Here is a 230,686-nt window from a genome sequence, read left to right on the forward strand (position 1 = left end):
AGTTCATACCATTAGCTATTAATTTGCTACCATATGTATGACGGAGCTCATGAACAGTTATATTATATTTTTCTAATGCACGATTTAGAGCAATGGCTGTTGAGGCAGTATTTTTAAAATTAAAAACTCTACCATTTAAATTTTCAACTTTTTTAAAACTCTTAAATTTATGAAGTACCTTTTGGGGAATCGGAACATTACGGTAGGAATTTTTTGACTTTAATGTTCCAAAATTATATTCACCTGTAGGAAGTTTTTTCCACTGCTGAGTTACTTTGATTGATGAATTTTTCACATCAATGTTATCCCAGGTCAATCCAACTATTTCACCAATTCTTAATCCACATTTTAGAGCAATCAAAATCACAAAATTAAAATCTGTATTTTTAATTTCTTTAAGTATAAGTTTTTCTTCACTAGCGTTTAGCGCCCTTTTATTTTTAGCTATCTTAGATACATTATATTTTAATTTTCTAGTCGGTAGTTTAGTTATCAAATCATACTCATTCATGGCAGAATTAAAAATTATATTAAGCTTTCTAATATAGTCATGTATTGTATTTGGATTCAATCCTTCAATCGTCAACTTATCGATAACGCCCTGTATATCCATTAGTGTTATTTTATCTATTTCAATGTCGTTCAAGTCTGAAAATCGATTCAAAACAGTTTGATATGTAATTATTGTGTTGGCTTCTCTATATAGTTTAGCATGTTTAATATACATTTTAGAAAACTTATCAAATGTTATATTTTTCAATTCGGGATTAATCGGATTTTTGACTCTTTTTTTTAACTCCAAAACAGAATCATCCATTTCAAGCCGAGCTAATTCTTTGCCGGCTTTATTTAAAGCATAACCTTGTTTGCTTTTAGTTTTCCATTTAATATCGCTTTCGTTTTCCTTATAAGTAATAATATATTGGTATCCTTTATCTTTTTTTCTTATGAGTGTTGAATATTGCATTTTATTTTACTCCTCCTTAAGTAGTTGATTAACCAATACATCAACAATTTTTCTCTCTTTTTTAGAGAGTTTTTTTATTTTATTCATTAATAAATTAGTCTCTGCATCAAGTTGTAATTCTTCAATGTTAGTTTCATTAGTATTTGATACGTAATATTGTGCAATAGTTTGGTTTATTTCATTGAGGGATCCTGTCGCCAAGTCTAACCTTTCTTCAGTAGTAAGCAATTCAGAAACTGGTATTCCAAGAGCGGCTGCTATTTTTTGAAGAGTTTCTACACTTGCATTATATCTATTCTTCTCTACATCGCCTAAATAACTTCTTGATATATTTGCTTTATTAGCTAACTCAACTTGGGTCAAGCCTTCTTTATTCCTATATTCTTTGATTTTAGAACCTATATCCATTTAATTTAGTCTCCTTTGTATAGTCGGTATATACGACTTAAATTAATTATATTCTATATTATACGGATATACAAGTATTTATATACGCAATATGTGACGGAATAACAAGTAAAGCGACGGAAGGACAAGTATACAAGGGTTTAATTCCATACAATAGTTTAATTTGGCTTGAATTGGGTTAATATGGGCTTTTACAAAATGACGGATATACCTTATACTAAATTTATCGGAAGAAGGTGATGGAATGAGCGCAGAACAAAAGAAAATAATTGGTGACATAATAAGCAAACATAGAAATGAAATTGGCTTAACGCAATTGCAACTGGCTGATAAGAGCAACTTATCAAGAAGTTATGTATCGGATATTGAAGCTGGAAGGTATGCACCATCTGTTAAAAGTTTGGTTTCAATAGCCAATGTTTTAAGTATTGACCTTAATTTTTTATTGAAAATGACGGAAATACAATGATTAAAGGGGCGAATAGTGTGGACAAACTTTTAACTAAAAAAGACTTAGGAGAAAGATGGCAAGTGTCTGAACATGCAATAGACGATTATAGGGCTAAAGGAATAATAACCCCTGTAAAAGGATTACCTAGTATAAGATTCAGTCCTCAACATATTGCAGAGATTGAAGGGACTAAGTTAGAAAGATTTTCTCCAATAGAAAGAAGAAAACTAGAGAGAGAAATTGAGGAGCTTAAATTAAAACTTAAAAAAGCAGAAGAAATTATTGCAAGAGTACAAATATTAGCTACAGGACATGTTTATAATTTACAAGAAAATATAGGCTGAGAGGCCTAATTAAAAATTCATTTCTAGCTATAAAAAACCAACACTTCTTAAAATATGTATATTGTATTCGCATCAAAATAGACCATCATATCTGAAAAATAAAATACACCCCAGCAGAGGGTAAACGAATTATAAGGAGGAAAAACAGTAATGAAGGTTAATAAAAAGGAAATTGATCCGAAAGTACAAATTTCAGATCAATCAATAAAAGAATTAGTTATGTTCCATATTGGGAATATAGAAGATTTTGAAACAATATTAAAACTAACAGAAAATCAAATTCAAAAATTACAATCTACTTTAGAAAGTTTAAAAACATTTGAATTCGAGATGGTAAAGTCGGTAACTTATCCACTTAGTATGGGTAAGGAAGAACTTTAGGAATAGTTTCAAAAGGACATTTATCAGTTTGAGGGCATACCATCCCTACAAATTCACCTTTGCCTATTTGGCAGTCTGGGTATGCAAGAATAGCATCCTTATAGTTTTCAAGTGGTTCTTGATATACGTACTTACATTTAATTGGAATTGCAATTTGGTTGGCATAACAATTAACTGTTTTTATTGTGAAGTATTGCATTAGTGTCACCTCCTCAAAGAGGTACTATTCTACAAGAAAATATAAAAACCTTTAACTATTTACAAAAGGAGGAAAAGGAATTGAGTAATTTACAGATATTTAAAAATGAACGGTTTGGAGAAATAAGATGGATAAAAGTAAATGAAAAAGATTTTGCAGTAGGAATTGATGTAGCAAGGGCATTAGGATATAAAAACCCAAATGATGCAATTGCAAGACATTGCAAGGGGTACGTGAAACACGCAGTCCCTACAAATAGCGGAGAGCAACAAATGAATGTTATTTCCGAAGGTGATATATACAGGTTAACAGCAAAATCAGAACTACCAGGAGCAGAAAGGTTTGAAAGTTGGATATTTGATGAGGTGCTACCTTCCATCAGAAAACATGGAGAATATTCCGGAGTTAAAGAATTTAAAGCCCAATCATTCGAAAGTACAAATAAGTTAATGGCAGATATTTCTCCATTACTAGACGAAGCTAATTGTACATCAAATCAAAAGTTAATAGTGTTCAAGGGCATCTTAAGAAAAGCAGGGATTGAATTACCATTAGAATTTTTGGAACCAGTGAATGGTCAAAGAGAATCCCCTAGCACTGAACTTAAATCTCATGTGTCAGATTTTCTTTTAGAAGAATGTAAGATGCAAGCAGGAAGAACTACAATTCCAGAATTGTATGGTGCTTATGTTAAGTGGTGTAAAGAAAGGTGTGTAGAAAAGGTTAGTTCAATAAAATTCGGTAAAATCATTCGTAGCACTGGAATCACCAACGGAAGGTCAAATGCAAGAAGATACTGGAGAGAGATTATTGTAAAAAATTAAAAGGAGGGAATTAAGTGGAAATAAAACAATCATTTATAAATTTAGGTCAATCAATAGATAATTTAGAGCTTACTATAGGATGGTTAAAGGAAGCCAAAACAGAAAAGCAAATAGAAATGTTAATTAAGGATTTTGAAGAATGTGGGCAGTCACTGAGAACATATTATGAAAATTTTAAAAATGTCTCAACTAAAGACCTTGCGAAAGAGTTGGAAAGCAGAATAGGAGTACAGGCATTCCATGACAGGCTATACAAAGAAGGCTATAACATTAATATAACTAAAAAATATAGCGCAGATAGAACACCCATAGAATTGCCTGGGGATATAACAGTTTTGGTTATTAAAATGGGGAGGAAAATCAATGAAAGAAACATTAGAAAAGCCAGCAGAAGAGGGTAATAAATTTAAGGAGGAAAAGATATGAATGAATTAAACAATGAACTATGTAAAACATGTGGATTGAATCATAAAAAAATATTAGCCAATGGTAAAAATATCGATGAATCAAGAAAAGAATTTTTAATTATAGGGTTAGGTGGTAAACAGAAATATGGAGAGGTAATTAGAGAACTGTCTGAAATTATAAGGAAATACAATTTAGACAGCACCCCAAATACATTCAAAGATTTATTGGATCAACTAAAATATATTACTTTGCATAAGTTCTAAGTTTTAGATTTATCTGACGGAACATAAACATTTTCAAACGATGCACTAAATAGGTCTTCATTACGCTCTAAATGGTATTTATGAAAATGTTGGTTTAAATCTGCAACAGCTCCTATTGCATCTACTAACTGCTTCCACATTGTTTCATCTATTTCAGCATAGCAGTGTGGGCAATTGACAGGTTTATCAATACTTGAATCTCGATAGATTTCGTAAGAGTTACCACAGTTTAAGCATTTAATTTTAGCAAATGTGCTCATATAAATATCACCTCCTTATGGTGATAGGGTTCTACAGATAATAACAAATACCTTTAATAAAAGAAAGGAAGTATAAAAATGAGTAAAGCAGTTAACATCAATGAAATTGCACAAGAATTATTGGGGGTTTTAGTTAAAAACAAAGTGACAATGAATTTTTATGAAGATGTGCTGGAAGCCTTAAAGGAAAAAGTTTATTCCAACACACTTATTCAAAAATTACATTAGTAATGATATGATTTAAGCTTTAAAATTTTCTGTGAATTTAAGACCTTCGTAAGATATTCTTATTTCACCAGTTATGCTTACGTTTAAAGTATCACCGGAGCTTCTCATATATACCTATAATAACAAACACTTGTTAAAATATGTATATTGTATTCGCATCAAAATAGACCATCATATCTGAAAAATAAAATGCACCCCAGCAGAGGGTAAATGAATTATGGAGGGTAAGAATGAAATGTCATTTGAGCAATATAAAAGAAAATAGTGAAATGAAAGATGAATTAATAACATACTTGAATAATTTAATTACAGAAAAAATTTCTATTAAAAAATATAATTCTATTACTATAGCATGCATAGGAACAGATAGATGCACTGGGGATAGTCTTGGACCTATTGTAGGAGACCTCCTTGAACGAAAGAAATGGGGAAATGTAAATATAGTTGGAAGTCTTGAATATCCATTACATGCAAAAAACATTGAAGAAAGAATGGGATGTGTGCCTGATGATTCTCTAATAATTGGAATAGATGCTTGTTTGGGAGATTTGAAATCTATTGGTTGTATAAGAATTGAAGATAAATCATTACATCCTGGGGCTGGAGTTAATAAAGACCTTCCACCAGTAGGAGATATCTCAATAACAGGTATTGTCAATTTGAGTGGATGCTTAGGGTTTATGACATTGCAAAATACAAGATTGTATACGGTTATTGAATTAGCAAAATGCATCGCAAATACACTTTCAGAAGTTATTCCATTTGTAGATTTAAATATAGAAACAGAAGAATTTATGGAAGAAATTATATTATGAAAAAGGAGCGGGTGTCATGGAAAACAACTCATCATTCCAGAAAAAACTATCAAAAATAGATTTACCATTTTGGAAAGAAAATTTAGAAAGAGAAAAAGAACGTTTAAAAGGGCTACTTGATTTTAGTAATGGTGTAGAACACAGCGCAACATTGGATGCTAAGAGAAATATAAAAAGGTATGAAGATAAAATTAAAGAAATAGAAGAGTTTTAAGGAGGACAAGCCAGTGGATGAAAATTGGTTAAAAATCCATGAAAAAGATATTTTAATACTTAAGATGCAAAACAGAGGGTTACTAAATCAAATCAAGCGAAACAAAAAAGAAATAGAAATCTTAAGAGAATATAACAGACAAATTCTAGGGAGGGAAAATAATGACAGCACCAAAAACTAGATGTAAACAATGTTATTACATTGGCGCAAACGTAAACCAAGAGCCTTGTAGCCAATGTAATGAAATTCAACCTAAATTTAAATTTAAAGAAAATGAATTTCTAGATTCAAGAAAAAACTTGATGAAGGAGGATTAGAACAAAATGCAATTTGTGCAAGTCATACCAGTAAAAAATTATACAGAGAAAAAATGGCTGATGAAGAAGTACAAAAAGTGCATAAACATTACGGTTGAAGCATTTTCAGATTATATAGTAGTTGAAAATTATCATGGGAGGAAAGAAAGATGTTTAGAAAAGCATTAGAAAATAGAGTAGGACATCTTAGCAATACAGAATTTGCAATTATATGTGGAATAGTGACCGATGATTTAAAGTTCAACAGAGTTAGCTTTAAAAAGTGTACAAGCTTAAATTATGTAATAGATATAGCAGTTAGATGTGTAGAGGTATTCAGAAAATGCGCATAAAAAAGAACCCTTTGGAGAGGGTCCTCAGGAAAATAAAAATCTTATTAAATTATAGCACAAAGAAAGCGAGGTTGCATAGGTGAAAGAAAAATACAAGCAAGCCCTAGAAGAAGTATTACAGAATCTAAGGTCTATAGATGGCCCTAATTCAGGAGATGAATACAACAATGATTCTATAAAAATCATTGTTGAGGTTTTAAAGGAAGAAAAATAAGGGAGGGTGGAAATATAAATGAAAATTAAAGCATTGAAAATTAGTAATTTTGTGGGTGTTGATGAATTGAGTTGGAACCCAAGCGAGGGAATAAATATCTTAGAGGGTGTAAAAGGTAGTGGGAAAACAAGTGTACTTGAAGCTATAGAAGCAGCCTTCTCTAATAATAGAAGAAGAACAGAGGTTGTAAGACATGGCGAAGAGGAGGCAACCCTGTACGTTGAATGTGACAATGGTTTGGAAATTGATAGAAGGATAAGGAATGAAAAATCTGACTACATGAAGCTTAGGCAAGAAGGCAAGGCAATCAATTCTACGGAAAAGGAACTTAGAAAGCTTATATCTGGGGATATATTTAGACCTTTAGACTTCGTAAATATGGATATTAAAAATCAAACTGAAATTATTTTAAATATGATCCAAGTTAACTGGACCATGGAAGATATAAAAGCATGGTTTGGAGAAGAAGTCCTGGGGATTAATTATGATAAGCATATATTACAGATTCTTAAGGATATAGAAGTTAAAGCATTTGCAGAAAGAACAGAAATTAATAGGCAAATACATGTATTAGAGATCCAATGTAATGCCATAGAAAAAGAGTTGCCACCAAACTATGTAGGAGATGAATGGAAAGATAAAAACATTCAAGAGTATTACGCAGAGATAACTAAGGCGCAAGAAGTTAATTCGTGGATAGACAAGGCCAAAGAACTCCAAAAAGGTTTCGATGAAAAGGTTTCTGCTATTAATAGCGATACGGAAAATCAAAAATCAAAAGTTACTTTGAAGTATAGGGAAATGGAATCTGACATTAAAGACATTGTAGACTTAAGTAAAAACAAAATAGATAAAGCAAAAGCTGAACTAGATAAAGCTAGTTTAGACTTGGAAAATAATTTAAGTGGGAGTGCTATTCAGTATGATAAAGAATTATCTGATATTGAAAAACAATTTGAAGTGAAAAAGCGAGAAGCAAAGGATAAATTCCAAGCTAGAAATGAGGAATGTCACTCTAATGCAGCAAAAAATAAAGAGGAGCAAAAGGACTTGATTCAACTTCAAAATCAAAAAGTATCTGTTAAAGAATCAGAACTCCTGGGATTAGATGAAAAAAAAGAATTAGAGTTTGCTTCATTAGAAAAAGATTCTACCCAGAAAATTGATGCAGCTACAGATAAAATCAGCAAGGCTAAAAAATACCTAGAAAGCAATGAAGAGGTTGATATTAAGCCATTACAAATTGAAGCGGATAATGTAGAAAAAATGAAAGGTTATCTCAGAGAATGGGACAGGCTACAGAGTATTATTAACGGTCAGTTAGCAGAGAAGAAACTCTCTAGTACATTATTAACTAAACAGATAAATATCGCTAGACAGAAGCCTGCGGACCTTTTAAAGACACACAAACTTCCTATCAATGGTATTGGTGTAGATGAAAAAGGGATGATTAGAATTCATGGAACTTTACTAGATGGTTTAAGTGATGGAGAAAAGCTGGAAGTAGCATTTAATATATCTCTACAACGCATGGGAGAGCTTAAAATAATGTGTCTTGACGGATTCGAAAGATTAAATCAATCCGAGCAAAAGAAAGTTTTGGACATTTGCGAAGTTAATGATATTCAGGCATTTGTGACAATTGTTAAGGAAAAGGAATTTTCAATAGAGGGAGTGAGTGAAGATGTCAGAGAATAAGATTGTGCCAGTAGAAAACAACTCAATATCAATTTTTGAGAATCAAGACAAATTTGAAGTAGCGCAAAGAATGGCAATGGCACTATCTAAATCTACAATAGTGCCACAGGATTACAGAAACAACGTGTCTAATGCATTGGTAGCCTTAGATATGTCTAACAGGATGGGAATGTCCCCGATGATGGTTATGCAGAACTTATACATTGTAAAAGGTAGACCATCTTGGAGCTCTCAATTTATCATCGCAGCTATAAACAGTTCAAAGAGATATTCTGAAAGTTTAAAATTTAAGTTAGAGGGCAAGGGCGAGGAAATGTCTTGTTATGCTTATGCAAAAGATTACGAGGGAGAAGAAATAACAGGCCCAGTAATTACGATGAAAATGGCGAAAACAGAAGAATGGTCAACTAAGTTAGGTAGCAAATGGAAAACCATGCCGGAAGTAATGATTAGATATAGGGCTGCAAGTTTCTTTGGAAGATTATATTGTTCAGATTTATTAATGGGAATTTACTCAGACGAGGAAAACGGTGGAAATCTAAAAGCTAAAATTGATGTTACTGAAGAAGTGCCAGACACTTTCAATACTGTAAAAGATAAGGTTGAAACAGATGAAAACATAATTGAAACAGATTATGAAGAATTTCCAGGGGAGGACGATACTAATGGAACTAACTAGACAAAACTATTTTAGCAGAGAAGCAGAAAACCTCTACATGGGTTCATCTAGTTTTAAAGCTTGGGATATTCTCCATGGTGGATGCGAAGCAAAACAAGTAGCAATTAAAAAAGGTGAATGGATAGAAAAAGAAAATCCAGCATTTCTATTAGGAAGTTACGTACATGCCTGGAGTAGTGGAGATTTGCAAGAGTTTATGTCAACTACACCACAGTTATTTAAAAAGAATAGCAGCGAATTATTAGCTAAATATGCTCTAGGTGATGAAATGATTAATGTCCTTAGGAATGATCCGCTTGTAGAAAAAATTAGGGAAGGCGCAAAGGAACAGATATTCACTGGTGCTATAGCAGGTGTAGATTTTAAAATTCAAGTGGATATTCTTAATCTAGAAAAAGGTTATTTTGCTGATATAAAAACAACTAAGAATTTACAAGAAAGTTACTGGAACAAAGAAATTAGAGGCCAAGAAACCTTTATAAATAAATATGATTATTACACTCAAATAGCAATTTATGCAGAGATTTTAAAACAGAATATAGGACTTGTGGATTATTTGGAACCATATTTAATAGTTGTGGACAAGCAAGAAGTTCCTGATCACGAAGTCATCTACATGGGTAAAAACTTTATATCTGATAAATTAGCAGAAATTGAAAACAGACTTTCACATATTACGGAAGTAAGAAAAGGATTGATAGAACCTATGTACTGTGGGAAATGTGACTATTGCAGAAGCGTTAAAAAGATTATTAAGCCAATCAGTTTATCAGAGTATGAATTGGAATTGGGAATTTATTAATAATTAGGAGGTTTAAAATGAGTAAAAAAGATGAATGTTTTGAAATATTTTATGCACACTCAGAAGCTAAACGCGAAAGAGCTATTGAAATAGCGATGAGTACAACTGGGGTATCAAAAGCAACTGCTTTCACTTATTACCCAGCTTGGAGAAAAGAATTTATGTCTAAACCGTATTACGTTGCGCTTGAAAAGGATATGAAAGCAAAAATTAAAATCAGTAAAGACGCGGCCAATAAATCACAAAAAACGGTATTAAATCACAGTAATGTCGATATTAAAACCAAAATGGACAATGAAATCACAGAAGTGGCTAATGAATCACCAATAAAGGAAGTTACTCAAGAGCCTATAACCACTGATATTAATATAGAAAAAATAGTTTCAGATGCATTCGCTAAAGGTAAAGAAGCATTTAATGAGAACAAAGATAAAATATTCGATGAAGCCATGGAACGTGCAGCACGAAGAACTGAAAGATTGATCAGTTCAGTAAAAGAGATAATAAACCCTAAGGTTGAAGGAATTAACTGGAAAATTGATGTAATAAATCCGGTTGTAGTTGATAAGAAAAAAGAAGATATCCTTGTTACTAACCTTGTACCTGTTGTTATGAAAGGCAAACATGGGAGTTATAAATTTGATAAAGATGCTATGGAAAGGGAGGCACACAGGCATGTTAGAAAAAGCAATTAAAAAATTAAAGACTGAAATGGATAGTAGCAAGAACAATACTTATGGTCAAGTAGTAGGAGGGTTTCTTATCGAACATCTAATTGCAAACCCATCATCGGCAGAAAAAATATTAAATGCCGACAAGACCATAGGATTAAGTCTTGGAGAAATGAAAAAGGTAGCAGAGAAAAGGCGAATCGGTAGTTGTGCGGTGCTCACTGATCAAGAAGGGTTCGGAATTGTACTGAAGTATTTTGGGATTGAATCCTCCATTACGAATATACCTTCTAAAATTAAAGAGCCGGCAGTAGAAGCTCCTGTTACAAAAAAGAAGGAATCAGAAATTGATTTTAATGTTGAATTAGATTTTTAGGAGATGAATGTAGTGGAAGTAGATGCTAGAAACAAAGAATGCACTAAACACTTTGAAAAAAATATAAGCGATGGAGTAAAGAAATATGCGATAGAAGAGGCTTTTAAATTCAGTAGGTATATATTTACTCGTAAAGATAAGAAACAACAGTATGGATTTTGTACGCACTGTGAAACGGAAATTAAGACATATAGTTTAAAACATAATGAAGAAACTACCTGTCCGAACTGTAGAAGTAAAGTAATGGTCAGGTCTGGTGGAATGGGTAGAAAATATATGATTGATACTGTATATTTCGTCTACTATGAAAAGTCTATAAAAGACCCAAACGTTCTTGTAGCAAGAGGTATACAAGCCCAAAGGGATTATAGATTCGATTATAACAATGTAAATACTCAGTATTTTCTAATGGCCATGTATGTGTTTGATGCAATTAAAGGCGAAAGCGTAATGTTAAAACATTCTTATTATGGTGATAGGTTTGATAAAACGAGTAGTATCTGTTCACTATCAGGATCATTCGAACAACGAGGTGCTAGGGTAAGTTATTCAAGAGAAAGTATAGAAACAGCAATCAAAGATACACCTTTTAAATATAGCCAATGGGATAGTTATTACAGTGGCGATATGACTAAGTTTTTCGAATTATATACTAAATATCCAATAATAGAATATCTGACAAAAGAAGGGTGTAAGGGCTTGGTACAAGACAAACTTGATGGTGGATTAACTCATAGGGCAATAAACTGGAGAGGCAAAACTATTTTCAAGATACTAAAGATAAGCAAGCAAGACTTAAAACAAATAAAAGCTCAAAAAATAAATATTACATTCTCCTTCTTAAAGATTTTTCAGGATGCAAGAAAACGCAATTGGAATTTAACATTAGAAGAAACCACTGAAGTAGCAACTAAATATTTAAATTACTATGACTCATTATTAAATGCAACAAAGTATAGCTCCATGAAAAAACTGTTAAAATACTTTTCAAAGCAATTTAACGACTATAACATCTACCAAACAGGACATCATTATTATGATAAAGGCGGTGTAGCTGGAACATTTAGAGATTATATATCAGATTGCATAGTGCTTGGAATGGATATTACAAAGGACCAAGTTGTATTTCCAAGAGATCTCTTCACTGCACATCAGAATACAATTAAACAAATTAATATGCAGAAAAATGAGAAGCTCGATCTGCTAATTAGAGACAGAGCTGAAATCTTAAAGAAATATATATTTGAATGTAATGGATTGATGATAAGGCCTGCAATGAGTTCTCAAGACTTAATAAATGAAGGTAGCGCACTTACCCATTGTGTAGCAACTAGTTATACAGATTCTTACGCTAAAGGTAATACTAATATCTTCTTTATACGTAAAACTTCGGAGTTGGACAAGTCTTATTACACTATAGAAATTAAGCAAGATAAAATAATTCAGGTCCATGGTAAAAATAATCGTTCGCCAAGTGAGGATGTACAAGAATTTATAAAAGTATTTACAAAAAAGAAGCTAACTAAGAAAAAGGTAAGAGTCCAAAACAAAATAACTATCCCAGCTTAAATTAAAAGGAGGAAATCATATGAATGAAATTCAGACTACAGTTATAGATACATTAACCGTTGAAATCTTAATTTTAAAGCAACAAACCGCTCAAAACATCATTGAAATTGGTAAGAGGTTAATATCAGTAAAAGAATCACTAGCTCATGGCGAATGGGGAAAATATCTTGATGAAAAAGTGGAATTTGGGAAAAGTACAGCTAATAATTTCATGAGAGTTGCTAAAGAATTTTCAAATCTCCAAGCGATTGGAAGTTTGCCACAAACCAAGGTGTTTGCACTACTTGAAATACCACAAGCAGAGAGAGAAGAGTTCATTGCAAACAATAAAGTTGAGGAAATGACAACTAGGGAATTACAACAAGCAATCAAAGATAGAGACAAGGCGGTAAATGAAAAAGAGATATATGCAAGTGCTATGAAAAAAGCAGAAGATGCAAAGTTTATTTCAGATAACCTACTAAGAGAATCTAAAGAAGCTGCTAAAGCAGATATAAAAAAACTTAAGGATTCACTAAAAGATGAAAAGAAAAAATCAAGTGCAGAAATTGCGAAGCTTCAATCTTTTATTGGAGAGGCCAAAGACTCTGGAAATGATGAAGAGGTTGTAAGACTCCAGGCATCTCTTAATGAAATACAAGGTGATTTGGATAGTTCGGCTCTTAGGATAGATGAACTTGAATCTCAATTAAAAGAAAAACCAATTGATGTAATAACTGCTGAGCCAGTAATAATAGAAAAAATCCCAGAAGAAGTAGTAAAAGAACTTCAGGAGCTTAGAGAAAAGTTAAGTCAAAGCAATAGCCCTTTCGTAGCTAAATTCAAAAGTAATCACGCAGTGCTTAATCAAATTTTCAAAAGTCAATTAGAAGTAATGGTTGAAATAAAAGAAACAGATTCTGTAACTTATGAGAAATGTAAAAATGCTATTTCAAATTTAATAAGTAAAATGTCTGAGAGATTATAATGCAGCAGAATAAAAGGAGGAATAAAAGTTGAATAAAGTAGTTTTGGTAGGTAGATTAACAAAAGATCCTGAGCTTAAATTTGCTCAAGGAACAGGAACAGCTGTAGCCACTTTTACTGTAGCCGTTAATAGAAGATTTAAGCGAGAAGGTCAACCAGAAGCTGATTTTATACCTGTAGTTGTATTTGGCAAGCAAGCGGAAGCTACTGCTAATTATATGAGTAAAGGTAAACTTATAAGCGTTTCTGGAAACATTCAAACTAGAAATTATGAAGCTAAAGACGGTAATAAAAGATATGTTACTGAAGTGATTGCTGATGAGGTTGGTTTCCTTGAGTATGGTGGTAAAAATGATGCTAGAAGCCAAGATTCTGCTGGTGAAAGTGGGTTTGCTAGTGACATAACACCAATAGATGATATGGGCGATACACCATTTTAGTAAATAATGTAAACAAACAAAGGAGGGTTCAATGGGATATACACATGGTGTTAAGTGGAGCAATGAGCTTATAGAAAATAAAATCTATGAAGTTATGAGGATATTGGACATAGATAGAATGCCCAGTGCTTCTGAGGCTGAATTGATTATTAGAGATTCTTCTCTCTCAAACAAAATAGCCAAGACCGGTGGTTTTATAAAGTGGGCCGATAAATTAGGACTTGAAATTAAAGAATCAGAAACGCAGCTCGGAAATAAATTTGAGGGCAAGGCTAAAGAATTAATTGAAAATATGGGCTATATGACTGAGCGAATGAGTTGCAAATATCCATTTGATATATTGGTAAATAGTAAAATCCGTATCGATGTGAAGTCAGCAAGGCCTTATATGTTAAAAGACAATAGAGTTCACACTGTCGGCATCAATAAGAAGTATGCAACTTGCGATTTATACTTAATATTTGCACTGGATGAAAATGAAAACATAGAACGTACATTTATTGTTCCAGGGTGTGATTTAAAAGTCACTTCAATGAACTTTGGCCAACACAGTATATACAACATTTACCTGGATAGATGGGATTTATTTAAAAGATATGATAATTTCTATAACAATTTAGCTTCATTGGGAGGTGTGTAGATGCGGTACAAATTCACAGATAAAGAAATAAATGAATTATTAAAGAAGATGGTTATATTAGTAGATTCTCGAGAACAGGCAAATAATCACATTATTGATTGGTTCGATAAAAGCAAAATAAAATATAAAGTACAGAAACTCGACTATGGAGATTACTGCTGCTACTTGCCTATAGGAAGTTTTGAAGGACAGCTAAGGGACATTTACTTTACAGATGAAATACTTATCGAAAGAAAATTCTGCATTGATGAATTGGCCATGAATTTGAAAGATAATAAAACCAACATAAATGAAATTAAGCAAGAAATAATTGAGTTGTTTGGAGAAAAGTATCTAGCTAAAGTTTTAAAAACTGACTACAACAGAATGAAACAAGAATTAACTTCAATTAATAAGTACGGAATAGAATTTTATATCTTCATGGAAGGTAATAATTTTGATGAAGATATAAGAAAAGGGCATTTTAGGAGCCAATATGATGCAAGTACATTATACAAGAGATTCAAAGGGCTAGAAAGAGAATTTAAGACTATAATACGTCCCATTTCAAAAGAGTTCATGGGGAGCGAAATATATAATACTTTGCGTTATGGAGTTAGAAATATATTAGTTCACAAAGGTTTCATGGAAAAAGAAAACTAAAGAGTTGAGGTGTGAAGCATGGACTATAAATCTATTAAAGCTCATTTTAAAGTAAAAGAAGATAAAGGGGACATATGTAAGGCCATGTGCCCCGCACACCCTGACAAAGAGGCTAGCCTTAGTATTAAATATGATAGAGCTAAAGGGATTACAATTTTTAAATGTCATGCAGGCTGTGAGACTAGAGATGTTGCAGAGGCAGCTGGACTTGAAGTATCTGATCTCTTCGATAAACCATTAAAGGATAAGGATAAGGATAAGGATAATTCGAATAATAAAAGTGAAATTGTGTACCAATACAAAGATGATTCAGGAAATATTCTATTTGAAAAAGTAAGGTTTGAAGCGACCGAACAAAAGAAAAAACATTTTGCTCAAAAGAGAATGATAAATGGAAGTACTGTTTGGGGCTTAGATGCCGGAACATACTGTGAAACTTTCTCAGGTGGCGATAACTGGAGTAAGAAAAAAAGAGATAAAGCAGTAATGAAAGATTTTCCTTCATGTGAGCCCGTTGTGTATAACCTTCCTGAGCTTATAGATGCAATAAAGCAAGGTAAAAATGTTTATGTAGTGGAGGGTGAAAAGGATGCTGATAACCTTGGAAAATGGGGATTAGTAGCAACGTGTAATTTCGATGGTGCTTCAATAAGTACTCAAAAACCTAAGTGGAGAAAAGAGTATAACCAATACTTCAAAGGTGCCAAGGTTATTATCTTCAATGACAATGATGATCCAGGACGAGCACATGCAGATAACATTGCAGCAGAACTGTTTGGAGTGGCTGAATATATAAAAAGAGTTGAGATTCAAGAGTTACAGGAAAAAGAAGACGTTACTGATTGGATAAATGAAGGTCACACTAAAGAAGAGCTCATGGAAATTGTTAATAACACATCTCTTTATGAATATGATGATGCGGAGGACCAAAGCCTTATAAATCTTAATTTCTCTGATGTAGGAAACGCTGAAAGATTAATGGCCATATACGGTAAAAACATTAGATATAATCCAGTACGTAAGAGTTGGTTATTGTGGTCAAGTAAGCACTGGGAATTTGATTTTGTAGGTAAAATTGAAGGACTAGCTAGGAAAGTAATACGGAAATTACAAGTAGAGGGCGAGGCAATATCCTTAGAAGGATTATCCTATGAGGAAGAAGCAAAAAAAGAGAAATTAAAAGAATCTATTAAAAAATATGTCTTAAGAAGTGAATCTGATGGAAAAATTAAAGCGATGGTAAATCAATCCATGACACAAAGTAGATTAATTGTGACCGAAACTGATAAGGATAATTTCTTGTTAAATATAAAAAATGGTACCTTAAATCTTAAAACTGGATTATTAGGGAAGCATGATAGAAGAAACTTTTGCACAAAACTTGTAAATGTTGAGTACAATCCTAAGATGAAATGTCCAAACTGGACCGAGTTTATCAATAAAATATTCTTAGGTGATGTAGAATTAATAAATTACATTCAAAAATCGATAGGTTATTCCATGACGGGTGATGCTAATTTACAGTGCTTTTATATTTTGCATGGTAACGGAGCAAATGGTAAAGGTACTTTTATTAAAACTATTATGAGGTTCATGGGAGAATATGCGGATGGCCTTGATGCTAAAAGCTTAATGGAAAAGATGGGTGATGAAGGTACTAGAGAAGAAATTGCAGGATTAATCGGCAAAAGGTTTGTAAATGTTAATGAGATGAAAGGGAGCAAAAGCTTTGATGAAGGATTATTGAAATCCCTTACCTCAGGAGCGGACGAAACTGTAAAAGTTAGAAATTTATATGAGTCAAGTTTTAACCTTAAGCCCACTTTCAAATTATGGATGTCAACTAATCATATGCCCAAGATAAACAATGACGATGAAGGTATTTGGAGAAGAGTTAGAAAAATTCCTTTTAAATATAAGTTTGTTGATGGTGATAAAGATGTAAATTTCTTTGAAAATAAGCTAATACCTGAGATGAGCGGAATACTGAATTGGGCAATAGAAGGATGTCTGAAATGGCAACAAGAGGGTGAACATATTCCAGATGTAGTTAAAGCCTCTGTAGATGAATATAGGATTGATAGTGATCCTATACAGCGATTCATAGCAGAAATATGTATAGTCGCTAATAGTGAAACTGTAAGGGTAACTGTTCCAGATATGTATAAAGCTTATGAGTTTTGGTGTAAAGAAAACAAAGAATATATATTGTCTTCTATTAAATTTACTAAAAAAATGGCTGAAAAAGAGTTTGAAAAGGGTAGGAGTAATTATGGACTATATTGGAAAGGCATTGGATTGCTGGATAAGGAGCATCAAGTGGGTATAACTGAGTGCGACAATAAATATAATCCATGGGTTAAGGATTAGGTCGAGTTCTGAGAATATTGTGTATCAAATTTTAAACTTGAGTTAAAAAAATATGCTTTTATTAATAAAATAAAGCTCCGATTACTCGAAACTTTATTTGTGTTATCAGATACCTATCCAATATAAAGGATTTCCTGGATATGTATGATTAGGGAGATAGTATGAGAATGAAGCAGGGGTATAAGGAATTCCATAATTCAAGAATTGACTGTCCGATGGATAACAATAGCAACCAGCATCAGTTGCTATTACTTGTTCACCGCAAGCACATGTTTTTAAGTAAGCATTTACAATCTTTTTGTTAAGCATAAGTTTAACTAAATGATTATCTCTAAGTGTCCCTGTAGGTCTATGGTATTGACCATTAACAGAGCAATGTGTTTCATAAGCAGATGCTTTTTGATTCCCGCCAAAAGCAAATACAAACACTAATGATAGAGAAAGACACAGGATTTTAAGAATTTTTTTCATAATAACACTCCTTTGTATATATTTTTTATTTATTACAATATTAGTATATCATACTTGTTACAATATTGCAATATATTGTATAAATATTAAAAAATATACATACGCTAGGGTCAATATTCTACTATTCATTAGTTATGCCGTATTTAATAAGAAGGTAGAAGTAAAAAGTATAAAATCGCATTCTAAATATGTTGTTTAAAATGCTGAGTTTATGAGACACATTTTGAAAATATGATGAAGGGAGCAAATTTAAATGTTAGAAAGATTAGCGAAATGGTATCATTCAAGAATGTTAAGAAAAGCAAAAATAAAATAGTGACGGATTTCAAAAAAATCTGAATTAACTACTTTAATATTTAGGAGGACATATGAAACAAATTCTTATAAAAGTAAAAAATAAAGGGCATTGGATTAACAAAAATTTAGCAGATGCAACATATGAAGAACGATTTATTCACTATAATTTACTCAGTAAAGGACAAATTGTACATTTATTAGAGGAAGTAATTGGGAATAACATCAATAAGGGCTAAAAATACTAAAATGGTTATAAATTGAATTAATAATACGAATAGTAAAAAGCCGTGTAGGGAATTTTAAAATGGTGTAGGCTTTGTGTAGGCTTTGTGTAGGCTTTGTGTATAAAATAATCACTTCAAAGTATTGGTATAACTCAATCGTGTAGTAAGTGTAGTAAATTCTTAAACAAATAGATAGTGTATAAAATATATGTAATATATATACATATGTACACATGTATTATGTGTACAATAGGGAAATTTACTACACTTTGTACACGGACTACCCTTAAACCTAGTAATAGAGCCAAACTTCTTTTAAAATCATTACACGAATTACTACACTTTTACTACACCAATAGGAGGTAACTAGGACATATGGAAATAATGTACAAAAATAAGGCTATACAATGAAAAATATAACTATAAGTTTTGCTAAAGATTATTCAGATGAAAGTAAAATTATAATGATTACAGAAACTGCTAAAGTATTAAAAATTTTTATTGATAAAGTAAAACCTGATACTGATAAAAATATTAGAGTGAAATGGTTAAAAAGGAATATAGCAGAAGTTAGCACGAAATATTCTGATAAAACTATTTGTTATAAGTAGCAAGGAGGCAATTATGGACAACCTAACTATTCTAAAGGAAAAATATAATTCGCTTCTCCAAAGAGAAAAGAAAGCTTGTCTGTATTTAAATAATAAAAATATAAAACTTGCGACAATAGAAAAAAGTTATATTCCTGAGTTTCAAAAGATAACCATAGAGCTTAATGAAATTGCAAGACAAATTAAAGGAGTCACTAAAGATGAATTACTAAATGGATTTAAAGTATAAGGAGGCTTTTATGAAAATAGATTTTAAGGATATGTACCTGGGTAGAATAGACCAACTCAACTTAGATATAAGAGATGCTGTTAACCAAAAGAAATGGACACTTAAGGCTAAGTTAGAAGCAGAAAAGAAAAAGGTGCAAGAGCTTATTGAAAGATTGGACTAGCACAGAGGGGGAGTATAAATCATGAGATATTCTGCAAACTATGATGAAATAATAAAAAAAGCAGTAACAGAAGCTATTAAAGAGTTTGATATAAAGAGACGTGAGGATGCAAAGACTAAAGTACTTCATAATACAAAATTGCTTTTAAGTAATTATAATAGCCTTAGTAGACATTATGAGGAAGCAGTTGATAATTTGGATTATATAGAGCTGGATGAAGAAGATGAAAGATCCTGTGAAAGTATAGAATCAAATGATAAACTGTTTATATTAACAATAAGGAGAAGTAAGTTTAGGACAATGATTATGGTTTCTCATATTCAAGCAGCATTAAAGGCACTTAAAGAAGATTGCATAAGAAAAAATCATCTGAATAAGTATGAAGTACTAGAAAAACACTATTTACAAAATGTACCATTCAATCAAATATCAGTTGAATCTAACTGTTCTGAGATAACTGCAAGAAGGTGGAAAAACGAGATGGTGCAAGACTTGGGAGTATATTTATTCGGGATAGATGCACTGTGATAATAACATGATAAAAAGATGATATTTACATGATAATTCAAATGTGGTACTATGATACTATTAAAAAGTGTAATTGCAGGCACCGGTAAATTCTTAATTGAATTGCTGGTGCTTTTTCATGTCTAGAATTAAACAATAATATTAGAAAAAAACATTAGACACAAATAAAAACTCTAGGGATATCTATTATACCTAGAGTTTTTATAATTCGTTTTATATTATTGTTTTATTGTTAATGGTTAGGGAAGGAGATTCCCTATTTTCCTTCATGGTTTACTAATTTCACCTAATAAAGCATTTAAATAAATTTATTATCTTAATTAATAAATCTACAAGCTTATACCAATCTTCTTTTTTAAGATTTTTAGTTAAGCCTAAGAAAAATATCCTGAATCTCTTTCCCCAACCACATTTAAGCATGGTCAGGTACCTCCAAATTTTAATATGTACTTATTATATGTTTAATTAGGTTTGTTTATGCACATAGTTTTATTTAAAAGTAAAGTGAAATAATGATAGAAACAGAATTATAGTACTGGATAAATCTCTAGTGCTATTTATATTTTTAATAATTAAATAACGTAAGGAGTGGTTAGATGTAATGTATAAAGAGATAAAGTTAAAAGAAGAAGAGTTAACTAAGAAGCAACAAAGGCTAAAGAAGCTAACGGAAGATAAGAAGTGCAAGGGTAGGGAATAAGCAGAGCGGTTGGCGTAAAGGGTGGGGGAGTATAAGAAGTTTGATTAAAGGGTTTTACCTCCTTTTGTAGAATATTAGGGAAAGAAGGGTGGTAAAAGTAGTATGGTTAGCTTAATAAAAAAGATTTTTTATTTTATATGGCATGGAGATCAAATGCAATTTAGAGATTTAAATAAATATAAAGTCAGTAAGAATAACAATATGGAAAAAGTGGTTAATTCAATGGCTTTTGATTATTTTAGAATGAACATCAAGGAAAGATGTTTATTTGAGTATAAGCTAAAAGATTGTATAAATGATGTTGATAAAATAGCTATGGCGTCATTAGTGTTTATATTTATTGTACCAATTACTTCAGTTGCATTTGAAAATAGTGGTCTTATTAAATTAGTACTGTACTTTGTTTTATATATTATTATGGGTCGCTTTGTTGTTAGTAAAACTAATCATTATAAAATCTGTAAACTATATATCGAGGTTATAACTAGTATTAAGAATGAAGAAATAATTCAAGAAGGTACTTATGCAGTGGAAATTAGATTTATTAGTAAAGAGGAATAGATTAATTAAAAACCTGTAATTGGAGTTGTAAATTTAAAATCAATAACTAGAAACAAAAATGTAATTATTGATCTAACAGATTAAAAAGTATTGTAGCAAACTTTTAATAATAAAATAAATAATAATAAAAGAAAGCACTGGAAGTTCTTAACTGAATTGCTGGTGATTTTCTGTTTCTAAGAATAATAAGGTCTGAATTACATTTTAGATTATAAATAGAAAGAGTAGGGAGTTAATCGCCCTACTCTTAGTCCGAATTGGTGATAAATTTTGTATTATGATAGTCTCTTTAAGGTGCACTCTAATGAGTGCAGGATCTACCGGTTAAAGCTTATTGTTATTGTAAACTTCAACTTACCTATCCTTAAAGATAATTTCATTTCATCACCACCTTGTGTTGGTAATTTCAATTATACATAATGATAAAATGTAATACAATGGTGACATAAAGGAAATTAAGGAATATTATTCTAATACATATTGAGAAGTGAAATTAAGGGCTTTTATATAGGCTCTTTTTTCATGCATGAATATAAAACTAAGTAAGGAGTGAGGGCATGTTAGGTATGTATACAAGTTATACCTGTAAAGGTTGTGGTAAGCAATTGGTATTGATCACAGAAGAGATAGAGAGCATGAGCAAGGTTAGATATCTAGCATGTGCTTACTGTGGCAATAAACGTATTGTGAGGCAGAAGGCTACTGACAATATAAAGGAATGTATGAATGAGCATAGTTATAAAAGATGTAATGGTAGAGTGCATCAGAAAAGGTAAAAATATAAAGAGTAAGATGTGCTTTCCTACTCTTTATCCGAAGTGTGATATTATTTTGTTTTCTTAGAGTTAAATACTTTTTCTTAAAGTTAAACCATAAGTTTTTTTTTATTAAGCTTTTTAAAATGTTAACTATTAGTGAAATTATCTGTAAAATTTCATACGTTAAATCCAAAAAGTTTTTCATAGTATCACTCCTAGATTATTATGTTTTTATTATTAGCAGATTAAAAGAATTATATTCAAAGTATCTAAAAGATATATGAGGTTGTAGAAGTCAATGATTGGTATGAAAAGAGAGTGGAACAGGAAGAGAACTATCTATAAAACAATGAGATAAAGAAGGTGAGGGTCATGCCACTAAGACCATTAAAGCAATGTAAGAAGTGCATCACGTTAACTAGAAATGTAAGTGGATATTGCGAGGAGCATGAGCTAAGCAAAAACGAAGTCAGCAAAAGATATGATAACAGTAGAGACAATAAGTATGTATCATTCTATAACTCAGTTGGATGGAAGAAGCTAAGGAGACAAGCATTGGCTAGAGACTATGGAGTATGTCAGCACTGTTTAAGAGAGGGTCAAGTAATAGCAGCGGACATGGTGCATCACATAGTAGAAGTAAGGGTTGATTGGTTGCTTAGGTTAGTATTAGGTAACCTTGTATCATTATGTGATAGTTGCCATAAGAAAATACCTCATAAGAGTAAGTAAATACTGCATGATATTAGGTCGCATTTTGGCGTACCCCCTCCCCTTTGGGATAGGATTATATCATGGCTAACACCGTATGCTGCTTTTCCTCACACGATTTTCGTTTTATGAGACTTTCAGGAAAGGAGTTGTAAAAAATGTCTGGGAGAAATGCAAAACCAATAGGCCTACATATAGCAGAAGGCAATCCAAATAGATTGACTAAAGAACAAATCGAAAAAAGAAAACAGTCTGAAATTAAACTTGGAAGCACCAAGTTAGTATGTCCAAATTATATTAAAAGCACTGTAAATGCTTATGCGAAATGGAAAGAGATAATTAAAATATATAAAGAAGTTGATTTTGTATCGTCAGGTGATATGGGATTGCTTGCCAGGTATTGTATGACACACTCTGAGTATCTGAATTTGTGTGAAACTAGAAATAGAATAGGAAGTTTAAGAGCAGATTGGTCACAATATAAAGATAGTTTTCCAGAAGAATTTCAACTAAATATAGAAATTCTGCTTAAATTAAACGCAGATTTAAGCTTAGAATCTGCAATTAATAAGAAAATGGATATGTTGATTAAGATGGAAGACAGATTGTTCTTGAACCCTTTGGCAAAAATTAAAAATATACCTAAACAGGAACCTGTAAAAGTAGATAAAATAAAGGATAGGTTTGGTAATATATAATGTCCATATTGGAAGAACTTACAGAGTATTGTAATGACAGAATTACAGGCAAAAGAATTGCTTGCAAGAAAGAAATTTACGCTTGCCAAAGGTTTCTAAGAGATGTTGAAAATCAGAATACAGGAAAATTTCCTTATGAGTGGCTAGAAGATGAGGCACAAAAGATAGTTGATTGGTTTGCGCTATTGAGACATAGTAAAGGTGTACTAGAGAAGCAACCTATAATTTTAAATACATGGCAAAAACTTTGTCTATGTAATATCTACGGATGGTACCATATTAAAACAGGGTATAGAAGATTTAGAAAAGCATTTATAGAGGTTGCTAGGAAAAACACCAAATCACAAATGATGGCAGGGGTAGCACTATATGAAATATCAGCCTTTGGGGTTAATGCCTCAGAGGGTTTTTGTCTTGGAACTAAAATGAAACAAAGTAGGATAGTTTTTAAAGAAGCTAACTTGATGCTTAAAAATAGCCCTCTTAAATGTAAATTCAAGATATCAAGAGATTCCATACAACATGTAAGAAGTGATAGTGAATTAGTTCCAGTATCTAAAGAAGAAGGTAAAGATGGGGATGGTAGTAACCCTCAATTTGCGTGTATAGATGAATATCATCAACACCCAACAGATGAAATGTATTCAGTAATGGTTACAGGAATGAAGGCAAGGCCAGAACCGTTACTTATGATTATTACTACGGCTGGAAAAGATTTAAGCTATCCATGTTTTACTCAAGAATATAAATATTGTAGTAATATAATAGATCCTTATATTGATATGGATAATGAAACTTATTTTGTTCTAATATGTGAGCTTGATGAAAAAGATGAAATATCAAATGAGGAAAACTGGAAAAAGGCCAACCCTGTAGTCATGACTTATGATGTTGGCATTACCTCTATGAGAGAAGATTATAAAATAGCAAAAGACATACCTGAAAAAATGCCAGACTTTAAAACTAAGAATCTTAATATATGGCTTCAGCAAAAAGCTAATGGTTACATGGACATGAGTAAGTGGTCCAAGTGCAGCATAAGTAAAGAAAATCCATTCCCGGATGTTACAGGCTTAAAAGTAATTGGGGGCCTAGATTTATCTGCGGTTATAGATTTAACTAGCGTAAGTTTTGAAGTTGAATTGCCAGATGGTAGAAAAGCTGTAATGAGCCATTCGTTTTTAGCAGAGGATACGTTGACACAAAAGATTCAAACTGATAAAGTGCCATATGGTTTATGGGTAGAACAGGGATGGATAACTAAGACCCCAGGAGCAGTAGTTGATTATGCTTATATATTAAAATATATGGAAGATATTTATGCAAAGTATAAATGGACCAAGGGTGAAGTTTGCTTTGATAGAGCATTGGCATGTTGGCTTGTACAGGAATTAGAAAAAAAGGGATTTATTCCTATTGATGTTCCTCAGGGTATGCTCAGTCTTGGAGAACCTACTAAGAACTTTAGAGCATTGGCATATAGTGGCAAGGTGATTCATGAAAAAAATCCAGTACTGACTTGGGCCATAGGAAATGCAGTAACAAAAACAGACCCAAATGAAAATATAATGCTTGATAAAAGTAAAAGTACAGAGAGAATTGACCCTATAGCATCATTAATTAATGCGCATTTTAGAGGGATAATTACATCAATTGTCCATGAGGATGTGTTCTATAGTCCGAATATTTAGAAGGGAGGTGAAAACTTGGGATTAATAAGTTCATTAAAAAAATTCTTTTTCAATACTCCTAATTCTGTAGTTGTGAATGGTGGGTCTAGACAGTTTTCTTTTGTAAATAAAGATTTAGCAACAAATGAAACTATATTCGCGGCTATAACAATGCTTAGTAATGGCTTAGCTAGTTGTCCAATATCTTTAAGAGAAGAATCTAAAAAAATTAAACCCTCCGAACATCAATTAGCAAGATTGTTTGAATATGGGCCTAACTCTTATATGACAATGTTTCAGTTTATTAGATGCATGGAAACACTAAGAAATACCAAAGGAGCTGCTTATGCTATTAAGGAATATGGAATGTATAATTCTATATCTGCTATTTGGGTTTTAGATAGTGACTGCATAGAACCCATAATAGATATTGACACAAAGGAATTGTATTACAAAATCAGGTGTGATAATTTAAACAGATATGTTCATAGTTCACATATAATTGCAGTAAATCATATAAGTAGTGATGGATATACAGCTATAAATCCTTTATCTGTGCTCAAAGATACTATTAGTTATGACAGAGAGATAAAAGAATTTTCATTGAATCAAATGCAAAATGGATTAAAGGCCAACCTTGTAATTAAACTTCAAACTAAATTGGACGAACCTGGACTGAAGCTCTACGAAGAAATGCTACAAAGGTTTAAAAAAAATGGTGTGTTATTTGTGGATCAGGGAAAGGAGTTCCAGGAACTTAAAAATTCTTCTTTCATAGACCCTAAGGTTTTTGAAGTTGAAGAAATAACAGTAGCAAGAGTAGCGAGAGTTTACAATATTCCGCTTGGCAAACTTATAAGTGGCAAAGATAGCTATTCTAGCGCCGAACAAAGTGATTTGGAGTATATAAAGGACACAATATTGCCATCGGTTCGTATGTATGAACAAGAATTTTGTAAAAAGTGTTTGACTGAAGGTGAAAGAGACAAAGGGTTGCAAGTAAAATTATCATTAAATGGATTTGCTCGTGGTGATATGAACACCAGGGGTAATTTTTATTTTAAGGGTATAAGATCATCATGGTTTTGTGCCAATGATATTAGATCTTTAGAGGATATGCCGCCAATGCCAGGAGGAGATGTTTTCTATGTATCCAGAGATATGATACCTATTGATAAGATTGATTTATTGTTGAAAGGAGGTGAGAAATAGTGGAAAAAGGTAAGAAATACTGGGAATTTAACGCTAAAGCTACAAATGAGGCTGATTTATTCCTGTATATAGAAATAGCATCTTGGGGAGGCGGATATTGCGCACATTCAGCTCAAAGTTTCAAAGCAGAATTAGATGCACTTGGAGGAATAGAAACACTGAATATCTATATTAATAGTCCTGGTGGAGACGTATTTGAAGGTAATGCAATTTATAATATGTTAAAAAGAAAAGCTAGAAATTGTCAAGTGAATGTATTTGTAGATGCTCTAGCTGCAAGCATTTCATCTGTAATTGCTATGAGTGGAAAATATGTTGGCATGCCGGGAAATGCAATGATGATGATACATAAATCGTCGTTAGGCTGTTACGGTAATGCTGATGACCTTGAAAAAGGAATTGAACTTTTAAGAAAAGTTGATATTTCGATGAAACAAGCTTATCTGGATAAGTCTAACGGTAAACTTGATGAAGTAATACTAGATGCTATGCTAAATAGTGGAGATACGTGGTTGACTGCACAAGAGTGCTTCGATTATGGACTGTGCGACGAGATATTAGAAGAAAAACAAATATCGGCTAAATATGATGATAAAGTCTTAAAGAACTATAAAAATGTTCCTAAGGCTTTTTCTTTTGATAATAAACCTATAACAGGCTTAAATTTAGAAGATAAGTCGGCAGAAAATATAAAAGATGATGAGATTGAGGTCCTTATTAAAAGAATAAATAATAAATTCAAATAAATTAGTGGAGGAATGTAAAATGAAAAATAGATATAAATTACAACAAATGCTTGAGGGTGTAGCGGACGAATTAAAAACATCTAGTACGAAGCTTACGGAGATGTATGCAGATGCAAAAACAGATATTAAGGCTAGAACCGAACAAAAAGACACAGTAAAGGACTTGGAAGACAGATTCGACGGATTAAAAGCTCAAATGGATGATTTGGACAAGGCTGATAAAGAAAGATTAGATGCTCAAAATAAAGATAGAGTCTTAGGTATTGATCCAAAAGCTAAAGTCATAAATGCTAAAGCTGAGCTTATAAGAGCAACGATGGCAAACAAGCCAGTGAGCATGGAAGTTAAAGCAGTATTGGGGGATGACAATGCCACTGGTGGAGAAAAACTATTGCCTAAAACAATGTCTAATGAGCTTTTAACAGAGCCATTTGTAAAAAATCCATTAAGAGACATATCAACTTTTACAAATGAGACAAACTTAGAAGTTCCAAAGGTTACATTTACACTAGATGATGATGATTTTATTGCTGATGCTGCAACCGCTAAAGAGCTTAAGGTTGATGGTGATGTAATCCAGTTCATAAGAAAGAAATTTAAAGTGTTTGCTCCAGTCTCTGAAACAATAATCAGAGGTTCAAATGCAAATTTGGTAAATACCGTTCAGTTAGCTTTAGAAGGTGGACTAGCTGCTAAAGAGAAAAAAATAGCGTTTGCTACTAAACCAAAAGTCGGAGAAGAACATATGTCTTTTTATGCTGTAGCAAGTGATGCTTCTACATTGATTAAAACTGTTACTGCAACTACTTTGTATAAAGCGATTAAAGCAGCTGTAGCTGATTTACATGAAGACTACAGAGAAAATGCTAAGATTGTTATGAGATATGTTGATTATATGGATATTGTTGAGGTTTTGGCAAATGGGAACGCTACTTTATATTCCGCACAACCTGAACAAATACTTGGAAAGTCAGCAATTTTCTGTGATAGTGCAGTTAATCCTATAGTCGGTAACTTTGCTTACTCTCACTTTAATTATGATGGAGATATGCCTTACGAGAGAGATAAAGACATAAAAACAGGTATCGAATGCTTTGTATTAACAGCATGGATTGATCACCAAATAAAATTAAAGTCAGCATTTAGAATAGCAAAAGTAACACCCTAGTGAGCCCCTAATACAAGAGGGGTTGCCTTACAGTAAAACAGAATTGGAAGTATTTACAGTGACACAATTAAAAGCTTTATCTGATTATTTGGCAATCGTATATGCTTCAAATGTGTTAAAAGTTACATTGATAGATTCTATATTGGGAAAACAGACGTATCTGCAAGCTTATCTTGAAGGATTAACAATGATAGAGCTTAAAAATATAGCAGATGCAAAAACAATAGTGGATTACTTAACCATGACAAAAATTAAATTAGTAGAAGCAATTCTAGCTACACAAGCGTAGGTGAAAAGTTATGGAATTAAATGAACTGAAAGAATGGCTCAGGGTAGATGGGGAGGATGAAGATAAAACTTTGTCCTCTTTGCTTCTTGTTTCAAAATCTATAATTAAACTAGGAACTGGACTTGCCCAAGAAGATACTGTGGATGATGAAGCGGCTGCTGAACTTTATAAATTAGCACAAAAAATAATTATCACTAATTTTTATGAGGACCGCGGAGCTCCTGGAAAAGAAAATGTAGGGTTAACAAGTTTATATATGCAGCTAGAAGCTTATAAAATGAGTCTTAAATCGGTAATGCTATGAGTAATAAGCTTAAAGCGTCAGATTTAAATAAGAGAATAGATATATGGGGTAAATTAAAATTTAAAAATGAACTAAATGAAATAGACTATAAAGAAGCTAAGATAAAAACAATATGGGCATCAATCGTGCCACAGACTGGTTCATTACAAAAGACACAAGCCGAAACTGTATTAGCCAATACTACGCACAAGATAATAGTAAGATATGGATCTGGTAAGGATATAAAAGAAAGTGACTTTATAATATTTAGAGGGAAGAGATTTGATATTAAGTTTATTTTAAACCCTTATTTTGAAGATGAAAAACTAGAAATTTTTACAGAACAGATTACGGAGTAGGTGATTAAGTAATGGCAGATGGATTTGATACACATGAATTAGATGATTTTGAAAAAGATTTATTACGTTTAGCAAATGATAATCTCCCAAAGGAATCAAAGAAGTTTCTTAAAAAAAGTGCAACAAAATTAAGCAAAGTTCAAAAGAAAGACATTACCTCTTTAAATATCGGGCAACAGGGCTTTGTAATGAAAGATATAATTGCAAGGAGCAAAAGTGGAAAGGTGTATAAATACAATGGTAATTTAAGTTGTAGAGCATACAATGGACACCCTTTAGCTCATTTAATAGACCAAGGCTATATATTAAAAGGTGGTCGCCATCACGACGGAGTTGAAAGTTTTATAAAAGGATACAAATTTATAGATAAGGCACAACGAGAATTTGAGCCCACACATTATGATGATATTCAAAAGTTTATAGATGATATGCTAAATAATCATGGCTTATAGGAGGTGGTCAAAATTGTAACTCTTATAGATATTAATAGAGCAATAGTAGATAACATCACGTTAGCATTGTCAGATACAGAGTTTAAGGATGTAGAGTTTAGCAGTATGAGCATTGAAGAAGACATAATTCGCCCTAGTTTATACCTAGATTTTGATAATAATAAAACAAATAGATTTAACTATAGCCTGAAGGAGCGTAATTTAAATATTAGGCTTTTTTATTTTGCCAAAACCAGGGACAACTCAAAATTTGAGCTTTTAAAAATACAAGATATTTTGGAAAATCTATTTTTGAAAGAGATTAAGATTACAGAGGATTTTTATTTTCCATCAGTAGAAGTTGAATTTGATGTAGACAAGAAAAATGGGTATTTAACTGTGAATTTAGAACTATATAGCTTAGAAGAAATAGATTTTGTTCAAGCCATTATAGATAATACAGAATTTGCAGATGAATTGATATATAACAATAAAATAATATAGAAGGATAGGTGATTATTTAATGACAATACAAAAACCAAATATAGATGTTTCATTCAAACAAAGAGCATTTAGTTTTATACAAAGAAGTGCACGAGGAAATGTAATTCTTATTATTAAAGATGACACAGACAAGACGTTTGCACAAAAAGTTTATAAAACGATAACAGAACTAGAGGTAGATAAATTATTATACACTGAAACAAATTTACAATATATTAAAGATACTCTGCAAGGTGGAGCATTTAAAACTACTGTCATAAGAATAGATATTACTGATACATTTACAAATGGGTTATTATTTGCAGAGCCGCTTAATACTGGGTGGATAGGATTTGCGGATGGACTTCCTGCTGACTATGAAGCTCTTGCTACATGGACTAAAGCAATGAAAACTAAAAAGAAAACATTTATGTCCATAGTATTTAAACCAACATCAGCACCAAATAGTACAAATGTTCATGTTATACAAAATGAAAAAGTAATAGTTACAGATAGCAGAGGAGAAATAACAGGAGATAAATATATTCCCTCGTTGCTTGGATTTTGTGCAGGAGCAAATGTCGAGAAAGGCACTACATATTTAGCTATGTCTAACTTAAAAAGTGTTACTATGCCTATTGATGTAGATGCAGAATTGAAATTAGGTAAAACAGTATTAATAAATGATGAAGATGTAGTTAAAATTGCATTAGGGATAAATAGTTTAACAACTCTTGGAGAAGGTTTGACAGAAGATTTCCAATTTATTGAAACAATAGAAATACAAAATTTAATGTTAGATGATATTACGAAAGAATTTAAAACTTGGATTGGCAGATATAAAAACATTTACGATAATCAAGCAATTTTTATAAGTGCTATAAATACATACTTTAAATTGTTAGAAGATGCTAATATACTAGATAAAAATTATGACAATAAAGCAGATGTAGATATAGATACACAAAGGAAAGCATGGATAACAGTAGACCCAAAAGTGGTAGATTGGTCTGACGCTAAAGTTAAGAATAATGCATTTAAAAGACAATTATTTTTAATAGCAAATGTTAAGATGCTTCAATCTATAACAGATTTAAAATTTATAATAAATATGCAATAAGAGTAAAGAGTAGATAAATTCTACTCATTTTTAATCAATAAGATAATATAAAAGGATAGGTGATTATTTAATGAATAAAGGTAATTTAGTATTAAGTTCAAACGATGCAGAAATGTGGTTTGATGGCGAACCAGTATGGGAATTAAGTAAAGCAAGTGCAAAAACAACTAAAGAAAATGATGATATAACATTTGTGGGAGATAAAACAACATATAAAAAGGGAAAAGGTTATAAGGTAGAAGGTAGTTTTACTGTAAGAAAAATAAACTCTAAGATAACTAAAAAAGTAGCAAATTCTATAAAAACTGGTATAGATTTAGATACAAAAATTATAGCAAAAATGGCTAGAGCAGATGGTTTAGTAGAAAGAGTAGCACTAACGGGAGTAGATATTTCAGAACTAAATTTATTCGATTTAGAATCACAAGGCAATATGGAACAAGAGTTTCCATTTACTGCAAATAACTTTGCGTATTTAGATTTTATAGAATAATTTATCGAAGCATCTTATGGGTGCTTTTTCTTATTAAAATAAACAAATAAAAATAATATAAAAAAGGATGGTATAAATATAAATATGAATACAAGTAAATTAACATTAGAGGATTTTATAAAAAAAGCAACCGATAAATATAATAATAGAAAAATGGTTATAGAAATAGAAATAGAAGGAATGGGAATGGTTACTTTTACTAGACCTTCAGAAAATCAGATATTAACTTATATGAGCAAAAATAGTAAAGCAGTTCAAGGAGAAGAAGGGGCAGACGGAAAAAGAAAAGTTACAGAAATGAATTTTAATCTAATGCTAGAATCAAGCAGAGAGTTAGTTTTCCATTCATGTGCATTTTTAAAAAATCCAGAATTACAAGCATCATTAGATGTCATTGATGGTTATGACGTTGTTACAAAAGTCTTTGGTGTAAATAAAACAATAGACCTTGCAAATGAAATTTCTGATGCATTTGGAGACACAGAAACAGAAGAAGAAGTAAAAAACTAATAAGAGGTAATAAGAAAAATTATGTAGGAGAATTATACTACATATCTTATTACCTCCAAAAAGGTCATAAATTAGAATATTTATTAAATCTAACAGAAATTGAAAGATTATTTTTTATAGAAAGTATGAATTTTCAGATTGAAAATGAAGTTAAATATGATGAAAAGAAAATAAAGGCAATGTTTGGAGGGAAGTAATTCTCTCTTTTTTATTTTATATGCAAGTGAGGTGAAAAAATGAGTAAAACAATCGCAACTATTTTAACATTACAAGATAAAATGAGTGGTGGATTAACTAAAGTATCTAAGAATGTAGGAAATATGAGTGCAGAAATGCAAAGAGCATCTAAACAAAGTTCTAATATGGTTAATAAAATAGGTAAAAGTATGACAATCATATAAAATAGGTAAAAGTATGACAAGTCTAGGTGATAAAATTGTTAAAACTTCTGCTAAATTTTTAGCATTAGGTGCAATTGGCGGAGCAGGTATTATTTTAAAAATTGGAATAGATGGTTTAAAAGAACTAGATGAAGCAAGTGCAAAAGTTAAATCTATAGCACAAGGAGACTTAGAAAAGAAAGATATAAAAAAAGGACTATTAAAGGCTTCTAATAAAACAGGTGTTAAAGTACAAGAACTCGGAGATACTCAGTATAACGCTATTTCATCGGGCGTTAGTGCTAAAGATTCTTTAGAAGCTTCTATGACTTCTTCTAAGCTAGGAAAAGCAGGATTTACAGATGCAAATAGTGCTTTAAAAATTCTAACTGCAACAATGAATGTTTACGGATTATCGGGACAAAAAGCAATGCAAAGTATATCAGATAAAATGCTAGTTACCCAAAATTTGGGAGTAACTACAGTAGCAGAATTAGCAGAAAGTATGGGAAGTTTAACACCTATTGCTAAATCTACGGGATTATCTATTGATGAATTATTAGCAGGTATGGTAGGACTTACAAAAAATGGAATAAAAACAGATGAGGCTGTGACTGCCATGAAGGGGGTTATGACAAGTATTATTTCACCTTCTAAAGAAGCGTCTGATATGGCAAAGAGTTTAGGATTAAATTTTAGTGTAGCAGGTTTAAAATCAAAAGGTTTTGTCGGCTTCATGGAAGAAATTAAAAAGAAAACTGGTGGAAGTACAGAGAAAATGAGTGGCTTATTTGGAAATGTTAGAGCATTATCAGGTGCATTGGTATTAGCAGGAGGTGGATTAAAAGACCTCAAGGGTGGTATGGATGGCATGAAAAATAGTACAGGATTAACAGATAAGGCATTTGAAATTATGGAAAATACGATAGGTTCAAAACTAGATAAATTTAAAAACAGATTTAAAAATACTTGTACTTCTATAGTAGATACGCAGTCAGGTGCACTAGGACAAGTAGCAGATAAAATGGGCAAGTGGCTAGAAGAAAATGAGGGTAAAATTGAAGGTTGGGTTGATAATATAGGAAAAACTATACTTGAAATTTATGATTCTCTTAAAAAAGTTATGGATTTTATGATTAATAATAAATCTACTATAGAAAATTTTGTAATAGTATTTGCTAGTTTTTATGTAGCAACTAAAGCGGTATTAGCATTAGAACTTGCTTTTAAAGGACTAGAAGCAATGATAGTAATTACAAATGGTGCAATGGCACTTTCAGGTGTTGGTTTAGCAATTTTAGCTATTGGTTCTTTAATAGCAATTGGAGTTCTACTATGGAAAAATTGGGACACTGTTAAAGACAAAGCAAATGATTTATGTTTTATGTTAAGCAAAGCATTTGATAATGTAGGAACATTTGTAAAGAATATTTTTAGGGGTATAGCAAACGCATTTATAGAAGACGTAAATAGAATGATAGACCTTATTAATAAATTGCCAGGAATTAAAATAAATATGGTTGAAAAGTATAGAATGGAAGATTATAATCCTCTTGCAAAACCAAAAGGAGATTCTGCAAGTAGGAGTTATGATGCACGAGCTAATGCAGAACAGGCAAAAAAAACTATATCAAAGCCAGCTACATTAGATAAATATACATCAATGAATAGATTCCCTAAGAAAGCACTAGGAACACAATACAGTTATGGTGGAGCAACAATAATAAATGACCGCAGAGGTGGAGAATTAGTTGATTTACCTTCAGGAGCAAAGGTTATTCCTGCCGACAAAACGGATAAGATTTTAGGTGGAAAAGGTGGACTAACTGTACAGGTAATAGTACAAGGAAATGTAATAGGAAATGAAGAATATGCTGAATATTTAGGTAATCACATAGTTGGAAAAGTACGATTAGCATATTCAAACATGTAAAGAGTGGTTTTATAATCACTCTTATTTTTATAAAAAAGGATGGTGGTTATAATAGCAGATATTTATTTATACACAATGGATAGAAAACAAGTGTGGCAATTTCCAACTTTACCTGAAGAATTTCCAACAATGAATTTACAATCAAAAAATGAAGAATTTTCAACATTTAATAATGGAGATTTTAATATCTTAAATGGAGTTGGGTTAAAGAGTTTTAGCATGGGGTTTATGTTACCCTTGCATGAATATAATTTCAACAAATGTGATTATAATAATACACAAAATATAGTAAATTTGCTTATGACTAGCATGGTTGAAAAATTCCCTGTTAAATTTATTTTTAAAGATAATAATAGCAAAGGTAGTGATGGGTTCGAAAATGAGGGATATGGGAATATTGTAGTTTCTGTAGAAAAATTTGAACACCATTTCGATAGGAATTTAGATGTAATTTTTCAAGGCGAATTTAAAGAGTATAGGGTGATAAAATGAGCAAATATGAATTGAGTATACTAGCAGGTGGAGGTAAATGGATTGATGCTTTACCACGTAGCAACTCTATTTCTTGGGGAAGTGATAAAGATACATTAGGCGTGGAGCTAAGTTTTACAAGTTTATTTGATTTAACGGAAGGTAATACTCACGTTAAATTTAAAATCAATAATCGACCTACATTTAATGGTGTTGTCGTTAAAAAAATCAAGAACAAAACTTATTTTAGTTATGTTTGTTTTGACTACGCATGGTATATCAACAAAAATGAGACAATTATTCAATTTAATAAAATAAATGCATCTGATGCAATAGAACAATTGTGTTCAAAATTTGGGGTTAAGTGTGATGTAGTGAAAATAGATTACACAGTACAAGAAGCTAAGAAAGTTACCGTAAAAACTAAGGTAGATAAAACTATTAAACTAAAAAGTGGAAAAACTAAAGTAGCAAAAAGAGTTGTTAAAACTAAAATAACCACATTGATAAGTAAGATTTATAAAGACATGACAATTAGTGCAATCATAGAGGATATTTTGGAACAAGCAGAACATGAATTAGGTATAAAATTTATAAAGGAAATGATAGGAGATATTTTATATATTAGGAAACAAATAGAATATAAACTTTTTCCTACATTTCTAATAAGTGATGATTTAACTGTAAATTCAAGTATAGAAAATATGAAAAATAAGGTAATAGTAGTTTCCAGTGATGAAAAAAATAATAAAATTTTAGCTACTGCATTAGATTCTAAAAATATTAAAAGTTATGGAAGTTTTCAAGAGGTTATAAGTGTAGAGCAAAAAGATGAAAGTAAAGCTAAAAATATAGCAAATAATTTTTTAAAAGCTAATAATAAAATATTTAAAGATACAACTATAAATTTAATAATAATAGATGGTGGAGAAGAGATAAGAGCAAATAGGTCAGTAGGAGTAAATATAAAATCTATGGGTTTGAATGGTTGGTATAATATAAAAAGTTGTTCAAATAGTTTGATTAACAATCAACAAAAATGTTCATTAACCTTAGAGTGGTAGGAGGTATAAAATGGGTAATTATGCAGTAGATATTGCAAAAGCTATTAAACAAAGAAATAATATAAAACCTATGGGTAATTTAGTGGGAACGGTATTATCTATAGCACCATTAAAGATTGGAATTTTAGGTAATGAAGTAATCTTAGATAATAGCAATAGTTTTATATGTAATAGTATGAAAGAAAAAACAGAAAGAAAAGCTACATTAAAGATAGATGGATATACAATAGGAGCAACTGCAATAGATAGTAGAGGGGATAGTAGTATTGGCATAAATGTACCTCTTAAAAACGACTACAATGCAGTTATAACCTATAAAGAAATTTTAAAAATTGATGATAAGGTGCTTGTTATTTCAGACGTTTCAGGACAAACTTTTTTTATTGTAGATAAAGTTGAGGCGATATAAATGGATAGTATTTTACCATTTATAGATATAGAAGAAGAAGCAATTTTAGAAGATTTTGATAATGTTACTGAGGAAACTACAATAACACCATTAGGAAAAGCCTTAAAGTTTGATTTTACAGAGAAAAAATTCATAATAATAGATGGAAAGAATATAAAAGTTGAAAATGTTGAGCAAATAAAACAATGGATTGATTTAATTTTATTAACCTATAAAGATAAAGTTAATGTTTATAATAATACAGATTTTTATTGTAATGTAGAAGACCTTATAGGTCAAAAGTTAAATATTGTTATAGAAACAGAATTAAAATTAGAAATAAAAGATGCACTTTTAAAACATAGATGCATAGATAAAGTTCAGGATTTTAAAATCAGTCAAATAAAAAGAACTTTGACAGTAGAGTTCACAGTTATTTTAAAAGACAATTCTATCATAAATATTAATCAAAATTTATAGAAGGTGAGGTGAAATATATGTATGAAGCTAAAACGGTAGATAATATTAATCAAGAAATGTTATCAAATATTTCTGATGAATATGAAAAAACAGAAGGTAATGCGACCGCTGATATTATTAAAAGTTTTGCAATGGAGAGTAATAACATTTGGTTGGGGTTGCAAACTTTATTTAATAAATTAGATGTGGACAAGTTAGTTGGAGATGATTTAACACAATATTGTACCCAAAGAAAAGGTATTGATAGAAAAATTGCTACATTTTCAAAAGCTATTTTAACTATTACAGGTAATGGAAATATAGCCATTGGAGACTTATTTGCAACTGTTAATGGTATACAATTTAAGTCATTACAAAACTTAACAATAATTGATGTAGGTACAATAAGTGTAGAAGCATTAATAGCAGGAAGTAGTGGGAATGTAGGCAGTGGAAGTATAACTCAATTTCCAGTAACAATTGCAGGTATTATAAGTTGTAATAATGTTAATTCGAGTTTTGATGGATTTGCTGAAGAAACAGATAAGCTTTTAAGAGAACGATACTATGAAGCTTTAAGAATACCTGCTACTTCTGGAAATAAATTTCATTATATATTATGGGCAAGAAAAATAGTAGGTGTAGGAGATGCTAAAGTTATTCCACTATGGAACGGTGCTAATACTGTAAAAGTAATAATTATAGACTCTAATAAACAGGTTGCTAGTACAGATATAATTAAAAAGGTACAGGATTATATAGACCCTAATACAACTGGAATAGGAGAAGGCGAAGCACCCATAGGAGCATATTGTACGGTGGTTTCTGCTACTTCAAAATTAATTAATATAGAAGTAGATATACAAGAAGTACAAAATTATACATTAGAAAATATTAAAAACAATATAAAATTAAATATAATATCATATCTACAGGAAATAGCTTTTAAACAAGATTATGTAAGCTATGCAAAAATATCTAGCATAATATTAGCTACCGAGGGAGTACAGGATTTTACAAACCTAAAAGTTAATACTGGAATTGCTAACATATCTATAGGAACAGAAGAGGTTGGAATAGTAGGTGGGGTGACAATAATATAATGCAAAAAGATAATTTAATCCAAAATATGCATGAAATATTTAGAGATGATTTATGGTTGTTAGAAATATTTAAAAGTGGTGGAATTGAATTAGATACAATAAAAAGTGCCATGGTCGAACTAGAAAAACAATACAATTTCAAGACTATTTCTTTAGAATTTCTGCCCTACTATGAAAGGGTATTAGGAATAAAAACTAACCCATTAAATTCAATAGAAGATAGAAGAAGTTATATTGAAGCCAAGTGGAAATCGGACAGTAAATGTGATTTAGCATCTATTAAGGCAGTATGTAAGAGTTGGAAAGGTGGACATGTAGCAGTTGACTTTATAAATGGAAAGATACAATTAAGATTTATAGATGTTGGTGGAGTTCCAACTGATTTACAAGGACTTTTGGAATTAGTAGACGATATTAAACCTGCTCATTTGCCATTTTCATATATTTTTATATATCTTTATTGGGACTTATTTGAGAGTTGGAACTTTAACTGGAATGGTTTAGAATCAAAGAATTTAACATGGGATTTACTAGAAGTAAAAGTTACGAATTAAGGAGAGTGATTAATAAATGGGCAGTACAAATAAAACGCCTAATATTGGGCTAAATAATTGGATAGGTACAGATTTAATAAAACGAGACGATTTTAATGCAGATAATACAATTATAGATACAAAAATAAAAGATAACATAGATAAAATAACCGCACTAAATGGAACTGGTGCAGTAAAGGAAAAAGCTAACCTAGAGTATGTTAATACAAAATTCTCAGATATGTCCTCTAAAGTACCACATTTGGGTACAACAACTAATGTTGGAGATATTTATAATATAAATACAACAGAAATCATTAATGCAAATCAAAAATTTACTATAAAATTTAATACTTCTAGTATATCTACACCAGCATTAAAGATGAATAATACTAGTACACCATTACTAATTAAAAAGGCTAATGGAAGTAATGCTAAATTGTACGCTAGTGTATATACACTATTTTTTGATGGTTCAAATTTTATCCTATTGGGTGAAGGAGGTGATGAATTAAGTGGAAACTTTATTGCTAGTGATGTATTGTCTGGAAAAACTGGATATAGTGATAACTCCCTAGTTAAGTTAACTGGCACAATGCCTAACCTAAAAAATACTACTTTAAAAGTAGGTGGAGGTTCAAGTATAGTATCTCTTGTAGAAGACCCTAATTATTTAGGAATACACTCAATATTGAAAGTATTTTTACAGGATTTAGGATATATAGATAACTCTACACAAATGCAACAACGTATACTAAATTTAACTGCAAGTAATATAAAATCAGGTGTACAAGTAGGTGGAACAGTTGGAATAACAGGTACTTTTACTGATGATGCAACCGTCACAGCAAGTGAACTATTAGGTGGTAAAACTGCATATGTAAAAGGAGCAAAAGTAACAGGAACAATGCCTAATAATAGTGGTATAAATACAGCCTGTGTAGCTGTTGAGGGGTATAGTACACCCAATAGAATATACCTTAACCCTGTGAAAGGTTATTATGATGGCAGTGGTTCTACTTATTATGATGATGCTAATTTTACATCTGCTAATATTAAAGCCAATACTAAGATATTTGGATTGTTAGGAAAAGCCAGTGTTGTAGAAACTTCTGATGCAAACGCAAATGCAGATGGTATTATTACAGGAAAATCTGCTTATGTTAATGGAGTAAAAGTAACAGGTAATATACCTAATAATGGTGCGATTAATAGGACACCTACTACTTCATCTCAATCAATACCAACAGGCTACACAACGGGTGGAACGATAGGAGCGGTTGTAGTCCCCGTTGATAAAGTATTAGCAGGAACTATTATAGCAGGTGCAAATGGAACTATGCTTAATAATGGAAGTCAGACAGCAACAATAACTACACAAGGTGGAACAAAAGTAATTCCGTCAGGCTATACTTCAGGAGGTACAATAACTGCAAGTTTAGCTAGTAATACTGCAATCAGTACAACTCAAACATATGGTGGTCAAGTTACTACAATACCAGCTGGTTACTATGCTTCTGCTGGTCAAGTTACTAACAATATTTCGGTAGCAAGTTTAGGTGGTAAGTGCTACGCAAGTGGTAGCGCAGTAAATGATTCATCTGGTTATATCACGGTTGCTGGACTAGATTTTACGCCTAGTTTTGTTACCGTAGATAATACATTTTGGTCAGAACAACAGACAGCTTCAACGTATGAGTTTCAGTCAGTTACTAGTGTTTCTAATATGAATTTCCGTGGTCAAAATGGGTTATTTACTTGCAAAGTAAACTCCCCTGCATATACGGCGAAAACTGTATATTGGCACGCATATGGGAATAAATAAATAAATAGGAGGTATTGGAAAAATGGAATATGGAAAAAGAATAATATTTGATAAATTAACAGGTAAAGTTTTAGATAATTGTTTTGAGGAAATGAGTGGTAATTTACAAGAAGGATTACGACCACTACAAATTGACTTCATAGATTTACCTTTTGGAGATATAAGACTCAAAGAGGTATTATCTTATCATATAGACACTATTACTAAATCTATTGTGGTGGATAGTAAAGCAGAGCATGTACAAACAGATGCAGAAAAAATAGTACAATTAGAAACTAAATTATTAGAAAGCGAAGGTGTATTATAATGGTAGTAATAAAACAGTATTTGGTAGATATTTTGGTTAAAAAAATAAGCACACAAGAGATGAATTTTAAAACCAATGAACCTTTCAGAACAGAGGATATTTTAATAGCGGAATATAAAACTGCTACAGAAAATGCTTTATTAGCTTTAGCAGAAGTTGTTTAGTTTCTGAGTAATAATAGGAAACTATCACGACACAACTTAATTATTTTTAAAGGGCAATATATGGGCTAGCAATAGTCTTTTTTCTTTGTCCTATTGCTATAAAGTCAAGCAAGTGTCTTATTCAAGAAGAAGAAATAAAATGAATAATAAGTAATTAATGTATTAAAAATATATTTTTAATAAAAAAGAGGATATTATGTATAAATATAGAATAATATAAGCATAGCTAAATTATACTTTAGATGGCCATCTAATATAGGGGAGAAATTTCATGTTAAAAAACTTTAGTAAAAAAATGTCAATGGTTTTATTATGTTCAAGCTTAATTTTTAACTCTATGCCTGCATTTGCAAGCACAAATGCATCACCTAAGGATTCTAGTAAGACAACTGAAACTAAAATAGCATTAGATGGAATTAAATATAGAACACCTGAACTAACAAATAAATTCAGTACTGAGGATAAATCGAAAACGTTGGCTTCTAAAACTAGAGAATCTACTACATTGGTAGACGGTCAAACTGATTATAAAAGCGTTGGGAAAGGTTATACGGCGTTATATATTATAACTGTTCCTGATGAAAGTGTAAGATTTTTTAACATAACGGGTTCTTGCCCGGTAAAAAGTTCTTTAATAGCTAGTGGAAGGGAGCAATTTATTTCTTATGATTCGGGTGCTTCTAGAAACTCGAATATAATTTCTACAGTGTTACTTCCAGGAATGACTTATATATTGAAGATCACCCCACAAGAGGCTACAACGATTGCAGTAAGCATGAGTGTTGGAGGGAACAATGAATCATGGGTTAATTGTGGCAACGATAGTAATACTTACAATACAACTTGGACAGAAAAAAATATGTTATTAGGTCAGAATACTGATGGATATGGTATTGAATTTCAGAAGCCAGGAACATATAGTATCAGTGTAACAAATAGTATTAGTAGCTTATCATTAACTTTAGTTGGTACTAATTATACAAATCCTATAATAAACCTACCTATTCCACCTATGGTTTATACCTTCCCTACTAATATTACGGTAACAGCAGCAGAGGCGGGTCAACTCAATTATAGGTTACTACTTAAGAGTAACGGGGTTGCACATAATGGCTCAGCTTATACTGTTACAATTACAAAAGTGAGTTAAGATATTAAATTAGAAATTTAGATTTTTAACAAAATAAAGTTAAAAAGCACTCTAGCAATAGAGTGTTTTTTATTGAACAATAGGAAAATATGGCGACACAACTAAGGGCACTCGTAAGAGTGTCTTTTATATTACATTAAAATGCAGATATCTTGAAGCTATTTACAATCATAATCCTACTTTCGCTACAATTGTTAGTGGAAGGAGGGATATTATGATACAACTGAAAGAAATAACACAAAAAATTGAAGAACTCAGAACTTTAATGCATCAGTTAATGAATGAAAAAGAAAAATTAACTGACCCAGAATTAGTAGTGCTTAGCCAAAAGCTAGATGATCTACTAAACGAATATGATAGATTAATAAATAGAAGTTAATAATTTATCATATCAAATCAAAATTGCACAGTAACTAAGGGGACTTTAATAGTCCTCTTTCTAATTTTAAAAATATAGGAGGTGCACCATGAACGATGATCTATGCTTAGAAAAACATAATGGAATAAAAGAAAAATTAGAATTGCATGATAAAAGATTAAATAATCACTCAGAAAGAATAGATAAATTGGAACAAGGCCAATCAGAATTTAAAGTGGAAATAAAAAATTTATGTGAAAATATAAAAAATCTAACAAGCACAATGAAATGGTTTATGGGAATTTGGGTAACAAGTTTACTTGGATTCTTTTTTTATGCAATTCAGCAAAATATATTTAAATAGGAGGATAAGATTATGAATTTTGGAATAAATGATGGCCACACAATTAGTGGGTTCGGCAGTGGAGCAGTAGGCATTATAAAAGAGGGAGAACATACAAGGCTAGTCGGTGCAGAGGTCAGAAGGCTACTTAAAGAAGCTGGCCATAACGCTATAAATTGCACTGTAGATTCTGCAAATAGTGTTAATCAAAGTTTATCTTTAATAATGGATCAAGCAAATAGACAGGATTTGGATTGGTTTATATCTATACATTTTAATGCTGGGGGAGGTGAGGGCGTAGAAGCCTATACTTATGCGGGCAGACAATATCAGGATGCAATAGATGTGTGCGCTAATATCTCTAAGCTAGGCTTTAAAAATAGAGGTGTTAAAGATGGTAAAGGACTTTATGTAATAAGACGAACTGTTGCAAAATCCATGCTAATAGAGGTTTGCTTTATAGATACTGCAGACGCTAACCATTACTTAAATGTAGGATATAAAGTTATTGCTAAAGCAATTGTTAGCGGATTATTAGGACAAGTAGCACCAATAATTAAACCAGTAGTTATAAACAATGCAAAAAACGGAATAGTTACCGCAACTGTATTGAATGTAAGAGAATTGCCAAACACATCAAGCAAAATCATAGGTCAATTGTCTAAGGGCACTATGGTTAAAATAGATAAAAAAACAGGGAATTGGTACTCAATTTTTTATGGTAATCATGGCGGATATGTAAGTGCAGATTTTATAAAATAATAAAATTTTAGGAGGAATATATTATGTCAAATCAAACAATACAATTAATAACAATGGTAATAGTTTTAACAGGCGTTTTAGGTGCCATAGTAGTAAGCGTAAAAGAATTGACGCCTAGATAGTTAAAGTTACCTTTGCTAAAATTACAGATAGTAAGAATAGGAGGTTATCTGTAATGGCAAAAAAAAATAATGATATAACCTGGAGAGGATTTTTAGAAAAGTTTTCTTCTTATGAAGGGACTGTAACCAGCTTTTGTAAAGAAAATAATATTAGCAAGAGTCAGTTCTACTATTATAAAAATAAATTTAAACAATCAAATAAGCCAACATTTCATGCTATAGCAATTAATAATGAAAAATCCAACCCCAAAGCAGTAAACAAAAGTGTAAAAGGATGTAGTGATATAAGAATCGAGATCGGTAAAATTAATATATTTATACCTGCAAATGAACTAGAACTATTATCAAATATACTTAAGGAACTAAGTAAATCATGCTAAATATTGATAAGGTTAACACTGTATATTTAGCTTGCGGCGTAACAGATTTAAGAAGAAGCATAGATGGATTATCAATGGTAGTACAAACAGACTTAAAATTAGACCCCTTTGAAAAAGCATTATTTGTGTTTTGCAATAAACAAATGAATAAGCTTAAAATACTACATTTTGATAATGGATTTTGGTTATATTATTATAGATTAGAAAAAAGTAGGTTTAAATGGCCAATGACAAAGGCGGAAGCCTTAAAAGTAAATATAGAAGAACTAGGTTGGCTACTAAAAGGTTATGAGGTAAGAACAACCTCAAAATTCAAGCCGATTAAGGAAAAAAACTACTATTAAAACCACATAAAAAAACCTCTTGACCCTTGATAAATCAAGGGTTTTCTGCTATAATATAAGTATAAAAACTTTAGAAGAGGTAATTGAAATGAATGACTTAAATATTGAAGAACAATTAGATTATAAAACAAAAAACATAATTTCTAAGATGGAAAAAGAGATAGAATTAAAGGATAAAGAAATTAGAGAGCTTAAAAATGAACTTTCATTTTTAAAAAATCAAGTTCTTAATAAGAATAAAAAAATATTCGGTAAGTCTAGCGAGCAGATGGATAGCAACCAAATATCTCTTTTTGACGAAGCAGAAAAGTTTTGTGATTCAAAAGTGGCGGAGCCAACCATTGAAGAAATAACATATAAGAGAAAAAAGGCCTCTTCTTATGTAGGAAAGAAAGATAATCTAGCTAATTTGGAAAGAGTAATTATCGAGCATAAATTGGACGAGGATAAGGCTAATTGCGATAAGTGCAATGGGCAATTTGTTGTTATAGGATCAAAATCAAAAGAAATTCTAAAATATAAACCAGCAGAGCTATATATAGAGGAACATGTAACCTATAGCTACGCTTGTAAATCCTGTGAAGAAGCTGAAGGTAAAGCAAATATAATTACTACAAAAGCGCCTAACAGCTTGCTATATAAAAGTATGGCATCTAACGAATTAATAAGCCATGTAATAAATCTTAAATATCAATATGCGCTACCGCTTTATAGACAGGAAACGTATTTTGATATGCTTGGTGCAAATCTTTCTAGGCAAACATTGTCCAATTGGATAATCGGTGCTGCAAAAGAGTTTGAACCTGTCTACGACATGATGAAGGAAGAACTATTAAAAAGCCATTATATCCAGGCTGATGAAACCACTGTAGTAGTTGTGGACTCTAAAGGAGAAGATTCCAAGGCTAAAAAATATATGTGGTTATACAAAACTGGTGAATATAAAGATCCAATTATTTTGTATGACTATCAAAAGACAAGATCAAGCTCCTGCCCTAAAGGATTTTTAAAGGGATTTTCTGGGATAATCCAAACAGATGGCTACGCCGGCTATAATTCTGTAGAGAATGTAAAAAGGCTGTACTGTTTGGCTCATATTAGGAGAAAATACTTTGATATAGTTACAAAGCTAGATAAAGAAGCCCTAAAAAATTCTCGAGCAGTTATAGGGTTTAATTTTTGCGAGCAACTTTATAAAATCGAAAAAGATTTAAGAGAGAACTATGCTGGTGAAGATGATTACTACGAAAAGCGCTATGAAACAAGACTTGAAAAATCAACACCAATTATTGAAGAATTTATAAAGTATGTGGATATAGAAATAAATAGTGCATTGCCAAGAAGTCCATTGGGCGCAGCCTTAGAATATAGCCGAAAGCTATTACCGAGCTTCAGAATTTTTTTAACTGATGGATCCTTAGAAATCGATAATAATGCATCCGAAAGATCAATAAAACCTTTCGTTATTGGTAGAAAAAACTGGCTTATGTGTAATACTCCTAAGGGAGCAAGAGCAAGTGCAACAATATATAGCGTAGTAGAAACGGCTAAGGCAAATGGGTTAGTGGTAGAAAAGTATTTAGTGTATTTAATGGATGTGTTGTGTAATTTAGAAAACAAGGATAACAATACGCTATTAAAATACATGCCTTGGTCCAAGGAATTACCTGAAACCGTAAAACTTCAAAATAGGAATCTTCATGGCAAAAAAGATTAAAATAAAATCCAGTAGAAAAGCACTTGCTGCTTACTACTGGATTTAGTTTATCAAAGAATTTCCTGAAAATACATACGGAGAATTTTTGACGCTTACCCATAGTAGGCTTATTTCCTTATTTAAAATCAAAAGGTGTAAATGTATCAGCTATATTAGACAATGCACAGAAAGCTACGGATAGCGTTGATAAGGTACTTGCAGTAGTACAGGACATACTACCCAACAACCCTGCAGTTGGTGTTTTAACAATTGTTGAAAAATGGGCGAAAATAGGTGTTGGAAATGCAGAACAATTATACCATAGTGGAGAAGCTACAGGTGAGGAAAGAGCAACAATAGCATCCAATACAGTTTATAATGTCTTAAATGAAATGAATATTACAGTAGATGATAACAAAAAAATCTTAATAGATGCAGCAATTAAAGAGGCAGTACTTAAATTAGGGCATACTAAAGATGCAGTAGTAAAGGTTGCGGATGTTTCTGCAGAACCCATAAAAGTAGAAGTTGCTCCAGTGATAGTTAAATATTTTGCACCGGATGGAGTAACAGAACTGCAACCAGTAACCATAATAGATCCAGTAGCAGCACAATAATTTTTAATCCTGGAGTTAGAGAAATCTAGCTTCAGGCTTTTTTTATTTCTTAAATAGGAAAGCTTGTCTTATTTTGTAAGATGGTATACAATAAAAAAAGAAACCACTTCGACGATCAATCAAAAAGCAGTTTCTTAAAAAGAAATTATATTCTATTGCCTCTATTATAGCACATATTGGATGGAATATAACTAAAATAATGGAGGGTGAACATGGCAAATAAAAAAAGTAAAGTACACTATTTCTATCCTATGACACAAGTAGGAGAGGAAACTAAGTTAGTAGATCTATTACCAATTTTATCAGAACTGCAAGATATAGCGCCAGAAGAAAGACTATTAGATGAAGGTGATGGCAATATTCAACTTAAGAAAATTAGCTTTAATAAAGACTTTAAAAAGTGGGAATTATGTTTTCTTAGAAATAAGGTAGATGCACCTTTTAGAACAAGACTCGATGATGACACCGATGCTGCAGAAGCTTTAGATGAGGATGAGTTCATAGGTCATGAATGTTGTATGCTGTATGATGAGGTAACAGGAATAATAGCCCTTCAAAATAATAGAAATAGTATTTCATTTGCGGGAGTGTCCCAATTATTAGGTAAATATGCACAAATAGGTATATTCTTATCAGCAATAGTATATGAAGAAAAATATTGTGAAATATTAGAAGAAGATGGAATAGAGTATAAAAGTGTAATTATTGCATATACTGATATAACTAAAATTAGAGAACTAGCAACTATGGAAGAGTATAAGAGTGTGGAGTTTCTTGCAAAGCTTACCACCGACATGTCAGCTTTAAATGGTAAAATTGAATTAAGTGTTGGGAGAGGTAAAAGTTTTTTAGGAAAGGCGGCATTAAAACAGTTTGTTAACTTTTTCAAAAAACATAAAGAAATAACGAGTAATTTGAAGGTAAAAATGGTAGATGATGATACAATAAGATTAATTGATTTATTAAGTAATAAAGCTAGTGATGAATTCGAAATATCTGTAACCAAAGATGATCCTAAGACATTTAAGAAAATACTTAATGCTTTAAACGCTATATTCGACACGGCACTCACAACAACACTTGAAAAATGTAAGAAAATTATTTAATCATTTAAAAGGAGTAGTATTATGAACTTGAAGGTAAAACGTAGCACTATAATAATTTATAATGTAATACTGGTAATTCTAACATTTATGTTTTATAAAATGAATATAACGAGTAAAATTATTAGATATATTAGTTTTGAAACTATTATGTATAAGTTCCAAGATTTACTTTCAATTTCTATTACTATTTTAATTGTTTTTGTAGGGGCGATTATAACTGTAGCTACAGTTCTTATTTCTATGTGTGATAAAAGAATTATTAGACTTATAGCAAAGAATAATAAAACATCCTATTTAGTATCTTGTATTAAAACATCGATAGTAACAGGGTTAATAATAATAGTACTTTTAGCAATTATGTATGCAAGAATTGATTTTAATATTTTTATAATTAGAATTATCATTTTATATATAGTAGGATATTTAATGATAATATTTACTGCAAAAAGCAAATTGTTAATAGTAATTATACTTAGTATATTAAACGAATCGTTTAAAGAGCAGGAGCAGGATTCGTTTAGGTTTAAACCTACATTTAAAAATCCTAATGATAAGACAAACAAAAAAGAATAATATATATTAAAATATTTAGAAGATCTGCGGGTAACTAATATCTTAGTGTTTATGTGCCAGAGTGTAATTAGCGGAACTGAAAAACTATATGAGATAAAATATGAGTTGAGTACCTGCAAGTGGATATTATTTAAAATCTAGATCTTAAATTATAGACTGTTTTAAAAATTCTATTCACTACATCCTATCTTTCATCTCTGAGAAAAATGTGAATCAAGGTTCAGCGAAGAAAACTCGTAAGTATTTTGTCACAAAACTATTATACCTTGCATTATAAATTGCTTATATATAGAAATTTTAAATTTCAACTAAAACAAGTAAGTTCAGCATATTCTATAATTATCTCAAAGATATAGATTGGATTTAACTAAAACTAACTAAAATTCTACTTTTTAAAAGCAGCTATATTAAGTAAGTCTTGAACCATAACAAAGCTGTAACCTTGGCTCCTAAGTGAACTTATTATCTGAGGCAGCGCTTTAACAGTATTAGATAAGTCTCCACTCTTACCAACTGCACAATGTTGTAATATTATTCCACCGGGGTATAATTCCTTACTAACATAATTCATTATTTGAAGTACAGAAGTTTTATCCCAGTCTCTTGTATCAACAGACCAATCTATTATTTCATACCCCAAGGATGAAATTTCATCGATTACCTGTGGAGTTGTTGAACCATATGGAGGACGAAACATTGCAGTATTAAGCCCTGTTATTTTGTAAAGTAATTGTTCGGTTTTTTGTACTTCTTCTTTAATTTTATCAGCGGGCAACCTTGATAAAATAGGATGATCCCAAGTATGATTTCCAATTGAATGTCCTTCACTAACTATACGGAGAATCATCTCTGGATGAGCTTGTGCACGCAATCCAACAATGAAAAATGTAGCTTTTACATTGTTTTGCTTTAAAATTTCAAGAATTTGAGGTGTGTAATATACATCCGGTCCGTCATCAAACGTTAATGCCACTTGTTTTAAGGTTCGATTAGGTGAACAATATATAACACGCAAGGATGGAGGATTATGTACTGTAGTTTTAGTTGAAGACTCAGTTGCTCCTGTGTTTTTATTTAAAACTTGCCAATTAATGAGCATACCAGCAACAACTATAAAGATTATTATTGAATTTTTTTTTATTAATTTCATAATGAAGACCTCATTTACCTGTAGATTTTATCTTTATTTGAATTATCAGTTCAAATTTAAGCTCGAATTTAGTTTGCACAAAATACGAAAAAAATATATGAGGTATTAGTTTGTATAATAAGAAGAATAACCCAAAAATTCATTTCAAGGTTACATAATAATTAATAACATTTTGTATAACCAGTGAATATAAAAATATACGTAATTCGTAGTTCAATAAAAGTGTGCAATAATTACTATCTATAACTGTATTGTACCATGGTATAATGGACATTAAAAAGTAAGCATTTCGATGGATGTACACCTGGTTTGATAATTGTGTTATTCTAAATGATTGTTGTTACAAAGTTCTTATTTTTTTCATTGTCTATTACTATATTTAGTTATTTAAGGATATATATAGGGTGGATTAACCATAAGAATATGAAGTTATCTCCTAAGTGCTTTGATTTCAGATAGATTTCAGTTTGACAAATGTGAAATTTACCATTTATATATTCATATATAGTTTCGTATTTATTGTATGTAACGTTTCAGTTTAATTTGCATAACTTATAGGGGAGTTAAGGGAATGGCAGTAAACATTCATAAGACTTACTGATATTGGAAAGAAAGTGGCAGAAATTTTTGATATAACTCTTAAAGTGTATTATAAAAAAGTTATCGCAAAGATTCAAAAAAGGTCAGGTTGAAGGTGTTTTAAAGTCGATTAACATTCTTCAAAAATCATTTGAAAGAGTTAATCTAAACTGCTGTTAATAATCATACAAGTGTATTCGAGGTGAGTTTAACGATACTAGTGATTTCTATAAGTACTATGGTCATAGCTTTAGAATTTGTATGTTCACACCTATTAGATGACAAAAATACAAAGGTGCTTAATGATTTTTGTAAATTAGAAGGTAAAAAGTACTTGATAAGAAGAGATATCAGTGACTAATTTAGATAAAAAGCTTGAAGTTAGAATAATCTAGCTTCAGGTCTTTTTTAATCTGGAGCTACTAACTAGCTAACCTTATTCTCTAATCTTAACTTATCAGCTACCATAGCTATGAACTCTGAATTAGTAGGCCTGCCCTTTTCATTACGAATAGTATATCCGAAAATTTTATTAATAGTTTCTATTTGACCCCTACTCCAAGCAACATCTATTGCATGCCTAATTGCCCTTTCTACTCTACTAGCAGTAGTATTAAATTTTTTACCTATTGATGGATACAATTCTTTTGTAACAGAAGATAGAAGTTCAATATCATTCACTACCAAGTTTATTGCTTCCCTCAAATACATGTATCCCTTTATGTGGGCAGGTATTCCAATTTCGTGAATAATACTAGTTATTTCAGTGATCATATCTGTTGGTTGACTTTTATTAATTGCACTTTCGTTTTCATCAAGATAAGTAATTACTTTTTTCACATCCCTATTATATATGCCGTTATCTAGCAATTGCCTAATTCTCTCAACTAATACGTCCATGGCAAAAGGTTTTACAATATAATAATCTGCTCCTAGTGACATGGCTCTTTGGGTTATTTTATCATGACCAACTGCTGATAAGACTATAATACGAGGCAGTGGATCTAAATTCATTGTATTTAACTTCTCTAGAACACCCAAACCATCAAGATTAGGCATAATCATATCAAGTATAACTAAATCAGGCTTTTTATCTTCAATCATTTTTAATGCTTCTTTTCCATCTTCTGCTATTCCAGTAACAACAATATCCTTTTGAAATGATATATATTCATTTAGCAAATTACAAAATTCTTTGCAATCATCAACAATGATTATGCTTATTTTTGGTTCTTCCATGTCTATGATCTCCTTTATAGTTTGGTTATATATCCCAATAATAAGTTCAACAAAAGATTGGAAAATCCTTCTAATTAAAAACATATTTATAAATATTGTCGAATGAGCAATATAAAAGACTATAAAAGTAGATGAAAGCAACTCTGGACAGAGTGTAATTAGCGGAACTGAAAAACTATATGAGATAAAATACGAGTTCAGTAGTTGTAGATGGATATTATTTAAAATTTGATGTATAATGATTTAATGATATTTGACAGAATGGGGGACATATAATGAAACTAATGTGTAAATGTGGAAACATAGAAGATATAAAAACTGACAAGCCTATTACAGATTTTGAATTTAGAAACTGTGGTGACGGTACTGCAGCATTAGTCTGTAAGAATTGTAATGAGGTTGTATTTATTGATTTGAAAAATAGTTAGAAGTTCTGAGGGATGCCTTGGGGCTTTTTTTGTTGGGAAAATAAGAGGGATATTAATGGCACACGTAGAATAGTAAGTATTATACAAGTGATGAAAAAAGAGGTGGCTATATTGAAAGTTAACAAAAGCAAAATTATTTATCTTTTACTTGCATTTATAATTTCTATTACATTTATAACATGGGGATTAAGTCAATTAGAGCTAAAGAATAATCCTCAAGTCAGAGAAGCTTTAGCAAAATCAAAGATATCACAAGTTGAATATATATTTGCTGTATGTGGAAAACAGTTACCAGATAGCAAAGTTAAAGTATTTAATTCTATGGTAAAGAAAAGTTCTCAATTTGACTACAGTAAAAATAATTTTGAAGATTATGCAGAAAACTGGTTGATATTTTTAATTCCTTCATTAATTCTTACAGCAATTCTTTTTGCTCCATATTTAATAATTCAAGATAGAATAGAAAGAAAAAAGAAGATTAAGCAAGAAGCGTTACTTAAAGAAAATTACATAAAAAAATATTCTTTAAATGGTAAAGTAACTAAAGTAAAATGCATTGATGGTACAATATCAAATACGCAAGTTATTAATAAGACTTTAAATTTTTGGAACGATAAAAAAGCTATTTATTTTGTTAACAGTGATCATCATAATGACTTAGGTTTGTTTAACATTCAATTTAAGGATGTTATATGGTTTTCAAGATATGGAGAACTCTATACATCTATGGATGTTAACGGCGGTGACAGTTCATTTGGAAGAGCAGCGTTGGGATATCTAATTGCCGGACCAGCAGGTGCCATTATTGCGAGTGTAGATTCAATAAACAGTGAAACCATTGTTCACGATAAAAGAGAAACACTATTATTTATACAAGAGAATAATGAAGAAAAGTACATATTCTTTGAGCCTAATTTATATGATGTTTTAATGCACATTTTACCAAGCAAAGAAATAAATATTATGGCTAAAAAGGAAAAGAAGTATGAAGGAAATAATGATAAGTTTGAAAAAATAAAGAAACTCGGAGAACTCAGAGAGAAGGGATATATAGATGAATCTGAATTTATAAAGTTAAAAGCGGATATTATTTAAAATCTAAATCTTAGATTAACAATAAAAATAAAAATACTATACTTAGGGGGGACCCAGTGCAGTATCTTTAGTTATTAAAATAAAAGGATTGGTATTTAAATTATAGACTATTTTACAAGTTTTATCCACTTAATTAAGGAAAATTTAAACCTGAGGTTAGAGAAATCTAGCTTCAGGCTTTTTTTAGTGCGCCCGGCATGGGCGCAATCTAAAGGGTGAAAGTCCCTAGCACGGGTTGATAGTGCCAAGTGCATAGCTTAAGACAAGGGTGTCCATGGTGACGTGGAATCTGAAGGAAGTGCGGCGAAATCCTGGTCTGACGAACAGAAACTACATATAAGGCATATGTTTGTGGGTAAGTTTGCTAAACAAAACGAAGCCCAAAACTATTCGAAACAAGTGGTGTAAATGTATCAGCTATACTATACAATGCGAAGAAAGCTACAGATAGCTTTGATAAAGTGCTTGGAGCAGTACAAGATATATTACCCAATAACCCTACGGTAATTATATTAAAAACGATTGAAAAATGGGCGAAAATAGGTGTTGGAAATGCGGAACAATTATACCATAGTGGAGAAGTTACAGGCGAGGAAAGAGCAACAATAAAAGAAGCAGTCCTAAATCTAGGGCATACTAAAGAAGCAGTAGTAAAGATTGCAGATATTCCTTCAGAAACCGTAAAGGTAGAAGTTGTTCCAGCAATAATTAAATACTTTGCACCAGATGGAGTAACAGAATTACAACCGTCATTATAGCAGAGCCTATAGCAGTACAATAAGTTAGACCTCAGGGAGAAATCCTTGGGGTATTTTTGGTTTTAAGTCGATTTTTGTAACACGATACTTAAAGGAATATGAGCTGTTATTGTAGAATACATAGATTAAACAAGAAACAAGTTTATTTTTAAGATACTTAGTTATTAATTGTATGGGAAAGGAGGGGTTAAAGTTGAAAAAATTAATTCGTAAAACTATGAATATAATTGGATGTGTAGCGTTATTTGTTGGAGCATTAGCTATTGTGCCAACATCAATGCTTAATTCACATCAGCCTAATTGTCCGGATGAATTTTTAGAATAAAAATGTTGACTCTTTTGGGAAAGGATGTATTACTTTTAGCTACAATAGTTCAAAAGAGTCAATGCTTTATTGAGGAGAAGATATGAATATGGCTGCGACTAGAGAATTAATACTTGCTATCTTAGAATCATTAATATTATTAGGAGTTTTTAGCTCTTTAACTAATCAAAAGAAGTATATAAGTGAGAATAAAATAAAATCATGGTTATTTTGTATAATATACGTTTTTGTAACTTGTTTGAGTACACTTTATGTTAATAATTTGTATCGTATACTAATTATTATAGTAGTTTCTATTTTATTATTAGCATTTATTACAAGAATAAGTCTCTATTCTTCGACTATCATATTTTCACTGTTTTTTACAATAGTATTTACTACAGAGACTTTAGTTCAATTCATTGAAATGTCTATATTTAAAGTGGAATTAAATCAAATTTTAACAGTTAATAAATACTTATTTATCTTCTTATTTGTGTGCAAATTGCTACAGATATTTGTTGTAATAATACTTTTTAAATATAATGTGTATTTAAATAAAATTATATTAACCAATAAAGAAGAATTTATTTTTTCAGAATTTTTAATAGAAATTGGAATTTTCAATCTATTTATATACGTTTTGATTTTTAGTGTTTTAGATATTAAAAAAAATAGAATACATAATATGTTAATCTTTAGTATATCTTTTGTTTTTTTAATAATTGCATTTCTACGCTTAAAAGAAAGAGAAAAAATGATGAATATAAACAATAAATATAAAGTTCAAGAGTATCAGATTACAAATATGGAAGAAATACTTAGCATTATTAGACAAGAAAAACATGATTATGCTAACCATATAAATGTTATACAGGCATTGTGTTGCTTGAACAAGCCCAATACCGTTGAGCGAATAAACGAATATGTATCAAAACTTTCAGACATAATTCATTCATCATTTAGATATTTAGATACGGGGAATGATTATATAGATGCTTTGTTATCAATAAAAAATAACTACGCAACTAAAAATAAAATAGATTTCAAGGTAATGATTGATGAGCCTTTTAGTTCGTTAAAAATTAGAGAAGATGAATTAATAAGTATCATTAGTAATATTATTGATAATGCATTTGAAGCATTCAAATTAAAATCATGTACTGAAAATAAAGAAATATCTATCACTACTTCTTTAGAGGATAGCAAGTTTTGTATTGAAATAGCAGATAGTGGAGAGGGCATTCCTGAAGAAATAAAAAACAAAATTTTCGAAAAAGGGTTTTCTACAAAAACTAAGCAAAAAGGTGAACATGGGTATGGGTTATATATGACTAAGAAATTAGTCGAGCATAATGATGGGAGCATAACTGTAGAATGTGTTTCGGGAAAAACTAAATTCTTAGTTAAATTTGTAATATAAAAGGATAGACGAATGAATAAATTAATCAGTTGTATAGTAAAAAAAATATCTGAAACAAATTCTCAATTTACGGACTTAGAACTAAAAAAAATGGAATATGGATTACTCTGTTTTTTTGATGAAGTTACAAAGATTATTCCATATTATATTATATTCTACTTATTTTCACTTCAGCAATACTATGTAGTTGTTTTTGTGTTTTTCTGTCCAATAAGATTATTTTCTGGTGGATTCCATTCAAAGACTTATTGGGGATGTTTTTTTATTAGTTTTGTAACTTTCTGTGTAATAATTACTATTGGCAAGTATATATCGATAAATACCATTACCTCAATATTAGTATTAATTATTTCCGTTTTACTTGTATGTATTTTTTCTCCTGTAGATAATATTAATAAGAGAATAAAAAGTAGGGAGCGAAGAAAGAAGCTCAAAAACTTTTCTGTAGTTACAATTATTTTGTTGAGTGGATCGTGTTATCTGATACCGGGTAGATTTTTTACTACGGCAATACTATCTATTTTTATAGCTGTAATAATGATGATGATGGGCTACATAAATAATGAATGTAATTTAAAAATGAATATTTACAAATAATGAGCTGAAATGGTAAGTTATTATTCAAGCTGTGTGTTGAGGGTACTGTAGAATTAGACTGTAAGGATTATTGAAAAGGCATATTATTAATTTTAAGAATGGTCAAGAGCTCTGAGGGATACCTTAGGGCTTTTATTTTATTCATTTAGAATTTAATTAAAATTACATTATATGTTGCAAATGTGTAAATAATGTATTATTATTGAAATTGTGAGTTTTTATGAGGGGTGGAATAAAATATGAGTGAGCAAGCGGAATTACTTAGAAGTAAATTAGAAAAGTTGGTATCAGTTACTGATAGCCTTATTGATAGTGAAATCATTTCTGTAAGTCAAGAATTGGACAAGCTTATTTTTCAATATTATTTAAAAGCATAATATAGATTTAAACATGTTCCTCTGGCTTCGGCTGGAGGTTTTTATTTTTTTGTAAAAAATAGTTATGAACTCAATACAAATGGATATTATTTGAGATTTGAGGTACCGTAGCTTAAAGATTATCAATAAAAATAACAATACTGCACTTAGGAGGAACCCGGTGCAGTATTGTTAGTTACATAATAAAAGGAGTAGTATTTAAATTATAGACTATTTTATGAATTTTATTCACTGCATTAAGGAAAATTTAAACCTGAGATTAGAGAAATCTAGCTTCAGGTTTTTATATTTATCTTAACTATTTTTTTGAAATTGAAGTAGTTCTATTTTGTAAGTTCATAGTGTTATGTATGGGTAAAACAATATAGAACGAGAACTATACGCCCCTCCCCTATAATCCTATGGTTGATTATAAAAGAATATATTCCTCATTCTACATGGAAGCTGAAATTTGTTATAATGTTATTGAAGTTATGTCAGTAATATTATGTTCGTATTTTGAAATGTTATACTATGGAGATTTGTGGATATAAGTATAAATTAAAGGAATTTAAAACACTTTGGAGAATATTTAAAGAATCTTGACGAATCATCGTAATACAAAAAAAGGCAATGGTTAATCCAATGCCTTTTTTGTATCTTATTTATTATATACAATTTTCATCTCTGCATTTACCATTGCTCTTAAAGCAAAAATAGCATAGTAAATCTTTTATGCATATGTTAAATTTCTCTGCAATCTTATAAATGTTATCTAAAGACATATCTTCTAATTCCTCTTCTCTCTTTATTGTCCCAGAACTGATTAACAATTTAATATCATCTTTTATTTTATCTGTAATCATCATTATTTTATCAACTCCTCTACAATCTTCCAAGCATGGATAATCAAGCATTTGGCAAGGCGATGTGTCTAGCAATAGGTAAATTTTTTCTAGAATATCTATAGAAATTTTATTATGCCCTAGTTCAATTGCAGAGATATGCTGTCTTGAAACTCCCAGCATCTTAGCTAATTGTGTTTGCGTTAAATTATATTTTGATCTGTATTCACGCACTCTCATATAATCACCTTTTTTATTACATCATACCTTAATTATCGACAAAATAAAACATATTTGATACAAATTACAATTAAATTATAATTTAATTATTTACAATCTTAAAATAAGGCGATTTAGTTTGTTTTTGTAAACCTATAGGTTGACAATTTTAAACTAAATAATTTAAATTACACCCTTTGTTTTGACAAATTATTGACAAACAAGGTGGTATTATAAGTTGAACAAAAGAAAATTACAGGGGTGGTTGATGTGATAAATTTATTTATGCTTTTTAGGATATGGAGTTTGTATGTTTGTCCTACCTAATAGGTAGTCTGTAGATATATTAAAGTAATCAGCCATTTTAATAACTAGATAGATATTAGGGGTTCTATAAGCAGTTTCATAATTTGATAATGTTTTTCTATCTATATGTAACGCTTTTGATAATTCATCCTGTGTTAAATCCTTATCCTGTCTTAAAGCCCTTAACCTATCATTAAACTGCACAACAATCCCTCCAATTTGATAAATATATCTAGTATATCATTGGGGAATTGGATTGATTTATAAGTGGCTCGTTTAGCAGACAACGCAAAATAAGGCTGCGAGATATTTGACTATATGTAATATGCAACAATGGCATTGACTATATGAGAACAAACGTTCTATACATTTGCAAATAAATGTGTTATTATTAATCTATTAAGGATAGATATGGAAGATTAGACAGACAAAAACGAGGGGCAAATGCTATCTGCTTGTTATGGTTAAAATGTTATCATTAGTGATAGTATTAGTAGTAGACAATAAATGTATGTTAGTCTTTTAAAAGGGGGATAAATTCATGTCAAATGAGGAAATAATAAAAAAACTAAAGAAAAAAACTGTTTATTAGAAGTGGAAAATGAAAAACTAAAAATAATGAATGCAAAACAGGAAGAAGTTATAAAAAATATACAGATAATATTAAAGGCAAGTGTCTTATTATGAAAAAGCCATTTAATGAATTGTTGTCATTAAGTGGCTTTCGTCAAAAATCCGTCAAAAATTATACTCAAATTTTATCAAACTTTATCAATGTTAAATTTGTGTATTTTTAATAAAAACGTTGATATATATACATTAAATCAAAATATATTGAATTCTATATCGTTGATTAGTATAATGTAAATGTATACAATAAATAAAATCAATTAGGTACATGAAAATAAGGAGATGGGTGTATGTCAAAAGTTGTAGAAAAATTTTTTAAATATGTAAGCTACGATACTAAATCTGATGAGGAATCAACTACCGTTCCAAGTACAAATGGTCAAATGATACTTGGCAAACAATTAGTTGCTGAATTAAAGGAAATGGGTATACAAGAGGTAAGTATAGATGATAATGGATATGTAATGGCGACTATTCCGTCAAATGTAGAAAAAGATATACCAACAATAGGATTTATAGCACATATGGATACTGCTCCAGATATGTCAGGAAAAAACGTTAATCCTAAATTTGTTTACAACTATGACGGAGAAGACATAATATTAAATAAAGAGAATAATATAGTATTATCCCCAAAAGATTTTCCAGAGCTCAAGAATTATATAGGAAAAACTCTTATAACTACAGATGGAACTACACTACTAGGAGCTGATGATAAAGCTGGAATTTCTGAGATAATGACTGCTGTAGAGTATTTAATGGAAAATCCTAGCTTCCCACATGGTAAGGTTTGTATTGGATTTACACCAGATGAAGAAGTAGGACGTGGGGCAGATCTTTTTGATGTGAAAAAATTTGCTGCAGATTTTGCATATACTATGGATGGCGGTACTATTGGGGAATTAGAGTCCGAAAATTTTAATGCGGCAGGAGCAAAAATTTCTATTCATGGCAGAAATGTTCACCCAGGTTCAGCAAAAGGAAAAATGATTCACTCTACACTTATAGCAAACGAATTTATGAATTCATTGCCATCAAATGAGACACCAGGTACTACAGAAGGGTATGAAGGATTTTATCATTTAATAGCTCTTAATGGAGATGTTGAAGGAACAAAACTTCAATATATTATAAGAGATTTTGATGCTGAAAGCTATGAAAATAGGAAAACATTTATGAAAAATATAGTAAAGACGCTAAATGACAAATACGGTACTGGAACCGTTGAAATAGAAATAAAGGACCAATATTTTAATATGAAAGAAAAAATAGAGCCAGTTAAACATATTGTAGATACAGCATTTTTGGCTATGAAGGAGGTAGGAGTAAATCCTATAATGGTACCTATTAGAGGCGGTACAGATGGTGCAAGGCTTTCATTTATGGGACTTCCTACACCAAATATATTTGCGGGTGGACATAATTTCCATGGTAAATATGAATTCATACCTACATTTGCTATGGAAAAAGCTGTTGAGGTAATACTTAAAATAGTTGAACTATATGCCGGTAAATAATAGGACGTGTGAAAATCAATAACAAGTCAATGATGAATTGTGGTTAAATAGTGAAATCATTATATTTTATATAATAATTTCACTATTTTTTTATAAACACAAATAATTGTCTATACTAACCAAAGAGTAAATAATAAATAGTGTTTTAAAAATGTACAATATTTATTAAAGGTTTGTTAATAAAGTTGACACTAAACTGTAACATATAAGTATTAATATATACTTAAAGGTAAAATACAAGCAGAAATTCAAAAAGGAATATAAATATCCTATTTACTATAATTTAAAGTTAGATAATAGATAATAACTTTTATATACCCATAGAAACCAATTCCAATAAGGAGGTAAATAATATGAACGAAAATAATAATAATGATGTAGTAAATGGAAATAATAATTGGGGTGAGAATATAAATGACCCACAGGAAAATATTAATCCTGAGCAAAATGTAAATGTACCTAAAGATGTGCTTAGTGAAAAGCAAAGTGAAACGTTGCATATACAATTAGAAGATACTAATTATACTGAAATAAATGATAAAAATGTGAAAAAAGATAAAGGTGGTATGAGAAAAAGGATAGTATCCTATATAATAGTAGGTGCAATATGCTCTACACTTGGAGGTGTAGGTTCTGCTGTTGTTACGATGAATATGATGAAAAATACAAGCACTACTAATACACCCAAAACAACTGCTACAACGGTTGCTAGCAATTCAAAAGCAAAGCTTATACCTGCCAGTAGTACAGAAAATTTAACTGTACCTGAAATTGTAAAAAAGGTAAGTCCAGCAGTAGTTGCAATTTCTACCAATAGTACTAGTGTAAGTAGCGCGGTTAGAGGGCAGGGTACCCAACCAGAAGGTGTGGGTACTGGTATGATATTTAGTGAAGATGGATATATTTTAACTAATTATCATGTTATAAGCGGAGCACAGAATATTAAAGTTATGCTTAGTGATGGACGCGAAGTTTCTGCAAAAATAATTAATTATGATGCTACAGCAGATGTAGCTGTAATTAAATTAGCAGATGGAACTAAGGTTCCAGGTGTTGCTGAATTTGGAGATTCGGATAAGCTTGAAGTAGGGGAATCAGTAGTAGCAATTGGGAATCCCTTAGGAAAAGAATTTTTAGGATCTGTTACTACAGGAATTGTTAGTGCAGTTAATAGGCAAGTAAGCATTGAAAATAAAGATTTGAAATTTATCCAAACAGATGCAGCTATTAACCCAGGGAATAGTGGTGGCCCACTTGTGAATACTAAGGGGCAAGTTATAGGAATAAATACTGCTAAAATAGGTCAAGAAGGTGTAGAAGGATTGGGTTTTGCAATACCAATTAATACAGTAAACCCTAAAATGGATGCTTTAATTAAACCAATTCTTAATATTGGAATTTCTTGCAGAGACATAACTGCAGACATTTCCAAGCAATACAATATTCCAGTAGGCGTGTATGTTTCACAAATAAAAGAGTTTAGTGCTGCAGAAAAAGCCGGGATAGCACCTGGGGATATTATTGTACAGTTCGATGGCAAAAAGATTAAAACTGTGGATGAACTAAATAAGATTAAAGGTACACATAAAGCCGGTGATGTAGTTAAAGTAGAATTAGTTAGAGATAGTAAAACAATAAAAGTAAATTTAACACTTTCTGTTTAAATTAAAGCCACTTGGCGCAATATGCGTTAAGTGGCTTTAATGGCATTCTAGAAGGTCACTCACCTATCTCTGTAGGTGAGTGATGAATTAATACTGTGTTTTATAGGGTTACCCGTTGCTCTTTAATAAGGCCTTTTCTATATGCCGTAAGAAGTAGCTCTAAATCTTTAATTTGATCCTTAATTTCGAGGCCTACATCAGTATCTGTTACACGAATACGATTTGTAGATTTCTCTAAAACTATAGTAGAAGAAAGAATATCCTTTCCTTCATCGATAGCCTTTTGAGTAGATTCAAAAGGAGCATGGGATGCCAGTAGCAATCCATAGGAATTATAAATAAGAGTATATCCAGCTATGCCTGTCTCTGGTTGATAGGCCTTGGAAAAGCCACCATCAATAACTAAAAGTTTACCATTAGCCTTTATAGGACTTTCACCTTGTTTGGTCTTAACTGGAACATGACCATTTATAATATGTGACTCATTGGGGTTTAATTCAAATTCAGACAATATATTATTGCATATTGATTCATCGTCTCTATAATTATAATATGGGTTCTTAATTTCTTTATGAGTACTTTTGTCATTTATAAAATACCTTTCAAAGGTAGTCATTTTGTCTTTACCAAATAATGGAGAGTTTGAACCGCACCATAAATACCATATGGAGTCTAAGGCATAAAGCTTAGATTCTGAATCAACTTTCCCAAAGTAAGCTTCTCTTGCTATTCGCTCAGTTCGATCTATATAGGATTTTCCACTATAAGTAACATTGTCTATTTTCATTTTCTTAAAGCTACCATCTGCGTTTAGTGCAATACATCCATGATAAAGCAAGTTGGAGTTGTACTTTAAGTACATACTTCCTTTAGAATATAGAAAACGTACATGTTTTTGAAGCTTTTCACTATTTGAGAAAGAAGATTTAAGTTTGCCTACAAGTTCTCTTTCCTCTTGGGTTAATTTATAAGGGTCTTTGGGATCTATAGTTGGGAAATTAGTATCGTTTAGTATATATTCTTTTCCGTCGATATCTATGGTACCCTTTTCATAGTCTATTTTATGGAGAAGTAATCTGTTTTGCATTTCATAATTAGGGCATCTTTTTATTATAGCGCCTTCAAGTTTAAACTGAATTATAGTAATGGCTTTATGCATTTGAGACATTAAATTAAGGTCATTTTCTCTATAATTATTTTCAGGGAAAAGTTTAGGCTTAAAGGATTTACAGGGGTCATCTTTATAAAAATCTAAAGCGAAGGTTGCTAGTGGCAATAAGTTTATACCATAACCTTCCTCCACAGTATCTAAATTTGCATATCTGGTTGAAATACGAAGAACATTAGCAATGCAACTTTCAGAGCCAGCGGCGGCTCCCATCCAAAGTATATCGTGGTTACCCCACTGTATATCAATAGAGTGGTAGTGCATAAGGGTATCTAAGATTATATGGGCACCAGGACCTCTATCATAAATATCGCCTAAAATATGAAGTCTATCTATAGTAAGCCTTTGAATTAGGTTTGAAATAGCAACTATAAATTCTTTAGCTCTACCAATTTTAATTATAGTTTGAATAATTCCATTGTAATACTCCTGTTTATTAAAGGTGTTTTGTTGTTCGTGAAGTAATTCCTCAATAATGTATGCAAAATCTGGAGGCAGTGCTTTTCTAACTTTAGATCTAGTATATTTAGAGGAGATGGTTCTACAAATTTTAATAAGCTTATGAAGGGTAATTTTGTACCAATCATCTATATCAAGTTCTTCTCTAAGTGCTAGGTCTAATTTTTGTTCTGGATAATATATAATGGTTGCTAGTTCTTTTTTTTCAATCTCTCTAAGTGAATTACCAAAAATATCATTAATCTTTCGTTTGATTACTCCAGAGGCATTCCTAAGAACATGAGTAAAAGATTCATATTCACCATGAACATCTGTAAGAAAATGCTCAGTTCCTTTAGGTAGATTTAAAATAGCTTGTAAATTTATGATTTCTGTACAAGCATCTGGAATTGTAGGATACTTGCTAGCCAATAACTTAAGATATCTCAAATCTTCTTCTATAGTATCAACTGGTGTCTCACTAGAAAATATCATTTTTGACTCTCCTTTATAACTTTTATAATTTTATTTGTGTAGCCTATTTAATATAAAGGCTACACTTAATATTATAATACATTATTATGGAGTATTGTATTATGAAAACAAAATATTTTTTATTTTAATATGGATTAGTTGACAAAAACACTACGAAAGTATAATCTTTAGATAATTATTTAATGAAGTACGAAATATAGGAGGTATATATGAAAGATATAAAAATTAAAAGTGATGAAATGGTTAAAATGAAGAAGTGGGCATTAATCGGAGCGTCTCCAGATGAAAGTAAGTTTGGATATAAAATATTAATGCTACTTAAGAAAAAGGGATATACAGTGTATGGAATAAATCCTAAATACGACGAAATAAATGGAACTGTGATTTACCATTCATTAAAGGATTTACCTGAAAAAGTGGATGCTGTGAGCGTTATAGTAAATCCTAATGTAGCATTAAAGGCTCTAGATGAAATTGTAGAATGTGAAATAGAAAATGTATGGTTTCAACCAGGTTCTTATAACCAACAAGTTTTAGATAAGGCCAAAAATAATGAACTAAATATTGTTTTCCATGAATGTTTATATGTAGAATTAGGTAAAATTTAATTATATGGTTTTAAAAAAGGTGCACGGGCTTATGCCAGTGCACCTTTTGAATAACTTACAAAGCTTTATATTTTAAGTAGTGCATTAGGCTTTTCTAATAAGATATTAGTTCTTTCAATAGCTTCATCAATATTATTACAGATGTTTTCTACTCCTAAAGCATCTATAAATCCGTATTTGCCAAGAACAGTGGTAGGCTGTGATTGAAGATTTAATATTATTAGGTGAGTGTGATGTTTTTTGCAAATACCATAAAGCATTTCTAATGCATGGTATCCTGTGGCATCCATAGCCGGTACATTGGACATTTTTACAATTAATATTTTAGTAGGAATACCTATTTCTCTAATTGCATGCATAAACTTGTCCGCTGCACCGAAAAAGAAAGGACCATTAATTTCATATAAAGATACATTTTCAGGAGTTTTTATGCTATCGATAAGTTCTATTTGGTCTTTATCTTCATATTCATCAAGAATATATCGCACATCTGAAACATCGGCCATTCTTTTCATAAATAGTAGTGAGGCAAGAAGTAGACCTATCCCTATAGCAATTACTAAATCAAAGAAAATTGTTAATGAAAAAGTAGCTAAAAGCACTATAGCATCGCTTTTAGGAGCTTTAAGTATTCTTTGGAAAGCTTCCCATTCACCCATATTATAAGACACTATAATTAATATTGCGGCTAAAGATGACATAGGTACAAGTTTTACATAGGGCATACATACTAGAAGTATCATTAATAGAGCCAGTGAATGAACAATACCCGCAACGGGAGTTCTACCACCATTTTTTACATTTGCCGCAGTTCTTGCTATGGCACCAGTTACGGGAATGCCTCCCACGAGTCCAGAACAAATATTAGCGGCGCCTTGAGCCACAAGCTCCATGTTAGAACGGTGTGAACCACCAATCATACCATCAGCTACTACAGCAGATAATAAGGATTCTATTGAACCTAAAATTGCAATGGTTAGAGCTGGAAGCATTAGCTCTTTTATCATAGGAAAAGAAGTATGAGGAAGAGAAATAGCGGGCAATGAACTTGAGATATTACCAAAACGACTTCCAATGGTCTCTATATTCAAATTAAATAAAAGAGTTATTATAGTAGTTAATACTATTGCAATAAGCGTTCCGGGAATTTTTTTATTTATTTTAGGCCAAAATATAATTATTAAAAGCGAAAAAATACCCATAAGCATACTTTGTAAATTTAAAGTGTTGAAACTATTAAAATAAGCACCCCATTTAGGAATAAAGTCTGAGGGCACGGTTTTCATGGTTAGACCAAAAAAATCTTTAATTTGAGTGGAAAAAATAATAACGGCAATACCACTTGTAAACCCAGTGGTAATAGGGTAAGGAATGAATTTTAGCATACCGCCAAATTTTAAAAAGCCCATTATTATAAGAAAGAAGCCTGCCATTATTGTAGCTACGATTAGGCCGTCAATGCCAAATTTCTCAATAATACCAAATACAATAACTACAAAAGCGCCGGTGGGACCTGCAATTTGAACTCTACTGCCTCCAAGTAAAGAAACTATAAAGCCACCCACAATGGCGGTGTAAATCCCTTTTTCAGGAGAGACTCCAGATGCTATGGCAAGAGCTATAGCTAGAGGTAGAGCAATAATGGCAACAATAATTCCAGCAATAAAATCTTTAATAAATTGATCCTTTGAATAGGTTTTTAAACAGGTAAACAGTTTTGGTACGAACATATTTTCACTCCTCTATTTAATTAGTATTCGAATATTAGAAATAAAGTATATTCAAGTATTATTTTACTTGAAATTAGTCATTTCTAATATTATCTTATTATAAATATATTAGTTCTTAAGATAAAAATCTTAAAAACAATAAAATTATATTTAACTATACGCAATATTAAATACTACATATCATGTATAATAATATCATATTTTGCGAAAAAAAACAATTAGTAATGTGCGCTTTATTATAAGATAAAATCCTTTTGTTGATTTGCTATAATATCTTTGGTACAATCTATTAAACAATAGGTAGGCACATGAAAATAGTAATTTATATAAATAATAACTGGCATATTAGGGAGCATAAGGGGATATTATGAAACAAAGTGAATATTTGTTTAATGTACATTCGTTATATAATCTAGCAAGATACGCTTTTTTGAAAATTGAATCTAATTATGGAAGGCTGGTGGAGACTTCTTGCATAACGCTACCACAACTTAGAGTTCTTTGGATTATTAAAGTGTATCCAGGAACTTCACTTAGCAATATCGCAAGAATTGGATGTTGGACTTCACCTACAGTTAGTAATATGATTAAGATTTTAATGAATAAAAAGTTGATATTTAAAGAAGAAACTATAAATAAAAAAGTATACAAGTTTCAATTAACAGAAATGGGTAATTGGTTTATTGGTATAAACAAACAAGATAAGCAAAAAAAGTTTTACCTTTTTGACTTAATAGGCATATTTTCACATAGTGAATTAGATTTTATTATAGATATTTTCACTGGAATTATCATAAAAGAAAAGAAAGAATTTATTTTCGACTATATTAAGAAGATTAATGAAATGAATTTAAAAATTGATTTCAAAGATTTTGATATAAATACGGTTAGTATTATAAAAAAGACAATTAGTATATATAACCTTCTAAGAACATTCATTTTAACTGTTAAAAGTAATCATAGAGAACCACTTAAGGAATTTAATGTTACGTATCCTCAACTTAGAGCCTTATGGATAATAGCAGCTTTCCCGGGAATTACTTCAAGTGAATTAAGTGAAATTAGTTTTTGGTCACCGTCTACAGTTCATGTGATAGTAAAAAATTTAAATAATAAAAGCTTTATTCATAAAGAAAAAGCTTTAATAAAAAATGCTCATTACTTAGATATATCGGAGCTTGGTGAAAATTTGATAATAGAAGACTACACAAAAAATCAAAAAACACTCTTGATATTTGAAGAATTGAAAGATATAAATTCTAAGGATATGCTAAATTTAAATGGCCTTTTAAGTAAAATGAATAATAGATTAGGAAATCATAAAACAGAGGAGTATATAAAAAAGACCTTTGATATTATTAAAAATAAAGCATTTTGACAATTCAAATTTCTAATAATATAGCCCATGGAGTTGCTGGTTTTATTTTTATGGTAACAGGGCTTATTTTTTTTGCTTTTATTATTAAAAAATATTTATAGTACCTTGTAGTACATTAAGAAAATATCTTTCTTAAATAATACATAATTTTTAATAATAAATAGCAAATTAGTATAGTATCCTTATACAATTCATAACTTATTATATAAGGGTAAGTTTGATTTAATAATTAAATAATTAACAACTATTATATATTCTATAAAATAGAAAGGTGGTATAGAGATGAATAAAACTTTAAGAACCATTGCAATTGTTGTAGCAATTATTCTAGTAATAGCAATGCCTATTATTGGAGGCTACAATAAAATGGTGAGTTTAGAACAAAAGGTAAAGGTGGCAGAAGGAAACATAGATACTCAACTTCAGAGAAGGTCGGATTTAATCCCAAATTTAGTAGAAACTGTGAAAGGTTATGCCTCTCAAGAGAAAGATATTTTTATTAAAATAGCTGAGGCTAGGGCAAAACTCGGAGGTGCACAAACTGTAGGGGATAAAGCAAAGGCGGATAGTGAACTTGGTAGTGCACTTTCAAGGCTTTTAGTAGTTGTAGAAAGGTATCCAGATTTAAAATCTAGTGCTAATTTTAGGGATTTAACAGCAGCATTAGAGGGTACTGAAAATAGAATAGGGATAGCAAGACAGGATTATAATAAAAGTGTAGATAATTATAACACCACTATTAAAAAATTTCCAAATACAATCATTGCAGGGATTTTTAGATTTCAAGAAAGGGCATATTATAAAGCTAGTGAATCAGCTAAAGAAGTGCCAAAAGTTAACTTTAGTAAGTAGGAGTTAAATTATGAAGACTTATTTAATTAAATTAACGAGAAAGAAGATTAAACCGAAAAACATTTTGGCGCTTATGATAAGCATATTTTTACTAAGTGGGATAATGGCCATTAATTTAGTAAATGCAGAGATTAAATTTCCAAGACCTACACAGTTAAAATATGTTAATGATTACGCTAAAGTGATAGATGGTGACTCCATGCAATATATTTTGTCAGTAGGTAAGGAATTAGAAGATAAAACAGGTGCCCAGGCTACTGTTGTGGTTATAGATTCACTGCAGGGAGAAACTATAGAATCTTATGCCAATGGTATTTTTAGAAACTGGGGTATAGGGCAAAAGGATAAGAATAATGGGTTATTAATTTTATTATCAGTAAAAGATAAAAAGTGGAGAGTAGAAGTAGGTACAGCTCTAGAAGGAGCTATTACAGATATATACTCCTCAAGGGTAATGAATGATTTTGCAGTGCCAAAATTCAAAGCAAATCAATATGGACAGGGAATTAGGGCAGCATATTCAGTTTTATCTGATAGTATAGCTAAAGAATATGAAGTGAAACTAGATAAAAATATTAATGTTCCAAGGTATAGTGAAAGTGTAAAAAATCCAAACATTACTAAAAAGTCCAATGGAATTTTAGTAATAGGAGTTATTGTATTAGTGTTTCTTGATTTTATTTTTAATAGAGGCAGGATAACTAGATTTATAATTACATTACTATTTTGGAGTTCCATAGGTAGACGGGGTGGAAGAAATGGGGGCGGGTTCGGAGGCGGTTCAGGAGGTGATTCGGGAGGCTTTGGAGGAGGGTCATCAAGTGGCGGAGGTTCCTCAGGGGGATGGTAAGATATTGATTTAGCGGAATATAATAAAAATCAACTAAATTATTGGATTATATTACAGTGTTAATTTTATAAATTTAAAAGTATAATATTAATAGGCATATTAAAAATATGGCCTCTAGTACCATGCTAGAAGAATTAAACGTTAAAAAGCAGAAAAACAATTTACTTTCTGCTTTTTAACATTTATAAAATTATATTATATAAATTATCAGAAAATGGACTAGTACTCTGACTAGTTATTTTTTAAAAGAAGAGCGAATTAAAGATGAGAGGATAGGTAAAAATTATGCGTATAGGGATTGATTTAGGTGGAACTAATATAGTTGTTGGTATTGTTACAAATGAAGGGGATATAGTCCTTAAAAAAAGCACACCAACCTTAGCTTCAAGAAGGGCACTAGTAATAATCGAGGATATGGTTAATTTAATATATAAAACCTTGGAAGTCTCCCATATTTCTATAGATGACATTGAACTTATAGGTATTGGGGTTCCAGGTCTGGTTGATTATAAGAGTGGAATAATAAAAGAATGTGTAAATTTAGGATGGAAAAATGTAGATATATGCAAAATACTTAAAGAAAAAACTGGTAAAAGAATATTCATAGAAAATGATGCAAACGCTGCAGCTGGTGGCGAGTATTTATTTGGAACAATGAAAAATCATTTAAATTCAGTCTTTTTAACCTTAGGAACTGGTGTTGGTGGAGGAATAATTTTAAATGGTAAATTATATAGAGGGAAAAATGGAGCTGCAGCAGAAATAGGACACATGACAGTAGGAGAAAATTTTTATAATTGTGCCTGTGGTAATAATGGTTGCTTTGAAACCTTTACTTCAGCTACAGGTATAATTAAGTATGCTAAAAAATTGATAAATGAAAATCCACAGGATACATTAATACTTAAAAAAATAAATGGTTTGGATGAAATCGATGCTAAAATAATTTTTGATTGTGCAAAACAAGGAGATAAATTAGCTAATTTAGTTGTAGAGAGATTCGTTAAATATTTTTCTATAGGAATTTGTAATATATTAAATATCTTGGATGTAACAATGATAGGCATTGGCGGTGGAGTTTCTGCAGCTGGGGAATTTTTTATGGAATTGCTACTGAGTGATATTAAAAAACACAAATTGTTTAAAGAAATACCCGTTTGTTACATAAAGATTGCAACGCTAGGAAATGATGCTGGTATTATTGGGGCGGCGATGTTGGACAAACTATAGATTTAACGACATTCTTTTAATCACTATGAAAACTTATTAAATTTGATAAATTTTCATGGTGATTTTTTTATTTTTTAAATGTGATTTATTTGAAAATTATGGTTACATTTTCAAAACCCATATCCCATAAAATGCCTTGTAAAAGCAATTTAGCATTAGCATTAGCGCCCTCTAAAAATCCTGTTTTAATTAAATCACCTTCAACCTTGTTTTTCTGATTGCTGATTTCATTTATCATATCCTGAATACTAAGTTTGTTAAACATTGAGGATTTTTCATCATAAACAAAAAAATCTTCATTATTTATTACATGATCAAGAATTTTAGATTTTTTTAAAGTTATAGTAATGTTTTTTTGAAGTACAACAATATCTAAATCCTTTAAATCTACCCCTGCTTTAATATAGCCACTGTATTTAATTAAAAAGGACTTTTCAGTAAAGGGAATATGGAAATCTTTGATTTTTTTGCTATCTGTTAGAGCTATTATATTAGAATAGCTATATTTTGTTGTGGATAGCTCTGATATTTTTGATAACCTTTCTGAAATAAGAGTAGTGCTTATAACTTTATCCTTATTAAAATGGTTTATAATGGAATAAACCATTATTGATGAGATAGTTATACATAATAGCATAACTAAAAAAATAAGTTTATTTTTGCGTTTTATAGGTTTGAAGGCTGATTTTAAATTCATGCTAAAGCAACTCCTTATAATATTAAAATGATAATATAATATGGCTAATATATTATATGGTAGTTAATAGCATTTCAGAAGAAAAATTAACTACTTGTATAAGTAGGGAAAAATAATTAATAGAGAAAAAAATAATGCAAACGGTTGCACTAATTAAAAAAATTATGTATAATAATTATAAAAGCTACAATTAAAATAGACTGAAAATTTACTAAGATATGAAAATTAAAAAGGATTATAGGAGGGGAAAATTGATGGATAATAATAATCTTCCAAGAGTTGCTTATTTTTGTATGGAGTATGGACTACATCCAGATTTTAAAGCTTATGCAGGAGGTCTCGGAATACTTGCAGGTGATCATTTAAAAGGAGCTAAAGATTTAAATCTTCCGCTGGTGGGAATAGGGCTTAAGTGGAAACAAGGATATACTGATCAACTTATAGATAAAAATGGAAAAGCTTATGATACATACCATAATTATGAATATGATTTCATGCAAGATACAGGGGTGAAAGTAACTGTTAAAATAAGGGATATAGATGTAGTGTGTAAGGTTTGGAAATTAGAGGAATTCGGAAATAATCCACTATACCTTTTAGATACGGATATACCAGAGAATGGGGATAATTGGATAACTGGACAGTTGTATGGCTGGTTTGGAGAAGAAAGAATTGCCCAAGAGATAGTATTAGGTATTGGGGGAGTTAAAGCTTTAAGAGCTCTAGATATACCTATAGATGTATACCATTTTAATGAAGGTCATGCAGCCTTAGCCGCTACAGAACTTATAAAAGAAAAAATGCAATCAGGATTTAGTTTTGAGGAGTCTTGGAATAAAACCCGCGAAGAGGTAGTATTTACAACTCATACTCCGATAGTTGAAGGTAATGAATCTCATGAGGTTTCCAAATTAGAGTATATGGGCGCATTTAATGGATTAACTAGGCAGCAAATGATTAGATTTGGTGGAGAACCATTTAATATGACGGTAGCTGGACTTAGATTATCAAGAAAGGCAAATGCCGTAGCACAGCTTCATAGCTTAACTGCAAATAAAATGTGGAAAACTGTTGCTGGAAGGTCTGAAATTATTGGTATAACTAATGGAATTCATAAACCAACCTGGGTAGATGCTCGAATTACTAATGCCTATGAAAACAATGGAGACCTATGGGCAAATCACCTAATTGTTAAAAAGGAGCTAATAGGATTTATTAAAGAAAGAACAGGCACAGAGCTAGATGCAGATAAGTTACTTATTGGATTTTCAAGAAGGGCTGCACCATATAAGAGAAGTGATTTGATATTTACAAAGGAAGAGATTATATCTCCACTACTAAAAAGTGGGAAAGTTCAAATTGTATTTTCAGGAAAAGCTCATCCCCTTGATGATATAGGAAAAGAAATAGTGGCAAAGCTTGTAAGAATGATGAAGAAGTATCCAAACAGTGTAGTATTCCTAGAAAATTATGACATGAATATAGGAAGAATGCTAACTAGAGGCTCAGATATATGGTTAAACAATCCAAGAAGACCTTTGGAGGCCAGTGGAACTTCAGGAATGAAAGCTGCAATGAATGGTGTGCTTAACTGTTCTATTCTAGACGGTTGGTGGCCGGAAGCATGCAATGATGGTGTAAATGGATGGCAATTTGGAGATGGAGTAGGTCTTGATGATTTACCAGAAGTGGAATTAGATAAACATGATACGCAGGCTCTTTATGACACTTTAATAAATAGAGTTATGACTACTTATTATGGAAATAGAGAAAAGTGGGTAGAAATGATGAAAGAAAGTATTAAAACTACAAGCTATGAATTCTCAGTAGAGAGAATGTTAGATGAATACTATAATAAGCTCTATATAAAATAATAAAAAAACCATGATAAAATCATGGTTTTTTTCTATTTACAATGGGAAATACTAGAATTTACAATGGAGATAAGTTATTATATAGGTATAGTTACATAAAAGGAGATGAAATTAATGAGGTTATTTGGTTCTACACATGAAGATGTATGGAAAATGCTAAGTGCTGATATAGAAGCTGAATTTATTGTTAAAGATGCAGTTTTTAAGAATTACGAAGTTATAAAAAAATTTCATGATTGGATTATTGTTTTAGATACTTATAATTCACATAGTAGAAATGAGCCTGTATATACTAGAGTTTATTGTGTGTTTTCAAATAAACGTGGTTTTAGATTTAAGGTGTTCGGAGAGTATTTTAATAATTATTTCCTGAATTTTTTTGATATGCAGGATATAAAAGTAAATTATGATGATTTAAGTGATAAATTTATTGTTAGAAGTAACAGTGATGTGGCTATTAAAAGATTTTTACAGAATAAGACTATTAGAGAATTAATAAACACCCAATCAGATATATTATTGGAAATAGTAAGTGAACAGGTAGGTCAATCTCCTGCCAAGACTGAAAGTACAATTAGCGTTAAAATCCCTGGAATAATTAAAAATAATGAGGTTCTAAAAGAGTTATTTGAATTAGTTGGAGAAAGCCTTTTAGAAATTGAAAATATAAATAATGAGTTTGAAAATTTACAATTCAATAATTTTACTCATTTTGATGTAATTAAAAATAGTGTGAAAAACACTATATTTGAAAGTGATTCATATAGCAAGCGTAGCAAGGACGTAATTGATAATGTAAATAAGGTTATAGATAAAACAATTCATCACCATTCACATATAAAAGATGTAGGAGGCAGTGACCTATTAGTAAGAAAAAAAATTACAAATAAAAAGGGAACTAATGAAATATTTTACACAGAAAATGGTAATAAACAAATAAAAAAATAATAAAAGGTTTACCAATATAAAAATTGGTAAACCTTTTATTGTACTAATTATTATTTTACTTCTACAATCCATCCTTTTGGAGCTTCTACGTCCCCAAATTGGATTCCATAAAGAGTGTTATAAAGTTTTGTAGTAATTGGACCTACTTCTGTCTCACTGTGGAAAACATGAAGTTCATTCTTATACTCTATACCACCGATAGGGGATATTACAGCAGCAGTACCACATGCGCCTGCTTCTTTAAATTCAGAAAGATTATTAATTAGAACATCTCTTTCTTCTGTTTTCAATCCTAAATATTCTTTTGCAACGTGTAATAGTGAGTATTTAGTTATACTAGCAAGTATTGATGGTGATTTTGGAGTTACAAATACATCATCATTAGTAATTCCAAAGAAGTTTGCAGCACCAACCTCTTCAATTTTAGTATGAGTTGCAGGATCAAGGTAGATACAGTCTGCAAATCCTTTTTCTACAGCTTGTACATGAGCTAAAAGACTTGCAGCATAATTTCCTCCAACTTTTGCAGCACCAGTTCCGTGTGGTGCTGCTCTATCAAATTCTTCTGAAATCATAAAGTTTACAGGAGACATTCCACCTTTGAAGTAGGCACCTACAGGGCAACAGAATATGCCAAATAAAAATTCAGGTGCTGTTCTTACTCCAAGATTATCACCAATACCTATTACGTAAGGTCTAAGATAAAGTGTTGCACCAGTTCCATATGGTGGAACGAAAGCTTCATTTGCTTTAACAACTTGAATACATGCATCAATAAATTTTTCAACAGGTATTTCAGGCATAAGAATACGATTACAACTTCTATTGATACGTTTAGCATTTTCATCAGGTCTGAACAGTTGAATTTTACCATCTTTTGTACGATAAGCTTTTAAGCCTTCGAAACATTGTTGGCCATAATGAATAGCTGTTGAAGCCTCACTTATAGTAATATTGTTATCTTCAACTAAATTTCCGGCGTCCCAGTTGCCATCCTTCCATATTGAAACATACCTTAAATCTGTCTTCATGTAAGTAAAACCTAAATTATTCCAATCGATATTAACATTTGTTTTCATATGAATCCTCCTATTATGTAAATTTTTTTGAAAATTTAAATATATGTAATATAGGTTCATTATAACATAAAATATGGACAAGTCATATTATTATTAACAATTTAATAAATTAAATTCAGAATATTTTTAAAATGAATAAAAAGTTGCATTAATAGAATTTTTAATTCATTAATGCAACTTTTTATTCATTTTATGATTATTAAACTCATTATTTTATTGTATTCTTAAAAATTATCACTCTAATCCTTCAGGATTACTTTTTTTATCCTGAAACTTATTATTATGCATATCATTTAAAGATTCAAAACTCGTACTGTTTTCCATGTTACTTATAGCCTCATTAACCTTTTTGTTCTTAGTTTTTTTATTTCTGTTCATGAGTGATGTCTCCCTTCATATTTTGCGATATTTATATTAATAGCATAGCCATATTTATTGGTATTATGTATATATAAAGAGGGACAGTTTATTCCATTTTGAAATTTATTAAAATAATTTTTTGAAGCAGGTTTTGCAGAGCGAAGTTTTACCTTTGTTTGCAGAAATACAGTTATCCTTTAATACTGATTTTCCACATATTTCACATATGAGTTTTGAGGAGCAGCTATTAACCAGCACAGAACTTGATTTATTAGCTTTAGAACCTATTATTTTTTTCTTATTTGAAGGTAAATCATAATTAATAGGTTGCTTCTTTTCTTTTTTTTCAACTATTGAGTAATTCATAGCATAGGTACTTTCACCAAAAAGCTCTAATTCAAATCTGGGATTTTCCGTATCATAAAACTCCTCAATAATGAGCCTTGTAACTTGGGCATCATTTACTATAAGTCCACTTTTCTCTATACCGTCAAAGATACTCTTTGTTATGTTGTTTGTGTCCGGATGTCTTTTTATACTTTTATAATATACCTTTAGAACAGCAATAAGAGACTCTGTTAAAAAAATATTGGAATTTTGAATTCTACATTGATAAGCAATTTCTTCTTCATATAAAGCATATCTATCATGGTATTTGCCGGAACTATAAGGCAAAATAGCTCTTCCATTCATGTTGAATAGTTTAAAATTAGATTTTGAAATAGGCGAGCCTTTTATTATGACCTTTGCATAGGTGTTACTCATATTTTCCCCCTAGGATCTATTTCCAATAGATGATAATTATTAGTCTTAAATTAATTTTCTATGATATAATCACATACACAATTATATCATAAAGTATAGATACTCAGTAAGGACACTTAAAAATGCGGATAAAGATTTGAAAAGCTAAACTCAATAAAGTATAATTAATTTGTGTTATTAATAGATACGAAAATTTTTAGAAAGCTTATGAACATAGCTGGAAAATTATATAAACTATATTAAAGGTGGGTAAAAATAATGGAAAAGAAGATTAAAATACTTGCAATAGAATCGAGTTGTGATGAGACAGCGGCAGCGGTGGTAGTTAATGGTCGCGAAATTCTATCAAATATTATTGCATCACAAATAGATATACATGAAAAATTTGGAGGCGTTGTTCCGGAAGTGGCATCTAGAAAACATATAGAAGTAATAAGTGCTGTAGTTCAAGAGGCTTTAGATGAAGCTAAAGTTAGACTAGATGATATAGATGCAATAGGAGTAACTTATGGTCCAGGGCTAGTTGGAGCATTACTTGTAGGTGTTCAATATGCTAAGGGACTGGCATATGCAACTAATAAACCATTAATTGGAGTTAATCATATAGAAGGTCATATTAGTGCTAACTTTATTCAATATAAGGAGCTAGAGCCACCATTTATATGTTTGGTAGCTTCAGGTGGGCATACATTTGTTGTATATATGAAAGATCACGGTGAGTTTGAAGTTATGGGTCAAACTAGAGATGATGCAGCGGGAGAAGCATTTGATAAGGTGGCTCGTGCTATTGGACTTGGGTATCCTGGTGGGCCTAAAATAGATAAAATAGCAAAACAAGGAAATGCAGATGCTATAAAATTTCCAAGAGCTAATTTTCATGACAATAGCTTAGATTTTTCCTTTAGTGGAGTTAAATCCTCGGTGCTAAATTACCTAAATAAAATGAACATGAAAAATGAGGAGATTAATGTACCTGATGTGGCAGCATCTTTTCAAAAGGCTGTGGTTAATGTTTTGGTTAATAATGCTTTAGAGGCATGTGAAATAAAGGGTGTAGATAAGATAACAATAGCTGGTGGGGTAGCATCAAATTCTTGCCTTAGAGAAACTATGATAAAAGAAGGGCAAAAGAAAAATATAAGAGTTCTGTTTCCAGAAATGGTGCTTTGCACTGATAATGCAGCTATGATTGGAAGTGCAGCTTACTTTGAATTAATTAGAGAAAGAGTTTCTGGCCTAAAACTCAATGCAATACCAAACTTAAAACTTGGAGAAAGATAGAAAAGGATATTATAACTTAATATCCTTTTCTTTTAGTCTCCTATTAATGAATCTTTCAGCTAGTAGTATAACAATGGCCATGGTGGGTACTGCAAGGAACATACCAAGGACTCCAAAGGTTCCACCACCTATTAGTATGGAAAGGATAATAAGCAGGGGACTTAAACCAACAGATTTTCCAAGGATCTTTGGACCTAAATATAATCCGTCAAATTGTTGAAGAATAATTATGAATAAAAGTACCCAAAGAGCTTTTACAGGACTATCAAGTAGAGTAATAAAGAAAGCGGGAACCATTCCAATTAATGGTCCAAAATAAGGGATCATATTTGTAACTCCAACTATTAAGCTTATAAGTACAACATAAGGCATTTTTAAAATGCTAAGTCCTACAAAGCATATAAAACCAATAATAACAGAGTCAATAAATTTACCTATAACAAAACCTGAAAAAATAGAATTCGCTTCTTTACTAAATTTCAGTAAACTATCTGCATTTTCTTTTTTAAAGATTGCATAAATCAGTCTCTTTATATTTAGTATTAATATCTCTTTATCCTTTAAAAGATACAGCGACACAACAAATCCAAGCAAAAACTTCATAAAAGTAGAGGTAAAGCCTACAGCTGTCAGGAAAGCAAAATTAATACCTGTATTTAGGTACCTAGTTAAGTTAGACATGAATGTTGAGGCAGCTTCTTCTAAATATTTGGTTATACCATATTTATCAAGTAATTGAACCTTATCCATATTATTAGAAACCCAAATTTGAGTTTTAGCTATGTACCCAGGAGTGGCATCTGTCAATTCACGAATACTTACACCTATATTTGGGGTTAGTATGGTGATACTAAAAAATGATATGCCTAAAACACATACATATATAATAAGTAAAGTTAAAGCACGTTTTGTATGGAATTTTTTTTCAATACTAACCATTATAGGGTTTAATAAGTAAGCAATACCGAATGCCCATATAAAGGAACTTATGTAGGATATGAAAACGCTAAAGGAAGTTGTAAGTGCTTCTATATCATTTACTACTCTTAATAAAATAAATGATAATAAAATTATAGGAATTAATTTTACATAAGGGATTTTTTTATCGTTAAACAAGTTTAATTCACTTCCTTAATTAATGATTTTTTTAGTAATAGTGTCATTAAACGATTATATCATAAATTTTGTATATAAAATATCAGTAATCTGTATTTTTTATGTAAAAGAAATTGTAAAGCTTTAAATATAATGGTACACTTTTCTTATGTACAATAGATTCTAAATTATTACTGATTTTATAACTCATATAAAATCATAAAAGTTTTTTTATTTAGTAAAATAAATATTAAAAGAGTAACAAATCATATAAAAAATATTTTGAATAGGAGAAAAAATATGTATAAAGTGCTCTTAGTTAATGATTGTAAATTTGAAAATCTTATTATGAGGGACATGCTTATAAATTTAGGCTATGAGGTTATCATAAGTAATGAATTTAATGCAGTTAGGGATGCAAGGGAGTTAAACTGTAACCTTATTATAGCAAATTTCATTATGAAAGAAAAAACAGGTGATAAAATATTGAAACAAATAAAAGAAATGTATCCTGAAACAAAGTGTGTTTTATCCTCAAGTAATGATATTAAATTAGAGGATTTTAATAATAGTGCAATAGATGGGTTTATACATACTCCGATAACTAAAGAAAAATTGGAAAAAGTAATGGTTGAAAATCAACCATTATTAAATAAATACAGTAAACATATGAAGCCCTTGTTTTGTACATACTGTGGGGTAAAAATGGATGATGACGAGAAACTTGCGAAATTTTGTAAATATTGCGGTAGAAAATATAAATTTTAGTTAATGAGTATATGAATAATTAACGGGGATAACAATTATTAATTGTTATCCCCGTTAATGTTCCTATACTCATTATTTATAGTAGTGTAGCATAATGAAGTATTAACGTGTAAACAATATTTAATGGCTATTTATAGTGAAAAATTGAAGGGATATGTAAAAAAGTGCAGAATATATTAAGCATGAAGAAAATAATAATAATATTCAGAGTAGTTACATAACACAATAGTGTTAAAATATAGGAGGGCAGATATATGATTAATAATTTTGATATTGAACAGGCTATGACTATTAAAATAGATGACGAACTACCTAGTATGCCTGAGTTTACAGTGGGGATAAGAAGAGCGCCAGATAGAGGGTTTACTCTTACAAAGAATCAAACAGAGCTTGCTCTTAAAAATGCACTTAGGTATATTCCAGAAAAATATCATGCAAAGCTTGCACCAGAGTTTATGGAGGAATTAATTACAAAAGGAAGAATATATGGATACCGGTTTAGACCACAAGGCAGAATTTATGGTAAGCCTATAAATGAATATATTGGTAATTGCTTAGAAGGTAAAGCTTTTCAAGTAATGATTGAAAATAATCTAGATTCAGATATAGCATTATATCCTTATGAATTAGTGACCTATGGTGAAACAGGACAGGTATGTCAAAATTGGATGCAGTATGGACTGATAAAAAAATATTTGGAAAATTTAACGGAGAATCAAACCCTTGTACTAGAGTCAGGACATCCACTTGGACTTTTCAAATCATCACCTCAATCACCAAGAGTTATTATAACTAATGGGCTTATGATAGGAATGTTTGATAATCCAAAGGATTGGCATGTAGCAACCCAACTTGGAGTTGCAAACTATGGCCAAATGACAGCAGGAGGATGGATGTACATTGGACCACAAGGAATAGTACATGGTACATTTAACACCTTGCTTAATGCAGGAAGATTGAAACTTGGAATACCAGACGATGGTGATTTAAGAGGTAAAATATTTATAACTTCTGGACTTGGTGGAATGAGTGGGGCTCAACCTAAAGCTATAGAAATTGCAAATGGAATTGGAATTATAGCAGAAGTTGATTATTCAAGAATTAAAACAAGACTGGATCAAGGATGGGTAAATATTGCCTCAGATAACCTTCAAGATATATTTAAAATTGTGGAAGAAAAAGTAGAGAAAAAAGAGTCTATATCTATTGCTTATCACGGAAATATAGTGGATTTACTCCAATATGTAGTAGATAACAACATAAATATAGATTTACTATCAGACCAAACCTCTTGTCATGCACCCTATGATGGAGGATATGCACCTCAAGGAGTTACCTTTGATGAGCGAACCAGGTTATTAAAAGAAGATAGAGATAAATTTACAAAGTTAGTTGATAAAACCTTGATTAAACACTTTGAGTTAATTAAGAAAATGGTAGCTACAGGAACCTATTTCTTTGATTATGGAAATTCATTTATGAAGGCTGTTTATGATGCAGGCGCTATAGAAATATCTAAGAATGGTGTAGATGAGAAAGATGGATTTATATTCCCATCCTATGTAGAAGACATAATGGGACCGATGCTTTTTGACTATGGTTATGGACCGTTTAGATGGGTTTGCTTAAGTGGAAATCATGAGGATTTAGTAAAGACAGATAAGGCAGCTATGGGATGTATTGATCCAAATAGACGCGGACAGGACAGAGATAATTATATATGGATAAGAGATGCAGAAAAGAATAAATTGGTAGTTGGAACTGAGGCTAGAATACTTTATCAAGATGCGCAGGGTAGAATAGATATTGCCTTGAAGTTTAATGATATGGTGAGACTGGGTGAAGTTGGTCCTATAATGCTTGGTCGTGATCATCATGATGTTAGTGGAACTGATTCCCCATTTAGAGAGACTTCTAATATAAAAGATGGAAGCAATGTAATGGCAGACATGGCAGTTCAATGTTTTGCAGGAAATGCTGCCAGAGGCATGAGTTTAATTGCTCTTCACAATGGTGGAGGGGTAGGTATAGGTAAATCTATTAATGGTGGTTTTGGGCTTGTACTTGATGGTAGTGACAGAATAGATAGTATTATAAAGTCATCAATGGCTTGGGATGTTATGGGTGGAGTGGCCAGGCGTGCTTGGGCTAGAAATCCACACTCAATAGAAACAAGCATAGATTACAACAAGAAAAATGCTAACATTGATCATATTACATTGCCATACTTAACAGATGATGTAATTATTTCAAAAGCAATAGAAAAAGTTTTTAATAAATAAAAAAATATTTATAAGTAAAGAAAAAGGCATTAGTTAAATTAAACTTATGCCTTTTTTTTACTTATAAATATATTATTAATATTTATAAAAAATTAAGAAATGTAAGGGCGATATAAGCAGTGTCTAAATGAAAATTTTAACATATAGAAATTGTGTTAAATATAAAACATTCTAGTTGATACACTAGTATAAGTGGGGTATAATGGTCTAGGTTTCAATGATTTAAAATAGCAATTATTTTTATGTCTGTAAGAGGAGCAAAATTATGACTATCCATGGGAAAAAAGTAAATAAAAATTTCAAGCTATTCATTATTGCTTTGTGTTTAGTTTTAAGCATAGTTGCTCTAATGGCAGGTCCAAATAAAATATGGAAGATTATTAAAAATACAAGTGAAAATAAAGAAGTTATACCCAGTGAAAAGACTGAAGTTAATAATGACGAAAAAATTGTAGTTAATAGTAAAATAACAAAGATAGCATTTGAAAAGAATAACAATGTTTATCTTTATGATGAAATAAAGCAGCAAATTAAGTCAATAGGTGATGATTCAAAATCTAAGGATATATTAAAGCTTTCTCCGGATAAAACAAAAATAGTATTTAGGTATTTTAATGAAAAAAAAGCAACATATCCACCGCATATAGTTATTTACGATGTTAAAAGCGAAAGCCTAACAGATATTGTTATAGATAATAAAAACGTCCAACAAATTATTGACATGAAATGGATAGATAATGTGAATATTTTAGTCACAGGGCACATTAATCCTTCAGTTTCAGGATATGCAGTATATAACATAAAAAGTAAAGCAGAGCTAATATCTTGTGTGGGTACTATAAGAGATGTTACTATAAGTAAAAAAAATATTCTTTACAGCAATACACCGCATATATTTCCAGCACCAAAAGCTAATTTATTCCTTAATGGTAATAAGATCTTTGAGTCGAATAAGGATAAAGAAGAAATATTCGATGCTGTAATATCTAAGGATGGTACAAATATTGCCTTCAGAAGTTGGGTAGCCAGTGAAAAAAATCCAAAGGATAAGGTAAGTGCCTATCTTAATATAGCTAAAATTAATAGTGATAATAAATCAATAAGCAATTTAAAGCAGATAAGCATAAGTATTGATACAACTGGAGTTATGGAATTCGATAATAAAAATAATATAAGCATTATAGGTAATGAGTTTATATACAAATTAGAAGCTGATAATCTTATCAAGGTGAAGAATACCTTAGCAAAGAAGTTAGAACTTTCTAACGAGCAGCTTGCATCATTTAAAAAAGTTTTGGCTAAAATATTCCCCGAGGATGCTATTTCAGAAGGAACATTATTAGAAGATATTGATATATACAATATGGAACTTTTTTAAATTTTAGAAAATTATGACAACATGCTTTGATTTTGTGTTTAGATATAAAATATTGTTAACAAATATTTAAAAATTTGGTATAATAACCGTAAGAGTTTTGGAAAAAAATATGGAAGAAGGGTTATTATGAAGAAGAATAATATTAATAGGTCTCTAAACACAAAAGCCCATGTAAAATCTAAGCCAAAGTCTATAACAAAATCAATAGGTAGCAAATTTGCTATGTTACTGGGTGTTATTATACCAGTAGCTGCATTGATAGGTTACGCTATGGATATGAACTTTTTTTCTATTACAATAATTTTATCAGCTTTTGTTTTAATTATAAGTATAGCTGCTTATTTAAAAGATGAGGTCATTTACCCTAATCCTAAAGCAATACAACACGATAATACATTAACCACTAAAAAAAATGGAATAAGCAAAAAACATAGCAGGAAATTTTCTGTTTTGATAAAAAAGGCAACAATTCAAGTGGTATTATCCATGATAATAATTATATTATGCACTTATTTAGGACAAGTTATATATAAAGCCTTTGGGTAATTAATAATAAAACCCATTCAGATTTATTATTTAGGCATCTTAAAAATATGGGCTAGTATATACTAGTTATTTTTTGAAGATGCCTTATATAGGTACTAGGGATAAATAATTCAAATTTATTTTAATTATTTATCCCTTTATTTTCATTAGAATATTGTTAAAAGAATAATAAATGTTATAAGGAGTTTTAATATGGATAAATCAATGTTAAGCACAAAAGAAGTATGTAACTATGTAGAATCCCTTGGAATACGAAAGGCAAATAATAAGTTTATTCAAACGCTTATTCTCGGAATATTGGCAGGGGCATTTATAGCTATTGGAGGATTTTCAGCAGCAATGGCATCTCATAGTATAGAAAATGTAGGAGTAGCTAAACTTGTTTCTGGAATAATATTTCCAGTAGGACTTATGCTTGTTATAATTTGCGGCGCTGAACTTTTCACTGGAAATTGTTTACTTACTGTAGCTTATGCTCAAAAGAAAATAACACTAAAAAAAATGCTTAAAAATTGGACAATAGTATATTTTGCAAACTTCATTGGTGCATTTATTATTGTAGTTTTAATATATTATAGTGGGTTATTAAGTACAAGCGGAGGGAAATTTGGTGGATATGTAATAAAGGTAGCGGCCTATAAATGTGGACTTACATTTATTCAAGCTTTTACAAGCGGAATACTTTGTAATTTTGTAGTATCATTAGCAGTTTGGGGATCCTATGCAGCTAAGGATGTAGTTTCCAAGGTGTTTATTTCTTTCTTCCCAATAATGGCATTTGTTATTGCAGGTTTTGAACACAGCGTTGCAAATATGTACTACCTCTTATTAGGTTTATTTGCAAAAGTTAATCCTGCTTATGTAGAATTGTCTCACCAAAGTGCAGAAAAAGTAGCAAATATTAATTTTGTGCATATTGCTCAAAATTTGATTCCTACAACACTGGGGAATATAGTTGGAGGCGGTTTTTTTGTAGGACTAGCCTATTGGTTAATATTTAATAAAGCAGTTTTAAAAGATGTTGATAGTTAATATCATTTTTCTTTTGTAAAATTAGAAAGAAATTGTTGCATTGCATAAATCGAATCACTGCTGATAACATGCTCAATTGCGCAGGCATCTTCATCTGCAATATGATCATCAATCTTTAAAACCTCTACGAATAATCTCTGAATCACTTCATGCTTTTTGGATGTGAATTCAGCCAGCTTAAGCCCTGTGGGAGTAAGGAATACCTCCTTGTATTTTTCGTTTATAATCAATCCTTTTTCTGAGAGAGTTGACATGGCACTATTAGTGCTTGCTTTTGTTACATTAAGAATTTTAGCTATATCGGATACTCTTGCCCCTTTCCCATCAGTAGATAGGTTATATATAGCTTCAAGGTAGTTTTCCATGGTAAAAGTCAGGTTTTTCATTAGTTTTCCTCCATATCAAAAATCAAGTTACACTATTTTAATATTTTAATTATAACCTGTTGTTTAATAAAAATAAAGAGTATTTACAAAACCTAAAATGCAAGGTGTATATGAAATAGATTTATATTGTTGTATGACTGTAAAAATTTGAATAAATTTTAAAAAATATAAAATATCCTGTTAAGAAGAGGGTTCTTCTTGACAGGATATTTTACTAGTTGGAGTATTGGTTATGAAGCTTGCATAGAACACAACTTGGCATAGGAACCTTCTTTTTGCAGAAGTTCATCATGAGTACCCTGCTCGGCAATACCCGCTTCAGCTAGAACCACAATCTGATCTGCTGAGCGGATTGTGGATAACCTGTGGGCAATAACCAGTGTGGTACGCCCTTTGAACAAGTATTCTAGGGAATGCTGGATTTCTCTTTCTGTTTTAGTATCCAACGAAGAGGTTGCTTCGTCCAAAATCAGAATAGGCGCGTTTCGTAGCAAAGCTCGGGCAATAGAAATTCGCTGTTTTTGTCCTCCGGATAGGCGAACTCCACGTTCACCAATAAGGGTTTTATAGCCATCCTCCAATGTTTCTATAAATTCATGGGCATTGGCGGCCCTAGATGCTTCTATCACCTGTTTATGTGATGCATTTTTACAGCTGTAAGCGATATTCTCGTATACTGTGCCGTTGAATAGAAAGGTGTCTTGAAGTACCATGCTGACGTTATTGCGTAGACTTTTAAGGGATATGTCCCGAATATTGATTCCATCTACTCGTATTTCACCTTCAGTAGGGTCATAAAAGCGGTTGAGTAAGCTGGCAATTGTAGATTTTCCCACTCCGGTGGTGCCTACTAAAGCAACTGTTTGACCTGGCTTTATTTTTAGATTGATGCCAGAAAGTACTGTTAAATCTGGATTGTAATGAAATGTAAGATTGCAAAATTCTACCGCGCCCTTTACATTTTTTAATTCTTTGGGATTCGGATTTTCCTGTACACTAGAAACCTCGTCCATAACCTCAAATACACGCTCGCAGCCAGCAATAGCGTTATTTAGGTTCTCGTTAACGTTGGACAGGTTGGTTATGGGTTCATAAAACAGTGTAAGATACATAATAAATCCTACTATGTCGGCGATAGAAGCCTCCCCTATGGAGCTAAGATAGCCACCGTAAATAATAACGGCTACAGAACCTACTGAGCTAAGAAACACAATAGACGGGTGAAACAGTTCGCCCATTTTTGTGGCATTAAGGAAGGCATTGGTTTGGCGACGTGCAAGACTGCCAATTTTTTCTGTTTCATAATCCTGTTGATTGAATACCTGAATCTCTTTCATTCCTGAAAGATTATCATGGAGGGCACCGCTCAGTTCCCCCAGGGCCCTCTGGTTTAGGCGCCATTGTGGGCGGACATATTTGGAATATCCTACATTAGCAATCATCAAAAATGGAATGGCAATTAGGCTGATAAAGGCCAATTTAACATTAATGAGAAAAAGCATCACAGCCACACTTCCAAGGGTCAACACATTAACTATTAAATCAGGCACAGCATGGGCAATCAAAAGCTCAGTATTAACCACGTCGTTCATGATGCGACTAGCCAGTTGGCCTGTTTGCTTATCATTATAATATCCCATGGAAAGATGCTGCATTTTGTTATACAAAGCTGTACGTAAATCTGCAACATAGTGATACGCACCGTAGTGAGTGAAGTATCCCTTGGTAAAAGAACAAAACCACCTAAGAACGTAGGTTGCAAGCAGTATTAGTCCCATGCTAAGGGATTTAGAAGCGATTTCGGGATCGCCATTTATGGCAAGAGCAGTGAGCTCCCGAATTACCCAGGGAGAATAAAGCTGAAGTAGTGTAGAAATGATTACAGAAATCATTCCAATAAATATATAAATCCAATATTTTTTTGCACCTTTCAGAACTCTTAAGCAAATATTCAAATGATAACACCTCTTTTTTTATTTGAGTAAATTATAGGTAATGCATACCGGTCTTCCGGTACTAGGTTCATGAGCAATCTTGGCATCGATAGTGAATACTTCTTTTAGCACAGGGACCGTCATCACCTCTTTTGGTGTTCCATGCTTGATTATGTCGCCGCCGCGTATGGCAATCATATAATCGGAAAAGCGCGCTGCAAGGTTTAAATCATGTAGCACCATTACAATAGTACAGCCTTGATTTTTGTTTAGGGAATGGAGAAGTTCCAACACCTCCAACTGATGTGAAAGGTCAAGGTATGTTGTTGGTTCATCCAGAAGAATTAGGTCTGTTTGCTGTGCAAGGGCCATGGCTATCCATACTCTCTGGCGTTGACCTCCTGAAAGTGTATCCACCTCTCGGTGCTCAAGCTCCGTAAGCTTTGTTATATCAAGAGCCCATTTCACAATTCTATTATCCTCCGCAGTCAGCCTTCCAAAGCCTTTTTGATGGGGGAAACGTCCGTAGGCTACTAGTTCCTTCACAGTTAATCCACTGGGAGCCGTTGGTGTTTGGGGGAGCACAGCCATTGCTTGGGCAACCGCTTTTGTGGAGAGATTTCGAATATCCTCGCCGTTCAAATAAATCAGGCCATTTTTCGGTTTTAAGATACGGCCCACAGCCTTTAACACTGTAGACTTGCCGCATCCATTAGGACCAATAATAGAGGTAATCTGTCCATGGGGAATATTCATATTAAGCGCCTTTACAATCAATGTTTCGTCATAAGCTATATCTAAGTTATCTGTTACAATACTGTTCATATATATGCCTCCTAATTTGCTTTAGCCAGTAGGTAGAGAAAGTATGGAGTACTCAAAACGGTGATGATAATACCGGTTGGAATATTCGCGCCTAAACTTACCGTACGAGTGATAGTGTCCGCAACAAGTACAACTAGCGATCCAATTAGTGCAGAAGCAGGTATCAGTACTTTATGATTGGGGCCAATCAGTTTGCGCCCTAGGTGGGGGCTAATCATCCCAACAAAGAAGAAATTTCCACCTAGTGCCACGCTACCAGAGGACAGCGCCACCGCCGCTAGGGACAGCCCTAAAAACTCTTTTTTAACTCTAACGCCCAGACCTGTGGCCGTCTGATTTCCTAAATTCAAGGTATTAAGCATTCGAGACTTATAAAGTACATAAAAAAATAGCAGCAGTGTCCATGGAAGCAAAACTGCAATATATTTCCAATCAGTCCCCCACAAGTCCCCCGCCTGCCAGCGCTGCGCAAACTCGAACTGTGCTTTGTCAAGCTTAAGGGTTAGCATCAGTGATAGGGCACCGTAGCCGCTACTCATGGCAACGCCGGTGAGAATCAGACCTATTGAGGAGATATTCCTACCTTTATGATAAGATAATAGGAAAATTAGTGCAGCAGCGGTTATGCCTCCAACAAAGGACATCAAAGGTAGTGTGAATGCGGATGAATATCCCTTCATGGAAAATACAGCCACATAAATCAGCATAAATAGCCCAGATCCAGAGCTGATGCCAAGGGTGCCAGGGCTTGCCATATCATTTTTAAGAAGGCTCTGCATGATGCAGCCCGACACTCCCATACCGATGCCTACAAGTATAGAAAGCAGGATGCGAGGCATCCGGAACTGGAACACAATAAGGTTCTGCTGATCCGTACCCTTGCCTAAAATTACACTTAGTACCTCTACCGGCGATAGGTTCATCTTGCCGGAATTGATGCTGAAAATGGAGATAGCTAGCACAAGTACAACGAGAATCAATAGGGTAAGTAAGCCTTTTTGAAGGGTATACCTTTGCTTCTTCATTCAAATTGCCTCCTTTGTTTTCTGGAGAGATAAAGAAAGTACGGAACGCCTACAATAGCAAAGATAATACCCAGGGGTGTTTCGTAAGGGCGGTTAATCAGCCGTCCCAAAAAGTCTGCTACAACCAAAAACCCAGCTCCGTACAATGCTGATGCAGGAATGATATAGCGGTAGTCTACACCTACCATATACCGCACGATATGGGGGACTATAAGACCAACGAAGCCAACAGGGCCAACCGTAACTACCGAAAGTCCAGTAAGCACCAGTACAATAAGCGTGGAGATTGCCTTGACACGGGTTGTGTTAAGGCCAAGTCCTGCGGCAACTTCCTCTCCAAGGCTAAGTACGGTGACAGAGGGGGAAATAATAATTGCAGCCGCTGTACCAATAAAAAACAGAGGACTAATTGCTAGAAGTTCAATCCATTTCGCACTAGCTGTACCCCCTGCTGTCCAATAGGTTAATGCTTGTCCTATATTGTATTTTATTGCAATGGCAGAGCTAAAGGCCCCGAATAACATAGAGATAGACATACCTGCCAAAACAAGGCGTTGGGATGTCATGCCTCTTTTTCCCATAGATGCAATAAAATAAGTTAAACCGGTTGTTACTGCAGCACCAAGGCATGCAAAGAGCATAGTTTGAGCATAATTGCGTTCAGGTAAGAAAGCGAAGCATAGTGCCATTGCAAAGGCGGCTCCAGAGCTTATGCCCATAAGTCCAGAGTCCGCAAGTGGGTTTCGAGTAGTTCCCTGCATAATTGCACCTGTTACTGCCAGACTGGCTCCCACAATCATATCTGCCACCGTACGGGGAAATCGTAGGCTTTGTATAATACGGTGCTCTGTCAGACTAGAATCAAAACTGAAAATTGCGCCCCATGCCATTGACAAATCCATGTCGGCTGCGCCGAAGGAAATTGAAGCCGCAGTTGCCAGTAAAAGGAGTGCTACTCCTAATATCATATAGAGGGTGAAGTTGAGCTGTCCATTTTTTTTCGGCTCTATAGAGCTTATGTCTGTCATTGTTTATCCTTTCCAATTACCTTACTGCTGTGAGCTTTAAGCAAAGCATTTGTAATATAATTCACTTGGGCATTTGCTGAATAAATATCTGTGTAATAGCTCAAACCAAATTCCATTTCAATTAAGCGATTATTTTTGATTGCAGGAAGTGAGTTCCATATTTTATTTTTGGTTAAATCGTCCATGCCTTCATATACATTACGAATGATATAATCGCCACAATACTCAGGAAGAACTTCAAAGGAAATTTCTTCTGAGAAGGAATCCTTATCTATAATATTTTTTTGAACTTTTTCTGGTGCGTTTAGTGAAAGGGCATTGTATGCTACCATTCCCGCACCAAATTTTCCGCCCTTCACACCCATACTTTTTTGGTCGCCTTCTAATACTGAGATTGTTAGGTTGTTAAATCCAGCTTCTTGCAATTTCTTTTTTGATGCTTCAATATTTGCGTGATAATTCCCAATAACCTCCTTAGCTTCTTTTTCTTTATTTAATGCCTGTCCAATCAGTGTTACTCTTTCTTCTGTTGAGATATCCCCATAAGGAACATAAACCGTAGGTGCAATTTTAGAAAGCTTTTCAGACTGTTCTTTATTAATGGTGATAATCAAATCAGGCTTCAAAAGCATAACAGCTTCAAGATCCCAGTTTTTAAAGTGTCCTAAGTTTTTAATGTCTGCAGTTATATTATGATATGCCGCACCGATGTATACATCGGATATACCAACGGGTCTAATGCCAAGGGATATAACGTCTCCCATGAGATACTCTACAATAACCCTTTTGGGATTTGAAGGAACTTTTACATCTCCAAGTTTAGTTGATATGGTGCGGGTTGCAGAAATATTTTTCGACGAGTTTTCCACAGTCAAAGGCTTAGTATCAGGCGATTTGGAAGTACTTGCGGTGCTGCAGCCTACTAGTCCAGATGCCAGAATTACTCCTGCGCATAATAGGGAAATCAATTTGTTTTTCATTTTATATATTCCTCCTTTTAGATAAAAACAAGTTTTTCAAGGCTAGTGGGCATCATAAGGACGATTTCATAAAGCCTAGAGGGTAAATGTTAGGCTGTTCTAACTATTAGCAATTGTATCAATCACTTTTTAGTCTGTCAACAGGACAGCTTGTAACTAAGTAGAACTTAGAAGACGATGGCAATTGACTTAAACGCAGTATGCAACAGTATTTTTTAACTGTTTTTCTATTTATAATTTATTCATTTTGGAGCAGGATTGTACCGTTTTGGGATATTTTTCATGCTTGTCCCATATTTGTGGAAATGTTATAATACACTATAATTAGCAGTTTGTAATACAAAGTATCATAAAGTGTTGTGTTTACTTTGTGAGGAAAGAGGGGTGTCAATATGACTACGAATGAATATCAATTGGGTTTTGGAGCTATGGCAGCCAACTTTGGTTTGGAGAAACGGCCTTACGGTAATGGCATCAAATACAACTTCCCACCCAGTTGGGAAAACGGTTGGATTATGGAAATGCATGCAGCCAAAGGGCTGTTTGTAAGCAGCGCTTGGTTCACTCCAACTAAGACGCTGTCATATACAATGGAGATAGAAAAGCCTTGTATGTTGATATTCTGCGTGGATTGCGGGGATATTACATTTACCCAGAGGGGGAAGTCAGCAAAACACTTGACTCCAATAAATCATGTGATTGTTAATCCTAAAAAGCCACTAAAAATAACCTTCCCCGCAAATGTTCACACTTGCTATACCTGTGTTCTGGTTTTTGAAGAGTTTATTCAAAAATTCCTTGAGTATAGACCACTTGACCCACCTTTTTCAATGGATAATCTAGGTTGTTTACAGGAAACTCATTACAATACCCCAAATATCACCCTTGTTCTTGAGCAAATACGGTGGGGTGTACGAAGCGGTGATATGCCCCTAATGAATTTCGAATGTAAGATGGGTGAGTTATTGTCGTTGATTGTGTGCAATACACAGCGCGAAAGGCCGTGGAGTGATAACCGTCGCAATCATGTGACATGGGAGGATGAACAAAAAACATACGGGGTGAAGGTAAACATAGACCGGGACATATTGAACCCTCCCTCTATGATTGCTATGTGCCGACTTGCAGAGATGAGTGAGACAAAGCTGCGACGCTCCTTCAAGCAACTTTATCATATGACAATCTTCGACTATATTCGCACAGAAACAATGAAGCGGGCAATGATGTTTCTAGGCGCTGATGAACTAAGCATCAAAAACATCGCAGAAAAGTGTGGTTATGAAAGCCCATCGAAATTTACAGCGGCATTTAAGAAAATACATGGCATAACACCCAGACAATTCCGAAAGGGTTTCGGATTGTGATGAAATAAAAACTATAAAAATTTATAGCGCAGTAGATAAATTGCGTTTATTATTTATTGGATAAATGATTAAAAGGGGATGAGCCAATGGAAATTAAACAATTTAAAATAATATCTTCTCAGCAGAAGAAGGAACTATATAATTTCATTAAAAGCACAGATTTAACTTATAATAAAACCTATATAGAAATGACTAAAATATATGAAAGTGATACTTTTAATGAGGGAGACACTGTTTTTATACTATTTGATAGGGGGCAGATCAAAGGAAGCATAGCTGTAATAACTAAGGAAATCAGTATTAAAGGAGAAGCATTTATTACAGATATTTGTGTTGAAAGAGAAAATGCAGAAAAAAATTTATGCTTTTTAATGGAGAGAATAGGTAAATGTTGTAATGCATGCACTGCCAAAAATATAAAAATTGGTATTCGTAAAAATGAAGTACATCTCATCCCATATATTCGTAAATTGGAATTTACTCATATTTATGATGCAGTAGTAATGAAATATAAAAAAGATGAAAATATGGTTTTAAAAGTAAATAATAATATGGACCTTAGGCCTCTTTGTATATTAAATTCACATGAATATATGAATATTCATAATGAAACCTTTAGAAATAGTCCTAATGGAGGAACTATTGATGACCTGGATGTAAAGGATTATATAGTTCAATATGCTAATAATGAGGATTTGATTGGAATATGTTTTGAGCAAAATAATCCATGTGGTATATATGAGCTTTCTATAGATGGGAATACAGGATGGGTTGATACTCTAGGAATTGCGCCTATTTACCAAAAAAGAGGGTTGGGAAGTGCATTAATAGTAAAATGCATTAAAAAGCTATGTGAGAAAAATTTAGATGAAATTAAACTTTTAGTAATTACATCTAATGATATTGCAGTGAACATGTACAAACGGATGGGATTTGAAGAGGAAAGTGTATTTTCTTATTGGTTCGAAAAAAAATATTAATTTTTTTGAAGAAAAGTATTGTATTTGAATTATTAACAGATTATAATTCAATTGAGAACAATAAATTAAAATTTAATAAATTCACATAAATAGAGGTGCAAAAAAAGAGGTAGTTTTTGAATGCTAAGGATATGGACATCCAATATCAAAAACGAAGGATTTATTTGCCGAAAGAGTATTTTGGTTCTTCAAGATATTCTTGGGGATAGAGAGTAGTATTTCTATCACTGCCATAAAGATTTTTATGGAGAGCTATTTATGTAATGAAAAGTAATTTTTCATTGCATTAATAGGTTGAGTACTTCTGTTAATTAAGGCACTGAAAATTCAGCGCCTTTTTTTTATTTTTAAAATAAAAGCAGCATAAGTATTGCAATCCTGACAACTACAATAAAAGAGGAGGAAATTAAAATGAAATCGTTAATCAGATTGAGAATGAGTGCGCATGATGCACATTATGGTGGAAATTTAGTGGACGGGGCAAGAATGCTTCAATTATTTGGTGATGTAGCTACAGAACTTTTGATTTTAAATGATGGTGATGAAGGATTATTCAAAGCATATGATGCTGTAGAATTTTTAGCACCAGTGTATGCAGGAGACTTTATCGAAGCTGTTGGAGAAATAGTGAAGGTAGGAAATTCATCAAGAAAAATGATTTTTGAAGCAAGAAAAGTTATAGTACCAAGACCGGATATAAATGATTCAGCTTGTGATGTATTAGAAGAGCCAATAGTAGTTTGTAGGGCCAGTGGAACTTGCGTTGTTCTAAAAGATAAGCAAAGAAAATAACGCTGAATGTAAACTTTTTCATTTAGTAATTGATATTTAAAGAGGGGGTTACAACGTGGGAAAATTAATTATTACTGCAGCTATATGCGGAGCAGAAGTTACAAAAGAACATAATCCAAACGTACCATATACGGTTGAGGAAATAGCAGTAGAAGCTGAAAAAGCATATAGTGCAGGGGCTAGCATTATTCATCTACACGTAAGGAAAGACGACGGGACACCTACTCAAGATAGGGAGAGATTTAAAGCCTGTATGGAAGCTATTAAGGAAAGATGCCCAGACGTTATTGTTCAACCTTCTACAGGCGGAGCAGTTGGTATGAGTAACGCAGAAAGATTACAACCTGTTGATCTAAAACCCGAAATGGCAACTTTAGATGCGGGAACCTGTAATTTTGGTGGAGATGACGTTTTCGTAAACACCGAAAACACTATTAAAGAATTTGGCCAAAAGATGATGGAACTTTCCGTAAAGCCAGAAATAGAAGTTTTTGATAAGGGCATGATAGACATGGCTATAAGACTTCAAAAGAAAGGCTTTATAAAAACTCCAATGCATTTCAATTTTGTTATGGGTGTAAATGGAGGAATTTCTGCAACGCCAAGAGATTTGGTATTTATGGCAGGAAGCATTCCAGCGGGAAGTACATACACTGTATCAGGTATAGGTAGAAGCGAATTTCAAATGGCAGCCATGGCTATTATTATGGGTGGACATGTAAGAGTTGGATTTGAAGATAATGTATATATTGAAAAAGGCATACCAGCTAAATCAAATGCAGAATTAGTAGAAAGAGTAGTTCGACTTGCAAAAGAGCTGGGCAGAGAAATTGCTAGTCCAAAGGAAGCAAGAGAAATATTAGGTTTACAGGGGGAGAAATAATGAATAAAGTTGTATCTTTAGAAAGAGTCAGACCGTTACTTAAAGATGGAATGTCAATAATGATAGGTGGGTTTTTAGCCTGTGGAACACCTGAAAAGATGATAGACTTATTAATAGAAACAAAGGTTAAAGACTTAACTATAATAGCAAATGATACAAGTTTTATAGATAGAGGTATAGGTAAACTTATAGTAAATGGTCAAGTGAAAAGGGTTGTAGCTTCTCATATAGGAACAAATGCTGAAACAGGAAGACTTATGACAGAAGGAAAAATGGAAGTAGAACTTGTACCACAAGGAACATTAATTGAAAGAATAAGAGCAGCGGGAGCTGGTCTCGGTGGAGTGCTTACGCCTACAGGAGTTGGTACTATGGTGGAAGAAGGAAAACAAAAACTTACCATTGAGGGAAAAGAATATTTATTAGAACTTCCAATTAAAGCAGACCTAGCACTTGTTTATGCGAGTGTTGTAGATGAAATTGGAAATGCAGTTTATTATGGGACAACAAGAAACTTTAATCCACTAATAGCTACTGCAGCGGAAATTGTGATAGTAGAAGCAGAAAAAATTGTGAAAGTTGGAATGCTTGATCCAAACAATATTATTACTCCAAGTGTATTGGTTGATTATATTATAGGGGAGGAGAGCTAATATGATTACAGATAGTAAACTTGCAAAACAAATTATTGCAAAAAGAATTGGTATAGAATTAAAAGATGGACAACTTGTTAATTTAGGCATAGGGCTTCCAACATTAGTTACAAACTATATTCCTGAAGGTGTTCATGTTACTTTCCAATCAGAAAATGGTATGGTTGGCATGGGAGCTATTCCGCCAAAGGGAGAAGAAAACAAGGATATAACTAATGCAGGTGGTCAATTTACTACAATACTACCTGGTGGAGCATACTTTGATAGTGCTATGTCTTTCACTTTAATAAGAGGTGGACACGTTGATATGACTGTTCTTGGAGCACTGGAAGTAGATCAAGAAGGGAATTTAGCTAATTGGATTGTACCAGGCAAAATGGTCCCAGGTATGGGTGGAGCAATGGATTTAGTAGTAGGAGCTAAAAAGGTTATTATTGCAATGCAACATACAGCTAAAGGAACTCCTAAAATATTAAAGAAATGCACCTTACCACTAACCGCAAAAGCGCAAGTTAACCTTATAGTTACAGAACTTGGAGTAATGGAAGTTACGGATAAAGGGCTTGTACTTATTGAAATTCATAAAGATACAACAGTTGAAGAAGTTAAATCATTTACTGGGGCAGAACTAATAATATCAGAAAATCTAAAAACAATGGATGTATAAGAGGAGGAACTCATGATGAATAAAGGATGTAAATATGGAACTCACAGGTCAATTGAACCAAAAGGTGTACTACCACAACCGGCAACTAAAATATCAAATGATATGAATATATTCGATAATGAAATTTTAATTGATGTTCAAGCCTTAAATATAGACTCAGCTAGTTTTACTCAAATAGAGGAAGAAGCGGGACATGACATTGAAAAAATAAAAGCTAAAATCATTGAAATCGTAACGCTTAGTGGAAAAATGCAAAATCCTGTAACAGGGTCAGGTGGAATGCTTATTGGAACAGTTGAAAAAATAGGCCAAGCTTTAAAAGGCAAAACAGATCTTAAAGTTGGAGACAGAATCTCCACATTAGTTTCATTATCATTAACACCTTTAAAAATAGATGAAATTATAGATATTAAACCAGATATTGATAGAGTTGTAATAAAAGGAAAAGCTATTTTGTTTGAAAGCGGACTATATGCAAAACTTCCAAAAGATATGGATGAAAATTTAGCCTTAGCAGCATTAGACGTTGCAGGAGCACCAGCTCAAGTTGCTAAACTTGTTAAACCAGGTCAATCAGTTCTACTCCTAGGTGCAGCAGGAAAATCAGGAATGCTTTGTAGCTATGAAGCAGTTAAAAGAGTAGGGCCAACAGGCAATGTTATAGGTCTTGTAAGAAACGAAGAAGAAGCAGCAAGACTTGCAAGATTAGGCCTTAAAATGCAAATAGTTATAGGAGATGCTAGAAACGCTCTTGATGTAATGAACACTACTCTAGCACATAATAATGGATGCGAAGTTGATGTAGCAATAAACATGGTTAACGTTCCGAATACTGAAATGTCAACAATTCTGCCAGTAAAAGATGACGGAATAGTTTACTTCTTCTCAATGGCTACAAGCTTTACAAAAGCAGCACTTGGAGCTGAAGGTGTAGGTAAAGACGTTACTATGATCGTAGGAAATGGATACACTAAAGGACATGCAGAAATAACTCTTGAAGAGTTAAGGGAAAATGAAATATTAAGAAGTGTATTCGAAGAATTATACGTTTAATTTTGTTTTAGAGAATAAAATATAAAGCTATATTGTATTCTGTCTAAGATGTATTAATATATCAGCTACACATCATGTAAATAAAAATTATTATACGATGGAGGTACTAATATGAAAGTTAATAGAAGATTTGAATTATTTAAAGATGTAACAGATGAACAGTGGAATGATTGGAAATGGCAGGTTAAAAATAGAATTGAAACTGTGGATGAGCTAAAAAAATATATACCTCTAACAGCAGATGAAGAGGAGGGTGCAAGAAAATGTACTCAAACATTAAGAATGGCAATAACTCCTTACTATCTATCGTTAATAGATCCTAGTGACCCACATGATCCAATAAGAAAGCAAGCTATACCAACAGGGCTTGAGTTACATCAAGCAGATGCTGATTTATTGGACCCACTACATGAAGATGCAGATTCTCCAGTGCCAGGACTAACTCATAGATACCCAGACAGAGCATTAATATTAATAACTGATATGTGTTCAATGTATTGCAGACATTGTACAAGAAGAAGATTTGCAGGACAAAGTGACAGTGCTATGCCAATGGAAAGAATAGATAAGGCTATAGAGTACATCAGAAATACGGTGCAAGTTAGAGATGTATTATTATCAGGTGGAGATGCGTTACTTGTTTCAGATGATAAATTAGAATATATAATCAAAAAATTAAGAGAAATCCCACACGTTGAAATAATAAGATTAGGTTCAAGAGTGCCAGTAGTTCTTCCACAAAGAATTACGCCAGAACTTGTAGATATGTTAAGTAAATATCATCCAATTTGGCTTAATACTCATTTTAATCATCCAAATGAAATTACAGAAGACTCAAAACTTGCCTGTGCTAGAATGGCAAATGCAGGAATACCTTTAGGGAACCAAACAGTTCTTTTAAGAGGGGTTAATGATTGTACACATGTAATGATGGATTTAGTTCATGATCTTGTTAAAATTAGAGTTAGACCATACTATATCTATCAATGTGACCTTTCTATGGGACTTGAGCACTTTAGAACACCAGTAGCTAAAGGAATAGAAATTATTGAAGCACTAAGAGGGCATACTTCAGGATTCTGTATACCAACATTTGTTGTTGATGCACCAGGTGGCGGTGGAAAAATTCCAGTAATGCCAAGCTATCTTATATCTCAAAGCCCTGAAAAAGTAGTACTTAGAAATTTTGAAGGTGTTATAACTTCTTATCAGCAACCAACTAGCTATACATCAGACTGCCATTGTGACGTATGCGAAGGTAAGAAAAAGGTTCACAAGGTGGGGGTAGCGGGTTTATTAAATCATGAGGGAATGGCAATGGAACCAGTTGGACTTGAAAGAAATTTAAGAGCGCATCACGAGTAAAATGAAACTTAATCAAGAAATGCTCAGTATTTTCCAAATGGTTCAGAAATATGAGAGCATTTCTATAATAGGAATGAATAAAAATGTAGGAAAAACAACAACCTTAAATCATATATTAAAAGAGGCCAGGGCGAGAGTATCCCTCGGCCTTACCTCTATAGGAAGAGACGGAGAAGATCAAGATATAGTAACTGCAACAGAAAAACCTAAAATTTATGTAGAGTGCGGAACTTTAATTGCTACTGCGAAGCAATGTTTATTAAATAGTGATATAACTCGAGAGATTTTAAAAACTACCGGTTTTAATACTCCCATGGGAGAAATAGTTATATGCAGAGCACTAAGTGACGGATATGTAGATCTAGGCGGTCCATCTGTAAATTCTTATATGACTTTAATATGTGAGGATCTTAAAAAGTTTGGAAGTAAGCTTACAATTGTGGATGGGTCTCTTAGTAGAAAAACTTTTGCGTCTCCAGCAATTACAAATGCTACAATTTTATCAACTGGAGCAGCACTTTCAAAAAGTATGGCTGCGGTTATAGAAGAAACTAGTCATGCTGTTAAATTATTATCCACAGAAAATGAAGTAGATGATGAAATATTAAAGCTGGCCAGTGAAGTTTTGTGCAAAGGAAGAATAGGTATTATTAGTGGCGACAATAATATGAAAATTCTAGATACACTTACAGCGCTGGGATCTTCTAAGGAAATTGCTGAGGCAATGGACGAAACTACTTCTTATGTAGTTATTAAGGGTGTAGTTTCAGACAACCTTTTAGAAGATATTATGAGCACCACAAAAATGTATAGAGGAGTAACTTTCCTAGTTGAAGATGGAACAAAGCTGTTTTTAACTAGGGATACCTTTTATAAATTTAAAGTTCAAGGTGGAATCATAAAAACAATAAATCCAATTAATATAGTATGTGTTACATCTAATCCAAAATCACCTTATGGGTACGAATTTGATAAGTATAAGTTTTTAGATGGACTTAGGAATAATTTAAATGTACCTGTATTTGATGTAATTGGAGGGGAGTAAAATGAAATTTTTAGATAAGCAGCAGAGAGAACAAATTGGGTTTTCTTTTGTTATGGATAAACTAGGAATAACTACCACATATGGACTTGAGGAAAGAAAAAATATTAAGCCATTTAAAGCTTCAGAAATAAATGAATTAACTCATGAATTAAATAGCTTAGAAAATACAATTAAGTCCATGAGATTATATACTCAAGAGTATAATCAAATTGGAAGAATTTTTTGCAAGCTTAAAGATATTAGAAATTCTATTAAAAGATGTAGTGAATCCGAAATATTAGACGAAGTTGAATTATATGAATTAAAATATTTTTCAATATTAGTATCAGAATTAAAAAATATCTTGGATAAGTTACATCTTGATATAGAAGAAGTTCATCTGAACTCTTTAGAAGAAATTATTTCTCTCCTTGACCCACAAGGCAGTGGAATACCGACTTTTTATGTTTATGATGAGTACTCTAAAACTTTAAAGCTTATTCGGGAAAAGAAAAGACAAAAGGAAAAAGAGATTTTCATTGCAGAAACTCAGGAAAAAGTTAGTGAGCTAAAGCGGCTAAGGTTAGATTTAGTTATAGAAGAAGAAGATGAAGAGTTAAGGATTAGAAAAGAATTAACATTGCAAATCTCTCAAAAAGCTGATAGCTTAAAGCAGAATATGAAAGCTATAGGTAAATTAGACTTTTTAATTGCTAAAGCAAGATTATCCATAGACTATAATGGTATAAGACCAGAAATTTGTGATGATATGAAAATTCATCTTACTGAGGCATTTAACCCTGAAGTTAAAGAAATATTAGAAAAAGGTAAAAAACGATTTACCCCAGTTAGTATAGAGTTAAGTTTCGGTACAACTATTATAACTGGAGCTAATATGGGTGGGAAAAGTGTTACTCTAAAGACTATTGTTCTAAATTTACTACTAGGTCAAATGGGTTTTTTTGTATTTGCAGAAAGTGCACAATTTCCAATCTTAGGATTTATTCATTTTGTTTCAGATGATATGCAGTCTATCTCCAAAGGTTTAAGCACATTTGGAGCAGAAATAATAAAACTAAAAGAAGTGGTAGAGTGTGCAAAAAGAGAGAATGGATTTATAGCTTTAGATGAGTTTGCAAGAGGTACTAATCCGAAAGAGGGGTATTACCTTGTGAAATCTCTTTCTAAATACTTGACTAAATTTAAGTCAATAAGCTTAATTTCAACTCATTATGACGGAGTAGTAGAGGATAATATGGATCACTATCAAGTAACGGGCCTTAAAAATGTAGACTTTAATGACTTGAAATACAAGATAGATTTGAATAAAACTCACTCTGTTGAAATAATACAAGAGCATATGGAGTATAAGCTAGAGAAGGTTTCAAAAGAAAATAAAGTGCCAAAAGATGCACTTAACATAGCCGTATTATTAGGACTTGAAAAGGAAATAGTAGATATAGCAAAAACATTTTACAATGAGGAGGAATAATATGGAAAGCAAGTTGAATTTAAATTGGGCTGTAGTTGATAAAGCTAGACAATCAGCTAAAAATATAGCAAGAGACACTCAAGAATTTATTGATATACATACTACAGTAACAGTAGAAAGAACTGTTTGTAGACTTTTAGGCATTGATGGGGTAGATGAAGCTACCGTACCTATTCCCAATATCGTAGTAGACAACATTAAAAATGGCAATGGATTAGGACTTGGTGCTGCAATGTTTATTGGAAATGCTATGATTGAAACTGGCCTTTCAACACAAGAAATTTCAGAAAAAGTAGCAAAAGGTGAAATAGACTTAACTAAACTTCCTATGCATGATGCATTCGAAATCAAAATGGCTGTAGATAAAGTTGCTAAAGAAATGGTTGCTAAAATCAGTGAAAATAGAGGTAAGAGAGAATCATACCTTGAGAAGTTCGGTGATAAAAGTGGTCCATATCTTTATGTAATAGTTGCTACAGGTAATATATATGAGGATATAATTCAAGCAAGAGCAGCTGCAAAGCAAGGCGCAGATGTAATAGCGGTTATAAGAACTACAGGACAAAGCTTACTTGACTTTGTTCCATACGGAGCTACAACAGAAGGCTTCGGAGGAACAGTTGCAACCCAAGAAAACTTCAGACTTATGAGAGCAGCTCTTGATGAAGTTGGAGAAGAGGTTGGAAGATACATAAGACTTTGTAACTATTGTTCTGGATTATGTATGCCTGAAATAGCTGCTATGGGAGCTATAGAAAGATTGGACGTTATGCTCAATGATGCTCTATACGGAATTCTTTTCAGAGACATCAATATGCAAAGAACTATAGTTGATCAATATTTCTCAAGAATAATCAATGGATTTGCTGGAGTTATAATAAACACTGGAGAAGATAACTACTTAACTACAGCAGATGCGGTAGAAGAAGCTCATACTGTACTTGCATCTCAATTTATAAATGAACAATTTGCATTAGTTGCTGGACTTCCAGAAGAGCAAATGGGACTTGGTCATGCTTTTGAAATAAGCCCAGATGTTGAAAATGGATTTTTATTTGAACTTGCACAAGCACAAATGGCAAGAGAAATCTTCCCTAAAGCTCCACTCAAATATATGCCTCCGACTAAGTTTAAGACTGGAGATATATTTAAAGGACAAGTGCAAGATGCATTATTCAACATGGTTACTATTATGACAGGACAAAAATTACATCTTCTTGGAATGCTTACAGAAGCAATACACACTCCATTTATGGCAGATAGAGCGATATCAATAGACAATGCTCAGTATATATTTAGAACTATGAAGGATTTAGGATCAGAAATAACCTTCAAAAAAGGTGGCATGATGGAAACAAGAGTTGATGAGGTATTAAATAAAGCAACAGATTTAATTTGCGAAATTGAAAAAGAAGGGTTATTCAGAACCCTTGAGCAAGGAAAATTTGCAGGAATTAAAAGACCTTTAACAGGCGGAAAAGGCCTTGCAGGAGTTGTTCAAAAAGAAAAAGCTTATTTCAACCCATTTATAGATTTAATGTTAGGAGGGAAAAAGTAATGAGCGAAGGACAATATTCATTAGAAGTTAAAGAGTATGATAAAAGTTTAGATTTAACAAAGCTTAAACCTTATGGAGATACAATGAATGATGGTAAGGTTCAAGTGAGCTTTACACTTCCAGTAGAGGATAATGAAAGAGGAGTAGAAGCGGCACTAAAGCTTGCTAGATCTATGGGATTTAAAGATCCAATCTGTGCTCATCATGGTTCTTTAGATAAAGAATTTGCTTTCTATGTGATTTACGGTTCATTAACACATACTGTAAACTATGAAGAAATTCATGTTCAAACTGTAGAGTGTGAAGTAATGGATATGAAAGAAGTTGGAGAGTATATAAAAGAAAACATTAAACGTGAAGTTATAATAATTGGAGCTAGCACAGGTACAGATGCTCATACAGTTGGTATAGATGCTGTAATGAACATGAAGGGTTTTGCAGGACACTATGGTCTTGAGAGATACCCTATGATAGAAGCTTTGAACTTAGGAAGCCAAGTTGAGAATGAAGAATTTATTAAAAAAGCTATAGAACTTAAAGCAGATGTTCTTCTAGTTTCTCAAACTGTAACTCAAAAGGATGTACACATTCAAAACCTTACTAACCTAGTAGAATTATTAGAAGCAGAAGGAATCAGAGATAAGGTTATATTAATTTGTGGAGGTCCAAGAATAACACATGAGCTTGCTAAAGAGCTTGGATACGATGCAGGCTTCGGACCAGGAAAATTTGCTGGGGACATAGCAAGTTTCGCAATTACAGAAATGGTTGAGAGGGGACTCGTTTAAAAAACAAACTTAGATAGAAAGCTAAAATGTACCCCATATAGTAGACTAAAAAAAGTCTACTATATGGGGTATCTTTTGTATTAAACTCAATTAAATCTGTAACATTTTTCATTAAATTTCATAAAATAGTACTATAACAAATTTTAGGAGGGGGAATTTGCAAATCCTAAAGATAGGCTTAAGAGGAACCGAGGTAATGGAAATACAAGCACTACTTAATAAACTAGGTTATAGTGTGGACGGAATAGATGGAATTTATGGACCTAAAACTGCGGCAGCAGTATCGATGTTCCAAACATATTTTGGGCTATCACCTACTGGAGTAGTAAATGATGACACTTATAAACTCATGAATAGATTTTTAATGGGTTATGATACCTACAGAATTAGACCCGGGGATACACTATATCTTATAGCAAGGAGGTATTACACTACACCTCTAAGTATAATTACTGCTAATCCTCAAATAAATCCTAATAATTTGAAAGTTGGAAGTGAGATTATAGTTCCTTATTCATTGGAGGTGGTTTATACAAATATTGATTACACTTATGATATTATGAAAAAAGATTTAGAAGGACTAAAGGCTAGGTACCCATTTATTGAAGTTGCCAGTGCAGGCAAGAGTGAGCTAGGAAAAGAACTTTATTATGTAAAACTGGGGAATGGACCTAATAAAGTTCTTTATAATGGGTCTCATCATGCTATTGAATGGATAACTACTGTACTTTTAATGAAGTTTATTGAGAATTTTTCTAAAGCCTATGCTACAGGACAAAATTTAGAGGGTTACAATGTCCAGGATATATGGAATAAGAACAGTATATATGTGATGCCTATGGTGAATCCAGATGGTGTTGACTTAGTGCTTAATGGGCTAGATAGGAGTAATCCATACTACAATGATTTAATTAAGTGGAATAATGGAAGTACGGATTTTTCTAAAACTTGGAGCGCAAATATAAGGGGGGTAGACCTTAATCATAATTATGATGCTCTATGGTTAGAGTCAAAGGAGGCAGAAAAAAGCTATGGGGTATATGGACCAGGGCCTACAAGATATTCAGGTACGTCGCCAGAATCAGAATCGGAGTCTAAAGCTCTAGCGGATTTTACAAGAAAAAATAATTTTAGATTAGTAATAGCCTATCACAGTCAAGGGGAAGTGATATACTGGGATTTTCAAAATTTGGCTAGTCCGGAAGCTAGAAAAATAGGAGAGATATTTTCAAAATTAAGTGGTTATGAACTCGCAGAAACCTATGGAATTACAAGTTTTGCAGGATATAAGGATTGGTTTATAGATAAATATAGAAAACCTGGTTATACCATTGAGGTTGGACTAGGAGAAAATCCTCTTCCAATAAGTCAATTTAATAAAATTTATAAGGATAACATCAAAGTATTATTAGAAGGAGCATTGGTTTAATCCTTTATAAACACTAAAGGAGTATGAAATTTAATTAAGCGTTTTTTCTTATATTAGGCTATAAGGTCAAGTATATATTGCTAAAATGCTTTCACTTCGCCAAGTAATTCTAAAATTTATTTTATTTGCATCTGCTAAAAAAAGCAAACTCGCTGTCGCTCAAACATGCTTTTTTCTTTACGTAGTTGCAAAAAAATAAATTTTGAATTACTAAGGCTTGTTCAAATGCATTCTGCGCAATATATACTTTTGTTAGCATAATCTAAGAAAAAATACCAATACCTATTATTTTTCATAGTAAAAGACCTTAAGGTTTACTAAATAAACTAAGGGTCTGTAACTTATTATATATTTCTGAACTTTTGTATTCTGTCTGCAGTCTTTTTGATGCTTGTTAAAATAGTAATATATGGGAAGTGTGAAATTTATCCGTAGTGCATTGCAATAAGAAGCGAAGAAACATTGAAATTCCATTTAAAAATTCTTCTTTTGCGATATAAAATTTCCGTAAGCCTGTCAGGACGACAGGCTAGCGAACCTGAGCCAGGATGGCGAATGTGAGCGATAGGAAATTTTATATCGCAAAAGATTAGAATTTTAAATGGAATTTCCAGTTTCGAGCCCGTTTGCAAGGCACGCAGGATAAATTTCATACTTTTTTTATAGTATCTTTAATGGCACTATTTTTATTCTGCGTCATCTAAAAAGTCTTCCCAAGCTGCATAAAGATCTTGAAGTTCCTTTTTAACATTTGAAAGTTGATTATTTACGTCAGAACTTCGAGTAGGGTTTGAATAAACCTCTTCAAGGCAAAGATCGTTATTCAATTTTTCCGATTCTTGTTCCAATGAAGAAATTTTATCTTCGAGGTCTTTTAGGTCCGTTTTCTTTTGTTTTTCTAACTTTGATTCTTCTCTTTTCTTCTTTTTATCAAAATTAATTTGAGTTTTTGACATCCCGGCCTGGGCTTCTTCCACTTGGAACCTAAGAGGGTTTTTCTTTTTTTCTATATAATAATTATAATTACCTAAATACTCTTTGAGGCCATCTTGATTTAATTCAAGTATTTTAGTAATTACCTTGTTTAAGAAATATCTATCATGGGATATTACAATAACGGTGCCGTCATATCCTAGGATTGATTCTTCTAAGGCTTCACGGGACATAATATCCAAGTGATTTGTTGGTTCATCTAATAGTAAGAAATTGGATTTAGATAGCATGATTTTAAGAAGATTTATCCTGCATCTTTCTCCACCACTTAACGCGGATATATTTTTAAATACATCTTCTCCTATGAATAAAAATGCAGCTAATGCACTGCGCACTTCTGTGGTAGTAAGTTTAGGGAATTCATCCCAAACCTCATCTATTATAGTTTTTCTATCATTCAAATTTGATTGTTCTTGGTCATAATATCCTACAAAAATATTTTTTCCTAATATTTTTATGCCTGTATCACTGGCCATTTTATCCATAATAATTTTAAAAAGAGTGGTTTTCCCACGACCATTTTCACCGATAAGAGCAATCTTATCTGATCTTTTCATATCTAAATTTAAATTCTGGAACAAAAGATTATCTCCAAATGATTTTGATAAATTCTCTATATGAAGAACGTCATTTCCACTTTTAATTTCTGTTTCGAAATTCATCCTAGTTTCTTTAGGATCTCTATCAGGTAGATCGATCTTTTCCATTTTGTTTAAAGATTTTTGTCTGCTATCTGCAGCCCTTACACTTTTTTCTCTATTAAAGGACCTATACTTAGTTATAATATCCTCTTGTCTTTTTATTTCTGATTGCTGCAAATTGTAGGCTTTTAACTGAATTTCATAATTTTTCTTCTTTAAGTCAATAAAAGTTGTATAGTTCCCATTATAACAATCTACATGACCGTTAAGCAGTTCAAAGGTTTTATTAGAAATAGCATCTAAAAAGAATCTATCATGGGATATTATAAACATAGTCCCTTTATAGGATTTCAAATAATCTTCTAACCATTCTATAGCATCTAAGTCTAGGTGGTTAGTAGGTTCATCCAGTAAAAGTACATCTGGATTTTTAAGTAATAACTTGCATAGTGCAACTCTAGTTTTTTGACCACCGCTTAATATGTTAATTGGCTTATTGTAATCTTCTTCCATAAAGCCAAGTCCTTTAAGAACCCTACTAATTTCTCCTTTATAGGTGTATCCTCCGCGATTATTGTAAAGGTCATAGGTTAATGTATACTCTTTTATTATTCTGTTAGTGTATTCTTCTTTTGAAGCATCATAAGGTTCATTCATTTTTGATTCTAAATCTTTAAGGTTTTTTTCTAAGGCTAATAGATTATCGAATACTAAAAGTGTTTCTTCGTATATAGTATTATTGGAATTTAATCTTAGATCCTGAGATAGATAACCAATTCTTTTGTTTTTATCTATAAATAGCTCACCATTATCAGAATCCAATTGATTTGTAAGTATTTTGAAAAGTGTAGATTTACCAGCTCCATTAGCACCAATAAAACCGACTTTTTCACCTTCATTTATACTAAAAGTTATTTTGTCTAAAATAACATCTATACCATAACTTTTGTGAATATCTTTGCAACTTAGAACTATTATTATGTTCACCTTCCTACTCTGTAGTATTAAAATATTATTACAATAATAAAATGCAATGCTATTTGAAGTAATTAATGTAGTTGAATTGCTAAAAATATGAGACTCTACTAATTATAAATAACAATTAAAGTTCATTCATATAATATTGTACTATTTATATTGAAACTTTTGTAGTGAAAAACAAATATATGTGGGATTAATTTTAAAAAATAGTGTAGAAAGGAAGTAAAATGGGGAAAATACAATAAGAACTATTAAATTTGTAATAAAAAGTAGTGTTAACTTATAATAGTGTGGTAAAATAAATAATATGAAATTTATGATGTTGGTGGAGGGATGTAAACTGTGGAAAGAAAAAAGAATATATCAATGGCAGTTATTAAAAGATTGCCTAAATACCATAGATACTTAAGAGAACTTTTAAAAAATGATGTAGATAGAATATCCTCAAAAGAATTAGGGGAGAAAATTGGGTTTACAGCATCTCAAATTAGACAAGATTTGAATTGCTTCGGAGATTTTGGACAACAAGGGTACGGGTATAATGTAAAAGAATTATTAAATGAAATCAGCGGAATACTAGGATTGTCAAAAGAATATAAGATGATAATAGTAGGTGCAGGCAATATTGGGCAAGCTATTGCAAATTACACTAATTTTGAAAAGCTGGCATTTAACTTAGCGGGTATTTTTGATATTAATCCAAAGCTTATAGGACTGAAAATTAGAGATGTTGAAGTAATAGATATAGATGGGTTAGTGGGATTTTTAAAAGAAACACCCATAGACATTGGTGTAATCTGTGTGTCCAAAAACAATGCTCAAACAGTGGCTGATATGATGGTAACAAATGGGGTTAAGGGTATATGGAATTTCGCACCTGTAGATTTAGATGTACCAGAAGAAATAATAGTGGAGAATGTCCATTTAAGTGAAAGTCTTTTAACCCTCAGTTGTTTAATGAATGACAGGACATATCCATAAAATAGTGGTGGAACACTTAGCATAATTAAAAGTTGGAAAACACTGTTTTTAAATAAAAAGGTGTTTTTTTTGTTGAAATAAGTGCAGAAAAGAGATATAATGTAATTGGAGTAAAGTACTTCAATTATTTTTTTTCAATCTTAATTGTTATATTATTAACAAATTGTTAATAATATATTAATTCGTAAGGAGTGGATTGTTGTGGAATACAAAAATGTTGTTCTTCAAAAAGAAGACAAAGTTGCAGTTATTACAATTAGTAGACCCAAAGCTCTAAATGCATTAAATACAGAAACGTTAAAAGAGCTAGAACTCGCAATTGATGAAATTGCTAGTGATGACCAAATCTACGCAGTAATTATAACAGGCGGGGGAAAAGCTTTTGTTGCAGGCGCTGATATCTCAGAAATGAAAGATCTCGATGCAATGGGTGGTAGAAGATTTGGAAATTTAGGAAACAAAGTATTTAGAAAACTAGAGACTTTAGAAAAACCTATAATAGCAGCAGTAAACGGTTTTGCGCTAGGTGGAGGTTGTGAGCTTTCTATGGCTTGCGATATTAGAATAGCTTCATCAAAAGCAAAATTTGGACAACCAGAGGCAGGTCTTGGAATAACACCTGGATTTGGAGGTACCCAAAGACTCGCTAGACTTGTAGGTACAGGTATGGCTAAACAATTATTATTTACTGCAGAAATTATTAATGCAGAAGAAGCCTTAAGAATAGGGCTTGTTAATAAGGTAGTAGAACCTGAAAATTTAATTGAAGAAGCAAAACTATTAGCTAAAAAAATTGTTAACAACGCACCTATAGCTGTTAAGTTGTGTAAAACAGCAATCAATAGGGGTATGCAAATGGATATAGATACAGCTTTGATTTATGAAGCTGAAATTTTTGGCGCGTGCTTTGCCACAGAAGATCAAAAAAGTGGAATGACAGCATTTCTTGAAAAATCAGAAAAATGCTTTAAAAATAAATAAATAAATATAAAATTTAAAAAAACAAGATAAAGATAATAATTATTATTTTTATCAGAGAATAGTGAGGAGGAAGGGTTATGGATTTTTCATTGACAAAACAACAAGAATTTGTAAAACAAATGGTAAGGGAATTCACAATAAACGAAGTTGAACCATTAGCTGCAGAAATAGATAGAACAGAAAGATTTCCTATGGAAACTGTAGAGAAAATGGCTAGATATCATATGCTTGGTATTCCAATTTCAACTGAATTTGGTGGAGCGGGTGGAGATAATTTATCTTACGTTATAGCTGTTGAAGAATTATCAAAAGCATGTGGAACTACAGGCGTTATACTTTCAGCCCATACTTCATTATGCGCGGGCCCAATAGACATGTTTGGTTCATTAGAGCAAAAGAAAAAATATCTAATTCCACTTGCAAAAGGTGAAAAATTAGGTGCGTTCGGATTAACTGAGCCGAATGCAGGAACAGATGCGTCTGAGCAACAAACTACAGCGGTTTTAGAGGGCGATAATTATATATTAAATGGTTCGAAAATATTTATCACGAATGGCGGAGTAGCGGATACATTTATAGTCTTTGCTATGACTGATAAGAGCAAAGGAACAAAAGGAATTACTGCTTTCATAGTTGAAAAAGAGTTTCCTGGATTTTCAATTGGTAAACACGAAGATAAATTAGGAATAAGAGCCTCTTCAACTACTGAACTTGTATTTGAAAATTGCATAGTTCCAAAAGAAAACATGCTTGGAAAAGAAGGAAAAGGCTTTGGTATAGCAATGAAAACTCTTGACGGAGGAAGAATTGGTATAGCAGCTCAAGCACTAGGAATTGCAGAAGGAGCACTAGAAGCAGCAGCTAAATACATGAAAGAAAGAAAACAATTTGGAAAACCTCTATCAGCATTCCAAGGTTTACAATGGATGATGGCTGAACTAGATGTTAAAGTTGAAGCTTCAAAACTTTTAGTATATAAGGCAGCATGGAATAAAGATAATGGCCTTCCATACAGTTTAGAAGCTGCTAGAGCAAAATTATACGCATCAGAAACAGCTATGGAAGTTACAACTAAAGCTGTTCAAATCTTCGGAGGATATGGATATACAAAAGAATATCCAGTAGAAAGAATGATGAGAGATGCTAAGATAACTGAGATTTACGAAGGAACTTCACAAGTACAAAAAATGGTTATCGCTGCAAACTTATTAAAGTAGGAGGGGATTAAAAGTGAATATAGTTGTATGTTTAAAACAAGTTCCAGATACAAATGAAGTTAAAATAGATCCAAAGACAGGAACCCTTATAAGAGAAGGAGTTCCATCAATCATAAATCCAGATGATAAAAATGCACTAGAGGAAGCACTAAGATTAAGAGATAGCGATGGCGCTTATGTAACCGTTATAAGTATGGGACCACCACAAGCGGAAAAAGCGCTAAGAGAAGCACTAGCTATGGGAGCGGACGACGCAATATTAGTATCTGACAGAGCATTTGCAGGAGCAGATACATTAGCTACATCACATGCACTGGCAGCAACTTTGAGGAAATTAGACTACGATGTAGTTTTTGCAGGTAGACAAGCAATTGATGGAGATACAGCGCAAGTTGGTCCGGAAATAGCAGAACACTTAGGTCTTGCTCAAATAACTTACGTTGAAAAAGTTGAAATAATTAAGGGCGGATTAAAAGTTAGAAAAGCTTGGGAAGATGGATATGAAAACATAGAAGTTAAAACACCGGTTCTTTTAACAGCTATAAAAGAGTTAAATCAGCCAAGATACATGAATATAAAAAACATTTTTGATATGTATCAAAATAAAGAAGTTAAAGTTTGGAATGCAGATATTATTGGAGCAGATAAAGCTCTTCTTGGACTAAGCGGTTCGCCAACAAAGGTTAAGAAGTCTATGACTAAAGAACCTAAAGGAAACGGAGAACTTGTAAAGTTACCACCTAAAGAAGCAGCTCAGTATGTAGTTTCAAAATTAAAAGAAAACCACTTTATTTAAGGAGGGATTTAGCATGAATATAGAAGATTATAAAGGAATCTGGGTCTTTGCTGAGCAAAGAGATGGAGAACTTCAAAAAGTATCACTTGAGATTTTAGGTAAGGGACGGGAAATAGCAGATAAATTAAAAGTAGAATTAACAGCGGTAGTACTTGGAGATAAAACAGATGCTATGACGGCTGAACTCATAGCATTTGGCGCAGATAAAATTATAGTAGCTGAGCACCCACTACTCGGCCACTTTTCAACTGATGCCTATGCAAAAGTTATTTGTGAACTTGCTATCGAAAGAAAGCCAGAAGTCATATTTATTGGAGCAAGTTATTTAGGAAGAGATTTAGGACCAAGGGTAGCAGCAAGACTTTCAACAGGACTTACAGCTGACTGTACTTCCTTGGATGTAGATACAGAAACTAAAAATTTACTTATGACAAGACCAGCATTCGGAGGAAACTTGATGGCTACAATAGTTTGCTCCGATCATAGACCACAAATGGCTACTATTAGACCAGGAGTTTTTGAAAAATTAGCTAAAGATAAAAATAGAACTTGCAAGATTGAAAAAGTTACTGTAAATCTAACAGAAGCTGATATCAGAACTAAAACTTTAGAAGTTGTAAAGCTTGCTAAAGATATAGCAGATATTGGAGAAGCTAATATCATTGTATCTGGTGGTCGTGGCGTTGGATCTAAAGAGAACTTTGCAATACTGGAAACACTAGCAACTAGCCTAGGCGGAGTTGTTGGAGGATCTAGAGCAGCAGTTGAGAATGGTTGGGTAGATAAATCACTTCAAGTAGGACAAACAGGAAAAACTGTTAGACCAACTGTGTATATAGCTTGTGGTATATCAGGAGCAATTCAGCATTTAGCTGGTATGCAAGATTCTGATTTTATAATAGCTATAAACAAGGATGCATCTGCACCTATCATGAAAGTTGCAGATATTGCAATAGCTGCAGATTATACAAAAGTTCTCCCTGAAATGGTAGATCAAATCAATGCATTAAATGATGAAAAATAATATAATTAAATAGCTTTAATTAAAGTGAACTTGCTCTAATGCTAGAATTTAGTATTAGAGTAAGTTTTAAAAAAAGTTACTACTTTTAGTTTTAAATAAAATGAAATTTGAGGAGCGTGTTATTTATGGAAAAGATTTTTGTACTTGGAGCTGGAACTATGGGAGCTGGAATTGTTCAGGCGTTTGCAGCTAAAGGATATGAAGTAATAATAAGAGATATAAAAGATGAATTTGTAGATAAAGGACTTGCTGGAATCAAAAAAAATCTAGAAAGATTAGTTAGCAAGGAAAAAATAACAGTAGAAAATATGGAAGAAATACTTTCAAGAATCACAGGGACTACTGATATGAGTTTAGCAGCAGATTGTGATTTAGTAGTTGAAGCTGCTGTAGAAAACATGGAAATCAAGAAAGAAATTTTTGCAGAACTCGATAAAATCTGTAAACCAGAAACTATTTTATCATCAAATACATCTTCACTTTCTATAACAGAAGTGGCAGCTGCTACAAATAGACCTGATAAGGTTATAGGAATGCATTTCTTTAATCCAGCACCAATGATGAAGCTTGTAGAAGTAATAAAAGGAATGGCTACATCTGAAGAGACTTTTAGTCTTGTAAAGGAAGTGGCTATATCTATTGGAAAAGATCCTGTAGAAATTGCAGAAGCACCAGGATTTGTGGTAAACAGAATATTAATACCAATGGTCAATGAAGCAATAGGAATATTTGCCGAAGGTATTGCATCAGCAGAAGATATCGATAAAGCAATGATGCTAGGAGCTAATCACCCAATGGGACCACTAGCACTAGGTGACCTTATAGGACTAGACGTATGTCTTGCTATAATGGATGTTTTATATAAAGAAACTGGGGACTCTAAATACAGAGCTCATAGTCTTTTAAGAAAATACGTTAGAGGCGGATTATTAGGAAGAAAAACTAAAAAAGGATTCTTTAATTATACAAGATAATATAATATTTTAATATGAGAAATGAATCTAGAGAGCATTATAACTTATAGCAAGTTATAATGCTCTTGTTTTTTGTACTTGCTAAAAATGCAAATTATCTATATATCAAACATGTAAGGTTTAAGTAAAAAAAAGTTAGTATTCAAAACTATTTTACCAAATATATCAAATTTTGTCGTTTGAAGGTTGACTTTAAATTGCTGACGTTATATAATTAACAATGTAGTTAAACAAATAACAAAGTTGGCGTAAATGTTGATAAACATATAAATATAAAAGTATATAAGTATAAAAACATATGATTCTATATATAAATAGGGGGGAAATATAATGAATAGATTTACACTACCAAGAGACATTTATTTTGGAGAAAATTCATTAGAAGTTTTAAAAACTATAAAGGGTAAAAAAGCAGTAATAGTTACTGGTGGAAGCTCTATGAAAAAATTCGGATTTTTAGATAAGGTTGAAGAGTATTTAAAAGAAGCAGGAATTGAAGTTAAGCATATTACTGGAGTAGAACCAGATCCATCAGTAGAAACAGTTATGAATGGTGCAAAAGTAATGAGAGAATTTGAGCCAGACTTAATAGTATCAATTGGTGGGGGCTCACCAATTGATGCAGCAAAAGCAATGTGGATTTTCTATGAATATCCAGAATTTACTTTTGAACAAGCGGTTATACCTTTTGGTCTTCCAGAACTAAGACAAAAAGCTAAATTTATAGCTATACCATCAACTAGTGGAACAGCAACTGAGGTTACAGCATTTTCAGTAATTACCGACTATAAAGCAAAAATAAAATATCCACTAGCAGATTTCAATTTAACACCAGATATAGCAATAGTTGATCCTGCACTGGCTCAAACAATGCCACCTAAATTAGTAGCGCATACAGGCATGGATGCATTAACTCATGCAATTGAAGCTTATGTAGCAGGACTTCATTCAAGCTTTTCAGACCCATTGGCAATGCAAGCTATAACTATGATTAGAGAAAATTTATTAAAGTCCTTTGAAGGAAATGAGCAGGCAAGAAATGAAATGCACATTGCGCAATGCTTGGCTGGAATGGCATTCTCAAATGCACTACTAGGAATTGCTCATAGTATGGCACACAAAACAGGTGCTGTATTACATATCCCTCATGGCTGCGCAAATGCAATATTTCTTCCATATGTTATAGATTTCAACAAAAAAGCTTGTGGAGATAGATATGCGGCTATTGCAAGAAGCTTAAGTTTAAGTGGAAATACGCAAGATGAATTAATAGATTCATTAACTAATATGATAAGAGATTTAAATAAAGTTATGAATATACCATGTTCTTTAGCTGAATATGGAATAACTAAAGAAGAATTTGAAGCAAATGTAGATTTTATGGCTGAAAATGCTATAAAAGATGCATGCACAGGATCTAACCCAAGATCAATAAATGTGGATGAAATGAAAAAAGTATTTACTTGCACATTTACAGGAGAAAAAGTTAATTTTTAGACTTAAATGATTAGAATACAGTAATATAAAATAAATTTGCAATTTTAAAAGATAATTTTAAGTTGCAAATTTATGCTATTTTTATGCTACTTATAGAAAAAACAAATAGGAGATAGGCTAGTTTATGTTGACTATATACGTAGAAAGACTTAAACTATAAATGTAATTTAATATGGGTGGATGATAATTGTTGGAGATATCCCATATATTTTGGGGTAACCGAAGAAGAAACGAGTAAATTTTGCTAAGAATTACTCGGAAGCTTTCAGGTAGAGTACAATAATTGGACATGTCCCTGGAGAGATCCATTTAATATGGGCATCGAAGAAGAAACTCAAATAGGTTACTATTTTGAGGAAACTTTCAGATAAAAGGACAGGTAGTGAATAGCATTAGTATTTCTATGCTCTTTACTGCCTGTCTATTTACTTTAGGTATCTAAACAAAGATGCCTTGCAATCGTTTTACTAATAAATATGTTGCAAAAAAATTAAATATAAAATCATAGATGAATATGGAGGAATAAAAATGTATAAAATCATTGAGAAAAGAGCATTAGCACCTCAAATATTTTTAATGGATATTGAGGCGCCAAGAGTAGCTAAATCAGCAAAACCAGGTCAATTTGTAATTATCAAAATGGACGAAAAAGGTGAAAGAATACCACTCACAATCTCTGACTATGATACTAAAAGAGGTACAGTTACTATTGTAGTTCAAACAATAGGCTGTTCAACAAAAGAAATGGAAAATTATGAAGTTGGGGACTCGTTTTTAGATTTTGTAGGACCACTTGGACAAGCATCAGAATTAATGAGTGAAAGCATTGAAGAACTAAAGAATAAGAAAATTATTTTTATAGCAGGTGGACTTGGAACAGCTCCAGTTTATCCTCAAGTTAAATGGTTAAATGAGCAAGGTGTAAAAGCAGATGTAATAATAGGCGCAAAGGCTGAAGAATATGTGATTATGGAAGAAGAAATGAAGAGTGTAGCAGGCAACGTTTATCCATGTACTGATGATGGTTCTTATGGATATAAGGGACTTGTTACAAATAAATTAAAAGATTTAGTTCAAAATGAAGGCAAAAAATACGATTTAGTTATTGCCATTGGACCAATGATAATGATGAAATTTGTTTGTAAATTAACTGAAGAACTTGGAATAACAACTATTGTAAGTATGAACCCTATTATGGTAGATGGCACGGGAATGTGTGGAGCTTGCAGACTTACTGTAGATGGTGAAACTAAGTTTGCCTGTGTAGATGGCCCAGAATTTGATGGTCATAAGGTTAATTTTGAAGAAGCAATGCGAAGACAAACAATGTACAAAACGCAAGAAGTTTCTAAAAATGAAGGCATTAAACCAGGCTGTGGATTAGGAGGTACTAAATAATGAGTAAAATGAATAGAGTGAAAATAGCAGAACAAGATCCGAAAATAAGAGCAACTAATTTCGAAGAAGTATGTCTAGGTTATACAGAAGATGAGGCAGTTGAAGAAGCTGCAAGATGCTTAAACTGTAAAAATCCAAAGTGCGTTACTAAATGTCCTGTAGCCATAGATATTCCTGGGTTTATTCAACATGTTAAGAAAAGAGAATTTGAAGAGGCAGTTAAAGTAATAGCAAAATATAGTGCATTACCAGCTGTTTGTGGAAGAGTCTGTCCACAAGAAACTCAATGCGAAAGCAAATGTATACTTGGAATAAAGGGAGAAGCTGTAGCTATAGGTAAACTTGAAAGATTTGTAGGTGACTATTCAAGAGCACATAATGTTGATATTTCACAAACAAAGCCTAAAAATGGTAAAAAAGTTGCTGTAATAGGAAGTGGCCCAGCTGGACTTACATGTGCAGGGGATTTAGCTAAAGATGGATATGATGTAACTATTTTTGAAGCACTTCATGAAGCTGGTGGAGTTTTGGTGTATGGAATTCCAGAATTTAGATTGCCAAAAGGAACAGTTGTTAAACATGAAGTTGAAAATGTTATAAAATTAGGCGTTAAAATAGAAACGAATGTTATTGTGGGAAGAACTGTAACAATAAATCAGTTAATGGAAGAGGAAGATTTTGTTGCTGTGTTTATTGGTTCAGGTGCAGGACTCCCAATGTTCATGGGAATACCGGGAGAAAATTTAAATGGAGTATTCTCTGCTAATGAATATTTAACTAGAAACAATTTGATGAAAGCATATAAAGAGGGTTACAGTACCCCTATTAGAACAGGCAGCAAGGTTGCTGTTGTAGGTGGAGGTAATGTTGCAATGGATGCTGTACGTACAGCAGTAAGACTAGGTGCAGAAGGTCATATAGTATACAGAAGATCAGAATCAGAACTTCCAGCAAGAGCTGAAGAAGTGCATCATGCAAAAGAAGAAGGAGTTATAATGGATTTACTTGTGAATCCAATTGAAATCCTAGGAGATGATGCGGGAAATGTTATAGGAATGAACTGTATAAAAATGGAGCTTGGTGAGCCAGATGCTTCAGGTAGAAGAAGACCTATAGCTATTAAAGGTTCAGAATTTGTAATTGATGTAGATACAGTTATAATGTCACTAGGAACATCACCAAATCCATTAATTGCATCAACAACAGAAGGTTTGGAAATTAATAAATGGAAGTGTATAGTTGCAGAAGATGAAACTGGGTTAACTTCTAAAAAGAATGTATATGCTGGTGGAGATGCTGTTTCAGGAGCTGCTACAGTTATTTTGGCAATGGAAGCAGGCAAAAAAGCTGCTAAAGCTATAAATGAAATGCTAACAAACTAATAAGAAAATAGATATTAAAAAAAATCCATAAACTTTAGTTTATGGATTTTTTTTTAATATTTATTTTTTTTAGATAATCAAAGCAAACATAAGCAATAAGTAGCTAATGGGATATATAATTACATATTTAGAAAAATATTGACAAATTTACTATTGACAAAAGTGTAGTACATTGATATAAATAGTATAGCACATAAAATTATATATATTGCATTTGATTGTAAACGGTTTAACATATTATATAAAACTATATTAAATACTGAAAATATGTGCGTATTTCAAATTATATAAAGAAATAATGTATCACAATACATAAAATAAGATGTATATTGGAGGAGTAAATATGTGTGTAAAAATCGCTATAAATGGGTTTGGAAGAATAGGAAGGGTTGTATTAAGAATTGCACAAGATAATTTACATGAAGGAGCAGAAATAGTAGCTATAAATGCAAGAGCAGATGTAGAAACCCTTGCACATCTTTTTACCTATGATTCTTGTTATGGAACATTTAAAGGCAAAGTAGAAACGCAAGGTAACTCATTAATAATAAATGGTAAAGAAATTAAAGTGTTTAATGAAAAAGAAGCTAAGAATTTGCCTTGGAAGCAACTAGGCGTAGATGTTGTTATAGAATCAACAGGGATATATACAAAGAGAGAGCAGGCTATGCAACATATTGAAGCAGGAGCTAAAAAGGTAGTAATTACCGCACCGGCAAAAAATGAGGATATAACAATAGTTATGGGAGTTAATGACGAAAAATATAATCCTCAAAAACACCATATTATTTCCAATGCTTCTTGTACTACTAATTGCCTTGCACCTTTTACTAAAGTATTAGATGAACAATTTGGTATAGTTAATGGATGTATGACAACAATACACTCATATACTAATGATCAAAGAATACTAGACAAAACTCATAAAGATTTAAGGCGTGCTAGAGCGGCAGGGGAATCGATAATTCCTACAACTACTGGTGCTGCAAAAGCACTTGCAAAGGTAATTCCGAGTCTTGAAGGCAAAATCAATGGGTCATCTTTAAGGGTACCTACCGCCGCAGTGTCTATAACAGAGCTTATATGTGAAATGTCAAGGGAAGTAACTGTGCAGCAAGTAAATAGTGCATTCCAATATGCATCACAACATGAGCTTAAAGGTATATTAGGTTATTCAGAAAAACCGTTAGTATCTATAGATTATAAGGGTGATGATAGATCATCTATAGTTGATGGACTTTCAACCATGGTTATAGGCAAAAACATTTTAAAGGTACTAGCATGGTATGATAATGAATGGGGATATTCATCTAGAACAGTAGATTTAGTAAATCTTGTAGCAAGTAAAATAAGTAATGCAAAAAATATGAAAATGGTAATATAGATGCTAAGGATTAGTATCTAAAATGAAGGAAGGATTTATAACCATTATAAAGCAAATAAGAAAATTAGCTGCGTTTCATAAATGATTTTGGTAGGAGAAACGGGGACGGTTAACAATTATTAACTAGTTTATTAGTTAATAATTGTTAACCGTCCTTCTCTAGTTTAACGACATTTCAGAAGGAAGTCTCCCACTTCTATAAGTGGGGTAACATACTACAATAAAAAGAAAACTTTAGTGGGAGTCTAAATCTCCTTGTGAAGTCGTTAATTACAGCGACCCAGGAGATGATTTAAACAGTGAATTGTGGAGTTGATTAAGTGGAAAATGGGCAAAACATAAGGGACGGTTAACAACTATTTGACATTAAAGGACTAAAAGGATTAAAAAACACAAAAAATTCATAACTAAGTGATAATAATTTGATATAATAAGGTTAAAGAATGGGGGCGATGTGTATGTTAATTGATAAAATAAACAAATATTATACTAAAGAATATGATTTAAGTTGTTCTGAGGTGATGATTTATGCTGCTAGTGATGAATATAATATGAATTTGAAAAGTGAAACATTTAAAGCTATGTCATCCTTTGGTGGTGGAATGGGTGTTGAAAGCGTTTGTGGGGCTATAACAGGTTCACTTTCAGTTATAGGTATATTATTCACTAAAGAAAAAGCACATGAAGGAGAGCGAGTTAAGAAGCTATGTCAGGAGTTCTTCCAAAAGTTTGAAGCAAAGTTAGGTACAGATAATTGCAGGTCACTTAAAGCAAAATATAAAAAGCAAGATAGTGGTTGCAGGGTTATGATTGAAACAGCTACTGAGATATTAGATGAAATTGTCGCACGAGAATTAAAAATAAATAACTGAACTAAGGAAAGGGAAAATTATGGATTACAAAAATGTTGAATCATTTAATGAAGGTATAATTATAAAAGATGTAGAGAACTTTGAATTAGACCATATATTCCAATGCGGCCAATGTTTTAGATGGAACAAACAAGCAAGTGGCAACTACATAGGAGTGGCATATGGCAAGGTAATAGAAGTAGAAAAGAAAAATACGCAGGTAAAAATATATAATATAAATGAAGAAGAATTTAATCTACTTTGGTGTGACTATTTTGACCTTAAAAGAGATTATACAGTTATCAAAGATGAATTTCAGAAAGATCCTCTTCTTAAAAAATCCGTTGATTTTGGCTATGGCATCAGACTATTGCAACAGGAGCCTTTTGAACTTACCATGTCATTTATAATTTCTTCAAATAATAGAATCCCCATGATAAAAAGAGCAATAGACAATTTGAGTAGGAAATGGGGGAAAGCAATAGAATATAAAGGCGAAACCTACTACACCTTTCCAACGGCTGCAGGTTTAGAAGGAGCGTCATTAGAAGATATAAAAAGTTGTGGTCTAGGATTTAGGTCTAAGTACGTAAAAGACACAGTGCATAGGGTATATACTGGTGAAGTGAATTTGGAATCTATTAAATCTCAGGAAGATGATGTTTGTCATGAAGAATTAAAAAAACTTAATGGTATTGGCCCAAAGGTTTCTGATTGTATCATGTTATTTTCTATGCAAAAATATTCTGCTTTTCCAGTGGATGTATGGGTTAAGAGAGCTATGCAATTTTTTTACTTAGCACCAGATGTGTCTCTACCAAAAATAAGGATTTTTGCTAGAGATAAATTTGAAAACACGGCAGGGTTCGCACAACAGTATTTATTTTATTATGCAAGGGAAAATAATATTAAAATTGAATAAAATAGTAAAAATTAAGCAAAATACTAATAGTAGATAAGTGTAGGGAATAATGTTGAATTTTATAAGAATGATGAGGATAAAAAACAATGAAAATAATATGGAATTCTATCACAATAAAGCTATCAAAATATAAACAATATATAGTACTATCATCAGTTCTGCTGTTTTTCATATATATTGGATATGAATATTATTTCAAGTATTCATATATGTTTAAGAATCCCAATATATTAAAAGAAGTTATTCGCTCTTATGGGAATTTCAGCATTTTAGTTTTTATTTTGATGCAGGTTATACAAGTTGTTGTTTTCTTTATTCCAGGTGAATTTATACAAGTGGCCGGAGGATATATTTTTGGTACTTTCTTAGGTGGAATAATATCTTTAATGGGTATTACCTTAGGAAGTATAGTAGTATATTTTATATCTAATAACTATGGTAAGCTTCTTGTAGAAAAATTGATACTAAATAAGAAGGTAAAATTTTTTAGAAAAATATTAAAAGCAGGAAGTAAAAAATTTGTTGTATTTATATTTTATTTAGTCCCAGGAATACCAAAAGATGCCCTAGCATATATATGTGGAGTATCAGATATTTCTTTTAAAGATTTCTTTATATATTCAACCTTAGGTAGAATACCAGGTATTTTTATATCTTCTTACTTTGGACAAAAAATATATGCATGGGATGTTACAAGTTTAATAACTATAGGCATAACCATGACTATTTTATCCCTAATAGGAATATTTAAAGGGAATGCAATAATCAAGGCTATGATTAAAAAGAAAAAAACTTATTAAAAAATTAAGGAGATTGCATTTGATAATATAATCTTATAAAGAATGCTGTTTTTTGTATTGTGCTTTATATATACATCTTAAGGTTATGCTGATTATAATAATGGAGAAAATTATTAATAGTGAGCAATGAAAGAAAAAATTCTGTGGAAGGATTGTTATTATTGGGTCAGTTGTAATATCAAATAGCCAGTAATCATTGTTGAAGAAGATTTGATGAAAAACAGTGAAACTTTTATCGAAATTAACTATAAAGGGTATAAGTAACATTATTGGTATTACTATTAAAACTATGGAGCTGCTTAATAAGTACCTTATTTTTTTATGCCTCTTGTTTACTAATACACCTAAAATGCTTACTAATATGGAGAAAAACAGCATTATCTTAAGTTTATCAAATATTACTTTAACTTCTTTAAAGTGAATTTTGCCATGATCAGATGAAGGAAGTGTTGGAAGATTGAATTCTTCACTTGTGTTTTTGGTTAGATATGTAATTAAATAGTCATAATTAGCTTTTAGTTCCCCTTTATTTAAATTGGTGGAACCTTCAATATTTAAAACATTAATATCCATATAATATAAGGGCTTAAAAAGCAAAGTGAAATAAACGCTTAAGGTTATAAAAGAAAAAGTAAAACACAAAATAAAAAATGTTTTTAACCAAAATTCAAAAAAAGTTTTTATATTCATAAAATCACCCCTGGTTATTAATTTTAACAATATATTAAAGCATATTCAATGATTATAATTATAAATAAGGCATATTAAATGGTGTTAAAATGCAATAGGAATACAAATTATAGAAAAATAAAGTAAATGAGAGATAAACTATAGAATTCCATGATAAACAAACATAGTTTGAATATTTGGCTATAAATGGTATAATATATAGAATAGACGAATTTGATATTATATCCATTATTAATTAGTATATTAGTTACAGGTTACATTAGCACTCAGATGTGCGGAGTGCTAACAAAAACAAAAAAATATATAAGGAGGGGTTTAAAATGAACATTAGACCACTTAGTGATAGAGTATTAATTAAAAGATTAGAAGCAGAAGAAACTACAAAAAGTGGAATACTTCTTGCAGGGGCTTCAAAGGAAAAACCACAAGAAGCTGAGGTAGTGGCTGTAGGACCGGGAAAAGTTGAGGACGGCAAACTAATTAAAATGGAAGTTACAGTAGGGGATATAATATTATTCTCTAAATATTCAGGAAGCGAAATAAAATATGATGGTATTGAATATATCATATTAAAACAAGAAGAATTACTAGCTATAATTGAAAAATAATTTAATTAAACGCAATAATGATTAAGTGATAATCCAACAATTAAACAATAATATTAAATTATTATTATTTAATTGTTGATAGATTATTATTTAATTATTAGCGTATAGGAGGGTTTAAAATGGCTAAAAATATATTATTTGGAGAAGACGCAAGAAGAGCTATGCAAAGAGGTGTAGATAAGCTTGCGGATACAGTTAAAATTACACTAGGACCCAAAGGAAGAAATGTTATTTTAGATAAAAAATTTGGTTCACCATTAATAACAAATGATGGTGTTACTATAGCTAGAGAAATAGAACTGGAAGATGCTTATGAAAATATGGGAGCACAACTTGTTAAAGAAGTTGCTACAAAGACAAATGATGTAGCAGGAGATGGAACAACTACAGCTACACTTCTTGCTCAAGCTATAATAAGAGAAGGTTTGAAAAATGTTACAGCTGGTGCCAATCCTATGCTAATAAGAACTGGTATAAAAATGGCTGTGGACAAAGCAGTTGAAGAAATCAAAAAATCTTCTAAACCAGTTAACGGTAAAGAAGATATAGCTAGAGTTGCTGCAATATCAGCTAGTGATGAAGAAATTGGAACTCTAATAGCTAATGCTATGGAAAAAGTAGGTAACGAAGGTGTTATAACTGTAGAAGAATCAAAATCTATGGGAACTGAGCTAGATGTAGTTGAAGGAATGCAGTTTGATAGAGGATATTTAAGTCCATATATGGTTACAGATCCTGAAAAAATGGAAGCAAGCCTTGAAGAAGCGTATATTTTAATAACAGACAAGAAAATTACTAACATACAAGATATACTTCCAATACTTGAGCAAATTGTTCAACAAGGAAGAAAGCTACTTATAATAGCTGAAGATATCGAAGGTGAAGCATTAGCTACACTAGTTGTTAATAAATTAAGAGGAACATTTACTTGCGTAGCTGTTAAAGCTCCAGGTTTTGGTGATAGAAGAAAAGAAATGCTTCAAGATATAGCAATCTTAACTGGTGGAGAAGTTATATGTGAAGAATTGGGAAGAGAACTAAAAGATGTTACTGTTGATATGCTTGGAAGAGCTGAAAGTGTTAAGATATCTAAAGAAAACACTACAATAGTAAACGGAAAAGGTGAAAAAGATTCAATACATGATAGAGTTTCTCAAATTAAGAGACAAATTGAAGAAACCACATCAGATTTTGATAGAGAAAAATTGCAAGAAAGACTTGCTAAACTTGCAGGTGGAGTAGCTGTAATAAAAGTTGGAGCTGCTACTGAAACTGAATTAAAAGAAAAGAAACTCCGTATAGAAGATGCTCTTGCAGCTACAAAAGCAGCAGTTGAAGAGGGAATCGTACCTGGTGGTGGAACAGTTTATATTAATGCTATTTTAGAGATTGCCAAATTAACATCAGATATAGCAGATGTTCAAGTGGGTATCAACATAATTAAAAGAGCTTTAGAAGAACCATTAAGACAAATAGTTACAAATGCTGGCGCAGAAGCTTCAGTTATAATAGAAAAAGTAAGAGAAAGCGCTGGAGAAGTTGGATATGATGCATTACGTGGAGAAATGGTGAACATGATAAAAGCGGGAATTGTAGATCCAACAAAAGTTGTAAGATCAGCACTACAAAACGCGGCATCTGTTGCAGCAACATTCTTAACAACAGAAGTTGCAGTAGCAGATATTCCAGAAAAAAATCCAGCTCCAATGGGCGGCGGACCAGGAATGGGAATGGATGGAATGTACTAAAAGTAATTTAAATAATAATAATTTTAAATGAAAATATATTAGAATAAAAGAATTAACTAGGACTTAACCTAGTTAATTCTTTTATTCCGTTAAATATTAAAACTATGTTTCTAATAGTTTTAATATTTAGTAAGAAATAGTCATTGACAAATTCTCAAACATTTACTATTATTAATAATAACTTTAAAAACAATAGCGTCACTCATATATCCCTTGAATATGGCAAGGAGTATCTACGGTCAGCCGCAAATTGACTACTATGAGTAATTTTAGTATGAGCTTACTTTAGGCATGCTAATTTTACTTTAGTCAAAGTAGGATTGGTATGCCTTTTTATGCTTTGCAGCTTATGTAGAGTTGTGAGTGCAAAATTTTATTTTGCAGTCACAAAACTATACAAAGAGAGAATATTAGTAGCTCTCTATAGCTTAGCAGCTCTTGCTAGATAGCTTTAAACTTTTAATTTACCCCATATTTTAAGAGTTTGAAGCTATCATATTTTAAAAATCTGGTATATATAAGTATTTTTATGCTAATTATAAAGGTGAACTACTAATATCCTAAATGGATATGAGTCTTACACCTAATTTTATAAATTTAAAATAGAATTCTGAAAGGATGTTGATTAAATGGCAAAGATACTAAAACAAGCATATACATTTGATGATGTATTGCTAGTTCCAAATAAGTCAGAGGTATTACCTAGAGATGTTAGCTTAGTTACTTACCTTACAAAAAAAATAAAACTTAACATACCTCTAATTAGTGCAGGTATGGACACTGTTACTGAGTCTAGAATGGCTATTGCTATGGCTAGAGAAGGCGGAATAGGGATTATACATAAGAACATGAGTATTGAAAGACAAGCCGTTGAAGTTGACAGAGTAAAAAGACAAGAAAATGGCGTAATTACAGACCCTTTCTTTCTATCACCAGATAATCTTCTAGAAGATGCACTAGCATTAATGAGTAAATATAGAATATCAGGAGTTCCAATTACAACAAAGGGTAAATTGGTTGGAATAATTACTAATAGAGATATAGTTTTTGAGACTGATTATAGTAAAAAAATTAAAGATATAATGACAAGTGAAAATTTAATTACTGCATCAGAAGGAACAAGTATGGAAGAGGCTAAACAACTTCTTAAAAAACATAAAATAGAAAAATTACCTTTAGTAGATAGTGAAAACAATTTAAGAGGACTTATCACAATAAAAGATATAGAGAAGACTATAAAATTCCCTATTGCTGCAAAGGATTCTAGAGGAAGATTACTGTGTGGGGCAGCTGTTGGTGTAACTTCAGACATGATGGAGAGAGTAACAGCCTTAGTAAAGGCTGGAGTAGATGTAGTAACTCTAGATACAGCTCATGGACATTCTTTAGGAGTAATGGACGCAGTAAGGAAAATAAAATCTGTTTACCCAGAACTTCAAATAATAGCAGGAAATATTGCTACGGCGCAGGCAACCCGCGATTTAATTGAGGCAGGAGCTGACTGTATAAAAGTAGGCATAGGTCCTGGATCAATTTGTACTACAAGGATTGTAGCTGGAGTAGGAGTTCCACAACTCACAGCAGTTATGGACTGCGTAGAAGAGGGAAATAAATACGGAGTACCTGTAATTGCAGATGGTGGCATAAAATATTCAGGAGATATAGTTAAGGCCCTAGCCGCGGGAGCTAAAGTAGTTATGATGGGATCTATGTTTGCAGGATGCACTGAAGCACCAGGTGAAATGGAAATCTATCAAGGAAGAAGCTATAAGGTATATAGAGGCATGGGTTCACTAGCTGCTATGGCTTGCGGAAGCAAGGACAGATATTTCCAAGAAGGAAATAAAAAGTTAGTGCCAGAAGGAGTAGAAGGAAGGATAGCATTTAAAGGAGACGTTGTAGAAACTATATATCAGCTGATTGGTGGTATACGTTCAGGAATGGGGTATTTAGGATCAGCAACTCTAGAACAATTATTTGAGACTTCAACCTTTGTTATTCAAAGCTCAGCAGGACTAAGAGAAAGTCATCCACATGACGTACACATTACAAAAGAAGCACCAAATTATAGCGTAAATAACTAAGAAAAAACCTTAAGCCTACAAGGAGGAAAAAACATTGAATAATAGAGAATTAATTTTAGTAGTTGACTTTGGTGGTCAATACAACCAACTTATTGCAAGAAGAGTTAGAGAAAACAATGTTTACTGTGAGATAATACCATACACATTTTCTGTGGAAAAAATAAAAAATATGAATCCAAAAGGAATAATATTCACTGGCGGTCCTAATAGCGTATACGCCAGCGGTGCTCCAAAAGTGGAAAAAGAAATATTTGAGATGGGTATTCCTATTTTAGGAATATGCTATGGTGCTCAATTAATGGCACAGTCTTTTGGTGGAGAAGTTATAACACCTGATGTTCGCGAATATGGAAAAGTAGAAGTTGACCTATGCAAAGATGCTATTATTTTCAAAGCAGTAGAAGAAAATCAATGCTGGATGAGTCATACAGACCATATATCTAAAGTACCAGAAGGATTTGATATAATAGCAACTACTAAAGATTGTCCTGTAGCTGCTATGGCTAATGTTTCTAAAAAGCTCTATGGAGTTCAATTTCACCCAGAAGTAAAACATACTCTTTTTGGTGAAGAAATGATTAGAAAGTTCTTATATGATGTATGCGAAGTTAAGGGTGATTGGTCAATGTCATCTTTTGCAGAAGAAAAAATAAAAGCTATAAAAGAACTAGTTGGAGATAAAAAGGTGCTTTGTGCTCTTTCTGGAGGAGTGGATTCCTCAGTTGCTGCAATGCTTGTACATAAAGCCATAGGAAAGCAGTTAACTTGCGTATTTGTAGATCACGGTCTACTCAGAAAAGATGAAGGAGACCAAGTTGAAACAATATTCAAAGGCGAATTTGATATGAATATAATAAGAGTTAATGCTCAAGATAGATTCTTAGGTAAACTTAAAGGTATAAGTGATCCAGAGCAAAAGAGAAAGATAATTGGAGAAGAATTTATAAGAGTTTTTGAAGAAGAATCTAATAAACTCGGACAATTAGACTTTCTTGTGCAAGGAACAATATATCCGGATGTAGTTGAAAGTGGTACTGCGACTTCAGCTACTATAAAGAGTCATCATAATGTTGGAGGACTTCCAGAAGATATGCATTTTGAACTAATAGAGCCACTGCGTGAATTATTTAAAGATGAGGTTAGAGCGGTTGGAGAAGAAATTGGAATTCCTCGTTACCTAGTATGGAGACAGCCATTCCCAGGACCAGGTTTATCTATAAGAGTACTTGGAGAAATAACAGATGAAAAATTATTTATAACTAGAGAAGCTGATGCGATATTCAGAGATGAAGTAGCTAAAGCGGGACTAGAAAGTGAAATATGGCAATACTTTGCATGTCTGCCTGACATCCAATCCGTTGGAGTTATGGGAGATGAGAGAACTTATTGTCATACAGTTGCTCTAAGGGCTGTAACTAGCTCAGATGGAATGACTTCAGATTGGGCTAGGATACCATATGAAGTATTAGATAAGGTATCTAGAAGGATTGTTAATGAAGTTAAAGGGGTAAACAGAATTGTTTATGACGTAACATCTAAGCCACCTTCAACTATTGAGTGGGAATAAGATAAAGAATTATAAACCTAGCAATATCAATAAAATGTTATAAAAAAGAGTATCTATGATATTTTCTATAAAGAGAAATGTCATAGATACTCTTTTTGCTTTTTAATAATTAAATTGCTAGATAGATTTGGGCGTAGCTATGAGGATATAATGAGACAATGGAATAACTACTGCTTAACATTCGTCTTTATAAGTTCCATAAATGTATCAGGTGTGACTACTCTCACTTTAGAATTTTCCTTTAGCTTATTTACAACTCTTTCAATATTACTAAGGCTTTTGCTCCAAACATGAACATAAACAAAGGTATAACTATTAGCATTATTAATATCTACTTGCCCAGAGTTAATCCGTTTATTAATATTTTCCACTAACTCATTTTCACTTTCCAGACTATCCCAAAGTAAATCTCTACAGGACACTATAGGCTTATTATTTGACCAAATAATTTCTCCATGATAGTTGTCATGTCTATGATAATCAAGATAAAACAGTCCGCGAATATTAGGCTTAATAGTAAATTTACTCCAAAGCTCATTATTGTGAAAGGAGGAGTCATCAATAATTGCTATATAGCTCTGATCTACCTTTTCCATATAATCATTTAATCTATTAATATACATTCCAAGCGTATTCTTATCAAATTTACTTGGGTACATATAGCCATTTCCAGATGGTGGTACTATAAAATAATCATTATTAGAACCATGGGCTGCACTCTCATAATATAAGTTAAATACAGTAGGCGCTAGGTAATATAAGGATGGACTTAAGGACCAACCCAAATTGAATTTACCTTTATAAGGGGAACCATACCATTTGTGAGAACCATAATTAGTTCCAAGGTCCCACTGCTCATTATCTCCATCAGACATAATAAATGTTACATTATGAACATTTTCTTTACTTAGAACATTCATTAACGTTTTTTGAGCCATTGGTAATGAAGGAAATGAACTTAAAACAGTTAGATTATAAGACCAATCTGCAGGAACCATACTAATACCATATTTTGAGGTTGTACTAACATTAATAAATTCATCTGGTCCCCAACCGAGGCAAATGGAGTCATTTTCCATGGAAGAAAATATTTTATCGCGAAGAGATGTATCGCTAATTTTATCCTCATAAAATACTAGTGATTTGGTCATTATGGCATAATCTCTTAACGCGGAAACTTTGCCTGGAGATAACTCAATTACTATGGAATGGTTGAGTCCAGAATCCCATAAATTATTGTAAGCCCAGTCTTCATCTGTGTTCCTACAGTCACCTTTAATATTTGTAATACCATAGGCGCGTGCTTTATCTTGGATAACTTCATCAACTGCAATGCAATTATTTAATGAGGCAAGTGAACAAGCATTATTTATTGAGGGATCTTTCAGAGATTTATTATTATAAAGTACATATCCATCTATATAATCTTTAAATATATCTAATAATCTCCATGGCTCTGAGACATTTTCATATGAAATTCCATATCTATTTTTTAAATCATCTAGCCATATTTGATAATCTGGTTGTGAGGAGTTAAGTGTATATATTTGAGATGAGGAATGACTATTAACCAAGCCTTGAAGAGTAGCTATCATTGCTTTTTCACTAGGCGTCATTGAGTTTTGAGAAATAACATATAAATAAGTTGGAATTGTAGGATTTTTTATATAATTATTAGTATTCAGAGTTTTTTTAAAGTCGCGCCATGTAATATTAATCATCACTACTCTCCTTACAGTATTTATAAAAGTTTTGCAAAAAATTAATTCTTTCATTATTGTTAAAAGATTTAATATGACTCTCATCAAAATTTGCTAATAATAGTTGCCTATTTATAATATCATCAGCTGCAACTTGGTGGGAGTTTTTAAGCATATCATACATAATCATGAAGGTAGTAGTTCTTCCTATTCCTTGTTTGCAGTGAAAATGAAGCCAGGTATTTTTAGGTTGTATCTTTACTAACGCAACAAAGTAATCGACCATGTCATCTGATGGCACCTTCCCATCAGTAACGGGGATGCGAATATATGATAGTGATTTAGAATTAACAAGATAATCTTCATCTTCAACTTCTCTTGGAACTATAGTTATATTGGGATGATTATAATAAGTAATAGGCACACCTAATTTAATACTACTTAGTTTAATATATTCGTCTAATAAAACTTGACCCATTGTTAAACCTATGTTAGCATCATTTCTTGCATTAGCCCAACTAACAGGAGTTCCATTAATAAATCCGTGTGATTCTTGTCTTAAGTCAATAACTGTTATAGGTAATGAGACCCCTATACTATCTATTATAAGAGGTAAATTGAACTTGGAAAATTGTTGACTACCAGAAATGTTTAATGTGTTTAATCCACTAAGATTTAATTCTTTATTGCTTTGCGTATTTATTAAATCAGAAGATTTACGAAAATGTTTTGGCATGTCATTGTAATTTTGAGAATCGGAAGCGAGATTTGTATTGTTTTCATTTAAGGCCACTTCAGAAGCCTGGTTCATTCCACTTTTTATTTCTCTAGGAGATATGTTTTTATCACAACACCTTATCATATTGGCAAACATAATTTCATTGTTCACCTGCATATATTTATTTAATTTCAGCATGTTATAGAAATAAGGATACCTGGTATACATATAAAACCTCCAAAAAATATAATATTACAATATATTATGCTAAAGAAATGTTTTGGTACTGGTTCCAAATTAAATCTATGTTTGAAGTAACAGATAAAAACAAATTTCAGAATTACTATCTACATATTTAGTTTTAAAATCAAAAATACAAACATATTATAAACTAGTTATAATATTTAAATTTTAGATGAAAGGTATAAATCGGTATGAAGAATGTTGATATAAAAAAGCTTTTTAGAAGCAAGGGGATAGGAAATGTTATTATTTTCATAGCTTCAATTTTACTAATATATTTAATTATTTCCTTATACTTTTCTAAGCATTTCTTTTTTAATACGGTAATAAATGGTGTAGATGTGTCATTAAAAGCACATGAAGATACAGAGGATACAATTAGAGGATATGTTATAGATTATAAGTTACAGTTAGCAGAAAGAAATGGGGAAATAGAAGAGATAATAGGAAGAGATATAGGAATGGAGTACAATGAAAAAAATAGTATTTATAAAGTTTATCCGCGGCAAAGCTCTTTTAAATGGATAATTTCATTACTAAAGGATCAAAAATATTATGTTGAAGATTTATTTGTTTACAATAAAGACAATTTAGAAAATAAGATAAATGGATTAAATTGTTTAACTACAGATATTATAGAACCTAAGAATGTAAGCTTTAAGTATATAAATGGTTCCTATAAAGTCATTGAAGAAGTATATGGAAATAAGATAATTAAAGATCAATTATATGAAGATATAGAAATGGGCATATTAAAAGGAGTAAGAAAATTAGATTTAAATGAAGCCCTTTGTTATGAAAATCCAAGGTACACTTTAAGTTCTTATAAAGCACTTGTTACTAAGAATTTACTAAATGAGTATGTGAAAGCAAAAATCACTTATAAATTTGGGAGTGAAAAGGAAATATTAGATGGAAATATAATAAATGAGTGGCTTAGTATCGATAAAAATTTAGAAACGGTTATAAGCAAAATAGCAGTTATGAAATATGTTAAAAAATTAAGTAAAAAATATGATACCGTTGGAATTGCAAGAAAATTTAAAACCTCTATGCGGAAAATAGTAGAAGTTAGCGGTGGACTTTATGGATGGGAAATTAATCGTGAGGCTGAAACAGAAGCATTATTAGAAAATATAAAACTTGGTAATGTATTTGAAAAAGAACCTATATATACTAAGAAGGCTTTATATAGGGCCGAAAATGAAATAGGCAATACTTATGTAGAAGTTAATATAACAAGGCAGCATTTATGGTTTTATAAAAATGGAGAGCTTATAACACAAGGTTCTATCGTCACAGGGAATCCAAATAGAGGACGTTCTACTGTCCTTGGAACTTATATGCTTAATTACAAACAAAAGGGAGCAACATTAACTGGACCTGGTTATGAAGCTCCAGTAACTTATTGGATGCCTTTTTTCGGGAATATAGGAATACATGATGCAAGCTGGAGATATTCTTTTGGAGGAGAGATATATAAGAGAAGAGGAAGCCATGGATGCATAAATGCTCCAATATATTTAGCTAAAGCAATTTTTGATAATATAGAAGAGGGAACTCCGATTATTTGTTATGAAGAATAAAACTATTTATAAGAAGATGATTATAAAACATAATATATATTAAAGTATGGCATAATAAATATATAAATATTAGGTAGCAAACTGAAGAATGTATTTAAAAAGTATTTAAAAACGAATATATATTTGAAGGGTGTGTGAAAAATGAATAAATTAGAAAAACTAATAGATGCTGGATATAAGGTGAAAATCCAATCAAGTTCTAAATTTTGTTTAACTTTAGATGATGAAACACCTTGTATGAGCTTTAATTCGGATAGCATAGAGGAAGCTATTGATTCAGCTTATGACTTTGTAAAAGAAAAGAAAAAAGTAGCAAATAAAACTGAAACAGAAGAGCAAATAACAGATTATAAAATTATAATTGATGTACCACAAAAACAAGAACTAAAAATTGATGAAGATATGCTTAATGGGGAATTTAAGACCACAACTACTATTAGATTGTATTCAGAAGTTTGGGAGCAGTTTAAGGATTTTACCCAGACATATAAAGACTATAAAAGCATGGATTTAGTTAGCATGGCACTTCTAGAATATATTGAGAAATATAAAGAATAATGTATAAAAATAGATATTCAACAATTAGTAATTATTATATAAAGTGGTTTGGCTTAGGCTGAATCTTTTTTTTATGCTTTAACCTCCTATGGTTGAATATTAACTTACTAAATTGCTATTTTTGTAGTGTAACTTTTTTTTGATTTTTGCGTCTATATATAAGAAGCTTCGAAAAAAATTAATATCAATAAATGAAAAGGAGATTTTATATATATGGCATTCTTACAAAAAGTAATGGAGCACTTTCAAAACTTAGTTATATTAAGTGATTTTTCAATTAAGTTAATAGGGATATGTCTTGTTTTAACGGCTATATTCTCCCTTTATTATCTGTTTTTCAAATCACAGCTTTACGAAAAATATATGCCTTGGTTAGGTGTAGCTATAAGAGTTTTAATGTTTATAGGGTTTACAATAGAATTTGCTCATCACGCTAAAATAAGCCCGCTAATGGATTATTCTGAAGGTAAAGAGTATGCCATGGTTCAGCTTTCAAAATATGTATTCTTTGCCTATATTCTTGTAGTTGGGGTTTATGATGTTCTTATAATAGGTATAAATAAATTCAGAGGCTTTTTTTACAGTTTCGATATAGCCATGGTAAGTATACCTGTTGTATATGCGTTTACCTCAGCAGCAATTTATTTACCAAAAGAAGGATTTGATTTAACCAGTCTTTTATATTTAGGACTGCTGATTATTATGGTTTTAATGATTTTTCTGTTTTTTCAAGTCTACTGGAAACAAAACATAAAATGGTATGTTATATTTTTTCTAGTGGCAATTCCCGAAGTAAGTATTTTATTTTATTTGAAATCTGAATTCCCTTATGCTCTGGCTATATTTCTATTATTGCTAGGACTATATGAATGCTCAAGGCATATAGTGGAGCACATAAAAGTTAAAAGTACAAAGGCTTTATGGAATGGGTTAAAGCTATGTTCATCAACATTTATTTTAGTAGTTGTTATATTTGGATTAACCTTTTGTGGAATTAATCCAATAAGAAGCAATGAGAGTAGCACGGTTTACATGTTATTCAACAAAAATATCAAGTTAGCTACAGTGCAAGAGGCTGAAAAGGCAGCTAGAACTGCATTAGGAGATGATAAAAGTAAATTTGCATTAAATTCAGTAACCTCAATGGATTTTTATAATTTTTTCTATATTATTCTAGGTGACTATAAAGTGGATGTCAGTGAGGGTACAGGAAAAGCATCTCAGATTCATAATAGTAATCCAAAGAAAGCTAAGGAACCCGGTACATTAAAACTTCATGAAGTTAAGGATAAAACAATTTATTTTTTAAAACAATGTGGCTACACTTATGAAGCTAAAAAAACAGAAATGAATATTCAAGAGAAAGATAATAAATATGAAGTGCTAATTAAAAATAAATTTTCTAATGGTAAATCAGATAACTTAGAGGATTCAAATAATCTACAAATTAGTTGGTTTAAAAATGGAAAACTTAGTGATATGCTTGGGTTTGGTAACTTACTAGATTTAAAAGATTATAAGGAAATTAAAATCAATGAAAATGTAATTGAAAAAAGTATAAGCACATGGTATGGAAAGCTTGGAGAAAAAATCCCAGCTTATGCATTAGACGGTTCATCTGGTTTCATATCTTATTGCAAATATAATACATTGAATATAATCTGTGATAATGGTAATTATCTAATGTTAGATATTAAAGATGGTACTGTGCGAAGTTTTCAGCGTGATAGACGAAGTAGGGTAGCTTTTGATAAAGTCCTATACGAAAAGTATCAAGACAAAGCCCTAGAGTTGTATGAAAAAATAATTCCAAACAATGATAAAAGTAAATATATACTTAATACTAAAGATAATGGATATGCTTCCTACTCATTTATAAATGAAGACGAAGGAGTAATTTGTGAAATAGATATCAGTCTAGATAATCATGGTAAACTTAGTTCTTATGGACAATTTAGCTATGGAAATAGAAGGGTATACAACGAAAAAGAATTTAAAGTTTCCCAAAATCAAGCCCTTAAGCTAGTAACTAATAAATACAAATTCTTTAATATATATACCAAAAGAGCTAAACTTATTGAAGAATTACAGCCCAGTGGTGATACTAAGCTAAAGTGGATGGTCGTTATAATGCCTTATATGAGTAGTGAACATCATATATATTTTGTTGATGTAAATAATGGAGAGATTAATGCTCTTCAAAACTATAGGGGAGGGTTAAGAAATGAATAGAGATAAAAATATATGTTCTGCATTTAAAGACTTATATCCTTCCTATATAGATGGAATGGTTGAGGATGAAACAAGGCTGTGGATGGATAGGCATATACAAGAGTGCGAGGATTGTTGTATATGGATAAAAAGTTACAAGGGAGACAGTGATCTTAAGGAAACCAGTCATATTATCCAGGTGGATACTTCAACATTTGAAGAAGATAAAAAAGCAATAAAAAAGGCTAGAATATTTATAGCACTTGGTTTGGTAGCAGTAATAATGCTGGCCATATGGACATCAATATGGATATTCGTATGAAGTATAGGAGTGCAATTTTATGAAGGAGCAAGTAAAGACACTAGAGGATATTTATAAAAAACATAGGGTAGATATTTATAAATATTTATATTACCAAACAACTAATTGTCATGTTTCCGAAGAACTTTGCCAGGAAGTGTTTTTAAAGGCATTTAAAGGACTTAGTTCTTATGAGGGCAGGTCTTCTATAAAAACTTGGATCTATAGCATAGCACATAATGTATATGTATCCTGGTATAGAAAAGAGATAAAAATCGAGAGTGTTCCCTTGGAGCAAAATATAATTAGTTCTTTAGTGGCAATAGACGGTAACCCAGAAGCTATTATAGAAAACAAAGAAAACACTGAGCAAGTAACAAAAATTTTATATAAATTAAAAGAGGAATATAGAACAGTATTAATTCTATGTGAACTTAATGAACTATCCTATGAGGAGATAGCGAGTACTTTAAATTGGAATTTATCTAAGGTTAAGATTACTATTTATAGAGCCAGAATTCAGTTCAAAACATTCTTTGAAAAAGAAGGTGATTTACTGTGAAGTGCAGTGTAATTAGAGACTTGCTACCGCTTTATGAAGAAAAACTATGCAGGGCAGAAACCGTTAAGTTAGTAGAAGAGCATCTAAAAAACTGTTCTGAGTGTAAAATACTTTATGATGATATGCATGAAGATATTGGACTCAAGGAAGTTGTAGGATTAGTTGAGCCTGTAGATAGTTATAAACTTGATATAGAGCATGAATTTTGGATGAAATATTATGGCAATCTTATATTAAGGAGTGTGGCTATTTTCTTAATGGTATATATAATAACTATTTCTATTGGTATGATTTTCAAAATGTGAAAAACAAGTATAACCACCCTTTACGAAGGGTGGTTATACTTGTTTTCTAAATGAATATATAATTATTTGAACTAGTATTTACATTTTAACAATTTTCAACTTTTATATCCTACTAACAATAAATACTAATAATATTAATATTTTAAAACTATTTGAACTGTTATTACGAATATATGAATAGAATGCTTAGAAAGTGAGAGTTAGTGGTGAAATATGGACAAGCAAAAACAATGGATTAGGCAGATTAAGTTAAAATCAAATGAAGTTGCAGCAAATGAGCTTATTTATAAATACTATAAAGAAATATATGCCTACATATATAAACAAACATTAAATAAAGAGCTATCTATGGACCTTACACAGGAAATATTTATAAATATGTTACAATCCATAAGCAATTACGATGAAGGCAAAGCTGCATTTAGAACTTGGCTGTATAAAATAGCAACCAATAAGCTTATGGATTATTATCGCTCAAGAAACTATAAATACAATACTATAGTGATGTCTATTAATGATTATGATTTACATGATACTGAGGATTTTACAATTAATATTGAGAATAAACAGGAGGCCCAAAATATTATAAATATAGTAAATAGGTTTGATGCCTCTTCGCAGCTAATTCTTAGACTTAAAATTTTTGCACAGTACACCTTTTTAGAAATATCAGAGGTGCTTAATATATCTGAATCTACAGTAAAAACAAGGTATTATTCAATAATTAAAAAAGTTAAAATAATTTTAGGGGAGGACAAAAATGGATAAACATGAGCCTTATATAGATTTTCCAGATGATAGTACAATAAAATTTCAAATAAACAGTATAGTAAACAAAGGGCTTAATCCCCAACAATCATTTTATTCTTATGTAAAAAACATGTATAAACAAATAGGTATAAGAAATTTATTTCATGACATAACAGAGATTGTTTTCGCAGTCGTAATTATTCTGTCGGTTCTAGTTTTTATATCTATTAGCTCTAACATTCCAAAGAATATAGAAAATGGAAGTATATATTCTTTTATTTTTGTGCTCTCACCTATTTTATATTTAGTTATATCCTTAGTATCTTTTATAAACACAAAGCAAAAGGATACCTATGATATAGAAATGACCTGTAAATATAATATATATCAGTTAGCGGCCTTTAGAATGCTTGTGTTTAGTGTTTTTTGCATCACTTTTAATATTTCATTTCTTTATTTATTATCTGCACTTTATAAACAAATAAACTTCCTACAAGCTTTCATGATTTCAGTTACTTCTCTGCTGTTATTTTCAATAACTTTTTTATATATAATTTTTAAAATGCATTCGAAATTTACAGTATTTTTTGTAATATTTGCTTGGGTAATTATAAACTTAGGAGTAGCCATATTTAGCACAGAAATTTATAATATGTTTCTAAATGAGATTCCTATTTACATATATTTGGTTGTAACTGTTACTTGTTCATGTGTTTATATTAATAACCTTAAAAAACTTATTACTTTTAAAAATATAAAAGGGGTGATTTAAAATGCTAGTAGTTAACAATGTTAGTAAGAATTTCGGAGATTTTTGTGTGCTCAAAAATATTAATCTTGAGTTTGTCAATGGTGTTTATGGTTTACTCGGACCTAATGGTGCGGGTAAAACCACGCTGATCAAGATGCTTACTACACTCATTTTCCCTACCAATGGGGATATACTATACAATGGTACTGATATAGTAAAACTAGAAGAGAAATATCGTGATATATTAGGTTATCTGCCCCAAGAATTTGGATATTATAAAAGCTATAGTCCTAGACAATATCTGATATATATATCAGCACTAAAAGGTATGGATCATAGTAATGCTAAAGACAAAGTAGGAGAGCTTTTGAAACTTGTTGGACTTGAAAATGTAGAAAATAAAAAAATGAGAAAGTTTTCTGGAGGGATGATTCAGCGTGTAGGCATAGCTCAAGCAATGCTAAATGACCCTAAGATTCTTATTTTGGATGAGCCTACTGCTGGCCTGGACCCAAAGGAAAGAGTGCGATTTAGAAATCTACTTTCAGAACTATCAAGAGACAGAATAGTTATTCTTTCAACTCATATAGTATCAGACGTGGAGTCCATAGCAAATGAAATTATTATGATAAAAGATAAGAAAGTGCTTTATAAAGATAACATCAGAAGTATTTGCAAAATAATTCAAGGGTATGTTTATGAAACAGAAATCGAGTTTGACCATGCTCAGGGCTTTAGAAAACAATATTTATCATTATCTGAGAAACAAGAAAATGGAAAGTTAGTAGTTAGGTTTATTTGTGAAGAATCCATTGGTAATGAGTCTACTCGTGATAATTGGAGGGCTGTTTCAGCAAACTTAGAGGATGTATTTCTCTATGTTTACCAAGATGAACCATTAGTACAGGAGTCATAGAGTTATGCGTATAAAATTGTATGAACTTAAAAAGGTGATTAAGTCCCCAGTTGTAATTGGATTAATAGCTATATTTATTGCTTTTAATATTTTTATTATATTCAGTAATACACATCTCATAAGTGAATTAAAAATTTTGAATAAGATTGTAGACAAATTTGGTTATAAAATAAGTGACAAAATGATGGATGACTTTGGAGTATATTATAATGAGCAGCTAAAGAAGTTAAATAGCATTACTTCAGGAAAGACTTCTAAAACCTATGAGTCTGCTGCAATGCTTTTAAATGATTATAAGCAAGTTGATATTTACAAAAAAGAAGATCTAGAATTTTTTAATGAAGTAAGAGTTATAGAAAACTATTATTATACTGCAAAAGATATTGATAAAAACTACAAGAATATTGATATAGTACAAATTGGAGAGTCTGGAATAACTATGTGCGGGCTTAGTGGTAAGGCTGCTGCTACAGTAAGAACGCAGTATTCAAAGCTATCTAAAAGATTTGACAAATTAAAAGAAAATGGCGAATATGAGAATTTATTTTTCATAGGAAAAGCTTATAAAATGCATACATTGCTCTTTAAAACTTTGTTTAGGGCTTTTATTTATGAAATAATGATTTTAGTTGTTCTTATTACAGGATATCTGACTAACTATGAGTTTGAAAACAAGACTCAATCTGTAGTATATGCAACCAAGAGAGGAAGAAAGCTTGATATAGATAAATTTTATGTATCTATATTTTCCAGTATACTGGTTGCCACAATAATTATTGTTATTTCACTTGTAGTATATTTTAGTGTAGTAAGCTATTCTGGGCTTTGGGGTGTGCCTATAAGCAGTGGATTCAATTGGGAGTATGGACCGTATATATCTTGGTGGAATATGTCGTTTGCTAAATATTTGTTTTATTGTATTGGGCTTGTTTATTTATGTGAAATACTTTTTACTTGTATTACTTTTATAATATCAAGTTTTATAAAAAACAGCTATATAGTTTTCTTTGCCTTTGCCATAATATTTGGAATAGCCCTAGTTATACCAGGTGTTATGCCAGTTAACAGTAATGCTGTTTTCCTAGCTTACGTTACCCCTTTTGCACTTATCTCAAATCCGTTTTTGTGGTTTATGGAAAAAGGTCCTTTTGCTACTTTTAAGTATTATGAAGTTATAACAATAGCTGTATGGTTAGTGATTCTCTTAACTATATGTGGCATATGCATAAGAAGATTTAAAAAACAAAATCTGTATTAGGGAAAGGAAGTATATCATGAGGATAGTTTTTAATGAGATAAAGAAAATTTTTAATTTTAAGATGGTTATTATGATTATGTTTATTAGCTTAATAATGTATTATCTATTCATAAGTTTTGATTTTAAATATTTTCCTAATGGAAGACCAGAAAAGGACAATTATAAAATAAGTATTCAAATGTTAAAGGATTATGGGTCTTCTATGGATAAAAAGGAATTTATAAACTTTAAGGAACTATACAATAACCAGATTCAGGAAGCAGATGAGTATCTTAAGGCTAGGCCAGAGTTTGCATCCGCAGGAATAAATACCTATAAAAAATTCAAAGGAATAGATAGGAATAATGAGAAGTTATATAAATTACACGATAAAGCTTTTGATGAGGATAAGGTAGATATATTCTGGGAGTTACAGACTCGAGAGGGGTTAATAGAAGAATATGAAGGAATTGAAAATAGATACTCTAATTTAAATAAAAATCAAATAAAAAGATATAATGAAATAGTTAAAAATGATTCTATAACATCGATACTTCCATATTTTGTTTTTGAAAATTATAATAGGTTAATAAAAAATGTAGCAATGCTTATAGTCTTAAGTATAATATTTATGATTTCACCTATTTATATAAAGGATAGTATGAATAAGGTAAATTACCTCCAATATACATCTAAGACAGGAAGAAAAATATTTAAAAATAAGCTGGTTTCGGCGTTAATATCAAGCTTTATAATAATAAGCATACACCTTGCTTGTTTTTTCATATTATATTCACATAATAAAGTAGGAATGTTTTTAAATTCTAGCATAAATTCAGTTTTTAACAATAGTTTATCCTGGTATAATATTAACTTTGTGCAATATATAGCACTTACAATAATAGCAATATATGTTTTAGGCTTTGCTGTTACTTTAATAGTAACTTTTATTTCAAGAATAGCGCCTAATTACATAACTATTATAGGAGTACAAGTGCCAATAACTTTTATTATCATAACTATGTCTTCTAAATACCTTATGGATAGGTTAACAAATATTTGGTTTCCTAAATATTTTTTACCTTTAGCTTATTTCATCTTAGTTTCTATTGGATTGATACTTATAAATATTAGGTGCAAAAAAGAAAAAGTGGTAGATATTATTAATTAAATATTTATTTTTGATATTTAAAGTCCCAAATGGAGAAAAGAATAGATGTCATGAATACTTTGCAAAATAGTATTCATGACTTTTGCTTTATATAAAACCTTTTTTGTTTTTACCTCGTTATATAAGTGAAAGGGGGAGGAGACTTGACACAATCTTGTAATCAATTAATTAAAGAAATAGTTAAAGGAAATGAAGCGGCTATGGAGCTCTTAGTTAAAAGTAACTATAATATGGTACATAGTTTTGTTTATAGAAGTGTTGGGGATTATAATATTTCCTACGATTTAACTCAAGAAATATTTATAAAAATGATGAAAAATATAAATAAGTATGATTATAAAAATGGAAACTTTACTCACTGGATTTTAAAAATTGCTAGTAATCATTATAAAGACTACTTTAGAAGTGCAGCCTATAAGCAAAGAATTAATAATAAGGATATAGATGGAGAAGAAATTTATGCAGACGGAACAGTAGTTGATATATTAGAGAAAAATGAAAGTAGAAAAGCTGTAAAAAAAGCTGTAGATAATCTTCCTACGCTTCAAAGAGAGGCTATTATTTTGAAATATTATAATAACCTTAAAATCAAAGAAATAAGTGAAGTAACAGGATTTAATGAGTCAACTATTAAATCAAGGTTATTCAGTGGTATTGGAAATTTAAGAAAAATAATGGGAGGTGGTAAATGTGAAGAAAAACATAAAATCAGTAAATACCTATGAGCCATTAAATCATAATGAGGAATTTGATAAAGATGTAGAAGAATTTTTAGAAAGCTATATAGTTCCAAAAGCTAGCGAAGAAGAGATTCAAGTAACTGTTGAAAAGCTAAGGCAATATATGCCTAAAGAGAAAAAGAAACCTGCTATTATCATGATGATGAAAAATCAAGTTACATATATTAATAAATTTTATTTTTTAGCATCACTGAGTTTAATTTTAATAGCTTTATGCTTACCTTCAAATGATGCTTTATCATATTATAAATATTTAATCTGTAGCTCACCAATATCAATTTTGCTAGGATTATTTGAATTAATAAAGAGCAAGGAAGAAAAAATGTGGGAACTAGAAAAGAGTTTTAAATATAATTATAATCAAATTATTTTATCAAGGCTAATTATAATAAGTTCATTTTCAATAATTATAAATTTAACTTTATGTGGAATATTCGCAAATAATGTTTCAACTAATATTTTACTAAAACTTATGACTACTTGGATTGCACCATTTTCCATAGTAGCGTCTATATCTTTCTTGATAGTGTCAAAATTATCTAGTAATAGCTCAATTATGCTTTGTATTTGTGGGTGGATAATCATCGTGGCTTTTGCTCAAAAGTTTTTATTGGGATTTATAGAAAGTGTAGGAGATCTATCCTTAATTTCCGCTATAGTAATATCTAGCTTAGTATTTGTAGGTTGCGTCCATGCATTTTACAAAAGAACAATAAATTTGGAAGAGGAGACAGTATGGAACTAGTAATAGATAAAGTGTCAAAGAAATTTAAGGATAAATTAGCAGTAAATAATTTTTCAGTTTCCTTAAGTAATGGAATATATGGACTTCTTGGACCAAATGGCTCAGGTAAGACAACCTTGCTGAGAATTATTGCAGATGTTGTAAATCCAACTGAGGGAAATATATATTTAGATGGAAAGAGTAAAAAAGTTTTAGAAGAGGATTATAGAGATTTGCTTGGTTATATGCCACAAGATATGGGCTTTTATAAGAACTTTACCCCAGAAAAATTTTTATATTATGTATCAGAATTAAAAGATATTGATAAAAGAGTGGCTAAAGAAAAAATAGTAGAGCTATTAAAATTGGTAAACCTTGAAAATGATAAAGACAAGAAAATTGGAAGATTATCAGGAGGAATGCGTCAAAGACTGGGCATTGCTCAATCCTTATTAAATGACCCTAAAATACTTATATTAGATGAGCCAACAGCAGGATTAGATCCAAATGAAAGGATAAGATTTAAGAATCTTATAGCTAATATATCAAAAGATAAAATTGTTATTTTATCTACTCATATAGTTTCAGATGTAGAATTTATAGCAAATGAAATTTTAATTATGAAAGATGGTGCTTTAATAGGAAAAGCTACACCTTCTGAATTTATAAAGCAGTTAAGGGGAAAAGTTTGGTCGCGTGCTATTACAGAAGATGGACTATATGAATTAGATTCAAAATATAAGATTGTAAATACCTATAGAGATGAGGACTCTATTGTAGTAAGGGTAGTTGGAGATGAAAAGCCCCTGGAATGTGCGAAGGTCCTGGAACCTAATTTAGAAGATGTATTCTTTTACTATTTTTGTGATAAATCAGAAGCTTTATGATAGAGCGGCTAAAAATTGCATAATACATAGGGAGGTAGAAATTTGGAACTTACATTAAATAAAATTTACAAGTCTTTTGGTAAAACACAAATACTGTATGATATTTCGGCTACATTTGTTCCTGGTGTATATGGGTTACTAGGGCCTAATGGGGCAGGTAAAACAACACTTATGAATATAATGACAAATACAATGATGCCAACTAAAGGAAATATCCTATGGTGTGGAAAAAATATACAAACACATGGAGAGAAATATAGAGAAATACTAGGGTACCTACCACAGGATGTAGGCTTATATCCTCATTTTACTGGGCGCAATTTCCTAAGATATATAGCTGCTTTAAAAGGCTTAGATAAAAAAGAAACAGAAGAAAAAATAGAGGCATTAGCAGTAGCTGTTAACCTGTCAGATGTATTAGATAAAAAATGTGGAAAATATTCTGGAGGCATGAAACGTAGATTAGGTGTTGCTCAGTCCTTATTAAATGATCCTAAGGTGCTTATTTTAGACGAGCCTACTGCGGGGCTGGACCCTATGGAACGTATAAGATTTAGAAATATGTTATCAGAAATATCATCAGATAGAATAGTAATTTTATCTACTCATATCGTCTCTGATGTTGATAGAATTGCAAATAAGGTGATTTTAATTGATAAGGGTGGAATTATTGAAAACTGCTCTACTGAGAAAATTCTAAATAATATGCAGGGTAAAGTTTGGGAGAGCGAAGTAAGTAATGCTTATTTAAATGAAATAGAAAGTAAGTATAGAGTGGCAAATATGCAGCAAAAGGATGAGGTGGTTTTAACTCGAATCATTAGTGAAACAATGCCAACACCAAATTCTATCAATGTAAAGCCTTGCTTAGAGGATGTTTATCTATACTACTTTAACCACATTTCTAAAGGGGGTACTGCGAAATGAGATTAATTTCTTTCGAAATGCGAAAATTATTTTGTAGTAAAATAACAATAATTACAGTTATGCTGGTTTTAATTATAAATATTGGTAGTGCTCTTTCGGATGCCCATACTTGGCATAAATACATTGGTGATGTGGATATATATAATAGAATGGTACAACCCTACGAAGGTAAGCTAGATAAAAAATTAGCAAGCAAATTAAAAACCCCAGAAGGATCATCAGAGGGATATGATACGAGCAGCAGTTTAAGCTACGAGCAAAGAAGAAAAAAATCTTTTGAAGAGAGCTATTATTCTGCATCAGAGGAAGCGGAAATATGGAATTTCAATAAATACGAAAATCCTGATAATCCTTATACTGTAACAGGATTAAGTAATTTATGTTCTGCTCTAGAATCCAGAGGCGAAAAGGATAGTTACTTATATTCGGATGCATTAAAAAACTTAAATATGTTAAAAGCTACTAAAGAACCTGGATATTATAATACTACTGGTTGGGCGGCTGTTTTTCGATATCTTGTAAATTTATCAGCAGTTAAATTTATTTCAATTGTACTTATAATGGTAATAGGTCCTATCTTTTCAAATGAAAAAAGAAATAACATGGAAAAAATTATTATTTCTACAAAAATGGGGCTGCGTAAAATAGTGTCAGCTAAAATAATAGCTTCTTTAGTCTTTACAATGGCTTGGGTTACTTTGTTTTATGTGGTAATTTGCCTCGTGAATTTAATACCTTACGGAGCTTTAGCCCATGGGAACATACCTTTAAACAGCCTATATGGGTACCTATTTACGCCTTATAATTTGACAGTAATGCAAGCCTTAGGAATAATTTATTTAACAACGATTTTATCAGCCTGTACACTAACAATTATATTTTGTCTAATTTCATCACTTTCAAAAAAGAATTTCACAAGTATTATATGTGCTTTAGTATTTGTGATTGTTCCTATGTATATAACAGATGATGGTGAAATAGCAAAGGCTTTAATCCTTTTTCCTTCAATAATTATGTCGGGAAAAGTACCTTTTAAGGGGTATATTTCATTTGACATAATGAATACACCTGTTATGTATCCAAATGTAGCGGTTATAGTTTTGATAATAACTTTATTAGTAGTAATTCTTCTTACGTTTAAAGCTTATAGCCGTAAAATTAAAGTTTAAATCATAACCTAGGGTGCTTAAATATTAACGGCTGCAGAAAGAAATTTAGACTCACATATAAAAATGGAATAATTTCCTTATGAAATGTGGTTAAAGAGAGGAGGTGGAGAAGCATGAGACTAATTATTTGGGAAGTACGTAAATTATTTTTTAGCAAGCGGACAATAATTGCAACCTTAGCCATTTTAATAATTGGCCTTACTTCAGGCATACTAGATGGGTACCACTTTCATAAGCAAGTTGAAGATGTAGTAGTATATAATGAAATGGTAAAACCCTATGAAGGCAAGACAGATAAGAATCTAGAAGAAGATTCAACGTCTGCTTATTATGCAGATTCTAAATTAAAACCTGAAGAAAGAAGGAGTTTAACCTTTAAAAATGAATATGCTAGGTCTATATATTTAGCTGACCTGTATAATAATAAAATAGAAAAAAATCCAGATTATAAATCCACTGTAAGTTATTTAAGTAATTTATGTAGTACGTTAGAAAAAAAAGACACTTATTTATATAAAGACTCCTCAAAGAATTTAGAAATGATAAGTTCTATAGGAGAGCCTGGATATTATAATAATATGGGATGGCAGTTAGTTTATATATTTCTTACATCTAGAAAGGGCATCTCATTAATGTTAATAGCAATAATAATAGCTATTACTCCTATTTTTTCAGAAGAAAATGAAAATAATATGGAAAGAATTATTCTTTGTACAAAAATGGGGCGTGGTAAATTTGTATCAGCAAAGATAGCAACTTCCTTTATGTTTGTTATATTATGGACAACAATCTATTATGCATGCAATACCCTTGTACGCTTAATTCCATACAAAAATTTAAGTTTTACAAATATACCATTAAACAGTATAAGAGGCTATGGGTTTACACCTTTTAAATTCACAGTGTTACAAGGATTAGGTTTTAGCTATATAACAACACTTTTATCAGCAGTAGCATTAGTGGCTGTATTCTGTGCAATATCAGCCTGGCAAAAAAACAGCATAGTAAGTCTTGCCTTGGGCCTTGGGATTTCGTTTGGTGTATTACTTATAAGTGGCAACAAAATTATAGCCTTATGGCCTTCAATAACCATAACAAGCAGAGACCTTTTTAGCGATTATAGCTCTTATAATATTTTCAATAATCCTGTTCTTTATCCAATAGTTGCTGTAGTTGTTTTAATGATAATCCTAATCATAGGAGTTTTATTTACTTACAAAAATTTTTATGGAAAGATAAAATCTTAAGTGGAAGTAATTTAATCTAACTTATAAATTTAAAAAAGTGTTTATGATATTTCTTAAATTAAGAAAATGTTATAAACACTTTTTGTATTATAATTATAAAGAATTTATTAAGTTTCATGACAAGCTATAATATGATTATATAATATAAATTGTAAGAGATACAATATTGAAATATCTAATAGGGCATACGCGAACCCCTGATGGATATGTAAAATTAATTTATATAATTAGAAAAGGGGAGATTATTATGAGTAAGAAGAAGATTATGACTATGTTTATCGGAGCAGCACTTGTAGCATCAATATTTACAGGGTGCAGTCTTAAAGGGGATGTATTAATACCAGAAGATGTAATAACAAATGTAATGAAAGCAAATGAGAAAACTAAGTCTTATTATGGAGAATTTAAAATGGATAGCTACGAAAATGACAAGCTAAAAGAAAGCATGCTTTTTAAACAATGGAATGATAATTCTAGCGGTAAAATAAAAACACGTATAGAAACAGAGGATAAGACCTCAGGAAAAGTTGTAACCACAAATGATGGAGATAAACTTATATCCTATACGCAAAAAGATAAAAAAGCGATTAGTATGAAAATAGGTGCTGAGTTAGATCAAAGTGCAAATGCAAATTATAAGGATCAATTAATTAGTCAACTGGGAAATATAAGTAAAACACACGGGTTAACTTTAAAAGGAGAAGAAAATATTGGAAGTTTTAAAACCTATCATGTTTCAGCAGTGCCAAAAGAAAAGAATAGTATTATGGGAAATCAAGATTATTGGATAGAAAAGTCAAATTGGTTTTTAGTGAAAGCTTCTTCAGAGATTGGAAATAACAAATCAATTTTAGAATATACAAAACTGGATTTCTCACCTAAATTGGAGGCTAGCTTATTTGTACAAAAGCTCCCAACTGATGTTAAGGTTGAAAGTATAGATGATATTGCAAAAAACAATGAAACTACTATAGATTTAAAGCAGGCTGATAAAATAGCAGGAAAGCCCCTATTACACATGAAGGAAAATGCATTTTATAAGTTAAAAGAGGTTAAGTATTTAAATATTGAAAAAACCAAGCATAAAGAAATAAATCAAATTTACGAAAAAGATGGAGCTGTAGCCTTTACTTTAACTACCGTAATGGATGGTAATAAAAAGACTGATAGCAATGAAGAAAGTTTAAAAGTACCAGGTGAAAAGGAAATAAGTATAAGAGGTAAAAAAGCATCAGTTATGGAGTCTATTAAATGCATGTGGTGGATTGAAAATGATCTTAATTATAGTATATTTATGGATAATCCAAAACTTACCATGGAAGATGCTAAAAAATTAGTTGAAGGTTTAGTGCTTACAAATTAATAAAAAACATTACATGTACAACACTTGTACATGTAATGTTTTTTTATCAATGAATTTAAAAGGTAATCATAACCTATAAATAGATATAAAATGGTATAATATTGTATATATAAGCATTTTATGGAGGAATAACATATGAAAGAAAAAATATTAATAGTTGAGGACGATGAGGCCATTGCTAGCATAATTAAAGAGCATTTGCTAAAAGAAAATTACAAAGTAATATGGTCCTCTACAGGTAAAGAAGGGCTAGAAGATTTTAAGAAAGAGGAGTTTCAGCTGGTTATGATAGATGTTATGCTTCCGGAAATGGACGGATTTACCTTGTGCAAAAACATACGATGGCTAAATGAAGATGTACCAATAATAATTGTTAGTGCAAAACAAACAGATTTAGATAAGGTAAAGGGACTAAAATCAGGTGCGGATGACTATATGACAAAGCCTTTTAGCCTTATGGAGATATCTGCTAGAATCGAAGCTCATTTAAGAAGAAATAGAAAAAGAGAAAACACTATTCCATTAGATAGAAAATTAGAATTTAATAAAGGGTTAATAATAATTCTAGAAGATAATAGAGTAATGCTTGAAGGCTATGAAATATCCTTAACTTCAAAAGAATTTGATATTTTGCTTTTAATGGCTCAAAACCCCAATAAAGTATTTTCAAAAGAAGACCTTTATAAGCATATATGGAAAAATATTGACGTAAAGGGCAATAATACTGTTACTGTGCACATTAAAGCTCTTAGAGAAAAAATAAAAGATAATATAAAAAATCCAACATATATTCAGACGATATGGGGGACTGGGTATAAATTTATAGGAGAGCGCAACATATGAAACTGAAAAAATGGCTTAGTTTATCTCATTTAGTTGTAATGTTAGCACCAATAATTACTGCTGCATTATTGTTTCAATTCATCATAGATTACAATAAAAATAATGATTTAAAAGATTATTTACTCATTATGAGTAAATTTAAAGTTTATGAAGATAAAATACAAAGCCCTGAAATATACAATTTGAACTTAGTAAAAGATAGAGAATTTGTAACAAGTAAAGAGAAAAATTCAGTACTAATAGAATTATATAATGATGCAGGAGCAGAAATATATAATTCTAATAAAAGTAATATGTTCTATAGTTCAAAACAAGAATTGTACTCTGATTTGTACAAGGTTGTTACTGGGTATAAGGCTTATACCTTGAAAAAACCAGTGTTTGTGGATAGTGATTTAATAGGATTTTATAAAATTACTATTGCAAGAAATAGTTTTGTTAAGGAAGTAAACAATAAAACCATAATTGCAATAATGTGTTTTATAGCTGTACTTATGATAATTTATGTAGTAGTAATATTATTACTTAATAGAAAATTTAATAAACCTATAAAACTGTTAGTAGAGGGAATGAATAATTTTGCCACAGGAGAGGGTAATACAGTTAAATATGAAAACAAGGATGAAATAGGTGAAATAATTACCAATTTTAATACCATGAAAAAAGATATAGAAGATAAAAGGAAAACTATAGAAACACAGCAAAAAACAAAGGAATATATGATTTCTGCAATATCCCATGATCTTAAAACCCCTTTGACAGCTATAAGAGCTTATTCAGAAGCCATTATTAATGAAAAGGATTCAGATATGGTGAAAATTAAAAATAAAGCTTCGGTTATATTAAATAAAAGTGATTACATGAAAAAAATGATAGATGATCTATTAATGTACAACCTACTAACTACAGATTACGAAATGAATTTTGTGGAGGTTGAAGGTCATGAACTTTTTGAAATGCTCTTTTCAGGCTACGCGGAGGATTGTGAAAAAAATGAAATTAAGCTTAGCACCGAAATAAGTCTTCAGGGTAAATGTACGGTGGATGTAAGCCAGATGACAAGAGTGGTGGATAATTTAATGTCTAATGCTCTAAGATACACTCCTAAAAATGGACATATTTATATGGGTGCACTTTCAATGAAGGATAAAAATCTTACACAATGGCTTAGCCAGAGGGATATTGGGGAGATAAAGCTCCATAAAAATGAAGGGTGTATACTTTTAATTAAAAATGAAGGTGTGTGCATTTCAAAAGAGAATAAAGATAAAGTGTTTTTACCTTTTTATCAGTGTGATGACTCTAGAAGCAAAAAAGCAAGCACTGGTGTGGGCCTGGGCCTTAGCATTGTTAATTTGGTAATAGAAAGGCATGAAGGCGAAGTCATGATATTTTCAGAGGGAAATAGTACAATTTTTGCTTGCTGGATTCCACAAAAATAAAATTAGAAAATAAGGTAAAGTAATGAGGAGGAATAATAAAATGAAATTAGTTCTTAAAGATATAGAAAAAAATTATGGGGAGAAACAGGTGCTAAAAAAAGCATCTTATACCTTTGAAAAAGGGAAAATATATGGACTGCTAGGACGAAATGGAGCAGGTAAGACCACTCTTTTTAACTGCATCAGTGGGGAACTTAAATACGAAAGTGGTAGTGTGAGTATTATCGAAGAGGGACAAGCTATTCAGGGAAAAGATTACAAAAAAGTAGGATATGTTTTTTCAGAACCCGTACTACCAGAGTTTTTAACAGGATATGAGTTTTTGAAATTTTATATTGATACTAATAAAGATAAGATTGAAAACTTACTTACCATAGATGAGTATTTTGATATTATAAAGATTAAAGATGAAGACAGATATCGTTTGATGAAGGGATATTCTCATGGAATGAAAAATAAAATGCAGATGGTTTGCCTTTTAATTACTAAACCTCCTGTGATTTTGCTAGATGAACCCTTAACTTCTTTCGATGTGGTGGTGGCACTAGAAATCAAGAATTTGTTAAAGGAAATGAAAAGTGAGCACATTATTATTTTTTCCACCCATATTCTTCAACTGGCCACAGATTTATGTGATGAAATATTGGTTTTAAATAATTGCATTTTAGAAGAAGTGGATAGCGAGATTCTAAAGAGTGCTGAATTTGAAGAGAGGATTATGGAAATTTTGAAGGAGGGAGGTAATGATTAATACATTTATAAATAGTTTTAAGGTGTCTTTTGTAGAGCGGGCTAATACCTTTATATATTTCCTTAAAAGGATACCCATTTTAGGAAAAAAGATTCCTGATAATATATATAAAAGAACTCATGCTAAAATAGTTATAGGAGTTATACGTGAAATTTTAGGGGCGCTTGGTGGAATTTTAGGCAAGGTTGCTTATTTGGGAATAATGATTATTCTACCCACCTATTTAATGACTAAGGACATAGCAAAGATGCAACCAATTTTTCTACATATATTTTTCTTTTTAAGCTTTGTTTCGGCACCACTTATTAAAAGTATAATTTTTGAGAAAACCAACAAATCAGCCTTTAATATGATAACCTTAATGAGGGCTGATGCAAGAGAATACTACCTTGGGGAAATAGTATATAGAAATATAACAGATTTTATATACTTTGTCATTCCAGTAATAATTATAGGTTTAATAATAGGATTTTCACCATTAAAAGCTGTAGTGCTTGTAGTTGAATTAATAGCTTTTATATTGATTGGAGAGTGGGTGCAACTTTTTATATATGATAAGATAGAAGTGGTGTTAGCACATAAATGGTTATTTATGTCGGTAGTAATTATTTGCGGACTTGCCCTTGCCTATGCATTGCCATTATTAGGACTTACTATTGATTTTAATCCAATATTATTTAATATTTTTGTGGTGATTACTGTATTAGGACTAGGTGTGGCAGCTTTTACATACCTATGGAGATATAGGAAATATACACCAATATCAAAAACTTTATTAACTAAGGATAATTTATTTAATAAAGAGGCTTTTAAAACAGATATGAATTTTGGAACTGTGAAATTAGATGAAAAGAAAATGAGCAAGGAAGACTTAAACACAAAGAAATATAACAAGAAGCAGGGGTATGAATATTTAAACTCATTGTTTTTTCTTCGCTTTAGAAGAATAATGGTAGGACCTATAAAGGGAAGAGTTATTTTCATAGGTATTGTATTTTTAATTGGTATGTTTTTGGTGTTTTTTATGCCAAGCAAAAAGGGAGAGCTAGTTAGCGCAATTAAAAAGAGTATTCCCATGTTGGTATTTATAATGTATAGCATGTCAACTGGGGAAAGAATTTGCAAGGCTATGTTTTATAATTGTGATGCAAGTTTATTAAGATATGGTTATTATCGAGAAGCAAATGTGATTTTAGCAAACTTCACTTCAAGGCTTAAGAGGGTAGTTTTTCTTAACCTGATACCAGCTTTAACTTTATGCCTTGCTATAGCTTGTATTATTTTAGCTAGTGGTTATAGCTTTGAGCTTCTTTACATGATGCCATTATTTTTATGTGTCATTTGCTTAGCTTGCTTCTTCTCAATACATCATTTGTTTATGTATTATGTATTGCAGCCCTATACAGCAGAATTAACCGTAAAAAGCCCATTATTTAAGTTCGTAAACATGGTGGTGTATATGGCCAGCTATATATGTCTTCGAATTAAGACTCCACCATATTATTTTACAGCCGGGGTTATTATAACAACTATTGTATATATGGTGGTTGCACTCATTTTAACCTATAGAGTAGCTCCAAGAACATTTAAGTTGAAATAGATATTCCTAAGAAAATGGGAAGAAATACTTACTTTATTATCCTATAAGGAATTATTAATTAAATCTACGAATATAAGTTATATATATCAAATGTATAAGGAGATTTAAGTAGATAATGAGAGGTAAGAGGTTTGTTCCATCAGGTATCATTCTAAAAAATAAAATTATAATAATCACTTTGCTAATTATATTGATAATATTATTAAGATTTCTATATTTTTACGGAAAAAATAAAGCATTAAGTGCAATACCTAAAGATGGTAATATGAAATTTACGGTTCAATTTTGTAGTGCAAATTTAATACAAAACAATAGTGTAGGCAACAAGTGGAGTTATGAAGTAAAAATTAATGGTAAAAAGGTTAAAGAAGGTAGAAAAATAAATATAACAGCCACAGCAAATGATAAAATAAGTTTTAGTGCAAGTGCAAAAGAACATGACTTCGTACCAGACACAGGAGCTGGAAGTATAAGTGTAAATGTTAAGGAGCTAAAATTAACTGAAAAAAATACATACCTAATTGATATTACAGTTGCTGAAAATAAAGGCATATATACAGGAAATACAGCTATATGGAAGTTTAATTTTAGTGTTACAAGGAAAGTAAGTCTTTCAGATATAGTAAAAAATATATTTTAGGATATAATATAAATAGTGAACATTAATGAGCTGGTAAAAGAAACAATTTATAATATAGACCGGGGGTAAATTATGTTTAAACAAATAGATGAGAAAAAGGTACTATTAGATGACAGAAGACCATTAAAAGGGAATGCTATAGACAATTTGAAAAAGTATTTTGATGTAGAACTTACATATAATTCAAATGCCATAGAAGGAAATACGCTAACAATTACAGAAACTAAAGTGATTTTAGAAGAGGGACTAACAATAGGGAGAGGTAAGAGTTTACGTGAGCATCTAGAGGTAATAAATCATAAAGAAGCAATAGATTATATAGATGATATAGTGAGTAAGAACATAAACATATCAGAAAGAGTTATAAAAGATTTGCACTATATAATATTAAAAAGTATAGATAATAAAAATGCTGGAGAATATAGAAAAACAAATGTTTTAATTAGTGGTAGTGAGCATAGACCGGTGGAACATTTCTTAGTTCATGAAAAAATGGAAGAATTGATCAATTGGTATAGTGAAAATAAAAATAAATTACATCCAATCTATTTGGCTGCTGAATTTCATTTCAAGTTTGTATATATTCATCCGTTTATTGATGGCAATGGAAGATCAGCTAGGTTACTTATGAATTTAATTTTAATGAGTAATGGATATCCTATTACCGTTATAAAAGCAGAGAATAGAGACATTTATATGAAAGCATTAGAAAAAGCTAGCACACAGAGTGATATTAGCGAATTTGTAGATATAGTATCAGAAGCTGTGGATAGAAGCTTTGATACATATCTTTATATAACATCGTAACATGAGTATTTTTTCTTAGATTATGCTAACAAAAGGATATATTGCGTAAAATGCGTTCCATTCGCTTTAGTAATTCATAATTTATTAGCGATGTGAAAGCATCTCCAGCAATATATCCTTTTCGTTATAGCATAATCTAAGAAAAGCCTCTAAAGCAATTTTTTTATATCAAATAGTGAATTTTGAACCAGCCAAGCTTGAGGGAAGTATTTTCCGATGGTCCAGTAACTAACTCCGCCTAAATTATATGCATTAGCTGTTCTAAGTTTAGCGTTCATACTCCTAGCATCTTCGAACCAAACTACATGTCTTTTTCCATTAGCATCGTAATAGTTAAAGAATGGCGCTTGAGAAGTATAGTCATATTGAATAGATGCAAATACTTTTCTTGCAAGATCTACTGCTTCTACATTACCCAGTGCAGTTGCTTTGGTTCCTTTTACATAAGGCAGTGTCCAATCATATCCATAATTAGGTATGCCCATAAATATTTTTTTGCTTGGAATTACTGTTACAGCATAATCAAGGATTTTTTTTACTTCATTAATTGGAGCTACAGCCATTGGTGGACCTGCTGTATATCCCCACTCATAAGTCATAAGTATAACATGGGATGCTATTGCACCATGGAACGGATAATCATGAGCTTCATAAAGTAATCCCTTTATATCACCATTGGGTTTAGGAGCTAAAGCGGTAGTAACAATAAAGCCTAAGGGTTTTAGTTTGTCTACTGTTTTGCGTAAAAAATTATTGTAGTTTTGCTTATCCTCTGGGTAGATATATTCTAGATCTATAGCTAAACCATAATAATTTTTGGTTTTTAATATATCAATTATGTTATCCAATAGTGTATTTTGAATTTTTTCATCTGTAAGTATAACATGGGCTAGGTCACTATCAAATCCTCCGCCCTCTTTTAAATTTGTAATTACCATCATAGGAGCTACTTTAGCTTTTCTAGCAGCCTCGATTAAAGGAACATCATTTATGCCTTTTAAAGTCCCATTAGCTAATATCTGATAACTAAATATACTAAGATAAGTGAGACTAGGAAGAGTTTTTACAAGAACATCCATATCTGTACTGGGAAGAGCATAGCCATTAACCTCAAGGGAACCTAATTTTTGCGTAGATGGAGGTATAATAATAATTTCACCAGGATAAATTAGCGTATAGTTTGTAAGGTTAGGATTTGCATGGATTAAATTTGAAACAGTTACACCATACATTTTAGCTATCATGTAAAGAGATTGACCAGGAAGGATTTTATGTGAACTCGTCCCCTGAAGTATTACAAGGGTTTGACCTACTACAAGGTCATTTGGGTTTGTAAGTTCATTATCAGAAGCAATTTTATTATATGAAACTCCATATAGTTTAGAAATTTCATATAAACTTTCTCCGCTTTTCACAACATGAATAATCAAAAAATCACACCTCATATAATAATATAATTTAATATATGCAACATCATGCAATGAAGTACATCCTATATTATTTTTAATTTAATATATGTAAAAATTATTAGAATAAATAAAACATTCACAGAAAATACTAAAGCTAGTAAGTAGATTGAATATTTAATTATGAGGTTTTTTAAAAATTCAATTTTATAGTGTTTCACAGATTACAGTAGCATAATATGTTATAAATACTAAATTCTATTTAAAAACTTGATTTATTTAACCGAATAAACTAGAATTATTGTATGTTATTTTAACAAGTTAACCTATAAGCCAGGCAACTGCTAGCTGTCCTAAAGGGATACCGGTTGTACGCCCAATTTTATAAAAGTTTATAGATTTTATATACTAAATGAAAAAAATAAAGAGCAAAACAATTATTGATTGTTTTGATTTCAAGAGACAAACAAGGAGGAATATTAATGGAAAAGATTTTATCTTTAGATTTAAGCAAAACAGTTCCCTATTTAGGTGAACATGAAGTTTCTTATTTTCAACCAATGGTATCTACTGCGCACAAAATGCTTAGTGATAAAACAGGCCCAGGAAATGATTTTTTAGGCTGGATAGACCTTCCTGTAAATTATGATAAATCAGAATTTGATAGAATTAAAAAGGCAGCACAAAAAATAAGAGATAATTCTGAAGTCTTAATAGTAATTGGAATAGGTGGATCTTACCTAGGAGCAAGAGCTGCTATAGAAGCATTATCTCATAGCTTTTATAACAGTCTTTCAAACGAAAAAAGAAAATCTCCGGCAATATTTTTTGCTGGAAACAATATAAGCTCTACATATATGGCAGATTTACTTGACGCTGTAGAGGGAAAAGATATTTCAGTGAATGTAATATCAAAATCAGGAACTACTACAGAGCCAGCTATTGCTTTTAGAATATTTAAAGAACTATTAGAAAAGAAATATGGAAAAGCAGGAGCAAAAGAAAGAATTTTTGCTACTACGGATAAGTCCAAAGGAGCTCTAAAAAAATTAGCAGATGCAGAAGGCTATGAAACTTTTGTAATTCCAGATGATATAGGCGGAAGATTTACAGTGCTAACACCTGTAGGATTACTTCCAATAGCAGTAGCGGGTATAGACATTGATAAAATGATGAAGGGCGCAGCGGATGCTAGGGAAGTATACAGCGTTGAAGATATAAATAACAACGATTGTTATAAATATGCAGCAGCTAGAAATGCACTATATAGAAAAGGCAAGGTTACAGAAATTTTAGTTAACTATGAGCCAGCACTTCAATATTTTGGAGAGTGGTGGAAACAGCTTTATGGCGAAAGTGAAGGAAAAGATCAAAAGGGAATATTCCCAGCAGCGGTTAATTTTTCTACAGATCTACATTCTATGGGACAATATATTCAAGAAGGTGTAAGAAATATATTTGAAACAGTTATAAATGTAGAAAAGCCAAGAATAGAAGTGGTAGTAAAAGAAGAAAGTGGAGATCTAGATGGATTGAACTTTTTAGCAGGTAAAACTATGGATTTTGTTAATAAAAAAGCATTCCAAGGAACAGTACTTGCTCATAATGATGGAGATGTACCGAATATTATTTTAAATATTCCAACACTCACAGCATATAATTTTGGATATATGGCTTATTTCTTTGAAAAATCTTGTGCAGTAAGCGGATATTTATCAGGGGTCAATCCTTTTGATCAACCAGGGGTAGAAGCATACAAGAAGAATATGTTTGCTCTTCTTGGAAAATCAGGATATGAAGATATTAAAGCAGATCTAGAAAAAAGGCTTTAGAAAAATGAGAATTATTGTTGATGCAGATGGGTGCCCTGGAAAAAATCTAATAGAAAAAGCAGCTATAGAGCACTCTATAGAGCTCATTATGTATTGCGACATTAATCATGTTTTAAATAGTGATTATGCGCAAATAAGGTATGCGGATAGTGGGTTTCAAAGTGTTGATATGAAAGTGGCTAATGAAGCAAAATCTAAAGATATAATAATTACTCAAGACTTTGGAGTTGCTGCTATGGTTTTAGCTAAAGGAGCCTATGCTATGGGACCTAAAGGACATATCTATGATGATGATAACATTGATAAGCTATTATTTGAAAGGCATATGTCTGGTAAAGTAAGACGTAGTGGAGGTAAAACCTTTGGTCCTAAAAAAAGAACATCAGAAGATGATGAAAGGCTTTATCACAATTTAATTAAATTGATTTTAAAAGCACAATCATAGCAGTAAAATGATTGCTATATAACATTTGAAATATATAAACATAGCTAGTAACTGCGGCTATTAGCTATGTTAAAGGTTATTTTAGAGGACTAAACAATTCATAATTGTTTAGTCCTCTAAAATTTTCAAGTGAACAATTAATCTGCGGTATTCATATCTTTCATATCGATGTTGTCTTTGATAGATTCAGGATATAGTGAAGCGTTATTCACCTGCTCTAGCATAGGATAACCAGCCTTATTGCTTTTATCAATAGTTATGTCTTCTTTTTCGTAAGGATAATTTGGATTATAATGATCTAGTTTTTCGTGGGTCATAATATCTCTCCTTTCAACAATTATTAAAAAGAATTTACGTTTATAATAGTTTTACCCTATTAATAAATATTATAATAACAATATCACTACCATAAAAAATTATAAAATTTGTAATATTGTTATTTTAAATTAAAATCATAAGTATTTATGTCATTAAATAAAAGAAAAAAAAGAAAGTAAATGCTGTTACAAATTATGGAATCATAGTATAATATACCAATATAGAGGAAGATTTAAAAAAATCAATTGTGTAGCTTATTTATAAAGGTAGGTGAACTTGAGTGAATGAAATGAATATATTGTTTAACATAGAAAATCCTGAGGAAAAACATAAAGAAATTGTAGTAAGTATTGAAAATGAAATAGAGGATAATCTGGATTATAAATTTCTTATAGGAATGGAGGGGACGTGGACTACTTTAAAGGAATTAAGTGCAACTACTTCCGTTGTATGGAAACCAGAAGCAGATGCTAAGTATTCAATAATGGTACAAGCTAAAAGAAAAGAAAGCAAAAAAGCTTTTGATTTTATGTCGAAAACCGAATATGTAGTCGGTAATTTTTACGAAAAGTTAATAAGTGATATTTACATAGACAAAAAAGAAATAATGGTAGGTGAAAAAATCACCTTAACAGTAGAGGCAAAGCAGGTTCCTATTATGTATAGGTATTGGATACGTAAAAATGGAAATTGGTTACTTATAAAGGATTATTCATCAGAAAATGTAATGACTTGGGCTTCAAAATATTCTGGAGAGCAAGAATTTTTGGTAGAATGCAAGAATTTAGATTCTAAAAATATTTTTGATGACTTTATGAAAATACAATTCAATGTAAAATCTGTGCAATCCTTAGAAATTATGAAATTTAAATGCTTGACCGAAGATTTGCTTTCAGGCAGGGAACTAGTTTTTGACGTAGAGGTAAGCCATGAGGACAGCAGAATGATTTTATACAAATTTGTAAAAATTAATCCTGAGGGGGATAGTAAATGCATACAAGATTATTCAACTAAAAAATTAGTTAGTTATGTTGAAGAAGATATGGGTAATTATAAGCTATTATGCATGGCAAAGGATATGTATTCACTTCATGAGTTTGATGACAGAGCATTGATTCATTATACCGTAAAGCCTTATGAAGAAATAGATATACAAAGTTTTACTAGTGATTTAAGTTCTCCACAACTACGCGATACTCCTATTAATTTGAGATGTATTGCTAGAGGTGGGAAAGAATTATTGTACAAATTTAAAATCAATGGAAAGTGCCTAGAGGACTCAGGTTATATTAGAAAAAATAATTATATATGGACACCAAGTGAAGCAGGAGAATATAAAGCTTGCTTGTGGGTTAAGGACTCATCTTTTGAAGGAGAATATGAGAAGAGTGTTTGTTTAGACTTTATGATTGATGATATAGGGAATACAAATGTTATTATTGATGATATAATTTTGGATAAGAAAAATCCTGTACTAATAAATGAAGTTGTTCATGTAAAAGTTAAAGCAACGGGAGGAACTTCTTTAAGATATGGTTTTTCAATTTTTGAAGATGATAGTGAAATAGAAAGAATTGAATTTGGAACACATGACTTTGTAGATTTTACTCCAGGAAAAAGCGGCAAATTCAAATTAGAGGTAAGAGTAAAAGACAAATATTCTAAAAGAGAATTTGATTGCCACGCAGTGGTATATATTGAGGCTTTAGTATGTATTCCAGCTAAAATAGACTATGTTTTAATGCCCACACGAGAATATTATATGGTAGGGGATACTATTGCACTGGAGGTAATATCTGAAAACACAAGAAATACCCTTGTGAATTATATTCTGAAAATAAATGGTCATTTAGTGGAACAAACAAACTTTGTGCAGCATAAGAATTACGAGCTTAAACCAAAATCTAGTGGAACTTATTTAATAGAGCTTAGGGCGAAAAATAAAGCTAGCATAGAGGCATATGATTGTATGAAGGAAATAAAAATACAAGTACATGAGACATTACCTATAACAGATACAAGGATTTTATGCAATAAGACAAATTTTAAGACCAATGAAGCAATAACATTTGTAACGGAAAACCTGGGAGGCAGAGATGTGGTATATGAGTTTTATCTTATGGAAAAGGAGGAATGGACCTTAGCACAAAGATTTAGCAAGAAAAATGATTATACATTTATGCCCTTTACTAAAGGAATGTATAAAGTGCTGGTATTATCAAAAAACTTTTATAAGAGTATTTCATATGAAGATTATGATATAATGGAGATAGAAGTATTAGAATAAAGTTAAAACAGCTTTTCAAGGCTGTTTTTTTTATGAGAAAAGGGTTTATAATAATTGTATATAATAATTATTTTATATGTTTTACTATTGGTTTTAAGAAACAGTTGAGGAGATGAATTTATATGGAAAGAATAGACAAAGTATTGTCAAATTTAGGTCATGGAACAAGAAAAGAAGTAAAGGGATTATTAAAAAAAGGAAAAGTAGAGATTGATGGAATTATAGCTTCAGATAGTGCTATGAAGATTGATCCGGATAAGGCTGTAATAAAGGTATCTGGTGAAGAAATTAAATATAGGAAACACATATATTTAATTATGAATAAGCCAGCGGGTGTTGTTTCTGCTACCGTAGATAATCATGATGAAACTGTAATTGATTTGTTAGATGAGCAGTACCATTCCTTTAAGCCATTCCCTATAGGCAGGCTTGATAAAGATACAGTGGGATTACTACTAATTACTAATGATGGGGAGTTAAATCATAAATTAATAGCACCTAAGAATCATGTAGATAAAGTGTATTATGCTGAAATTAATAAATTTATAGATGAAAAGGATATTTTCACCTTTAAGAATGGTGTTGTAATAGATGACGGATATAAATGTATGCCAGCAATACTAGAAGTATTAAGTGCAAATGAGAATGGATCAGAAGTAATGGTTACTATTCAGGAAGGTAAATTTCATCAGGTAAAAAGAATGTTTGAAAGTGTAAATAAAAAAGTTGTATTTTTAAGAAGAATTAGTTTTGGACCATTAAAATTAGATGAAAGTTTATCAGAAGGACAATATCGAGAATTATCAGAAGAAGAAATAAACTCATTAAAACAGGTTTAATGACATTTTATAATATAATAATATAGGGTTAAAATGAATAAAATATGAATAAAATGTCGCCATTTTAAAAAATATTTACAATAAAATCTCAAAAAAACCTTGCAAACTTTAGTTAAGTTTAATATAATTAAAGAGTAAAGATAAATAGAGAGATAAATAGCCCCCTTTTTATTTATTATAAAACAGCCCAACCCCAAGGGCTGTTTTATTTTGCAAAAAAAGTCGATTTCTGAGAAGAAATGTTTATACATAGTATTACGACAAAACGCTCACATTAAATAAAACTATTTAATGTGGGCATTTTTTATTGGGAAATGGGGAAGTATATAATCATATAGTATATACTAGATGTATTTTTTGGATTATAATAAAAGTAACAAATATAGAATTAGAGTTATAATTAACCATAATAATTAGTTAAAACTAAAGCTATAATGAATATTATTCAGGAATAATTTAAAAAATAAATTAATACAGAAAATTATATAGGAGGAAAATCTTATGGATATAAAAGAAACACTAATAAGCTTTATGACAGAACAAGCATACAAGCCCATGAACATAGCGGAATTATCTAAAGTATTTAGTATTAAAAAAGCAAACATGAAAGACTTTACTAAACTATTATCTGAAATGGAAAAAGATGGTCAAATAGTTAAAACACGCACTGAGCATTATGGTATTCCAGAGAAGATGGGTATTGTAAGTGGTAAATTCCAAGGTCATCAAAGAGGTTTTGGATTTGTAATAGCGGACGAGGAAAGACCAGATATATTTATTCCAGCAGATAATGTGAATGGAGCAATGAATGGTGATAGAGTTCTTGCAAAGATTTTAAAAGAAGTAAACAATGGTAAGAAATGTGAAGGTGAGATTACAAGAATAATAGAAAGATCTAATAAAACAATAATAGGGACTTATGATGACAGCAAAAACTTTGGGTTTGTAGTAGCAGATGATAAGAGGATTGCTCAAGATATATTTATCCCTAAAGCAGAAAGAAATGGTGCAAAAACAGGTCAAATAGTAATAGCTGAAATAACTGAGTGGCCAGAACAAAGAAGAAATCCTGAAGGAAGAATTGTAGAGATTCTTGGAAATAAAGGGGATCAAGGTATAGACATATTAACTATAATTAAAAAACATAAGTTGCCAGAAGAATTTCCAGCAAAAGTTGAAGCCTTCGCAGACAATATAGTTGAAAAAATCCCAGAAGAAGAATATGCGCGAAGAACAGATTTAAGAGAACTGCAGATGGTAACTATAGACGGTGAGGATGCTAAAGATTTAGATGACGCTGTATCTATTGAGATTTTAGGTAATGGCAACTATCGTTTAGGTGTTCATATAGCGGATGTTTCTCACTATGTTAAAGAAAAAAATCCACTGGACATAGAAGCTCTAAATAGAGCAACTTCAGTATATTTAATTGATAGGGTTATACCAATGCTTCCTAAAAAATTATCTAATGGAGTTTGTAGTTTAAACCCTAAAGTAGATAGGTTGGCTCTTAGTTGCTTTATGGAAATAGACAAGACTGGTAAAACTATAGATCATGAGATAGTAGAGACCATTATAAAAACTAATGAAAGAATGACTTATACTGATGTTACAAAAATACTAAGAGATAAAGACGCAGAAACAATGGAAAAATATGATTATTTATATGAAGATTTTAAATATATGGAAGATTTATGCGCCATTCTTAATAAAAAGAGAATGGGTAGAGGTGCTATAGATTTTGACTTTACTGAGTGTAAAATATTATTAAATGAATTTGGAAAACCTGTAGACATTGTTCCTTATGAAAGAGGAATTGCAAATAGAGTAATTGAGGAATTTATGCTAATTGCTAATGAAACTGTAGCTGAGCACATGTTCTGGCTTAATGTACCTTTTGTATATAGAATCCATGAGGATCCAGATGAAGAAAAGTTAATACATTTTAGTGAATTTGCACATAATTTAGGATACCCTATAAAGTGGGGAAAAGAGATACACCCTAGAATGCTTCAAGAAGTAATAGCAAAAGTAAAAGGTGAGAAAGAAGAAATGGTGCTAAGCACATTGTTACTTCGTTCTATGATGAAAGCAAAATATTCTCCAGAATGTAGCGGTCATTTTGGCTTGGCATCCAAATATTATTGTCACTTTACCTCACCAATTAGAAGATATCCAGACCTCATGATCCATAGGATAATTAAAGAGGTTATAAATGCAGGCTTAAGTGAAAAAAGAACAGAAAAATTAAGAAAAGAAGTAGAGATAGCATCAAAACAATCCTCAGATATGGAAAGAATAGCAATGGAAGCCGAAAGAGAAGTAGATGATTTAAAGAAAGCAGAATACATGAATGAAAGAATAGGTCAAGAATTTGACGGTATTATTTCTTCAGTAACTAATTTCGGATTGTTTGTAGAACTTCCTAATACTATAGAAGGATTAGTTCATATGAGTAGCTTAGATGATGATTATTATGTTTTTGATGAAAGACATTTAACCCTTGTAGGTGAGAGAACTAAGAACATGTATAAATTGGGCGAAGAGGTAAGAATCATAGTTAGTAAAGTTGATTTAGCTTCTCATGAGGTTTATTTTGATATAATTAAAGATGATGAAGATAAAGAAGAAAAGGAAGAAGAATATTCCGTTAAGGATTTAGATGAACTTATAAAAGATGATTCTACAAAGTAAAAGTACTGTATTGTAGAATAATTCAAAAATAAAAATACAGAAGAGGATTAACCTCCTCACTTGAGAAGGATTAATCTCCTCAAGTAGGAGAATTAATCTCCTCAAGTGAGGAGAATTAATTGCCTCTTCTGTTTATTATTTTAAAGAGCGATTTGTGAATCTACAGCCATGTAAACATAATCCACATTTTCTTGAAAAAGAATGGGTTATAGAGTATAATTATATATTAATAAGAATAAAGTAGGTGAGGTTATGGCAAAGGAAACAGGAAACAAAACACTAGTGGAAAATAGAAAAGCAAGACATGATTATTTTATAGAAGAAGCAATGGAAGCTGGAATAGAACTTGTCGGTACAGAAGTAAAGTCTATTAGAGCTGGAAAGGCGAATTTAAAAGATAGTTATGCAGATGTTATAAACGGTGAAGTATTTATAAAAAATATGCATATAAGTCATTATGAAAATGGAAACCAATTTAATGCTGATCCATTAAGAGTTAGAAGGTTATTACTTCATAAAGAACAAATAAATAGACTACAAGGATTTACATCACAAAAGGGGTTTACTCTAGTTCCATTATCTATTTATCTTAAAAATACTAAAGTAAAAGTTAATCTTGGTATTGTTCGCGGTAAGAAAGATTATGATAAGAGAGATGCTATGCTTGAAAAAGATGCCAAGAGAGATATGGCTAGGCAGTTCAAGGAAAGTATGAGATAATAAGTACTATTACACAAGAAATACATAATATTAGCACTTGATAAAGCTCCTAATATAGTGTATTATTAAGACATAGACAGCAAGGCAGTAAAACATTAAAAACTAAAGTTTAATCCATTTACAAAAACAAAATAAATATAAAATTGCGTTATAAATATGCAATAGGATACACACATTATTGCATTGCAAGAGATTTGAATTAAATCTTTTGACAATACGGGGGCGTACTTGGTTTCGACGGGGGTACGTTGCATCGAGGAAGCGAGCCGAGGGAACCTATGGACCCGCGTAAAAAACTATAGGGACAATTTAAACGCAAACGATAATTTACAACTAGCAGCTTAGTTCTGCTACGTCTTACCTTTGATTACCGCGACTTAGGATAGGGCGCCGACAGCGGTGAACCGAGTCTGGGAAAGCTTTGACCCAGAAACGGAAAATATGAAGCTACCGAAACATAAACCCGGCCAGTAGGGGTTAAGTAGAGGGAATTTTAAAGTATTGGCTACGCTCGTAGATGCCTAGGTGTTATGGCTTTCGGACAGGGGTTCGACACCCCTCGCCTCCACCATACATAAACAATAATTTTGATACAATGGAAAATCCTTGAATTCAGGGGCTTTTGTTGTTTTTTGGATTAAAATACAGTGTGGAAATTGAGCTTTTAAGCACAAAAATTTGGATTAAATTGAAATAAATGCACACCCCTAGAGTTTTTTGAAGTAGGGGTGTGCATTTTTAGGGTGGGGTGTGCACTTTTTAGCGGAATTATAAAGTCTTTATTGAAATATTTCCTCCGGCAAAATCAAGACGAAAGTAGAGAAATTTCTACTAACACACGATGGGAATTATACATTAATTTTAGAAAGATAAGGTTAGTGTATGCTCTTATAAATAAGGAGGATGGTCTAATTTTTCAAGTGCGTAATAGAAACAAATTTAAGGGGTTAAATAATTCCGAACCAAGGCATATATTCTTTACTTTTATTAGAGAATAATTACTCCAGAGTGTTATCTATTGGTTGCACGGAATTATTTTCTTGAAACCTATAAAAATTAATAATGTAGTCTTCTACTTCACAATTTAAGCCGTCTATAGAGTCTGAGATATCTTCTATATTTTCGATTGGGCAGAACTCATAGAAGTACATATCACAAGCATTTAGGATATTTAAAATTCGGGAAAATAAATTGCAGTAATCTATAGTATTAATGTTTGTCACGGGGGTAGGTATAACAGAAATATTCAGTCTATTTCCTAAGCTTTTATAAAAAATGTAAGAGAAAGAATTAACTATATTTCTAATTGTAGTTGGAGTATCAGATCTGGCTATAATACTATTTAGATTTAAGAGAATATCTGTAATATTCAATAAAGTATGTTTTTTAAATATCACAAATTCAGCATGTATTCCACAATCCCAATACTCAGAGTGAGCAATTTCTAGATATTCCTCAAGCGTACTATGAAGTCTTTTGAGAAGTTCCAAAATGTCATCTAAATGTGATAGGTCGTATTTGTAGTTGTATGGTATTGAACAATCTAAGATTTCATTAATAAATTTGTCTTTAATTTCATTTATTTCTGACTTAGATCTAATTAAAGTGCCACATTCCCAACTAGTTGAACCATAAAAGTTTTGTGAGCCAATATATGCCACTGAATCTGAGATAATTATTTTTGAATGATTGTTAAAATTAAAAAATGTTGTAGTGAAAGCTTTAAATTTAGAGGTGTCAAGAATATGTTCAGTTATGCTTATTTGCTTTCTTGCATTAGCTTTTTGAGTTTCAGAATTATATTTTTCAAACCTTGCAGGTATATTTGTTACAATAATAATACTTTTATCTTTATCTAACTTGTAAAGTTGTGCTAGTAAATCTTTATGAATACTGTAGGTAATAATAATTATATGTGAGCTATTTGCGAAACTATCAACCACTTCTTTATACCCATATTCATTATTGGTAAGTACTAAGTCCACATTTTTCGCATGTATTTTTTCATAAAACATAACACTAAATCTCCTTTCTAGCATGCATTTGGAAGCGTTTTAATTATATTATACAATATATAGTATTTAATATAAAAGAGATTATAAGTATTTTTAAAGAAAATTTAGATATGTTTGGGCTGAACATATATTTCCGCAAACAGCACATGTGGAGTGCGTGGTTAGGATAGAGAGAGAATAGGCTGGTAGCAAAGGGTTTAGAGGATTTAAGATAAAAATTGAAGTGTGTTTTACGTTCCCTCAGACGAGAGTTTGGGGGAATTTTTGATTTAGGGGGGGCTAATAAATACGCAGAACTAAGGGGATTTGCGTTAAGGTATAGAGATTTGCGAAATTGTATAGGGGGAATAGGTAGCAACATTGAGAGGCAAATGTATTTTTAAAAACCTGGTAATGATGAGAAAAAGTATTGATATTATTCGTAAAAAAGAATATAATAGATATTATGAATCATCATAAGGGGAGGTATAATTATGGAGTACATTTCTGCATCAGAAATAGCAAGTGAATGGAATCTTTCTAAAAGACGTGTGCAGATTTTATGCTCTGAAGGAAGAGTTCGTGATGCCAAAAGAATAGGAAATATGTGGGTGGTTCCTCTAAATTCTAAAAAACCAAATGACGCTAGATATAAAGAACAAGCAGCTGAAATTATTACAACTAAAACTGGTGCTAATCCTATTAGATTGGCTAGAACAGATATAAAAAGATTATTAAATGATATAGTTAAAAATTTAAAGAAGGGTAATTTTGACAATGAAGAAATGCGAAAGTACATAGTAGTTTCATTAGCATCAACATTATTGCAGTACTATTTGAGCAGTGGTAATGAAAAAATAGAAGTTGATTTTGACAGTGTAGAAGTGCAATCTTTAATCAATAAATATTATTTTAATTCAAAATATTTTACGAAAGTGAGTAAACAATGGGCCATAGCATATATCTCAAAAGAATTTTATCCAATTATCAAAAAACATAAATATTGTTTAGATGATATGATTTCTTGGACATATCAATATCTAAACAAACCATTAGGAAATGAGAAATTTGCAAATACTCAGTTTTTTACAGAAAAATATATGCTTACATATTTAATTGATAAACTTGAGATTACGAAAGACAATGAAAAAATATTAGATCCGGCCTGTGGTGGAGGTAATTTTTTATTATATGCACTTGATGTGATTTGTGATAGCAAAATTTCATCAAAAACAAAACAAAAAGATATTTTAAAAATCACACAAGAGGCTTTGAATAGATTATTAGGGTATGATTTAGATGCAGAAATTGCGATAATTTCATCCATTAACTTAAGGCTAAAAGTCTTGTCTATATTATTAAGTCATGGCATATCTATTGATATTGAAATATGGAATACTCTGAACACAAATATATATTTTTCTGCAAATGAAAATATTTTAGGCTTTTTAGATGTAGCAGTAGATATACATACAATACAAAATACCTATACAAAAGAACTATTGTTACTCAGTGATGTTTTAAGAGAATCAAAATATATTGTAACAAACCCGCCATTTCAAACTGTTAAGGGAATGAATCGAGATTTGAAAGAATATTTAAAAGCAAAATATCCATTATCTAAATGTGATGTGTGTAATGCTTTTTTAGAACAAATACTTACGCATTTGAATGTAGCAGGAAAGTGTGGTGTCGTAACTCAAAATAGTTGGATGTTTTTAGATAGTTTTACTGATTTGAGAAAGCAAATTATTGAAAACTATGCTATTGACTCAATTGTTGAATTAGGATCCAATTCTTTTTATGATCTTAATGGAGAAAAAGCAAGTGTTGCACTTGTAACACTTGAAAATAACTTAAAAGGAGTCAATGAATTAGAATTTATTGGGATTAAAAATGAAACACTAGCATTTAAAGAATCAGTATTGTCTTTTAGTGAGGAAACAAAGAATTATAAGAGCAGATTTGTACAAAGAGATTTTTTGAAGAATAAAAATTATAGATTAGATTTTTTAAGTACAGGCAAAATTAAAGAGGCTTTCAGTAAACTTCCGATATATGGTGACTTTGCGACTCCTATGCAAGGTACATCAACTGGTAACGCTGCAGAGCTTATAGATTATTTTTGGAACCACTTTTCTGATGAAGAATGGACGTTAGTTAGCAAAGGCGGTGGATATAGTAGATGGAATGGATTAAATCGTTACAAGTTAAAATGGGGCAAAAACGGAGAATATATTAAAGAAACAAAAGGATCTGCAATGCGAAATGTGAAATATTTTGATTGTACTGAGTTGGTATTCAGTGATACAGGTACTTCTGGTTTGAATGTTAGATTACTACAAAAAAATCAATTATTTGTTGCATCTGGTCCTGGAATACGAATTAGTGATGGAAATAAGTATACACATATTGCCTTGCTAAACTCTAGACTATATTCTTATTACCTTAAAATTATATGTCCTAAATTAACAATTGCAGCAGGATATATTTCTAAGATACCAACAGTAAATAAATTAATTAATTCATCATCTTTAGCTTCTTCAGCAAAACGTTGTTGTGAGTTTAAAAATAATTTTTTATATAAAAGACCTACTAATTTTGAATATAAGGAATTAAATAGCCATAATGGTATGAAGTCAATAAAACAGTTGGCTATGAATGACTTTCTTGATGATGTTAGTACTGAGTTAGAACGATTGAAATTGGAGTATGAAATAGACTGTGAAATAATGAATGCGTATAGTTTTTCAAAAATGGAACTTAATAAAATTAAAGAAGAAGTAGGAATATGTGCATTTGCCGTTTCGAATAATATAGACATTGCTTCTATAGATAATTTAGATATACAAATTGATGGGCTTTTAAATATAAATTGCGAATTGAAGCGTACTAGAAGTTCAAAAACATCTTTAGGATGTGATGGTATTTTAGAATTTTTAGCAGACGAATATACATATAACCCAACTATGGTATGTGCTTTTTTACAAAAAAATATTGATAACCTTAATCGAATAATAAAAAAATATAAGTGTTTTATAATGCATAGGATAGTGCTTACCTTAGTAAAGTACAGCCCTGAAAACGGAGTTGAGTATAAATCGGTTAGTAAGGCTGATATAGTGCAACACTGTGGTATTTGTAAAAATGATGCAAACGAACTGTTAACATGGATTGAAACTGGTTTTAATGAGTATCATAAAACTGCTTTTCGTGATAATCCATTTCTAAAATATGAAGTAGATACAAAAGTATTAAAATTTATCAAATAGGAAGAGGTTGAATTTTGAAAACAATAGAAGCTTTAATTAAAGCAATACCCATGCTAATATCAAATATATTGAAACAGGAGTATGAAAATATTGAATTGGTAAAAAGTACTCAATTTAAGATTACTTATTTAACATTTTCTATTATAAATTATAGAGAGTTAAAGAGGGATACTGATTCACTTAATAGTACAATAGAATTGGCTATACATGAGATGCATTCATTAGGCTTGATAAGTGATGGTATCTTAGAATATTATGAACATTATCAAAGCGAGCTTGACCAAGGATTATACTTTGTATTTCAGAATACAAATAATGAGGAGAATGATGCAGTAGCTTTGTATCAGCATATTTTAACATATGATTTAAAAATCAATGAAAATATCGTTGAAATGCATACCGACAAGAATTCGAGAAATGTAATAGGTTCGTACTATACTCCAAAAGAATTTGCAATAAATATAACAAGAAAGACAATGGATGGATTTATAGAAAAAAACATAGGTATAAAAAACTTTTCTTGTAATGATTTAGATATTGATAGTCAAAACTGTGTTAAGGCATTAATAACAGATGCAAAGATTATTGATTTATCATGTGGTGCGGGGGACTTTTTCTGCGCGGTATTAGATTATGTTTCAAGATACATATCACAATCGCCTGAATATTGTTTAAGAATAATCAATAATATGTGGGGAATTGATGTTGATCCAATTGCAATACAATTAACGCTTGTTAACCTTTTTAAATGTTCAGGCAATATAAATAGTGTACAACAAATAATATCGCAATTTATTATAGGGAATCCACTAATATTTAATAAAAAATGCTATGATGTCGATGAAAAAATAGAACTTGCGGCATTATCTAGAATATACAATGAAAACATGGGAATTAATCTTGAAGAGATATTGAAGGCACAAAAGTTTGATATTGTGCTTGGAAACCCACCTTGGGAAAAGATTAGACTAGAAGAAAAAAAGTTTTTTAAAAGCATTTATGCGCCAATTTCGGAGATTGCACAAAAAAATCATAGGTTGGCAGCAATAAATAAATTAGAAGAAGAATTGCCATATGTGTATGAATACTACTCAAATATTGCTTCTGATTATTTAAATATAAAAAAAATTATTGCAAAAAATAAGTCATTACAGTTTTCATTGAGTGGAGAACTTAATACTTACGCACTGTTTGCTGAATTATCTACAGCAATTTTAAAACAGAATGGACTTTCAGCTCTTGTTTTGAAAGGTGCAATAGTTACATCGTCTAATAACAGTAAATTGTTTAACTATTTTAATTCTTCAAATTTAATTCGCTCAATACATTGCTTTGACAATAAAAATAAAATTTTCAATATAGACTCAAGAGAAAAATTTTGTGTTATTATTTTTGAAAAATACGGAAAGAATTCCTTTGAGTTAGCTATGGGGCTCATTGATATAAAAGAAATGTTGTCGGCTGAAATGATTCAAACAGACGCGGAAATATTGTTAAAATTAAATCCAGAAACAGGTCTTTTGCCTAATATAACCAATAAGGCAGATGTTGATTTTTTGATAAAAGCATACAATAAATACCCGCGATTTGAGCAAGTGTTTTCAGAGTGTAGATTTGGTAGAATTGTACATCTAACAGCTCATGCTAAAGCTATTTCAAAAGAAGCTACTGATGATAACCTGCCCATATATGAAGGGAAATTCATTGAACAGTATGATGGTAGATTTTCAACATTTAAAGATATGACAGAAGAAGAGAAATATCGTAATAAGGCATCTTCTCGTAGAATTGATTCAGAAAAAAATGTTCATGAAAAAGAATTACCACTTTCAAGATATTATATCGAAAAAGAGTTCTGGAGTTCAATATCAAAAAGATATGAGGAGGAGTATTCATTGATGTGGAGAAGTTTAACGTCTAGTACCAATACACGAACGACGATAGCGACGATATTGCCACATATTCCGACATGTCAATCTATTCAGCTTTTGCAAACTGAAAATTCAGAAAATCTATTATTAATGCTAGCCCTATTTAACTCAGTTGTATTTGATTATTTTGTACGATTAAAACTTTCTAGCATTGATTTAACTCAAACAATTATAAAACAGATTCCTGTTCCAGAAGTTATGGCTTTTGAAGAAACAATACTTTTTAATAATGCTACTAAGACTATTAAACAGCATATATTTGATAGTATATTTACATTATTGCATAATGATGAAAGGTTATTAAAACTATTTACAAAGATAGAATATAAACCAATTAGCATATACAGTAAGTGTATTAATAAGAAAAAAGTTATGAGTGAAATAGATATTTTGGTTTCAAAAGCCTACAAAATAGAGTTGCACACATTAAGGATTATCGTTAAAAAATTTTCTAATTTTTACACAGAAGAACAGGTTGAAAGGTTTTTTACCATATAGCAAATACCAATGAAAGTCACTCCTTAACAGATATAGTAATAATAGCACTTCTATTTTATGAAAATTTCGATAATTCAAATATTTATGAACGGAGCTTAAATGTAGAATGGCAGGTGCATAATTGCACACTGCCATTTATTAAAAATCCTTTGATAACAAACCATATTGTTTTGATGTTTTACTATTTCCGTTACAAGCATATACTTGACTATTTGCTCTTAAAGTACTTATTTGTGTTCCGCCAACTACTGAAAGAATATAATAATCTGTTGAAACTTTTTTAAACACTAATATATTGTTTTTAAACCTTGTCCGACCAAATTCTGAAAGAGCATGTGTATTTTCAGGGTTAGGACCTTTAAGTTGTAATCTAAAAGAACCATTATTATCTGCGAATAATATAGTACTAGGATAATAGTCAATACCCTCGAAATTTATAGTTATATTTTTTCCTTTAGAATTGGAAGTAGGATTTACGTCAAAAAATAAAACACCTCCATGCATGTGATTTTGTTGAGTCATTTCATAACGTGTTCCAGTAGCTGTTCCTCCCATTATTCTACCAGACATTGATAAATCAAGGATGTTTTTTGAGCCACCAGTGGAAGCTCGCATTTCAAACCAGAAAGATTCACATGATTCAAAAGTTGGGGGTACAGGATTGAATATTGATGATGTTGGTGCAGTAGTTTGTACAGAATTTGGTGATAAATAAATTGGTGAATTTTCTGAGATAATATTGTTTTGTAGAGGGTTGCTTTGTTGTATAGGGCTACTTGGTAATGGCGGAGCTTTAAAAAGTTCAGATCCAAAAAGTTTAGTATGGACCCCGTTTGAAGTGGTACGTCTAGAACTACCTATACCTGCATTGATAGTAGCTTCTTTTAATATATATTCTTCTTTAAGTAAAAGATCAATGATATCAAGATTAGATATTTTTATAGAACATGGATAATTTTCTTGAGAATAGCAGTTTAGTAGAGTTATAACTTTATTAAACTCAAGATTGTTATAATAGTTTGTAAGGTCATAGTTAAAAATCATGCTAGTTTCATAGTTTGTCCAAAGTCCACCCCCTGTCATGTTATTTGAGCCTATTGCAACCCAAGCATTATATTCGGAGTAGAATGTGTAGATTTTATGATGAAATGTATGGGAGAAGTTTTCTGAATGTACCACATAAAGTTCATCGCAAATGTTGTAAAGTTCTACCAAAGCTTCAAATGAAGTGTTTCTTTGATCAATTCCAATAAATGCTCTTATACTACCACCATTTGATTTAAATGTTAGCAGCGAAGGCTTTAAACGTAAAACACCACTAAGTTTTGCATATGCAGAAACCATATCAAAGGAATTATTTTCAGACTGTAAGTAATTAATAAGTATGTCACCTAATGCACCTTCATAAGGCTGATTTAGAATATTCAAAATTAATTATCTCCTTCCACTAAAAAGTTTATATACCTCAATGTTTAAATATTAACAAGATTTGCTAATAATACATTAAAAATTATATCATATAATGCATTATTATGGAAATTAATAATTTAAAATGGTAACACATTAATTAATAGTATTTTATAATAGATTGAGAGAGTAGTAGGAAGCTATTGTTATGGTACTAAAAAAATATAGTACAGAATTGTAGCAAGTTCGTCGGTAAGCCTCCTCACTAGCGTGGCAGGCACTTGTAAAAGGATGTAAAAATAAAAGTATTAAAAAATAAATGCGCAGCTCCATAGAAACGTTGGGAGGTTTGAAAAAGAATAGAAACAAAAAAGACTTGGCGGTAGCCAAGGATTTTAGGTTAAGGGTGTCATCGTTGATAGTGCTGAAGCCTGTGTTGGGATTTTAGTAAAAAACATATATACTCGTTAAGCTGAAAAATTGGCTTGGTGGGTATTTTTTATTTATCCTTTTTTCTTTTTTTTGCTTCTTGCTGTCTTTCTTGAATTTCGTACATTTTGGCTTTTGGCAAGAGTCTGTATCGCAGTATTTTTGCCTATTATCAATCGTATTTAGCAGGTGAGTCCATAAAGCATGTCCTCACAAAGGGGCAGGTATTTGTAAATAAATGTAAAACTTGCTACAGAAATTCAGTAGCAAGTGAGTCTCGTCCACAAGAAACTCTGGATGCGAATTTTTTCCACCTAGGGTTTTTTAGATATAAAGTGAAATAGAGGATACAAAACAGCAAAGGAAGGCACTGATAAAAATATTTCAAATAGGTGAAGGAGAAAACTAAAAGGACAATCAGCGATAGTTGCATTTGTAACTGCAATAAAGAATCCTATAAAATAGAACAGTATACTTATAATTCTAAGTTAGGCACTATTATTAAAATTTAGTGTAGTGGATTTATAGAGATAAAAACTGATGTAAAAAAAATGCCTACCCAGCCAATATTGATAGCTGAGTAGGCTTATTTATCTTATAATAAATACTTATTCTGCATTTTATTGAGTGATTTCCATAATATCTGAGATATCGCAATTAAGTGCTTTGCAAATTCGAAGTAGTACATCTGTAGTGATATTATCACCTTTACCTAACTTTGCAATTGATGCAGAACTTATTCCACTTGCATTTTTTAAATCCTGTTTATTCATATTTTTATCTATCAGCATTTTCCATAGTTTGTTATAACTAATACGCATTATTGATACCTCCTTGTCTAGCCGAGAATTGCATATAATTAAGCATTTTCTTTACCAACAACCCCAATAAGAAAACCGTATCGACTTTCTTTATACTTGCTTACATAATTATCATGAGTAAACTCAATGACTTTAGCTCCCGCTGATTCATAATCAATATCAGGAAGATCTTTTGAATTTTCTACAATAATGGTTTGGCCTTCCGATTGATGCTTAATGAAATATTGGAGCAATCCTTTTTTCATGCTTTCTGGATTTTGATCATCTACTCCTTGATCTAAGCCAAGAAGTGGAGTGTCTACCATGAATAATCCAGGGTTATATATAGCATCATTAATATAATAGTGTCTGAATACCAAACCAAGGACGGTATTTATGAAAGCACGGTATCCTTTACCATGGCTTTCTGATTTACATTCTCCATTAACTTCTAAATCAAATCTCCCTAAATTGAAATGTACAGCATTAAGACCTTGATACTGACATTCCTCCAAAAGGTTATACGCATATTCATCCATCTTGGAATTGAAGCCTTTAGGAAAGTGGTCTTTTGGCCTAAAGACTATTTTTTCTTTTGGTGTTTCAGGCTCTTCTATAAGAGTAGCTTGCAAGTCTTGGGAAACTGTATGTAAAACTTCAATTTTGTTTTGCAATTGTATATAAGTGCGATATTTTGCTATTGCAGCTTTAAGTTCATTTAAATGAGGGGTTAATTCTTCTTCAATTAACAGTTCAATTTCAGAACGACGATTTCCGAGTTTTTCTAATTTGCTACGAACTTCATTCAGCGCTGAAATAATGTCAGACTCACTTTCGTTCAACCCTTGTAATTGGGAAATGATTCTTGCTAATTCTGAACGAGATGCTTCAATATAAGATTTCCTGCTTTTGGGAGTAATAGCACTATCACAAAATGGACATTTATCATTTGAAGGAACATCTTTCATCAAAGATTCTCCTTCAGTAATAAAGGTCAAGCGTTGAATATCAGAAATATATTGGGATTTAAGTGACTGGTAGCGGGAGTAAATCATCTGGCACTCAGCCTCTTTTTCCTTATATTCCAATAATGTGCCAAGTAAATCTTTGCTTTCTTCAGTAGCAGCAGTGATAGCACCTTCTGAATCAGAAAGTTTATCTACAAGACACTGAATTTCAGATTCTATATCAACACAATCAAATGCTTTGAGTTCTTCTTGAAGTATATTGCGTTTTTTGGATACTATAGAAACGTGGTTGTTTACAAATGTTTCTACAGCATTTTTTCGGGCTGCTGAAATTGCTACATTTTCTTGAACGTCTATATCTGCGAAATCTTGTCCTTTAAATAAAAAGACAAGTGCTGATAAAAATAAAGGTGCAGCAGTGTTTTGTGATGGAAGTATTATTGATTCAGATGTACCTATATCATCTTCATTTAAATAGAAAGAACGAAGGAAGGTAGTCCATTTTAAATGTCTTCTTACAAAGTCTTTATTTTTGATAATCATTGGTACACGATTTATACCAATGAGTTTTAACCAAACAGAGTTAATAACTGGATGTTTATTGCCTTCTTTATCGTTATATTCGATGTCATATTCACCGCTATTAATGAAGTCGACTTTAGATATGACATTTACTGTGTTTTTTCCGAGTTTACGCTCAAAAGTTATAAAACCGTTTAATATAGCTACTTTCATAGTGATGTTATCGAACCCTGTTTCTTTAGGGAATGGTTTGTCCCCACCGAAAATAAATTTAATTGACTTCAAAATGGCTGTTTTCCCGGTGTCTGAAGCACCACAGATAATATTTAATCCAGGTTTAAAGGTAACGACAGACGGAGTTCTGTTTGGACCAGTAGCAACAATTCGTTCTATATAAAATGATGCCATGCGGTTACCTCCTTTGAATTGCCTTAACGGCTTCTTTACTTATTAGAGCGATGAGTTTTCGCTCATTTTTATTTCTCATAAAATCAATTGTTTTATAAGCAGTCATTAGATATGCCTTCGAATATTCAGTAGTCATAGATGAACATAATTGTTTACCGAGTTCAGAGATTGTGTAATGAAAACCATCGTCCTGGTCAGAAACAGATATTAGTCTATCTATTACTAAAGATTTAATGGCATCTTGTACCTGACTTCTACGAGCAGCATATTCTGCAAAGCTAAACTCGTTATTACCGTGAAGATTAGTGTCGGAAATACCAAAGTCTTTGGCATATATGTTAATGAAGTCAGCAGTAACAATCGAATCTAGGTTTTTTCCATTATTTCCATCAACGTATAAGATTAATAGTGTGCGCAGTGAGATTTCCAAAGTAGAATTAAATACTTTACTCATTTTCAGTTACCCAATGGATTGGCCCATCGCTTGCCAACAGATGACAAACGCCTTTCTTTTCTTTTGGTCCTATGAGGTTTTTAAAATTGTCCAGTATAGAAGTAGTGGAGCTGTCAATTACTTTTTTTAATACAGATATTAGTCTACGATATCCGTCATCATAATCATCCCATAGAGTATCACTGATGTAATCGTATGTGTCAGATTTCCATTTGCTGAATTGTTCTTCACCATCGACAATAGACTCTCTGGCAAATCTGTCGATTCGCATAGCACTATAATAGTTGATACGTTGTTCCTTGAAATTTCGCTGATACTTCATTGGCAAGTTTTCAAGATTTTCTTTTGTAAGCAATCCAGATTTTATTGCATCAGTATAGGCTACAAGAAGTTTTGTGACATAAACTTCCTCTTCTGGTGCAATGTTACTTGGCGGCTGTAATTCTTTAGGAAGAGAAATAGTAGTATCTCCTATATGCAACTTTCCATCAGAATCATCAAAGTAAACTATAGCCGCAGGTACCTCTTTGATTTTTTTACTGGTTGGTGGAGCAGCAGTAATGAAAGGACTGGATGTTTCGTGACCATCAATTATGTCATCAATTATCTGAATGAATAATTCCGCACAAGAATCTCCAATGTCATCGTCATTAAAATTAGAAATATGTTTCTTTATTTCAATAGCAATTCCTATCTGAGCATCAAATCTACTTGTATTGACATAACATGTAAATTTTTGTCTATCTGCATGGAATCTAACGGTACGCATTTTCTTTGGGCTAATAATATTAGTACCATTAAATAGCCTGTCCAGCGTGTCCGGTTTCAGTCTCTCAAATGGGTTATACGAATTATTGTCAACTCTTTTCAAGTCTTCTGGAGTTTCTGCATCTTCCATAATTGCATCAATAAGTAGCAGAAAATACTCATGTGTATGAAGTGTACCTCCACAGTGTTTATACATAATGTCTGCAAATTCGCTGAAAAGCATTATCTGTATCTCCTTTATCTAAAATTCCGAATCTTTCCGGACCCTTCCTAATCCTTCCTTAATGGAAGGATTTTTTTTTGTACAATTACTAACAAGATGTGAGGTTAGAAAAATTCAATTTACTCAGTGTAAAAGACTTTTTTCTAAATTATATCACAAAATACTATATTTTACCAGAAGATAAAATTCACGAATGCAAATTTATTATTAGGTTTCGATGAAATAAAATTTAAGTGAAAAATATCAAATGCCTGATTTGCAATAAGGCAAAGGATACATATTGTTTCGCACTGTTAATAAAAACAGTTGCGGTGCAATAGAAGGACCTTACCTTGTTGCGCTCATTTTTAGGGTTTGTGTACTTCTTTAAGGCATAAGCCCTATTTTTGTATCCTTTGCCACCAGTGCAATCTGGCGGAAAGGATGCAATTATGCAAAGAAATTTAAAAACCAGCAAAGATAACAGAGGTACTTACATTTACTACGGAGAGGATGGAAGCAAGGTTTTAATTATGCCAGGAGAAAACGGCGTTACTGAAGCAATGATTCAAACCTTACATAGCTTAGATGATGAAGAGGTTGACAACAACAGAAGGGAAACAAGAAGACATAACAGCCTAGATGAGATTACAGATAAGGATGATTCCTTCATAGATAAAACAGTAACTATTGAAGAATCTACCTTAGATAAGATAGAAAGCAAAGATACCCAAGAACGAGTAAGACAAGCTGTTTCTACACTAAAAGAAAAGGAAGAACAGATTATTGAGTGGCTATATTTATCACCAACACCATTGTCACAAGCTGAAGTAGGAAAAATACTAGGTATTGCTGAGGATAGCGTAAAAAAAAGTGCTATGAGGATTCGTAAAAAGCTAAAAGAATTGCTGTAAAAAAACAATTTTTAAAATCTATAAAATTTTTGTCCACCTCATCCTCCTGCCAAGGCATATATACAGAGGGTGCAAAATCCTCTAGAAAGATGAGGTGGCAAATATGTTAAAACATCAAGTTGTTATTAATGTTTCAGATCCAAAGGGTAAACAAGCAAATGTAATTAAAGGCGGAGACTTAAAACTAAGAACTAGACTTTTAAACTTCCTACTTGGTGAGCAGTATAAAATGCTAGTGCTAGTTCCTAGTGATTCAGTTCAATCCGTCGCTATAAAGGAGGTTAGCCAAAGTGAATAACTTACAAATTGTAGACCAAAGACAAGTGTTAGGGCATGACTTTAAGATTTACGGTGATAAAGCAAATCCAATATTTAAGGCTGATGAAGTTGCTAGTTGGATTGAGCACTCAAATGTAAGCGTAATGCTCAATAATGTTGATGATGCTGAAAAGAAACTTATACAAATAGGCACTCTAAACAATTCTTATAGTGCTTGGTTTCTAACAGAAGATGGTCTTTATGAGGTTTTAATGCAAAGCAGAAAGCCGATTGCAAAAGAATTTAAGAAGCAAGTTAAGCAAATTTTAAAGGAAATAAGAAAGTATGGAGTTTATGCTACAGAAAAGGTTTTAGAGGGAATTCTTAATAGTCCAGAGTTTGGAATAAGGCTTCTTACGGAACTTAAAACAGAAAGGGAAAGAAGAGTTGCCTTAGAGGAAAAGGTAAAGGAAAATAAGCCGTTGGTAGTATTTGCTAATGGAGTAGAAACTTCAAAAACTAGTATTTTGATAGGTGACCTTGCAAAAATACTTAAGCAGAATGGTTTAGAGATTGGTCAAAATAGATTGTTTGAATGGTTAAGGCAAAATGACTACTTAATTAAAGGTGGTAGCAGAAAAAATATGCCAACACAACGTAGCATGGACATGGAAATTTTTGAGGTAAAAGAATCTGCTATCACAAACCCAGACGGAAGTATACGTGTAACAAGAACAACTAAGGTTACTGGTAAAGGGCAAATCTATTTTATTAATTTGCTGTCACCACAAAACGCATCAATATAAAGGGGGTAAAAAATTATGTCTAAAAATCAAATATTGCTTCAAATAGCAAGTGATCTTCATGAGATTGCTAATAGTATTGAAATCTTACTAAAACAAGATGGAGAAAAAACAGAGGGAGTAGTTAGTACTTCTTCTGTAGCTCCAACAACTACAGCATCAGAGTCAATAACATTAAAAAAATACGAGGTGTTTTAGCTACAAAATCCCAAGGTGGAAAACAGGTTATTCACAGATTGCCTCAACCCTTGGCATTTCTGAAAATACAGTAAAGGCTTATTGCAGACGTAACAATTTAGGAACTGATGTATGCGTCAAACCAAAGACAGAGAAGGAGATATATACTTCTTGTAAAAATTGTGGAAAATCATTAACGCATGGCACAAAAGGTCAACCAAAGAAATTCTGCTCTGAGGAGTGCCGCCGTTTGTGGTGGAAAGCCAATGACACCGAGCATGTTAAGAAAGCTTATTATACTTTAAATTGTGCAGGGTGTGGAAACAAATTTGAAAGTTATGGCGACAAGAACCGCAAGTTTTGCGGTCATGACTGTTATATAGAATATCGTTTTAAGAACGAGGGGGATTTAAATGACACAGCAGCAATTTCAACGTGAAAAGAATTATAGGGTGTCCATTGCTATCGCTAAAGTTATGCTTTCAAGAAAACTAATAACTGATCAAGAATACAGTAAAATAGATAAGATGTTAATAACAAAATACAATCCTGTTTTTGGAGGTTTATAACTCTTATTTACTTGCTATGTATCAAAATAAGAGTTAACATAGGTAGCTGAAAGGGGTGATATAATGCTACGAAATATTAGGGAAATAGAGCCTTTAGTACAAAAAATGCCTGCTAAAAAACGTGTAGTAGCTTATGCAAGAGTATCAAGTGGCAAGGATGCAATGCTGCATTCACTTTCAGCACAAATTAGTTATTACAGTGAATTAATACAAAATCATAGAGGATGGGAGTATGTAGGTGTTTATGCGGATGAAGCAATTACAGGAACTAAAGAAATTAGAGCAGAATTGCAGAGACTTTTAAGTGATTGTAGAAATAGTAAAATCGATATGATTATTACAAAATCTATATCTAGATTTGCAAGGAACACGGTTACTATGCTGGAAACAGTACGAGAGCTAAAGGGGATAAATGTAGAAGTTTATTTTGAAAAGGAAAATATACACAGTCTTAGCGGGGATGGTGAGCTTATGCTTACTATCCTCGCTTCTTTTGCGCAGGAGGAAAGCCGGTCAGTCAGTGAAAATTGCAAATGGCGTATTCGCAAAGATTTTGCTGATGGAAAACTTGTAAACCTACGATTTATGTATGGATATCGAATTGAAAAGGGTAAAATTGAAATTAATAAGTCAGAGGCAGAAATTGTCTGCATGATTCTTGAAGATTATGTAAGTGGTAAAGGCTTAAGATCGATTGCAAAAAAGCTTCGAGAAATGAATGTTAAGAAACCTCGAGGAGGAGCTTGGAGTGCAGTGAGAGTTGGTGAAATTATTAAAAATGAAAAATATGCAGGTAATGCTCTGCTTCAAAAAAAGTATGTAAAAGACCATTTAACAAAGACCTTAGTTTTGAACAAAGGTAATCTTCCACAATACTATGCAGAAGGTACTCATCCACCAATTATTGATTTAGACATTTTCCAAAAAGCTCAAGAAATTTTAAGTAGAAAAAGAGAACAATATTCAGGAAAAAATAAAGTATGTAAATATACTTTCACTAGTAAGATAGTGTGTGGTATATGTGGAAAAAAGTATGGACATAAAAATAACCAAGGAAGAATTTCATGGAATTGTTCCACTTACTTAAAATATGGAAAGGATAGTTGTCCTTCTAAGCAAATACCCGAGGAGATTTTGTATAAGGTGACAACAGAAGTTTTAGGACTTTCAAAGTTTGATGAAGCTTACTTTGCAGAGAAGATAAAGGAAATACAAGTTCCTGAGCCTAAGAATCTAATATTTGTTTTCCACGATGGTTCTACTGTTAAAAAGGAATGGAGGTATAAATCACGCAGTGAAAGCTGGAGTGGGGCAGCACGTCAAAAGGCAAGAGAATGCAGTCTTAAAAAGTTAGAAAGGAGGAGTTAGTTTTGGAAGTAGCAAGAGCAGTAAGGGTAATACCACCAACAACTGGTCGATTTGCACCAGTAACTATAGGAGAAGTCACCATGAAACGTGTAGCTGCTTATGCAAGGGTTTCTACAGATAATGATGAACAGCTCTCAAGCTTTGATACACAAATGGATTACTATACAAAGCATATTAAATCAAATCCCGCTTGGGCTTTTGTTGAAGTCTACACCGATGAGGGGATTTCAGCAACCAGCACAAAAAAGCGAGATGGTTTTAATAGAATGATTTCTGATGGACTGAATGGTAAGATTGACCTTATAATAACAAAGTCAGTTAGTCGTTTTGCTAGGAATACCGTTGATAGACTTACCACTGTTAGGAAGCTTAAGGAAAACGGTGTAGAGATATATTTTGAAAAAGAAAATATATATACAATGGACAGCAAAGGAGAATTACTAATTACCATAATGTCTAGCTTGGCCCAAGAAGAAAGCCGTAGTATTTCAGAAAATGTTACATGGGGCCAGCGCAAGAGGTTTGCTGATGGTAAAGTAAGCTTGCCCTATGGACAGTTTCTTGGTTATGAAAAAGGTGAAGATGGGATACCCAAAATTGTGGAAAAGCAGGCCTCAGTTGCTAGGCTGATTTATAAATTATTTCTTGAGGGCAAGACACCACCAGGAATTGCAAAGCATTTGACCACAAATAAAATTCCAACTCCAGCAGGTAAGGAAGTTTGGCAGCAAAGTACAGTACTGAGTATTCTTAAAAATGAAAAGTATAAAGGTGATGCCATGCTTCAAAAAACCTTTACGGTGGATTTTCTTACCAAGAAAAAGAAAATTAATGAGGGAGAAATTCCACAGTATTATGTTGAAAATAGCCATCCTGCAATTATCACTCCAGAGGTGTTTGACCTGGTTCAGCATGAGTTTAAAAAACGTAAAAACGTCAAGGGTTATAAAACAGGCGGAGGCTGCTTTTCAGGAAAAATCGTCTGTGGGGAGTGCGGTAGCTTCTATGGGAGTAAGGTGTGGCATTCCACTAGTATATACCGCAGGGTGGTATGGCAATGCAATGCTAAATTCAAAAACGATAAAAAGTGTAGCACACCTCATATGTACGAGGATAAAATAAAACAAGCTTTCATTGAAGCTTTTAACAGCCTACTTGAGAATAAAGAAGAAATCCTCCAAGGTTATGAATCTATAATTCAAGTCTTGACTGATACTTCAAAGCTTGATAGGGAAAGTGTAAAGCTACAGAGTGAAATTGATGTGGTTGCTGGACTGCTTCAAAAGTGTGTGGAGGAAAATGCTCATAGTGCTTTAGACCAAGCAGAGTATGAAGAAAGGTATAAGGCTTTAGCAGAGCGGTATGAGGATATAAAAAAGGGACTTGAAGGGATAAATGAAAAGCGATTAGAGAGAAGTGCTAAGCATGAGAGCATTGTAGCTTTTATTAAAGAGATAGAGCAAAGGGAAGGCTTGGTTACAGAGTTTGATGAGGAACTTTGGAATGCCACCATTGAGAAAGTATTGGTGCATTCGGAAGAGAAGATAACTTTTACATTTAAAGACGGTATGGAATTAGAATGGAATATATAGAGTAAACAGAAGAATTAATATCATAAATAATTATAATCATCAATCCTTATAATTTTAGACGTGTCTAAATTGATCTTACACTTTTATAAAATTCAATGCTTTACAAAGTTAGAATTAAAGCCATTATGTTTAATTTATAAGTTTAAAAAGTGTAAGATTTTATGTGTTGTTATGCATATAACAATAAACAGAAAAAGAGGAAGGACATTAATTCTAATTATGAATATTGTGAAAAAGAGCTTATTAGTAGCACAGGTAATAAGAAATATTGTAGTCATGATTATTACATAAGAGATAGATTTTGGAGAAAAGAAGATGCAACAGAAGTGACGAAAAAGCTTTTGAAGGGGGAGAAGCTGGGAAGAATGCCTAAGTGGTTGAGAGATAGGTTTAAAGAAGGTGACAGAAACAATTAAAGAGGTAAATAGAAAAAGAGTTTAGAGTAAGAAAATACTAAGAGTAGATAAGCTTTTTAGAATGAAGAAAATTTTTGAAGAATATAGTAGAAATATATGTTTTTGTGTATAATTGACATTGAAGGATAGGTTTCTAGATTAAGTTAAAGCTTTTATGAAATTAATATGAAAATAACAAGGGAGATGAAAATGCTAAAAGGCTATAATGTTATAGTTTTATTTAATGTTTATAAATATAAAATACGCATATTCAAAAAACATATTTATTTTAAAAATGGATAATTTTGTATATTGAAAATTGAACTATTAAAGATAGATTAAAAGCAGTTTATGGAGGCTAGAAGAAAAAACCTTAATTAATGGTAATGATATTAAATTAACTAATTTGATGGTGAAGGTGGTATTGAATATATTATGGAATATATCTATATGAATAAATTTGATATTTAATTTTAAATCGCAAATAAAGAAAATATTATAGTATTCTTAATTGAAATGTGAATAAAAAATAATTTGTTTTATGATGAACGATAGATAAAACAATAATGCAAGGAGGAAAACAAATGGGGTATAGATGTTTTGATAAAAAGGTTGAAATAGCAATAGTTGGAATTTCAAATTCGGGAAAATCTACTTTTATAGGTTCTTTATTTGATAATTTAACACGTGAAATATTACGTAAGATATCTATTGAAAATAAAGGCAAGGGTCAAACTAAAATACCAGTTCATTATAATTTAGATAAAAATTTTAGTGAAGATAGATTGGTATTGGAAAATATTAAATGGAATGAGGAATTGATACAAAAGGCTTTAGAGTCAGATGATGAAAAGTTTCAAGAGATATGTAAAGCTTGTAATCAGTTAGGTTTAAAGTGTAATGATTTTAAGGGTGAGCATGAACTAAATGAAAAATTAATTGAAATTCAAAATAGGATAGCTGATAATCTAATGATAGAAGAATTGTTTGAAACATATATAAATAATATCGGTATCTATAATACGGGAATAATAAATAGTATTATGTTAAAAGGTAAGCCATCTCCAACTGTTTTAAGATATATGGACAAGTTTGAATTTGAAAGTGTTGTACTTAGGGATACAAAGGGATTATTAGATGAAGAATTTGATAAACTTTTTGAAAAAAGAAGTTTAGAAATTGAAAAGGAAAAAAACACAAGTGAGGATAAGTACAAACTTTTAGCAGAAAGAGGATTGATTGGAGTTAATGCATGTATATTGATGAATGGACCGAATACTGGAATTCCTGATGGTGTTAAAGCATTATATTCATCTATATTTGAAATAGTGGCAAATAAAATGCCTACTTTTTTGGTAGAAAGAAGTAGTAATTTAAATGAAAAAATATTACAAATGCTTGATGATGATGATGAACTCACAGAAGAGACATATATTAACTTGTTAAAAAATAAATCAATAAGTAGATACAGCTTCAAAAATATGGATCGAACTCTTGAAGCTTTTGGTAAAAATGATGGAACGATATCTCAAGAATTAGTTAAAAGAAATTATCAGAGATTCTTACTTTCAGATATAGCGGATAGCTTAGAAATGCCTTGTGAAAATAAAGAAGCAGTCATAGAATACGAGAAATCGTATATATTTACTGTAAAAATGGTTATAAAGCAATTATTAGAATCTTTGTCAAATTTAAGAGATACAATAAGAGAAGCAAGTGAAGTCTTTGGTAATAACAAGAAAAAAATTCTTGAAGCATTCATTGAATCATATAAATTATATTTTTTAGATAATATAGCGTTATTTAACAATAAGAAATATGATTGTAGAATTGTATTATATAGGTACTGTGAAAGTATTGCTAAAAAAGTATTATCTTATAATTCTTTTAGTGGATATAGCGGAATGTTAGGAGTAAGAGGTGGGTTAACCTATTCTCTAGATAAAAAGGTAGATTCTATATCTTTGTTAAAATCTGGCAAGGTAATAATTGATACAATTTTAACTGAATTTGTATCGAATGGAACTATTGCACAACCATTGATTAAGTGTATTAATGAAATTTTTATTGATGATCTTCAAGTGAGAATGGCTATTGGAAATATTTACATATTACTTAATAATTATTTGGACAATGGATATTCTGAAGAGTTAATTACTGATGGTATTGGCAGAATTATAGATAGGACGAATTTAAAGGTCGCGTGTGATCATGTTAGAAACGAAAAAATAGGGACTACATCTTACTATAGTATTTTTAAAAAATATAGTGCTGGCAGAAATGAGTTATCTGTAGTATATGGGATTTTAAGAATATTATTATATAATTTTATAGATTCTTTAGATACTAGTTCAATATCAAGTGATATATTTGATGAGATGTTGAATGTTAAATAGTGCCATATATATTGTGAAATATTAATATAAAAAAGAAATAAGTCATAGGGCTTATTTCTTTTCATTTTTAATATTATCAAATTTATGATAAAATGATACTATAAAACTCAGATTATTTACAATGACTTTTATATTTGCAATATTTAATTTTTATACTTAAAAATCTATTGTTTTTTAATACATTAATCTAAAAATATAGATAACTATTCACAAACTCATGCAATATAAAGTTAAAAATCTCATAAAGCTATAAATTAACTTGTATTTTTATGCATTAAACGGAATATGAGATGAAAACAAGTGGAAGTATAATATTGAGTAAGTGGAATAATTTTTGAAAGGAGATGATAGGCTATGAAGATTGAAAAGATAAAGTTTCATAATCACGAAATACTTGGGGACTTAGAAGTTGATTTTCAAGATAAAAACGGAAAAAATTTAGACATCATTGTTTTTATTGGTGAAAATGGATCTGGTAAAACATCATTACTAAAAAGTATTTATAGTTCTTTTGGGGCAGGCAATACTAGATACGAAGAAGTTGAGGATTATAAAGTGAAATTAACATCATCATTATATACAATTATTGTAAGATTAGAAAATGGTGAATTAGCAACGTTACATCCAGATGTGAAAAATACATTTTTTACGATGGATTCAAAGGATCCTAAAGTTATATTTATGCCAGTAGAGATTAATTTTGAAAAGATAAATAAAGTTGATAATACATTTGATTTTATCCCAAAGTTTCAAAATATTATAGATCAAAATATGACCCAAAATATTCCTTCATTTATAGCTACTAAAATAAATAAAGAGATATTTAAAAATAGGAATAAGATTATAGGTGAAGTTATTGATAAGGTATGTGAAGATATTAATAGTATTTTTAAAATAATGGAATTGGATGTTAAATTAATTGGCTTATCAGAAACTAATGAGACAAAACCAGTGTTTAGAAATAGCTTGGGTAACGAATTTGATATTACAGGATTATCTTCTGGTGAAAAACAATTATTTTTAAGGGCATTATCATTAAAGTTTTTAGAAGTTAACAATTCTTTAATATTAATAGATGAACCAGAAATATCACTTCATCCTCAATGGCAAAAAAAAATAATTGAAGTATATAAGCGTATAGGAAATAATAATCAATTAATAATTGCAACACACTCGCCACATATTATTGGAGATATAGAATCAAAGCAATTAAGAATAATAAAAAGAGATAAAGATGGAATAAGTATAGTGGATAATAATGAAATCAGTGAAACATATGGTAAAAATGTAGGGGATATTCTAAGTACAACTATGAAAATTAATAGCTTGAGAAATGACGATATTACAAGAAAGCTTAATAGGTTATATGAACTATTAAATAATAATCAATATAAAAGTACAGAATTTAATGAAATTTTTGATTGCTTAAGATGCTATTTAGGAGAATTAGATAAGGATATAATGAGGATTAGATTAGATATCTCTATAAGGAATAGAAAAAATGTTAAAAGTTAATAAAGGGAACGAACCAGATTTCTTAGCGAGATATAAAAAAAAACACTCTCCTAAACAATGGAATGATTATGATAAGGATGATATAAGAAACAAAATCAAAGGAAATATTTTGAAATTAGAGCAAGAAGAGTATTGTCCATATTGTGAACAAAGAATACACAAAAATGATGATAGTCATATTGAGCATATAAAGCCAAGAGATATATATCCAAAAGAATTTCAAAATTATAGCAATTTACTAGTTTCATGTAACGAAAAAAATAGTTGTGGTAAGTATAAAGATAATAAATATGGTGAATGTTTTATCAATCTAGTAATAGATGACCCACAAGATTACTTTGATTATATTATTGCTAATGGAGAGATAACTCCAAGGATTAAAGCTGAAGATAGTATTGAATATAAAAAAGCAATTTATACAATTAATTTATTAAATCTAAACAGTAATGAATTGAAAAATGCTAGGGCAAATTTAATAGATATGTTAAGTGTTTATAAGGATAATAATAGAGAGTGTCTACAATTTTTCTTAGAAGATGGGAATAATTTCCCAAGTATTATTAAATTATGTATGGAATAAATGGAATTTGGTTAAATATTTTGATTCGATTAAAAAGTTGTAATTACTTTAGAGGTTTACAGGGGAAATTATGATGAGTATTCGCAATACGTACAATACTTTCTTGAGGATGGTCATGGTTTTCCAAGTTTAAATAATTACTACATAGAAGAATTAACGGAATAAAAATAGAACAATGGAGAGTAAAATCAAAATGGTGGATTTCACCCACCACGCTTCACCTCCACCAGTGAAACCTTCAACAGAAATGTAATGGATTTAATTTCTGATCCATTATATAACGGCATTGATTGAGTTTTCAGCGTTTTTCTTTTGTACAAAAGGATTTATAAGTGGGTGTGCACTTTTTAGCGGAAATCTCATACAATTTAGCGATAATAAAATTAATTACTTCATTAATATGGTCGCTAAATTGTATCAAAATTATAGTCATTAGACAGTGAAACCCTCGACGATATAAATGTATTGTCGGGGGTTTTATTATGTTTTAATGAATTTATATACATTATTATATTACTTTTAAACTTCCACTAATCTATTTTTCTATTCTGTTGTACAATAAGAATAACCTATAGTTTATTAGTAAAGGTATTCCTCAAGAAATTTATTTAGGTTTCCATCTGACATCCTGCATACTCCATATTTTGATTTATTAAGAACATGTGCAAATCTTAATTTTCCTAATATTAATGCTAATATAGAAGTACAGTCATGATAAAGTTATTTAGCAATTGCTTTAAATAAAAAAGAATTCCTAATCATGTGTTGAATCACAAATCTTTCACTTTTGAATGTGTTGGGGGTGGAAATTACTTTTGCAATTGAGGAACACTAAATAAGTAAAATAAATACATAAATAAAATTGACTAAATTGTTACCATATGATATTCTAACGAGGAATTTATATATTTGGAGTTTTTATAAATATTAAAACATAAAAGGAGTTACAATGAAATACGAATATAAAACACTTGCTGATATTAGACACAAAGTTTTTACGGCCGTAAGTAAGATGGCTTTTGAAGACAATTTAAAAGAAATAGAGAATATCCCATATGAGATCATTCCTGGAGATGTGGGTAAGTATAGAGAAAGTACATTTCTTGAAAGAGCAATAGTTAGTGAGCGAATCCGTTTGGCAATGGGACTAAATTTAAGACCAAGTGATAAATCAAGAGCAATTACGGAGGGACTAGAGGGGGCAACAAAACCTTCAAAATATTATGAACCGCCACTTGTAAATATTATAAAATTTGCTTGTAATTCTTGTCCAACAGATAGCTATGAAGTTACAAATATGTGCCGTGGCTGCCTAGCACACCCTTGTGTAGAAGTTTGTCCTAAAAGCGCAGTTAGTATAGCTAATGGGAAAAGTGTTATTAATCAGGAAAAATGTATAAAGTGTGGTTTATGTGCTAAAGTGTGTCCGTATTCAGCAATAATAAAACATGAGCGACCATGTGCCATGGCATGTGGGGTGGATGCAATATATACGGATGAATATGGCAGAGCATCAATAGATTATAATAAATGTGTTAGCTGTGGAATGTGTATGGTAAATTGTCCTTTTGGAGCAATATCTGATAAAAGCCAAATATTTCAACTAATTCAGGCAATTAATCAAAAGGAAGAAGTAATTGCAATTGTAGCTCCATCATATGTGGGGCAGTTTGGTAAAAATGTTGGATTTAATGATTTTAAAAGAGCAATGCTTATAATTGGATTTAAAGATGTTGTTGAAGTTGCAATTGGTGCAGATATTTGTACAATTGATGAGGCGAAAGATTTTATAGAAAATGTACCTGAAAAACTTTCATTTATGGCTACTTCATGCTGCCCTTCATGGTCTGTTATGGCTAAAAAATTATATCCTGAATATGCTGAAAATATATCGATGACTTTGACTCCAATGGTTTTTGCTGCTCGACTTGTGAGAGAAAAACATAAAGATGCAAAGATTGTTTTTGTTGGACCATGCAGCGCGAAAAAATTAGAAGCTTCCAGAAAAAGAGTAAAAAGTGAAGTGGATTTTGTAATTACATATGAGGAATTATCTGGAATATTGGAAGCCAAAGAAGTAGAAATAATTGGTACAGATAAGAGCCTGAGTAATGAAGCAACTGGTTCGGGAAGAGGCTTTGCTGTTGCAGGCGGAGTCGCTAAGGCTGTAGCTGATTTGATAAAAAAAGAACATCCAGGGCAAGAAGTGAAGATTAAAGCTGCGGATGGACTGAGAGAATGTAGGGAAATGTGTAATGATGCCATAAAAGGAAAGTATGATGGATATCTCCTTGAGGGAATGGCGTGTCCGGGTGGCTGTGTGGCTGGAGCTGGGTGTATTGTCAAACCTAACATATCCGGTGCTCAGGTTAAACAAGTGGCTAAAAATTCTGAACTGAAGATTTCAGATGAGTCTAAATATGCTGATAAACTTTACTTGTTAGATGAAAAAAATTAGAGGAAGAATAACGAAATCTTATTCCATCAAGATACAAGAAATTTTTAAAATAATTTAGAAAAATTAAAATTGCAGCTTTAATTGAAGAGGTTGTATAATAACTTATTTAATATTATTAACAATGATTTTGATTTCTGGTAACTTTGATATGGATTTTCTACTTTCTGATAAACAGATTATGAATATGTGGATGAGAACCATTCTGTTCATACGTGGGGAGTCGGAATTTCTCACTAATCTGTTCAAAAAATCAATAACCGATGTCTGGCTTGCTACTATGGGTCTTAAAGCAGAAATTCTATCTGAAGAAGATAAGGTTGACCTCCACTCTGAGTCGATTGGCAGCGACAGTAAGATAGATGCAATATTAATCTTACATACCCCCTTTAATCCAGGGGGTATATCTTTACGCAAAATTAATATTTCTGTGTTTCAGTATCACTTTACTGCCCAAACACATGTGGGGTGCTGTTCGCTACTAACCAGAAAAAAATAGAGGTGCGATAATTAAAAAAGGTAGCAAAACTTTGTAATAAGGTTTTGCTATCTTTTTTATTTGGCATTATTTAAAATATGGTTTTCAACTTAAATAGGTATAAAAGCGAAAAATATACATGTGGAATAATGATAGAATAATGTAAATAGATTATATTATAGGTATTCATGAGTTTGAAGTTACAGTATGCCTATAATGTGAGTGCGACACGTTGCTAATTTAAAAGATTAGCCATTAACCGTAAGGTTAAGAGAACTGGATTCTTAGCCTAAATGTATAGAACTACACATCAGCTTAAAGTATAATGTCTTATGTATACCGACAATTAAGGGAGGTTATTACTTTGCATAATGAGACGAAAGCTTTACTAGCAAATGCTTTAATAGTTATGCTACAAAAAAGGCCAATCGACAAAATAACTGTAAAGGATCTTGTTGATGAATGTGGATTGACGCGACAGACTTTCTATAACCATTTTTATGATATATATGAACTTGTTGAATGGATTTACTTACAGGCTGCTGAAAAATCACTTGCAGAAAATAAGGATTATGATACCTGGCAGCGGGGCTTTTATCAGGTGCTGATCTCCATTCGTGATAATAAAGTTCTAATGCAAAACACCTATCGATCTACTAATCGGGATTCATTAGAAAAATATATGTACACTGTAATCTATGATCAGATTATTGCTGTAGTGGAACGGCAAGCCCTTGGAATGTCTGTTGATCAGAAACACAAAAATTTTATTGCACATTTTTATAGTCTAGCTTTTATAGCACTCATTTTTGAGTGGATAAAGGATGGGATGAAAGAAAAACCAGAAGAAATAGTAGAGCAAACGGGTGTATTAATAAAAGGTGATTTTGAAAAAGCATTGAAAAAATACGCAAAGTAATCATAATTTACAAATAAGGGGGAGTGTAAAAAATGTTTACATTCCCCCTTATTTGTAAATTGTTTTAATAATCCTCATGACTTATATTATATACAAGACGATGTCTTACAAATAAAATATAAAGATGAAAGAGGGTTACATTATTATGAATATTTACACAACTATGTATCATCCTCACACGCCAGCGGGGATTAATGGACGTAAAGCTCATATCGTAGGAGGAGGTATTGCCGGACTTGCTACTGCAGCTTTTTTGATTGACGATGCCAAGATGTCTGGAAAGAATATCACCATTTATGAAAAGAAACCAGTCATGGGCGGTTCAATGGACGGAATTAGAAACGAACAAGGCTATCTTTGCCGTGGTGAGCGTGAACTTGAACCATATATGGAGTGTCTCTGGTATCTGTGCAGCAAAATACCTTCTCTAGAAAACGAAGGACGTACCGTGCTTGACGATATCGTAGACTTCAACAGGGATGAACCTATTCATACCGAGTCCCGCGTTATCATAAATCAGGGCGAGATAGACAGCCACTATCATGAATATAAACTTGATCCAAAATATGTTGCAGCTATGAACAAGATTGTTGATTCATCCGAAGAAGAGCTTGCCGATAAGAGGCTTGATGAGTTCTTTGACGAAGCTTTCTTTAAGACTAACTTTTGGACTTGCTTCCACAGTCAGCTAGCTTTTAAGCACTACCACAGTGCTATTGAGTGCAGACGTTACTGGCAGAGATTTACATTCGTTAACCGTCATGAATATCTGGAGGGATTTATCCATACAAAATATAACGAGTATGATGCTATTATTCTCCCAGTTGAAAGATGGCTCATTGACAAGGGCGTAAACTATGTTAATAACTGCTCAGTATATGATTTAGATATGGATGCTCACTGCAATACGGTACAAGCTATCCTAATGCACCAGAATGGCGCCGAAAAGACCGTACGTGTCGGCGTTGAAGATTTAGTGTTTGTAACGAATGGCTCAATAAGCGAAAACAGCTGCTTTGGTGACAACAAGACTATTGCGCCTACAAACCGCGACACAAAAGACATGGGCACCTTTACTATCTGGCAGAACCTTGCCAAAAAAGACGAAAAATTTGGTTACCCAGAAAAATTCCTCGGTGATATCGACAGAACAAAATGGCTTTCTTTCTTCCCAACTGTCAAGGGCTATCCTGAGTTCTTTAAAAAAATTGAAGAGATGTCCGGAAGCCCAGCAGGCACCGGCGGCCTGATGACATTCAAGGATTCCAATTGGGATATATCCTTTGAAATGCATCACAAGCCTTTCTTCCCGTATCAGGCTGATGATGAAGAAGTCGGCTGGGGCTATGGCCTGTATGGTGAGAACATCGGCAACTATATTAAAAAGCCTATGTGCGACTGCACTGGTGATGAGATACTGACAGAGCTTCTCTATCATCTTGGAATGCTTGATATTAAAGACGAAGTTCTAGCTCATACTTATATGTCTACTGCCATGATGCCTTATGTTACAAGTCAGTTTATGCCACGTAAGGTAAGTGATCGCCCAAAAGTTGTACCTGATGGATGCACTAATTTAGCATTCTTAGGTCAGTTTGTCGAGGTCGATGATGATGTTGTATTCACAGTTGAGACTTCCGTTCGTACTGGACTTGAGGGGGTTTATAAACTTCTAAATTTGGATAAGGATATCATTGAGGTCAATCCTTCCCGCTTCGATGTTCGTTACATAATCGAACGTGCAAAGAAGTTCAATGGAATAAAGGGTGCTGTTAAGGAAGAAGATCTGCCAAATGTTGATCCAGCAATGCTTCCTGCATTCAAGAAAGCGGTTGTTAACAAGATCAACAGCATACCACCGTATTATCAGATGTATCTCGGACGTGACAAAACTGTGCCATTAAAAGATTCAGTTCTTCACCCCGGAGCACCACTGAGTAAATAAGTATAAATCAGATGTATAATAGAAAATAATATATTTAAAGATTCTTTGAAAAACTTGTTCAGATGTTTTAATTGTAATTCTGAATAAAAGTGACTTTATAGATTTCATGTAAAAATTGATTTAAGGGCTTCCTTTTAGAAAAGCATGATACTTATTAGTTCAAAACGAAATTGAAAGCTCTTTTGGGGTAAAGATTAGTAAAGTGAATATGACTTCTATGCCTAGCTTTATATCATTGAATATATTTAACTTACTAGTTGTTAGACAGTGAAATCCTCGACTTAGGTCGGGGTTTTTTTCTATGGGTTTATTTTAGTTGTATCAACAATAGGACTATTGGTTTTAATTGCTAAACATGGTATAGTAAAACTATTTAAGAAACCGTTATATTTAATTAATAAGATTGAGAATTAAAGGGTGGATATAAAGTATGATAGCATTTATAATAACTACTGTCTTATCAATACTAATAATTAATATCATATGCTTAGATATTAATGACAAGATACATTTACTGCATAAAAGTTTCATGAGTATATACTTTATTTTTGCCCCTCACATTGTTTTGTTAGCATATTTTTTTAGCGAACATACTAAATTTGGACAAGATAAAGTTATATGCAAATGGATTATTTTACTTCAAATAATTCTTTTTACTTTTTATATTATGTTAAAAGTAAATATAGTTCCATATACCAAGAAACAAATTGTTAACATTAGATTAAAGGTAATGTTAGGTGGCAAATCTCTTGTTCTCTATGGACTGTATGTAGCATTTATTCAAATCTTAATATACATAATAGGGTTTAAAGCAATAAAAGACTCCGTTATTCCTAATAATATCGTTGTAATAGATATTATTATTATGGTATTGACTACTATTACTTTACTTACAAATGGAATGTTACGAATCTTATGTACTTCAAGAAGGTTAAGTATATTAAAAAGATATATAGTAGCCGGTATGGTCTTTATTCCAATTATAAATATTTTTATAATGTTGTATGCTTGTCATATTGCAAAAATAGAATATGATCATGAGTGTTATAAGGTAATTAATAATGAAGCACGTGTTGACTTAGATGTATGTAAAACAAAATATCCTCTTGTGTTAGTTCATGGTGTTGGATTTAGGGATTTAAAATACATTAATTATTGGGGAAGAATACCTAAGGAATTGATTCGTAATGGAGCAACAGTTTATTATGGAAATCAAGAAGCTTGGGGAACTGTGGAATGTAATGCGCATGATATTAGAGATAAAATTCTTGATATTGTTAAAGCAACAGGATGTGAAAAGGTAAATATCATAGCACATTCAAAAGGTGGACTCGACGCACGTTATATGATTAGTAAGTTAGAGATGGGGAAATATGTTGCATCGCTAACAATGGTGTCATCACCTCATAGAGGATGTAAGTTTGTTGATATTGCTTGCAATATGCCTGATAAGATTTATAAAGCTATCGCAAGATTATCTGATAAATATTTTAAGATTTTGGGTGATAAAAACCCTGACTTTTATACTGCAAGTAGACAATTTTCAACTTATCATAGTAAAAAATTTAATGAAGGCGTGAAAGATGTAGATGGAGTGTATTATCAAAGTTACGCAACTGTAGTAAAAAATATGTTTAGTGATTATATAGTGACCATTCCTTATATTTTAGTGAAGCTAACGGAAGGTGAAAATGATGGTTTAGTATCTATTAATTCTGCTAAGTGGGGAGAATTTCAAGGTGTGCTACAAAATAAACATAGGCGTGGAATTTCTCATGGAGATATTATAGATTTAAGAAGAGATGATTATAAAGGATTTGATGTAATAGAAAAATATGTAGAGATTGTATCAAAGCTTAAAAATAAAGGCTATTAAATAATCGCTTTATATAATAAATTGTCATTTAGAATTTTTGTGGATTAGCTTTACTTTAGAAAAAAATATAGTTGACAATTAGTCTAATTAGACTATAATATTTAATTGTTATTAGTCTAATTAGACTATGGCTGTAATGGCTAAAAAATCAAATAAATAAGCAAGTAACTATTTAACATTTATTGAGGACTGGAAACATTTCTTCATAAATATTAAATAAAAAGAAAGGATGAAAAAAATGGTTAAATCATTTTTAATGTTAGGACAGTCGAATATGGCTGGAAGAGGGTTTATTCATGAAGTAACCCCTATTTATAATGAAAGAATACAAATGTTGCGCAATGGTAGATGGCAAATGATGACTGAGCCTATCAATTATGACCGTCCTGTTTCAGGAATAAGTCTGGCCGGTTCATTTGCGGATGCATGGTGTCGTCAAAATCAAGAAGATACTATTGGCTTAATTCCTTGTGCTGAAGGTGGAAGCTCACTGGATGAATGGGCCGTAGACGAAGCACTTTTTAGACATGCAATAACTGAATCTAAATTTGCTATGCAAAGTAGTGAGTTAACAGGAATTCTATGGCATCAAGGAGAAAGTGATAGTATCAATGGTAACTACAAAGTCTATTACAAAAAATTGCTTTTAATTATTGAGGCTCTTAGAAAGGAGTTGAATGCTCCAGATATTCCATTCATTATCGGCGGTTTAGGAGATTATTTAGGCAAAGAAGGATTTGGAAAAAGCTGTACTGAATATAACTTTATTAATCAAGAGTTACAAAAATTCGCTTTTGAACAAGATAATTGTTACTTTGTCACAGCATCAGATTTAACTTCTAATCCTGATGGTATTCATATTGATGCAATTTCTCAAAGAAAATTTGGTTTACGATATTTTGAAGCCTTTTCTAATAAGCAACATTTATTGAAGCCATTAATTAATGAAAATGAGTTGATAAATCTTAATCATGCTAGAACACATACCAAAGCAGAAAAGATGTATATAAAAATTATGGATTTGGCATTAGGAAAAATATCATATGATGAATTTGAATCTCAACTCATACAAATCAAAAATAGTTAAACTTTATAATTATGGAATAGCTATTAGCATAATTTTGATGAAGAATATAAAGGAGGTGGGTTTTTGATACCATTACTAATTTTAGGTTTATTAAAACAAAACCCAGGTTCTTACGGATACGAATTATTAGCCTTAATGGAAGAGAGACACTATAAATATATAGTAAATTTCACTAAAGGGTCATTCTATTATAATCTTCAACAATTAGAAGAAAAACAGCATATCGAAAAAGTTGACAAATTAGAAAATATTAGAGATACACATAATTATATCATCACTGAACTAGGAGATAAAGAATTTCAAAAATTGATGTACAAGTATGGCTCTAAGACAGAGTATATAAATTTATCTTTTTATGTAGCAATGCTATTTACTAATGAATATAAAAGTGAGGAGCTAACAAAACTAATAGAAATACAAATCGAACAAACTAAAAAGAAAATTTTTTTATTAGAACAATCTCTTGAGCATTATGAAACTACCCTTAGTTATTTTAGAAGAATGTTGGAAAATTCACTTTCTCATCATTTAGTAAATGTTCAATGGTTTGAAGGACTGTTAAAAGATATAAGAAATGAAAATTAATGAATGTGTATTTTTTAACTTTTAGGATAACCTGAAACCGAAAAAAAGGTAGTTTCAAAAATTGCTAAAGGAATTATTACGATTATTAGGATATTATATAGTAGAAGAGATTGGCTAAATTTATTATAGATAAAACCACTAACAGGGAGTTAAATTCCCTGTTTTTTCTTGCATTAAAACAGTTGTGTTGACTGTAAAAATGATTTGTTGTTATAATTGAAGTAATAAAGTTATTTCATTGCTTTTAGAGCAATGCAAAAACTAAGAGGATAGTTGGTCATATTGATCTAAATTAATGAAAAAAAATAATATGTCTTAATCAATATATTGCAACAAAATAAATGATTGAATAGATGATGACGATAATAAGGAGATGTATTTAATTGGCTAAAGATAAAAAAGTTTACATTTGTAAAGGATGTGGGTCACAATCACCAAAATGGATGGGGAAATGTAACGATTGTGGTGACTGGAATACATATGAAGAAAAAATAGTTAAGGCAAGCTCTATTAAATCTAACTCAAGTAGAATGGTAATAACAACTAACCCAACAAAACTAAGAGCAATTGTACAATCTAACAGCGACAGGATAGTTACAGGAGTTTCAGAATTTGATAGAGTTATGGGTGGTGGAATAGTTAGAGATAGTATAAGCATAATTTCAGCACCTCCTGGGATGGGCAAGTCAACCCTTTTACTGCAACTCGCAAATTCTCTGTCTTTAAAAGGATATAAAATTTTATATGCATCTGGAGAGGAAAGCAATAGTCAAATTAAAAATAGAGCTGACCGTACGGTAAAAGAAATAGCTGATAATTTCTGGGTAGTTTCTGATACTAAGTTAGATGAAATATTACAACATATAGAAACAGTTGATGCAGACTTAATAATACTTGACAGTATTCAAACATTTACGTTAGAAGAATATTCAAGTTCGAGAGCTGGATCTCCTACTCAAGTAATTGAATGTGCCACAGCTTTAAAGGATGAAGCAAAGAATCCAGATAGACCAAGAGCTGTATTCCTCGTTGGCCAAATGACAAAGGCTGATGAGATGGCGGGTCCTCGAATATTAGAGCATTTAGTGGATACCGTATTGTACATAGAGGGAGAAGATGGAGAAGAACTGAAACATTTAATTAGCAAAAAGAATAGATATGGTGACACTTCTGAGAGCGGACTATTTCGCATGTCAGAAATAGGGATGGAAGAAATAGCTGACCCGTCCGAGTTTTTTATGACCAAAAGGGAAGAGGCAGTTCCAGGGAGTGCTTTAGCCGTTATAAAGGATGGTACAAGACCAATTGTTGTAGAGGTAGAGAGCCTTGTATCTAAGTCTTTTACTCCTTATCCAAGTAGACTAAGTGAGTGTTTTGCAAGGAAGGAACAACTAGGGACTCTTATCTCAATTCTTGAGGAAAGGGGAGGAGTAGGACTTTATGATAAAAATGTTATTATAAAAGCAACAGGTGGTCTTAAGTTAACTGAAACATCAGTAAATCTTGCTGTAGTGATGAGTATTGCATCCTCCGCATTAAACCATGGAATATCTACTGATACAGTTTTTATAGGAGAGCTTGGTCTTACTGGTGAATTAAAAAAAGTACCATCATTAGAGCAAAGATTAAAGGAAGTAGATAGAATGGGTTTTAAAAAGGCATATATACCGATGAATTGTTTGAAAACAGGAGTTAAATTTAAGAACATAAAGGTTATTCCTTGTAAGAAATTAATAGATGTTATTGAAAAGGAAATCAAATAGTAGCAAATATAGTGTAGCTAATTAGATAGTATTCTACAATACATTTCTATATAGATATAAAACGATGAGTAAAGTTAAAGTATCCTGTCTAGAGGTGTAATATGTATATTATCTTTCTCTTACTGATTAGCTTTAGCTAATTTAAAGTGGAGACTTGTGAGGTTTTTAAATATATAAAGTACAAATAGATGATAATTACTTAACCACGAGTATCGTAATGCGAAATATTGAATTATTTGTACGTATATGTAGGGATGTGAAGATAATCTAGCTAGATAACTTATTGGCTGAAATCATGCTATTATTTATATGATAAAATACTCCTTGTCGTCACATGATGGCAAGCAAGTTGGTCTTTGAAAATTAAACAGAGAAATAGGTAAAATAGCGAAATAATATTTCGCTTGACCAGTTAATTACTTTAGATAAAAAAAGTAATTTTAGTCGTAAGACTAAAAAGTATGTAATGAGCTTGCTAACCAGCTTAACAGTGGTTGCAGATTATTCATTTCAAATAAAAAGTGTAAACTTTTAAATTGAGAGTTTGATCCTGGCTCAGGACGAACGCTGGCGGCGTGCCTAACACATGCAAGTCGAGCGATGAAACCCTTCGGGGTGGATTAGCGGCGGACGGGTGAGTAACACGTGGGTAACCTGCCTCAAAGAGGGGAATAGCCTCCCGAAAGGGAGATTAATACCGCATAATATGTTTTGATCGCATGATTGAAACATCAAAGGAATTTTCTTTTAGAGAATTCCACTTTGAGATGGACCCGCGGCGCATTAGCTAGTTGGTGAGGTAACGGCCCACCAAGGCAACGATGCGTAGCCGACCTGAGAGGGTGATCGGCCACATTGGAACTGAGACACGGTCCAGACTCCTACGGGAGGCAGCAGTGGGGAATATTGCGCAATGGGGGAAACCCTGACGCAGCAACGCCGCGTGAATGATGAAGGCCTTCGGGTTGTAAAGTTCTGTCTTCTGGGACGATAATGACGGTACCAGAGGAGGAAGCCACGGCTAACTACGTGCCAGCAGCCGCGGTAATACGTAGGTGGCAAGCGTTGTCCGGATTTACTGGGCGTAAAGGATGCGTAGGCGGACATTTAAGTCAGATGTGAAATACCCGAGCTTAACTTGGGTGCTGCATTTGAAACTGGGTGTCTAGAGTGCAGGAGAGGTAAGTGGAATTCCTAGTGTAGCGGTGAAATGCGTAGAGATTAGGAAGAACACCAGTGGCGAAGGCGACTTACTGGACTGTAACTGACGCTGAGGCATGAAAGCGTGGGGAGCAAACAGGATTAGATACCCTGGTAGTCCACGCCGTAAACGATGAATACTAGGTGTCGGGGGTCGAACCTCGGTGCCGCAGTTAACACAATAAGTATTCCGCCTGGGGAGTACGATCGCAAGATTAAAACTCAAAGGAATTGACGGGGGCCCGCACAAGCAGCGGAGCATGTGGTTTAATTCGAAGCAACGCGAAGAACCTTACCTAGACTTGACATCCCCTGCATAACCCAGAGATGGGCGAAGTCCTTCGGGACAGGGTGACAGGTGGTGCATGGTTGTCGTCAGCTCGTGTCGTGAGATGTTGGGTTAAGTCCCGCAACGAGCGCAACCCTTATCATTAGTTGCTACCATTTAGTTGAGCACTCTAGTGAGACTGCCCGGGTTAACCGGGAGGAAGGTGGGGATGACGTCAAATCATCATGCCCCTTATGTCTAGGGCTACACACGTGCTACAATGGTGAGTACAAAGAGATGCAAGACCGCAAGGTGGAGCCAAACTCAAAAACTCATCCCAGTTCGGATTGTAGGCTGCAACTCGCCTACATGAAGCCGGAGTTGCTAGTAATCGCGAATCAGCATGTCGCGGTGAATACGTTCCCGGGCCTTGTACACACCGCCCGTCACACCATGAGAGTTGGTAACACCCGAAGTCCGTGAGGTAACCGTAAGGAGCCAGCGGCCGAAGGTGGGATTGATGATTGGGGTGAAGTCGTAACAAGGTAGCCGTAGGAGAACCTGCGGCTGGATCACCTCCTTTCTAGGGAGTAGATGCAAAGACTTCGGTCAATGCAACAAGAAGAATTTAATTATTCTTCAAAAATGTCTACTGTAATTACTCGTAACCTATTCTCTGTTTAATTTTGAGAGACTAATCTTAGTTAACTCTTTGGAGTTGACTAATAGATAGTTTTTCTAAAAATGTTCTTTGAAAATTGCACAGTGAAATTAAAGTTGTTTTAATAAGTTAAAGCCATGTAAGTGGTGTATAGATGAATTTAATACAATTTCGCAAAATGAATTAAAACGTTTATGTAAATAGACGAAATTATCTACGCAAGTAGATAAAGATAAAGGTTAAGCTACAAAGGGCGCATGGCGAATGCCTTGGCACTAGGAGCCGAAGAAGGACGCGTTAAGCTGCGATAAGCTTTGGGTAGGCGCAAATAGCCAGTGATCCAAAGATTTCCGAATGGGGGAACCCACATAGTAACAACTATGTACTGCATACTGAATAAATAGGTATGCAGAGGTAGACCCGGGGAACTGAAACATCTAAGTACCCGGAGGAAGAGAAAGAAACATCGATTTCCTAAGTAGCGGCGAGCGAAAGGGAAAGAGCCCAAACCTAGGTCTTTGACCTAGGGGTTGAGGATAGATCATAAATACTGCAATTCCTTAATTGAAGATAGCTGGAAAGCTGCTCCGCAGAAGGTAATAGGCCTGTAAATGAAAAGGAAAAACAGTCAGATCTAATCCAGAGTACCACGAGACACGTGAAACCTTGTGGGAAGCAGGGAGGACCACCTCCCAAGGCTAAATACTACCTAGTGACCGATAGTGAAGAAGTACCGTGAGGGAAAGGTGAAAAGAACCCCGGAAGGGGAGTGAAATAGAACCTGAAACCGTGTGCCTACAACCGGTCGGAGCACTTTTTATGTGTGACGGCGTGCTTTTTGTAGAACGAGCCAACGAGTTACGATATGTAGCAAGGTTAAGTACTTAAGGTACGGAGCCGAAGGGAAACCAAGTCTGAATAGGGCGCTATAGTTGCATGTCGTAGACCCGAAACCGGGTGACCTATCCATGGCCAGGATGAAGCGGAAGTAAAATTCCGTGGAGGTCCGAACCACGTTGGTGTTGAAAAACCATGGGATGAGCTGTGGATAGCGGAGAAATTCCAATCGAACTCGGAGATAGCTGGTTCTCCTCGAAATAGCTTTAGGGCTAGCGTCGATTAATTGAGTAATGGAGGTAGAGCACTGAATGGGCTAGGGGCTGACAACAGTTACTGAACCCTATCAAACTCCGAATGCCATATACTTTTATTTCGGCAGTCAGACTGCGAATGATAAGATCCGTAGTCAAAAGGGAAACAGCCCAGACCATCAGCTAAGGTCCCAAAGTGTAAGTTAAGTGGAAAAGGATGTGGGATTTCTAAGACAACTAGGATGTTGGCTCAGAAGCAGCCACTCATTCAAAGAGTGCGTAATAGCTCACTAGTCAAGAGATCCTGCGCCGAAGATGTCCGGGGCTAAAACTTACCACCGAAGCTATGGGTGTACACTATGTGTACGCGGTAGAGGAGCTTTCTGTACTGGCTGAAGTCATACCGTAAGGAGTGGTGGACGGTACAGAAGTGAGAATGTTGGCATAAGTAGCGAGAGTTAAGTGAGAATCTTAACGGTCGAAAACCTAAGGTTTCCTGAGGAAGGCTCGTCCTCTCAGGGTTAGTCGGGACCTAAGCCGAGGCCGAAAGGCGTAGGTGATGGACAATCGGTTGATATTCCGATACCACCAATGGACGTTATTAGAAATGGGATGACGCAGGAGGATAAGATGTGCACACTATTGGATGTGTGTCTAAGCATTTAGGCGGAGCAAGCAGGCAAATCCGTTTGCTCTTAACGCTGAGATGTTATGGGGAAGGGAATTTATTCCTGAAGTATCTGATTCCACGCTGCCAAGAAAAGTCTCTATCGAGGATATTGGTGCCCGTACCGCAAACCGACACAGGTAGGTGAGGAGAGAATCCTAAGACCATCGGAAGAATTGCTGTTAAGGAACTCGGCAAATTGACCCCGTAACTTCGGGAGAAGGGGTGCCTACGAAAGTAGGTCGCAGAGAATAGGCCCAAGCAACTGTTTAGCAAAAACACAGGTCTCTGCTAAAGCGAAAGCTGATGTATAGGGGCTGACGCCTGCCCGGTGCTGGAAGGTTAAGGGGATTACTTAGCGCAAGCGAAGGTATGAACTTAAGCCCCAGTAAACGGCGGCCGTAACTATAACGGTCCTAAGGTAGCGAAATTCCTTGTCGGGTAAGTTCCGACCCGCACGAATGGCGTAATGATTTGGGCACTGTCTCAACAGCACATCCGGCGAAATTGTAGTGCCAGTGAAGATGCTGGCTACCCGCGATTGGACGGAAAGACCCCGTAGAGCTTTACTGTAGCTTAGCATTGAATTTCGGTATTGTCTGTACAGGATAGGTGGGAGACTGAGAAACATGGGCGTCAGCCTGTGTGGAGTCATCCTTGGGATACCACCCTGACAGTACTGAGGTTCTAACTGGAGGCCATGAATCTGGTCACAGGACATTGTTAGGTGGGCAGTTTGACTGGGGCGGTCGCCTCCAAAAAAGTAACGGAGGCGCTCAAAGGTTCCCTCAGCGCGGTTGGAAATCGCGCGAAGAGTGCAAAGGCAGAAGGGAGCCTGACTGCGACACCTACAAGTGGAGCAGGGACGAAAGTCGGACTTAGTGATCCGGTGGTACCTCGTGGGAGGGCCATCGCTCAACGGATAAAAGCTACCTCGGGGATAACAGGCTGATCTCCCCCAAGAGTCCACATCGACGGGGAGGTTTGGCACCTCGATGTCGGCTCGTCGCATCCTGGGGCTGAAGTAGGTCCCAAGGGTTGGGCTGTTCGCCCATTAAAGCGGCACGCGAGCTGGGTTCAGAACGTCGTGAGACAGTTCGGTCCCTATCCGTCGCGGGCGTAGGAAATTTGAAGGGAGCTGTCCTTAGTACGAGAGGACCGGGATGGACAAACCTCTGGTGCACCAGTTGTCACGCCAGTGGCATCGCTGGGTAGCTATGTTTGGAAGGGATAAACGCTGAAAGCATCTAAGCGTGAAGCCCACCCTGAGATGAGATTTCCCATAACTCGTGCGTAAGCACGGTGTTAGTAAGACTCCTGGAAGAACACCAGGTTGATAGGTTAGAGGTGTAAGCATGGTAACATGTTCAGCTGACTAATACTAATAAGTCGAGGGCTTGACCTTAATATATATAAAGCGTAAGCTTCAAGCGAAAGCGAGAAGATAATTTCACTGTGCAATTTTGAGAGAATATAATTTTCTCAATCTGGTGATTATGGCATGAAGGTAACACCCCTTCCCATACCGAACAGGTCGGTTAAGCTTCAATGCGCCAATGGTACTGCAGGGGTAACTTTGTGGGAGAGTAGGTCGTCGCCAGGTAACAAAAAACCACTAAGTCTAACTTAGTGGTTTTTATTTTGTGTAAATATAATTTAGATTTTGGATTATCAATAAAAATAACAATACTGCACCTAGGGGGATCCCAGTGCAGTATTGTTTTCATTAGTTCGTTATTTTTTATATAAAAATGGATGGGTATTTAAATTATAGACTATTCTGCAAATCTTATTCACTTTATTGAAAATTAAAGGAATAAGAGCATTTTAGAGAGTATTTATATGATAAAGCACTGTACTGGAAGTACCTAGGGAGAAATCCTTGGGGCTTATTTTTTTGTAAGAAAATAGCTAGGCGTTTACATAGCTAATTAGGTAGGATTTATAAAAAGTGTTAATCCAAGGATAATTAAGCAGGAAGGTATTCAAGAAGTTATAGAGAGATGTTTAAGTACTCCAAATGCATTTAGAAAGTATTCTTTTTACTGATTTAGTTACTGAATACATAAAGTAATGTTATTGAACTTATGAAGTTATGAACTTAATGTAAGTAATTTGTGGTTGAGATTGAGGAACAATACTTTTGAAAGACGACGTAAAAATACCGTAAAATTCCATTCTGAATAATACGGCATTTTAAGGAATTATTCGGTTTTTATAGTTGTGACGTTTAATACGAATAGAACTAAACCGCTAAAAACGGTGGCAGACGAGTACTAATGCGCTTAATTTAATTTTTACATAAATAAAATATAAAGAAGTATCCTATTTACTAAGATACTTCTTTATTATAATACACACTTCCTATAAACTTTTATTGTCGAAATAAAAAATAAGGAAGTGTTATTATTTATGTCAGAATTAAGAGAAAAAATGAAAATGGATATGGAACTAAGGGGTTATAGTCCAACGACTATAAAAAGCTATATCAATCACGTTAGTAACTTTGCTAAATTTTACAACAAATCACCAAAGTATTTAGGTGAAAAAGAAATTTGTGAATATCTACATTATTGTATCATTATAAAGAAATTAAGTGAAGGAACAGTTAATTATATTAATTCAAGCCTTAAATTTTTTTATACTAAAACTCTGAATAGATACTGGAATTCGGACAAAATCGCAAGGATGAAAGAACCATCAAAATTACCTGCTGTATTATCCCCAGATGAGGTTAAGTCTATCTTTGATGTTACTGAAAACCTTAAGCATAAGGCAATTCTCATGACGGTTTACTCCGCAGGCTTAAGGGTTAGTGAAGTTTGCAATTTAAAAATAACGGATATTGATAGTAAAAACATGCAAATATTAATTAGAGAGGGCAAGGGTAAAAAAGATAGATATTCATTGTTGTCAAAAGCAAATTTAGAAATCCTTAGAGAGTATTGGATAAAATATCATCCTACGGAATATTTATTTTCTGGAAAGGGTCGTACAGATTCTATAAGTCCACGTAGTGTTCAGAAAATGCTCGAGAAATCTATAAAAAAAACTAAAATCACTAAGCATGCAACTGTCCATACGCTTCGTCATAGCTTTGCAACTCACTTATTGGATGCTGGTACAGATATCTGCTACATTCAAAGACTTTTAGGACATACCAGAATAACTACTACCACTATTTATTTACATCTTAGAAGAATGGATTTACTTAATATAAAGAGTCCATTGGATGTGCTCTTAGGAGAAAAAGATGATTGAGATTCAAGATATATTTAATCAGTATGGCGATGAATATAGGAGAAATCATCAGCTTCCGCTGCACATTTTGAAAACTATGATTGATATTGAAGCTTGTAGAACAGAAGAGCTTGGTGGTCATATAGATGAATGTGATGAATGTGGGCATATTAGAGTTTCTTATAATTCCTGCCGAAACAGACATTGTCCTAAATGCCAAACTTTAGCAAAGGAAAGATGGCTTGAAAAAAGAAAAGAGGATTTATTACCCGTAGGGTATTTTCATGTAGTTTTCACTATACCTCAAGAACTTAACTATATAACTCTTACAAACCAAAAGGAAATGTATTCTATCCTCTTTAATGCTGTTTCAGAAACATTATTTGAACTTTCAAGAGATAAAAAATATTTAGGAGCCGAAATTGGATTTATGTCAATTTTACATACGTGGGGTCAAAACTTAATGGATCACCCTCACATGCATTGTATAGTTCCAAGTGGTGGTTTAACTTTTGATGGTACTGTTAAACGTCAAATTATAACTAATTGAAACGTCATTTTATTTCTATTATTAGTAGGTGATTTACGTCAGATTATCTCTAAAAAATCACTTTATGAATAAGGAAAAATCATTTTATTAATATAATTTCTTTTAGCCGGCAGGCTACTTTTATATAAAAAATGAGTAGCAATAATAGCTACTCAAGTATGTTAGTTTAAATCAATATGTTCAGCGACAGATTCTAGGGCGTGAGCCACAGTTATCGCATCTACTTTGTTCATAATTTCACATAAGCGTTCAGAGTTCCAAAACAAATCGTTTAAGGTAGAAAGATGACATCCTACATCATAATCAGGAATACAAGCGAAATTACCATAATTTGTTTTGCCTATAACTACAATAAATCCACTTCTACTTTCAATCTTAAACTCGTAATGACTTCCGAATTTAGTTAACTTAGTTATCATCCCAGACCAGCTTTCTATTTTTTTACCTGTTTTCATTGTACATTCAAATTTAATTGGCATAGAAAATCCTCCTAAAAAATATTCTACGGTTAACGAAGCGACATTTCATTGGCGGCAGCCATTATTGTGTCAGTGTCAATTACCGTTTTTTCGTGCTGTGCACCTATTATTAAGGCCTTTGTTAATATCATATTTAGACGTCTTATAGAACCAGTACAACTTCTGTATGCAGCTAAAATGGCATTACCATCAATTATTTCAGAAGAAGCACTTGCTAGTGATAGTCTCGAATGAATGTATTCTACAGCCTCAGTCTCTGAAAACCCTTCAAAATCATAATTTATTATGATCCTTTGCTTTAATGCTTCATGTATCTGTTTTTCTAAGATATTATTAAGTATAGGTTGACCTATTAAAACCAGTGAAAAACAGTCCTTTGAGTCCATAGAAAAATTCATGAGTAATTTTAAATCTTTCAATATATCATTACTTAAATACTGTGCTTCATCCCATACAAGTATGTAATGGACACCCTTATCACTGCTCATGTTTTCCATATAGTCTTTTATATTTTTAAACATGTCTGACTTGCGAGAGCAAGGTTCGAGTCCTAGTGAGATACAAAACTGCCGATAAAACTCAGCAGTAGTTACGGTAGTAAAGCAAAGATAAATAACCTTTGTTAAATTTGGATTAACTTTTTTCGCGAAACATCTTAGAGCAAAAGTTTTTCCTGATCCAGGCGAAGCCGTAAATAATCCAATGCCTCTAGTTTCATTAAGATAATCAAGTCTTGATATCATTTCTTTTAAATCCCTTGAGATATATGCATCTTTTTCTTTAATACCTTTTTCAAAAGGGTTTAAGGTCATACCATAAAACTGCTTAAACATATTTAACACCATCCTTTGAATAATCTATATTAAGTGGGTTTTTACGTTTGGTTTTACCATTTTCAACCTTGTTTGTTTTTCTAATGCTATATTTAATCTTTTCATAATAGATATAAGCACTGTCCATGTCATCAGGTAGATACCGCACTTCAACCTTCTGTTTTATAAATTGCATAGGTACATCATAAGATATTTTATCAATGCTTATAGTTGCATCATTATTTACTTTACGTTGTACGCGATTCATAAAACAATTATCTATCCATTCACTGTCAGATGCTACTTTTACATGAGCTAAATCGCTCTTATATCTATCAATAGGACGCTGTTTTGTAGAAGAATGAATAGTTATGTTATGCTTATTAATATAGGTGAATAATTCATCATTTAGCTCCGCTAAGGAGGAAATGGATTCTACGTCTAAAGCATTTAGCCATCTGCTTTTTAATGTCCTGAAATTCCTTTCTACCTTCCCTTTTGATGCACCGTCTCTTACCATTGTGTGAAGTTCTACTATTCCAAGGGAACCGCAGATAAGGCTTAATTGCTCATTTTTGTAGGGAGAACCGTTATCCAAGTAAATCTTATTGGGAATTCCATACCTGGCTACCGCCTCTTTAAGTACTTTTTGAAAGTTATAAGAATTATCATTGTAAAAGAATCTACCGCCTACTATTAGCCTTGACTTATCATCTATTAGCATAATTACATACGTACGTCTACGCTCACCATTTTCAGTTATAAATGGCCCGTAGCATGTGTCTCCCTGAAACATTCCAGTTGCAAACTCTTCTTCAAAAGCTTTTCTGTCTTTCATGTTGATACATCTAGCAGATTTAAGGTCCTTGTTTTTTATAAACCGCTGAACTGTTGAAATTGATACATCCTTTTCTTTAATAAAGCCATCTTCGATGAGTTTATAATATATAAGCGTAGCATTAATTTTAGGAAAGTTGTTTTTTAAATTGTATATCTGCTCTATGGCTACATCACTTAGTTTTCTGGTTTGACCTATATCGCTACGCGTCTTCGGAAGGAGGGAATCAAAACCAAATCTATTATATTCTGATTCCCAATTAGAAAGTGTTCCTGGGCTATACAAAACTGAATTACCGTTAGGTAATTTTACAGGGTTAATAGAAACACGTCTATAATAAGCGATTTTAGATTGCTCAGTAAAAGTATTATTTATAGCAGGGGCTATTAGTGCTAATCTAATAGATGCTATTTCGATTATTTCTTTGTTATTCATTTATTATCACCTCTAGAAAAATGTTATCATATAGGTATTTCAATGACCATTATCGTATTAAGTGGTCTGCCTAAATTAAAATTAAAAATATATGCTTATAGCTAAACTATGACGTTCCTTGAAAAAACGATGAACCATTTTGCTTGAAAAATTGTATTATGAAGTCCTCAAGTTTATCAAAGGAACTATTTATGATATGCTGCACAAAACTTAAGTTTGAAATGAGCTTGTCCTCTAAAAGTCCAAGCCATATCTGTTTATGTTCTTTAAACTTCTTTAAAATTCGATAGAATGTAGATATAGCAATGCCATAATGTTCGCACATAGCTTCCACCGAGTGATATTTATGTACAAGATAGTCATGGATGAGGTAAACGGTGAATTTAAAACTAAATGACATATACGGCACAATTACCGAAGGTAGGAGGGCGTGGGTACGTTTACATGATGAACAAATATATCTAGAAATGATGATTATATTATCTTGAGCAGTATTATTATTATTATTATTATTATAAGTCACAAGATGGCGGTTGTAAGATGCAAATGGAGATAACGCATGTTTAGCTCCACAAACTGGGCATACCAACGCCGCTATATTCAACGTTTTCATATGCTCATCAAAAATATTTATCTCATTTTTAAAAGAAATTTGCTTATAACACTTGCATAGTTGTGAAAATAATCTTATCATAATAATTAGTTGTAAGAGCTATTGCTCTTATCTTAAGGGAAGAACTTTTGCTTTGGTCGGCTTGGGGTTCTTCCTTTTCCTTTCTCTAATTTTAATAATAATCATAAAATAAGCTCCTGATGATGTCAAGTCATTAGGAGCTTTTGTAATAGAAATAATGTGCTTATTAAAAAAGCAATTAATAACTAGATAATTATTAGTATTATAGTTATAATTTGACTTAGGAATGCAGTTTCATAAAGCTATATTTTGACGCACTACAATGGTACAAAATGGATAAATTCTAAAAAGAATTTTTTTATTCCAGTGAAAGTTTTATCAAGAATATTTAGAGGAAAATTCTTATTTTATCTTAAAAAAGCTTATTATAGTAATGCTCTTAAATATACTACTGGAATTGAGGAATTAACAGAAAAACACATATTCCAAAGCTTTGTAGGTAAGTTATATAAAAAAGAATGGGTTGTATACTGCAAACCCCCTTTCGGGAGTGCGGAGTACGTACTTGAATACCTTGGCAGATACACTCATAGAGTAGCGATATCTAATCATCGAATTGTAAATTTAGAAAATGGATATGTAACATTTAAGTGGAGAGATTATAAAGACCATAATAAAGAAAAATTTATGACTCTTGCGGTAGATGAATTTATTAGAAGATTTCTCATGCATGTTCTACCAAGAAAATTTGTAAAAATTAGACACTATGGGATATTAAGCAATAGAAATAGGTCAACTAAACTTCAAAAGTGCAAAGAACTTACAGGTGCAGTACAAAGTAAAGGTGAAAATTCAGATGTTAAGTTAAGTGCAGCGGAGCTTCTTTTAAAGATGACAGGAATAGATATAAATACATGTTCTTGCTGTGGTAAAGGTAAAATGATTATAAAAGAGAAGTTGAATCGCCAAAATTTTTCTCCACCTTGTGAAAAAAAATGGAATAGCGTCTCGTAGAGTGTTTATTTTGGGGAGGGGGAAAGTACGTCTATTTTTAGAAAATAATCAAAATTTAGAAGAGTTTAAGATACATTTATGGAAATTAAAGTGATTAATCTTAGTGTTAAAGCAAATTTCAGAAAGAGGGGAAAGATTGAATCTCCATAGTAGTGGAAACGCGGCATCGTTCTTTTGCTTGTTTCAGAAATTGAGCAGTTTTAGTGGCTATCATCATTTAAGTATATACTTATGGTGATAGTTTTTATCGGCTCAACATCTGAATCCAAACCTATACAGAAAGCGAATTAACTTCAACCGTATATTATCGCAAGCCGGATGCTTTTGAAAATTACTTTGGAAAAACCCGTAACTGTACAGATACACCATTTGGGTCATAAACATAGAAATATCGAGTTTGAATATCAGGGTTCTGGATGGCAGAAGGGTTAAGACCTTTGTCCTGCGCAAGTTTATGCATTACATCTAGTTTATCCGTCTCAAAGCAAATGAACATACCTTTGCCTTCAAACTTCTGACCCTGTGGCATGCAGACAAGTTCAATCTCAGTTTCTCCACTACCATTTGTCAGAAATGCAACTTCTCCAGGGCCTGCTTTAAAGCGGCGGGAAATAGTTAGTTCTGTAATCGTCTCATAAAATTCAATAGATTCTTCAAAATTGTTGACCATTAAGGTCACATGCTGAATATGCATAGTATATCTCCTTTTCTTTGTGTAATCTTAAACAATTATCACACAATAAAATGTATAATTCAAGAAGTGTTTTCCTCAATATAACTCATCAAAAAATCCTTTTCATTGATGAGTTATGATTCCATTTTTTTTACAACTTCGACCTAGCTCTATAGAAATTATAGCATATTATCCATATTCCTATAATAGTAAATATTTTCATTTTAAAATACCGTATTATTCAATTTTCAAAGAGCATTGTTCGTACTTTAAATTTTAATAGTTATGTCGTGTAATTTTCAAATTACCTACCAATACTTTTGAATTGCGCACTAAAAATGCCATAAAATTCACTTCTGAATAATACGACATTTTAAATATTTTGTATTGAATTTTTGGAGTCTCTGCAAAATCATTTATTGAGATAGTTTTTCTTGTGATATATGAAGTATATTATAAATCACCCCTTTTTCTGCTTTTACTTTTATTAAATCATCTATAAAGTAAAAAACAATGTATTTCCAGTTATCTGGGTTATAGATAACTATATACTCTGTATTATCAATCTTAGGAATATCTTTTCCTATTTTATCTTTTAAATTATTTAAACTCTCTTGTGGTTCTATTTCTCTTGTGATTTCAAATAGGTATTTAGTCTCTTTAATTTTATATGTTGTTGTATCAATTAAAGGTATTCCTACATTTACCTGTTGCCACCCAAAAGAAGTTATTATATTGTCATAGAATCCATTAAATAAAAACTTGTTTAATCCGTTGCTATCTTTCCAAAGGTATAAAGGGCAATAACTATTCTGCAGATTATTATTTTCCCCTTTTTCTGTTATCAGATACAATTTAAACTTTAAATCGTCAAATTCATCAGTTTTGTGCCCATTGTTCTTTACCCTGTCTTTAATAATATTCATATCATAATTGCTTGGCAATATAATCTTATATTGTGTTGCTATCATTAATTATATCCTCCTTTTCACTTCTTTTTCTAAAAATAATTATTATATACAAACTTGAAGTATATAATAATTATTATATACTAAATTTAATTTTTTTCCAGTATATATTTCAAAAAAAGAAGATATTTTACACACCATATTATTCAATTATCAAAGACCATTGTTTGTATTTTTAATTTGAATAGTTACGTCGTTTAATTTTCAAATTGCCTAGCGATATTTTTGAAAGACGACGTAAAAATACCGTAAAATCCATTTCTGAATAATACAGTATTTTTTTAATTGTACATTTAATTGTATATTAAACTATTTTTCACCAAAGTACATAGTATATTCCATTTCTTTTGTATCATCATGGATACTTTCATCTAGGACTGTAAAATCGTTTTTAGAATAGAAATTTACTGCCTTTTTGTTTTTTGTAAAGACATCTAATATGAGATATGGATACCTAGATTTACAATGATCTATCAGTTTCTGTCCTATCCCTTCTTTTTGATATTCTTTTTTCACAAAAAGTCCTGCTATATAATTTTGTTCTAAAACTCCTATGAAACCTTTTATAAGATTATTCTCTTCATATACATAAATATCAGCAGATGGCAACATTTGTTTCACCACATCAAAATTTCCAATCCAGTATTCTTTAGGTGTAAAACTGTGAGCATCTATGTTAGTTTCAAGCCAAATTGCCATTACATCATCTAATTTACTTACATCAAATTTTTTAATCATGTTATTCTCCTTCATTTTTTAAAATATTAAAAGTAGGAGTAGAATACACTCATGAAGTTCACCCTTTCTATTACTTTTCTAATAATATATTTTATACTATTAGAAAACTCTATTAAACCCGGATTATTCATGCAACACTAAAAAGCTATGACTTACATAGCTAAAACACTGTATTCTATAAACTTTTAATTTTTCATGAAAAAAGTGATAAAAAAGTATATGCAAAAAGCCTCAAATTTGTTATGTTTAAGTTGACAAAACAAAACACAAAAACAAAGGAGAGACTTCTTACAATGAATAGTGTAAATGAAAAATCATTAGAATTCAACAAAAAAATTAAAATAGATTTTGAAGGTGGAAATTTAACATCAGATGCAGGGCTTTTATTATATAAAGAATTTGATGAAAAAATCGGCTTTAGTAAAACAATCAAAGAAAATATTTGTATTATAGATAGCTCAGCTGACGCTAGAACACATAAAAATGAAGACATTGCGATTCAAAGAATATATCAACGAATCGCAGGTTATGATACTGATGATAATGCCGATGAACTTAGACACGATCCTACTTTTACCAATATACTTGGTAAAGAATCATTAGCCTCTCAACCAACAATTTCTAGGTTTAATAAAAGGGTTACTGTTGAAACATTAAAAAGCCATGAATATATTAATGAAACGCTACAAGATAAAATTTATTCAGTTAGAATGCCAGAGCATATTATTTTTGATATAGATTCTACGAATTTTCAAACCTATGGTGATCAATATGGTTCAGATTATAACTCTCACTATGGTTCAAATGGATATCATCCACTATTAATGTTTGATGGGCTGACAGGTGATTTAATTAAAGCGGAGCTTAGGTCAGGAAATGTCTATACTTCAAGGCAAGCAGTAAGATTTATAGGTCCTGTGCTTAAAAGATATGTGAATAAATATCCTAATACTACAAAGGTTATAAGAGGCGATAGTGGATTTGCTACTCCTGAGTTATATAAAATTTCCGAACAACTTGACACACTTTATGCAATAAGATTAAAGGTTAACTCTACATTATACAAATCAGCATGTGAATTTGCTAATGAAATGTCTAAATTGTGCAAAAGAGACTTTTGCTCATACCATGTTGTTTATGGAGAATTTAAATATAAAGCATCAAGTTGGGAAAAAGAGCGTAGGGTGGTTGTAAAAATAGAAAAGCCAGAAGATCAAATGTGCTATAACTATACGTTCATTGTTACAAATATGACATTACCTCCAGAATCCGTGGTTAAATTCTATTGCAACAGAGGTACTATGGAAAACTTTATAAAAGAAGGTAAACTCGGATTATCTTTTGATAAAATGAGCAGTACTACTTTTATAGCTAATGCTAATAAGCTTCAAGAAATGGTGCTTGCATATAATTTTAACAATTGGTTTCGAAATCTATGCTTAGATAAAACACCAATGAAAAATATGACAATTGAAACTATTCGCACAAAATTAATAAAGATTGCAGCAAAAATAGTGAAAGGTGGAAGATATCTAAAGTTTAAATTATGCAGCAGTTGCCCTTACAAAGAAGTATTTTTTAATATATTAAATAGAATTTTCTACATACCTATATAGGTTCATTTGATTTAATAATTCATTTGCAAAACTTAATAATTTAAATAATATGATTAAAACAAATTGGTGAAGTGTATACTTTTTAAAATGTAAATATATGTATAATCATATTTTATGTGATTTCTATCCAGGAAACGCGATTTTTGTAATGAAAATAAATAATAAAACTCAAATTCTATGTGTTTTTAAAATTAAACCCATAAAATTTAAGTTCATGAATAATCCGGGTTAAATTATATAAATGTTCTTTATTATATCATATATTATTCAATTATCAAAGACCATTGTTCGTACTTTCAATTTCAATAGTTACGTCGTCCAATTCTCATATATCGTTACAACAAAACCCATATCAATCAGAAAAGCAGAGGAAAATGCTAAAGCTTTGGTTGATGACATGCATGTAGTTCAAAGTGTTGGTAAAGTTAAGAATGGATTTAAGGCTGATGAACTTGAAAATGATAAGAAGATATACAGTTTCGTATATAATATAGTGAGAAATAGAGAAGAAGCTATGGATATTACTCAGGACTCTTTTGTTAAAGCAATTAAATATATTCATAGTTATGATTCAGGCAAGAACTTTGCTACATGGATGTTTACTATAGAAAAGAGTACTACTTACGATTATCTGAAAAAAAAGAGTCATAACAATACTGCTAGCAGTATTGAGAATGAGGAATCAATGTAATGATCACATATTAATAGTCCGGAAGTGCTCTATCAAAATAAAGAGACTCTATTAGAAATGGGTAATATTATTGATAATTTACCTATAAAATATAAAGAGTTGATTCATATGAAATACATGCTAGGATTAAGTTATGAAGAAATTAACAAAAAACTTATGATTTCAATCAGTAAAGTTGAATCACGGCTGTATATTGTTAGAAAAAGGTTTCAAAAAGAGAAAGGAAAACTGAAAGGAAAGGAGTAGTTAGATTATAAAGTGTTTGAGTGTGCAGAAAAGGTTACGTGAGATATTCGCAAAGAAAAAAAGATTGTTGATTGGATCAGGAGGACTTTTTATCTTAATATTCCTTGTATTGTTTAACAAGTATGATGTGTTTTTTAATATATCTAATGCATTGTCAAAAGGGCATCCAGCATACATTATAGAAGAAAAGCATTTCAAAAGCATAGAATTAGCCCAAATATATATAAAGGAGATTCCATTTGTTGTTCCCCAAAAGATTAAAACTAGCTATAAGCTTAAGGAAATAACTTATTCCAAGACTAAGGAAAATTCTTGTTCAGTAGTTTTTCAATATAAAGATGATAATAATAACGAGCTTAGGCTAGAATACCATTCAAAGGGAGATAATATTGAAAGTAATTCTGATTTCCGTATTGTAAATCCTGACATTGTTAGAATTGAGACTGAAAAGGGATATGGAATAGCACAAAAAGCAACAAATCCAGTAGGGAATACTATTTTGACTTCGAAATTCTTACATTTAGAACTACCTAAATATTCCATGACAGCTAATTTATTTTATAGTGAAGAAGTTAATACATTTGATAAGTCCGATGATGAAATGTTAGCCGGAATTATTGAAGGCTTTTTACACTCGGAAATATTTTACGCTAAAACTGAGAGTGATATTATATTTGATTCACTTACCCTTAGGTTCAATAGTTTTTCAGAGTTTAAGCAAAGTGTTCCACTTGATGTTTATATAAATGAACCTAAGTATATACCAAACGGTTTTAACTTTAAATACATCATATATAAAAGATATAAAGACAACCCGTCACATGTCTTTAATATTACAGCTATTTATGAAAATTCCGAGGGAATTCAATTATCAATTAACTATATGACGTTTGAAAAAAGTGGAATACATGTTAATAATAATAATACATTTGAACAAAGAAATATTTACAAGATTCAGTGTGATGGAAATGATAAGGGATCCATGATTCCATATATAGAAAGACGGTTGCGTTATCAGTTAAGTAATTTTGATATGAATATATACTTGCAGTATAAATCGGGTGAAGCCGACTACGACAATAGTTATGATAATGAATTGAGAAAGATAGTGGAAAGTATAGAAGGGTAGATATAAATAGAATTTATTAGACTCCCCCATTAATCTTAGATTTGTATTTTTTCAACTTCAAATAATAGATCAACATATAATTGGCGTAGTTTATTGGTTACATCAAGTATATCTCTGTGTTACGTCCAAATCGGCTAATTGACTTTGTGATAATACGTTCAATTTTCTTGGCTTTACAGTCTGCCAACATTCTTTGAAATTCAGCTCTGCCAGAAATGTTTTTCACAGATTTGATATCTGCATAAATATCGACAGGCACCCAATTTATATGACTGCTAAACACCTGTCTATAATATTCTATTTGATTAGACAGGTTTTCAATTTGTTCTGCATGCGCTGTGCTAACTATGAAATAAAGAGCAACATTTGTTTTCCATTTTGTAGATATATGATTAATCCTTGTAAATTTTCTCACATTGCCCATGTAAAAAGAACCTTCCTTTATAAAAGTTCGTAATTAGCCTACACATGTAAGTTTACCAAATATTTGAAAGATATAATCCGGAAATGTAAATTTATATAAAGCTATGAGTGGTAATAGTATGATTAATTCAGCCACAAAGGAGGTTTTTTAAATATATGAAGTGCAAATAAGGGATAATTACTTAACCACGAGTATCGTAATGCGAAATATTGAATTATTTGTACGTATATGTAGGGATGTGAAGATAATCTAGCTAGATAACTTATTGGGTGAAATCATGCTATTATTTATATGATAGAATACTCCTTGTCGTCACATGATGGCAAGCAAGTTGGTCTTTGAAAATTAAACAGAGAAATAGGTAAAATAGCGAAATAATATTTCGCTTGACCAGTTAATTACTTTAGATAAAAAAGTAATTTTAGTCGTAAGACTAAAAAGTATGTAATGAGCTTGCTAACCAGCTTAACAGTTGGCGCAGATTATTCATTTCAAATAAAAAGTGTAAACTTTTAAATTGAGAGTTTGATCCTGGCTCAGGACGAACGCTGGCGGCGTGCCTAACACATGCAAGTCGAGCGATGAAACCCTTCGGGGTGGATTAGCGGCGGACGGGTGAGTAACACGTGGGTAACCTGCCTCAAAGAGGGGAATAGCCTCCCGAAAGGGAGATTAATACCGCATAATATGTTTTGATCGCATGATTGAAACATCAAAGGAATTTTCTTTTAGAGAATTCCACTTTGAGATGGACCCGCGGCGCATTAGCTAGTTGGTGAGGTAACGGCCCACCAAGGCAACGATGCGTAGCCGACCTGAGAGGGTGATCGGCCACATTGGAACTGAGACACGGTCCAGACTCCTACGGGAGGCAGCAGTGGGGAATATTGCGCAATGGGGGAAACCCTGACGCAGCAACGCCGCGTGAATGATGAAGGCCTTCGGGTTGTAAAGTTCTGTCTTCTGGGACGATAATGACGGTACCAGAGGAGGAAGCCACGGCTAACTACGTGCCAGCAGCCGCGGTAATACGTAGGTGGCAAGCGTTGTCCGGATTTACTGGGCGTAAAGGATGCGTAGGCGGACATTTAAGTCAGATGTGAAATACCCGAGCTTAACTTGGGTGCTGCATTTGAAACTGGGTGTCTAGAGTGCAGGAGAGGTAAGTGGAATTCCTAGTGTAGCGGTGAAATGCGTAGAGATTAGGAAGAACACCAGTGGCGAAGGCGACTTACTGGACTGTAACTGACGCTGAGGCATGAAAGCGTGGGGAGCAAACAGGATTAGATACCCTGGTAGTCCACGCCGTAAACGATGAATACTAGGTGTCGGGGGTCGAACCTCGGTGCCGCAGTTAACACAATAAGTATTCCGCCTGGGGAGTACGATCGCAAGATTAAAACTCAAAGGAATTGACGGGGGCCCGCACAAGCAGCGGAGCATGTGGTTTAATTCGAAGCAACGCGAAGAACCTTACCTAGACTTGACATCCCCTGCATAACCCAGAGATGGGCGAAGTCCTTCGGGACAGGGTGACAGGTGGTGCATGGTTGTCGTCAGCTCGTGTCGTGAGATGTTGGGTTAAGTCCCGCAACGAGCGCAACCCTTATCATTAGTTGCTACCATTTAGTTGAGCACTCTAGTGAGACTGCCCGGGTTAACCGGGAGGAAGGTGGGGATGACGTCAAATCATCATGCCCCTTATGTCTAGGGCTACACACGTGCTACAATGGTGAGTACAAAGAGATGCAAGACCGCAAGGTGGAGCCAAACTCAAAAACTCATCCCAGTTCGGATTGTAGGCTGCAACTCGCCTACATGAAGCCGGAGTTGCTAGTAATCGCGAATCAGCATGTCGCGGTGAATACGTTCCCGGGCCTTGTACACACCGCCCGTCACACCATGAGAGTTGGTAACACCCGAAGTCCGTGAGGTAACCGTAAGGAGCCAGCGGCCGAAGGTGGGATTGATGATTGGGGTGAAGTCGTAACAAGGTAGCCGTAGGAGAACCTGCGGCTGGATCACCTCCTTTCTAGGGAGTAGATGCAAAGACTTCGGTCAATGCAACAAGAAGAATTTAATTATTCTTCAAAAATGTCTACTGTAATTACTCGTAACCTATTCTCTGTTTAATTTTGAGAGACTAATCTTAGTTAACTCTTTGGAGTTGACTAATAGATAGTTTTTCTAAAAATGTTCTTTGAAAATTGCACAGTGAAATTAAAGTTGTTTTAATAAGTTAAAGCCATGTAAGTGGTGTATAGATGAATTTAATACAATTTCGCAAAATGAATTAAAACGTTTATGTAAATAGACGAAATTATCTACGCAAGTAGATAAAGATAAAGGTTAAGCTACAAAGGGCGCATGGCGAATGCCTTGGCACTAGGAGCCGAAGAAGGACGCGTTAAGCTGCGATAAGCTTTGGGTAGGCGCAAATAGCCAGTGATCCAAAGATTTCCGAATGGGGGAACCCACATAGTAACAACTATGTACTGCATACTGAATAAATAGGTATGCAGAGGTAGACCCGGGGAACTGAAACATCTAAGTACCCGGAGGAAGAGAAAGAAACATCGATTTCCTAAGTAGCGGCGAGCGAAAGGGAAAGAGCCCAAACCTAGGTCTTTGACCTAGGGGTTGAGGATAGATCATAAATACTGCAATTCCTTAATTGAAGATAGCTGGAAAGCTGCTCCGCAGAAGGTAATAGGCCTGTAAATGAAAAGGAAAAACAGTCAGATCTAATCCAGAGTACCACGAGACACGTGAAACCTTGTGGGAAGCAGGGAGGACCACCTCCCAAGGCTAAATACTACCTAGTGACCGATAGTGAAGAAGTACCGTGAGGGAAAGGTGAAAAGAACCCCGGAAGGGGAGTGAAATAGAACCTGAAACCGTGTGCCTACAACCGGTCGGAGCACTTTTTATGTGTGACGGCGTGCTTTTTGTAGAACGAGCCAACGAGTTACGATATGTAGCAAGGTTAAGTACTTAAGGTACGGAGCCGAAGGGAAACCAAGTCTGAATAGGGCGCTATAGTTGCATGTCGTAGACCCGAAACCGGGTGACCTATCCATGGCCAGGATGAAGCGGAAGTAAAATTCCGTGGAGGTCCGAACCACGTTGGTGTTGAAAAACCATGGGATGAGCTGTGGATAGCGGAGAAATTCCAATCGAACTCGGAGATAGCTGGTTCTCCTCGAAATAGCTTTAGGGCTAGCGTCGATTAATTGAGTAATGGAGGTAGAGCACTGAATGGGCTAGGGGCTGACAACAGTTACTGAACCCTATCAAACTCCGAATGCCATATACTTTTATTTCGGCAGTCAGACTGCGAATGATAAGATCCGTAGTCAAAAGGGAAACAGCCCAGACCATCAGCTAAGGTCCCAAAGTGTAAGTTAAGTGGAAAAGGATGTGGGATTTCTAAGACAACTAGGATGTTGGCTCAGAAGCAGCCACTCATTCAAAGAGTGCGTAATAGCTCACTAGTCAAGAGATCCTGCGCCGAAGATGTCCGGGGCTAAAACTTACCACCGAAGCTATGGGTGTACACTATGTGTACGCGGTAGAGGAGCTTTCTGTACTGGCTGAAGTCATACCGTAAGGAGTGGTGGACGGTACAGAAGTGAGAATGTTGGCATAAGTAGCGAGAGTTAAGTGAGAATCTTAACGGTCGAAAACCTAAGGTTTCCTGAGGAAGGCTCGTCCTCTCAGGGTTAGTCGGGACCTAAGCCGAGGCCGAAAGGCGTAGGTGATGGACAATCGGTTGATATTCCGATACCACCAATGGACGTTATTAGAAATGGGATGACGCAGGAGGATAAGATGTGCACACTATTGGATGTGTGTCTAAGCATTTAGGCGGAGCAAGCAGGCAAATCCGTTTGCTCTTAACGTTGAGATGTTATGGGGAAGGGAATTTATTCCTGAAGTATCTGATTCCACGCTGCCAAGAAAAGTCTCTATCGAGGATATTGGTGCCCGTACCGCAAACCGACACAGGTAGGTGAGGAGAGAATCCTAAGACCATCGGAAGAATTGCTGTTAAGGAACTCGGCAAATTGACCCCGTAACTTCGGGAGAAGGGGTGCCTACGAAAGTAGGTCGCAGAGAATAGGCCCAAGCAACTGTTTAGCAAAAACACAGGTCTCTGCTAAAGCGAAAGCTGATGTATAGGGGCTGACGCCTGCCCGGTGCTGGAAGGTTAAGGGGATTACTTAGCGCAAGCGAAGGTATGAACTTAAGCCCCAGTAAACGGCGGCCGTAACTATAACGGTCCTAAGGTAGCGAAATTCCTTGTCGGGTAAGTTCCGACCCGCACGAATGGCGTAATGATTTGGGCACTGTCTCAACAGCACATCCGGCGAAATTGTAGTGCCAGTGAAGATGCTGGCTACCCGCGATTGGACGGAAAGACCCCGTAGAGCTTTACTGTAGCTTAGCATTGAATTTCGGTATTGTCTGTACAGGATAGGTGGGAGACTGAGAAACATGGGCGTCAGCCTGTGTGGAGTCATCCTTGGGATACCACCCTGACAGTACTGAGGTTCTAACTGGAGGCCATGAATCTGGTCACAGGACATTGTTAGGTGGGCAGTTTGACTGGGGCGGTCGCCTCCAAAAAAGTAACGGAGGCGCTCAAAGGTTCCCTCAGCGCGGTTGGAAATCGCGCGAAGAGTGCAAAGGCAGAAGGGAGCCTGACTGCGACACCTACAAGTGGAGCAGGGACGAAAGTCGGACTTAGTGATCCGGTGGTACCTCGTGGGAGGGCCATCGCTCAACGGATAAAAGCTACCTCGGGGATAACAGGCTGATCTCCCCCAAGAGTCCACATCGACGGGGAGGTTTGGCACCTCGATGTCGGCTCGTCGCATCCTGGGGCTGAAGTAGGTCCCAAGGGTTGGGCTGTTCGCCCATTAAAGCGGCACGCGAGCTGGGTTCAGAACGTCGTGAGACAGTTCGGTCCCTATCCGTCGCGGGCGTAGGAAATTTGAAGGGAGCTGTCCTTAGTACGAGAGGACCGGGATGGACAAACCTCTGGTGCACCAGTTGTCACGCCAGTGGCATCGCTGGGTAGCTATGTTTGGAAGGGATAAACGCTGAAAGCATCTAAGCGTGAAGCCCACCCTGAGATGAGATTTCCCATAACTCGTGCGTAAGCACGGTGTTAGTAAGACTCCTGGAAGAACACCAGGTTGATAGGTTAGAGGTGTAAGCATGGTAACATGTTCAGCTGACTAATACTAATAAGTCGAGGGCTTGACCTTAATATATATAAAGCGTAAGCTTCAAGCGAAAGCGAGAAGATAATTTCACTGTGCAATTTTGAGAGAATATATATTTTCTCAATCTGGTGATTATGGCATGAAGGTAACACCCCTTCCCATACCGAACAGGTCGGTTAAGCTTCAATGCGCCAATGGTACTGCAGGGGTAACTTTGTGGGAGAGTAGGTCGTCGCCAGGTAAGAAAAAACCACTAAGTCTAACTTAGTGGTTTTTATTTTGCATAAATATAATTGAGATTTTTGATAAGGTAATTATTAACCACATATGACTTTTTATATTCTCAGATAACTTTATGCCTTCTAATTTTCATAAAATGTTATACAATATATATGAACATATCTTTTAGAAGCGGTAGTATGAAAATTGTAGCAAAATCGATAGAAGTAGTTGATTGGACTGATAAAAAGCGGAATATATGGCCTTCGCTATATATAAATTCTCTCCCTATTATTGTATTAAACCAAATTTTTTTATCTCAAATAGAGTTGATGCTTTAAAATAGTTGTTTGAAGTAGAGCAAACTAATTAATAGAAAATATGAATTTGATGCAGTGTAAAAAAAGCCATAGGTTGTAATGTTAACCCAGGGAGAAATCCTTGGGGCTTATTTTTTTGTATGAAAATAGCTAGGCGTTCACATAGCTAATTAGGTAGTACTTATCCAATGAAACGTGTTAATCTAAGGATAATTGAGCAGGAAGGTATTCAAGAAGTTATAGAGAGATGTTTAAGCATTCCAAATACATTTGGACTTATCACATTACATACGGCCACTCTCATAGGTCGGAAAATAACAATATTGCTATTTGAGGGTCTGTACTGTCAAGTATGATTTTCACTGACTTTATAGGAATATCCAGGTCCCTCAACAGTAGTACAAGAAGTACACGCTGTAATGCTTCAGTGTTGTATATACGCCAACCAGATTGTGGGTCGCGCTGACTGTTAAAAAGCACCTTTTCTTCCCAGCGACGAAGCGTGCAACTCGTCAGTCCAAGCTTCGCTGACACCTGATGAATTGGTTAAAAATGGCTCATTCAAACACCTTCTTTTCAATATATGAGGTTCCCAATAGGATAAAATATCATTTGACACTGCGTCAATTGCAATAGAAATTATTTTTTTGCCACGAAGATACTAAACAGTAGTTACGTCACATTTTACTATTCATACACAATATAAAAAGTGTATCTTAGTATAATTTCAACTATATCTATTGTATTGATTTTAAATAATAGATATAAAAATTAATATAATAGATATAAGAAATGGTTGTATTGATTCCTTTTTCTTTTTATCATAAAAAAATATTATTCCCGAAATGATAAGCATTGCTATTCCTGCTATGATACTTAATAATACTGTAATTTGATTAATAATCTTGATATACGATATTTCATAAATAATTCTTAAAATAAAATAACCTATAGCAAAACCAAGAGATACAGACTCTATGTTGTTGGTAAATGTTTTCATATAATCACCCCACGACACAAATATTTACTTAATTATACTATTTATACCATGAATTCTATATAAAAAATTAAAATACATTTTGCTTATTATAAAATAAAAACCACTTAATATAATAATAATAATAATAATAATGAAAAAACACAAAAATCATGGAATATGCGTTTCATGATATTTTAAAAAGATACCCTCTCTCGATTCTCTTAGTTAGTTCCCTATACTTTTGGAGTGCGACGTAAAAACACCGTAAAATTCAATTGAATAATACGATGTTTTTAAGTGGTTATTCAGTTTTATTAGTTGTGATGCTTAATAAGAATAATGCGAATTAATTAACTAAAAATTATGCTTATACACCATAGTGTATAACATATTTATTTTCAGATATTGCCTTTCTTATCAATATCAATAAATCAATCAGTTGTATTGATGATTTTGATTTCTTATCTTTTGAAACAATGTTATAAAAAGCCTCTAATGATTCTGGCGGAATAAGAGTAACTCCCCACCTATCAAGTGCAAAATCTGGTCTACTATAGTAACCGTGGTAAGTTTTAATTAAAATCAATTCATCCCACCAATCGTTCAAAATATCGTCATTAATAGCGACACAATTATATTTTTTAGGTTCATAATAAGAATAATCTTTATCTTTTTCAAATTCATCTATAATACCGAATTCAGCAACACAAGCCACATTAGCACCTACCTTCTTGATATACAAGTAGTCCTACCGTTTGAGTGAATATTTTACAACTTCGACCTACTCTATGGAAATTATAGCACAATATACATATTTATACATAACTATATTTCCATAATAGTAAATATTCTTATTTTTTAATACCGTATTATTCAATTTTCAAAGAGCATTGTTCGTACTTTCAATTTCAATAGTTACGTCGACCTTTTCTCATATGTTGTCACAACAAAACCCATATCAAATAGTGTATGGGTTTATATTTTTATATATAAACTTTATTTTTTCGTAAGAAAAAAGTTAAAATCAAAAATTTGTTTTGATATAAAATCTAACTATAGAATAATTAAGGAGTTGAAAATTATGAAGATGAAAGCAAAAAAAAATATGGTAATATTATTAAGTACCATATTGATAAGCTCAGGGTTACATAGTAATAGCTTTGGAAAGGAAATAGAGAAGAAACATTTAGAGGTGAATAACAGTCAGGATTTACAGAGATTTACAGATGATTTTTTTAAAAAGAATATGGAAAAGTATTTAATTCCAGGAGCAGCTATAGCTGTTGTAAAGGATGGAAAAGAAGTATTTAAAAAGGGATATGGTTATAGTGATGTAAAAGCAAAAGTATCAGTAAATCCAGATAAAACTCTTTTCCCAGCAGGATCAGTAAGTAAATTGTTTACTGCAACAGCTATTATGCAATTGTATGAAGAAGGAAAAATAGATTTAAATAAAAATATTAATAATTATATAAATCCTTACAAGGTTGATAATCCTTATAAGGAAGCAGTAACTTGTGGTAATTTATTAACGCATTCTAGTGGAGTTGATGAAGCTAGTGAGCTTAATGGTGGTACGAGAGATGAAAAGTCAATAAAATTACAGGAGTATTATTTTGATAACCATACTCCTAGGGTAGTAAGAGAGCCTAATGCTGTTAGTAGATATTCTAATCAAGGTTATAACCTTCTAGGGTATGTTATAGAAAAGGTATCTGGTATTAGTTATGAGGAATATATAAAGAAAAACATATTAGAAGCTTTAAAAATGGATAATAGCTTAGTTAGATTAAAAAATAATAATACAGTTAAGTGTTACGGGTATGGAGGAATAGGCGGAGAGTATAATGAAAGTCCTTTAGGCTATCAACATACTTCCGGATCTTCAGGAATAAATGCAACAGTTAAAGATATGGAAAACTTTATGATAGCTCACTTAAATAATGGAGAGTTTCAAGGAAAGAAAATTTTAAATGAAAAAACATTAACAATAATGAAAAATAAGCAATTTTCAAATAATAATAGTTTACCTGGAATGGGATATGGATTCATAAGAAGCAATAGAAATGGACAAGAAATATTAAAACATGAAGGTGCATTAATGGCAGGTAGTACTACTACATTATTTTTAATGCCAAAGGAAGGTTTAGGGATATATGTCGCAACCAATTCATTAAATCCACTTCCGTTTAACTTTGAAGAAGAGTTTTTAAATAAATTCTATCCTACCACTAATAATAAGTTTAATGAAATAAAGAAAAATCCATCTAAGGATTTTAGTAAATATGGAGGAACATATAGAAGCTATGATGGAATATCAAAAAGTAATATTATGAAGCATTATGTTTTATTTATGTCTGATTTAAATATGAAAATTAAAGATAATAAAGATGGTACATTGACTCTTAAAGAATATACTCCTGCTAAAGAAGAGATTACTACAAATCTTGTAGAAATTAAAGATGGCGTATTTGCTAGGGAAGATGGTAGAGGAGATTTTGCATTTAGGATGAATGATAAGGGCAAAGTAACTTATGCATTTAATGATTTAAGTGAAAGTTCTTTCGAAAAGATAAGTTTTTTTGATGAAGTAAATTTTAATATAGCTATATTTGTTATAGCTATGGTTATGTTCATTATTAATATGATTGGAACAATAGTTTTTTTTATAAGAAGGAAGTTTAAACAAACAAGGTACAAAGCTTGCAGGAGCATTAAATTAACTAGGGTAGTAAACTTAGTTATTAGTGTGCTTAATATAGTTGGAATATTTGGAGCAATTATAATGGCAATGGTTATGATTAGTACTAATGATTTTACCTTTGCATGGTTACTTTATACCTTTTTAGGTTTTCTAATAGTATCAACGGTTTTAAGTATTTCTGGATTAATTACTTTAATATATATTTGGATTAAAAAGAGAGGGCGAAAAGCAGAGAAAAATTATTTTACGATTATAACTATAGGTAATTTTATTTTTATATGGTTTATATGTTACTTTAATTTTTTGGGATTTAAAATATAACCTGAAACATCAATTATTTTAAAATGTGGTATAATTTTGTTTAAATAGTTATTACGGGGGAGATAAGCAGCATGTTTAATATATTGATTGTAGATGATGAAGTAGAAATAATTGAACTTATGGAAGTATACCTAATAAATGATGGTTATAAGGTATTTAAAGCTACAAATGGCGTAGATGCACTTAATATAATTAATGCAGGAAAAATTCAACTTGTGATTTTAGATATAATGATGCCAGGAATGGATGGGTTACAGGTTTGTATGAAGATTAGAAAAGAGTATAATATTCCAATTATAATGGTTAGTGCAAAGGGACAAGACATAGATAAAATACAAGGATTATCTACAGGGGCGGATGACTATATGGTAAAACCATTTAACACAATGGAACTCCTTGCTAGAGTGAAAGCTCAAATAAGGAGATATGTATATCTTAATGAGAATCACAAACCATTTGATAATGAAGATGTTATTGAAATAAAAGGGATTACTATAAACAAAAGGAATCATAAAGTTCATTTATTGGGGACAGAATTAAAATTAACTCCAACAGAATATGAGATATTGCTACTATTGGCTAGTAACAGTGGGAGAGTATTTAGTGCTGAGGAAATCTTTAAAAAGATTTGGAAGGAAAAATATTTTGAAGGGAATAACACTGTTATGGTTCATATATGGAGATTAAGAGAGAAATTAGAAGATATTCCTAAAGAACCTAAAATAGTAGAAACGGTGTGGGGAGTTGGATATAAAATTGAAGAACAATAGCATTAAATACAATATACTCATAAATTTCTTTATAGCTACGTTAATGTCTATAATATCAACATTAGTAGGAGTTTTTTTAGTAATTATGTGGCTACATATTTTCTGTCCAAGCCTATATATGAAATTTACTAATGATTATAATACAAATAGTTCAGTTATGCTAGGGTTTATAATAGAAATTTTTGTAATTTTTATAGTGCTAATGTGCTTAATATTTATCAAAAGAATGAATAGAATTACTGATTATATAGAAGAAATATCACAGAGCTTAAATATAGTAGCTAATGGAAATATGAATATAAATATACCTATTAGAAACAAGAATGAGTTAGGAACATTAGCTTCAGCTGTTAATAAAATGGCATATAGTATAAAAGAACTTATGAAAAAAGAAAGACAGTGGGAAAAGCAGAAGAATAATTTGATTACAAATTTATCTCATGATTTAAGGACTCCACTTACATCTATTCTTGGATTTTTAGAGTTAATTCAAAATGAGAATTATAAAAATAATGATGAGTTGCATCATTATTGTGAAGTTTCATTAAGTAAAGCAAAGGAATTGAAGAGTTCAGTGGATCAACTTTTTGAGTTTACAAAGATAAGTAATGGTGATGTAAATTTAAATAAATCTAATATATATCTACAGCAATTAATAGAACAAGCTACCATTGGATTTATACCGTCCTTTGAAAATAGTAGCATGGAATATAGAATATCTTCAAAAGATGCAGGTTTAATAATAAATGGAGATGCTATTTTACTAGTTAGAGCCTTTGAAAATATAATAGCTAATGCCATTAAGTACGGTAGTGAGGGAAAGTATTTAGATATAAATATAGAAAAAGAAAATAATATGGCTGTAGTCAGCTTTGTAAATTATGGAGATATAATAGAAGAAGAGAATTTGAAGAATTTATTCCAAAGGTTATATAGGGTAGAAAAATCTTGTGATAAAAAAGAGGGAACTGGACTTGGGCTTGCAATTGTAAAAACAATAGTAGAATTACATAATGGTGGTATAGAGGTTAAAAGCTCTAAGGGAAAAACAGAATTTAAAATAAAACTGCCTTTTAATTAGTAAGAATAAAAAATTAAAAAAAGAAATAAAGCAAAAATAAATTAAGTACCTCCTTTAGCAAAAAAACTGTTCCAATTTTTGTAGGGGATCTGACGCCTTACAAAGATTGGAACATTTTTTGTTGTTGGGGGCTATATTACGGTGAGAGTCATCTCATGCTTTTACAACTAGTCGTTTTTATTCAACCACTTATTAAGCACATCTATATATTTTTCATTCTCTTCTACGAAGGGCATATGGCGACTGAATTCAAATAATTCCCACTGCGAATTTGGAATCTTGTCATACATTGTTTTTGCAATAAGTGGTGAGCAAAGATCAAGCAAACCGCTGATGATTAAAGAAGGTTCTTTAATATCTTCAATCTCTTTCATAAAATCAAAGTTTTTTAAGCTGCCAGATGGGCTGAATTCATTTTGACCCCATGCAGTTACATAAGCTTCTGTTCCAGAAACCTTTGGACGGCTTAAGCATTTTGGCGAATCCTGTCCTAATAGGCCCGCGCAGTGACGAAGCATGAATTCTGCTTCTGCTTCTTTATATTCTTTTGATGAATAATCGACCGCTTTTTCTGCTTTTGCAATGGCATCTTGCATTTCTAGCGGAAGATATGCAACTCTTCTACGCTGTTCCTTTTCCCATAGTGCGGCAGATGGTAAAGTACTGGATAAGACGTAACTCTTGATTCC

226 protein-coding genes, 6 rRNA genes, 1 other RNA gene and 3 riboswitches (2 of these 236 only partly in view) are annotated in these 230,686 nt (G+C 32.1%); of the genes, 186 read left to right on the forward strand and 47 right to left on the reverse strand.

The genetic code is table 11. The annotated features are described in order from the left end of the window. Together G9F70_RS02450 and G9F70_RS02455 are read right to left on the reverse strand one after the other, a co-directional pair. Positions 1-967, reverse strand: the 5' portion of a protein-coding gene (locus G9F70_RS02450; RefSeq protein WP_164946035.1) for a tyrosine-type recombinase/integrase. Its footprint begins 116 nt before the window's first position; 967 of the gene's 1,083 nt are visible here — the first part of the coding sequence; it begins with the start codon at positions 965-967; its stop codon lies beyond the left edge, outside the window. Positions 968-973: 6 nt separating this feature from the next. Continuing rightward, entirely contained in the window at positions 974-1,375 is a 402-nt protein-coding gene (locus G9F70_RS02455) for a helix-turn-helix domain-containing protein (protein WP_164946036.1), read from the reverse strand. 244 nt (positions 1,376-1,619) lie between these two features. Between G9F70_RS02455 and G9F70_RS02460 the strand changes: the two genes are divergently transcribed. The 3 genes from G9F70_RS02460 to G9F70_RS02470 all read left to right on the forward strand — a co-directional run bounded on the left by G9F70_RS02460 (position 1,620) and on the right by G9F70_RS02470 (position 2,551). After that, positions 1,620-1,844 carry a helix-turn-helix domain-containing protein gene (locus tag G9F70_RS02460; RefSeq protein ID WP_164946037.1) on the forward strand — a complete coding sequence of 75 codons (225 nt, stop codon included), beginning with the start codon at positions 1,620-1,622 and terminating at the stop codon, positions 1,842-1,844. A 17-nt stretch (positions 1,845-1,861) separates the two neighbouring features. After that, positions 1,862-2,170 (forward strand): histidine kinase, encoded by a 309-nt coding sequence (locus G9F70_RS02465; RefSeq protein ID WP_224617381.1) that lies wholly within the window; start codon positions 1,862-1,864, stop codon positions 2,168-2,170. A 150-nt stretch (positions 2,171-2,320) separates the two neighbouring features. Continuing rightward, positions 2,321-2,551 (forward strand): hypothetical protein, encoded by a 231-nt coding sequence (locus G9F70_RS02470; protein WP_164946039.1) that lies wholly within the window; start codon positions 2,321-2,323, stop codon positions 2,549-2,551. On the opposite strand, the gene G9F70_RS02475 is transcribed toward G9F70_RS02470, so the two are convergent. Then, positions 2,526-2,750: a hypothetical protein gene (locus G9F70_RS02475; protein ID WP_164946040.1), complete on the reverse strand. Its 225-nt coding sequence runs from the start codon at positions 2,748-2,750 to the stop codon at positions 2,526-2,528. The genes G9F70_RS02470 and G9F70_RS02475 overlap by 26 nt on opposite strands. An 80-nt stretch (positions 2,751-2,830) precedes the next feature. Here G9F70_RS02475 and G9F70_RS02480 point away from each other — a divergent pair, with 80 nt between their 5' ends. The 3 genes from G9F70_RS02480 to G9F70_RS02490 are packed head-to-tail and all read left to right on the forward strand — an operon-like array spanning position 2,831 to position 4,245. Continuing rightward, the gene (locus tag G9F70_RS02480; protein ID WP_164946041.1) at positions 2,831-3,574 is read left to right on the forward strand and encodes a Bro-N domain-containing protein; all 744 of its coding nucleotides are present in this window, start codon (positions 2,831-2,833) and stop codon (positions 3,572-3,574) included. Between the two features lie 14 nt (positions 3,575-3,588). Next, positions 3,589-3,975: a hypothetical protein gene (locus G9F70_RS02485; RefSeq protein ID WP_164946042.1), complete on the forward strand. Its 387-nt coding sequence runs from the start codon at positions 3,589-3,591 to the stop codon at positions 3,973-3,975. 21 nt (positions 3,976-3,996) lie between these two features. Next, positions 3,997-4,245, forward strand: a complete 249-nt coding sequence (locus G9F70_RS02490) for a hypothetical protein (RefSeq protein WP_164946043.1) — start codon at positions 3,997-3,999, stop codon at positions 4,243-4,245. On the opposite strand, the gene G9F70_RS02495 is transcribed toward G9F70_RS02490, so the two are convergent. Continuing rightward, complete coding sequence (locus G9F70_RS02495) at positions 4,242-4,505, reverse strand: hypothetical protein (RefSeq protein WP_164946044.1); 264 nt, start codon at positions 4,503-4,505, stop codon at positions 4,242-4,244. The genes G9F70_RS02490 and G9F70_RS02495 overlap by 4 nt on opposite strands. A 78-nt stretch (positions 4,506-4,583) precedes the next feature. Here G9F70_RS02495 and G9F70_RS02500 point away from each other — a divergent pair, with 78 nt between their 5' ends. From G9F70_RS02500 to G9F70_RS02585, 19 genes are all read left to right on the forward strand, one after another. Continuing rightward, a complete protein-coding gene (locus tag G9F70_RS02500; protein WP_164946045.1) occupies positions 4,584-4,733 on the forward strand; it encodes a hypothetical protein in 150 nt (49 codons plus the stop codon). Positions 4,734-4,963: 230 nt separating this feature from the next. Continuing rightward, positions 4,964-5,548, forward strand: a complete 585-nt coding sequence (gene yyaC, locus G9F70_RS02505) for a spore protease YyaC (RefSeq protein ID WP_164946046.1) — start codon at positions 4,964-4,966, stop codon at positions 5,546-5,548. A gap of 16 nt (positions 5,549-5,564) precedes the next feature. Beyond that, positions 5,565-5,762 carry a hypothetical protein gene (locus tag G9F70_RS02510; protein ID WP_164946047.1) on the forward strand — a complete coding sequence of 66 codons (198 nt, stop codon included), beginning with the start codon at positions 5,565-5,567 and terminating at the stop codon, positions 5,760-5,762. 13 nt (positions 5,763-5,775) lie between these two features. Then, entirely contained in the window at positions 5,776-5,943 is a 168-nt protein-coding gene (locus tag G9F70_RS02515; RefSeq protein WP_164946048.1) for a flavodoxin, read from the forward strand. After that, positions 5,924-6,079 carry a hypothetical protein gene (locus G9F70_RS02520; RefSeq protein ID WP_164946049.1) on the forward strand — a complete coding sequence of 52 codons (156 nt, stop codon included), beginning with the start codon at positions 5,924-5,926 and terminating at the stop codon, positions 6,077-6,079. Before G9F70_RS02515 ends, G9F70_RS02520 begins: the two co-directional genes overlap by 20 nt. 6 nt (positions 6,080-6,085) lie before the next feature. Next, the gene (locus G9F70_RS02525) at positions 6,086-6,247 is read left to right on the forward strand and encodes a hypothetical protein (RefSeq protein ID WP_164946050.1); all 162 of its coding nucleotides are present in this window, start codon (positions 6,086-6,088) and stop codon (positions 6,245-6,247) included. Next, positions 6,229-6,411 carry a hypothetical protein gene (locus tag G9F70_RS02530; protein WP_164946051.1) on the forward strand — a complete coding sequence of 61 codons (183 nt, stop codon included), beginning with the start codon at positions 6,229-6,231 and terminating at the stop codon, positions 6,409-6,411. Before G9F70_RS02525 ends, G9F70_RS02530 begins: the two co-directional genes overlap by 19 nt. A 79-nt stretch (positions 6,412-6,490) precedes the next feature. Next, positions 6,491-6,625: a hypothetical protein gene (locus tag G9F70_RS26840; protein ID WP_263484218.1), complete on the forward strand. Its 135-nt coding sequence runs from the start codon at positions 6,491-6,493 to the stop codon at positions 6,623-6,625. Between the two features lie 18 nt (positions 6,626-6,643). Beyond that, complete coding sequence (locus G9F70_RS02535) at positions 6,644-8,323, forward strand: AAA family ATPase (RefSeq protein ID WP_164946052.1); 1,680 nt, start codon at positions 6,644-6,646, stop codon at positions 8,321-8,323. After that, positions 8,310-9,002, forward strand: a complete 693-nt coding sequence (locus tag G9F70_RS02540) for a hypothetical protein (protein ID WP_164946053.1) — start codon at positions 8,310-8,312, stop codon at positions 9,000-9,002. Before G9F70_RS02535 ends, G9F70_RS02540 begins: the two co-directional genes overlap by 14 nt. Beyond that, positions 8,989-9,804 carry a PD-(D/E)XK nuclease-like domain-containing protein gene (locus G9F70_RS02545; protein ID WP_224617382.1) on the forward strand — a complete coding sequence of 272 codons (816 nt, stop codon included), beginning with the start codon at positions 8,989-8,991 and terminating at the stop codon, positions 9,802-9,804. Before G9F70_RS02540 ends, G9F70_RS02545 begins: the two co-directional genes overlap by 14 nt. Positions 9,805-9,821: 17 nt before the next feature. Continuing rightward, the gene (locus tag G9F70_RS02550) at positions 9,822-10,499 is read left to right on the forward strand and encodes a hypothetical protein (protein WP_164946054.1); all 678 of its coding nucleotides are present in this window, start codon (positions 9,822-9,824) and stop codon (positions 10,497-10,499) included. Then, positions 10,480-10,851, forward strand: coding sequence for a hypothetical protein (locus G9F70_RS02555; protein WP_164946055.1), 372 nt, complete (start codon positions 10,480-10,482; stop codon positions 10,849-10,851). Before G9F70_RS02550 ends, G9F70_RS02555 begins: the two co-directional genes overlap by 20 nt. Positions 10,852-10,863: 12 nt before the next feature. Next, the gene (locus tag G9F70_RS27215) at positions 10,864-12,420 is read left to right on the forward strand and encodes a PcfJ domain-containing protein (RefSeq protein ID WP_164946056.1); all 1,557 of its coding nucleotides are present in this window, start codon (positions 10,864-10,866) and stop codon (positions 12,418-12,420) included. Positions 12,421-12,439: 19 nt separating this feature from the next. After that, positions 12,440-13,387 carry a DUF3102 domain-containing protein gene (locus tag G9F70_RS02565; RefSeq protein ID WP_164946057.1) on the forward strand — a complete coding sequence of 316 codons (948 nt, stop codon included), beginning with the start codon at positions 12,440-12,442 and terminating at the stop codon, positions 13,385-13,387. A 28-nt stretch (positions 13,388-13,415) separates the two neighbouring features. Further along, complete coding sequence (locus G9F70_RS02570) at positions 13,416-13,826, forward strand: single-stranded DNA-binding protein (protein ID WP_224617383.1); 411 nt, start codon at positions 13,416-13,418, stop codon at positions 13,824-13,826. A gap of 31 nt (positions 13,827-13,857) precedes the next feature. Further along, positions 13,858-14,466, forward strand: coding sequence for a hypothetical protein (locus tag G9F70_RS02575; RefSeq protein WP_164946059.1), 609 nt, complete (start codon positions 13,858-13,860; stop codon positions 14,464-14,466). Beyond that, on the forward strand, positions 14,467-15,108 hold the full coding sequence (locus G9F70_RS02580; protein WP_164946060.1) for an ERCC4 domain-containing protein: 642 nt from the start codon (positions 14,467-14,469) through the stop codon (positions 15,106-15,108). Positions 15,109-15,126: 18 nt separating this feature from the next. Beyond that, complete coding sequence (locus tag G9F70_RS02585; RefSeq protein WP_164946061.1) at positions 15,127-17,478, forward strand: phage/plasmid primase, P4 family; 2,352 nt, start codon at positions 15,127-15,129, stop codon at positions 17,476-17,478. Positions 17,479-17,583: 105 nt separating this feature from the next. On the opposite strand, the gene G9F70_RS02590 is transcribed toward G9F70_RS02585, so the two are convergent. Next, positions 17,584-17,949, reverse strand: coding sequence for a hypothetical protein (locus G9F70_RS02590; protein WP_164946062.1), 366 nt, complete (start codon positions 17,947-17,949; stop codon positions 17,584-17,586). Between the two features lie 368 nt (positions 17,950-18,317). Between G9F70_RS02590 and G9F70_RS02595 the strand changes: the two genes are divergently transcribed. The 39 genes from G9F70_RS02595 to tnpC all read left to right on the forward strand — a co-directional run bounded on the left by G9F70_RS02595 (position 18,318) and on the right by tnpC (position 45,996). Beyond that, on the forward strand, positions 18,318-18,482 hold the full coding sequence (locus tag G9F70_RS02595) for a hypothetical protein (protein ID WP_164946063.1): 165 nt from the start codon (positions 18,318-18,320) through the stop codon (positions 18,480-18,482). Between the two features lie 395 nt (positions 18,483-18,877). After that, positions 18,878-19,081: a hypothetical protein gene (locus tag G9F70_RS02600; protein ID WP_164946064.1), complete on the forward strand. Its 204-nt coding sequence runs from the start codon at positions 18,878-18,880 to the stop codon at positions 19,079-19,081. A 13-nt stretch (positions 19,082-19,094) separates the two neighbouring features. After that, positions 19,095-19,310: a hypothetical protein gene (locus G9F70_RS02605; RefSeq protein WP_164946065.1), complete on the forward strand. Its 216-nt coding sequence runs from the start codon at positions 19,095-19,097 to the stop codon at positions 19,308-19,310. A 10-nt stretch (positions 19,311-19,320) separates the two neighbouring features. After that, positions 19,321-19,473 (forward strand): hypothetical protein, encoded by a 153-nt coding sequence (locus G9F70_RS02610; RefSeq protein ID WP_164946066.1) that lies wholly within the window; start codon positions 19,321-19,323, stop codon positions 19,471-19,473. 21 nt (positions 19,474-19,494) lie between these two features. Then, on the forward strand, positions 19,495-20,001 hold the full coding sequence (locus G9F70_RS02615; protein WP_164946067.1) for a hypothetical protein: 507 nt from the start codon (positions 19,495-19,497) through the stop codon (positions 19,999-20,001). Positions 20,002-20,803: 802 nt separating this feature from the next. Then, a complete protein-coding gene (locus G9F70_RS02620) occupies positions 20,804-21,262 on the forward strand; it encodes a hypothetical protein (protein ID WP_164946068.1) in 459 nt (152 codons plus the stop codon). A gap of 557 nt (positions 21,263-21,819) precedes the next feature. Next, positions 21,820-22,038: a hypothetical protein gene (locus G9F70_RS02625; protein WP_164946069.1), complete on the forward strand. Its 219-nt coding sequence runs from the start codon at positions 21,820-21,822 to the stop codon at positions 22,036-22,038. 354 nt (positions 22,039-22,392) lie between these two features. Then, a complete protein-coding gene (locus G9F70_RS02630) occupies positions 22,393-22,752 on the forward strand; it encodes an HNH endonuclease (RefSeq protein ID WP_164946070.1) in 360 nt (119 codons plus the stop codon). Between the two features lie 137 nt (positions 22,753-22,889). Next, positions 22,890-23,429 (forward strand): terminase, encoded by a 540-nt coding sequence (locus G9F70_RS02635; protein WP_164946071.1) that lies wholly within the window; start codon positions 22,890-22,892, stop codon positions 23,427-23,429. Next, the gene (locus G9F70_RS02640) at positions 23,429-25,120 is read left to right on the forward strand and encodes a terminase large subunit (RefSeq protein ID WP_164946072.1); all 1,692 of its coding nucleotides are present in this window, start codon (positions 23,429-23,431) and stop codon (positions 25,118-25,120) included. The genes G9F70_RS02635 and G9F70_RS02640 overlap by 1 nt, the downstream gene beginning before the upstream one ends. A gap of 15 nt (positions 25,121-25,135) precedes the next feature. Next, on the forward strand, positions 25,136-26,311 hold the full coding sequence (locus tag G9F70_RS02645; protein WP_164946073.1) for a phage portal protein: 1,176 nt from the start codon (positions 25,136-25,138) through the stop codon (positions 26,309-26,311). Further along, the gene (locus G9F70_RS02650) at positions 26,311-27,057 is read left to right on the forward strand and encodes a head maturation protease, ClpP-related (protein WP_164946074.1); all 747 of its coding nucleotides are present in this window, start codon (positions 26,311-26,313) and stop codon (positions 27,055-27,057) included. Before G9F70_RS02645 ends, G9F70_RS02650 begins: the two co-directional genes overlap by 1 nt. Before the next feature lie 19 nt (positions 27,058-27,076). Further along, positions 27,077-28,225 (forward strand): phage major capsid protein, encoded by a 1,149-nt coding sequence (locus tag G9F70_RS02655; RefSeq protein WP_164946075.1) that lies wholly within the window; start codon positions 27,077-27,079, stop codon positions 28,223-28,225. A 22-nt stretch (positions 28,226-28,247) separates the two neighbouring features. After that, positions 28,248-28,514, forward strand: a complete 267-nt coding sequence (locus G9F70_RS02660) for a hypothetical protein (protein WP_224617384.1) — start codon at positions 28,248-28,250, stop codon at positions 28,512-28,514. Between the two features lie 10 nt (positions 28,515-28,524). Then, positions 28,525-28,818 (forward strand): head-tail connector protein, encoded by a 294-nt coding sequence (locus G9F70_RS02665; RefSeq protein ID WP_164946077.1) that lies wholly within the window; start codon positions 28,525-28,527, stop codon positions 28,816-28,818. Beyond that, the gene (locus G9F70_RS02670) at positions 28,815-29,156 is read left to right on the forward strand and encodes a phage head closure protein (RefSeq protein ID WP_164946078.1); all 342 of its coding nucleotides are present in this window, start codon (positions 28,815-28,817) and stop codon (positions 29,154-29,156) included. Before G9F70_RS02665 ends, G9F70_RS02670 begins: the two co-directional genes overlap by 4 nt. Before the next feature lie 11 nt (positions 29,157-29,167). Continuing rightward, positions 29,168-29,608, forward strand: coding sequence for an HK97 gp10 family phage protein (locus tag G9F70_RS02675; protein ID WP_164946079.1), 441 nt, complete (start codon positions 29,168-29,170; stop codon positions 29,606-29,608). Positions 29,609-29,611: 3 nt separating this feature from the next. After that, positions 29,612-30,091: a DUF6838 family protein gene (locus tag G9F70_RS02680; RefSeq protein WP_164946080.1), complete on the forward strand. Its 480-nt coding sequence runs from the start codon at positions 29,612-29,614 to the stop codon at positions 30,089-30,091. Positions 30,092-30,110: 19 nt separating this feature from the next. Beyond that, a complete protein-coding gene (locus tag G9F70_RS02685; protein ID WP_164946081.1) occupies positions 30,111-31,190 on the forward strand; it encodes a phage tail sheath C-terminal domain-containing protein in 1,080 nt (359 codons plus the stop codon). 70 nt (positions 31,191-31,260) lie between these two features. After that, positions 31,261-31,683: a phage tail tube protein gene (locus tag G9F70_RS02690; RefSeq protein ID WP_164946082.1), complete on the forward strand. Its 423-nt coding sequence runs from the start codon at positions 31,261-31,263 to the stop codon at positions 31,681-31,683. A gap of 84 nt (positions 31,684-31,767) precedes the next feature. Beyond that, positions 31,768-32,193: a hypothetical protein gene (locus G9F70_RS02695; protein ID WP_164946083.1), complete on the forward strand. Its 426-nt coding sequence runs from the start codon at positions 31,768-31,770 to the stop codon at positions 32,191-32,193. A gap of 236 nt (positions 32,194-32,429) precedes the next feature. Next, entirely contained in the window at positions 32,430-32,594 is a 165-nt protein-coding gene (locus tag G9F70_RS02700; protein WP_164946084.1) for a hypothetical protein, read from the forward strand. Positions 32,595-32,607: 13 nt separating this feature from the next. Beyond that, positions 32,608-34,506 carry a phage tail tape measure protein gene (locus G9F70_RS02705; protein ID WP_164946085.1) on the forward strand — a complete coding sequence of 633 codons (1,899 nt, stop codon included), beginning with the start codon at positions 32,608-32,610 and terminating at the stop codon, positions 34,504-34,506. Positions 34,507-34,581: 75 nt separating this feature from the next. Beyond that, positions 34,582-34,998 carry a hypothetical protein gene (locus G9F70_RS02710; protein ID WP_224617385.1) on the forward strand — a complete coding sequence of 139 codons (417 nt, stop codon included), beginning with the start codon at positions 34,582-34,584 and terminating at the stop codon, positions 34,996-34,998. Next, the gene (locus G9F70_RS02715; RefSeq protein WP_164946087.1) at positions 34,995-36,041 is read left to right on the forward strand and encodes a hypothetical protein; all 1,047 of its coding nucleotides are present in this window, start codon (positions 34,995-34,997) and stop codon (positions 36,039-36,041) included. The genes G9F70_RS02710 and G9F70_RS02715 overlap by 4 nt, the downstream gene beginning before the upstream one ends. Before the next feature lie 10 nt (positions 36,042-36,051). Next, a complete protein-coding gene (locus G9F70_RS02720; RefSeq protein ID WP_164946088.1) occupies positions 36,052-36,450 on the forward strand; it encodes a DUF2577 family protein in 399 nt (132 codons plus the stop codon). Continuing rightward, the gene (locus tag G9F70_RS02725) at positions 36,451-36,909 is read left to right on the forward strand and encodes a DUF2634 domain-containing protein (RefSeq protein WP_164946089.1); all 459 of its coding nucleotides are present in this window, start codon (positions 36,451-36,453) and stop codon (positions 36,907-36,909) included. A gap of 17 nt (positions 36,910-36,926) precedes the next feature. Continuing rightward, positions 36,927-37,991 (forward strand): baseplate J/gp47 family protein, encoded by a 1,065-nt coding sequence (locus G9F70_RS02730; protein WP_164946090.1) that lies wholly within the window; start codon positions 36,927-36,929, stop codon positions 37,989-37,991. Continuing rightward, the gene (locus G9F70_RS02735) at positions 37,991-38,545 is read left to right on the forward strand and encodes a putative phage tail protein (RefSeq protein WP_164946091.1); all 555 of its coding nucleotides are present in this window, start codon (positions 37,991-37,993) and stop codon (positions 38,543-38,545) included. Before G9F70_RS02730 ends, G9F70_RS02735 begins: the two co-directional genes overlap by 1 nt. 16 nt (positions 38,546-38,561) lie before the next feature. After that, the gene (locus G9F70_RS02740) at positions 38,562-40,349 is read left to right on the forward strand and encodes a hypothetical protein (RefSeq protein ID WP_164946092.1); all 1,788 of its coding nucleotides are present in this window, start codon (positions 38,562-38,564) and stop codon (positions 40,347-40,349) included. Between the two features lie 22 nt (positions 40,350-40,371). Then, positions 40,372-40,656, forward strand: coding sequence for a hypothetical protein (locus G9F70_RS02745; RefSeq protein WP_164946093.1), 285 nt, complete (start codon positions 40,372-40,374; stop codon positions 40,654-40,656). Next, positions 40,656-40,820, forward strand: a complete 165-nt coding sequence (locus G9F70_RS02750; RefSeq protein WP_164946094.1) for a hypothetical protein — start codon at positions 40,656-40,658, stop codon at positions 40,818-40,820. Before G9F70_RS02745 ends, G9F70_RS02750 begins: the two co-directional genes overlap by 1 nt. A 271-nt stretch (positions 40,821-41,091) precedes the next feature. After that, the gene (locus tag G9F70_RS02755; protein WP_164946095.1) at positions 41,092-41,970 is read left to right on the forward strand and encodes a hypothetical protein; all 879 of its coding nucleotides are present in this window, start codon (positions 41,092-41,094) and stop codon (positions 41,968-41,970) included. Positions 41,971-42,184: 214 nt separating this feature from the next. Continuing rightward, positions 42,185-42,349 (forward strand): aspartyl-phosphate phosphatase Spo0E family protein, encoded by a 165-nt coding sequence (locus tag G9F70_RS02760; protein WP_164946096.1) that lies wholly within the window; start codon positions 42,185-42,187, stop codon positions 42,347-42,349. Between the two features lie 88 nt (positions 42,350-42,437). After that, positions 42,438-42,692 carry a hemolysin XhlA family protein gene (locus G9F70_RS02765; protein WP_164946097.1) on the forward strand — a complete coding sequence of 85 codons (255 nt, stop codon included), beginning with the start codon at positions 42,438-42,440 and terminating at the stop codon, positions 42,690-42,692. Between the two features lie 12 nt (positions 42,693-42,704). Further along, positions 42,705-43,433 (forward strand): N-acetylmuramoyl-L-alanine amidase, encoded by a 729-nt coding sequence (locus G9F70_RS02770; protein ID WP_224617386.1) that lies wholly within the window; start codon positions 42,705-42,707, stop codon positions 43,431-43,433. 175 nt (positions 43,434-43,608) lie between these two features. Beyond that, positions 43,609-43,935, forward strand: a complete 327-nt coding sequence (gene tnpA / locus G9F70_RS02775; protein WP_164948085.1) for an IS66 family insertion sequence element accessory protein TnpA — start codon at positions 43,609-43,611, stop codon at positions 43,933-43,935. Next, positions 43,929-44,279 (forward strand): IS66 family insertion sequence element accessory protein TnpB, encoded by a 351-nt coding sequence (gene tnpB / locus G9F70_RS02780; RefSeq protein WP_164948086.1) that lies wholly within the window; start codon positions 43,929-43,931, stop codon positions 44,277-44,279. Before tnpA ends, tnpB begins: the two co-directional genes overlap by 7 nt. 88 nt (positions 44,280-44,367) lie before the next feature. Then, positions 44,368-45,996: an IS66 family transposase gene (gene tnpC / locus G9F70_RS02785; RefSeq protein ID WP_164948087.1), complete on the forward strand. Its 1,629-nt coding sequence runs from the start codon at positions 44,368-44,370 to the stop codon at positions 45,994-45,996. Between the two features lie 115 nt (positions 45,997-46,111). On the opposite strand, the gene G9F70_RS02790 is transcribed toward tnpC, so the two are convergent. Then, positions 46,112-46,342: a hypothetical protein gene (locus tag G9F70_RS02790; RefSeq protein ID WP_224617387.1), complete on the reverse strand. Its 231-nt coding sequence runs from the start codon at positions 46,340-46,342 to the stop codon at positions 46,112-46,114. 25 nt (positions 46,343-46,367) lie between these two features. Between G9F70_RS02790 and G9F70_RS26850 the strand changes: the two genes are divergently transcribed. The 3 genes from G9F70_RS26850 to G9F70_RS02805 all read left to right on the forward strand — a co-directional run bounded on the left by G9F70_RS26850 (position 46,368) and on the right by G9F70_RS02805 (position 48,271). After that, the gene (locus G9F70_RS26850; protein ID WP_263484220.1) at positions 46,368-46,592 is read left to right on the forward strand and encodes a hypothetical protein; all 225 of its coding nucleotides are present in this window, start codon (positions 46,368-46,370) and stop codon (positions 46,590-46,592) included. A 212-nt stretch (positions 46,593-46,804) separates the two neighbouring features. Then, positions 46,805-47,698, forward strand: coding sequence for a DUF6731 family protein (locus G9F70_RS02800; RefSeq protein WP_164945141.1), 894 nt, complete (start codon positions 46,805-46,807; stop codon positions 47,696-47,698). 21 nt (positions 47,699-47,719) lie between these two features. After that, positions 47,720-48,271, forward strand: coding sequence for a hypothetical protein (locus G9F70_RS02805; protein WP_164945142.1), 552 nt, complete (start codon positions 47,720-47,722; stop codon positions 48,269-48,271). Between the two features lie 385 nt (positions 48,272-48,656). Here G9F70_RS02805 and G9F70_RS02810 read toward each other — a convergent pair whose 3' ends face one another. Next, positions 48,657-49,421, reverse strand: a complete 765-nt coding sequence (locus G9F70_RS02810; protein ID WP_202882625.1) for a polysaccharide deacetylase family protein — start codon at positions 49,419-49,421, stop codon at positions 48,657-48,659. Between the two features lie 1,005 nt (positions 49,422-50,426). Next, positions 50,427-51,239 carry a sporulation transcription factor Spo0A gene (spo0A, locus tag G9F70_RS02815; protein WP_164945143.1) on the reverse strand — a complete coding sequence of 271 codons (813 nt, stop codon included), beginning with the start codon at positions 51,237-51,239 and terminating at the stop codon, positions 50,427-50,429. Between the two features lie 275 nt (positions 51,240-51,514). Between spo0A and G9F70_RS02820 the strand changes: the two genes are divergently transcribed. From G9F70_RS02820 to G9F70_RS02850, 7 genes are all read left to right on the forward strand, one after another. Next, a complete protein-coding gene (locus tag G9F70_RS02820) occupies positions 51,515-51,667 on the forward strand; it encodes a hypothetical protein (RefSeq protein WP_164945144.1) in 153 nt (50 codons plus the stop codon). A gap of 111 nt (positions 51,668-51,778) precedes the next feature. After that, the gene (locus G9F70_RS02825; RefSeq protein ID WP_164945145.1) at positions 51,779-52,762 is read left to right on the forward strand and encodes an SHOCT domain-containing protein; all 984 of its coding nucleotides are present in this window, start codon (positions 51,779-51,781) and stop codon (positions 52,760-52,762) included. Positions 52,763-53,223: 461 nt separating this feature from the next. Next, positions 53,224-53,520: a hypothetical protein gene (locus tag G9F70_RS02830; RefSeq protein ID WP_164945146.1), complete on the forward strand. Its 297-nt coding sequence runs from the start codon at positions 53,224-53,226 to the stop codon at positions 53,518-53,520. Positions 53,521-53,713: 193 nt separating this feature from the next. Next, entirely contained in the window at positions 53,714-53,845 is a 132-nt protein-coding gene (locus tag G9F70_RS02835; protein WP_224617388.1) for a cyclic lactone autoinducer peptide, read from the forward strand. Between the two features lie 82 nt (positions 53,846-53,927). Then, positions 53,928-55,247: a sensor histidine kinase gene (locus tag G9F70_RS02840; protein ID WP_318010987.1), complete on the forward strand. Its 1,320-nt coding sequence runs from the start codon at positions 53,928-53,930 to the stop codon at positions 55,245-55,247. 12 nt (positions 55,248-55,259) lie between these two features. Next, entirely contained in the window at positions 55,260-55,844 is a 585-nt protein-coding gene (locus G9F70_RS02845) for an accessory gene regulator ArgB-like protein (protein WP_164945148.1), read from the forward strand. A gap of 239 nt (positions 55,845-56,083) precedes the next feature. After that, positions 56,084-56,221: an aspartyl-phosphate phosphatase Spo0E family protein gene (locus G9F70_RS02850; RefSeq protein WP_164945149.1), complete on the forward strand. Its 138-nt coding sequence runs from the start codon at positions 56,084-56,086 to the stop codon at positions 56,219-56,221. Positions 56,222-56,868: 647 nt separating this feature from the next. Here the strand turns inward: G9F70_RS02850 and G9F70_RS02855 are convergent. Both G9F70_RS02855 and G9F70_RS02860 read right to left on the reverse strand, forming a co-directional pair. Next, on the reverse strand, positions 56,869-57,285 hold the full coding sequence (locus G9F70_RS02855) for a helix-turn-helix transcriptional regulator (protein WP_164945150.1): 417 nt from the start codon (positions 57,283-57,285) through the stop codon (positions 56,869-56,871). 258 nt (positions 57,286-57,543) lie between these two features. After that, positions 57,544-57,774, reverse strand: a complete 231-nt coding sequence (locus G9F70_RS02860) for a helix-turn-helix domain-containing protein (RefSeq protein WP_164945151.1) — start codon at positions 57,772-57,774, stop codon at positions 57,544-57,546. Between the two features lie 716 nt (positions 57,775-58,490). Here G9F70_RS02860 and pepT point away from each other — a divergent pair. Both pepT and G9F70_RS02870 read left to right on the forward strand, forming a co-directional pair. Continuing rightward, entirely contained in the window at positions 58,491-59,717 is a 1,227-nt protein-coding gene (gene pepT / locus G9F70_RS02865) for a peptidase T (protein ID WP_164945152.1), read from the forward strand. Positions 59,718-60,070: 353 nt separating this feature from the next. Further along, positions 60,071-61,381: a S1C family serine protease gene (locus G9F70_RS02870; RefSeq protein WP_164945153.1), complete on the forward strand. Its 1,311-nt coding sequence runs from the start codon at positions 60,071-60,073 to the stop codon at positions 61,379-61,381. A 100-nt stretch (positions 61,382-61,481) separates the two neighbouring features. Here the strand turns inward: G9F70_RS02870 and G9F70_RS02875 are convergent, their stop codons facing one another. Continuing rightward, complete coding sequence (locus G9F70_RS02875) at positions 61,482-63,482, reverse strand: fructose-1,6-bisphosphatase (protein WP_164945154.1); 2,001 nt, start codon at positions 63,480-63,482, stop codon at positions 61,482-61,484. Positions 63,483-63,691: 209 nt separating this feature from the next. Here G9F70_RS02875 and G9F70_RS02880 point away from each other — a divergent pair, with 209 nt between their 5' ends. Further along, the gene (locus G9F70_RS02880; protein WP_164945155.1) at positions 63,692-64,090 is read left to right on the forward strand and encodes a CoA-binding protein; all 399 of its coding nucleotides are present in this window, start codon (positions 63,692-63,694) and stop codon (positions 64,088-64,090) included. Between the two features lie 65 nt (positions 64,091-64,155). On the opposite strand, the gene G9F70_RS02885 is transcribed toward G9F70_RS02880, so the two are convergent. After that, the gene (locus G9F70_RS02885) at positions 64,156-65,820 is read right to left on the reverse strand and encodes a SulP family inorganic anion transporter (RefSeq protein WP_164945156.1); all 1,665 of its coding nucleotides are present in this window, start codon (positions 65,818-65,820) and stop codon (positions 64,156-64,158) included. A 367-nt stretch (positions 65,821-66,187) separates the two neighbouring features. Between G9F70_RS02885 and G9F70_RS02890 the strand changes: the two genes are divergently transcribed. The 4 genes from G9F70_RS02890 to G9F70_RS02905 all read left to right on the forward strand — a co-directional run bounded on the left by G9F70_RS02890 (position 66,188) and on the right by G9F70_RS02905 (position 70,130). Beyond that, positions 66,188-67,198, forward strand: coding sequence for a MarR family transcriptional regulator (locus tag G9F70_RS02890; protein WP_164945157.1), 1,011 nt, complete (start codon positions 66,188-66,190; stop codon positions 67,196-67,198). A gap of 282 nt (positions 67,199-67,480) precedes the next feature. Further along, positions 67,481-68,050, forward strand: coding sequence for a LemA family protein (locus G9F70_RS02895; RefSeq protein WP_164945158.1), 570 nt, complete (start codon positions 67,481-67,483; stop codon positions 68,048-68,050). Positions 68,051-68,060: 10 nt separating this feature from the next. Then, positions 68,061-68,900 (forward strand): TPM domain-containing protein, encoded by an 840-nt coding sequence (locus G9F70_RS02900; RefSeq protein ID WP_411955987.1) that lies wholly within the window; start codon positions 68,061-68,063, stop codon positions 68,898-68,900. 285 nt (positions 68,901-69,185) lie between these two features. Beyond that, entirely contained in the window at positions 69,186-70,130 is a 945-nt protein-coding gene (locus G9F70_RS02905; protein WP_164945159.1) for an ROK family protein, read from the forward strand. Positions 70,131-70,215: 85 nt separating this feature from the next. Here G9F70_RS02905 and G9F70_RS02910 read toward each other — a convergent pair whose 3' ends face one another. Next, positions 70,216-70,827, reverse strand: coding sequence for a DUF4230 domain-containing protein (locus G9F70_RS02910; RefSeq protein ID WP_164945160.1), 612 nt, complete (start codon positions 70,825-70,827; stop codon positions 70,216-70,218). Positions 70,828-71,081: 254 nt separating this feature from the next. Here G9F70_RS02910 and glgP point away from each other — a divergent pair, with 254 nt between their 5' ends. Beyond that, a complete protein-coding gene (gene glgP, locus G9F70_RS02915; protein WP_164945161.1) occupies positions 71,082-72,701 on the forward strand; it encodes an alpha-glucan family phosphorylase in 1,620 nt (539 codons plus the stop codon). 114 nt (positions 72,702-72,815) lie between these two features. Continuing rightward, positions 72,816-73,649, forward strand: coding sequence for a hypothetical protein (locus G9F70_RS02920; RefSeq protein ID WP_164945162.1), 834 nt, complete (start codon positions 72,816-72,818; stop codon positions 73,647-73,649). Positions 73,650-73,699: 50 nt separating this feature from the next. Here G9F70_RS02920 and G9F70_RS02925 read toward each other — a convergent pair whose 3' ends face one another. The 3 genes from G9F70_RS02925 to G9F70_RS02935 form a co-directional block, all read right to left on the reverse strand. Next, a complete protein-coding gene (locus G9F70_RS02925; protein ID WP_263484223.1) occupies positions 73,700-74,788 on the reverse strand; it encodes a branched-chain amino acid aminotransferase in 1,089 nt (362 codons plus the stop codon). 174 nt (positions 74,789-74,962) lie between these two features. Beyond that, a complete protein-coding gene (locus G9F70_RS02930; protein WP_164945164.1) occupies positions 74,963-75,106 on the reverse strand; it encodes a hypothetical protein in 144 nt (47 codons plus the stop codon). Positions 75,107-75,214: 108 nt separating this feature from the next. Further along, positions 75,215-75,853, reverse strand: a complete 639-nt coding sequence (locus G9F70_RS02935) for a RusA family crossover junction endodeoxyribonuclease (protein ID WP_164945165.1) — start codon at positions 75,851-75,853, stop codon at positions 75,215-75,217. 258 nt (positions 75,854-76,111) lie between these two features. On the opposite strand from G9F70_RS02935, the gene tsaD reads away from it, so the two are divergent. Continuing rightward, positions 76,112-77,134 carry a tRNA (adenosine(37)-N6)-threonylcarbamoyltransferase complex transferase subunit TsaD gene (gene tsaD, locus G9F70_RS02940; protein WP_164945166.1) on the forward strand — a complete coding sequence of 341 codons (1,023 nt, stop codon included), beginning with the start codon at positions 76,112-76,114 and terminating at the stop codon, positions 77,132-77,134. Between the two features lie 9 nt (positions 77,135-77,143). Here tsaD and G9F70_RS02945 read toward each other — a convergent pair whose 3' ends face one another. Further along, entirely contained in the window at positions 77,144-78,250 is a 1,107-nt protein-coding gene (locus tag G9F70_RS02945) for an AI-2E family transporter (RefSeq protein WP_164945167.1), read from the reverse strand. A gap of 261 nt (positions 78,251-78,511) precedes the next feature. On the opposite strand from G9F70_RS02945, the gene G9F70_RS02950 reads away from it, so the two are divergent. The 5 genes from G9F70_RS02950 (at position 78,512) to G9F70_RS02970 (ending at position 84,235) form a co-directional block, all read left to right on the forward strand. Next, on the forward strand, positions 78,512-78,997 hold the full coding sequence (locus G9F70_RS02950) for a response regulator (protein ID WP_224617389.1): 486 nt from the start codon (positions 78,512-78,514) through the stop codon (positions 78,995-78,997). 254 nt (positions 78,998-79,251) lie between these two features. Further along, the gene (locus tag G9F70_RS02955) at positions 79,252-81,279 is read left to right on the forward strand and encodes a urocanate hydratase (RefSeq protein WP_164945169.1); all 2,028 of its coding nucleotides are present in this window, start codon (positions 79,252-79,254) and stop codon (positions 81,277-81,279) included. Positions 81,280-81,544: 265 nt separating this feature from the next. Beyond that, a complete protein-coding gene (locus G9F70_RS02960) occupies positions 81,545-82,657 on the forward strand; it encodes a hypothetical protein (protein WP_164945170.1) in 1,113 nt (370 codons plus the stop codon). Positions 82,658-82,783: 126 nt separating this feature from the next. Then, positions 82,784-83,203, forward strand: coding sequence for a hypothetical protein (locus tag G9F70_RS02965; RefSeq protein ID WP_164945171.1), 420 nt, complete (start codon positions 82,784-82,786; stop codon positions 83,201-83,203). A gap of 192 nt (positions 83,204-83,395) precedes the next feature. Next, positions 83,396-84,235 (forward strand): formate/nitrite transporter family protein, encoded by an 840-nt coding sequence (locus G9F70_RS02970; protein ID WP_164945172.1) that lies wholly within the window; start codon positions 83,396-83,398, stop codon positions 84,233-84,235. A gap of 2 nt (positions 84,236-84,237) precedes the next feature. Here G9F70_RS02970 and G9F70_RS02975 read toward each other — a convergent pair whose 3' ends face one another. The 6 genes from G9F70_RS02975 to G9F70_RS03000 all read right to left on the reverse strand — a co-directional run bounded on the left by G9F70_RS02975 (position 84,238) and on the right by G9F70_RS03000 (position 90,413). Next, positions 84,238-84,621: a metal-dependent transcriptional regulator gene (locus G9F70_RS02975; protein WP_164945173.1), complete on the reverse strand. Its 384-nt coding sequence runs from the start codon at positions 84,619-84,621 to the stop codon at positions 84,238-84,240. Positions 84,622-84,851: 230 nt separating this feature from the next. After that, entirely contained in the window at positions 84,852-86,576 is a 1,725-nt protein-coding gene (locus tag G9F70_RS02980; protein WP_164945174.1) for an ABC transporter ATP-binding protein, read from the reverse strand. 18 nt (positions 86,577-86,594) lie between these two features. Further along, a complete protein-coding gene (locus G9F70_RS02985) occupies positions 86,595-87,380 on the reverse strand; it encodes an ABC transporter ATP-binding protein (RefSeq protein WP_164945175.1) in 786 nt (261 codons plus the stop codon). Positions 87,381-87,391: 11 nt separating this feature from the next. Next, a complete protein-coding gene (locus G9F70_RS02990) occupies positions 87,392-88,405 on the reverse strand; it encodes a FecCD family ABC transporter permease (protein ID WP_164945176.1) in 1,014 nt (337 codons plus the stop codon). Next, entirely contained in the window at positions 88,402-89,433 is a 1,032-nt protein-coding gene (locus G9F70_RS02995; RefSeq protein ID WP_164945177.1) for a FecCD family ABC transporter permease, read from the reverse strand. Before G9F70_RS02995 ends, G9F70_RS02990 begins: the two co-directional genes overlap by 4 nt. Beyond that, positions 89,430-90,413, reverse strand: coding sequence for an ABC transporter substrate-binding protein (locus G9F70_RS03000; protein ID WP_164945178.1), 984 nt, complete (start codon positions 90,411-90,413; stop codon positions 89,430-89,432). Before G9F70_RS03000 ends, G9F70_RS02995 begins: the two co-directional genes overlap by 4 nt. A gap of 392 nt (positions 90,414-90,805) precedes the next feature. On the opposite strand from G9F70_RS03000, the gene G9F70_RS03005 reads away from it, so the two are divergent. The 13 genes from G9F70_RS03005 (at position 90,806) to G9F70_RS03065 (ending at position 104,461) form a co-directional block, all read left to right on the forward strand. Continuing rightward, positions 90,806-91,777, forward strand: coding sequence for a helix-turn-helix domain-containing protein (locus tag G9F70_RS03005; protein ID WP_164945179.1), 972 nt, complete (start codon positions 90,806-90,808; stop codon positions 91,775-91,777). Positions 91,778-91,863: 86 nt separating this feature from the next. Next, positions 91,864-92,757, forward strand: coding sequence for a GNAT family N-acetyltransferase (locus G9F70_RS03010; RefSeq protein WP_164945180.1), 894 nt, complete (start codon positions 91,864-91,866; stop codon positions 92,755-92,757). An 82-nt stretch (positions 92,758-92,839) separates the two neighbouring features. Continuing rightward, positions 92,840-93,020: riboswitch (Lysine riboswitch) on the forward strand. A gap of 148 nt (positions 93,021-93,168) precedes the next feature. Continuing rightward, positions 93,169-93,549, forward strand: coding sequence for a hotdog domain-containing protein (locus G9F70_RS03015; RefSeq protein ID WP_124997282.1), 381 nt, complete (start codon positions 93,169-93,171; stop codon positions 93,547-93,549). A gap of 55 nt (positions 93,550-93,604) precedes the next feature. After that, complete coding sequence (locus G9F70_RS03020; protein ID WP_124997284.1) at positions 93,605-94,432, forward strand: 3-keto-5-aminohexanoate cleavage protein; 828 nt, start codon at positions 93,605-93,607, stop codon at positions 94,430-94,432. Continuing rightward, complete coding sequence (gene atoD / locus G9F70_RS03025) at positions 94,432-95,085, forward strand: acetate CoA-transferase subunit alpha (RefSeq protein WP_164945181.1); 654 nt, start codon at positions 94,432-94,434, stop codon at positions 95,083-95,085. The genes G9F70_RS03020 and atoD overlap by 1 nt, the downstream gene beginning before the upstream one ends. Before the next feature lies 1 nt (position 95,086). Continuing rightward, positions 95,087-95,752 carry a 3-oxoacid CoA-transferase subunit B gene (locus G9F70_RS03030; protein WP_164945182.1) on the forward strand — a complete coding sequence of 222 codons (666 nt, stop codon included), beginning with the start codon at positions 95,087-95,089 and terminating at the stop codon, positions 95,750-95,752. A 15-nt stretch (positions 95,753-95,767) separates the two neighbouring features. Further along, entirely contained in the window at positions 95,768-96,805 is a 1,038-nt protein-coding gene (locus tag G9F70_RS03035) for a zinc-binding alcohol dehydrogenase family protein (RefSeq protein ID WP_164945183.1), read from the forward strand. A 111-nt stretch (positions 96,806-96,916) separates the two neighbouring features. Beyond that, complete coding sequence (gene ablA / locus G9F70_RS03040; RefSeq protein ID WP_164945184.1) at positions 96,917-98,170, forward strand: lysine 2,3-aminomutase; 1,254 nt, start codon at positions 96,917-96,919, stop codon at positions 98,168-98,170. Between the two features lies 1 nt (position 98,171). After that, complete coding sequence (locus G9F70_RS03045; RefSeq protein ID WP_224617390.1) at positions 98,172-99,215, forward strand: hypothetical protein; 1,044 nt, start codon at positions 98,172-98,174, stop codon at positions 99,213-99,215. A 1-nt stretch (position 99,216) separates the two neighbouring features. Then, positions 99,217-100,686 (forward strand): MutS-related protein, encoded by a 1,470-nt coding sequence (locus G9F70_RS03050; RefSeq protein ID WP_164945185.1) that lies wholly within the window; start codon positions 99,217-99,219, stop codon positions 100,684-100,686. A gap of 1 nt (position 100,687) precedes the next feature. After that, the gene (locus tag G9F70_RS03055) at positions 100,688-102,244 is read left to right on the forward strand and encodes a lysine 5,6-aminomutase subunit alpha (RefSeq protein WP_164945186.1); all 1,557 of its coding nucleotides are present in this window, start codon (positions 100,688-100,690) and stop codon (positions 102,242-102,244) included. Then, positions 102,244-103,032, forward strand: coding sequence for an OAM dimerization domain-containing protein (locus tag G9F70_RS03060; protein WP_164945187.1), 789 nt, complete (start codon positions 102,244-102,246; stop codon positions 103,030-103,032). The genes G9F70_RS03055 and G9F70_RS03060 overlap by 1 nt, the downstream gene beginning before the upstream one ends. Positions 103,033-103,189: 157 nt before the next feature. Next, positions 103,190-104,461, forward strand: coding sequence for a M14 family metallopeptidase (locus G9F70_RS03065; RefSeq protein ID WP_164945188.1), 1,272 nt, complete (start codon positions 103,190-103,192; stop codon positions 104,459-104,461). Positions 104,462-105,147: 686 nt separating this feature from the next. Here the strand turns inward: G9F70_RS03065 and abc-f are convergent. Next, positions 105,148-107,073 carry a ribosomal protection-like ABC-F family protein gene (gene abc-f, locus G9F70_RS03070; protein WP_164945267.1) on the reverse strand — a complete coding sequence of 642 codons (1,926 nt, stop codon included), beginning with the start codon at positions 107,071-107,073 and terminating at the stop codon, positions 105,148-105,150. Positions 107,074-107,418: 345 nt separating this feature from the next. On the opposite strand from abc-f, the gene G9F70_RS03075 reads away from it, so the two are divergent. From G9F70_RS03075 to G9F70_RS03135, 13 genes are all read left to right on the forward strand, one after another. Next, a complete protein-coding gene (locus tag G9F70_RS03075) occupies positions 107,419-108,057 on the forward strand; it encodes a redox-sensing transcriptional repressor Rex (protein ID WP_164945189.1) in 639 nt (212 codons plus the stop codon). A 201-nt stretch (positions 108,058-108,258) separates the two neighbouring features. Next, positions 108,259-109,038 carry a short-chain-enoyl-CoA hydratase gene (locus G9F70_RS03080; RefSeq protein ID WP_164945190.1) on the forward strand — a complete coding sequence of 260 codons (780 nt, stop codon included), beginning with the start codon at positions 108,259-108,261 and terminating at the stop codon, positions 109,036-109,038. Between the two features lie 77 nt (positions 109,039-109,115). Beyond that, positions 109,116-110,255 carry an acyl-CoA dehydrogenase gene (locus G9F70_RS03085; RefSeq protein ID WP_164945191.1) on the forward strand — a complete coding sequence of 380 codons (1,140 nt, stop codon included), beginning with the start codon at positions 109,116-109,118 and terminating at the stop codon, positions 110,253-110,255. Between the two features lie 13 nt (positions 110,256-110,268). After that, positions 110,269-111,051, forward strand: coding sequence for an electron transfer flavoprotein subunit beta/FixA family protein (locus tag G9F70_RS03090; protein WP_164945192.1), 783 nt, complete (start codon positions 110,269-110,271; stop codon positions 111,049-111,051). Positions 111,052-111,064: 13 nt separating this feature from the next. After that, entirely contained in the window at positions 111,065-112,075 is a 1,011-nt protein-coding gene (locus tag G9F70_RS03095) for an electron transfer flavoprotein subunit alpha/FixB family protein (protein WP_164945193.1), read from the forward strand. 125 nt (positions 112,076-112,200) lie between these two features. Then, complete coding sequence (locus G9F70_RS03100) at positions 112,201-113,049, forward strand: 3-hydroxybutyryl-CoA dehydrogenase (protein WP_164945194.1); 849 nt, start codon at positions 112,201-112,203, stop codon at positions 113,047-113,049. A 330-nt stretch (positions 113,050-113,379) separates the two neighbouring features. Then, positions 113,380-114,546: an iron-containing alcohol dehydrogenase gene (locus tag G9F70_RS03105; protein WP_164945195.1), complete on the forward strand. Its 1,167-nt coding sequence runs from the start codon at positions 113,380-113,382 to the stop codon at positions 114,544-114,546. 285 nt (positions 114,547-114,831) lie between these two features. Continuing rightward, a riboswitch (glycine riboswitch) is annotated at positions 114,832-114,935 on the forward strand. Positions 114,936-115,074: 139 nt separating this feature from the next. Next, complete coding sequence (locus G9F70_RS03110; protein WP_124997322.1) at positions 115,075-115,944, forward strand: sulfide/dihydroorotate dehydrogenase-like FAD/NAD-binding protein; 870 nt, start codon at positions 115,075-115,077, stop codon at positions 115,942-115,944. Continuing rightward, on the forward strand, positions 115,944-117,326 hold the full coding sequence (gene gltA, locus G9F70_RS03115) for an NADPH-dependent glutamate synthase (RefSeq protein WP_164945196.1): 1,383 nt from the start codon (positions 115,944-115,946) through the stop codon (positions 117,324-117,326). The genes G9F70_RS03110 and gltA overlap by 1 nt, the downstream gene beginning before the upstream one ends. Before the next feature lie 343 nt (positions 117,327-117,669). After that, positions 117,670-118,710: a type I glyceraldehyde-3-phosphate dehydrogenase gene (gene gap, locus G9F70_RS03120; RefSeq protein WP_164945197.1), complete on the forward strand. Its 1,041-nt coding sequence runs from the start codon at positions 117,670-117,672 to the stop codon at positions 118,708-118,710. A 458-nt stretch (positions 118,711-119,168) separates the two neighbouring features. Then, positions 119,169-119,582, forward strand: coding sequence for a C-GCAxxG-C-C family (seleno)protein (locus G9F70_RS03125; protein ID WP_164945198.1), 414 nt, complete (start codon positions 119,169-119,171; stop codon positions 119,580-119,582). A 19-nt stretch (positions 119,583-119,601) separates the two neighbouring features. Further along, positions 119,602-120,483: a DNA-3-methyladenine glycosylase family protein gene (locus tag G9F70_RS03130; protein ID WP_164945199.1), complete on the forward strand. Its 882-nt coding sequence runs from the start codon at positions 119,602-119,604 to the stop codon at positions 120,481-120,483. An 86-nt stretch (positions 120,484-120,569) separates the two neighbouring features. Continuing rightward, on the forward strand, positions 120,570-121,283 hold the full coding sequence (locus G9F70_RS03135) for a TVP38/TMEM64 family protein (RefSeq protein WP_164945200.1): 714 nt from the start codon (positions 120,570-120,572) through the stop codon (positions 121,281-121,283). 33 nt (positions 121,284-121,316) lie between these two features. On the opposite strand, the gene G9F70_RS03140 is transcribed toward G9F70_RS03135, so the two are convergent. Next, on the reverse strand, positions 121,317-121,973 hold the full coding sequence (locus G9F70_RS03140; protein WP_164945201.1) for a TIGR01906 family membrane protein: 657 nt from the start codon (positions 121,971-121,973) through the stop codon (positions 121,317-121,319). Between the two features lie 320 nt (positions 121,974-122,293). Here G9F70_RS03140 and groES point away from each other — a divergent pair, with 320 nt between their 5' ends. From groES to guaA, 4 genes are all read left to right on the forward strand, one after another. Continuing rightward, positions 122,294-122,581, forward strand: coding sequence for a co-chaperone GroES (groES, locus tag G9F70_RS03145; RefSeq protein ID WP_164945202.1), 288 nt, complete (start codon positions 122,294-122,296; stop codon positions 122,579-122,581). Positions 122,582-122,700: 119 nt separating this feature from the next. Continuing rightward, positions 122,701-124,329: a chaperonin GroEL gene (gene groL, locus G9F70_RS03150; RefSeq protein ID WP_164945203.1), complete on the forward strand. Its 1,629-nt coding sequence runs from the start codon at positions 122,701-122,703 to the stop codon at positions 124,327-124,329. Between the two features lie 182 nt (positions 124,330-124,511). Next, positions 124,512-124,609, forward strand: a riboswitch (purine riboswitch). A 349-nt stretch (positions 124,610-124,958) separates the two neighbouring features. Then, a complete protein-coding gene (gene guaB / locus G9F70_RS03155) occupies positions 124,959-126,413 on the forward strand; it encodes an IMP dehydrogenase (RefSeq protein ID WP_164945204.1) in 1,455 nt (484 codons plus the stop codon). A gap of 34 nt (positions 126,414-126,447) precedes the next feature. Further along, positions 126,448-127,980, forward strand: a complete 1,533-nt coding sequence (gene guaA, locus G9F70_RS03160; protein WP_164945205.1) for a glutamine-hydrolyzing GMP synthase — start codon at positions 126,448-126,450, stop codon at positions 127,978-127,980. Positions 127,981-128,147: 167 nt separating this feature from the next. Here guaA and G9F70_RS03165 read toward each other — a convergent pair whose 3' ends face one another. Further along, on the reverse strand, positions 128,148-129,701 hold the full coding sequence (locus G9F70_RS03165; protein ID WP_164945206.1) for a GxGYxYP domain-containing protein: 1,554 nt from the start codon (positions 129,699-129,701) through the stop codon (positions 128,148-128,150). Then, the gene (locus tag G9F70_RS27425) at positions 129,694-130,626 is read right to left on the reverse strand and encodes a fused DSP-PTPase phosphatase/NAD kinase-like protein (RefSeq protein ID WP_164945207.1); all 933 of its coding nucleotides are present in this window, start codon (positions 130,624-130,626) and stop codon (positions 129,694-129,696) included. The genes G9F70_RS03165 and G9F70_RS27425 overlap by 8 nt, the downstream gene beginning before the upstream one ends. A 206-nt stretch (positions 130,627-130,832) precedes the next feature. Between G9F70_RS27425 and G9F70_RS03170 the strand changes: the two genes are divergently transcribed. The 24 genes from G9F70_RS03170 to G9F70_RS03285 all read left to right on the forward strand — a co-directional run bounded on the left by G9F70_RS03170 (position 130,833) and on the right by G9F70_RS03285 (position 154,129). Next, on the forward strand, positions 130,833-132,227 hold the full coding sequence (locus G9F70_RS03170) for a L,D-transpeptidase family protein (RefSeq protein ID WP_164945208.1): 1,395 nt from the start codon (positions 130,833-130,835) through the stop codon (positions 132,225-132,227). A gap of 141 nt (positions 132,228-132,368) precedes the next feature. Continuing rightward, positions 132,369-132,785 (forward strand): hypothetical protein, encoded by a 417-nt coding sequence (locus G9F70_RS03175; protein ID WP_164945209.1) that lies wholly within the window; start codon positions 132,369-132,371, stop codon positions 132,783-132,785. Positions 132,786-132,998: 213 nt separating this feature from the next. Next, positions 132,999-135,017, forward strand: a complete 2,019-nt coding sequence (locus tag G9F70_RS03180; RefSeq protein WP_164945210.1) for a hypothetical protein — start codon at positions 132,999-133,001, stop codon at positions 135,015-135,017. Beyond that, entirely contained in the window at positions 135,010-135,318 is a 309-nt protein-coding gene (locus G9F70_RS03185) for a zf-HC2 domain-containing protein (protein WP_164945211.1), read from the forward strand. Before G9F70_RS03180 ends, G9F70_RS03185 begins: the two co-directional genes overlap by 8 nt. 19 nt (positions 135,319-135,337) lie before the next feature. Then, positions 135,338-135,859 carry an RNA polymerase sigma factor gene (locus G9F70_RS03190; protein WP_164945212.1) on the forward strand — a complete coding sequence of 174 codons (522 nt, stop codon included), beginning with the start codon at positions 135,338-135,340 and terminating at the stop codon, positions 135,857-135,859. After that, positions 135,856-136,164 carry a zf-HC2 domain-containing protein gene (locus G9F70_RS03195; protein ID WP_164945213.1) on the forward strand — a complete coding sequence of 103 codons (309 nt, stop codon included), beginning with the start codon at positions 135,856-135,858 and terminating at the stop codon, positions 136,162-136,164. Before G9F70_RS03190 ends, G9F70_RS03195 begins: the two co-directional genes overlap by 4 nt. A gap of 213 nt (positions 136,165-136,377) precedes the next feature. Beyond that, positions 136,378-136,932, forward strand: coding sequence for an RNA polymerase sigma factor (locus G9F70_RS03200; protein WP_164945214.1), 555 nt, complete (start codon positions 136,378-136,380; stop codon positions 136,930-136,932). Next, the gene (locus G9F70_RS03205) at positions 136,925-137,686 is read left to right on the forward strand and encodes a hypothetical protein (protein WP_164945215.1); all 762 of its coding nucleotides are present in this window, start codon (positions 136,925-136,927) and stop codon (positions 137,684-137,686) included. The genes G9F70_RS03200 and G9F70_RS03205 overlap by 8 nt, the downstream gene beginning before the upstream one ends. A 1-nt stretch (position 137,687) precedes the next feature. Further along, positions 137,688-138,581 (forward strand): ABC transporter ATP-binding protein, encoded by an 894-nt coding sequence (locus G9F70_RS03210; RefSeq protein WP_164945216.1) that lies wholly within the window; start codon positions 137,688-137,690, stop codon positions 138,579-138,581. 4 nt (positions 138,582-138,585) lie between these two features. Continuing rightward, positions 138,586-139,839 (forward strand): hypothetical protein, encoded by a 1,254-nt coding sequence (locus G9F70_RS03215; RefSeq protein WP_164945217.1) that lies wholly within the window; start codon positions 138,586-138,588, stop codon positions 139,837-139,839. A gap of 16 nt (positions 139,840-139,855) precedes the next feature. Then, positions 139,856-140,989 (forward strand): hypothetical protein, encoded by a 1,134-nt coding sequence (locus G9F70_RS03220; protein WP_164945218.1) that lies wholly within the window; start codon positions 139,856-139,858, stop codon positions 140,987-140,989. A 143-nt stretch (positions 140,990-141,132) separates the two neighbouring features. Beyond that, complete coding sequence (locus G9F70_RS03225; protein WP_224617391.1) at positions 141,133-141,714, forward strand: RNA polymerase sigma factor; 582 nt, start codon at positions 141,133-141,135, stop codon at positions 141,712-141,714. Beyond that, positions 141,680-142,474, forward strand: a complete 795-nt coding sequence (locus G9F70_RS03230) for a hypothetical protein (protein ID WP_164945219.1) — start codon at positions 141,680-141,682, stop codon at positions 142,472-142,474. Before G9F70_RS03225 ends, G9F70_RS03230 begins: the two co-directional genes overlap by 35 nt. Next, a complete protein-coding gene (locus G9F70_RS03235; RefSeq protein ID WP_164945220.1) occupies positions 142,465-143,340 on the forward strand; it encodes an ABC transporter ATP-binding protein in 876 nt (291 codons plus the stop codon). The genes G9F70_RS03230 and G9F70_RS03235 overlap by 10 nt, the downstream gene beginning before the upstream one ends. 42 nt (positions 143,341-143,382) lie before the next feature. Beyond that, on the forward strand, positions 143,383-144,267 hold the full coding sequence (locus G9F70_RS03240; RefSeq protein WP_164945221.1) for an ABC transporter ATP-binding protein: 885 nt from the start codon (positions 143,383-143,385) through the stop codon (positions 144,265-144,267). After that, a complete protein-coding gene (locus G9F70_RS03245; RefSeq protein ID WP_164945222.1) occupies positions 144,264-145,436 on the forward strand; it encodes an ABC transporter permease subunit in 1,173 nt (390 codons plus the stop codon). Before G9F70_RS03240 ends, G9F70_RS03245 begins: the two co-directional genes overlap by 4 nt. A gap of 113 nt (positions 145,437-145,549) precedes the next feature. Beyond that, positions 145,550-146,683 (forward strand): hypothetical protein, encoded by a 1,134-nt coding sequence (locus tag G9F70_RS03250; RefSeq protein WP_164945223.1) that lies wholly within the window; start codon positions 145,550-145,552, stop codon positions 146,681-146,683. Between the two features lie 247 nt (positions 146,684-146,930). Beyond that, positions 146,931-148,046, forward strand: a complete 1,116-nt coding sequence (locus G9F70_RS03255) for a LolA family protein (protein ID WP_164945224.1) — start codon at positions 146,931-146,933, stop codon at positions 148,044-148,046. A gap of 135 nt (positions 148,047-148,181) precedes the next feature. Continuing rightward, a complete protein-coding gene (locus G9F70_RS03260; protein ID WP_164945225.1) occupies positions 148,182-148,889 on the forward strand; it encodes a response regulator transcription factor in 708 nt (235 codons plus the stop codon). Further along, on the forward strand, positions 148,886-150,331 hold the full coding sequence (locus G9F70_RS03265; protein WP_164945226.1) for a sensor histidine kinase: 1,446 nt from the start codon (positions 148,886-148,888) through the stop codon (positions 150,329-150,331). The genes G9F70_RS03260 and G9F70_RS03265 overlap by 4 nt, the downstream gene beginning before the upstream one ends. Before the next feature lie 40 nt (positions 150,332-150,371). After that, positions 150,372-151,082 carry an ATP-binding cassette domain-containing protein gene (locus G9F70_RS03270; protein ID WP_164945227.1) on the forward strand — a complete coding sequence of 237 codons (711 nt, stop codon included), beginning with the start codon at positions 150,372-150,374 and terminating at the stop codon, positions 151,080-151,082. Next, positions 151,075-152,682 carry a hypothetical protein gene (locus G9F70_RS03275; RefSeq protein WP_164945228.1) on the forward strand — a complete coding sequence of 536 codons (1,608 nt, stop codon included), beginning with the start codon at positions 151,075-151,077 and terminating at the stop codon, positions 152,680-152,682. Before G9F70_RS03270 ends, G9F70_RS03275 begins: the two co-directional genes overlap by 8 nt. 115 nt (positions 152,683-152,797) lie before the next feature. Further along, positions 152,798-153,322: a hypothetical protein gene (locus tag G9F70_RS03280; RefSeq protein WP_164945229.1), complete on the forward strand. Its 525-nt coding sequence runs from the start codon at positions 152,798-152,800 to the stop codon at positions 153,320-153,322. Between the two features lie 72 nt (positions 153,323-153,394). Beyond that, positions 153,395-154,129: a Fic family protein gene (locus G9F70_RS03285; protein WP_164945230.1), complete on the forward strand. Its 735-nt coding sequence runs from the start codon at positions 153,395-153,397 to the stop codon at positions 154,127-154,129. Positions 154,130-154,278: 149 nt separating this feature from the next. Here G9F70_RS03285 and G9F70_RS03290 read toward each other — a convergent pair whose 3' ends face one another. Continuing rightward, positions 154,279-155,559 carry a LysM peptidoglycan-binding domain-containing protein gene (locus G9F70_RS03290; RefSeq protein ID WP_164945231.1) on the reverse strand — a complete coding sequence of 427 codons (1,281 nt, stop codon included), beginning with the start codon at positions 155,557-155,559 and terminating at the stop codon, positions 154,279-154,281. A gap of 458 nt (positions 155,560-156,017) precedes the next feature. On the opposite strand from G9F70_RS03290, the gene G9F70_RS03295 reads away from it, so the two are divergent. Both G9F70_RS03295 and G9F70_RS03300 read left to right on the forward strand, forming a co-directional pair. Then, the gene (locus G9F70_RS03295; protein WP_164945232.1) at positions 156,018-157,367 is read left to right on the forward strand and encodes a glucose-6-phosphate isomerase; all 1,350 of its coding nucleotides are present in this window, start codon (positions 156,018-156,020) and stop codon (positions 157,365-157,367) included. 4 nt (positions 157,368-157,371) lie between these two features. Beyond that, on the forward strand, positions 157,372-157,812 hold the full coding sequence (locus G9F70_RS03300) for a YaiI/YqxD family protein (protein WP_164945233.1): 441 nt from the start codon (positions 157,372-157,374) through the stop codon (positions 157,810-157,812). A 137-nt stretch (positions 157,813-157,949) separates the two neighbouring features. Here G9F70_RS03300 and G9F70_RS03305 read toward each other — a convergent pair whose 3' ends face one another. Then, positions 157,950-158,129: a hypothetical protein gene (locus G9F70_RS03305; RefSeq protein WP_164945234.1), complete on the reverse strand. Its 180-nt coding sequence runs from the start codon at positions 158,127-158,129 to the stop codon at positions 157,950-157,952. A gap of 290 nt (positions 158,130-158,419) precedes the next feature. On the opposite strand from G9F70_RS03305, the gene G9F70_RS03310 reads away from it, so the two are divergent. The 5 genes from G9F70_RS03310 (at position 158,420) to ssrA (ending at position 165,241) form a co-directional block, all read left to right on the forward strand. Further along, positions 158,420-160,417 (forward strand): triple tyrosine motif-containing protein, encoded by a 1,998-nt coding sequence (locus G9F70_RS03310; RefSeq protein ID WP_224617780.1) that lies wholly within the window; start codon positions 158,420-158,422, stop codon positions 160,415-160,417. A 122-nt stretch (positions 160,418-160,539) separates the two neighbouring features. Further along, on the forward strand, positions 160,540-161,256 hold the full coding sequence (locus tag G9F70_RS03315) for a pseudouridine synthase (protein ID WP_164945236.1): 717 nt from the start codon (positions 160,540-160,542) through the stop codon (positions 161,254-161,256). Between the two features lie 501 nt (positions 161,257-161,757). Beyond that, positions 161,758-163,950 (forward strand): ribonuclease R, encoded by a 2,193-nt coding sequence (gene rnr / locus G9F70_RS03320; RefSeq protein ID WP_164945237.1) that lies wholly within the window; start codon positions 161,758-161,760, stop codon positions 163,948-163,950. 252 nt (positions 163,951-164,202) lie between these two features. Then, positions 164,203-164,670 carry an SsrA-binding protein SmpB gene (gene smpB, locus G9F70_RS03325; protein ID WP_125005746.1) on the forward strand — a complete coding sequence of 156 codons (468 nt, stop codon included), beginning with the start codon at positions 164,203-164,205 and terminating at the stop codon, positions 164,668-164,670. Positions 164,671-164,888: 218 nt separating this feature from the next. Next, positions 164,889-165,241, forward strand: a transfer-messenger RNA (tmRNA) gene (gene ssrA / locus G9F70_RS03330). 427 nt (positions 165,242-165,668) lie between these two features. Here the strand turns inward: ssrA and G9F70_RS03335 are convergent. After that, a complete protein-coding gene (locus G9F70_RS03335) occupies positions 165,669-166,685 on the reverse strand; it encodes a hypothetical protein (RefSeq protein WP_164945238.1) in 1,017 nt (338 codons plus the stop codon). A 473-nt stretch (positions 166,686-167,158) separates the two neighbouring features. On the opposite strand from G9F70_RS03335, the gene G9F70_RS03340 reads away from it, so the two are divergent. Both G9F70_RS03340 and G9F70_RS03345 read left to right on the forward strand, forming a co-directional pair. Next, on the forward strand, positions 167,159-169,936 hold the full coding sequence (locus G9F70_RS03340) for a class I SAM-dependent DNA methyltransferase (RefSeq protein WP_164945239.1): 2,778 nt from the start codon (positions 167,159-167,161) through the stop codon (positions 169,934-169,936). Between the two features lie 14 nt (positions 169,937-169,950). Beyond that, a complete protein-coding gene (locus G9F70_RS03345) occupies positions 169,951-172,365 on the forward strand; it encodes an Eco57I restriction-modification methylase domain-containing protein (RefSeq protein WP_164945240.1) in 2,415 nt (804 codons plus the stop codon). A gap of 138 nt (positions 172,366-172,503) precedes the next feature. Here G9F70_RS03345 and G9F70_RS03350 read toward each other — a convergent pair whose 3' ends face one another. From G9F70_RS03350 to G9F70_RS03370, 5 genes are all read right to left on the reverse strand, one after another. Beyond that, a complete protein-coding gene (locus tag G9F70_RS03350) occupies positions 172,504-173,793 on the reverse strand; it encodes a phospholipase D family protein (RefSeq protein ID WP_164945241.1) in 1,290 nt (429 codons plus the stop codon). A gap of 1,028 nt (positions 173,794-174,821) precedes the next feature. Next, the gene (locus tag G9F70_RS03355) at positions 174,822-175,022 is read right to left on the reverse strand and encodes a helix-turn-helix domain-containing protein (protein WP_164945242.1); all 201 of its coding nucleotides are present in this window, start codon (positions 175,020-175,022) and stop codon (positions 174,822-174,824) included. A gap of 38 nt (positions 175,023-175,060) precedes the next feature. Then, positions 175,061-176,899, reverse strand: a complete 1,839-nt coding sequence (locus G9F70_RS03360; RefSeq protein WP_164945243.1) for an ATP-binding protein — start codon at positions 176,897-176,899, stop codon at positions 175,061-175,063. Between the two features lie 4 nt (positions 176,900-176,903). After that, positions 176,904-177,353, reverse strand: a complete 450-nt coding sequence (locus G9F70_RS03365; RefSeq protein ID WP_164945244.1) for an ABC-three component system middle component 2 — start codon at positions 177,351-177,353, stop codon at positions 176,904-176,906. Then, on the reverse strand, positions 177,346-178,344 hold the full coding sequence (locus tag G9F70_RS03370) for an ABC-three component system protein (RefSeq protein WP_164945245.1): 999 nt from the start codon (positions 178,342-178,344) through the stop codon (positions 177,346-177,348). The genes G9F70_RS03365 and G9F70_RS03370 overlap by 8 nt, the downstream gene beginning before the upstream one ends. A 431-nt stretch (positions 178,345-178,775) precedes the next feature. Here G9F70_RS03370 and G9F70_RS03375 point away from each other — a divergent pair, with 431 nt between their 5' ends. From G9F70_RS03375 to G9F70_RS03490, 23 genes are all read left to right on the forward strand, one after another. Then, complete coding sequence (locus G9F70_RS03375) at positions 178,776-179,237, forward strand: sigma-70 family RNA polymerase sigma factor (protein ID WP_164945246.1); 462 nt, start codon at positions 178,776-178,778, stop codon at positions 179,235-179,237. A gap of 103 nt (positions 179,238-179,340) precedes the next feature. After that, positions 179,341-179,535: a hypothetical protein gene (locus G9F70_RS03380; RefSeq protein ID WP_164945247.1), complete on the forward strand. Its 195-nt coding sequence runs from the start codon at positions 179,341-179,343 to the stop codon at positions 179,533-179,535. Then, entirely contained in the window at positions 179,528-180,301 is a 774-nt protein-coding gene (locus tag G9F70_RS03385) for a phage antirepressor (RefSeq protein WP_164945248.1), read from the forward strand. The genes G9F70_RS03380 and G9F70_RS03385 overlap by 8 nt, the downstream gene beginning before the upstream one ends. Positions 180,302-180,316: 15 nt before the next feature. Next, a complete protein-coding gene (locus tag G9F70_RS03390; RefSeq protein WP_164945249.1) occupies positions 180,317-180,496 on the forward strand; it encodes a hypothetical protein in 180 nt (59 codons plus the stop codon). A gap of 392 nt (positions 180,497-180,888) precedes the next feature. Beyond that, positions 180,889-181,044 (forward strand): SHOCT domain-containing protein, encoded by a 156-nt coding sequence (locus G9F70_RS03395; protein WP_164945250.1) that lies wholly within the window; start codon positions 180,889-180,891, stop codon positions 181,042-181,044. Between the two features lie 63 nt (positions 181,045-181,107). Beyond that, entirely contained in the window at positions 181,108-182,412 is a 1,305-nt protein-coding gene (locus tag G9F70_RS03400; RefSeq protein WP_164945251.1) for a recombinase family protein, read from the forward strand. 2 nt (positions 182,413-182,414) lie between these two features. Then, on the forward strand, positions 182,415-184,004 hold the full coding sequence (locus tag G9F70_RS03405) for a recombinase family protein (RefSeq protein ID WP_164945252.1): 1,590 nt from the start codon (positions 182,415-182,417) through the stop codon (positions 184,002-184,004). Between the two features lie 161 nt (positions 184,005-184,165). Next, positions 184,166-184,420: a hypothetical protein gene (locus tag G9F70_RS03410; protein WP_187352984.1), complete on the forward strand. Its 255-nt coding sequence runs from the start codon at positions 184,166-184,168 to the stop codon at positions 184,418-184,420. A gap of 563 nt (positions 184,421-184,983) precedes the next feature. Next, complete coding sequence (locus G9F70_RS03415; protein ID WP_164945253.1) at positions 184,984-186,795, forward strand: 50S ribosome-binding GTPase; 1,812 nt, start codon at positions 184,984-184,986, stop codon at positions 186,793-186,795. Between the two features lie 354 nt (positions 186,796-187,149). After that, a complete protein-coding gene (locus G9F70_RS03420; RefSeq protein ID WP_164945254.1) occupies positions 187,150-188,310 on the forward strand; it encodes an AAA family ATPase in 1,161 nt (386 codons plus the stop codon). Then, positions 188,297-188,890 carry a retron system putative HNH endonuclease gene (locus tag G9F70_RS03425; protein ID WP_164945255.1) on the forward strand — a complete coding sequence of 198 codons (594 nt, stop codon included), beginning with the start codon at positions 188,297-188,299 and terminating at the stop codon, positions 188,888-188,890. Before G9F70_RS03420 ends, G9F70_RS03425 begins: the two co-directional genes overlap by 14 nt. A 949-nt stretch (positions 188,891-189,839) precedes the next feature. Continuing rightward, the gene (locus G9F70_RS03430; protein WP_164945256.1) at positions 189,840-191,348 is read left to right on the forward strand and encodes a 4Fe-4S dicluster domain-containing protein; all 1,509 of its coding nucleotides are present in this window, start codon (positions 189,840-189,842) and stop codon (positions 191,346-191,348) included. An 839-nt stretch (positions 191,349-192,187) separates the two neighbouring features. Beyond that, entirely contained in the window at positions 192,188-192,742 is a 555-nt protein-coding gene (locus G9F70_RS03435; protein ID WP_164945257.1) for a TetR/AcrR family transcriptional regulator, read from the forward strand. 145 nt (positions 192,743-192,887) lie between these two features. After that, positions 192,888-194,687: an oleate hydratase gene (locus G9F70_RS03440; RefSeq protein ID WP_164945258.1), complete on the forward strand. Its 1,800-nt coding sequence runs from the start codon at positions 192,888-192,890 to the stop codon at positions 194,685-194,687. A 430-nt stretch (positions 194,688-195,117) separates the two neighbouring features. Continuing rightward, the gene (locus G9F70_RS03445; RefSeq protein WP_164945259.1) at positions 195,118-196,563 is read left to right on the forward strand and encodes an esterase/lipase family protein; all 1,446 of its coding nucleotides are present in this window, start codon (positions 195,118-195,120) and stop codon (positions 196,561-196,563) included. A gap of 238 nt (positions 196,564-196,801) precedes the next feature. Next, positions 196,802-197,650 (forward strand): sialate O-acetylesterase, encoded by an 849-nt coding sequence (locus tag G9F70_RS03450; protein ID WP_164945260.1) that lies wholly within the window; start codon positions 196,802-196,804, stop codon positions 197,648-197,650. Between the two features lie 63 nt (positions 197,651-197,713). Beyond that, positions 197,714-198,235: a PadR family transcriptional regulator gene (locus G9F70_RS03455; protein ID WP_164945261.1), complete on the forward strand. Its 522-nt coding sequence runs from the start codon at positions 197,714-197,716 to the stop codon at positions 198,233-198,235. A 383-nt stretch (positions 198,236-198,618) separates the two neighbouring features. Continuing rightward, a complete protein-coding gene (gene radA, locus G9F70_RS03460) occupies positions 198,619-199,998 on the forward strand; it encodes a DNA repair protein RadA (protein WP_164945262.1) in 1,380 nt (459 codons plus the stop codon). 532 nt (positions 199,999-200,530) lie between these two features. Then, positions 200,531-202,049 (forward strand): 16S ribosomal RNA (locus G9F70_RS03465). Positions 202,050-202,364: 315 nt separating this feature from the next. Beyond that, positions 202,365-205,290 (forward strand): 23S ribosomal RNA (locus tag G9F70_RS03470). A gap of 81 nt (positions 205,291-205,371) precedes the next feature. Continuing rightward, a 5S ribosomal RNA gene (gene rrf / locus G9F70_RS03475) occupies positions 205,372-205,488 on the forward strand. Together the 16S, 23S and 5S rRNA genes form the textbook arrangement of a ribosomal RNA operon. A gap of 809 nt (positions 205,489-206,297) precedes the next feature. Further along, complete coding sequence (locus tag G9F70_RS03485) at positions 206,298-207,146, forward strand: site-specific integrase (RefSeq protein WP_220322476.1); 849 nt, start codon at positions 206,298-206,300, stop codon at positions 207,144-207,146. Continuing rightward, entirely contained in the window at positions 207,139-207,675 is a 537-nt protein-coding gene (locus tag G9F70_RS03490) for a transposase zinc-binding domain-containing protein (RefSeq protein WP_318010988.1), read from the forward strand. The genes G9F70_RS03485 and G9F70_RS03490 overlap by 8 nt, the downstream gene beginning before the upstream one ends. Before the next feature lie 161 nt (positions 207,676-207,836). Here G9F70_RS03490 and G9F70_RS03495 read toward each other — a convergent pair whose 3' ends face one another. The 4 genes from G9F70_RS03495 to G9F70_RS03510 form a co-directional block, all read right to left on the reverse strand. Then, a complete protein-coding gene (locus G9F70_RS03495; protein WP_164948100.1) occupies positions 207,837-208,154 on the reverse strand; it encodes a DUF6618 family protein in 318 nt (105 codons plus the stop codon). 29 nt (positions 208,155-208,183) lie between these two features. After that, the gene (locus G9F70_RS03500) at positions 208,184-208,987 is read right to left on the reverse strand and encodes an ExeA family protein (protein WP_164948101.1); all 804 of its coding nucleotides are present in this window, start codon (positions 208,985-208,987) and stop codon (positions 208,184-208,186) included. Then, on the reverse strand, positions 208,980-210,239 hold the full coding sequence (locus G9F70_RS03505) for a DDE-type integrase/transposase/recombinase (RefSeq protein WP_220323210.1): 1,260 nt from the start codon (positions 210,237-210,239) through the stop codon (positions 208,980-208,982). Before G9F70_RS03505 ends, G9F70_RS03500 begins: the two co-directional genes overlap by 8 nt. A gap of 106 nt (positions 210,240-210,345) precedes the next feature. Next, entirely contained in the window at positions 210,346-210,933 is a 588-nt protein-coding gene (locus G9F70_RS03510) for a DUF6431 domain-containing protein (protein ID WP_224617393.1), read from the reverse strand. Positions 210,934-211,182: 249 nt separating this feature from the next. Here G9F70_RS03510 and G9F70_RS03515 point away from each other — a divergent pair, with 249 nt between their 5' ends. Further along, the gene (locus G9F70_RS03515; RefSeq protein ID WP_224617394.1) at positions 211,183-211,887 is read left to right on the forward strand and encodes a transposase; all 705 of its coding nucleotides are present in this window, start codon (positions 211,183-211,185) and stop codon (positions 211,885-211,887) included. 331 nt (positions 211,888-212,218) lie between these two features. Here the strand turns inward: G9F70_RS03515 and G9F70_RS03520 are convergent, their stop codons facing one another. From G9F70_RS03520 to G9F70_RS03530, 3 genes are all read right to left on the reverse strand, one after another. Next, complete coding sequence (locus G9F70_RS03520) at positions 212,219-212,581, reverse strand: VOC family protein (protein ID WP_164948075.1); 363 nt, start codon at positions 212,579-212,581, stop codon at positions 212,219-212,221. Positions 212,582-212,976: 395 nt separating this feature from the next. Then, a complete protein-coding gene (locus G9F70_RS03525; RefSeq protein ID WP_164948074.1) occupies positions 212,977-213,531 on the reverse strand; it encodes a DUF4865 family protein in 555 nt (184 codons plus the stop codon). A gap of 306 nt (positions 213,532-213,837) precedes the next feature. Continuing rightward, a complete protein-coding gene (locus G9F70_RS03530) occupies positions 213,838-214,266 on the reverse strand; it encodes an N-acetyltransferase (protein WP_164948073.1) in 429 nt (142 codons plus the stop codon). Between the two features lie 293 nt (positions 214,267-214,559). Between G9F70_RS03530 and G9F70_RS03535 the strand changes: the two genes are divergently transcribed. The 4 genes from G9F70_RS03535 (at position 214,560) to G9F70_RS03550 (ending at position 217,948) form a co-directional block, all read left to right on the forward strand. Further along, entirely contained in the window at positions 214,560-215,882 is a 1,323-nt protein-coding gene (locus tag G9F70_RS03535; RefSeq protein ID WP_224617782.1) for an IS1380 family transposase, read from the forward strand. Positions 215,883-216,279: 397 nt separating this feature from the next. Then, positions 216,280-216,573, forward strand: coding sequence for a sigma-70 family RNA polymerase sigma factor (locus tag G9F70_RS03540; RefSeq protein ID WP_224617395.1), 294 nt, complete (start codon positions 216,280-216,282; stop codon positions 216,571-216,573). Between the two features lie 24 nt (positions 216,574-216,597). After that, positions 216,598-216,819 (forward strand): RNA polymerase sigma factor, encoded by a 222-nt coding sequence (locus G9F70_RS03545; protein ID WP_224617396.1) that lies wholly within the window; start codon positions 216,598-216,600, stop codon positions 216,817-216,819. A 22-nt stretch (positions 216,820-216,841) separates the two neighbouring features. Then, positions 216,842-217,948 carry a hypothetical protein gene (locus tag G9F70_RS03550; RefSeq protein ID WP_164948078.1) on the forward strand — a complete coding sequence of 369 codons (1,107 nt, stop codon included), beginning with the start codon at positions 216,842-216,844 and terminating at the stop codon, positions 217,946-217,948. A gap of 97 nt (positions 217,949-218,045) precedes the next feature. Here the strand turns inward: G9F70_RS03550 and G9F70_RS03555 are convergent, their stop codons facing one another. Beyond that, positions 218,046-218,372 carry a recombinase family protein gene (locus G9F70_RS03555; protein WP_164948079.1) on the reverse strand — a complete coding sequence of 109 codons (327 nt, stop codon included), beginning with the start codon at positions 218,370-218,372 and terminating at the stop codon, positions 218,046-218,048. A gap of 513 nt (positions 218,373-218,885) precedes the next feature. Here G9F70_RS03555 and G9F70_RS03560 point away from each other — a divergent pair. The 3 genes from G9F70_RS03560 to rrf (G9F70_RS03570) all read left to right on the forward strand — a co-directional run bounded on the left by G9F70_RS03560 (position 218,886) and on the right by rrf (G9F70_RS03570) (position 223,844). Then, positions 218,886-220,404, forward strand: a 16S ribosomal RNA gene (locus G9F70_RS03560). A gap of 315 nt (positions 220,405-220,719) precedes the next feature. After that, positions 220,720-223,645: ribosomal RNA gene (locus G9F70_RS03565) — 23S ribosomal RNA — on the forward strand. Between the two features lie 82 nt (positions 223,646-223,727). After that, a 5S ribosomal RNA gene (gene rrf / locus G9F70_RS03570) occupies positions 223,728-223,844 on the forward strand. Between the two features lie 598 nt (positions 223,845-224,442). Here the strand turns inward: rrf (G9F70_RS03570) and G9F70_RS27430 are convergent. The 3 genes from G9F70_RS27430 to G9F70_RS03590 form a co-directional block, all read right to left on the reverse strand. Next, positions 224,443-224,676, reverse strand: a complete 234-nt coding sequence (locus tag G9F70_RS27430; RefSeq protein ID WP_164947622.1) for a MerR family transcriptional regulator — start codon at positions 224,674-224,676, stop codon at positions 224,443-224,445. A gap of 217 nt (positions 224,677-224,893) precedes the next feature. Further along, positions 224,894-225,142 (reverse strand): hypothetical protein, encoded by a 249-nt coding sequence (locus tag G9F70_RS03585; protein WP_164947623.1) that lies wholly within the window; start codon positions 225,140-225,142, stop codon positions 224,894-224,896. A 346-nt stretch (positions 225,143-225,488) separates the two neighbouring features. Further along, complete coding sequence (locus G9F70_RS03590; protein ID WP_224617397.1) at positions 225,489-225,863, reverse strand: hypothetical protein; 375 nt, start codon at positions 225,861-225,863, stop codon at positions 225,489-225,491. Positions 225,864-226,202: 339 nt separating this feature from the next. On the opposite strand from G9F70_RS03590, the gene G9F70_RS03595 reads away from it, so the two are divergent. The 3 genes from G9F70_RS03595 (at position 226,203) to G9F70_RS03605 (ending at position 229,997) form a co-directional block, all read left to right on the forward strand. Beyond that, complete coding sequence (locus G9F70_RS03595; RefSeq protein WP_164947624.1) at positions 226,203-228,146, forward strand: serine hydrolase domain-containing protein; 1,944 nt, start codon at positions 226,203-226,205, stop codon at positions 228,144-228,146. Between the two features lie 71 nt (positions 228,147-228,217). After that, on the forward strand, positions 228,218-228,916 hold the full coding sequence (locus tag G9F70_RS03600; protein WP_164947625.1) for a response regulator transcription factor: 699 nt from the start codon (positions 228,218-228,220) through the stop codon (positions 228,914-228,916). Continuing rightward, positions 228,903-229,997: a sensor histidine kinase gene (locus tag G9F70_RS03605; protein ID WP_164947626.1), complete on the forward strand. Its 1,095-nt coding sequence runs from the start codon at positions 228,903-228,905 to the stop codon at positions 229,995-229,997. Before G9F70_RS03600 ends, G9F70_RS03605 begins: the two co-directional genes overlap by 14 nt. A 167-nt stretch (positions 229,998-230,164) precedes the next feature. Here the strand turns inward: G9F70_RS03605 and pepI are convergent, their stop codons facing one another. Then, positions 230,165-230,686 carry the 3' portion of a proline iminopeptidase gene (pepI, locus tag G9F70_RS03610; RefSeq protein WP_164947627.1) on the reverse strand. 360 nt of this gene lie beyond the right edge of the window, so 522 of the gene's 882 nt are visible here — the last part of the coding sequence; the start codon falls outside the window, past its right edge; it ends in the stop codon at positions 230,165-230,167.

The sequence above is a fragment of the Clostridium sp. FP1 genome (assembly GCF_011065975.2).
Lineage (GTDB): Bacteria > Bacillota > Clostridia > Clostridiales > Clostridiaceae > Clostridium_AD > Clostridium_AD tagluense.

Coding starts and splice junctions, on each gene's coding strand:
- G9F70_RS02455 (WP_164946036.1), bottom strand. CDS start 1,375: ATGGATATAGGTTCTAAAATCAAAGAATATAGGAATAAAGAAGGCTTG.
- G9F70_RS02460 (WP_164946037.1), top strand. CDS start 1,620: ATGAGCGCAGAACAAAAGAAAATAATTGGTGACATAATAAGCAAACAT.
- G9F70_RS02470 (WP_164946039.1), top strand. CDS start 2,321: ATGAAGGTTAATAAAAAGGAAATTGATCCGAAAGTACAAATTTCAGAT.
- G9F70_RS02475 (WP_164946040.1), bottom strand. CDS start 2,750: ATGCAATACTTCACAATAAAAACAGTTAATTGTTATGCCAACCAAATT.
- G9F70_RS02490 (WP_164946043.1), top strand. CDS start 3,997: ATGAATGAATTAAACAATGAACTATGTAAAACATGTGGATTGAATCAT.
- G9F70_RS02495 (WP_164946044.1), bottom strand. CDS start 4,505: ATGAGCACATTTGCTAAAATTAAATGCTTAAACTGTGGTAACTCTTAC.
- G9F70_RS02500 (WP_164946045.1), top strand. CDS start 4,584: ATGAGTAAAGCAGTTAACATCAATGAAATTGCACAAGAATTATTGGGG.
- yyaC (WP_164946046.1), top strand. CDS start 4,964: ATGAAATGTCATTTGAGCAATATAAAAGAAAATAGTGAAATGAAAGAT.
- G9F70_RS02510 (WP_164946047.1), top strand. CDS start 5,565: ATGGAAAACAACTCATCATTCCAGAAAAAACTATCAAAAATAGATTTA.
- G9F70_RS02520 (WP_164946049.1), top strand. CDS start 5,924: ATGACAGCACCAAAAACTAGATGTAAACAATGTTATTACATTGGCGCA.
- G9F70_RS02525 (WP_164946050.1), top strand. CDS start 6,086: ATGCAATTTGTGCAAGTCATACCAGTAAAAAATTATACAGAGAAAAAA.
- G9F70_RS02530 (WP_164946051.1), top strand. CDS start 6,229: ATGTTTAGAAAAGCATTAGAAAATAGAGTAGGACATCTTAGCAATACA.
- G9F70_RS02535 (WP_164946052.1), top strand. CDS start 6,644: ATGAAAATTAAAGCATTGAAAATTAGTAATTTTGTGGGTGTTGATGAA.
- G9F70_RS02540 (WP_164946053.1), top strand. CDS start 8,310: ATGTCAGAGAATAAGATTGTGCCAGTAGAAAACAACTCAATATCAATT.
- G9F70_RS02545 (WP_224617382.1), top strand. CDS start 8,989: ATGGAACTAACTAGACAAAACTATTTTAGCAGAGAAGCAGAAAACCTC.
- G9F70_RS02550 (WP_164946054.1), top strand. CDS start 9,822: ATGAGTAAAAAAGATGAATGTTTTGAAATATTTTATGCACACTCAGAA.
- G9F70_RS02555 (WP_164946055.1), top strand. CDS start 10,480: ATGTTAGAAAAAGCAATTAAAAAATTAAAGACTGAAATGGATAGTAGC.
- G9F70_RS02565 (WP_164946057.1), top strand. CDS start 12,440: ATGAATGAAATTCAGACTACAGTTATAGATACATTAACCGTTGAAATC.
- G9F70_RS02575 (WP_164946059.1), top strand. CDS start 13,858: ATGGGATATACACATGGTGTTAAGTGGAGCAATGAGCTTATAGAAAAT.
- G9F70_RS02580 (WP_164946060.1), top strand. CDS start 14,467: ATGCGGTACAAATTCACAGATAAAGAAATAAATGAATTATTAAAGAAG.
- G9F70_RS02585 (WP_164946061.1), top strand. CDS start 15,127: ATGGACTATAAATCTATTAAAGCTCATTTTAAAGTAAAAGAAGATAAA.
- G9F70_RS02590 (WP_164946062.1), bottom strand. CDS start 17,949: ATGAAAAAAATTCTTAAAATCCTGTGTCTTTCTCTATCATTAGTGTTT.
- G9F70_RS02595 (WP_164946063.1), top strand. CDS start 18,318: ATGAAACAAATTCTTATAAAAGTAAAAAATAAAGGGCATTGGATTAAC.
- G9F70_RS02600 (WP_164946064.1), top strand. CDS start 18,878: ATGAAAAATATAACTATAAGTTTTGCTAAAGATTATTCAGATGAAAGT.
- G9F70_RS02605 (WP_164946065.1), top strand. CDS start 19,095: ATGGACAACCTAACTATTCTAAAGGAAAAATATAATTCGCTTCTCCAA.
- G9F70_RS02610 (WP_164946066.1), top strand. CDS start 19,321: ATGAAAATAGATTTTAAGGATATGTACCTGGGTAGAATAGACCAACTC.
- G9F70_RS02615 (WP_164946067.1), top strand. CDS start 19,495: ATGAGATATTCTGCAAACTATGATGAAATAATAAAAAAAGCAGTAACA.
- G9F70_RS02620 (WP_164946068.1), top strand. CDS start 20,804: ATGGTTAGCTTAATAAAAAAGATTTTTTATTTTATATGGCATGGAGAT.
- G9F70_RS02625 (WP_164946069.1), top strand. CDS start 21,820: ATGTTAGGTATGTATACAAGTTATACCTGTAAAGGTTGTGGTAAGCAA.
- G9F70_RS02630 (WP_164946070.1), top strand. CDS start 22,393: ATGCCACTAAGACCATTAAAGCAATGTAAGAAGTGCATCACGTTAACT.
- G9F70_RS02635 (WP_164946071.1), top strand. CDS start 22,890: ATGTCTGGGAGAAATGCAAAACCAATAGGCCTACATATAGCAGAAGGC.
- G9F70_RS02640 (WP_164946072.1), top strand. CDS start 23,429: ATGTCCATATTGGAAGAACTTACAGAGTATTGTAATGACAGAATTACA.
- G9F70_RS02655 (WP_164946075.1), top strand. CDS start 27,077: ATGAAAAATAGATATAAATTACAACAAATGCTTGAGGGTGTAGCGGAC.
- G9F70_RS02665 (WP_164946077.1), top strand. CDS start 28,525: ATGGAATTAAATGAACTGAAAGAATGGCTCAGGGTAGATGGGGAGGAT.
- G9F70_RS02670 (WP_164946078.1), top strand. CDS start 28,815: ATGAGTAATAAGCTTAAAGCGTCAGATTTAAATAAGAGAATAGATATA.
- G9F70_RS02675 (WP_164946079.1), top strand. CDS start 29,168: ATGGCAGATGGATTTGATACACATGAATTAGATGATTTTGAAAAAGAT.
- G9F70_RS02685 (WP_164946081.1), top strand. CDS start 30,111: ATGACAATACAAAAACCAAATATAGATGTTTCATTCAAACAAAGAGCA.
- G9F70_RS02690 (WP_164946082.1), top strand. CDS start 31,261: ATGAATAAAGGTAATTTAGTATTAAGTTCAAACGATGCAGAAATGTGG.
- G9F70_RS02695 (WP_164946083.1), top strand. CDS start 31,768: ATGAATACAAGTAAATTAACATTAGAGGATTTTATAAAAAAAGCAACC.
- G9F70_RS02700 (WP_164946084.1), top strand. CDS start 32,430: ATGAGTAAAACAATCGCAACTATTTTAACATTACAAGATAAAATGAGT.
- G9F70_RS02705 (WP_164946085.1), top strand. CDS start 32,608: ATGACAAGTCTAGGTGATAAAATTGTTAAAACTTCTGCTAAATTTTTA.
- G9F70_RS02710 (WP_224617385.1), top strand. CDS start 34,582: ATGGATAGAAAACAAGTGTGGCAATTTCCAACTTTACCTGAAGAATTT.
- G9F70_RS02715 (WP_164946087.1), top strand. CDS start 34,995: ATGAGCAAATATGAATTGAGTATACTAGCAGGTGGAGGTAAATGGATT.
- G9F70_RS02720 (WP_164946088.1), top strand. CDS start 36,052: ATGGGTAATTATGCAGTAGATATTGCAAAAGCTATTAAACAAAGAAAT.
- G9F70_RS02725 (WP_164946089.1), top strand. CDS start 36,451: ATGGATAGTATTTTACCATTTATAGATATAGAAGAAGAAGCAATTTTA.
- G9F70_RS02730 (WP_164946090.1), top strand. CDS start 36,927: ATGTATGAAGCTAAAACGGTAGATAATATTAATCAAGAAATGTTATCA.
- G9F70_RS02735 (WP_164946091.1), top strand. CDS start 37,991: ATGCAAAAAGATAATTTAATCCAAAATATGCATGAAATATTTAGAGAT.
- G9F70_RS02740 (WP_164946092.1), top strand. CDS start 38,562: ATGGGCAGTACAAATAAAACGCCTAATATTGGGCTAAATAATTGGATA.
- G9F70_RS02745 (WP_164946093.1), top strand. CDS start 40,372: ATGGAATATGGAAAAAGAATAATATTTGATAAATTAACAGGTAAAGTT.
- G9F70_RS02750 (WP_164946094.1), top strand. CDS start 40,656: ATGGTAGTAATAAAACAGTATTTGGTAGATATTTTGGTTAAAAAAATA.
- G9F70_RS02755 (WP_164946095.1), top strand. CDS start 41,092: ATGTTAAAAAACTTTAGTAAAAAAATGTCAATGGTTTTATTATGTTCA.
- G9F70_RS02760 (WP_164946096.1), top strand. CDS start 42,185: ATGATACAACTGAAAGAAATAACACAAAAAATTGAAGAACTCAGAACT.
- G9F70_RS02765 (WP_164946097.1), top strand. CDS start 42,438: ATGAACGATGATCTATGCTTAGAAAAACATAATGGAATAAAAGAAAAA.
- G9F70_RS02770 (WP_224617386.1), top strand. CDS start 42,705: ATGAATTTTGGAATAAATGATGGCCACACAATTAGTGGGTTCGGCAGT.
- tnpA (WP_164948085.1), top strand. CDS start 43,609: ATGGCAAAAAAAAATAATGATATAACCTGGAGAGGATTTTTAGAAAAG.
- tnpB (WP_164948086.1), top strand. CDS start 43,929: ATGCTAAATATTGATAAGGTTAACACTGTATATTTAGCTTGCGGCGTA.
- tnpC (WP_164948087.1), top strand. CDS start 44,368: ATGAATGACTTAAATATTGAAGAACAATTAGATTATAAAACAAAAAAC.
- G9F70_RS26850 (WP_263484220.1), top strand. CDS start 46,368: ATGAATATTACAGTAGATGATAACAAAAAAATCTTAATAGATGCAGCA.
- G9F70_RS02800 (WP_164945141.1), top strand. CDS start 46,805: ATGGCAAATAAAAAAAGTAAAGTACACTATTTCTATCCTATGACACAA.
- G9F70_RS02805 (WP_164945142.1), top strand. CDS start 47,720: ATGAACTTGAAGGTAAAACGTAGCACTATAATAATTTATAATGTAATA.
- G9F70_RS02810 (WP_202882625.1), bottom strand. CDS start 49,421: ATGAAATTAATAAAAAAAAATTCAATAATAATCTTTATAGTTGTTGCT.
- spo0A (WP_164945143.1), bottom strand. CDS start 51,239: ATGGAAGAACCAAAAATAAGCATAATCATTGTTGATGATTGCAAAGAA.
- G9F70_RS02820 (WP_164945144.1), top strand. CDS start 51,515: ATGAAACTAATGTGTAAATGTGGAAACATAGAAGATATAAAAACTGAC.
- G9F70_RS02840 (WP_318010987.1), top strand. CDS start 53,928: ATGAATATGGCTGCGACTAGAGAATTAATACTTGCTATCTTAGAATCA.
- G9F70_RS02845 (WP_164945148.1), top strand. CDS start 55,260: ATGAATAAATTAATCAGTTGTATAGTAAAAAAAATATCTGAAACAAAT.
- G9F70_RS02850 (WP_164945149.1), top strand. CDS start 56,084: ATGAGTGAGCAAGCGGAATTACTTAGAAGTAAATTAGAAAAGTTGGTA.
- G9F70_RS02855 (WP_164945150.1), bottom strand. CDS start 57,285: ATGAGAGTGCGTGAATACAGATCAAAATATAATTTAACGCAAACACAA.
- pepT (WP_164945152.1), top strand. CDS start 58,491: ATGTCAAAAGTTGTAGAAAAATTTTTTAAATATGTAAGCTACGATACT.
- G9F70_RS02870 (WP_164945153.1), top strand. CDS start 60,071: ATGAACGAAAATAATAATAATGATGTAGTAAATGGAAATAATAATTGG.
- G9F70_RS02875 (WP_164945154.1), bottom strand. CDS start 63,482: ATGATATTTTCTAGTGAGACACCAGTTGATACTATAGAAGAAGATTTG.
- G9F70_RS02880 (WP_164945155.1), top strand. CDS start 63,692: ATGAAAGATATAAAAATTAAAAGTGATGAAATGGTTAAAATGAAGAAG.
- G9F70_RS02885 (WP_164945156.1), bottom strand. CDS start 65,820: ATGTTCGTACCAAAACTGTTTACCTGTTTAAAAACCTATTCAAAGGAT.
- G9F70_RS02890 (WP_164945157.1), top strand. CDS start 66,188: ATGAAACAAAGTGAATATTTGTTTAATGTACATTCGTTATATAATCTA.
- G9F70_RS02895 (WP_164945158.1), top strand. CDS start 67,481: ATGAATAAAACTTTAAGAACCATTGCAATTGTTGTAGCAATTATTCTA.
- G9F70_RS02900 (WP_411955987.1), top strand. CDS start 68,061: ATGAAGACTTATTTAATTAAATTAACGAGAAAGAAGATTAAACCGAAA.
- G9F70_RS02905 (WP_164945159.1), top strand. CDS start 69,186: ATGCGTATAGGGATTGATTTAGGTGGAACTAATATAGTTGTTGGTATT.
- G9F70_RS02910 (WP_164945160.1), bottom strand. CDS start 70,827: ATGAATTTAAAATCAGCCTTCAAACCTATAAAACGCAAAAATAAACTT.
- glgP (WP_164945161.1), top strand. CDS start 71,082: ATGGATAATAATAATCTTCCAAGAGTTGCTTATTTTTGTATGGAGTAT.
- G9F70_RS02920 (WP_164945162.1), top strand. CDS start 72,816: ATGAGGTTATTTGGTTCTACACATGAAGATGTATGGAAAATGCTAAGT.
- G9F70_RS02925 (WP_263484223.1), bottom strand. CDS start 74,788: ATGAACCTATATTACATATATTTAAATTTTCAAAAAAATTTACATAAT.
- G9F70_RS02930 (WP_164945164.1), bottom strand. CDS start 75,106: ATGAACAGAAATAAAAAAACTAAGAACAAAAAGGTTAATGAGGCTATA.
- G9F70_RS02935 (WP_164945165.1), bottom strand. CDS start 75,853: ATGAGTAACACCTATGCAAAGGTCATAATAAAAGGCTCGCCTATTTCA.
- tsaD (WP_164945166.1), top strand. CDS start 76,112: ATGGAAAAGAAGATTAAAATACTTGCAATAGAATCGAGTTGTGATGAG.
- G9F70_RS02955 (WP_164945169.1), top strand. CDS start 79,252: ATGATTAATAATTTTGATATTGAACAGGCTATGACTATTAAAATAGAT.
- G9F70_RS02960 (WP_164945170.1), top strand. CDS start 81,545: ATGACTATCCATGGGAAAAAAGTAAATAAAAATTTCAAGCTATTCATT.
- G9F70_RS02965 (WP_164945171.1), top strand. CDS start 82,784: ATGAAGAAGAATAATATTAATAGGTCTCTAAACACAAAAGCCCATGTA.
- G9F70_RS02970 (WP_164945172.1), top strand. CDS start 83,396: ATGGATAAATCAATGTTAAGCACAAAAGAAGTATGTAACTATGTAGAA.
- G9F70_RS02975 (WP_164945173.1), bottom strand. CDS start 84,621: ATGAAAAACCTGACTTTTACCATGGAAAACTACCTTGAAGCTATATAT.
- G9F70_RS02985 (WP_164945175.1), bottom strand. CDS start 87,380: ATGAACAGTATTGTAACAGATAACTTAGATATAGCTTATGACGAAACA.
- G9F70_RS02990 (WP_164945176.1), bottom strand. CDS start 88,405: ATGAAGAAGCAAAGGTATACCCTTCAAAAAGGCTTACTTACCCTATTG.
- G9F70_RS02995 (WP_164945177.1), bottom strand. CDS start 89,433: ATGACAGACATAAGCTCTATAGAGCCGAAAAAAAATGGACAGCTCAAC.
- G9F70_RS03000 (WP_164945178.1), bottom strand. CDS start 90,413: ATGAAAAACAAATTGATTTCCCTATTATGCGCAGGAGTAATTCTGGCA.
- G9F70_RS03005 (WP_164945179.1), top strand. CDS start 90,806: ATGACTACGAATGAATATCAATTGGGTTTTGGAGCTATGGCAGCCAAC.
- G9F70_RS03010 (WP_164945180.1), top strand. CDS start 91,864: ATGGAAATTAAACAATTTAAAATAATATCTTCTCAGCAGAAGAAGGAA.
- G9F70_RS03015 (WP_124997282.1), top strand. CDS start 93,169: ATGAAATCGTTAATCAGATTGAGAATGAGTGCGCATGATGCACATTAT.
- atoD (WP_164945181.1), top strand. CDS start 94,432: ATGAATAAAGTTGTATCTTTAGAAAGAGTCAGACCGTTACTTAAAGAT.
- G9F70_RS03030 (WP_164945182.1), top strand. CDS start 95,087: ATGATTACAGATAGTAAACTTGCAAAACAAATTATTGCAAAAAGAATT.
- G9F70_RS03035 (WP_164945183.1), top strand. CDS start 95,768: ATGAATAAAGGATGTAAATATGGAACTCACAGGTCAATTGAACCAAAA.
- ablA (WP_164945184.1), top strand. CDS start 96,917: ATGAAAGTTAATAGAAGATTTGAATTATTTAAAGATGTAACAGATGAA.
- G9F70_RS03045 (WP_224617390.1), top strand. CDS start 98,172: ATGAAACTTAATCAAGAAATGCTCAGTATTTTCCAAATGGTTCAGAAA.
- G9F70_RS03050 (WP_164945185.1), top strand. CDS start 99,217: ATGAAATTTTTAGATAAGCAGCAGAGAGAACAAATTGGGTTTTCTTTT.
- G9F70_RS03055 (WP_164945186.1), top strand. CDS start 100,688: ATGGAAAGCAAGTTGAATTTAAATTGGGCTGTAGTTGATAAAGCTAGA.
- G9F70_RS03060 (WP_164945187.1), top strand. CDS start 102,244: ATGAGCGAAGGACAATATTCATTAGAAGTTAAAGAGTATGATAAAAGT.
- G9F70_RS03085 (WP_164945191.1), top strand. CDS start 109,116: ATGGATTTTTCATTGACAAAACAACAAGAATTTGTAAAACAAATGGTA.
- G9F70_RS03095 (WP_164945193.1), top strand. CDS start 111,065: ATGAATATAGAAGATTATAAAGGAATCTGGGTCTTTGCTGAGCAAAGA.
- G9F70_RS03100 (WP_164945194.1), top strand. CDS start 112,201: ATGGAAAAGATTTTTGTACTTGGAGCTGGAACTATGGGAGCTGGAATT.
- G9F70_RS03105 (WP_164945195.1), top strand. CDS start 113,380: ATGAATAGATTTACACTACCAAGAGACATTTATTTTGGAGAAAATTCA.
- G9F70_RS03110 (WP_124997322.1), top strand. CDS start 115,075: ATGTATAAAATCATTGAGAAAAGAGCATTAGCACCTCAAATATTTTTA.
- gltA (WP_164945196.1), top strand. CDS start 115,944: ATGAGTAAAATGAATAGAGTGAAAATAGCAGAACAAGATCCGAAAATA.
- gap (WP_164945197.1), top strand. CDS start 117,670: ATGTGTGTAAAAATCGCTATAAATGGGTTTGGAAGAATAGGAAGGGTT.
- G9F70_RS03125 (WP_164945198.1), top strand. CDS start 119,169: ATGTTAATTGATAAAATAAACAAATATTATACTAAAGAATATGATTTA.
- G9F70_RS03130 (WP_164945199.1), top strand. CDS start 119,602: ATGGATTACAAAAATGTTGAATCATTTAATGAAGGTATAATTATAAAA.
- G9F70_RS03135 (WP_164945200.1), top strand. CDS start 120,570: ATGAAAATAATATGGAATTCTATCACAATAAAGCTATCAAAATATAAA.
- G9F70_RS03140 (WP_164945201.1), bottom strand. CDS start 121,973: ATGAATATAAAAACTTTTTTTGAATTTTGGTTAAAAACATTTTTTATT.
- groES (WP_164945202.1), top strand. CDS start 122,294: ATGAACATTAGACCACTTAGTGATAGAGTATTAATTAAAAGATTAGAA.
- groL (WP_164945203.1), top strand. CDS start 122,701: ATGGCTAAAAATATATTATTTGGAGAAGACGCAAGAAGAGCTATGCAA.
- guaB (WP_164945204.1), top strand. CDS start 124,959: ATGGCAAAGATACTAAAACAAGCATATACATTTGATGATGTATTGCTA.
- G9F70_RS03165 (WP_164945206.1), bottom strand. CDS start 129,701: ATGATTAATATTACATGGCGCGACTTTAAAAAAACTCTGAATACTAAT.
- G9F70_RS27425 (WP_164945207.1), bottom strand. CDS start 130,626: ATGTATACCAGGTATCCTTATTTCTATAACATGCTGAAATTAAATAAA.
- G9F70_RS03170 (WP_164945208.1), top strand. CDS start 130,833: ATGAAGAATGTTGATATAAAAAAGCTTTTTAGAAGCAAGGGGATAGGA.
- G9F70_RS03175 (WP_164945209.1), top strand. CDS start 132,369: ATGAATAAATTAGAAAAACTAATAGATGCTGGATATAAGGTGAAAATC.
- G9F70_RS03180 (WP_164945210.1), top strand. CDS start 132,999: ATGGCATTCTTACAAAAAGTAATGGAGCACTTTCAAAACTTAGTTATA.
- G9F70_RS03185 (WP_164945211.1), top strand. CDS start 135,010: ATGAATAGAGATAAAAATATATGTTCTGCATTTAAAGACTTATATCCT.
- G9F70_RS03190 (WP_164945212.1), top strand. CDS start 135,338: ATGAAGGAGCAAGTAAAGACACTAGAGGATATTTATAAAAAACATAGG.
- G9F70_RS03200 (WP_164945214.1), top strand. CDS start 136,378: ATGGACAAGCAAAAACAATGGATTAGGCAGATTAAGTTAAAATCAAAT.
- G9F70_RS03205 (WP_164945215.1), top strand. CDS start 136,925: ATGGATAAACATGAGCCTTATATAGATTTTCCAGATGATAGTACAATA.
- G9F70_RS03210 (WP_164945216.1), top strand. CDS start 137,688: ATGCTAGTAGTTAACAATGTTAGTAAGAATTTCGGAGATTTTTGTGTG.
- G9F70_RS03215 (WP_164945217.1), top strand. CDS start 138,586: ATGCGTATAAAATTGTATGAACTTAAAAAGGTGATTAAGTCCCCAGTT.
- G9F70_RS03220 (WP_164945218.1), top strand. CDS start 139,856: ATGAGGATAGTTTTTAATGAGATAAAGAAAATTTTTAATTTTAAGATG.
- G9F70_RS03235 (WP_164945220.1), top strand. CDS start 142,465: ATGGAACTAGTAATAGATAAAGTGTCAAAGAAATTTAAGGATAAATTA.
- G9F70_RS03245 (WP_164945222.1), top strand. CDS start 144,264: ATGAGATTAATTTCTTTCGAAATGCGAAAATTATTTTGTAGTAAAATA.
- G9F70_RS03250 (WP_164945223.1), top strand. CDS start 145,550: ATGAGACTAATTATTTGGGAAGTACGTAAATTATTTTTTAGCAAGCGG.
- G9F70_RS03255 (WP_164945224.1), top strand. CDS start 146,931: ATGAGTAAGAAGAAGATTATGACTATGTTTATCGGAGCAGCACTTGTA.
- G9F70_RS03260 (WP_164945225.1), top strand. CDS start 148,182: ATGAAAGAAAAAATATTAATAGTTGAGGACGATGAGGCCATTGCTAGC.
- G9F70_RS03265 (WP_164945226.1), top strand. CDS start 148,886: ATGAAACTGAAAAAATGGCTTAGTTTATCTCATTTAGTTGTAATGTTA.
- G9F70_RS03270 (WP_164945227.1), top strand. CDS start 150,372: ATGAAATTAGTTCTTAAAGATATAGAAAAAAATTATGGGGAGAAACAG.
- G9F70_RS03275 (WP_164945228.1), top strand. CDS start 151,075: ATGATTAATACATTTATAAATAGTTTTAAGGTGTCTTTTGTAGAGCGG.
- G9F70_RS03280 (WP_164945229.1), top strand. CDS start 152,798: ATGAGAGGTAAGAGGTTTGTTCCATCAGGTATCATTCTAAAAAATAAA.
- G9F70_RS03285 (WP_164945230.1), top strand. CDS start 153,395: ATGTTTAAACAAATAGATGAGAAAAAGGTACTATTAGATGACAGAAGA.
- G9F70_RS03295 (WP_164945232.1), top strand. CDS start 156,018: ATGGAAAAGATTTTATCTTTAGATTTAAGCAAAACAGTTCCCTATTTA.
- G9F70_RS03300 (WP_164945233.1), top strand. CDS start 157,372: ATGAGAATTATTGTTGATGCAGATGGGTGCCCTGGAAAAAATCTAATA.
- G9F70_RS03305 (WP_164945234.1), bottom strand. CDS start 158,129: ATGACCCACGAAAAACTAGATCATTATAATCCAAATTATCCTTACGAA.
- G9F70_RS03310 (WP_224617780.1), top strand. CDS start 158,420: ATGAATATATTGTTTAACATAGAAAATCCTGAGGAAAAACATAAAGAA.
- G9F70_RS03315 (WP_164945236.1), top strand. CDS start 160,540: ATGGAAAGAATAGACAAAGTATTGTCAAATTTAGGTCATGGAACAAGA.
- rnr (WP_164945237.1), top strand. CDS start 161,758: ATGGATATAAAAGAAACACTAATAAGCTTTATGACAGAACAAGCATAC.
- smpB (WP_125005746.1), top strand. CDS start 164,203: ATGGCAAAGGAAACAGGAAACAAAACACTAGTGGAAAATAGAAAAGCA.
- G9F70_RS03335 (WP_164945238.1), bottom strand. CDS start 166,685: ATGTTTTATGAAAAAATACATGCGAAAAATGTGGACTTAGTACTTACC.
- G9F70_RS03340 (WP_164945239.1), top strand. CDS start 167,159: ATGGAGTACATTTCTGCATCAGAAATAGCAAGTGAATGGAATCTTTCT.
- G9F70_RS03355 (WP_164945242.1), bottom strand. CDS start 175,022: ATGCGTATTAGTTATAACAAACTATGGAAAATGCTGATAGATAAAAAT.
- G9F70_RS03360 (WP_164945243.1), bottom strand. CDS start 176,899: ATGGCATCATTTTATATAGAACGAATTGTTGCTACTGGTCCAAACAGA.
- G9F70_RS03365 (WP_164945244.1), bottom strand. CDS start 177,353: ATGAGTAAAGTATTTAATTCTACTTTGGAAATCTCACTGCGCACACTA.
- G9F70_RS03370 (WP_164945245.1), bottom strand. CDS start 178,344: ATGCTTTTCAGCGAATTTGCAGACATTATGTATAAACACTGTGGAGGT.
- G9F70_RS03375 (WP_164945246.1), top strand. CDS start 178,776: ATGCAAAGAAATTTAAAAACCAGCAAAGATAACAGAGGTACTTACATT.
- G9F70_RS03380 (WP_164945247.1), top strand. CDS start 179,341: ATGTTAAAACATCAAGTTGTTATTAATGTTTCAGATCCAAAGGGTAAA.
- G9F70_RS03390 (WP_164945249.1), top strand. CDS start 180,317: ATGTCTAAAAATCAAATATTGCTTCAAATAGCAAGTGATCTTCATGAG.
- G9F70_RS03395 (WP_164945250.1), top strand. CDS start 180,889: ATGACACAGCAGCAATTTCAACGTGAAAAGAATTATAGGGTGTCCATT.
- G9F70_RS03400 (WP_164945251.1), top strand. CDS start 181,108: ATGCTACGAAATATTAGGGAAATAGAGCCTTTAGTACAAAAAATGCCT.
- G9F70_RS03410 (WP_187352984.1), top strand. CDS start 184,166: ATGTGTTGTTATGCATATAACAATAAACAGAAAAAGAGGAAGGACATT.
- G9F70_RS03415 (WP_164945253.1), top strand. CDS start 184,984: ATGGGGTATAGATGTTTTGATAAAAAGGTTGAAATAGCAATAGTTGGA.
- G9F70_RS03420 (WP_164945254.1), top strand. CDS start 187,150: ATGAAGATTGAAAAGATAAAGTTTCATAATCACGAAATACTTGGGGAC.
- G9F70_RS03425 (WP_164945255.1), top strand. CDS start 188,297: ATGTTAAAAGTTAATAAAGGGAACGAACCAGATTTCTTAGCGAGATAT.
- G9F70_RS03430 (WP_164945256.1), top strand. CDS start 189,840: ATGAAATACGAATATAAAACACTTGCTGATATTAGACACAAAGTTTTT.
- G9F70_RS03440 (WP_164945258.1), top strand. CDS start 192,888: ATGAATATTTACACAACTATGTATCATCCTCACACGCCAGCGGGGATT.
- G9F70_RS03445 (WP_164945259.1), top strand. CDS start 195,118: ATGATAGCATTTATAATAACTACTGTCTTATCAATACTAATAATTAAT.
- G9F70_RS03450 (WP_164945260.1), top strand. CDS start 196,802: ATGGTTAAATCATTTTTAATGTTAGGACAGTCGAATATGGCTGGAAGA.
- G9F70_RS03485 (WP_220322476.1), top strand. CDS start 206,298: ATGTCAGAATTAAGAGAAAAAATGAAAATGGATATGGAACTAAGGGGT.
- G9F70_RS03490 (WP_318010988.1), top strand. CDS start 207,139: ATGATTGAGATTCAAGATATATTTAATCAGTATGGCGATGAATATAGG.
- G9F70_RS03495 (WP_164948100.1), bottom strand. CDS start 208,154: ATGCCAATTAAATTTGAATGTACAATGAAAACAGGTAAAAAAATAGAA.
- G9F70_RS03500 (WP_164948101.1), bottom strand. CDS start 208,987: ATGTTTAAGCAGTTTTATGGTATGACCTTAAACCCTTTTGAAAAAGGT.
- G9F70_RS03505 (WP_220323210.1), bottom strand. CDS start 210,239: ATGAATAACAAAGAAATAATCGAAATAGCATCTATTAGATTAGCACTA.
- G9F70_RS03510 (WP_224617393.1), bottom strand. CDS start 210,933: ATGATAAGATTATTTTCACAACTATGCAAGTGTTATAAGCAAATTTCT.
- G9F70_RS03520 (WP_164948075.1), bottom strand. CDS start 212,581: ATGCATATTCAGCATGTGACCTTAATGGTCAACAATTTTGAAGAATCT.
- G9F70_RS03525 (WP_164948074.1), bottom strand. CDS start 213,531: ATGATAGCAACACAATATAAGATTATATTGCCAAGCAATTATGATATG.
- G9F70_RS03530 (WP_164948073.1), bottom strand. CDS start 214,266: ATGATTAAAAAATTTGATGTAAGTAAATTAGATGATGTAATGGCAATT.
- G9F70_RS03535 (WP_224617782.1), top strand. CDS start 214,560: ATGAATAGTGTAAATGAAAAATCATTAGAATTCAACAAAAAAATTAAA.
- G9F70_RS03540 (WP_224617395.1), top strand. CDS start 216,280: ATGCATGTAGTTCAAAGTGTTGGTAAAGTTAAGAATGGATTTAAGGCT.
- G9F70_RS03555 (WP_164948079.1), bottom strand. CDS start 218,372: ATGGGCAATGTGAGAAAATTTACAAGGATTAATCATATATCTACAAAA.
- G9F70_RS03585 (WP_164947623.1), bottom strand. CDS start 225,142: ATGAAAACATTTACCAACAACATAGAGTCTGTATCTCTTGGTTTTGCT.
- G9F70_RS03595 (WP_164947624.1), top strand. CDS start 226,203: ATGAAGATGAAAGCAAAAAAAAATATGGTAATATTATTAAGTACCATA.
- G9F70_RS03600 (WP_164947625.1), top strand. CDS start 228,218: ATGTTTAATATATTGATTGTAGATGATGAAGTAGAAATAATTGAACTT.